222 protein-coding genes and 5 tRNA genes are annotated in these 227,678 nt (G+C 67.6%); 120 read left to right on the top strand and 107 right to left on the bottom strand.

Features of this window, described 5'->3' with window-relative positions:
- Window positions 1-356: 356 nt before the first annotated feature.
- The 5 genes from nirB to HCX50_RS07700 are packed head-to-tail and all read left to right on the top strand — an operon-like array spanning window position 357 to window position 6,277.
- Window positions 357-2,885 carry a nitrite reductase large subunit NirB gene (gene nirB / locus HCX50_RS07720; protein WP_205828926.1) on the top strand — a complete coding sequence of 843 codons (2,529 nt, stop codon included), beginning with the start codon at window positions 357-359 and terminating at the stop codon, window positions 2,883-2,885.
- On the top strand, window positions 2,882-3,244 hold the full coding sequence (nirD, locus tag HCX50_RS07715; protein WP_167633565.1) for a nitrite reductase small subunit NirD: 363 nt from the start codon (window positions 2,882-2,884) through the stop codon (window positions 3,242-3,244). Before nirB ends, nirD begins: the two co-directional genes overlap by 4 nt.
- The gene (cobA, locus tag HCX50_RS07710) at window positions 3,241-4,476 is read left to right on the top strand and encodes a uroporphyrinogen-III C-methyltransferase (protein ID WP_167633563.1); all 1,236 of its coding nucleotides are present in this window, start codon (window positions 3,241-3,243) and stop codon (window positions 4,474-4,476) included. Before nirD ends, cobA begins: the two co-directional genes overlap by 4 nt.
- Window positions 4,473-5,603, top strand: coding sequence for a uroporphyrinogen-III synthase (locus tag HCX50_RS07705; protein WP_167633561.1), 1,131 nt, complete (start codon window positions 4,473-4,475; stop codon window positions 5,601-5,603). The genes cobA and HCX50_RS07705 overlap by 4 nt, the downstream gene beginning before the upstream one ends.
- Window positions 5,600-6,277, top strand: a complete 678-nt coding sequence (locus tag HCX50_RS07700; RefSeq protein ID WP_167633559.1) for a sirohydrochlorin chelatase — start codon at window positions 5,600-5,602, stop codon at window positions 6,275-6,277. The genes HCX50_RS07705 and HCX50_RS07700 overlap by 4 nt, the downstream gene beginning before the upstream one ends.
- Window positions 6,278-6,344: 67 nt before the next feature.
- Here HCX50_RS07700 and HCX50_RS07695 read toward each other — a convergent pair whose 3' ends face one another.
- Window positions 6,345-7,268 carry a formate/nitrite transporter family protein gene (locus tag HCX50_RS07695; RefSeq protein WP_337749307.1) on the bottom strand — a complete coding sequence of 308 codons (924 nt, stop codon included), beginning with the start codon at window positions 7,266-7,268 and terminating at the stop codon, window positions 6,345-6,347.
- A gap of 256 nt (window positions 7,269-7,524) precedes the next feature.
- Here HCX50_RS07695 and HCX50_RS07690 point away from each other — a divergent pair, with 256 nt between their 5' ends.
- Complete coding sequence (locus tag HCX50_RS07690; protein WP_167633557.1) at window positions 7,525-8,763, top strand: NAD(P)/FAD-dependent oxidoreductase; 1,239 nt, start codon at window positions 7,525-7,527, stop codon at window positions 8,761-8,763.
- 21 nt (window positions 8,764-8,784) lie between these two features.
- Here the strand turns inward: HCX50_RS07690 and HCX50_RS07685 are convergent, their stop codons facing one another.
- On the bottom strand, window positions 8,785-9,105 hold the full coding sequence (locus HCX50_RS07685; protein WP_091036479.1) for a hypothetical protein: 321 nt from the start codon (window positions 9,103-9,105) through the stop codon (window positions 8,785-8,787).
- Window positions 9,106-9,209: 104 nt separating this feature from the next.
- Here HCX50_RS07685 and HCX50_RS07680 point away from each other — a divergent pair, with 104 nt between their 5' ends.
- The 11 genes from HCX50_RS07680 to aroQ all read left to right on the top strand — a co-directional run bounded on the left by HCX50_RS07680 (window position 9,210) and on the right by aroQ (window position 20,540).
- Window positions 9,210-10,598 carry a replication-associated recombination protein A gene (locus HCX50_RS07680; RefSeq protein ID WP_091036477.1) on the top strand — a complete coding sequence of 463 codons (1,389 nt, stop codon included), beginning with the start codon at window positions 9,210-9,212 and terminating at the stop codon, window positions 10,596-10,598.
- Window positions 10,599-10,780: 182 nt separating this feature from the next.
- Window positions 10,781-11,410 carry a 30S ribosomal protein S4 gene (rpsD, locus tag HCX50_RS07675; RefSeq protein WP_029263334.1) on the top strand — a complete coding sequence of 210 codons (630 nt, stop codon included), beginning with the start codon at window positions 10,781-10,783 and terminating at the stop codon, window positions 11,408-11,410.
- Between the two features lie 125 nt (window positions 11,411-11,535).
- Window positions 11,536-11,724, top strand: coding sequence for a hypothetical protein (locus HCX50_RS07670; RefSeq protein ID WP_029263335.1), 189 nt, complete (start codon window positions 11,536-11,538; stop codon window positions 11,722-11,724).
- Window positions 11,725-11,779: 55 nt separating this feature from the next.
- The gene (gene alaS, locus HCX50_RS07665) at window positions 11,780-14,440 is read left to right on the top strand and encodes an alanine--tRNA ligase (RefSeq protein ID WP_167633555.1); all 2,661 of its coding nucleotides are present in this window, start codon (window positions 11,780-11,782) and stop codon (window positions 14,438-14,440) included.
- The gene (ruvX, locus tag HCX50_RS07660; protein ID WP_167633553.1) at window positions 14,437-14,910 is read left to right on the top strand and encodes a Holliday junction resolvase RuvX; all 474 of its coding nucleotides are present in this window, start codon (window positions 14,437-14,439) and stop codon (window positions 14,908-14,910) included. Before alaS ends, ruvX begins: the two co-directional genes overlap by 4 nt.
- A gap of 2 nt (window positions 14,911-14,912) precedes the next feature.
- Window positions 14,913-16,412, top strand: coding sequence for an endolytic transglycosylase MltG (mltG, locus tag HCX50_RS07655; RefSeq protein ID WP_167633551.1), 1,500 nt, complete (start codon window positions 14,913-14,915; stop codon window positions 16,410-16,412).
- Window positions 16,413-16,416: 4 nt separating this feature from the next.
- Window positions 16,417-17,229: a shikimate dehydrogenase gene (locus HCX50_RS07650; RefSeq protein ID WP_167633549.1), complete on the top strand. Its 813-nt coding sequence runs from the start codon at window positions 16,417-16,419 to the stop codon at window positions 17,227-17,229.
- Window positions 17,230-17,289: 60 nt separating this feature from the next.
- Window positions 17,290-18,519, top strand: a complete 1,230-nt coding sequence (gene aroC, locus HCX50_RS07645) for a chorismate synthase (protein ID WP_167633547.1) — start codon at window positions 17,290-17,292, stop codon at window positions 18,517-18,519.
- Window positions 18,503-19,024 (top strand): shikimate kinase, encoded by a 522-nt coding sequence (locus HCX50_RS07640; protein ID WP_029263341.1) that lies wholly within the window; start codon window positions 18,503-18,505, stop codon window positions 19,022-19,024. The genes aroC and HCX50_RS07640 overlap by 17 nt, the downstream gene beginning before the upstream one ends.
- On the top strand, window positions 19,021-20,109 hold the full coding sequence (gene aroB / locus HCX50_RS07635) for a 3-dehydroquinate synthase (protein ID WP_167633545.1): 1,089 nt from the start codon (window positions 19,021-19,023) through the stop codon (window positions 20,107-20,109). Before HCX50_RS07640 ends, aroB begins: the two co-directional genes overlap by 4 nt.
- Window positions 20,106-20,540 (top strand): type II 3-dehydroquinate dehydratase, encoded by a 435-nt coding sequence (gene aroQ / locus HCX50_RS07630; protein ID WP_167633544.1) that lies wholly within the window; start codon window positions 20,106-20,108, stop codon window positions 20,538-20,540. Before aroB ends, aroQ begins: the two co-directional genes overlap by 4 nt.
- Window positions 20,541-20,553: 13 nt before the next feature.
- On the opposite strand, the gene HCX50_RS07625 is transcribed toward aroQ, so the two are convergent.
- Window positions 20,554-20,865, bottom strand: coding sequence for a hypothetical protein (locus tag HCX50_RS07625; protein WP_167633542.1), 312 nt, complete (start codon window positions 20,863-20,865; stop codon window positions 20,554-20,556).
- A 266-nt stretch (window positions 20,866-21,131) separates the two neighbouring features.
- Here HCX50_RS07625 and efp point away from each other — a divergent pair, with 266 nt between their 5' ends.
- The 35 genes from efp (at window position 21,132) to HCX50_RS07450 (ending at window position 60,182) form a co-directional block, all read left to right on the top strand.
- Window positions 21,132-21,692 carry an elongation factor P gene (gene efp / locus HCX50_RS07620; protein WP_091036454.1) on the top strand — a complete coding sequence of 187 codons (561 nt, stop codon included), beginning with the start codon at window positions 21,132-21,134 and terminating at the stop codon, window positions 21,690-21,692.
- 3 nt (window positions 21,693-21,695) lie between these two features.
- Complete coding sequence (gene nusB / locus HCX50_RS07615; RefSeq protein ID WP_091036452.1) at window positions 21,696-22,106, top strand: transcription antitermination factor NusB; 411 nt, start codon at window positions 21,696-21,698, stop codon at window positions 22,104-22,106.
- 46 nt (window positions 22,107-22,152) lie between these two features.
- The gene (locus tag HCX50_RS07610) at window positions 22,153-25,110 is read left to right on the top strand and encodes a DEAD/DEAH box helicase (RefSeq protein ID WP_167633540.1); all 2,958 of its coding nucleotides are present in this window, start codon (window positions 22,153-22,155) and stop codon (window positions 25,108-25,110) included.
- A 182-nt stretch (window positions 25,111-25,292) separates the two neighbouring features.
- The gene (locus HCX50_RS07605; RefSeq protein WP_167633538.1) at window positions 25,293-26,150 is read left to right on the top strand and encodes a hypothetical protein; all 858 of its coding nucleotides are present in this window, start codon (window positions 25,293-25,295) and stop codon (window positions 26,148-26,150) included.
- Window positions 26,147-26,482 carry a hypothetical protein gene (locus HCX50_RS07600; RefSeq protein WP_167633536.1) on the top strand — a complete coding sequence of 112 codons (336 nt, stop codon included), beginning with the start codon at window positions 26,147-26,149 and terminating at the stop codon, window positions 26,480-26,482. The genes HCX50_RS07605 and HCX50_RS07600 overlap by 4 nt, the downstream gene beginning before the upstream one ends.
- Before the next feature lie 147 nt (window positions 26,483-26,629).
- Window positions 26,630-28,207, top strand: a complete 1,578-nt coding sequence (locus HCX50_RS07595) for a Rieske 2Fe-2S domain-containing protein (RefSeq protein WP_091036446.1) — start codon at window positions 26,630-26,632, stop codon at window positions 28,205-28,207.
- An 84-nt stretch (window positions 28,208-28,291) separates the two neighbouring features.
- Window positions 28,292-28,822 (top strand): bifunctional pyr operon transcriptional regulator/uracil phosphoribosyltransferase PyrR, encoded by a 531-nt coding sequence (gene pyrR, locus HCX50_RS07590; RefSeq protein WP_029263350.1) that lies wholly within the window; start codon window positions 28,292-28,294, stop codon window positions 28,820-28,822.
- A complete protein-coding gene (locus HCX50_RS07585; RefSeq protein WP_091036443.1) occupies window positions 28,819-29,784 on the top strand; it encodes an aspartate carbamoyltransferase catalytic subunit in 966 nt (321 codons plus the stop codon). Before pyrR ends, HCX50_RS07585 begins: the two co-directional genes overlap by 4 nt.
- Window positions 29,781-31,085 carry a dihydroorotase gene (locus HCX50_RS07580; RefSeq protein WP_091036441.1) on the top strand — a complete coding sequence of 435 codons (1,305 nt, stop codon included), beginning with the start codon at window positions 29,781-29,783 and terminating at the stop codon, window positions 31,083-31,085. Before HCX50_RS07585 ends, HCX50_RS07580 begins: the two co-directional genes overlap by 4 nt.
- Window positions 31,082-31,594: a PH-like domain-containing protein gene (locus HCX50_RS07575; protein ID WP_091036439.1), complete on the top strand. Its 513-nt coding sequence runs from the start codon at window positions 31,082-31,084 to the stop codon at window positions 31,592-31,594. Before HCX50_RS07580 ends, HCX50_RS07575 begins: the two co-directional genes overlap by 4 nt.
- On the top strand, window positions 31,591-32,769 hold the full coding sequence (gene carA / locus HCX50_RS07570) for a glutamine-hydrolyzing carbamoyl-phosphate synthase small subunit (RefSeq protein WP_091036437.1): 1,179 nt from the start codon (window positions 31,591-31,593) through the stop codon (window positions 32,767-32,769). Before HCX50_RS07575 ends, carA begins: the two co-directional genes overlap by 4 nt.
- Complete coding sequence (gene carB, locus HCX50_RS07565; protein WP_091036433.1) at window positions 32,769-36,056, top strand: carbamoyl-phosphate synthase large subunit; 3,288 nt, start codon at window positions 32,769-32,771, stop codon at window positions 36,054-36,056. The genes carA and carB overlap by 1 nt, the downstream gene beginning before the upstream one ends.
- Window positions 36,053-36,898, top strand: a complete 846-nt coding sequence (gene pyrF, locus HCX50_RS07560) for an orotidine-5'-phosphate decarboxylase (protein ID WP_167633534.1) — start codon at window positions 36,053-36,055, stop codon at window positions 36,896-36,898. Before carB ends, pyrF begins: the two co-directional genes overlap by 4 nt.
- Window positions 36,891-37,802 (top strand): guanylate kinase, encoded by a 912-nt coding sequence (gmk, locus tag HCX50_RS07555; RefSeq protein ID WP_167633532.1) that lies wholly within the window; start codon window positions 36,891-36,893, stop codon window positions 37,800-37,802. The genes pyrF and gmk overlap by 8 nt, the downstream gene beginning before the upstream one ends.
- Before the next feature lie 66 nt (window positions 37,803-37,868).
- On the top strand, window positions 37,869-38,123 hold the full coding sequence (gene rpoZ / locus HCX50_RS07550; protein ID WP_017204385.1) for a DNA-directed RNA polymerase subunit omega: 255 nt from the start codon (window positions 37,869-37,871) through the stop codon (window positions 38,121-38,123).
- Window positions 38,124-38,211: 88 nt separating this feature from the next.
- Window positions 38,212-39,405 carry a methionine adenosyltransferase gene (gene metK, locus HCX50_RS07545; RefSeq protein ID WP_091036423.1) on the top strand — a complete coding sequence of 398 codons (1,194 nt, stop codon included), beginning with the start codon at window positions 38,212-38,214 and terminating at the stop codon, window positions 39,403-39,405.
- A 16-nt stretch (window positions 39,406-39,421) separates the two neighbouring features.
- The gene (locus HCX50_RS07540) at window positions 39,422-41,380 is read left to right on the top strand and encodes a hypothetical protein (protein WP_091036420.1); all 1,959 of its coding nucleotides are present in this window, start codon (window positions 39,422-39,424) and stop codon (window positions 41,378-41,380) included.
- A gap of 18 nt (window positions 41,381-41,398) precedes the next feature.
- Complete coding sequence (gene fmt, locus HCX50_RS07535; protein ID WP_167633530.1) at window positions 41,399-42,319, top strand: methionyl-tRNA formyltransferase; 921 nt, start codon at window positions 41,399-41,401, stop codon at window positions 42,317-42,319.
- Window positions 42,316-43,812 carry an RsmB/NOP family class I SAM-dependent RNA methyltransferase gene (locus HCX50_RS07530; protein ID WP_205828886.1) on the top strand — a complete coding sequence of 499 codons (1,497 nt, stop codon included), beginning with the start codon at window positions 42,316-42,318 and terminating at the stop codon, window positions 43,810-43,812. Before fmt ends, HCX50_RS07530 begins: the two co-directional genes overlap by 4 nt.
- Window positions 43,813-43,816: 4 nt before the next feature.
- Window positions 43,817-44,497, top strand: coding sequence for a ribulose-phosphate 3-epimerase (gene rpe / locus HCX50_RS07525; RefSeq protein WP_167633526.1), 681 nt, complete (start codon window positions 43,817-43,819; stop codon window positions 44,495-44,497).
- Window positions 44,494-44,757, top strand: a complete 264-nt coding sequence (locus HCX50_RS07520; protein WP_017202142.1) for a phosphoribosyl-ATP diphosphatase — start codon at window positions 44,494-44,496, stop codon at window positions 44,755-44,757. Before rpe ends, HCX50_RS07520 begins: the two co-directional genes overlap by 4 nt.
- 38 nt (window positions 44,758-44,795) lie before the next feature.
- Window positions 44,796-45,638: an ATP phosphoribosyltransferase gene (hisG, locus tag HCX50_RS07515; protein ID WP_091036411.1), complete on the top strand. Its 843-nt coding sequence runs from the start codon at window positions 44,796-44,798 to the stop codon at window positions 45,636-45,638.
- Entirely contained in the window at window positions 45,638-46,399 is a 762-nt protein-coding gene (hisF, locus tag HCX50_RS07510; protein ID WP_091036408.1) for an imidazole glycerol phosphate synthase subunit HisF, read from the top strand. The genes hisG and hisF overlap by 1 nt, the downstream gene beginning before the upstream one ends.
- On the top strand, window positions 46,396-46,755 hold the full coding sequence (gene hisI, locus HCX50_RS07505) for a phosphoribosyl-AMP cyclohydrolase (protein ID WP_167633524.1): 360 nt from the start codon (window positions 46,396-46,398) through the stop codon (window positions 46,753-46,755). The genes hisF and hisI overlap by 4 nt, the downstream gene beginning before the upstream one ends.
- Window positions 46,752-47,339: a Trp biosynthesis-associated membrane protein gene (locus tag HCX50_RS07500; protein ID WP_167633522.1), complete on the top strand. Its 588-nt coding sequence runs from the start codon at window positions 46,752-46,754 to the stop codon at window positions 47,337-47,339. The genes hisI and HCX50_RS07500 overlap by 4 nt, the downstream gene beginning before the upstream one ends.
- A 47-nt stretch (window positions 47,340-47,386) precedes the next feature.
- Entirely contained in the window at window positions 47,387-47,617 is a 231-nt protein-coding gene (locus tag HCX50_RS07495; RefSeq protein WP_029263367.1) for an HGxxPAAW family protein, read from the top strand.
- 2 nt (window positions 47,618-47,619) lie between these two features.
- Window positions 47,620-48,390: an indole-3-glycerol phosphate synthase TrpC gene (gene trpC / locus HCX50_RS07490; protein WP_029263368.1), complete on the top strand. Its 771-nt coding sequence runs from the start codon at window positions 47,620-47,622 to the stop codon at window positions 48,388-48,390.
- Window positions 48,390-49,658: a tryptophan synthase subunit beta gene (trpB, locus tag HCX50_RS07485; protein ID WP_167633587.1), complete on the top strand. Its 1,269-nt coding sequence runs from the start codon at window positions 48,390-48,392 to the stop codon at window positions 49,656-49,658. Before trpC ends, trpB begins: the two co-directional genes overlap by 1 nt.
- Entirely contained in the window at window positions 49,655-50,458 is an 804-nt protein-coding gene (gene trpA / locus HCX50_RS07480) for a tryptophan synthase subunit alpha (protein ID WP_167633520.1), read from the top strand. Before trpB ends, trpA begins: the two co-directional genes overlap by 4 nt.
- A gap of 10 nt (window positions 50,459-50,468) precedes the next feature.
- Window positions 50,469-51,494: a prolipoprotein diacylglyceryl transferase gene (gene lgt / locus HCX50_RS07475; RefSeq protein WP_091036390.1), complete on the top strand. Its 1,026-nt coding sequence runs from the start codon at window positions 50,469-50,471 to the stop codon at window positions 51,492-51,494.
- A 145-nt stretch (window positions 51,495-51,639) separates the two neighbouring features.
- Window positions 51,640-56,163, top strand: a complete 4,524-nt coding sequence (gene gltB, locus HCX50_RS07470; RefSeq protein ID WP_091036388.1) for a glutamate synthase large subunit — start codon at window positions 51,640-51,642, stop codon at window positions 56,161-56,163.
- Window positions 56,156-57,622, top strand: coding sequence for a glutamate synthase subunit beta (locus HCX50_RS07465; RefSeq protein WP_091036385.1), 1,467 nt, complete (start codon window positions 56,156-56,158; stop codon window positions 57,620-57,622). The genes gltB and HCX50_RS07465 overlap by 8 nt, the downstream gene beginning before the upstream one ends.
- Window positions 57,623-57,680: 58 nt before the next feature.
- A complete protein-coding gene (gene pyk / locus HCX50_RS07460) occupies window positions 57,681-59,129 on the top strand; it encodes a pyruvate kinase (protein ID WP_091036382.1) in 1,449 nt (482 codons plus the stop codon).
- 119 nt (window positions 59,130-59,248) lie between these two features.
- A complete protein-coding gene (locus tag HCX50_RS07455) occupies window positions 59,249-59,434 on the top strand; it encodes a hypothetical protein (protein ID WP_091036379.1) in 186 nt (61 codons plus the stop codon).
- Window positions 59,435-59,525: 91 nt separating this feature from the next.
- The gene (locus HCX50_RS07450; protein WP_337749262.1) at window positions 59,526-60,182 is read left to right on the top strand and encodes an esterase/lipase family protein; all 657 of its coding nucleotides are present in this window, start codon (window positions 59,526-59,528) and stop codon (window positions 60,180-60,182) included.
- Between the two features lie 5 nt (window positions 60,183-60,187).
- Here the strand turns inward: HCX50_RS07450 and HCX50_RS07445 are convergent, their stop codons facing one another.
- Complete coding sequence (locus HCX50_RS07445) at window positions 60,188-60,664, bottom strand: hypothetical protein (RefSeq protein WP_167633519.1); 477 nt, start codon at window positions 60,662-60,664, stop codon at window positions 60,188-60,190.
- A gap of 94 nt (window positions 60,665-60,758) precedes the next feature.
- A tRNA-Leu gene (locus HCX50_RS07440) sits at window positions 60,759-60,841 on the bottom strand.
- 99 nt (window positions 60,842-60,940) lie between these two features.
- Between HCX50_RS07440 and HCX50_RS07435 the strand changes: the two genes are divergently transcribed.
- Window positions 60,941-61,561, top strand: a complete 621-nt coding sequence (locus tag HCX50_RS07435; RefSeq protein WP_017830602.1) for an ANTAR domain-containing response regulator — start codon at window positions 60,941-60,943, stop codon at window positions 61,559-61,561.
- A gap of 2 nt (window positions 61,562-61,563) precedes the next feature.
- Window positions 61,564-62,139, top strand: a complete 576-nt coding sequence (locus tag HCX50_RS07430; protein ID WP_091036374.1) for a GNAT family N-acetyltransferase — start codon at window positions 61,564-61,566, stop codon at window positions 62,137-62,139.
- On the opposite strand, the gene HCX50_RS07425 is transcribed toward HCX50_RS07430, so the two are convergent.
- Window positions 62,114-62,542, bottom strand: a complete 429-nt coding sequence (locus HCX50_RS07425) for a hotdog fold thioesterase (RefSeq protein WP_091036371.1) — start codon at window positions 62,540-62,542, stop codon at window positions 62,114-62,116. The genes HCX50_RS07430 and HCX50_RS07425 overlap by 26 nt on opposite strands.
- Before the next feature lie 45 nt (window positions 62,543-62,587).
- On the opposite strand from HCX50_RS07425, the gene polA reads away from it, so the two are divergent.
- The 6 genes from polA (at window position 62,588) to HCX50_RS07395 (ending at window position 71,022) form a co-directional block, all read left to right on the top strand.
- Window positions 62,588-65,221: a DNA polymerase I gene (polA, locus tag HCX50_RS07420; RefSeq protein WP_337749247.1), complete on the top strand. Its 2,634-nt coding sequence runs from the start codon at window positions 62,588-62,590 to the stop codon at window positions 65,219-65,221.
- Window positions 65,222-65,262: 41 nt separating this feature from the next.
- A complete protein-coding gene (locus HCX50_RS07415) occupies window positions 65,263-66,939 on the top strand; it encodes a DUF885 domain-containing protein (protein WP_091036365.1) in 1,677 nt (558 codons plus the stop codon).
- A gap of 54 nt (window positions 66,940-66,993) precedes the next feature.
- Window positions 66,994-68,028, top strand: coding sequence for an LLM class flavin-dependent oxidoreductase (locus HCX50_RS07410; protein ID WP_167633517.1), 1,035 nt, complete (start codon window positions 66,994-66,996; stop codon window positions 68,026-68,028).
- Window positions 68,029-68,077: 49 nt separating this feature from the next.
- Window positions 68,078-69,430, top strand: coding sequence for an MFS transporter (locus HCX50_RS07405; RefSeq protein ID WP_167633515.1), 1,353 nt, complete (start codon window positions 68,078-68,080; stop codon window positions 69,428-69,430).
- A gap of 61 nt (window positions 69,431-69,491) precedes the next feature.
- Window positions 69,492-70,247, top strand: a complete 756-nt coding sequence (locus HCX50_RS07400; protein ID WP_205828885.1) for an SGNH/GDSL hydrolase family protein — start codon at window positions 69,492-69,494, stop codon at window positions 70,245-70,247.
- 28 nt (window positions 70,248-70,275) lie between these two features.
- Window positions 70,276-71,022, top strand: coding sequence for an SUMF1/EgtB/PvdO family nonheme iron enzyme (locus HCX50_RS07395; RefSeq protein WP_167633513.1), 747 nt, complete (start codon window positions 70,276-70,278; stop codon window positions 71,020-71,022).
- A 21-nt stretch (window positions 71,023-71,043) separates the two neighbouring features.
- Here the strand turns inward: HCX50_RS07395 and HCX50_RS07390 are convergent, their stop codons facing one another.
- A complete protein-coding gene (locus tag HCX50_RS07390) occupies window positions 71,044-71,466 on the bottom strand; it encodes a GNAT family N-acetyltransferase (protein ID WP_091036351.1) in 423 nt (140 codons plus the stop codon).
- A gap of 33 nt (window positions 71,467-71,499) precedes the next feature.
- Window positions 71,500-72,825 carry an MFS transporter gene (locus HCX50_RS07385; RefSeq protein ID WP_167633511.1) on the bottom strand — a complete coding sequence of 442 codons (1,326 nt, stop codon included), beginning with the start codon at window positions 72,823-72,825 and terminating at the stop codon, window positions 71,500-71,502.
- 73 nt (window positions 72,826-72,898) lie between these two features.
- Here HCX50_RS07385 and HCX50_RS07380 point away from each other — a divergent pair, with 73 nt between their 5' ends.
- From HCX50_RS07380 to HCX50_RS07370, 3 genes are all read left to right on the top strand, one after another.
- The gene (locus HCX50_RS07380; protein ID WP_167633509.1) at window positions 72,899-73,267 is read left to right on the top strand and encodes a VOC family protein; all 369 of its coding nucleotides are present in this window, start codon (window positions 72,899-72,901) and stop codon (window positions 73,265-73,267) included.
- Between the two features lie 498 nt (window positions 73,268-73,765).
- A complete protein-coding gene (locus tag HCX50_RS07375) occupies window positions 73,766-75,268 on the top strand; it encodes an Ig-like domain-containing protein (protein WP_167633508.1) in 1,503 nt (500 codons plus the stop codon).
- A gap of 29 nt (window positions 75,269-75,297) precedes the next feature.
- Window positions 75,298-76,011, top strand: a complete 714-nt coding sequence (locus HCX50_RS07370; RefSeq protein WP_167633505.1) for a tyrosine-protein phosphatase — start codon at window positions 75,298-75,300, stop codon at window positions 76,009-76,011.
- A gap of 21 nt (window positions 76,012-76,032) precedes the next feature.
- Here the strand turns inward: HCX50_RS07370 and HCX50_RS07365 are convergent, their stop codons facing one another.
- Genes HCX50_RS07365 through HCX50_RS07355 form a run of 3 tightly spaced genes read right to left on the bottom strand, consistent with a single transcriptional unit; the run spans window position 76,033 to window position 79,232 of the window.
- Complete coding sequence (locus HCX50_RS07365; protein WP_167633503.1) at window positions 76,033-78,390, bottom strand: ATP-binding cassette domain-containing protein; 2,358 nt, start codon at window positions 78,388-78,390, stop codon at window positions 76,033-76,035.
- 27 nt (window positions 78,391-78,417) lie between these two features.
- On the bottom strand, window positions 78,418-78,828 hold the full coding sequence (locus tag HCX50_RS07360; RefSeq protein ID WP_091037611.1) for a VOC family protein: 411 nt from the start codon (window positions 78,826-78,828) through the stop codon (window positions 78,418-78,420).
- Between the two features lie 5 nt (window positions 78,829-78,833).
- The gene (locus tag HCX50_RS07355; protein ID WP_091037608.1) at window positions 78,834-79,232 is read right to left on the bottom strand and encodes a helix-turn-helix transcriptional regulator; all 399 of its coding nucleotides are present in this window, start codon (window positions 79,230-79,232) and stop codon (window positions 78,834-78,836) included.
- Window positions 79,233-79,414: 182 nt separating this feature from the next.
- Between HCX50_RS07355 and HCX50_RS07350 the strand changes: the two genes are divergently transcribed.
- Window positions 79,415-80,011: an HdeD family acid-resistance protein gene (locus tag HCX50_RS07350; protein WP_091036336.1), complete on the top strand. Its 597-nt coding sequence runs from the start codon at window positions 79,415-79,417 to the stop codon at window positions 80,009-80,011.
- A 66-nt stretch (window positions 80,012-80,077) separates the two neighbouring features.
- On the opposite strand, the gene HCX50_RS07345 is transcribed toward HCX50_RS07350, so the two are convergent.
- The gene (locus HCX50_RS07345) at window positions 80,078-80,842 is read right to left on the bottom strand and encodes an SDR family oxidoreductase (RefSeq protein ID WP_167633501.1); all 765 of its coding nucleotides are present in this window, start codon (window positions 80,840-80,842) and stop codon (window positions 80,078-80,080) included.
- 122 nt (window positions 80,843-80,964) lie between these two features.
- On the opposite strand from HCX50_RS07345, the gene HCX50_RS07340 reads away from it, so the two are divergent.
- The 4 genes from HCX50_RS07340 (at window position 80,965) to HCX50_RS07325 (ending at window position 83,657) form a co-directional block, all read left to right on the top strand.
- Window positions 80,965-81,438, top strand: a complete 474-nt coding sequence (locus HCX50_RS07340) for an NfeD family protein (protein WP_091036331.1) — start codon at window positions 80,965-80,967, stop codon at window positions 81,436-81,438.
- An 8-nt stretch (window positions 81,439-81,446) separates the two neighbouring features.
- The gene (locus HCX50_RS07335; protein WP_167633499.1) at window positions 81,447-82,376 is read left to right on the top strand and encodes an SPFH domain-containing protein; all 930 of its coding nucleotides are present in this window, start codon (window positions 81,447-81,449) and stop codon (window positions 82,374-82,376) included.
- Complete coding sequence (locus tag HCX50_RS07330; protein ID WP_167633498.1) at window positions 82,373-83,149, top strand: glycerophosphodiester phosphodiesterase family protein; 777 nt, start codon at window positions 82,373-82,375, stop codon at window positions 83,147-83,149. The genes HCX50_RS07335 and HCX50_RS07330 overlap by 4 nt, the downstream gene beginning before the upstream one ends.
- Window positions 83,150-83,273: 124 nt before the next feature.
- Complete coding sequence (locus HCX50_RS07325) at window positions 83,274-83,657, top strand: RNA polymerase-binding protein RbpA (protein WP_091036323.1); 384 nt, start codon at window positions 83,274-83,276, stop codon at window positions 83,655-83,657.
- Here HCX50_RS07325 and lnt read toward each other — a convergent pair.
- From lnt to HCX50_RS07280, 9 genes are read right to left on the bottom strand one after another with little or no spacing between them, the layout of a single operon-like run.
- Window positions 83,654-85,189 carry an apolipoprotein N-acyltransferase gene (lnt, locus tag HCX50_RS07320; protein WP_205828884.1) on the bottom strand — a complete coding sequence of 512 codons (1,536 nt, stop codon included), beginning with the start codon at window positions 85,187-85,189 and terminating at the stop codon, window positions 83,654-83,656. The genes HCX50_RS07325 and lnt overlap by 4 nt on opposite strands.
- A 2-nt stretch (window positions 85,190-85,191) precedes the next feature.
- Window positions 85,192-87,666: a DEAD/DEAH box helicase gene (locus HCX50_RS07315; RefSeq protein ID WP_167633496.1), complete on the bottom strand. Its 2,475-nt coding sequence runs from the start codon at window positions 87,664-87,666 to the stop codon at window positions 85,192-85,194.
- Window positions 87,663-88,421, bottom strand: coding sequence for a twin-arginine translocase subunit TatC (gene tatC / locus HCX50_RS07310; protein WP_091037601.1), 759 nt, complete (start codon window positions 88,419-88,421; stop codon window positions 87,663-87,665). Before tatC ends, HCX50_RS07315 begins: the two co-directional genes overlap by 4 nt.
- A gap of 57 nt (window positions 88,422-88,478) precedes the next feature.
- Window positions 88,479-88,715, bottom strand: a complete 237-nt coding sequence (tatA, locus tag HCX50_RS07305) for a twin-arginine translocase TatA/TatE family subunit (protein ID WP_091036314.1) — start codon at window positions 88,713-88,715, stop codon at window positions 88,479-88,481.
- 44 nt (window positions 88,716-88,759) lie between these two features.
- The gene (locus HCX50_RS07300; protein WP_091036312.1) at window positions 88,760-89,743 is read right to left on the bottom strand and encodes a helix-turn-helix transcriptional regulator; all 984 of its coding nucleotides are present in this window, start codon (window positions 89,741-89,743) and stop codon (window positions 88,760-88,762) included.
- Window positions 89,740-90,732, bottom strand: a complete 993-nt coding sequence (locus HCX50_RS07295; protein ID WP_167633494.1) for a helix-turn-helix transcriptional regulator — start codon at window positions 90,730-90,732, stop codon at window positions 89,740-89,742. Before HCX50_RS07295 ends, HCX50_RS07300 begins: the two co-directional genes overlap by 4 nt.
- Window positions 90,732-91,664, bottom strand: a complete 933-nt coding sequence (locus HCX50_RS07290) for a hypothetical protein (RefSeq protein WP_167633492.1) — start codon at window positions 91,662-91,664, stop codon at window positions 90,732-90,734. The genes HCX50_RS07295 and HCX50_RS07290 overlap by 1 nt, the downstream gene beginning before the upstream one ends.
- Window positions 91,665-91,674: 10 nt before the next feature.
- Entirely contained in the window at window positions 91,675-92,694 is a 1,020-nt protein-coding gene (locus HCX50_RS07285; protein WP_167633490.1) for a tRNA (adenine-N1)-methyltransferase, read from the bottom strand.
- Window positions 92,694-93,383 (bottom strand): HAD family hydrolase, encoded by a 690-nt coding sequence (locus HCX50_RS07280; protein WP_432206349.1) that lies wholly within the window; start codon window positions 93,381-93,383, stop codon window positions 92,694-92,696. Before HCX50_RS07280 ends, HCX50_RS07285 begins: the two co-directional genes overlap by 1 nt.
- Before the next feature lie 81 nt (window positions 93,384-93,464).
- On the opposite strand from HCX50_RS07280, the gene HCX50_RS07275 reads away from it, so the two are divergent.
- On the top strand, window positions 93,465-94,313 hold the full coding sequence (locus tag HCX50_RS07275; protein ID WP_167633488.1) for a PAC2 family protein: 849 nt from the start codon (window positions 93,465-93,467) through the stop codon (window positions 94,311-94,313).
- A gap of 7 nt (window positions 94,314-94,320) precedes the next feature.
- On the opposite strand, the gene HCX50_RS07270 is transcribed toward HCX50_RS07275, so the two are convergent.
- Together HCX50_RS07270 and HCX50_RS07265 are read right to left on the bottom strand one after the other, a co-directional pair.
- Window positions 94,321-95,145, bottom strand: coding sequence for an undecaprenyl-diphosphate phosphatase (locus HCX50_RS07270; RefSeq protein WP_167633486.1), 825 nt, complete (start codon window positions 95,143-95,145; stop codon window positions 94,321-94,323).
- 40 nt (window positions 95,146-95,185) lie between these two features.
- Window positions 95,186-96,481, bottom strand: coding sequence for a M20/M25/M40 family metallo-hydrolase (locus HCX50_RS07265; protein ID WP_167633484.1), 1,296 nt, complete (start codon window positions 96,479-96,481; stop codon window positions 95,186-95,188).
- A gap of 112 nt (window positions 96,482-96,593) precedes the next feature.
- Between HCX50_RS07265 and HCX50_RS07260 the strand changes: the two genes are divergently transcribed.
- Both HCX50_RS07260 and HCX50_RS07255 read left to right on the top strand, forming a co-directional pair.
- Window positions 96,594-96,676, top strand: a tRNA-Leu gene (locus HCX50_RS07260).
- A gap of 144 nt (window positions 96,677-96,820) precedes the next feature.
- Window positions 96,821-98,161, top strand: coding sequence for a DUF1254 domain-containing protein (locus tag HCX50_RS07255; RefSeq protein WP_091036288.1), 1,341 nt, complete (start codon window positions 96,821-96,823; stop codon window positions 98,159-98,161).
- A gap of 15 nt (window positions 98,162-98,176) precedes the next feature.
- Here HCX50_RS07255 and HCX50_RS07250 read toward each other — a convergent pair whose 3' ends face one another.
- Both HCX50_RS07250 and HCX50_RS07245 read right to left on the bottom strand, forming a co-directional pair.
- A complete protein-coding gene (locus tag HCX50_RS07250) occupies window positions 98,177-99,274 on the bottom strand; it encodes a VIT1/CCC1 transporter family protein (RefSeq protein ID WP_091036285.1) in 1,098 nt (365 codons plus the stop codon).
- 145 nt (window positions 99,275-99,419) lie between these two features.
- Window positions 99,420-101,162 (bottom strand): DEAD/DEAH box helicase, encoded by a 1,743-nt coding sequence (locus tag HCX50_RS07245; protein WP_091037598.1) that lies wholly within the window; start codon window positions 101,160-101,162, stop codon window positions 99,420-99,422.
- Window positions 101,163-101,310: 148 nt separating this feature from the next.
- On the opposite strand from HCX50_RS07245, the gene HCX50_RS07240 reads away from it, so the two are divergent.
- A complete protein-coding gene (locus tag HCX50_RS07240) occupies window positions 101,311-102,138 on the top strand; it encodes an SGNH/GDSL hydrolase family protein (protein ID WP_167633482.1) in 828 nt (275 codons plus the stop codon).
- Window positions 102,139-102,144: 6 nt separating this feature from the next.
- Here HCX50_RS07240 and HCX50_RS07235 read toward each other — a convergent pair whose 3' ends face one another.
- On the bottom strand, window positions 102,145-102,945 hold the full coding sequence (locus HCX50_RS07235; RefSeq protein WP_167633480.1) for a TrmH family RNA methyltransferase: 801 nt from the start codon (window positions 102,943-102,945) through the stop codon (window positions 102,145-102,147).
- Between the two features lie 116 nt (window positions 102,946-103,061).
- Between HCX50_RS07235 and HCX50_RS07230 the strand changes: the two genes are divergently transcribed.
- The gene (locus HCX50_RS07230; protein WP_091036275.1) at window positions 103,062-103,901 is read left to right on the top strand and encodes a Sir2 family NAD-dependent protein deacetylase; all 840 of its coding nucleotides are present in this window, start codon (window positions 103,062-103,064) and stop codon (window positions 103,899-103,901) included.
- Window positions 103,898-104,485 (top strand): histidine phosphatase family protein, encoded by a 588-nt coding sequence (locus HCX50_RS07225; protein WP_167633479.1) that lies wholly within the window; start codon window positions 103,898-103,900, stop codon window positions 104,483-104,485. The genes HCX50_RS07230 and HCX50_RS07225 overlap by 4 nt, the downstream gene beginning before the upstream one ends.
- On the opposite strand, the gene HCX50_RS07220 is transcribed toward HCX50_RS07225, so the two are convergent.
- From HCX50_RS07220 to HCX50_RS07200, 5 genes are read right to left on the bottom strand one after another with little or no spacing between them, the layout of a single operon-like run.
- Window positions 104,486-105,292, bottom strand: a complete 807-nt coding sequence (locus HCX50_RS07220) for an aldolase/citrate lyase family protein (RefSeq protein WP_167633477.1) — start codon at window positions 105,290-105,292, stop codon at window positions 104,486-104,488.
- Window positions 105,289-105,777 (bottom strand): MaoC/PaaZ C-terminal domain-containing protein, encoded by a 489-nt coding sequence (locus HCX50_RS07215; protein ID WP_167633475.1) that lies wholly within the window; start codon window positions 105,775-105,777, stop codon window positions 105,289-105,291. Before HCX50_RS07215 ends, HCX50_RS07220 begins: the two co-directional genes overlap by 4 nt.
- 41 nt (window positions 105,778-105,818) lie before the next feature.
- Window positions 105,819-106,967: an acyl-CoA dehydrogenase family protein gene (locus HCX50_RS07210; protein WP_167633473.1), complete on the bottom strand. Its 1,149-nt coding sequence runs from the start codon at window positions 106,965-106,967 to the stop codon at window positions 105,819-105,821.
- 2 nt (window positions 106,968-106,969) lie between these two features.
- Window positions 106,970-108,892 carry an acetyl/propionyl/methylcrotonyl-CoA carboxylase subunit alpha gene (locus HCX50_RS07205; RefSeq protein WP_091036263.1) on the bottom strand — a complete coding sequence of 641 codons (1,923 nt, stop codon included), beginning with the start codon at window positions 108,890-108,892 and terminating at the stop codon, window positions 106,970-106,972.
- 5 nt (window positions 108,893-108,897) lie between these two features.
- Window positions 108,898-110,451, bottom strand: coding sequence for a carboxyl transferase domain-containing protein (locus HCX50_RS07200; protein ID WP_167633471.1), 1,554 nt, complete (start codon window positions 110,449-110,451; stop codon window positions 108,898-108,900).
- A 111-nt stretch (window positions 110,452-110,562) separates the two neighbouring features.
- Between HCX50_RS07200 and HCX50_RS07195 the strand changes: the two genes are divergently transcribed.
- On the top strand, window positions 110,563-111,171 hold the full coding sequence (locus HCX50_RS07195) for a TetR/AcrR family transcriptional regulator (RefSeq protein ID WP_167633469.1): 609 nt from the start codon (window positions 110,563-110,565) through the stop codon (window positions 111,169-111,171).
- On the opposite strand, the gene HCX50_RS07190 is transcribed toward HCX50_RS07195, so the two are convergent.
- Genes HCX50_RS07190 through pdhA form a run of 3 tightly spaced genes read right to left on the bottom strand, consistent with a single transcriptional unit; the run spans window position 111,164 to window position 114,647 of the window.
- Window positions 111,164-112,522 carry a dihydrolipoamide acetyltransferase family protein gene (locus tag HCX50_RS07190; protein ID WP_167633467.1) on the bottom strand — a complete coding sequence of 453 codons (1,359 nt, stop codon included), beginning with the start codon at window positions 112,520-112,522 and terminating at the stop codon, window positions 111,164-111,166. The genes HCX50_RS07195 and HCX50_RS07190 overlap by 8 nt on opposite strands.
- Complete coding sequence (locus HCX50_RS07185; RefSeq protein WP_091036251.1) at window positions 112,519-113,529, bottom strand: alpha-ketoacid dehydrogenase subunit beta; 1,011 nt, start codon at window positions 113,527-113,529, stop codon at window positions 112,519-112,521. Before HCX50_RS07185 ends, HCX50_RS07190 begins: the two co-directional genes overlap by 4 nt.
- Before the next feature lie 2 nt (window positions 113,530-113,531).
- Window positions 113,532-114,647: a pyruvate dehydrogenase (acetyl-transferring) E1 component subunit alpha gene (pdhA, locus tag HCX50_RS07180; RefSeq protein WP_167633465.1), complete on the bottom strand. Its 1,116-nt coding sequence runs from the start codon at window positions 114,645-114,647 to the stop codon at window positions 113,532-113,534.
- 168 nt (window positions 114,648-114,815) lie between these two features.
- Between pdhA and HCX50_RS07175 the strand changes: the two genes are divergently transcribed.
- Complete coding sequence (locus tag HCX50_RS07175) at window positions 114,816-115,289, top strand: Lrp/AsnC family transcriptional regulator (protein ID WP_167633463.1); 474 nt, start codon at window positions 114,816-114,818, stop codon at window positions 115,287-115,289.
- Here the strand turns inward: HCX50_RS07175 and HCX50_RS07170 are convergent.
- Complete coding sequence (locus tag HCX50_RS07170; protein WP_167633461.1) at window positions 115,261-116,160, bottom strand: alpha/beta fold hydrolase; 900 nt, start codon at window positions 116,158-116,160, stop codon at window positions 115,261-115,263. The two genes, HCX50_RS07175 and HCX50_RS07170, sit on opposite strands and share 29 nt — an antisense overlap.
- A 66-nt stretch (window positions 116,161-116,226) precedes the next feature.
- Here HCX50_RS07170 and HCX50_RS07165 point away from each other — a divergent pair, with 66 nt between their 5' ends.
- The 3 genes from HCX50_RS07165 (at window position 116,227) to HCX50_RS07155 (ending at window position 118,462) form a co-directional block, all read left to right on the top strand.
- Entirely contained in the window at window positions 116,227-116,952 is a 726-nt protein-coding gene (locus HCX50_RS07165; RefSeq protein ID WP_091036241.1) for a 3'-5' exonuclease, read from the top strand.
- Between the two features lie 108 nt (window positions 116,953-117,060).
- On the top strand, window positions 117,061-117,975 hold the full coding sequence (locus HCX50_RS07160; RefSeq protein ID WP_167633459.1) for a helix-turn-helix transcriptional regulator: 915 nt from the start codon (window positions 117,061-117,063) through the stop codon (window positions 117,973-117,975).
- A gap of 169 nt (window positions 117,976-118,144) precedes the next feature.
- Window positions 118,145-118,462 (top strand): DUF7882 family protein, encoded by a 318-nt coding sequence (locus HCX50_RS07155; protein ID WP_091036234.1) that lies wholly within the window; start codon window positions 118,145-118,147, stop codon window positions 118,460-118,462.
- Between the two features lie 42 nt (window positions 118,463-118,504).
- On the opposite strand, the gene HCX50_RS07150 is transcribed toward HCX50_RS07155, so the two are convergent.
- Window positions 118,505-118,765 (bottom strand): DUF6458 family protein, encoded by a 261-nt coding sequence (locus HCX50_RS07150; RefSeq protein ID WP_029263432.1) that lies wholly within the window; start codon window positions 118,763-118,765, stop codon window positions 118,505-118,507.
- Between the two features lie 117 nt (window positions 118,766-118,882).
- Window positions 118,883-120,103, bottom strand: coding sequence for a globin domain-containing protein (locus HCX50_RS07145; protein ID WP_167633457.1), 1,221 nt, complete (start codon window positions 120,101-120,103; stop codon window positions 118,883-118,885).
- Window positions 120,104-120,231: 128 nt separating this feature from the next.
- On the opposite strand from HCX50_RS07145, the gene HCX50_RS07140 reads away from it, so the two are divergent.
- Entirely contained in the window at window positions 120,232-120,864 is a 633-nt protein-coding gene (locus HCX50_RS07140; protein WP_167381651.1) for a helix-turn-helix domain-containing protein, read from the top strand.
- Here the strand turns inward: HCX50_RS07140 and HCX50_RS07135 are convergent.
- Window positions 120,862-120,935 (bottom strand) — tRNA-Ile (locus HCX50_RS07135). The two genes, HCX50_RS07140 and HCX50_RS07135, sit on opposite strands and share 3 nt — an antisense overlap.
- Window positions 120,936-120,965: 30 nt before the next feature.
- Complete coding sequence (locus tag HCX50_RS07130; protein ID WP_091036228.1) at window positions 120,966-121,502, bottom strand: gamma carbonic anhydrase family protein; 537 nt, start codon at window positions 121,500-121,502, stop codon at window positions 120,966-120,968.
- A 130-nt stretch (window positions 121,503-121,632) separates the two neighbouring features.
- Here HCX50_RS07130 and HCX50_RS07125 point away from each other — a divergent pair, with 130 nt between their 5' ends.
- A complete protein-coding gene (locus tag HCX50_RS07125) occupies window positions 121,633-122,118 on the top strand; it encodes a Dps family protein (protein ID WP_091036225.1) in 486 nt (161 codons plus the stop codon).
- An 81-nt stretch (window positions 122,119-122,199) separates the two neighbouring features.
- Here HCX50_RS07125 and HCX50_RS07120 read toward each other — a convergent pair whose 3' ends face one another.
- The 5 genes from HCX50_RS07120 to HCX50_RS07100 are packed head-to-tail and all read right to left on the bottom strand — an operon-like array spanning window position 122,200 to window position 127,084.
- Window positions 122,200-123,696 (bottom strand): amidohydrolase family protein, encoded by a 1,497-nt coding sequence (locus HCX50_RS07120; protein ID WP_167633455.1) that lies wholly within the window; start codon window positions 123,694-123,696, stop codon window positions 122,200-122,202.
- The gene (locus HCX50_RS07115) at window positions 123,693-124,337 is read right to left on the bottom strand and encodes an FMN-binding negative transcriptional regulator (protein WP_167633453.1); all 645 of its coding nucleotides are present in this window, start codon (window positions 124,335-124,337) and stop codon (window positions 123,693-123,695) included. The genes HCX50_RS07120 and HCX50_RS07115 overlap by 4 nt, the downstream gene beginning before the upstream one ends.
- 38 nt (window positions 124,338-124,375) lie before the next feature.
- Window positions 124,376-125,374 (bottom strand): Fpg/Nei family DNA glycosylase, encoded by a 999-nt coding sequence (locus tag HCX50_RS07110; RefSeq protein WP_167633451.1) that lies wholly within the window; start codon window positions 125,372-125,374, stop codon window positions 124,376-124,378.
- A gap of 1 nt (window position 125,375) precedes the next feature.
- On the bottom strand, window positions 125,376-125,861 hold the full coding sequence (locus HCX50_RS07105; protein WP_167633449.1) for a ribose-5-phosphate isomerase: 486 nt from the start codon (window positions 125,859-125,861) through the stop codon (window positions 125,376-125,378).
- A 38-nt stretch (window positions 125,862-125,899) separates the two neighbouring features.
- Complete coding sequence (locus HCX50_RS07100) at window positions 125,900-127,084, bottom strand: ferrochelatase (RefSeq protein ID WP_167633447.1); 1,185 nt, start codon at window positions 127,082-127,084, stop codon at window positions 125,900-125,902.
- Window positions 127,085-127,261: 177 nt separating this feature from the next.
- Here HCX50_RS07100 and pepN point away from each other — a divergent pair, with 177 nt between their 5' ends.
- From pepN to HCX50_RS07080, 4 genes are all read left to right on the top strand, one after another.
- The gene (gene pepN / locus HCX50_RS07095) at window positions 127,262-129,814 is read left to right on the top strand and encodes an aminopeptidase N (protein WP_167633446.1); all 2,553 of its coding nucleotides are present in this window, start codon (window positions 127,262-127,264) and stop codon (window positions 129,812-129,814) included.
- 165 nt (window positions 129,815-129,979) lie between these two features.
- Window positions 129,980-131,053 carry a mechanosensitive ion channel family protein gene (locus HCX50_RS07090; protein ID WP_091036206.1) on the top strand — a complete coding sequence of 358 codons (1,074 nt, stop codon included), beginning with the start codon at window positions 129,980-129,982 and terminating at the stop codon, window positions 131,051-131,053.
- Window positions 131,050-131,499, top strand: coding sequence for a globin (locus HCX50_RS07085; protein WP_091036203.1), 450 nt, complete (start codon window positions 131,050-131,052; stop codon window positions 131,497-131,499). The genes HCX50_RS07090 and HCX50_RS07085 overlap by 4 nt, the downstream gene beginning before the upstream one ends.
- The gene (locus tag HCX50_RS07080) at window positions 131,496-133,160 is read left to right on the top strand and encodes an FAD-binding dehydrogenase (RefSeq protein ID WP_091036200.1); all 1,665 of its coding nucleotides are present in this window, start codon (window positions 131,496-131,498) and stop codon (window positions 133,158-133,160) included. The genes HCX50_RS07085 and HCX50_RS07080 overlap by 4 nt, the downstream gene beginning before the upstream one ends.
- Before the next feature lie 46 nt (window positions 133,161-133,206).
- Here the strand turns inward: HCX50_RS07080 and HCX50_RS07075 are convergent, their stop codons facing one another.
- Window positions 133,207-133,872, bottom strand: coding sequence for a hypothetical protein (locus HCX50_RS07075; protein WP_091036197.1), 666 nt, complete (start codon window positions 133,870-133,872; stop codon window positions 133,207-133,209).
- Between the two features lie 50 nt (window positions 133,873-133,922).
- Here HCX50_RS07075 and HCX50_RS07070 point away from each other — a divergent pair, with 50 nt between their 5' ends.
- Window positions 133,923-134,813: an acyl-CoA thioesterase gene (locus HCX50_RS07070; protein WP_205828883.1), complete on the top strand. Its 891-nt coding sequence runs from the start codon at window positions 133,923-133,925 to the stop codon at window positions 134,811-134,813.
- Window positions 134,814-134,849: 36 nt separating this feature from the next.
- On the opposite strand, the gene HCX50_RS07065 is transcribed toward HCX50_RS07070, so the two are convergent.
- The 4 genes from HCX50_RS07065 to HCX50_RS07050 all read right to left on the bottom strand — a co-directional run bounded on the left by HCX50_RS07065 (window position 134,850) and on the right by HCX50_RS07050 (window position 138,558).
- Window positions 134,850-135,335 carry an acyl-CoA thioesterase gene (locus HCX50_RS07065; RefSeq protein ID WP_091036194.1) on the bottom strand — a complete coding sequence of 162 codons (486 nt, stop codon included), beginning with the start codon at window positions 135,333-135,335 and terminating at the stop codon, window positions 134,850-134,852.
- 7 nt (window positions 135,336-135,342) lie between these two features.
- Window positions 135,343-137,022 carry an energy-dependent translational throttle protein EttA gene (gene ettA / locus HCX50_RS07060; protein ID WP_091036191.1) on the bottom strand — a complete coding sequence of 560 codons (1,680 nt, stop codon included), beginning with the start codon at window positions 137,020-137,022 and terminating at the stop codon, window positions 135,343-135,345.
- A gap of 435 nt (window positions 137,023-137,457) precedes the next feature.
- Window positions 137,458-137,955 (bottom strand): DUF6993 domain-containing protein, encoded by a 498-nt coding sequence (locus tag HCX50_RS19700; protein WP_208617684.1) that lies wholly within the window; start codon window positions 137,953-137,955, stop codon window positions 137,458-137,460.
- A gap of 87 nt (window positions 137,956-138,042) precedes the next feature.
- A complete protein-coding gene (locus HCX50_RS07050) occupies window positions 138,043-138,558 on the bottom strand; it encodes a single-stranded DNA-binding protein (RefSeq protein WP_237682387.1) in 516 nt (171 codons plus the stop codon).
- Window positions 138,559-138,766: 208 nt separating this feature from the next.
- On the opposite strand from HCX50_RS07050, the gene HCX50_RS07045 reads away from it, so the two are divergent.
- Entirely contained in the window at window positions 138,767-139,036 is a 270-nt protein-coding gene (locus HCX50_RS07045; protein WP_167633445.1) for a hypothetical protein, read from the top strand.
- An 80-nt stretch (window positions 139,037-139,116) separates the two neighbouring features.
- Here the strand turns inward: HCX50_RS07045 and HCX50_RS07040 are convergent.
- Window positions 139,117-139,189: transfer RNA gene (locus HCX50_RS07040), tRNA-Arg, on the bottom strand.
- Between the two features lie 87 nt (window positions 139,190-139,276).
- Between HCX50_RS07040 and orn the strand changes: the two genes are divergently transcribed.
- The 6 genes from orn to HCX50_RS07010 all read left to right on the top strand — a co-directional run bounded on the left by orn (window position 139,277) and on the right by HCX50_RS07010 (window position 141,911).
- Complete coding sequence (gene orn / locus HCX50_RS07035) at window positions 139,277-139,903, top strand: oligoribonuclease (protein ID WP_167633444.1); 627 nt, start codon at window positions 139,277-139,279, stop codon at window positions 139,901-139,903.
- A 36-nt stretch (window positions 139,904-139,939) separates the two neighbouring features.
- Window positions 139,940-140,012: transfer RNA gene (locus HCX50_RS07030), tRNA-His, on the top strand.
- A 90-nt stretch (window positions 140,013-140,102) separates the two neighbouring features.
- Window positions 140,103-140,732 carry a LysE family transporter gene (locus HCX50_RS07025; protein WP_208617701.1) on the top strand — a complete coding sequence of 210 codons (630 nt, stop codon included), beginning with the start codon at window positions 140,103-140,105 and terminating at the stop codon, window positions 140,730-140,732.
- A gap of 38 nt (window positions 140,733-140,770) precedes the next feature.
- Window positions 140,771-141,118 carry a metallopeptidase family protein gene (locus HCX50_RS07020; RefSeq protein WP_167633443.1) on the top strand — a complete coding sequence of 116 codons (348 nt, stop codon included), beginning with the start codon at window positions 140,771-140,773 and terminating at the stop codon, window positions 141,116-141,118.
- Window positions 141,115-141,411 carry an ATP-dependent Clp protease adapter ClpS gene (gene clpS, locus HCX50_RS07015; RefSeq protein ID WP_091036177.1) on the top strand — a complete coding sequence of 99 codons (297 nt, stop codon included), beginning with the start codon at window positions 141,115-141,117 and terminating at the stop codon, window positions 141,409-141,411. Before HCX50_RS07020 ends, clpS begins: the two co-directional genes overlap by 4 nt.
- Window positions 141,408-141,911, top strand: a complete 504-nt coding sequence (locus HCX50_RS07010; protein ID WP_091036175.1) for a DUF2017 family protein — start codon at window positions 141,408-141,410, stop codon at window positions 141,909-141,911. Before clpS ends, HCX50_RS07010 begins: the two co-directional genes overlap by 4 nt.
- A gap of 5 nt (window positions 141,912-141,916) precedes the next feature.
- On the opposite strand, the gene HCX50_RS07005 is transcribed toward HCX50_RS07010, so the two are convergent.
- Genes HCX50_RS07005 through gatC form a run of 6 tightly spaced genes read right to left on the bottom strand, consistent with a single transcriptional unit; the run spans window position 141,917 to window position 147,468 of the window.
- Window positions 141,917-142,498 (bottom strand): hypothetical protein, encoded by a 582-nt coding sequence (locus HCX50_RS07005; RefSeq protein ID WP_091036172.1) that lies wholly within the window; start codon window positions 142,496-142,498, stop codon window positions 141,917-141,919.
- Window positions 142,482-142,799 (bottom strand): hypothetical protein, encoded by a 318-nt coding sequence (locus HCX50_RS19855; protein WP_029263459.1) that lies wholly within the window; start codon window positions 142,797-142,799, stop codon window positions 142,482-142,484. Before HCX50_RS19855 ends, HCX50_RS07005 begins: the two co-directional genes overlap by 17 nt.
- Window positions 142,800-142,836: 37 nt before the next feature.
- The gene (dinB, locus tag HCX50_RS06995) at window positions 142,837-144,093 is read right to left on the bottom strand and encodes a DNA polymerase IV (RefSeq protein WP_091036170.1); all 1,257 of its coding nucleotides are present in this window, start codon (window positions 144,091-144,093) and stop codon (window positions 142,837-142,839) included.
- 47 nt (window positions 144,094-144,140) lie between these two features.
- Window positions 144,141-145,655 carry an Asp-tRNA(Asn)/Glu-tRNA(Gln) amidotransferase subunit GatB gene (gene gatB, locus HCX50_RS06990; RefSeq protein WP_167633442.1) on the bottom strand — a complete coding sequence of 505 codons (1,515 nt, stop codon included), beginning with the start codon at window positions 145,653-145,655 and terminating at the stop codon, window positions 144,141-144,143.
- Window positions 145,655-147,172: an Asp-tRNA(Asn)/Glu-tRNA(Gln) amidotransferase subunit GatA gene (gene gatA, locus HCX50_RS06985; protein WP_091036165.1), complete on the bottom strand. Its 1,518-nt coding sequence runs from the start codon at window positions 147,170-147,172 to the stop codon at window positions 145,655-145,657. The genes gatB and gatA overlap by 1 nt, the downstream gene beginning before the upstream one ends.
- Window positions 147,169-147,468 (bottom strand): Asp-tRNA(Asn)/Glu-tRNA(Gln) amidotransferase subunit GatC, encoded by a 300-nt coding sequence (gatC, locus tag HCX50_RS06980; RefSeq protein ID WP_028501947.1) that lies wholly within the window; start codon window positions 147,466-147,468, stop codon window positions 147,169-147,171. The genes gatA and gatC overlap by 4 nt, the downstream gene beginning before the upstream one ends.
- 67 nt (window positions 147,469-147,535) lie before the next feature.
- Here gatC and HCX50_RS06975 point away from each other — a divergent pair, with 67 nt between their 5' ends.
- Together HCX50_RS06975 and HCX50_RS06970 are read left to right on the top strand one after the other, a co-directional pair.
- Entirely contained in the window at window positions 147,536-149,236 is a 1,701-nt protein-coding gene (locus tag HCX50_RS06975) for a long-chain-fatty-acid--CoA ligase (RefSeq protein WP_167633441.1), read from the top strand.
- A gap of 47 nt (window positions 149,237-149,283) precedes the next feature.
- Window positions 149,284-151,128: a DEAD/DEAH box helicase gene (locus tag HCX50_RS06970; protein ID WP_432206348.1), complete on the top strand. Its 1,845-nt coding sequence runs from the start codon at window positions 149,284-149,286 to the stop codon at window positions 151,126-151,128.
- Window positions 151,129-151,151: 23 nt separating this feature from the next.
- Here HCX50_RS06970 and HCX50_RS06965 read toward each other — a convergent pair whose 3' ends face one another.
- Genes HCX50_RS06965 through HCX50_RS06950 form a run of 4 tightly spaced genes read right to left on the bottom strand, consistent with a single transcriptional unit; the run spans window position 151,152 to window position 156,270 of the window.
- On the bottom strand, window positions 151,152-151,619 hold the full coding sequence (locus HCX50_RS06965; protein WP_091036158.1) for a hypothetical protein: 468 nt from the start codon (window positions 151,617-151,619) through the stop codon (window positions 151,152-151,154).
- On the bottom strand, window positions 151,616-153,949 hold the full coding sequence (gene ligA, locus HCX50_RS06960; RefSeq protein WP_091036155.1) for an NAD-dependent DNA ligase LigA: 2,334 nt from the start codon (window positions 153,947-153,949) through the stop codon (window positions 151,616-151,618). Before ligA ends, HCX50_RS06965 begins: the two co-directional genes overlap by 4 nt.
- A 38-nt stretch (window positions 153,950-153,987) precedes the next feature.
- Complete coding sequence (mnmA, locus tag HCX50_RS06955; RefSeq protein WP_091036152.1) at window positions 153,988-155,085, bottom strand: tRNA 2-thiouridine(34) synthase MnmA; 1,098 nt, start codon at window positions 155,083-155,085, stop codon at window positions 153,988-153,990.
- Window positions 155,086-155,094: 9 nt separating this feature from the next.
- On the bottom strand, window positions 155,095-156,270 hold the full coding sequence (locus tag HCX50_RS06950) for a cysteine desulfurase family protein (protein WP_167633440.1): 1,176 nt from the start codon (window positions 156,268-156,270) through the stop codon (window positions 155,095-155,097).
- Window positions 156,271-156,370: 100 nt separating this feature from the next.
- Between HCX50_RS06950 and glgX the strand changes: the two genes are divergently transcribed.
- The 3 genes from glgX (at window position 156,371) to glgB (ending at window position 162,782) form a co-directional block, all read left to right on the top strand.
- Complete coding sequence (gene glgX / locus HCX50_RS06945) at window positions 156,371-158,443, top strand: glycogen debranching protein GlgX (protein ID WP_167633438.1); 2,073 nt, start codon at window positions 156,371-156,373, stop codon at window positions 158,441-158,443.
- A 65-nt stretch (window positions 158,444-158,508) separates the two neighbouring features.
- Window positions 158,509-160,581: an alpha-1,4-glucan--maltose-1-phosphate maltosyltransferase gene (locus HCX50_RS06940; RefSeq protein ID WP_337749162.1), complete on the top strand. Its 2,073-nt coding sequence runs from the start codon at window positions 158,509-158,511 to the stop codon at window positions 160,579-160,581.
- Window positions 160,578-162,782 (top strand): 1,4-alpha-glucan branching protein GlgB, encoded by a 2,205-nt coding sequence (glgB, locus tag HCX50_RS06935; protein WP_167633437.1) that lies wholly within the window; start codon window positions 160,578-160,580, stop codon window positions 162,780-162,782. The genes HCX50_RS06940 and glgB overlap by 4 nt, the downstream gene beginning before the upstream one ends.
- Before the next feature lie 28 nt (window positions 162,783-162,810).
- Here glgB and HCX50_RS06930 read toward each other — a convergent pair whose 3' ends face one another.
- Both HCX50_RS06930 and HCX50_RS06925 read right to left on the bottom strand, forming a co-directional pair.
- On the bottom strand, window positions 162,811-163,746 hold the full coding sequence (locus HCX50_RS06930; RefSeq protein ID WP_167633435.1) for a tetratricopeptide repeat protein: 936 nt from the start codon (window positions 163,744-163,746) through the stop codon (window positions 162,811-162,813).
- Window positions 163,743-165,680 carry a glycosyl transferase gene (locus HCX50_RS06925; protein ID WP_140403372.1) on the bottom strand — a complete coding sequence of 646 codons (1,938 nt, stop codon included), beginning with the start codon at window positions 165,678-165,680 and terminating at the stop codon, window positions 163,743-163,745. The genes HCX50_RS06930 and HCX50_RS06925 overlap by 4 nt, the downstream gene beginning before the upstream one ends.
- A 180-nt stretch (window positions 165,681-165,860) precedes the next feature.
- On the opposite strand from HCX50_RS06925, the gene HCX50_RS06920 reads away from it, so the two are divergent.
- Window positions 165,861-166,922, top strand: a complete 1,062-nt coding sequence (locus HCX50_RS06920; RefSeq protein WP_167633433.1) for an AI-2E family transporter — start codon at window positions 165,861-165,863, stop codon at window positions 166,920-166,922.
- 22 nt (window positions 166,923-166,944) lie between these two features.
- Here HCX50_RS06920 and HCX50_RS06915 read toward each other — a convergent pair whose 3' ends face one another.
- The 9 genes from HCX50_RS06915 to rpsB form a co-directional block, all read right to left on the bottom strand.
- Window positions 166,945-167,661, bottom strand: coding sequence for an alpha/beta hydrolase (locus tag HCX50_RS06915; RefSeq protein ID WP_091036136.1), 717 nt, complete (start codon window positions 167,659-167,661; stop codon window positions 166,945-166,947).
- A 2-nt stretch (window positions 167,662-167,663) separates the two neighbouring features.
- A complete protein-coding gene (locus HCX50_RS19850) occupies window positions 167,664-167,951 on the bottom strand; it encodes a hypothetical protein (protein WP_091036134.1) in 288 nt (95 codons plus the stop codon).
- A gap of 9 nt (window positions 167,952-167,960) precedes the next feature.
- Window positions 167,961-168,653, bottom strand: coding sequence for a transglycosylase SLT domain-containing protein (locus HCX50_RS06905; RefSeq protein WP_337749156.1), 693 nt, complete (start codon window positions 168,651-168,653; stop codon window positions 167,961-167,963).
- Window positions 168,654-168,700: 47 nt separating this feature from the next.
- Window positions 168,701-169,279 carry a DivIVA domain-containing protein gene (locus HCX50_RS06900; RefSeq protein WP_167633431.1) on the bottom strand — a complete coding sequence of 193 codons (579 nt, stop codon included), beginning with the start codon at window positions 169,277-169,279 and terminating at the stop codon, window positions 168,701-168,703.
- Window positions 169,279-170,424, bottom strand: coding sequence for a phosphatidate cytidylyltransferase (locus HCX50_RS06895; RefSeq protein ID WP_167633429.1), 1,146 nt, complete (start codon window positions 170,422-170,424; stop codon window positions 169,279-169,281). The genes HCX50_RS06900 and HCX50_RS06895 overlap by 1 nt, the downstream gene beginning before the upstream one ends.
- Before the next feature lie 5 nt (window positions 170,425-170,429).
- The gene (gene frr, locus HCX50_RS06890) at window positions 170,430-170,984 is read right to left on the bottom strand and encodes a ribosome recycling factor (protein WP_029263480.1); all 555 of its coding nucleotides are present in this window, start codon (window positions 170,982-170,984) and stop codon (window positions 170,430-170,432) included.
- Between the two features lie 68 nt (window positions 170,985-171,052).
- Window positions 171,053-171,769, bottom strand: coding sequence for a UMP kinase (gene pyrH / locus HCX50_RS06885; RefSeq protein ID WP_017830711.1), 717 nt, complete (start codon window positions 171,767-171,769; stop codon window positions 171,053-171,055).
- Between the two features lie 92 nt (window positions 171,770-171,861).
- Window positions 171,862-172,689 (bottom strand): translation elongation factor Ts, encoded by an 828-nt coding sequence (gene tsf / locus HCX50_RS06880; RefSeq protein WP_091036126.1) that lies wholly within the window; start codon window positions 172,687-172,689, stop codon window positions 171,862-171,864.
- A 44-nt stretch (window positions 172,690-172,733) separates the two neighbouring features.
- Window positions 172,734-173,684: a 30S ribosomal protein S2 gene (rpsB, locus tag HCX50_RS06875; protein WP_091036123.1), complete on the bottom strand. Its 951-nt coding sequence runs from the start codon at window positions 173,682-173,684 to the stop codon at window positions 172,734-172,736.
- Between the two features lie 306 nt (window positions 173,685-173,990).
- Between rpsB and HCX50_RS06870 the strand changes: the two genes are divergently transcribed.
- A complete protein-coding gene (locus tag HCX50_RS06870) occupies window positions 173,991-174,515 on the top strand; it encodes a murein hydrolase activator EnvC family protein (protein WP_167633427.1) in 525 nt (174 codons plus the stop codon).
- Window positions 174,516-174,570: 55 nt separating this feature from the next.
- Here HCX50_RS06870 and HCX50_RS06865 read toward each other — a convergent pair whose 3' ends face one another.
- From HCX50_RS06865 to HCX50_RS06825, 9 genes are all read right to left on the bottom strand, one after another.
- A complete protein-coding gene (locus tag HCX50_RS06865) occupies window positions 174,571-175,473 on the bottom strand; it encodes a tyrosine recombinase XerC (protein ID WP_091036117.1) in 903 nt (300 codons plus the stop codon).
- Between the two features lie 66 nt (window positions 175,474-175,539).
- Window positions 175,540-176,736, bottom strand: coding sequence for a DNA-processing protein DprA (dprA, locus tag HCX50_RS06860; RefSeq protein ID WP_337749149.1), 1,197 nt, complete (start codon window positions 176,734-176,736; stop codon window positions 175,540-175,542).
- Window positions 176,736-178,259 (bottom strand): YifB family Mg chelatase-like AAA ATPase, encoded by a 1,524-nt coding sequence (locus HCX50_RS06855; RefSeq protein WP_167633425.1) that lies wholly within the window; start codon window positions 178,257-178,259, stop codon window positions 176,736-176,738. The genes dprA and HCX50_RS06855 overlap by 1 nt, the downstream gene beginning before the upstream one ends.
- Entirely contained in the window at window positions 178,256-178,618 is a 363-nt protein-coding gene (locus HCX50_RS06850; RefSeq protein ID WP_091036112.1) for a YraN family protein, read from the bottom strand. Before HCX50_RS06850 ends, HCX50_RS06855 begins: the two co-directional genes overlap by 4 nt.
- A gap of 129 nt (window positions 178,619-178,747) precedes the next feature.
- Window positions 178,748-179,074 (bottom strand): DUF2469 family protein, encoded by a 327-nt coding sequence (locus HCX50_RS06845; RefSeq protein ID WP_017204525.1) that lies wholly within the window; start codon window positions 179,072-179,074, stop codon window positions 178,748-178,750.
- 63 nt (window positions 179,075-179,137) lie between these two features.
- Window positions 179,138-179,797, bottom strand: a complete 660-nt coding sequence (locus HCX50_RS06840) for a ribonuclease HII (protein ID WP_091036109.1) — start codon at window positions 179,795-179,797, stop codon at window positions 179,138-179,140.
- Complete coding sequence (lepB, locus tag HCX50_RS06835) at window positions 179,794-180,516, bottom strand: signal peptidase I (RefSeq protein WP_091036107.1); 723 nt, start codon at window positions 180,514-180,516, stop codon at window positions 179,794-179,796. The genes HCX50_RS06840 and lepB overlap by 4 nt, the downstream gene beginning before the upstream one ends.
- Window positions 180,517-180,634: 118 nt before the next feature.
- Window positions 180,635-180,982 carry a 50S ribosomal protein L19 gene (gene rplS, locus HCX50_RS06830; RefSeq protein WP_091037582.1) on the bottom strand — a complete coding sequence of 116 codons (348 nt, stop codon included), beginning with the start codon at window positions 180,980-180,982 and terminating at the stop codon, window positions 180,635-180,637.
- 169 nt (window positions 180,983-181,151) lie between these two features.
- Window positions 181,152-181,640: a hypothetical protein gene (locus HCX50_RS06825; RefSeq protein WP_029263506.1), complete on the bottom strand. Its 489-nt coding sequence runs from the start codon at window positions 181,638-181,640 to the stop codon at window positions 181,152-181,154.
- A 109-nt stretch (window positions 181,641-181,749) separates the two neighbouring features.
- On the opposite strand from HCX50_RS06825, the gene map reads away from it, so the two are divergent.
- Together map and HCX50_RS06815 are read left to right on the top strand one after the other, a co-directional pair.
- The gene (gene map, locus HCX50_RS06820; RefSeq protein ID WP_091036104.1) at window positions 181,750-182,532 is read left to right on the top strand and encodes a type I methionyl aminopeptidase; all 783 of its coding nucleotides are present in this window, start codon (window positions 181,750-181,752) and stop codon (window positions 182,530-182,532) included.
- Between the two features lie 46 nt (window positions 182,533-182,578).
- Window positions 182,579-183,172 carry a histidine phosphatase family protein gene (locus tag HCX50_RS06815; RefSeq protein WP_205828880.1) on the top strand — a complete coding sequence of 198 codons (594 nt, stop codon included), beginning with the start codon at window positions 182,579-182,581 and terminating at the stop codon, window positions 183,170-183,172.
- A gap of 25 nt (window positions 183,173-183,197) precedes the next feature.
- Here the strand turns inward: HCX50_RS06815 and trmD are convergent, their stop codons facing one another.
- Genes trmD through rpsP form a run of 4 tightly spaced genes read right to left on the bottom strand, consistent with a single transcriptional unit; the run spans window position 183,198 to window position 185,212 of the window.
- Window positions 183,198-183,920 carry a tRNA (guanosine(37)-N1)-methyltransferase TrmD gene (gene trmD / locus HCX50_RS06810; protein ID WP_167633424.1) on the bottom strand — a complete coding sequence of 241 codons (723 nt, stop codon included), beginning with the start codon at window positions 183,918-183,920 and terminating at the stop codon, window positions 183,198-183,200.
- A gap of 19 nt (window positions 183,921-183,939) precedes the next feature.
- On the bottom strand, window positions 183,940-184,557 hold the full coding sequence (rimM, locus tag HCX50_RS06805) for a ribosome maturation factor RimM (RefSeq protein ID WP_167633423.1): 618 nt from the start codon (window positions 184,555-184,557) through the stop codon (window positions 183,940-183,942).
- A complete protein-coding gene (locus HCX50_RS06800) occupies window positions 184,541-184,771 on the bottom strand; it encodes an RNA-binding protein (protein WP_017830729.1) in 231 nt (76 codons plus the stop codon). Before HCX50_RS06800 ends, rimM begins: the two co-directional genes overlap by 17 nt.
- Before the next feature lie 6 nt (window positions 184,772-184,777).
- On the bottom strand, window positions 184,778-185,212 hold the full coding sequence (gene rpsP, locus HCX50_RS06795) for a 30S ribosomal protein S16 (RefSeq protein ID WP_091036095.1): 435 nt from the start codon (window positions 185,210-185,212) through the stop codon (window positions 184,778-184,780).
- Window positions 185,213-185,422: 210 nt separating this feature from the next.
- Between rpsP and HCX50_RS06790 the strand changes: the two genes are divergently transcribed.
- Complete coding sequence (locus HCX50_RS06790) at window positions 185,423-186,574, top strand: glutamate--cysteine ligase (protein ID WP_167633422.1); 1,152 nt, start codon at window positions 185,423-185,425, stop codon at window positions 186,572-186,574.
- A 24-nt stretch (window positions 186,575-186,598) separates the two neighbouring features.
- Here the strand turns inward: HCX50_RS06790 and HCX50_RS06785 are convergent, their stop codons facing one another.
- Window positions 186,599-187,570, bottom strand: coding sequence for a sugar-binding transcriptional regulator (locus tag HCX50_RS06785; RefSeq protein ID WP_029263513.1), 972 nt, complete (start codon window positions 187,568-187,570; stop codon window positions 186,599-186,601).
- A 103-nt stretch (window positions 187,571-187,673) separates the two neighbouring features.
- Here HCX50_RS06785 and HCX50_RS06780 point away from each other — a divergent pair, with 103 nt between their 5' ends.
- From HCX50_RS06780 to glpK, 3 genes are all read left to right on the top strand, one after another.
- Window positions 187,674-189,383, top strand: coding sequence for a glycerol-3-phosphate dehydrogenase/oxidase (locus tag HCX50_RS06780; protein ID WP_167633421.1), 1,710 nt, complete (start codon window positions 187,674-187,676; stop codon window positions 189,381-189,383).
- Between the two features lie 91 nt (window positions 189,384-189,474).
- Window positions 189,475-190,230, top strand: a complete 756-nt coding sequence (locus tag HCX50_RS06775) for an MIP/aquaporin family protein (protein ID WP_091036087.1) — start codon at window positions 189,475-189,477, stop codon at window positions 190,228-190,230.
- A 38-nt stretch (window positions 190,231-190,268) separates the two neighbouring features.
- Window positions 190,269-191,783, top strand: a complete 1,515-nt coding sequence (gene glpK / locus HCX50_RS06770; RefSeq protein WP_091036084.1) for a glycerol kinase GlpK — start codon at window positions 190,269-190,271, stop codon at window positions 191,781-191,783.
- A gap of 7 nt (window positions 191,784-191,790) precedes the next feature.
- On the opposite strand, the gene HCX50_RS06765 is transcribed toward glpK, so the two are convergent.
- Window positions 191,791-192,717, bottom strand: a complete 927-nt coding sequence (locus HCX50_RS06765; protein WP_091036082.1) for a LysR family transcriptional regulator — start codon at window positions 192,715-192,717, stop codon at window positions 191,791-191,793.
- A 78-nt stretch (window positions 192,718-192,795) separates the two neighbouring features.
- Here HCX50_RS06765 and HCX50_RS06760 point away from each other — a divergent pair, with 78 nt between their 5' ends.
- Window positions 192,796-193,710 (top strand): EamA family transporter, encoded by a 915-nt coding sequence (locus tag HCX50_RS06760; RefSeq protein WP_167633420.1) that lies wholly within the window; start codon window positions 192,796-192,798, stop codon window positions 193,708-193,710.
- A 7-nt stretch (window positions 193,711-193,717) separates the two neighbouring features.
- Here the strand turns inward: HCX50_RS06760 and ffh are convergent, their stop codons facing one another.
- The 4 genes from ffh to HCX50_RS06740 form a co-directional block, all read right to left on the bottom strand.
- Window positions 193,718-195,277 carry a signal recognition particle protein gene (gene ffh, locus HCX50_RS06755; RefSeq protein WP_091036078.1) on the bottom strand — a complete coding sequence of 520 codons (1,560 nt, stop codon included), beginning with the start codon at window positions 195,275-195,277 and terminating at the stop codon, window positions 193,718-193,720.
- Between the two features lie 13 nt (window positions 195,278-195,290).
- Window positions 195,291-195,797 (bottom strand): RNA polymerase sigma factor, encoded by a 507-nt coding sequence (locus HCX50_RS06750; protein WP_091036075.1) that lies wholly within the window; start codon window positions 195,795-195,797, stop codon window positions 195,291-195,293.
- Window positions 195,794-196,426, bottom strand: a complete 633-nt coding sequence (locus HCX50_RS06745) for a hypothetical protein (RefSeq protein WP_167633419.1) — start codon at window positions 196,424-196,426, stop codon at window positions 195,794-195,796. The genes HCX50_RS06750 and HCX50_RS06745 overlap by 4 nt, the downstream gene beginning before the upstream one ends.
- Before the next feature lie 65 nt (window positions 196,427-196,491).
- Window positions 196,492-197,079 (bottom strand): TetR/AcrR family transcriptional regulator, encoded by a 588-nt coding sequence (locus tag HCX50_RS06740; protein WP_091036069.1) that lies wholly within the window; start codon window positions 197,077-197,079, stop codon window positions 196,492-196,494.
- A gap of 95 nt (window positions 197,080-197,174) precedes the next feature.
- Between HCX50_RS06740 and lipB the strand changes: the two genes are divergently transcribed.
- Window positions 197,175-197,828 (top strand): lipoyl(octanoyl) transferase LipB, encoded by a 654-nt coding sequence (lipB, locus tag HCX50_RS06735; RefSeq protein WP_167633417.1) that lies wholly within the window; start codon window positions 197,175-197,177, stop codon window positions 197,826-197,828.
- Window positions 197,825-198,814, top strand: a complete 990-nt coding sequence (gene lipA, locus HCX50_RS06730; protein ID WP_091036062.1) for a lipoyl synthase — start codon at window positions 197,825-197,827, stop codon at window positions 198,812-198,814. Before lipB ends, lipA begins: the two co-directional genes overlap by 4 nt.
- A gap of 36 nt (window positions 198,815-198,850) precedes the next feature.
- On the opposite strand, the gene HCX50_RS06725 is transcribed toward lipA, so the two are convergent.
- Genes HCX50_RS06725 through smc form a run of 3 tightly spaced genes read right to left on the bottom strand, consistent with a single transcriptional unit; the run spans window position 198,851 to window position 203,868 of the window.
- Window positions 198,851-199,351 carry a DUF2004 domain-containing protein gene (locus tag HCX50_RS06725; protein WP_029263525.1) on the bottom strand — a complete coding sequence of 167 codons (501 nt, stop codon included), beginning with the start codon at window positions 199,349-199,351 and terminating at the stop codon, window positions 198,851-198,853.
- A gap of 44 nt (window positions 199,352-199,395) precedes the next feature.
- A complete protein-coding gene (gene ftsY / locus HCX50_RS06720) occupies window positions 199,396-200,268 on the bottom strand; it encodes a signal recognition particle-docking protein FtsY (protein ID WP_105709849.1) in 873 nt (290 codons plus the stop codon).
- A gap of 54 nt (window positions 200,269-200,322) precedes the next feature.
- Entirely contained in the window at window positions 200,323-203,868 is a 3,546-nt protein-coding gene (gene smc, locus HCX50_RS06715; protein ID WP_167633415.1) for a chromosome segregation protein SMC, read from the bottom strand.
- A 530-nt stretch (window positions 203,869-204,398) separates the two neighbouring features.
- On the opposite strand from smc, the gene HCX50_RS06710 reads away from it, so the two are divergent.
- From HCX50_RS06710 to HCX50_RS06695, 4 genes are all read left to right on the top strand, one after another.
- Entirely contained in the window at window positions 204,399-204,680 is a 282-nt protein-coding gene (locus tag HCX50_RS06710; RefSeq protein WP_091036053.1) for a hypothetical protein, read from the top strand.
- Window positions 204,681-204,744: 64 nt separating this feature from the next.
- Window positions 204,745-205,824: a GNAT family N-acetyltransferase gene (locus HCX50_RS06705; RefSeq protein WP_167633414.1), complete on the top strand. Its 1,080-nt coding sequence runs from the start codon at window positions 204,745-204,747 to the stop codon at window positions 205,822-205,824.
- A 101-nt stretch (window positions 205,825-205,925) separates the two neighbouring features.
- Window positions 205,926-206,621 (top strand): ABC transporter ATP-binding protein, encoded by a 696-nt coding sequence (locus HCX50_RS06700; RefSeq protein WP_091036047.1) that lies wholly within the window; start codon window positions 205,926-205,928, stop codon window positions 206,619-206,621.
- Entirely contained in the window at window positions 206,618-207,940 is a 1,323-nt protein-coding gene (locus HCX50_RS06695; RefSeq protein WP_091036045.1) for an FtsX-like permease family protein, read from the top strand. Before HCX50_RS06700 ends, HCX50_RS06695 begins: the two co-directional genes overlap by 4 nt.
- A 40-nt stretch (window positions 207,941-207,980) precedes the next feature.
- Here HCX50_RS06695 and mutM read toward each other — a convergent pair whose 3' ends face one another.
- From mutM to HCX50_RS06665, 6 genes are all read right to left on the bottom strand, one after another.
- Window positions 207,981-208,844: a bifunctional DNA-formamidopyrimidine glycosylase/DNA-(apurinic or apyrimidinic site) lyase gene (gene mutM / locus HCX50_RS06690; protein ID WP_167633413.1), complete on the bottom strand. Its 864-nt coding sequence runs from the start codon at window positions 208,842-208,844 to the stop codon at window positions 207,981-207,983.
- The gene (rnc, locus tag HCX50_RS06685) at window positions 208,837-209,529 is read right to left on the bottom strand and encodes a ribonuclease III (protein ID WP_091036039.1); all 693 of its coding nucleotides are present in this window, start codon (window positions 209,527-209,529) and stop codon (window positions 208,837-208,839) included. The genes mutM and rnc overlap by 8 nt, the downstream gene beginning before the upstream one ends.
- A gap of 10 nt (window positions 209,530-209,539) precedes the next feature.
- Window positions 209,540-209,749 carry a 50S ribosomal protein L32 gene (rpmF, locus tag HCX50_RS06680; protein ID WP_091036036.1) on the bottom strand — a complete coding sequence of 70 codons (210 nt, stop codon included), beginning with the start codon at window positions 209,747-209,749 and terminating at the stop codon, window positions 209,540-209,542.
- A gap of 2 nt (window positions 209,750-209,751) precedes the next feature.
- A complete protein-coding gene (locus tag HCX50_RS06675) occupies window positions 209,752-210,300 on the bottom strand; it encodes a YceD family protein (protein ID WP_167633569.1) in 549 nt (182 codons plus the stop codon).
- 70 nt (window positions 210,301-210,370) lie between these two features.
- Window positions 210,371-210,868, bottom strand: a complete 498-nt coding sequence (coaD, locus tag HCX50_RS06670; protein WP_091036031.1) for a pantetheine-phosphate adenylyltransferase — start codon at window positions 210,866-210,868, stop codon at window positions 210,371-210,373.
- Between the two features lie 27 nt (window positions 210,869-210,895).
- Complete coding sequence (locus HCX50_RS06665; protein ID WP_167633412.1) at window positions 210,896-213,070, bottom strand: ATP-dependent DNA helicase RecG; 2,175 nt, start codon at window positions 213,068-213,070, stop codon at window positions 210,896-210,898.
- Between the two features lie 61 nt (window positions 213,071-213,131).
- On the opposite strand from HCX50_RS06665, the gene rsmD reads away from it, so the two are divergent.
- A complete protein-coding gene (gene rsmD, locus HCX50_RS06660) occupies window positions 213,132-213,746 on the top strand; it encodes a 16S rRNA (guanine(966)-N(2))-methyltransferase RsmD (RefSeq protein WP_167633411.1) in 615 nt (204 codons plus the stop codon).
- On the opposite strand, the gene thiL is transcribed toward rsmD, so the two are convergent.
- The gene (thiL, locus tag HCX50_RS06655) at window positions 213,716-214,711 is read right to left on the bottom strand and encodes a thiamine-phosphate kinase (protein WP_167633410.1); all 996 of its coding nucleotides are present in this window, start codon (window positions 214,709-214,711) and stop codon (window positions 213,716-213,718) included. The genes rsmD and thiL overlap by 31 nt on opposite strands.
- 23 nt (window positions 214,712-214,734) lie before the next feature.
- Between thiL and HCX50_RS06650 the strand changes: the two genes are divergently transcribed.
- Window positions 214,735-215,220 carry a DUF3515 family protein gene (locus HCX50_RS06650; RefSeq protein WP_029263541.1) on the top strand — a complete coding sequence of 162 codons (486 nt, stop codon included), beginning with the start codon at window positions 214,735-214,737 and terminating at the stop codon, window positions 215,218-215,220.
- 21 nt (window positions 215,221-215,241) lie between these two features.
- On the opposite strand, the gene HCX50_RS06645 is transcribed toward HCX50_RS06650, so the two are convergent.
- From HCX50_RS06645 to leuC, 6 genes are all read right to left on the bottom strand, one after another.
- Complete coding sequence (locus tag HCX50_RS06645; RefSeq protein WP_029273859.1) at window positions 215,242-216,324, bottom strand: D-alanine--D-alanine ligase family protein; 1,083 nt, start codon at window positions 216,322-216,324, stop codon at window positions 215,242-215,244.
- Entirely contained in the window at window positions 216,230-217,387 is a 1,158-nt protein-coding gene (locus tag HCX50_RS06640) for an NAD(P)H-dependent glycerol-3-phosphate dehydrogenase (RefSeq protein ID WP_443189881.1), read from the bottom strand. Before HCX50_RS06640 ends, HCX50_RS06645 begins: the two co-directional genes overlap by 95 nt.
- The gene (locus HCX50_RS06635) at window positions 217,353-218,108 is read right to left on the bottom strand and encodes a lysophospholipid acyltransferase family protein (RefSeq protein ID WP_205828879.1); all 756 of its coding nucleotides are present in this window, start codon (window positions 218,106-218,108) and stop codon (window positions 217,353-217,355) included. Before HCX50_RS06635 ends, HCX50_RS06640 begins: the two co-directional genes overlap by 35 nt.
- 5 nt (window positions 218,109-218,113) lie before the next feature.
- Entirely contained in the window at window positions 218,114-219,481 is a 1,368-nt protein-coding gene (gene murA, locus HCX50_RS06630) for a UDP-N-acetylglucosamine 1-carboxyvinyltransferase (protein ID WP_167633406.1), read from the bottom strand.
- Between the two features lie 66 nt (window positions 219,482-219,547).
- Window positions 219,548-220,144, bottom strand: coding sequence for a 3-isopropylmalate dehydratase small subunit (gene leuD / locus HCX50_RS06625; protein ID WP_091036015.1), 597 nt, complete (start codon window positions 220,142-220,144; stop codon window positions 219,548-219,550).
- 3 nt (window positions 220,145-220,147) lie between these two features.
- Complete coding sequence (gene leuC, locus HCX50_RS06620) at window positions 220,148-221,593, bottom strand: 3-isopropylmalate dehydratase large subunit (RefSeq protein ID WP_167633404.1); 1,446 nt, start codon at window positions 221,591-221,593, stop codon at window positions 220,148-220,150.
- A 190-nt stretch (window positions 221,594-221,783) separates the two neighbouring features.
- On the opposite strand from leuC, the gene HCX50_RS06615 reads away from it, so the two are divergent.
- Window positions 221,784-223,079 carry an O-acetylhomoserine aminocarboxypropyltransferase/cysteine synthase family protein gene (locus HCX50_RS06615; RefSeq protein WP_167633402.1) on the top strand — a complete coding sequence of 432 codons (1,296 nt, stop codon included), beginning with the start codon at window positions 221,784-221,786 and terminating at the stop codon, window positions 223,077-223,079.
- Window positions 223,076-224,389: an LLM class flavin-dependent oxidoreductase gene (locus HCX50_RS06610; protein WP_167633400.1), complete on the top strand. Its 1,314-nt coding sequence runs from the start codon at window positions 223,076-223,078 to the stop codon at window positions 224,387-224,389. The genes HCX50_RS06615 and HCX50_RS06610 overlap by 4 nt, the downstream gene beginning before the upstream one ends.
- 22 nt (window positions 224,390-224,411) lie before the next feature.
- Here the strand turns inward: HCX50_RS06610 and HCX50_RS06605 are convergent, their stop codons facing one another.
- Window positions 224,412-225,416 carry a TerC/Alx family metal homeostasis membrane protein gene (locus HCX50_RS06605; protein WP_167633398.1) on the bottom strand — a complete coding sequence of 335 codons (1,005 nt, stop codon included), beginning with the start codon at window positions 225,414-225,416 and terminating at the stop codon, window positions 224,412-224,414.
- 265 nt (window positions 225,417-225,681) lie between these two features.
- Here HCX50_RS06605 and HCX50_RS06600 point away from each other — a divergent pair, with 265 nt between their 5' ends.
- From HCX50_RS06600 to HCX50_RS06590, 3 genes are all read left to right on the top strand, one after another.
- Window positions 225,682-226,242, top strand: coding sequence for an RNA polymerase sigma factor (locus tag HCX50_RS06600; protein ID WP_091036000.1), 561 nt, complete (start codon window positions 225,682-225,684; stop codon window positions 226,240-226,242).
- The gene (locus tag HCX50_RS06595; RefSeq protein WP_091035997.1) at window positions 226,239-227,357 is read left to right on the top strand and encodes a DUF4349 domain-containing protein; all 1,119 of its coding nucleotides are present in this window, start codon (window positions 226,239-226,241) and stop codon (window positions 227,355-227,357) included. The genes HCX50_RS06600 and HCX50_RS06595 overlap by 4 nt, the downstream gene beginning before the upstream one ends.
- 50 nt (window positions 227,358-227,407) lie before the next feature.
- The coding region (locus HCX50_RS06590; RefSeq protein WP_167633397.1) for an acyltransferase family protein at window positions 227,408-227,678 on the top strand (271 nt) is incomplete at its 3' end.

Raw genomic sequence — 227,678 nt, 5'->3', positions numbered from 1 at the left:
TTCGTGATGTCCCTCTACTCCTCCTCTGTGTTTTTCGACCATTAGTCGGCTTTTTTTTTTTTTCTGAAGTCTCGTGGGCTCGGTGGCAGACACGTGATTCTCCTTGCGCGGTAGGGCCCGCGGGAGGCGGAAAGGACGAGGCTCAGCCTAGTACGCCCCGCGCGGCCCCGCCGGACTCGCGTGATGCGCCGTCTCACATGGCTGTTATCGAGTTGTGAGGAGAACGTTCGATCCGCGTAACACCGGCCCGGCCTTTCGCGAAACACCGCGTCTCTATCGTCGAGTCCACGGACAGAGGAGGGCTCGTGATCGTTCGGGAGAGCACATCGTCGGATGTCGTGGTGGTGGGGGCGGGAATGGTCGCGCACCGATTCGTCGAGAGCCTGCTCCGCGGCGAAGGCTCGGTGCCGACCGTCACCGTCATCGGCGAGGAGGCGCGCGCCCCGTACGACCGTGTCGGTCTGACCTCGTTCTTCACCGGAGCGAGCGCCGACGACCTCGCACTCGACCCGCAGACCCTCCAGGAAGACCGGGTGCGCTTCATCGGCGACGATCGCGTCACCGGGATCGATCGGGCGCATCGATCGGTGCGCACCCGCTCGGGTGCGGTCCACGCCTACGGGACACTCGTTCTCGCGACCGGCTCCTACGCCATGCGGCCGGCCGTCGACGGCGCTGACCTTCCCGGCTGCTTCGTCTATCGGACCCTCGACGATGTCGCCGCGATCGATGAGTTCGTCCAGCGCCGCGCCGCCGCGCTGGGCCGTCCGTTGCGCGGGACGGTGATCGGCGGCGGACTGTTGGGCCTCGAGGCGGCCGGCGCGTTGCAGGGTCTCGACGTCGAGTGCACGGTGGTGCAGTCGTCGGACCGGCTCATGTCCGCCCAGCTCGACCTCGCCGGCGGCACGATCCTGCGTCGCCTCATCGAATCGAAGGGCATCGATGTGCGGACGGGAACCCGGACCACACGGATCGACCCGGATGCCTCCGGCTCCGTCGCGGCACTGCAGTTCCAGGACGGCAGTATGCAGGGAACGGACATCGTCATCTTCACCGTCGGCGTGCGCCCGCAGGACTCGCTGGCACGCGTCGCCGATCTCGCCGTGCACCCCAGCGGTGGCGTCCTGATCGATTCGAGGTGCCGCACCGCCGACGACGACATCCTCGCGATCGGCGAGGTCGCCAATTTCGAAGGACGCTCCGTCGGACTCGTGGCCCCCGGATACGCCATGGCGGAGGTGGCGGCCACTCGGCTTCTCGGCGGCGATGCGACCTTCCCCGGTTACGACGACTCGGCGAAGCTGAAACTCTCCGGTGTCGATGTGGCGAGCTTCGGAGACGCCTTCGCGACCACGCCGAATGCCCTGGACGTCGTCTACACCGACCCGGTCAACGGCGTCTACAAGAAGCTCGTCCTCTCCGACGACGCGAAGACCCTGCTCGGTGGCATCCTCGTCGGCGATGCCTCGGCCTACGGATCTCTCCGTCCCCTGGTGGGTGCCGCGCTGGGCGCCGACCCCGCCGCCTACCTGATGCCGGAGGGCGGCACGACGCTTCCCGACAACGAGCTTCCGGCTGAGGCGGTCGTCTGCTCGTGCTCGAATGTGACGGCCGGACGCATCCGGGAGGCTGTCCACGCCGAAGGGTGCACAGACGCCTCGGCCGTGAAGGCGTGCACCAAGGCGGGCGCCACCTGCGGTTCCTGCATCTTCGCGGTCAAGAAGATCGTCGGCCAAGAGCTGACCAAGCTCGGTCAGACGACCTCCGACGCCCTGTGCGAGCACTTCTCGATGTCGCGCCGCCAACTCTTCGACGCGGTACGGGTGTCGGAACTCACGACGTTCAGCGCGATCATCGCCCGTTTCGGCACCGGGCGCGGCTGCGACATCTGCAAGCCGGCTCTCGCCAGCATCCTGTCCGTCCTCGTCGGAGCGCACGTGCTCGACGGCGAGAACGCTGCTCTGCAGGACACCAACGACCATGTGATGGCCAACATGCAGAAGGACGGCACGTACTCGGTGGTGCCGCGGATGCCCGGCGGTGAGGTCACTCCCGCGGGGCTGATCGCGATCGGGAACATCGCCGAGACCTACGGCCTGTACACGAAGATCACCGGAGGGCAGCGGATCGATATGTTCGGCGCCCGCCTCGAGCAGCTGCCGCAGATCTGGCAGCGTCTGGTCGACGCCGGCTTCGAGTCGGGACAGGCGTACGGCAAGGCGCTGCGCACCGTGAAGTCGTGCGTCGGCTCCACCTGGTGCCGCTACGGCGTGCTGGATGCCGTCGGTATGGCCGTGCGCCTCGAGCTCCGCTATCGGGGGCTGCGGGCGCCGCACAAGCTCAAGGTCGGCGTGTCCGGCTGCGCGCGCGAGTGTGCGGAGGCCCGGTCGAAAGATGTCGGTGTGATCGCCACCGAGACGGGGTGGAACATGTACGTCGGCGGCAACGGCGGCTTCTCGCCGCGCCACGCGGAGCTGCTCGCCGCCGACCTCGACGACGAGGGCCTCATCCGCGCGATCGACCGCTTCTTCATGTACTACATCCGCACGGCGGACCGCCTCCAGCGCACGGCAGGGTGGTGCGCCGAGCTCGACGGCGGGCTGGACGGTCTCCGCGAGGTGATCTTCGACGACAGCCTCGGCATCTGCGATGACCTCGACACGGCCATGAGCGTGCACGTCGATCGTTATGAGGACGAGTGGGCGGCGACCCTGCGTGACCCGGTGAAGCTGCGGCGCTTCGAGTCCTTCGTAAATGCGACCGACACCCCTGACCCTTCTCTGGCCTACGTGTCCGAGCGCGGTCAGGTGCGGCCGGCGACGACGGAGGAACGATCGGACGCGAGCGTCATGATCGCCGGCACGACTCTGGAGGTGCGACGATGACGCTCAGTGCTGACACCGGAACGCGCGTTCGTGTGTGCGCCCTCAGCGACCTCGAGGTGGAGCGAGGCAGGGCGGCGCTGTTCGGCACCGTACAGATCGCGCTCTTCCTCCTCGCCGATGGCTCGGTGCACGCGGTGTCCAATCTCGATCCCTACAGCGGCGCCCATGTGATGTCGCGAGGGATCGTGGGCACGCGGGGCGATGTGCCGACGCTGGCCTCGCCGATGCACAAGCAGGTCTTCGACCTGCGCACGGGCGAATGCCTCGACACCCAGGGCAAGGCCCCGGCGACGCTGCGGGTCTGGGACGTGACCGCGCGAGACGGTCAGATCGAGCTGAACATCGAGGAGATCCGATGACGGTCATGTTGGGTGTCGACCTCACTGGACGCGACGTGCTGCTGGTGGGTGGTGGCGCAGTCGCGGCGAAGAGGATCCGCCGGTTCCTCGATGAAGGGGCGCGAGTGCGGATCGTCGCCCCCGTCCTGCATCCGGACACCGCGCGGCTGGTCGAGCTGCACGGTCTCGTCTGGCGCGCCGGTCGCTTCCGCGGATCGGATCTCGCCGGGGCGTGGCTCGTACACGCGGCCACCGGCGACGCCCGCGTCGACCGCGATGTCGCGGAGCGCTGCGAGCGCGCGCGGATCCTCTGCATCAATGCATCCGACGGCGCCCATGGGTCGACCAGGCTCACCGCACAGGCCGAGATCGGCGACGTGACCGTCGCGGTGACCAGTACGGTCGGTGCGGACCCGCGTCGGTCGGTCGCCGTGCGGGATGGGATCGTGGACCTCGTGGGCGACGGCCGCCTACCCCTGCGGCGGCGCCGTGCCGGTCGGAGCGGACGCGTCGACCTGGTGGGAGGCGGACCGGGGCCTGTGGACCTGATGACGGTGCGCGCCCGGCGCCTGATCGCCGAAGCGGACGTCGTCGTGACCGACCGGCTGGGGCCCGCGGCGGAGATCGTCCGCGGGCTCGATCCCGACGTCGAGGTGATCGACGTGGGGAAGCTTCCCGGGCGGCACCCCGTGCCGCAGGACGAGATCAACCGGATCATCGTGGCGCGGGCAGCCGAGGGGCGACGCGTCGTCCGGCTCAAGGGCGGGGACCCGTTCGTCTTCGGACGCGGCGGCGAGGAGATGCAGGCATGTCTCGCCGCGGGCATACCCGTCGACGTCACCCCGGGGATCTCGAGCGCGATCGCCGTTCCGCAGGCGGCCGGCATCCCCGTCACACATCGAGGCACGGCCGCGGCTTTCCACGTCGTGAACGGTCAGGGTGCGATCGGCGAGGGCACGCTCGCGGCGTTGGCCGACCCGACGGTGACTACGGTGATCCTGATGGGCGTGGCCGCCCTCGAACGTCTGGTCACCGTGGCACTCGCGCACGGTGTGCGGGCCGATCGGCCGATGGCTTTCGTCGAGAGCGGCCAGACGGCGCAGCAGCGGACGACGCGGACCACGCTCGGCCAGGCCGTCGCCGATGCGCGGGCCGTCGGTCTGCGCAATCCGGCGGTCATCGTGATCGGCGAGGTCGCGAGCGCGGGGCTGCTGCTCCCGACATCGGAATCGATCGGGGCTGTCCTGGCGTGACGATCCGTGCTCCACTGACTCCGGTCCTGGCCGGATGCACCATCGTCGTGGCCGCTGACAGGCGGTCCGGCGATCTCGTCTCGGCTCTCGAGCGACGCGGAGGCCAGGTCTACCGCGCGCCCGCCCTGAGCATCATCCCCAATGAAGACGATGAGGTGCTCATCGCCCGCACCCGCGATCTCATCGCGTCGCCTCCTGACATCGTGATCGTGACGACCGGCGTGGGTTTCCGCGGGTGGATCGATGCCGCGCACGAGAACGACCTGGCCGAAGACCTCACGGGCGCGCTGGCCGGGGCGCAGTTCATCGCGCGAGGACCCAAGGCGCACGGGGCCATCCAGCAGGCGGGCTTCGTGGCCGATTGGGTGGCCGAGTCCGAGACCTCCGCAGAAGTGGGGGAGTACCTCGCCGCCGAAGGGGTGGCCGGGCGGCGCATCGCGATCCAGCATCATGGAGCGGGCGCCGACGGGCTCGACACCCTTCTGTCGGGGCTGGGAGCGGACGTGGTCAGTATCACCGTGTATCGCTGGGGGCCGCCGCCGGACCCTCAGATCGTGCGCCGCTCCGTCGTGCAGGCGGGAGCTGGTGAAGTGGACGCCGTGCTCTTCACCTCCGCACCCGGTGCCGCCGAGTGGGTGAGGACGGCCGTCCGTGCCGACGCGCTCGAGTCGATCCGTCGCCGGGCCGCGTCCGGGCGCCTGCTGCTCGCCGCCGTCGGACCGATAACGGCCGCCCCGCTCGCGGATGCCGGGCTCAAGGCCACTCTGGCTGCGCGCGGCCGCTTGGGGTCGCTGGTGCGCTGCGTGGTCGATCATTACGCCTCGGGTGCCGCCCCGCAGCTGCAGACGGCTCTCGGTGCGATGGAGATGCGCAGCGGCGGTGTCCTGATCGACGGCGCCTTCGTTCCGCTCTCCCGCGCTGGTGCGAGCATCCTGAGCGAGCTCTTCGATGCCGCCGGACGCGTGCTCTCCCGCGAGGAACTGGGGCTCGCCCTGCCCCGAGGGGGCGAGAGCGCCCATGCCGTGGAGATGGCGGTCGCCCGGCTGCGCGAGGCACTGGGCGGGGCTGCAGCGATCCAGACCATCGTCAAACGCGGCTATCGACTCACCGTGGAGGAACCCCGATGACCACCCTCGTCGCCTGCTCCCACGGCACGGATTCCCCCGCCGGACGCCGCACGGTCGCAGACATCGTCGATCTCGTGCGCGCACGTATCCCGGGCACCCGCGTCGTCCAAGCCTTCGTCGACGTGCAGGAACCGGCGGTGCCCGAGGTCGTCGAACAGGAGCATCTCGACGATGACGTCGTCGTGGTGCCGCTGCTGCTCTCCGTGGGTTTCCACACCGCGGTCGATATCGCGAGCGCCGTCCGTCCGTACGACAACGTGCGGCAGGGGGAGCCCTTGGGCACCCACCCGCTGATCGCCGAGGTCCTGCGCGCGCGGCTGCGTACGGCGGTGCACGATCGCTGGCTTCCGGGCGACCACGTCGTGCTCGCGGCGGCCGGCTCCAGCAATCCTGCGGCGGTGGCAGATGTCACCAGGGCGGCGGCGCACCTCGCCGATCTGATCCCGGTGCCGGTCACGATCGGGTACGCGTCGGCGATCGAGCCCCGCATCGCGGACGCCGTGAGCTTCGCGCGAGAGCGGGGAGCCTCCCGGGTGATCGCCGCGAGCCATGTCCTCGCGCCGGGGTACTTCGCCGGTCTCGTGGAGAGATCCGGAGCGGACCACGTCTCGGCACCGCTCGGGGCAGACCCGCGCATCGCCGAGGTCATCATCGAGCGCTTCCGCTCCGCCTGACCCGGAGCGCGCACACAAAGAGGGGGCGGATGCCGAAGCATCCGCCCCCTCTCCGTGCTCATCCCGGTCAGACCCGCGACGGCTCCCGCTCAGCCGCGCTGGTGTCGAGGCCCGCTGCCGGCTCGGCCGCTGCGGTCATCTCGACGACCGACACGCGCGACCGGCGCTCGGTTCGGCGCGCCTCGCGGGCGGCCCGCGCCTTCGGGCGGCCGTGCGTGTAGTAGATCGGCAGACCGACGAAGAGCAGCCCGCCGACGAGGTTCCCCACGACCGTCGGCAGCTCATTCCAGACGAGGTAGTCCCAGACGGTGAAGTCGGCGCCCATCAGGAGTCCGGAGGGGAACAGGAACATGTTCACGATCGAGTGCTCGAAGCCCATGTAGAAGAAGAGCATGATCGGCAGCCACATCGCGACGATCTTGCCGATCGTGCTGTCCGACACCATCGCGAGCACCACGCCGGTGGAGACCATCCAGTTGCACAGCACGCCGCGGATGAAGAGCGTCAGCATCCCGGCGGCACCGTGATCCGCGTACCCGACCGTGCGCCCGTGGCCGATCTCGCTGATCGCCTCGCCCACGGCGCTGGGTGCGGTCGAGAATCCGTAGGTGAAGTACACGGCCATCAGGATCGCGACGAGGAAGGCACCGCCGAAGTTGCCGAGGAAGACGAGACCCCAGTTGCGCATCAGTGCACCGAACGTGGCACCGGGGCGACGGTCGAGCACGGCGAGCGGTCCGAGCGTGAACACGCCGGTGAGCAGGTCGTAGCCGAGCAGATAGAGCATCACGAAACCGACCGGGAACAGGACGGCGCCCAGTAGCGGCTGACCCGTCTGCGTCGAGACCGTGACCGCGAAGGCGGCGGCGATGGTGAGGAGCGCGGCGCCCATGAACGCTCGGATCAGAGTGTCGCGGGTCGACAGCTGCAGCTTGTAGGCGCCGGCATCGACCATGCGTGTGGCGAGCTCGGCGGGCTTGATGTAGGACACAGGACCTCCACGGGGACGGGAGCACGGATGCTCGACTGACTCGAGCATGCGCGAGCCTCGTTTCCGGGGGCCGCACGTGAGGTTACGGCTGTGGAGCGAATCCCTCACTTCCCGTTCATCGCGGTGTGAGATGACTGTCGTTATGTATCCGTGATGCGATCGTTCGCGGCGCGAAACATCTCGCGTGACATCCGAGAAACACGGGCCGAATAGCGTCACGGGTACGGCACGATCGCCGCCGACAGGAGCCGTACCGATGAATCATCCACTCGCCACCGAGATCGTCGTCGTCGGTGCGGGGATGGCGGCCCAGCATTTCGTCGAACAGCTCGTGCAGCGGGCGGGCGATGACGTGCGGGTCACGGTGATCGGCGACGAGGGGCGCGCCCCGTACGACCGCACGCGGCTGCGGGAGCTGTTCCTCGGCGGTTCGGCTGACGACCTCCCGCTGCCGTTCGCGGCATTCGAGAATGACCGCGTCGAGTTGGTCCTCGACGATCGTGTGCTGCACATCGACCGTCGGGCGAAGACCGTCCGCACGCGCTCGCGTCGCCTGCATCGGTACGACACCCTGGTGCTCGCGACCGGGGCCTCCGCCGGTCGGGTGGCGGTGGAAGGTGCGGGGCTTCCCGGCTGCTTCTCGTATCGCACCGTCGAAGATGCGGAGGCGCTGCGTGACTTCGTGGGCGCACGCGCGTCGGAGCTCGAGCGGGATCTGCGCGGGGTGGTCGTCGGCGGCGGCCCCATCGGACTCGAGGCCGCCGGGGCGCTGCAGGCCATCGGGGTCGATGCCACGGTGGTGCAGTACGCGGATCGGCTGATGGAGGCGCAGCTCGACGGCACCGCCGGAAGCATCGTGAAGCGCCATCTGCAGGCTCGGGGGATCGCGGTGCGCACGGGGACACGCGTGACGCGGCTGGACCCTGACGAGTCCGGCGTCGTCACGGCGATCGAGTTCCAGGACGGCTCCTTCCAACGTGTCGACGTCGTCGTGTTCACGGTCGGGTTGCGAGCCCGCGACGAGCTCGCCCGCAATGCCGGGATCGCGGTTCATCCCTACGGAGGCATCGTCATCGACGACACCTGCCGGACCTCGGATCCATCGGTGTTGGCCATCGGCGAGGTCGCCAGTCTCGACGGACGCCGATTCGGTCTGGTCGCTCCGGCCCGCGACATGGCCGAAGTCGCAGTGGGGCGCGTTCTCGGACACGACGCGAGGTTCGCCGGGTTCGACGAATCCGCTGCCATCACCCTGGCCGGCGTCGATGTGGCGAGCTTCGGGGACGCGCTCGCTCGGACGCCGGACGCGGTCGACGTGCTCTACGCGGATCCCGTCGCCGGGGTCTACCGCAAGTTGGTGCTGGCGGGAGACGCACACACGCTGCTCGGGGGGATCCTGGTCGGCGACGCCTCGGCGTATCCGGCTCTGCACACCCTGGTCGGCGCCCGCCTCGAAGCGGACCCGTCGTCGTACGTGCTGCCGAACCGCGGCTAGCGAGGCCCGTCGCCCGGTGCGCTACTCGGCGGGGCTCTCGGAGGGGAGCGGTGCCGGGCTCTCCGACGGCGCGTCGGTGGGAACCGTCGTCGGTGCGTCGGTCGGCGCGGTCGTCGGCTCGACGGTGGGAGTCGGAGTCGGCTCCGGTGCGGTCACCTGCGCGTGCACGACCTGACTGCCGATCGCGGCGACGACGATGAGGCTGCCGACGATCGCGGCGATCGTGTTGTCGCGGACGCGGCGCCGGATCTGCCCGTCGTGCCACTGGGTGCGCGCGGTGTGCAGTCGTGCGCGCTCTGCAGCGGTGCGTGACTGTGCGTTCTTGGAACCGCGTGCGGCCATGCCCTGGATCTCCCGTTCCGACGCCGGTACGCAGCGTCGCCTGAGAGCCTACCGGGACGCGCCCGCTCGTCCGAAGTGTCGGGGGCCGCCGGTAGCCTGGAGGGATGACGTCCCCTGCCGCGCTGCTCTCCGGGCAGACGCCTCTCGCCGTGCGCATGCGCCCGATCTCGCTCGACGAGGTCGCGGGGCAGCGGCACCTGTTGCGTGCAGGGTCTCCCATCGTCGCCCTCGCCGATCCGGAGGCGACCTCGCCCGGAGCGGTCTCGATCATCCTCTGGGGGCCGCCGGGCACCGGAAAGACCACGCTTGCGCAGGCGATCGCGCGCTCGTCCGGGCGCCGCTTCGTCGAGCTGTCCGCCATCACCGCCGGCGTCAAAGACGTGCGCGAGGTGATGCAGGAGGCGATCACGCAGCGCGACCTCTACGGTCAGACCACGATCCTCTTCCTCGATGAGATCCACCGGTTCACGAAGGCGCAGCAAGACGCTCTGCTGCCCGGCGTCGAGAACGGGTGGGTGATCCTGATCGCCGCGACCACGGAGAACCCGTCGTTCTCCGTGATCTCTCCGCTGCTGTCGCGTTCCCTGCTGCTCACGCTGCAGCCGCTCACCGACGACGACATCGGCGTGCTCGTCGATCGCGCGGTCGTCGATGCGCGGGGTCTGAACGGCGCCGTCGCACTGAGCACCGAGGCGCGGGCCGCGCTGATCCGGCTCGCATCCGGAGACGCCAGGCGTGCGCTCACCGGTCTCGAGGCCGGCGCCGCCGTCGCTCTCTCGCACGCGTCCGCCGCGGAGAGTGATTCCGACGACGGTGAGGACAGTGAATCGGCCGCGGCAGACGGTGCAGCGACGGTGCCCGAGGTCTCCGCCGACGACGTCGCACAGGCCGTCGACAAGGCGCTGCTGCGCTACGACCGGCAGGGCGACGAGCACTACGACGTCATCAGTGCGTTCATCAAGTCGATCAGAGGGTCCGACCCCGATGCGGCCCTGCACTACCTCGCGCGCATGATCGAAGCGGGGGAGGACCCGCGGTTCATCGCCCGGCGCCTGGTGATCTCCGCGTCGGAAGACGTCGGTCTGGCCGACCCTCAGGGTCTCGTCATCGCGGTCGCCGCTGCCGACGCGGTGGCGTTCATCGGCATGCCGGAGGGACGCATCCCGCTTGCCGAGGCGACCGTGTACCTCGCCACCACCGCGAAATCGAACGCCGCCTATGTGGGGATCGATGCCGCGATCGCCGACATCCGCTCCGGCGGCTTCGGACGTGTGCCGCTGCACCTGCGCGACGCGCACTATCCCGGGGCCAAGCGCCTCGGCCACGGCCGCGGTTACGTGTACTCGCACGACAGCGAGTACGGCGTGGTGGCACAGCAGTACCTGCCGGACGAGCTCGACGGCAAGCACTACTACGAGCCGAAGAACCTGGGCGCCGAGCGCGACATCGGTTCGCGGCTCGAGCGCATCCGCCGCATCCTCGGCGACCGGTGATCCGCACGATCGGCCGCGGAGCCGCGATCTGTTAGACTTGAGCGGCTCGAAACCGTGTTTTCGGGCATCTCCTCGTTCACACCACACCTTGCTGGCGCCCCGGCGTGCGCTCCAAGGCAGAACGCGGACGATACGTCCGTGGGTCGTGAAAGTCGCGACCACGTCATCGGAAGGACAGCTTCGTGACCACGAAGTCCCAGGACCGCCGCAAGGTGCGTCTGAGCCGTGCCCTCGGCATCCCGCTCACCCCGAAGGCCGCCCGCTACCTCGAGAAGCGTCCCTACGCTCCGGGTGAGCACGGCCGCACCAAGCGCAAGGCAGACAGCGACTACGCCGTCCGTCTGCGTGAGAAGCAGCGTCTGCGCGAGCAGTACGGCATCCGCGAGAAGCAGATGCGCAACACGTTCAACGAGGCCCGTCGTCACGACGGTCTGACCGGTGAGAACCTGGTCGAGCTCCTCGAGATGCGTCTCGACGCACTCGTGGTGCGTTCGGGCTTCGCCCGCACCACCGCACAGGCTCGCCAGCTCGTCGTGCACCGTCACATCCTCGTCGACGGCCAGCTCGTCGACCGCCCGTCGTTCCGCGTGAAGCCGGGTCAGCTCATCCACGTCAAGCCCAAGAGCGAGGGCACCGAGCCCTTCCAGGTGGCAGCAGCCGGCGGTCACGCCGAGGTTCTGCCTCCCGTTCCCGGCTACCTCGAGGTCGAGCTCGACAAGCTCCAGTCGCGTCTGGTTCGTCGTCCGAAGCGTGCCGAGGTCCCCGTGACCTGTGAAGTGCAGCTCGTCGTCGAGTACTACGCAGCACGCTGAGCATCGCTCACGCTGCTCTCTGAGAGCAGCAGCGCAAGAGGCGTCGGGGTGACCCGACGCCTCTTGTCGTTTCGGCATACGATGGTGACACCGCGCCTTCGCGGATCAAGGGCAAGGATGACGACATGAAGAACGTGCAATGGTTCCTGGTCGGTGTGATCGGCGGCTTCGTCGCGGCTCACTTCATGAACAAGGACCCGCGCGGTCACGACATCCTCGCCGAGGTCGACGCCAGGATCAACGGTTTCACCGCACTCATCGGCGACGCCTACCGCGAGCAGGAGGCACGGCTCACGGAGCCGGGCGACAACTGAACCACCGCAGCAGCGCCACGGCGCGGCATCTTCACGCAAGGACACCCGGCACTCTATGAAAACTGCGGAGATCGCGCAGCGTTACCTCGACTTCTTCGAGAAGAACGACCACCTCATCGTCCCTTCGGCCTCGCTGGTCAGCGACGACCCTTCGCTGCTGTTCACGGTCGCCGGGATGGTGCCGATGATCCCGTATCTCACGGGTGTCGTCCCCGCCCCGCATCCTCGCATCGCCGATGTGCAGAAGTGCATCCGCACCAACGACATCGAAGAGGTCGGTCGCACCGCGCGTCACGGCACGTTCTTCCAGATGCTGGGCAACTGGTCGTTCGGCGACTACTTCAAAGAAGGCGCGATCCGCTACGCCTGGGAGCTGCTGACGAGCTCCGAGTCCGACGGCGGTCTCGGTTTCGACGAGAAGGACCTCTGGGTCACCGTCTACGAGACCGACGACGAGGCCGAGGCCATCTGGCGCGACATCATCGGATTGAAGCCCGAGCGCATCCAGCGACTGGGGCGTGCGGACAACTACTGGAACACCGGCCAGCCCGGTCCCGGCGGCCCCGACTCCGAGATCTTCTTCGATCGCGGTCCGGCATACGGCAAAGACGGCGGCCCGGCCGTCGACGACACGAGGTTCCTGGAGATCTGGAACCTCGTGTTCATGCAGGACTTCATCGAGAACATCCGTGGCAAGACCGAGTTCGACATCGTCGGCGAGCTGCCGATGAAGAACATCGACACCGGCATGGGACTCGAGCGCGTCGCCTTCCTCAAGCAGGGCGTCGAGAACATGTACGAGTCGGACCAGGTGCGTCCGGTGCTGGACCGCGCCATCGAACTCTCCGGACGCCGCTACGGCGTGCAGCACGAGGATGACGTGCGCTTCCGCGTCGTCGCCGACCACGTGCGTTCCTCGCTCATGCTGCTCTCCGACGGGGTTCGTCCGTCCAACGAGGGCCGCGGGTACATCCTCCGCCGCCTGATGCGCCGCACGGTTCGCTCCATGCGCCTCCTGGGCGTCGATGAGCCGGTGTTCCCGGAACTGTTCGCCGCATCGCGCGACGTGATGAAGACGACCTACCCGGAGCTCGAGAAGGACTGGTCAGTGCTCTCGGCCTCGGCCTTCGCCGAGGAGGAGACCTTCCGTCGCACGCTCGTCGCCGGTTCGACGATCCTCGACCTCGCTCTGGACGAGACCAAGAAGGGCGGAGGCAAGACCCTCAGTGGTCCCGAGGCCTTCCTGCTGCACGACACCTACGGCTTCCCGATCGATCTCACCCTCGAGGTTGCCGAAGAGGCCGGGCTCGAGGTCGACCGCACCGCATTCGACACGCTCATGCAGGAGCAGCGCCAGCGCGCCAAGGCTGACGCTCGCAATCGCAAGCGCCAGCTCGCCGACGTCTCGGTGTACCGCGACCTGCGCGCCCTGGGCGAGACCGGCTTCGACGGATACACAGCGCTCGAAGTCGAATCGCGTGTGATCGGGCTCCTCGTCGACGGGGTCCCGGTGCGCAGCGCCGCCGAGGGACAGATCGCCGAGGTCGTGCTCAGCGAGACCACCCTGTATGCGGAATCGGGCGGACAGGTCGCCGACAAGGGCACGATCGTCGGACCGGGCTACGAGCTCGAGGTCCTCGACGTGCAGAAGCCCGTTCCCGGTCTCATCAGCCACACCGTCGAGGTCGCCCGCGGAAGCGTCGCGGTCGATGACATCGCGACGACCGTCGTCGATGCCGCCAATCGCCGCGCGGCACGCCAGGCGCACTCCGCGACTCACCTCGTGCACGCCGCCCTCCGCGACACGCTCGGACCGACCGCGACGCAGGCGGGTTCGTTGAACCGTGCCGGCTACATGCGATTCGACTTCTCCTGGTCGCAGGCGCTCTCCGCCGACACCCGCAGCGAGATCGAGGAGATCACCAACCGCGCGGTGCAGGACGCCCTCGAGGTGACAACCCGCATCGTCTCCCTCGACGAGGCGAAGGAAGCCGGCGCCATGGCGCTGTTCGGCGAGAAGTACGGCGACGTCGTGCGCATGGTCGACATCGGCGGCCCCTGGTCGCGTGAGCTGTGCGCAGGCACGCACGTGGGCACGAGCGCCGAGATCGGTCTGGTCAGCCTCGTCGGAGAATCGTCCGTCGGTGCATCCAACCGTCGTATCGAGGCCCTCGTCGGCGCCGACGCCTTCCGCGAGCTTGCGGCGGAACGGGCGATCGTCTCGCAGCTCACCAGCTCGCTGAAGACGCCCCGCGAGCAGCTGCCCGAGCGCATCGCCGATCTCACGGCGAGCCTGAAGGCCGCCGAGAAGCGCATCGCGCAGTTCGAGTCCAAAGAGCGCGCGGGGCAGATCCCGGCGATCGTCGAGGCCGCGAAGCGCGTCGGCGCCTTCCGACTGGCAGCACTCAACCTCGGCGACGTGGCATCTGCCGATGATGTGCGCGACCTCGTCAATGGCGTGCGCGATCGGCTCGGCTCCGATGCCGCGGTCGTCGCTCTGGGGGCGGTCGTCAACGGTCGCCCGGTCGTGGTCGTGGCGACGAACGATGCTGCTCGATCCGCCGGCGCGAAAGCGGGAGCGCTCGCGAAGCGTGCCGCCGGCGTGCTCGGCGGCGGCGGAGGAGGACGCGACGATGTCGCGCAGGGCGGCGGCGCGGATGCCACGGCACTTCCCGCGGCCCTCGAGGCCATCTCGCAGGAGCTGCACGGCGCGTGAGCGGCTTCCGCCGCGGTGTGCGGCTCGGCATCGACGTGGGTCGGGCGAGGGTCGGCGTCGCCCGCTGCGACCCCGACGGCATGCTCGCCGTGCCGGTCGAGACGGTCCCTCGTGATGAGTCATCGATCGATCGCCTGATACAACTCGCGGGGGAGTACGAGCCCCTGGAGTTCGTCGTCGGACTCCCGGTGAACATGCAGGGTGTCGACACGCCGTCGACCACCGATGCGCGGGAGTTCGCGGCCGCTCTCCAGCAGCGCAGCGGCATCGTCGTGCGACTGGTGGACGAGCGGCTGAGCACCGTGACCGCGCACGCCGCCCTGCGCAGTTCCGGGAGATCTCAGAAGAAGTCTCGTAGCATTGTGGATCAGGTCGCCGCCGTGGTGCTTCTGCAGCAGGCGATCGATATGGAGAAGAGCACCGGAAACCCGGCCGGTGCGGCCATCCCGCCTGACGAGGAGCACGCCTGACGATGTCCGAACGCGACAACGAAACGCCGCGGCATGACGCAGACTCCCGCCTGGGGGAGCTGTTCGAGAACCTTCCGGAGCCGACCACGCAGATTCCGACGGTCGACAACAGTGCGCCCGCTCCGGGGTCGCGTCGTGCGGCTCGTGAAGCCGCCTCGGGCGATGCCGCCGCCCCTTCGAACGGCGCATCGGGTGATCCCCTGCAGCCATCACCTGTCCCGGTCCGTGCTTCCGCCGACGAGGCGGTCGCCGCCAACGGCGAGTCGCCGTCGCCGATCCCGGTGCGCGACTCCGCCGATGCCGCCGACACGCCGACGCGAGCCGTTCCCGTGGTCGCATCGCCGGCGGCAGCCGCAGCGCCGGAGTCCGTGATCGGCGGGGGGCTCGACGATCTCTTCGCCCCGCATGACGATCACGTCGACGCCAAGCCGAAGAAGAAGCGTCGCAAGGGATGTCTGATCGCGCTGATCATCGTCCTCGCGATCGTCGGTGGACTCGCGGGAGCCGGTGTCTGGGTGGCGAACACCTACGGCGACCGCATCAGCGAGGCCATGGGCTGGGGCGCGCCGAAGGACTGGGAAGCGGGGCAGGCGACCGGCGAAGCCCTGGTCACGATCAAGGAAGGCGACACCGGCGGGCCGGTCTCGATCGCTCTCCACGAAGCGGGTGTCACGAAGACCGAGGATGTGTTCTACGACTATCTCGTCGACGAGGGCATCAACCCGACGTTCTACCCGGGTGTCTACCGCCTGCAGCAGAAGATGACGGCCGAGGCCGCTCTCGCCGCTCTCGAGGACGAGGCCAACAAGCTCGAGAACACGGTGTCGGTCGGGGAGGGCGCGACGATCGTCTCGTCGCTGCCGGCGATGGCCGAGACGCTCGGGCTTCCGCTCGCCGACTTCGAGGCCGCGGTAAAGGACCCGTCGGAGTACGGAGTCGACGCGCGGAGCCTTGAAGGCTGGCTGTTCCCGGCCGTGTACACCTTCGATCCTGAGGTCACCCCGACGCAGGTCATCCAGCGGATGGTCGACCGCACCCGCCAGGCGCTCGATGAGGCAGGAGTGCCGCCCGAAGACGCGCAGCGCGTGCTGACGATCGCCTCGATCATCCAGCGTGAAGGCCGACTGGACGACTTCGCGAAGGTGTCGCGAGTCATCCAGAACCGCCTGGACATCGACATGCTGCTGCAGATGGACTCGACCGCCCAGTACGGCTACGGATCGCTGCACGAGGGCGTCGTCTCGAGCTCCAAGGAAGCGCTCGAGAGCGACAACGAGTGGAACACCTATAAGCGCCAGGGGCTCCCCGCGACCCCGATCTCGAGCGCGAGCGACGCTGCCATCGATGCCGCCATGCATCCGGTGGACGGTCCCTGGCTGTACTTCGTCACGATCAATCTGGACACCGGAGAGACACAGTTCTCCGAGACCATGTCCGAGCACGAACAGGGGATCGAGAAGTGGCGCGCGTGGTGCCGGGACAACCCCGACGCGGGCTGCTGAGACGGTGACAGGTACCCGTCTGGCGGTCTGGGGCGACCCGATCGCGCACTCCAAGTCGCCGGACCTGCATGCCGCGGCGTACCGGGTGCTGGGCGTGGACTGGCAGTACGGACGCCGTCAGGTCACGGCACCCGCGTTCGCGGACGCCCTCGCGGAACTCGACGACTCCTGGCGTGGTCTCTCGCTGACCATGCCCTTGAAGGAGGAGGCGTTCCGCGCCGCGGCGACGAAGGATGCCCACGCTGAACTCACCGGTGCTGTCAACACCCTGCTGCTCGGGGACGCGCCCGCGGGGTTCAACACCGATGTCGGCGGGATCGTCGACGCGCTGGCCGAGGCCGGCGTGACCGAGGCGGGAACGGTCCGCATCCTCGGGGCCGGTGCCACGGCCGCCTCTGCCCTCGTAGCTGCGATGGAGCTGGGTGCGACCCGCGTGTTCGTGCACGCCCGACGACCCGAGCGGGCGGCCGGACTGGTGGCGCTCGGAGCGCACATCGGTGTCCTGGTGGAGACGCAGCCGCTCGATGTGAAGCCCTCGCGCGCCGATCTCACCATCGCGACTCTGCCCAGTGGGACCGCGCTTCCTGCCGACACCTCGACGGCATTGGCCGAGAGCGGGGGAGCGCTGTTCGATGCCGCCTACGCGCCGTGGCCTTCGGCTCTCGCGGCGGGTTGGGGCGACGGGGCCGTGATCTCCGGACTCGGCATGCTGCTGCACCAGGCCGTTCGTCAGATCCGCGTCTTCCATCACGGGGATCCCCGCACAGAGCTGCCGGATGAGGACTCGGTCGTCGCCGCGATGCGCGCCGCGCTCTGACCCGACGCGCAGGACGAAACGCGGCGCAGCGGGGGTCCGAACCCGTGGGAGACTGGAGCAATGCTCCGCGTGCTCACGGCCGGCGAATCCCACGGCCCAGAACTCATCGCCGTCATGGAGGGTCTGCCCTCCGGCGTCCCTGTCTCCTCCGAAGCCATCCAGGCCGATCTCGCCCGCCGCAAGCTGGGCTACGGCCGTGGCTCGCGAATGAAGTTCGAGCAGGATGAGCTGACCCTCTCGGGCGGCGTCCGTCACGGAAAGAGCCTGGGTAGCCCGATCGCCCTGCGCATCGGTAACACCGAGTGGCCGAAGTGGATCGAGGTCATGAACCCCGAGCCCGTCGAGCTCACCGACAAGTCCCGCGGGCGCAGCGCTCCGCTCACGCGCCCGCGCCCGGGTCATGCCGACCTGGTGGGCATGCAGAAGTACGACTTCGACGAGGCGCGTCCGATCCTCGAGCGTGCGAGTGCTCGCGAGACGGCCGCACGCGTCGCGCTCGGTGCCATCGCCCGTTCGTTCCTCGGCGAGCTCGGCATCCGTCTGGTCAGCCACACGCTCTCGATCGGTCCGGTGCAGGTTCCTCCGGGATCTGCTCTTCCGACTCCGGACGACGTGGATGCCCTGGACGCCGATCCGCTGCGTTGCTTCGACCCCGCGACCTCGGCGCTGATGGTCGCCGAAGTCGACGATGCGAAGAAGGACGGCGACACGCTCGGCGGCATCGTGGAGGTGCTGGCGTACGGCCTCCCGCCCGGGCTCGGCTCGCACGTGCACTGGGACCGGCGCCTGGACGCCCGTCTCGCCCAGGCACTGATGAGCATCCAGGCGATCAAGGGCGTCGAGGTGGGCGATGGATTCGAGACCACGCGCCGTCGTGGCTCGGCGGCGCACGACGAGCTGTTCGCGACCGCTGACGGCATCACGCGCGGCTCTGACCGCGCCGGCGGCACCGAGGGCGGTATGTCCACGGGAACCGTCCTGCGCGTGCGTGCCGGCATGAAGCCGATCGCCACGGTGCCGCACGCGCTGCGCACCATCGACATCGCGACCGGCGACGACGCGACCGCCCACCACCAGCGCTCCGACGTGTGCGCGGTTCCCGCTGCGGGTGTGGTCGCCGAGGCCATGGTCGCGGTCGAGTTGGCGAACGCCGTACTCGAGAAGTTCGGCGGCGACAGCATCCGTGAGACGCGGCGCAACCTCGACGGGTACCTCGACGGCATCCCCGCGGAGCTGCGCACGACACCCGCGTCCGAGGCGGCGCTCATCACGCATGACGAGCGAGGCTGACCCGCTGACGCTGGTGCTGGTCGGCCCGATGGCCGCCGGCAAGACCAGCGTCGGTCGACGCGTCGCGCGTCGTCTGGGAGTCGCCTTCGTCGACACCGACAAGCGCATCGTCGCGACGCACGGCCCGATCCCTGCCATCTTCGCCGAGCACGGAGAGGCGCACTTCCGCGACCTCGAGCGGGCAGCGGTGGCGGAGGCGCTCTCCGAGGGCGGCGTGATCTCCCTCGGAGGCGGCGCGGTGACGCAGGCCGACACGCGCGATCTGCTCAAGGATCAACCGGTCGTCTTCCTGACGGTGAGCGTCGATGCGGTGGCCGATCGGCTGCGCGGCAGCAATCGCCCCCTGCTGGCGGGCGAGGAGGATCCGGTCGAGCGCTGGAAGAAGATCTTCGAGGAACGCCGGAGGTGGTACGCCGAGGTCGCCTCGACGACCTTCGACACCTCACGTCGTCCGATGCAGAGGATCGCGGACGACATCGTGACATGGAGGAGAGAGCAGCGATGAGCACGACGACCATCAGTGTCACCGGGAACGATGCCTACGACATCACGATCGGGCGGGGGATCCTCGAGCAGGTCTCCGCTGCCCTCGCGCCGGGTGTGCGCAAGATCCTGGTCGTGCACCCGCCGACGCTCGCGGCGCGCGCGGCCGAGCTGCGGGACCGTCTGCTCGCCGACACGGCCGAAGGGCCGCGCGAAGTTCTGCTCGCCGAGATCCCGGACGCGGAGCAGGGCAAGCGCATCGAGGTCGCCGCATTCTGCTGGCAGGTCATGGGGCAGGCCGACTTCACCCGCAGCGACGCCGTCGTCGGCTACGGCGGCGGTGCAGTGACCGATCTCGCAGGTTTCGTCGCGGCGACCTGGCTGCGCGGTGTGCAGCTGGTCCAGGTGCCCACCACCGTTCTCGGGCTGGTCGACGCCGCGGTCGGCGGAAAGACCGGCGTGAACACCGCCGAGGGCAAGAACCTCGTCGGCGCCTTCTGGGCCCCCAGCGCCGTGATCGGTGACCTCGACGAGCTCGCCAGCCTGAGCCCGAACGAGGCGACCGCAGGGTTCGCCGAGGTGGTCAAGGCCGGGTTCATCTGGGCACCGGAGATCCTCGACATCATCGAGTCCGATCCCGTTCGCGCGGTGGACACGACGACGGACGAGTTCCGTCGTGCGATCGAACTGGCGATCGCCATGAAGGCCGAGGTGGTCTCCGACGACTTCCGCGAAGCGGGGCTCCGCGAGATCCTCAACTACGGACACACCCTCGGGCACGCGATCGAGCACGCCGAGCGGTATCGCTGGCGGCATGGCGCGGCGGTCTCGGTGGGGATGCTGTACGCCGCGGAACTCTCACGCCTTGCCGGCCGGCTCTCGGATACCGCGGCCGAGCGCCACCGCACCATCCTGGAGTCGCTGGGTCTTCCCACCTCTTACCGGGCGGGCGCGTGGCCGCAGCTGCTCGCCACGATGCAGCGCGACAAGAAGAGTCGCGGCGGGATGCTGCGGTTCATCCTGCTCGACGACATCGCCAAGCCCACTGTGCTGCAGGCCCCAGACGAGTCGCTGATGTTCGCCGCCTACCAGGAGGTGGGTGCGTGACCCGCCGCATCCTCCTGGTCAACGGCCCGAACCTGAACCTGCTGGGCACGCGCGAACCCGATGTCTACGGCACCGCCACGCTCGCCGACGTGGAGCGGATCACTGCTGCTGCCGCCGCCGAGTTCGATTTCGAGGTGCGCGCGGTGCAGAGCAACCACGAAGGCGTCCTGATAGACGCCATCCACGCCGCGCGCGAGGACTGCACGGGCATCGTCATCAACCCCGGCGGCCTCACGCACACGTCCGTGGTGCTCCGGGACGCGCTGACCGGTGTCGCGCTGCCGTTCGCCGAGGTGCACATCTCCGATGTGTACGCCCGCGAAGAGTTCCGCCACCACTCTTACCTGCATGACGTCGCAGTGGTGCGCGTCATCGGCCGCGGCGTCGACGGCTACGCTGACGCCGTGCGCGAACTGGTCACGCACCTCTGATCGAAGCGAGTCCTCAGCGCGTCAGCGGGCTCCACACGATCATCACGCAGATCACCATGCCGATGAGGGCTATCAGCGCCATCCCGAGGAAGCAGCCTGCCAACGCGCGCAGCCGGGGTGGCCCTTCGCGCACCGTCCAACGGATCACCAGCATCGCGAGCAGAAGACCGACCACGAGCGTCGCGGTCACGAGGGCCACGGATTCCGCGGGGCCGCCGTCCACCGCGATGGCCACCAGGGGCACGAGACTCATGACGGCGAACAGCGCGGCGACGACGAGCCAGATGGCTCCGGAGGACGACCGCAGCGCGGGCTGACTGGTCACCAGGGTCGGATCGAGTCCTCCATCAGGACGTCCGCTCCGCCTGCGCGCTGCTCTTCCGGACATGAGCGTCCCTCTCTTCCGCCTCCAGGGTGAGCGCGGAAAACCCCCGACGTCAACGGGGTGTGCCAGGCGGTGCTGCGGGCCTATGTTCTCGTGTGACGGGTCTCTTCGCGGCATGAGCCGTGCGGGGGTCCGGGCGCGCATCCCTTAGACTCGACTGTCGGCCTCGTCCGAACCCGCAGACACACGAACGGAACTCGCAGCGCATGGCATCTACCGCAGACATCAAGAACGGCGTCGTCCTCAGCATCGACGGGCAGCTCTGGAGCGTCATCGAGTTCCAGCACGTCAAGCCCGGCAAGGGTGGTGCGTTCGTGCGCACCAAGCTGAAGAACGTCGTGTCCGGCAAGGTCGTCGACCGCACGTACAACGCGGGCGCGAAGATCGAGATCGAGAACGTCGACCGCCGCGATTACACGTACCTGTACACCGATGGTGACGGCTACGTGTTCATGGACCAGACCGACTTCGACCAGATCACGGTCGGTGCGGCCACGGTGGGCGACGCGAAGAACTTCCTGCTCGAGAACCAGGCCGTGACCATTGCGCTGAACCACGGCAACCCGCTCTACATCGACCTTCCGGCATCCGTGATCCTCGAGATCACCTACACCGAGCCGGGTCTGCAGGGCGACCGCTCGTCGGCCGGCACCAAGCCCGCGACCCTCGAGACCGGCTACGAGATCCAGGTGCCGCTGTTCGTCGAGGCCGGCACCAAGGTCAAGGTCGACACCCGCACGGGTGACTACCTCGGCCGCGAGAAGTAAGGCGTGAGCGCCCGGACGAAGGCGCGCAAGCGCGCTCTCGACATCCTGTTCTCCGCCGATGTGCGCGGGGATGACATCGCCGTGACACTGGCAGCCGAGGCGAAGCGTGCGGCCAGCGAGCCTGCACGTGAAGCCTCCTGGCTCTATGCCCGTGAGGTCGTCGACGGCATCATCGACCAGCGCGACGAGATCGACGAGCAGATCACGACGCACAGTCGTGACTGGAAGCTCGAGCGGATGCCCGCGGTCGACCGCGCGCTGCTCCGCATCGCCGTGTGGGAGATCCTCTACAACGACGAGGTGCCGACGGCTGTCGCGATCGACGAGGCCGTGGAGCTCGCGAAGGAATTCTCGACCGACGACTCCGGCGCGTTCGTGCACGGCGTGCTCGCGCGGGTGGCCCGCTCCGCCTGACCGTCCGGCACGAGACACTGTCGGTGGTGTCGGAGAGGATGGGGGCATGTCCCTCGCGTCCGACCCGTCCCGCTCGGAGGGCTCGGCATCCGCGGACTGGCGGTCGATTCTCGGCGCTCCGCGCGACGACGCCGAAACTCCACTCGCACTCGGTGTGGAACTGCGACTGCGCGACGGCCGAGGCGCGAACCCGTGGGCGTCCCGTCCCCAGCGCACGGCGACCGCACGCGATGTGGCGAAGCGCACCGGCGAGATCCTGCTCGGAATCCGACCGCTCGAGAAGAGTGCGTCCACCGGCGCCTGGGTACAGGGGACCGCATCGTGGGACGCGGTTCGCCGCTCGCCCACGCAGTACGGGCGCGACCGGTCGCGGTGGTTCGCCGATCTGCTCAGCATCGCGCGCGACACGCTCCTCTCCGGCACTGCGGGCGACTGGCTGGTGGCCGACCTGATCGAGTCCGGTCTGCTCTGGGGGCATCTGCGTGCGGGGGCTGACGTCGGCATCCCGCTGGTCGCCACCCAGAAGAGCACAACTGTCGTGCTCGCGGAGCGCGCATCGATCGGTGCGACCGTCGCACGCGAGGGCGGTGGCCTCGTCGTGCGCCCGGACATCACCATCGACGGCCGCGAGGTCGAACCGCTCGCCGTGCATCCGATCGGGCACAGTGGTCTGTACGAGGTCGCGCAGCGCGGCACGAAGCTCCGCGTGACGCTGGCTGAGGTGGCGATCAGCCGACCCGTCCACGCGCTGTTGGGTGCCGGCGAAGGCCTCGAGGTGCCGGCCCGCGACGAGGCGGCGTTCTTCCGCGATGCCTATCCGCTGCTGGCTCGCCGTATCGACGTGCGGCCGGTCGGTCGGGTCGAGCTGCCTCCTCTTCCCGCGCCCCGTGCCGTGCTGGAACTGTCCTTCCAGCGGGGCGACACCGTCAAGTATTCGTTCGAGTGGGACTACCGCGGGTTCGGACTCGTGCCTTTCACGCCGAGTTCCGATGCGGTGCGAGACGCCGTCGCCGAGAATGCCCTGAGGGATGCGCTGCAGGCCGTGTGGACGGAACGACTGGGGGAGGAGCTCGCGCCCACCGGGACTTTCCACGACATCGCGGCCGCCGAGTTCGTCACCCGAGTGGTGCCGGCGCTCGAGGCCGAGGGCGTCACCGTCACCGTCACCGGCCGCAGCAAGAGCTATCACGAGCTCACGGGCGAGCCCGAGATCACGGTGACCACGCTCGAGAGCACTGATCCCGACTGGTTCGATCTCGGTGTCCTGGTGAAGATCGACGGCCGGACCATCCCGTTCGGACCGCTCTTCACCGCACTAAGCAAGGGGAAGAAGAAGCTCCTCCTCTCCGACGGCGGCTATTTCTCTCTGAATCACCGGGCGCTGGACCGCCTCCGCGAGCTGATCGACGAGGCCGGCGACCTCGAGGAGTGGGAAGCCGGTCCGCGGATCAGCCGACACCAGACTGACCTGTGGGAGGAGTTCGAGGATCTCGCCGACGAGGCTCTTCCCGCCGTGACATGGCGGGCGACGGCCGACGGGCTGCGTCGGGCGAGCTCCGTACCGGCGGTCGCGGTGCCGCAAGGAATCACGGCCGAACTCCGCCCCTATCAGAAGGAGGGTCTGGACTGGCTCGCCTTCCTCTGGGCGCACCGCCTCGGCGGCATCCTCGCCGACGACATGGGCCTCGGCAAGACGCTGCAGCTGCTGGCGCTCATCATGCACGCGCGCGAAGCGGGGGAGCGGCGACCGTTCCTCGTCGTCGTGCCCACGTCTGTCCTCGCGACCTGGCGCGGCGAGGCCGCACGATTCGCGCCGGCGCTGCGCGTGCTGGTCCGGGCGAGCACACAGGGGCCACCGCTGGCATCCTCGCTGGCTGACATCGACCTCGTGATCACGACCTATGCCGTCGCACGGCTCGACGAAGACTCGTACGCCGGTGTCGAGTGGGCCGGACTCATCCTCGACGAAGCCCAGTTCGTGAAGAACCCCGAGACCAAGCTGCACCGCGCGGTCGCGACTTTCCCCGCCGACGTCACCTTCGCGGTCACCGGAACGCCGATGGAGAACAGTCTCAGCGAGCTGTGGGCACTGCTCAAGCTGACGGCTCCGGGCCTCTTCGCCTCTGCCCGGAAGTTCCGCGAGGACTACATCCAGCCGATCGAGCAGGGCAAGGTCCCCGAGAACGAGGAGGGCGGGGCCTATCGGCAGCGCCGGCTCGAACGGCTGCGCCGCCGCATCCGCCCACTCCTGCTGCGCCGCACGAAGGAGCTGGTAGCACCGGAGCTGCCGGCGAAACAGGAGCAGATCCTCGAGGTCGAGCTGAGTTCCTCCCACCGGGCGCTCTACGAGGTCGTTCTGCAGCGCGAGCGGCAGAAGGTGCTGGGACTGCTGGAAGACCTCGACCGCAACCGCTTCATCGTGTTCCGCTCTCTGACACTGATGCGCATGCTCAGCCTGGCTCCCGGACTGATCGATCCCGAAGACGCGAAGATCGGATCCCGCAAGCTCGATGTTCTGCTCGAGCGCGTGATCGAGCTGCAGGCGGAGGGGCATCGGGCTCTGGTGTTCAGCCAGTTCACGTCGTTCCTCGACATGGCCGCGGCGCGCCTCGAAGCCGCAGGCATCCCGTATGCGCATCTCGACGGTTCGACGCGGCACCGCCAGAAGGTGGTCGAAGGCTTCACGTCGGGGGAGCAGCCGGTGTTCCTCATCAGCCTGAAGGCCGGCGGATTCGGACTCACCCTCACCGAGGCCGACTACGTGTTCCTGCTCGACCCATGGTGGAACCCGGCCGCCGAGGCGCAGGCCGTGGACCGCACGCACCGCATCGGTCAGGACAACCAGGTGTTCGTCTACCGCATGATCGCCGCGGGCACGATCGAGGAGAAGGTGCTCGAACTCCAGCGTCGGAAGGCGCGTCTGTTCACGGCGGTGCTGGACGACGAGGCACTGTTCGCGCAGTCCCTCTCCGCCGAAGACATCCGCGGGCTGTTCGACGCCTGACCTGTCTCTCGCCGCGAGGTTCGAAGGAGGACGAGCGCGGGCACGTCGTTTGGACAGCTCAAGCCGGACGGGGTGGGTGGGGCGCATCTACGGGAAGTTCGGTGCGCAAGCAGTCGCAACCCGTACACAACTAGCGTGTTACCGGTTAGCGGGGATCAAGTAGAGGAGGCTTGGAGATGCACATGAGAACGAACCGGACAGTAGGAATCATCATCGCGGGAGCGTTGGCTGCAACAATGGTGACGGCCACACCGGCTCTCGCCGAGGAAGGTACGTCCTCATATGGTGAGGAGGATCAGGCAGTCGCAAGCGCTCTCGGCAACCTGGGTGAAGGTTTGCTCCAGCACCCCGTCGGCTCCCAGTCGCCAGCGCAGGACAATGCCAATCCTGTGATGAGCGACGGCTATCTGGACGTGATCATCCCGGCCAATGCCAGAGATGGCGTTTCCATGACCGTAGGGGAGTTCTCGCTCGGGATATCTCTCCCCAATGCAGCAACCTCAGCCCCCGCCAGCACGCTAGAGAACGGCGCCGTCGCGTTTGCCTCTGGCGGTGAGAGCTCCAACGCCGTCGTTCCGACGGAGGGAGGCGTACGGCTCCTCTCGGTCATCGAGAATGAACTGGCGTCCGAGTCTTACGCGTATGGCCTGTCGATTCCCGCAGGGCACAGGCTCGTGGCGACCGACGAAGGCGGGGCGCAGATCATTGACGCGCAAGGTGTGACCAAGGTGGTCTTTGAGCCGGCTTGGGCCCGCGACGCCAATGGCGAGGGAGTACCAACGCATTACATCGTCGAGGGAACGACCTTGACGCAGATCGTCGAGCATCAGGAGCTCAGCGACGTGGCGTACCCCGTCGTTGCCGATCCTCTCCCCCTGGTCGTCATCGTCGTGACGACGATTGCGATGATCGTCGTTGCCGCGGCGGTGCTCGGTGTCGCTACGTGGATCGTTGTCAGCTGGTGGAACACGTGCCGGGCGATGGGGAAGTATCCCGAGCTGTCCACGAAGAATGGCTTCACTGCCAGGTGCGTACGATGACGAGCGCTGAAGGGGCGATCGGAATGCGCGGCTCGGCTTCGTCGATGGTTGGCTATTGCCTGGTCGTTCTCCATTCACTCCTCATCTCGGTCGGGATCGTGCTCGTTGGATGGATGCTATGCGCGGCCGTGGCGTTCGGCGGCGGGACGACGATCGCGATTCCATTTATCGCGACGTTTCGCGGCGCTGCCGGACGGGAATATGCTCCGGCCGTGACGATCACCGGATCCGTAGGCGCCACTGCTCTCCTGATAATCGCATTGGCAGCGCTCATCACCTTGTTGGTCATCGGAGCGGCCCGCCTGCGATACCCCCACGGCTCCAACGCCTGAAGTGTGGCGCGGCGGCCTCGCGCGGCGATGTGTCGGTGAGGCCGCCGCGGGCTCTTCGACGCCTGACCGGAATACTCACGGCGAGGTCGACCGGGCCCACAGGGAGCCCTCGGTACAATCGAACGGTTCACTTTCGGGAGGAATGCAATGCGGATCACGGGACTCGGCCACGCCGGGATGTTCATCGAGACCTTGGGCGGGAACATCATCTGCGACCCGGTCCTCGGGCCTTCTTTCTACGGATCCTGGTTCCCGTTCCCCGACAACCGAGGGCTCGACTGGGAGCGTTTCGGGCGTGAGGCCGACTTCCTCTGGATCTCGCACCGCCACCGCGACCACTTCGACCCGAAGCTGCTCGAGCGCTACATCCGCAAGGACATCGAGGTGCTTCTTCCGGAGTACCCGACCGATGACCTCGAGAAGGACATCCGCGCGCTCGGCTACACGAACATCACCTACGCACCCGCGGGTCGGGTCATCGAGCGCGGTGAGCTCAAGATGATGATCACACCGCTGCGCGCGCCCAGCGACGGTCCGATCGGCGACTCCTCCCTGAGCGTCGACGACGGTACCGGCTCGGTGCTCAACCAGAACGACTCCCACCCGCTCGACCTCGAGAAGCTGCTCGATTTCGGCAAGCCCGACGCGTACTTCACGCAGGTCTCCGGAGCTATCTGGTGGCCCATGGTCTACGACCTGCCGCTGGATGCCAAGCAGAACTTCGCTCGGCTCAAGCGCGAGGCGCAGAACAAGCGCGCCATGTACTACATCGAGAAGGTCGATGCCCCGCACGTCTTCCCGATGGCCGGCCCGCCCATGTTCCTCCGCGACGACCTGTTCGACTTCAACGGGCTCGGCAAGAACGGCGAGTCGATCTTCACGGATCAGAAGCAGTTCCTCGCGCACATGAAGGAGCTCGCGCCGCAGTACGACGGCCAGCTCTTCATCCCCGGCACCGTGGTCACGGTCGACGGGGGAGCGGTCACCAGCGAGCAGACTCTCTACACCGAGGCCGAGATCGCGCACATCTTCGATGAGAAGTGGGACTACCTCGAGGAGCAGCGCGCGAGCCGACAGCAGGAGATCCACGATGAGGAGGCCTCTCGCGCCGAGATCATCCCGCCCGCGGAGATGCTCGAAGCCATCAAGACGTGGTGGGAGCCGCTGCTGAAGAAGTCCCGCACGATCCGGCTCGGCGTCGGTGGCTGCGTGCGCTTCCGCATCGGCGAACTCGACATGGTCGTGGACTTCCCGCGCGCGAAGGTCCGCGAGTACGCGGGCGAGGAGTGCGTGTACTGGTACACCATCCCCGCCGATCTGGTGTCGACCAACATCGTCGACCACGAGATCGACTGGTCGAACTCGATCTTCCTCTCGATGCAGTTCTCCGTCGGCCGCAGCGGCAAGTTCAACGAGTTCCTCACCACGTTCCTCAAGTGCCTCTCGGTCGACCGCATCGAGTACGTCGAGAACTGGTACCAGGAGCAGACCGACCAGACCGAAGACACCGAGATCGGCGATTGGGTCGTTCAGCGTCGCTGCCCGCACCTGCGCGCAGACCTCACCCGCACCGGCACGGTCGACGAAGACGGCATCCTCACGTGCAGCATGCACGACTGGAAGTGGGATCTGAAGACCGGGCGATGCCTTTCCACCGCAGGTCACGCGATCCGTTCGTCGAAGATCGACGACGTCACCGACCCGGTGCTGCAAGAGGCCAGCTGACCCTCGGGAGCCTCATCGCTCCGATACACTGGCATGACAAGCAACCTTTAACACCGTCCTGTGAGGCGGAGAAGGGAGCGGCCGATGAGCATGCGCACTGTGCTGCACGAAGCCGACATCTCACGAGCGCTGACCCGTATCGCGCACGAGATCCTCGAATCCAATCGAGGCGCCGAGAACCTCGTCCTGCTGGGCATCCCGACCCGCGGCGTCACTCTCGCTCACCGCCTCGGCCTGCTGATCAGCGAGATCGCGCAGCAGTCCGTCCCGGTCGGATCGCTCGATGTCACGCTGTTCCGCGATGACCTCGCCAAGCACCCGACCCGTTCTCCGCAGCCGACCGAGATCCCGGTCGGCGGCATCGACGGCAAGACCGTCGTGCTCGTCGACGACGTGCTCTTCTCCGGCCGCAGCATCCGCGCCGCTCTCGACGCGATCCAGTCCATCGGACGCCCCGCGGTCGTGCGCCTCGCGATCCTCGTCGACCGCGGGCACCGTGAGCTTCCGATACGGCCGGACTTCATCGGCAAGAACATCCCCTCCGCCCGCACCGAGCGGGTCAACGTACGCCTCCTCGAGAACGACGGGGCCGAAGAGGTGACGATCGGCGAATGAGACACCTCCTCGACACCCGCACTCTCGACAGGACCACGGCCCTGCGCATCCTCGATGTCGCCGAGGACATGTCCGACACGCAGTCCCGTGAGGTCAAGAAGCTTCCGACCCTGCGCGGCAAGACGGTCGTGAACCTCTTCTTCGAGGACTCGACGCGTACGCGCATCTCGTTCGAAGCCGCCGCCAAGCGACTCTCCGCCGATGTCATCAACTTCGCCGCGAAGGGCTCCAGCGTCTCGAAGGGCGAGAGCCTGAAGGACACCGCGCAGACGCTCGAGGCGATCGGCGCCGACGCGGTCGTGGTCCGTCACCCGGGCTCCGGTGCACCGCAGACCCTCGCGACCAGCGGGTGGATCTCGGCCGGGGTCGTGAACGCCGGCGACGGTACCCATGAGCATCCGACCCAGGCTCTGCTCGACGCCTTCACCATCCGCAAGCGTCGGTTCGGCGCCGACAGCCGCGGCCAGGACCTGAGCGGAATGCGCGTCGTGATCGTGGGCGACGTCCTGCACTCACGGGTCGCCCGCTCGAACGTCTGGCTGCTCACCACGCTCGGTGCCGAAGTCACGCTGGTGGCTCCGCCGACGCTGGTTCCCCAGAACGTCTCGCTCTGGCCGGTCCGCGTCGTGTACGACCTCGATCAGGCGCTGGCGGAGGAGCCGGACGCGGTGATGATGCTGCGCATCCAGCTGGAACGGATGAACGCCGCGTATTTCCCGACTGAGCGGGAGTATTCCCGACGCTGGGGCCTGGACGCGCGGCGTGTGGCGGCTCTTCCGGGCGGTAGCATTGTGATGCACCCCGGACCCATGAACCGGGGACTGGAGATCTCTTCGGAAGCAGCCGATTCCCCCCGTTCGACGGTGCTGGAACAGGTCACGAACGGGGTTTCTGTCCGTATGGCGGTGCTGTACCTGCTGCTGGCAGGAGAACGAGACGACGAACGAGGGGGAGACCTGTGAACGAGACCCTCGTCATCACCGGTGCGCAGCTTCTCGGTGCCGAGAGCGCCGACATCATCATCGAGGACGGCCGGATCGCCGAGATCGGCAGCGGACTGAGCCGGACCGGTGCACGCGTCGTGGACGCAGCGGGACTCGTCGCGCTCCCCGGTCTCGTCGACCTCCACACGCATCTGCGGGAGCCGGGCTACGAAGCCTCCGAGACCATCCTCACCGGCACGAGGGCTGCAGCCGCCGGCGGCTTCACGGCCGTCTTCGCCATGCCCAACACCTCGCCGGTCGCCGACACCGCCGGCGTGGTCGAGCAGGAGCTCGCCCTCGGCGAAGCCGCCGGCTACGCCACCGTGCAGCCCATCGGCGCGGTCACGGTCGGCCAGAAGGGCGAGCGTCTCGCCGAGCTGGGCGCCATGGCGACGTCCCGCGCGCAGGTCCGCGTCTTCAGCGACGACGGCTTCTGCGTGTTCGACCCGCTGATCATGCGCCGCGCGCTCGAGTATGTGAAGTCCTTCGGGGGCGTCATCGCGCAGCACGCGCAGGATCCCCGCCTCACCGAGGGTGCGCAGATGAACGAGGGCACGGTCTCGGCGGAGCTCGGCCTTGCCGGCTGGCCCGCCGTCGCCGAGGAGTCGATCATCGCCCGCGACGTGCTGCTCGCGGAGCACGTCGGCTCGCGCCTGCACGTGTGCCACCTCTCGACCGCAGGGTCGGTGGACATCATCCGCTGGGCCAAGAAACGCGGAATCGATGTCACGGCCGAGGTCACCCCTCATCACCTGCTGCTGACCGACGAGCTCGTGCGCGGATACGACGCGCGGTACAAGGTCAACCCGCCCCTGCGCCGGGAAGAGGATGTGCTCGCCGTGCGCGAGGGGCTCGCCGACGGCACCATCGACATCGTGGCCACCGATCACGCCCCGCACCCGAGCGAGCACAAGGCGTGCGAGTGGCAGGCCGCCGCGAACGGCATGGTGGGCCTCGAGAGCGCACTGCGCGTCGTGCACCAGTCGATGGTGCAGACCGGGCTGCTGGAGTGGTCCGATGTCGCACGGGTGATGAGCGCGACGCCGGCGCGTATCGGCAGCCTCGCCGGTCACGGCACTCCGCTCGAGGTCGGTCAGCCCGCCCAGATCACGCTCTACGACGCCTCCGTCGACGGCGTCTTCACCGAAGCCGATCTGCACGGCCGCAGTGTGAACTCGCCGTACCTCGGCAGGGCTCTTCCCGGACGGGTCGAGTACACGATCCACGGGGGCGTCCTCACCGTCGACGGCGGCAGCGTCGTCGAGGAGCTCGGCGCATGAGCGCTCGGGACCTCGCTGTCGCGATCACGATCGCGGTCGCGCTCCTGGTACTGCTCACCATGCTCTTCGCCTGGCGACGACGAATCCGCCGCGATTCTGTGTTCACGGCCCCGCTGGGGGTTCCGGAGCATGCGGAGGTCTCCCGCCGCGACGAGGTGCTGTACGTGTCGACGACACGGCACGAGCAGCCGCTCGAGCGTCTGGCGGTGTCGCCCCTCGCGTACCGGGCCCGCGGCGAACTCGCCCTCACGGATCGCGGCATCGCCCTCTGCCTCGACGGCGCGCCGACGGTGTTCCTCGCGAACGCCCGGCTCGTCGCCGTCGACCGCGCCACGGTCACGATCGACCGGGTCGTCGAGCCCGGCGGCCTCGTGCGCATCGCCTGGAACATCGACGACGACACGATCGTCGACAGCTACCTGCGGCTCGCCACCGGCGACCCGCGGAATCTCATCTCCGACCTGCAGCGGCTCGTCCCCGCCGCCCCCGACACTGGAGCAACGTCATGACACTCTCGACACCCCCGGGACAGGCCCCTGCGGCTCAGCTCCCCGATCCCGCCGTCCTCGTGCTGGAAGACGGCACCCGCCACACCGGACGCGCGTACGGTGCCCGCGGCCGCACCCTGGGTGAGGTCGTCTTCGCGACCGGCATGTCCGGATACCAGGAGACGATCACCGACCCCTCGTACGCGGGTCAGATCGTCCTGCAGACGGCACCTCACATCGGCAACACCGGCATGAACGACGAAGACGCGGAGTCCCGCCGCATCTGGGTCGCCGGCTACATCGTGCGCGACCCTTCGCGCGTCGTGTCGAACTGGCGCGCGAACGCCTCACTCGACGACGTGCTCGTCGAGGACGGCGTCGTGGGCATCAGCGGCATCGACACGCGTTCGATCACCCGCCACATCCGCTCGGCGGGCTCCATGCGCGGCGGGATCTTCTCCGGTGCTGATGCCGACCTCGACCCGGAAGAGCAGGTGCGTATCGTCCGCGAAGCGCCCGAGATGGCGGGGCGCAACCTCTCCGCCGAGGTCTCGGTCGACGTCGTGACCATCACCACGGCGATGGGGGACCGGATCGGCAACCTCGCCGTGCTCGACCTCGGCGTGAAGCAGGCGACGATCGACAACCTCGCCGCCCGCGGCTTCGAGGTGCACGTGCTCCCGCAGGACGTGACGATCGACGAGATCCGTGCGATCGACCCCGTCGCGGTCTTCTACTCGAACGGCCCCGGCGACCCTGCGGCCTCCGGCGACCACGTCGAGCTGCTCCGCTCGGTGCTCGATGACGGCCTCCCGTTCTTCGGCATCTGCTTCGGCAACCAGCTGCTCGGTCGCGCGCTCGGCCTCGGCACCTACAAGCTGCCCTTCGGCCACCGTGGCATCAACCAGCCGGTGCTCGACAAGCAGACCGGCAAGGTCGAGATCACGGCCCACAACCACGGCTTCGCGGTCGAGGCGCCCCTGGAGGGCTCGTTCGACAGCCCGAACGGCTACGGCAAGGTCGAGGTCAGCCATGTCGGCCTCAACGACAACGTCGTCGAGGGCCTCCGCGCCCTCGACATCCCGGCCTTCTCGGTGCAGTACCACCCCGAGGCGGCGGCCGGCCCGCACGACGCCAACTACCTCTTCGACAGGTTCCGCGACCTGGTCATCGCAAGCCAGAAGGACTCCAAGTAATGCCCAAGCGCGACGACATCAACTCCGTCCTCGTCATCGGCTCCGGCCCGATCGTCATCGGTCAGGCCTGCGAGTTCGACTACTCCGGCACCCAGGCGTGCCGCGTGCTCCGTGAAGAGGGCGTCCGGGTCATCCTGGTCAACTCCAACCCGGCGACCATCATGACCGACCCCGACTTCGCCGACGCGACCTACATCGAGCCGATCACGTGGCAGGTCATCGAGACGATCATCGCGAAGGAGCGCCCCGACGCGATCCTGCCGACCCTCGGCGGCCAGACCGCGCTGAACGCGGCGATCGAGCTGCACAACCACGGCATCCTGGAGAAGTACGACGTCGAGCTCATCGGCGCCAGCTTCGAGGCGATCAACAAGGGCGAGGATCGGCAGATCTTCAAGCAGCTGGTCCTCGACGCCGGTGCCGACGTGGCGGACTCCCGCATCGCCCACACGATGGACGAGGTCCTGGCGGCCGCCGACGAACTCGGCTACCCGCTCGTGGTCCGCCCGAGCTTCACGATGGGCGGCCTGGGTTCCGGCTTCGCTTACGACGAGAACGACCTGCGTCGCATCGCCGGTGCGGGCCTGCGCGACTCGCCCACCACCGAGGTACTCCTGGAGGAGTCGATCCTCGGCTGGAAGGAGTACGAGCTCGAGCTCATGCGCGACACGGCCGACAACACGGTCGTGGTCTGCTCGATCGAGAACGTCGACCCGGTCGGCGTGCACACGGGCGATTCGATCACGGTCGCACCCGCGCTGACGCTCACCGACCGCGAGTACCAGAAGATGCGCGACATCGGCATCGACATCATCCGCGCCGTCGGCGTCGACACCGGTGGCTGCAACATCCAGTTCGCGGTCGACCCGTCGAACGGCCGCATCATCGTCATCGAGATGAACCCGCGCGTCTCGCGCTCGAGCGCCCTCGCCTCGAAGGCGACCGGATTCCCGATCGCGAAGCTCGCTGCCAAGCTCGCACTCGGCTACCGCCTCGACGAGATCCCGAACGACATCACCGGCGTGACGCCGGCGAGCTTCGAGCCCACTCTCGACTACGTCGTGGTCAAGGTGCCGCGCTTCGCGTTCGAGAAGTTCCCGGCCGCCGACGCCACCCTCACCACGACCATGAAGTCGGTCGGCGAGGCGATGGCGATCGGCCGCAACTACGCGACCGCTCTGCAGAAGGCACTCCGCTCGCTGGAGAAGCGCGGATCGAGCTTCCACTGGGGCGCCGAGGAGCGCTCGGTCGAGGAGCTGCTCGAGATCTCGAAGATCCCGACCGACGGCCGGATCGTGACGCTGCAGCAGGCGCTGCGCAAGGGTGCGACCATCGAGCAGGCATTCGACGCGACGGCTATCGACCCGTGGTTCCTCGACCAGATCGTGCTGATCAACGAGGTCGCCGAGATCGTGCGCACGGCTCCCGAGCTCGACGCCGCGACCCTCCGGTATGCCAAGGAGCACGGCTTCTCCGACGCGCAGCTCGCCGAGATCCGCGGCACGAAAGAGGCGGAGGTGCGCGGCGTCCGCCACGGCCTCGGCATCCGCCCGGTCTACAAGACGGTCGACACCTGCGCCGGCGAATTCCCGGCTCTCACGCCCTACCACTACTCGAGCTACGACTTCGAGACCGAGGTGGCCCCATCCGACCGGACCAAGGTCGTCATCATCGGCTCCGGCCCGAACCGCATCGGGCAGGGTGTCGAGTTCGACTACTCGTGCGTGCACGCCTCGTTCGCGCTGTCGGACGCCGGCTTCGAGACCGTGATGGTCAACTGCAACCCGGAGACGGTGTCGACCGACTACGACACCTCCGACCGCCTGTACTTCGAACCGCTGACGCTCGAAGACGTACTGGAGGTGCTCGACGCCGAGGCGGCGAGCGGAACCATCCTCGGAGTCGTGTGCCAGCTCGGCGGCCAGACGCCGCTCGGGCTCGCAAAGGGCATCGAGGCCGCCGGATACACGGTGCTCGGCACCAGCCCCGAGGCGATCGACCTGGCCGAGGAGCGCGAGCTCTTCTCCCGTCTGCTCGATGAGGCCGGCCTCGTGGCGCCGCGCAACGGCACGGCGATCGACGTCGAGGGCGCAGTGCGCATCGCCGAGGAGATCGGCTACCCGGTGCTGGTGCGCCCGAGCTTCGTCCTCGGTGGCCGCGGCATGGAGATCGTCTACGACACCGCATCGCTGCGCGACTACTTCGTGCGCACCGCGGGCGAGGTCATCATCGAGGAGGGCAAGCCGCTCCTGGTCGACCGCTTCCTCGACGACGCGATCGAGCTCGATGTGGACGCGCTCTACGACGGCACCGATCTGTACATCGGCGGCGTCATGGAGCACCTCGAAGAGGCCGGTATCCACTCGGGCGACTCGAGCTGCACGCTGCCGCCGGTCTCGCTCGGCCGTACCGACGTCGACCGGGTGCGCGAGGCCACTCTGGCCATCGCGAAGGGCGTCGGCGTACGCGGACTGCTGAACGTGCAGTTCGCCATCAGCGCCGGCGTGCTCTACGTCATCGAGGCGAACCCCCGCGCCAGCCGCACCGTGCCCTTCGTCTCCAAGGCTCTCGGGATCCCGATGGCGAAGGCCGCGAGCCGCGTGATGACCGGTTCCACGATCGCCGAGCTGCGCGCCGAGGGCATGCTGCCCGAGCAGGACGGATCCCGCGTGCCCCTCGATGCCCCGGTGTCGGTCAAGGAAGCCGTGCTCCCGTTCAAGCGGTTCCGCACGGCCGACGGCAAGACCGTCGACTCCATCCTCGGCCCGGAGATGCGTTCGACGGGCGAGGTCATGGGTATCGATCGCGACTTCCCGACGGCCTTCGCGAAGAGCCAGGCGGCGGCGTACGGCGGCATGCCCACCGCGGGCACCGTGTTCATCTCGGTCGCCGACTCGGACAAGCGCGCCGTGATCCTCCCCGCGCACCGTCTGCAGCAGCTGGGCTTCACGATCGTCGCGACCGAGGGCACCGCCGAGATCCTCTCCCGCAACGGCATCGCCGTGACCGTCGTCGAGAAGTACAGTGCGACGCAGGAATCCGGCGCGAAGAACATCGTCGACCTCATCAACGAGGGAGCGATCGACATCGTCGTGAACACCCCGTCCGGCGGGGCGGCCCGTGCCGACGGGTATGAGATCCGCGCGGCGGCGGTCGCCGCAGACAAGGCCCTGTTCACGACCATGGCCGTGCTCGGCGCGGCCGTGAGTGGAATGGATGCCGCCCACGAGGGCTTCCAGGTCAAGAGCCTCCAGGAGTACGCGCTGGAGCGGAAGGCGGCACTGTGAGCGAACGCTTCGGCGAGCGGGTCCGAGCGGCGCTGCACGCACGCGGACCGCTCTGCGTCGGCATCGACCCCCACGCCGCGCTGCTCGCGGCGTGGGGGCTGAGCGACGACGCACAGGGCGTGCGTGAGTTCGGTCTGCGCACGGTCGAGGCCGCTTCCGGGCGGGTGGGCATCGTGAAACCGCAGGTCTCGTTCTTCGAGCGCTTCGGTTCGCAGGGCATCGCCGCACTCGAAGACGTTCTCGGGGCGGCACGCGCCGCCGGGCTCATCGTGATCGCCGACGCCAAGCGGGGGGACATCGGTTCCACGATGGACGACTACGCGCGTGCGTGGCTGGCTCCGGGTTCGCCCCTGGAAGCCGACGCGCTCACGGTCAACCCGTTCCTCGGCGTCGGAGCTCTCGACGGGGCGTTCGCCCTGGCTGCCGAAAACGGTAAGGGGCTGTTCGTGCTCGCCGCGACCAGCAACCCCGAGGCCGAAGGCCTGCAGCGCTCCACCGACGCGACCGGCGCGACGGTGTCGGCCGCGGTCATCACCGAGGTCTCTGCGCGCAACGCCGCAGAGTCGGCGGCAGGGGAGTGGGGGAGCTTCGGCTTCGTCATCGGCGCGACCGTCGACTGGACCCTGGCCGGGATCGAACCCTTCGCCCCGGCAGCTCCCATCCTCGCTCCCGGCTTCGGCGCCCAGGGTGCCACGCCGGCCGACCTCCCTCACCGCTTCGACCGCATGTCGGACTCGGTGATCGCGAGCGAGAGCCGCAGCATCCTCTCGGCAGGTCCCGCGGATCTGGCCGAAGCGATCACCGCTCGCGCCACCGAGTACCGCGAGGTGGCCGGTGTCTGACGCGCAGCGCACGGTTCCCGAAGTCGACAGGGCTGCCGCGGCGCGCCGTGCCGTCGAACGCCGTCGCGCGCGGGCTTCGGTCAAGCGCGACCTCACGATGCGGGTGGTGACTCCGCAGACCGTGCTGCACCGCGCCACGGAGGATGCCGACTCGGTCGAGGGGTCGATGCGCATCACCGACTTCCTCCTCGCCCTCCCCGCGATCGGTGCCGGCAAGCGCGACCGCGTGCTGGAGGAGCTGCAGATCTCTCCGGTCAAGCGCCTCGGCGGTCTCGGAGCTCGTCAGCGCCGGGTGCTGGAGGAATGGCTCGACACGCGCTTCCCCGTTCCGAGCGCGCGAGGGGCGCGGAGTCGACTGCTCGTGCTCGCCGGACCCACCGCGGTCGGCAAGGGCACCGTGGCCGCGCACATCCGAGAGCAAAATCCGGAGATCCACCTCTCGGTGTCGGCGACCACACGGCCGCCGCGCCCCGGTGAGATCGACGGCGTCCACTACTACTTCGTGGACGACGCCGAGTTCGATCGGCTGATCGCCGACGGGGAACTCCTCGAGCACGCCGTGGTCCACAACAAGTCGCGCTACGGCACGCCACGGGGGCCCATCGACGAGGCTCTGGCTGCCGGCAAGACGGTTCTGCTCGAGATCGACCTGCAGGGCGCTCGTCAGGTGCGCGCCGCAGAACCGGCCGCGACGCTCATCTTCCTGCTGCCTCCGAGCTGGGACGAATTGGTGCATCGACTGGTCGGCCGCGGCACCGAGGATGCCGAGGAACGCGCCCGCCGACTGCGCACCGCCAAGGGTGAACTCGCCGCGCAGAACGAGTTCGATCACCTCATCGTGAACGAGGACGTCGCCACGGCGGCCCGCGAGGTCGTAGAATTGTCTTCAAGCTCTGCGCGCTGAGCGTCTTCGCGCGCCATTTCGCACCGACTTCGCGACGATCCCGTCGCCTGACCAGGAGGTCTCACCATGGCCGGACACAACAACGGCATCATCGATCCCCCCATCGACAACCTGCTCGACCGCGTCGACTCCAAGTACGAGCTCGTGATCTACGCCGCCAAGCGCGCGCGCCAGATCAACGACTACTACTCCGACCTGCACGAGGGCAACCTGTTCGACAACGTGGGTCCGCTGGTCGACTCCTCCGTCGAGGACAAGCCGCTCACCATCGCGCTGCACGAGATCAACGAGGACAAGCTCCGCCTGCGTCACGCAGAGTGATATTCGAGGCCGCGCCTCCCTTCTGTCGGAGGCGCGGTCCAGAATGGGTGCAACACCCTCCCTCTGTCCGTCCCGTTCTGGAGTTTCGATGAGCGCCCTGCGTCTGTTCACGTCCGAGTCCGTCACCGAGGGGCATCCGGACAAGATCTGCGATCAGATCTCGGACAGCATCCTCGACGGGCTCATCGCCAAGGACAGAGACTCCCGCGTCGCGGTGGAGACGCTCGTCACGACGGGCCTCGTGCACGTCGCCGGCGAGATCCGCACCGAGGCCTACGTCGACATCCCCACGATCGTCCGCCAGGTCGTGAACGGCATCGGCTACACCTCCAGCGAGACCGGCTTCGACGGTGACTCCTGCGGTGTCAGCGTGTCGGTGGGCGAGCAGTCGACCGACATCGCGCACGGCGTCGACAGCGCTCAGGAGCACCGCGACGGATCCTCGGTCGATCCGCTCGACGCCCTCGGCGCCGGCGACCAGGGCATCATGTTCGGCTTCGCGACGAACGAGACCCCGCAGCTCATGCCGATGGCCGCGTGGACCGCGCACCGGCTCGCCGAGCGGTTGACGGAAGTCCGCCGCTCCGGTGTGCTGCCGTTCCTCCGCCCCGACGGCAAGACCCAGGTGACCCTCGGCTACGACGGCTTCACCCCGAAGACGGTCGACGCCGTCGTGGTCTCGACACAGCACCACCCCGACATCTCGCAGGAAGACCTGCAGGCGCAGGTTCGCGAGCATGTGATCGACCCCGTGCTGGCGACGACCGGTCTCGACCTCGACGATGTCACCCTCTACATCAACCCGGCCGGCCCCTTCGTCACCGGTGGTCCCAAGGGAGACGCCGGGCTCACCGGCCGCAAGATCATCATCGACACGTACGGCGGAGCCTCCCGCCACGGCGGGGGAGCCTTCAGCGGAAAGGACCCGTCGAAGGTCGACCGCTCGGGTGCCTACGCGACCCGATGGGTGGCGAAGAACGCGGTGGCGGCAGGGCTCGCAGACCGCCTCGAGGTGCAGATCGCCTATGCGATCGGCGTCGCGCGTCCGGTCGGTCTCTACGTCGAGACCTTCGGCACCGGCAAGGTGTCCGACGAGGTCATCACGCAGGCGATCACCTCGGTGTTCGATCTGCGTCCGCAGGCGATCATCGAGCAGCTCGATCTGCTGCGTCCGATCTACGCCCAGACGGCCGCGTACGGCCACTTCGGGCGAGAACTCCCCGATTTCACGTGGGAGCGCACCGACCGCGTCGAAGAGCTGCGCCGCGCTGCCGGCCTCTGATGGGACCGCGGTCCTGATGCCTCCGGAGAGCCGGCGCATCGCGCGCGTGCTCCTCGATTCCCCGCTGCCTCAACTCGATCGGCTCTTCGACTACGCCCTCCCTGCGGAACTGGGCGACGTACCGCTCGGAGTCCGGGTCCGCGTGCCGCTGCGCACCGCCGGGCGTGTGATCGACGGCTACGTCGTCGAGATCGGCACAGAAGACGACGCCGACCGTCCGCTCTCCGAAGTGGAGAGCGTCGTGTCGGAGGTCCCGGTCCTGCCCGAACGTCTGCACACCCTCGCGCGCCGGGTGGCCGACCGGGCAGCCGGTTCGGCGTCCGACGTGCTGCGCCTGGTGATCCCCAAGCGTCAGGTGCGTGTCGAGAAGGCCTGGACCGCCGATGCGCCCGCCGAGATGCCGGACCCGGAGGCACTCGCGGTGGCCGAGGGCACCGTGGGCCTCTATGACGGGCTCGGTGCCGTGCTCGACGCGGGCGGACGCGCCGCCGTGGAGGCGATTCCTCAACTCGTCGACGGCGTGCAGGCGTGGGCGCGCCTGCTGGCATCTTCCGCAGCCCGGATGCTCGCGGCGGGGAAGTCGTCGATCATCGTCGTCCCCGACAGCCGTGATCTCGACAGGCTCCTCGCTGCGCTCGACGCTCTCGTCCCCGCCGGAGCGGTCGTGCGCCACGACTCCCGGCAGACGAACCCCGACCGCTACCGCGGATTCCTGCGCACGCTCGAGGACGCGCCGTGCATCGTGGTGGGCAACCGCTCGGCCGTGTACTCCCCGGTCGTTGCCGGGCTGGTCGCGATCTGGGACGACGGTGATCCGCTCCTGGGGGAGCCACTGGCCCCGTATGTGAACGCCCGCGACGCCGCCCTCCTTCGGCAGGAGCTCGAGGGCTCGGCGCTGCTCTTCGCCGGGCACACCCGCACCACCGACGTGGAGCGTCTCGTGGTTCTCGGCTGGCTGCAGGATGTGAGGGCGGCACGCCGTGTGCTTCCTCGCGTCGTGCTCAGCACACCGCAGGAGATGGAGCAGCCGACGGCCCAGCGGATGCCGTCCTCCGCTTTCCTCGCCGCGCGCACTGCTGCTGCGGAAGGGCCGGTGCTCGTGCAGGTCTCCCGACCCGGGTTCTCTCCCTCACTCGTCTGCGCCGAGTGCCGGGCACCGGCGCGGTGCCCCCACTGCGGGGGTCCGCTCGGCGCGAAGCACCGTGGCGCTGTGCCGGTGTGCGGATGGTGCGGTCGGGCATCCAGCGCCTGGGCGTGCCCTGCGTGCTCCTCCACCAAGCTGCGACTCGCCTCCTCGGGGAGCGAGCGCACCGCCGACGAGCTCGGTCGGGCGTTCCCTGGCGTGCGGGTGATCGTCGCAGACAGTGCGCACCCGGTCGAACGAGTGCCGGACAAGCCGGCGCTGGTGGTCGCCACCCGCGGCGCGGAGCCGATCGCCGAGAGCGGATACCGTGCCGTCGTGCTGCTCGACGGCCCCCGCATGCTGCAGGCGCCCGATCTTCGTGTCGCGGAGTCATGCCTTCGCTGGTGGTCGAACGCGGCCGCGCTGGCCGCACCCGGCGCGCCCATCCACCTGGTCGGGGTCAACGGGGCCGCCGCAAAGGCGTTCGCGACCTGGAACCAGGCGGGCCACGCCCGGTCGGAGCTGGAGAGCAGGGCGCCGCTGCATATGCCACCGACGACCAGGGTCGCCCTGGTCCAGGGCTCGGTTCCGGCGGTCGCGAGTGCTCTCGCTGCACTCACCGAACTCGCCCTGCCCGCAGACGCGGTACTCGGCCCTGTGCCCGTCGAGTCCGACGACGTCCCGCCTCGCGTACGCGCCCTCGTGAGGTTCGACTACGGCTCCGGTTCCCGCGTGGCGACCGCCCTGCGCGCCGCCGTCGTCGCCGAAGCGGTGAGCGGCCGCCGCAGGAAAGGGCGTGCGACCAAGAGCACGCTCTCCGTCCGCCTCGATATCCTCGAACCAGAGCTCTGACCCTTCCGGAGAACCTTCATGCGCATCGTCTTCGCCGGCACACCCGCTGCCGCCGTGCCCACCCTGCGACGTCTCGCGACCTCGCACGACATCGCCGCCGTCGTGACGCGGCCCGATGCCCCGCTCGGGAGACGGCGGGTGCTGACACCGTCTCCGGTCGCCCAGGCCGCCCTCGAGCTCGGGCTCCCCGTGATCAAGACCGCACGGCTCGACGACGCCGCGACGGCCGAGATCTCGGCGCTGCAGGTCGAGCTCGGTGTGATCGTCGCGTACGGCGGGCTGGTGCGCGAGCCGCTGCTCTCCACCCCGAAGGCCGGGTGGATCAACCTCCACTTCTCGCTGCTGCCGGCATGGCGAGGCGCCGCTCCGGTGCAGCGTGCGCTCATCGCGGGAGATCGTGCTCTCGGGGCAAGTGTGTTCCAGCTCGTCGCAGAGCTCGATGCGGGCGACGTGTTCGCGATGCGGGAGATCGATGTTCGCGAGACGGCGACCGCAGGCGAGGCGCTCGAGGCACTCGCGCTCGACGGCGCGGAACTCACGGCAGACGTGGTCTCCGCGATCGCGGAGGGCACGGCGCGGGCGCTTCCGCAGGAGGGTGAGCCGACCTTCGCCGCCAAGCTCACGCTGGCCGACGGACTGCTCGACTGGAACCAGCCCCTCGAGGCCGTCTTCGCCCGGTTCCGCGGCGTGACCCCCGAACCGGGAGCGCACACCACCGTCGCCGGTCAGCCCCTCAAGGTTCTCGAGGCGGTTCCGGCTCCGGATGCCGAATCGCTGCCTCCCGGGCGTCTCCGGGGTACCAAGACGGCTCTGCACATTGGGACGGGCACCGGAGCACTCGCCGTCACGAGGGTGCAGCCTGCGGGCAAGGGAGCGATGAACGCGGTCGACTGGTGGCGCGGTCTGCGCGGGGGAGACGAGCTGGTGGCCGGATCATGAGCGACGAGCGACGGAACCGTCGAAGCACGCCCTCGAACGGCCGACCGCGGGGCGCCCAAGGCTCGGCAGAGGGGCATCGCGGCGGTCAGCGCGGTCCCGGTCGTACCGTGCAGCCCGCGAGACGGGTGGCCTACGATGTGCTGCGCGCGGTCTCCGAGACCGACGCCTATGCGAACCTCGTGCTCCCTTCGGCCATCGCCGAGGCGAGGCTCACGCCTCAGGACGCGGCGCTCGCGACCGAGCTGACCTACGGGACCCTGCGACGGCTCGGGACGTATGACGCGATCATCGCTTCGGCGGCCGATCGCGCGACCGACGGCATCGACCCGGCCGTTCTCGATGCGCTCCGGCTCGCGGTGCACCAGCTTCTCGCGACACGTGTCGCCTCGCACGCCGCGGTGAACGAGTCCGTGAACCTCGTCGCCATCGAATCCGGTCGGGGGGCGTCGAGCTTCGCGAATGCGGTTCTGCGCCGCATCACCCGGGATTCGGCGGAGACCTGGCAGGAGCGCATCGAAGAGCAGGCCCGCTCCGATGACGAGCGCCTGGCGCTGCGTTCTGCGCACCCGGTCTGGGTCATCCGTGCTCTGCGTCGTGCTCTCGCCGCAGAAGGACGTGACACCGAACTGGACGCCCTCCTCGAGGCCGACAATGCCTCACCCGACGTGACACTCGTCGCTCTCCCCGGCCTTGCGGAGCCCGGGGAGCCCCGTCTGCCCTACGCGCCGACGGCGTACGCATCTCCCGGTGGCGATCCGCGTCTGTCGGTCGAGGCCTCGGGAGGCACGGTTCGGGTGCAGGACGAGGGCTCCCAGCTCGTCGCGCTCGCGCTGGCCGGCGTCTCGCCGATCGCGGCGGGGGAGCGCTGGCTCGATCTCTGCGCCGGGCCCGGCGGGAAGACCGCGCTCCTGGCGGCCATCGCGCTCCAGGAAGACGTGATCCTCGAGGCGAACGAGGTCGTCCCCGTCCGCGCGCGCCTGGTGCGCAAGGCGCTCCGTGCCGTCCCCGGCGAGATCGTGGTGCACGAGCAGGACGGTCGCGAGCTCGCGGCCTCTCGTGCCGGCGAGTTCGACCGGATCCTCGTGGACGCGCCGTGCACGGGGCTGGGGGCGCTGCGTCGCCGGCCCGAGGCTCGATGGCGCAAGTCGCCCGCCGATGTCGCCGAGCTCGTTCCGCTCCAGGTGGAGCTGCTCTCCGCCGCGCTCGACGCGCTCGCCCCGGGCGGGATCGTCGCGTACGTCACATGCTCGCCCCACCTCGCCGAGACCACGGGCGTCGTGCAGGAGGTGCTGCGCGGGCGCACCGACATCGTCGAGCTCGATGCGCGCGCAGCGATCGCCGACGTCTCGCGGTCGCCGATCGACCTCGCGACCGAGGGGCGCTCCGGTTCCGGCAGCGCACAGCTCTGGCCGCATCGCCACGGCACCGACGCGATGTTCCTCGCGCTCCTGCAGCGCTCCGCAGCCGTCATCACCACAGGGAAGGAAGACTAGGACCGTGGACCTGCCTCGCGCACCGCGCATCAACCCCAGCATCCTCGCCGCCGACTTCGTGAACATGCAGGCGGATCTCGCCCGCATCGCGACAGCGGACTTCGCGCATGTCGACGTGATGGACAACCACTTCGTGCCCAATCTGACGTTCGGGCCGCAGATGGTCGAGCGCATCCAGGCGACCAGCCCGATCCCGCTCGACGTGCACCTGATGATCACCGACCCGGAGCGCTGGGCACCCGAATACGCCGAGATCGGCGCGGCGAGCGTCACGTTCCACCTCGAGGCCGCCGCCGATCCGGTGACTCTCGCCCGTCGGCTGCGCGACATCGGCTCCCGGGCCGGCGTCGCGGTGAAGCCGGGGACCCCGGTCGACTCGCTGTTCGACGTGCTCGACGAGTTCGATCAGATCCTCGTGATGACGGTCGAGCCCGGGTTCGGCGGACAGAGCTTCATGCCCGAGACGATGCCGAAGCTCCGATCCCTCGCCGACGAGGCGCGTCGGCGCGGCTCCTCCGTCTGGCTCCAGGTCGACGGCGGCATCTCGGATAGCACGATCGAGTACGCGGCCGCTGCCGGCGCAGACACCTTCGTGGCAGGTTCGGCCGTGTACGGCGCCGACGACGTCGAAGCGGCCGTCACCCGGCTGAGAGACCTCGCCCGAGCCGGTAGCCTGGAATCGTGAAGACTTTCGACGAGCTGTTCGCCGAGCTCAGCGTCAAGGCCGAGACCCGTCCCGAAGGATCGGGCACGGTCGCCGAGCTCGACGGCGGCGTGCACACGATCGGCAAGAAGATCGTCGAAGAGGCCGCCGAGGTGTGGATGGCGTCGGAGTACGAGTCCGATGAGGCCGCCGCCGAGGAGATCTCGCAGCTCCTCTATCACGTCCAGGTGATGATGCTCGCGAAGGGTCTCAGCCTGCAAGACGTCTACCGACATCTGTGATGCGCTCCGTTCCTCTCCTCTCGAACTGAAAGCACTCCATGCTGCGCATCGCCGTTCCCAACAAGGGCTCGCTCTCCGAGACCGCCGCCGACATGCTCGCCGAAGCGGGCTACGCCGGACGCCGTGACCCCAAGACCCTCCATGTCATCGACGCCGAGAACGACGTCGAGTTCTTCTTCCTCCGTCCCAAGGACATCGCGACCTACGTCGGCTCCGGTGCGATCGATGTGGGCATCACGGGCCGCGACCTGCTGCTCGACGCGCGGATGCCCGGTGCCCGCGAGATCGAGGCGCTCGGCTTCGCGGGATCCACGTTCCGTTTCGCGGCACCCACCGGTCGCTACACCGACGTGGCCGAGCTCGACGGACTGCGCATCGCCACCTCCTACCCGGGGCTGGTCGACGCGTTCCTCGACGAGCGCGACATCGCGGTCGACCTCGTTCCGCTCGACGGAGCGGTCGAGTCGGCCGTCCGCCTCGGTGTGGCCGACGCGGTCGCCGATGTCGTCGAGACGGGGACCACACTCCGCCAGGCCGGGCTCGAGGTCTTCGGTCCGGTCATCCTGCAGTCGGAGGCCGTGCTCATCGCCGGTCCCGCCGATGCCGAGGGTGCTGAGACGCTCCTGCGTCGGCTTCGCGGCGTCATGGTCGCTCGCCGTTTCGTGATGATCGACTACGACCTGCCGGTCGCTCTCCTCGATGAGGCCGTGAAGATCGCCGGTGGCGTCGAGTCGCCGACCGTCTCACCGCTGCGCGACCCGGAATGGGTGGCCGTGCGCGTCATGGTCGCGCGCACGCGGGTCAACCCGGTCATGGATGCGCTCTATGCGCTCGGCGCTCGCGCCATCCTGGTCACCGCCATCCACAACGCGAGGCTCTGATGACTCTCGCCAGCCGTGTCATCCCGTGTCTGGATGTGGCCGAAGGCCGTGTGGTCAAGGGTGTGAACTTCGAGAATCTGCGCGACATGGGCGACCCGGTCGAACTCGCCAGGCACTATGCGGCCCAGGGTGCCGACGAGATCACGTTCCTCGATGTGACCGCCACGGTCGATGCCCGAGCCACGACCTACGACGTCGTGCAGCGCACCGCCGAGCAGGTGTTCGTGCCGCTGACGGTCGGCGGGGGAGTGCGCAGCGCCGAAGACGTCGCCCGGCTGCTCTCGGTCGGCGCCGACAAGGTGGGGGTCAACTCGGCTGCCATCGCACGCCCCGAGTTGATCGGCGAGATCGCGGACCGCTTCGGCGCACAGGTGCTCGTCCTGTCGCTCGACGTGAAGCGCGCGCCGACCACGCCCTCCGGCTTCGTCGTCACGACGCACGGTGGTCGCACGCAGACCACCCTCGACGCGGTCGCCTGGGCGCGAGAGGCCGTCGAGCGGGGCGCGGGTGAACTGCTGGTCAACTCGATCGATGCCGACGGCACGCGCGACGGGTTCGACCTCGAGCTCGTACGACTCATGCGAGAAGCCGCGTCCGTGCCGGTGATCGCGTCGGGCGGCGCCGGTCAGGTGTCCGATTTCGCGCCGGCCATCAAAGCCGGAGCCGATGCCGTGCTCGCGGCGAGCGTCTTCCACACGGGTGCGCTCACCGTCGGTGACGTCAAGGACGCCCTGCGCGCAGAGGGTGTGGTGGTTCGATGACCTCCGTGGAAGACCGCATCGCGCAGGTCGCCTTCAATGCAGACGGACTGGCGCCCGTGATCGTGCAGCAGTTCGACACGCATGAGGTGCTGATGCTCGCGTGGGTCGACGCCGAGGCGCTGCGGCGCACGCTGACTTCGGGGCGGGCGACCTACTGGTCCCGGTCCCGCCAGGAGTACTGGCGCAAGGGCGACACGTCGGGCCACATCCAGGTGGTGCACGAGGCGCGCCTCGACTGCGACGGCGATGCCATCCTGCTCCTGGTCGCCCAGACCGGCCCCGCCTGCCACACCGGCACGCGCACCTGTTTCGACACCACCGATCTCGAGGCCACCACGGGAACGGATCAGGCATGAGCTTCGCACAGCGCGGTCGCTCGCTCTCCGTCTCCGGCTTCCTGCTCGCCGGTGCGATCGGCATCATCTCGTCGACCCAGACGTGGTTGACGGTGGAGCGTGCGGATGCCGGCGAGGCGATCCTGGTTCCGGGAGCCTCCGCCCTGGTACTGCTCGCTCCGCTCAGCCTGGCGGTGCTCGCCCTCGGTGCGGCCCTCGCCATCTCCGGCAAGGTCGTGCGCCTCGTCTTCGGCGTGCTCGCGGCAGCGACGGCGCTGTTCCTCGGCTGGTCGACGATCCAGCTCCTGCTCACCGAGCCTTTCGACGCCGTCGCCGCGACCGTGACCGAGGTCACGGGTCTCGCCGGTGGTGGCGCGGTCCACGAGGTCGTCACGAGCATCGTGCCGTCGGCGTGGCCGTACATCGCCCTCGTCGGATGGGTGATCCTGCTCGCTGCATCGGTGGTGGTCCTCACGACCTGGCGCGGCTGGAAGGCGGGCGGCCGACGGTATCGCACCGACCACGTCGAAGCCGCACACGAGGGGCCCGTGGACGCAGTCGATTCCTGGGACGACCTGTCCCGAGGAACCGATCCGACGCGTTGACCCCGATAGACTGATTCCGAACTGCACGTCGTCCCCCGGAGGAGAACATGACCAACCCGATCGCCGATCCCGGCCACGGACACTCGCCTGCAGCCTGGACCGCCGTGGTCATCATGCTGGTCGGCGTCGCCGCCGCCACAGTCGCGTTCTGCTTCGAGCAGCCGGTGCTCGTCATGATCTCGCTGGTGCTCGTCCCGATCGGTGCGATCGCGGGTTGGGTGCTCGCCAGGGCCGGTTACGGCGTGAAGGGTCCGAAGTACGCTCCGAAGGCGCACTAATGGTGCTCGCCGACCTGACGGCCGGCGCAGTCGCAGACGCTGAGCGTCGTGCTCTGTCGCGCCCGCTGGATGCGGTCGAACGCGCGGCGCTCGCGCGCCCGGCCGCCAAGGACGCACTCTCGTTCCTCGCCCCCGCCGATCGCGTCAAGATCATCGCCGAGGTCAAGCGAGCGAGCCCGTCGCGTGGCGCACTCGCCGAGATCCCCGACCCTGCTCTGCAGGCATCCCTGTATGAGACGGGCGGAGCCTCGGCGATCAGCGTGCTCACGGAGGAGCGTCGCTTCGGCGGCAGCCTGGCCGACCTCGAGGCCGTCACGGCCCGCGTGTCACTGCCGGTGTTGCGCAAGGACTTCATCGCCACCCGCTATCAGGTGCTCGAGGCTCGAGCCGCGGGCGCCGATCTGGTGCTGCTGATCGTCGCCGGTCTCGAACCCGATGTCCTTCGGGATCTGTTCGGCTTCATCGGCGAGCTGGGCATGACGCCTCTCGTCGAGACGCATTCGGCCGACGAGCTCGAGGCCGCGATCGACCTGGGCGCCCCGCTGATCGGTGTGAACGCACGCGATCTGAAGACCCTCGAGCTCGACCGCGACCTGTTCGGACGCCTGGTCGACCGCATCCCGACGACCGCGGTCAAGATCGCCGAATCCGCGGTGCTCACGCCCGCCGATGTGGTGCACTACCGCTCCGCCGGCGCCGACGTCGTCCTGATCGGCGAGGCGCTCGTGACCGGCGATCCCGTCGCCACCCTCAAGAGTTTCCTGGAGGCATGATGAGCCTGCGCGACCAGCACGGCCCCTTCTTCGGCGAGTTCGGCGGGCGCTTCATGCCCGAGTCGCTCATCGCCGCGATCGACGAGCTGACCGTCGCGTACGAGGAGGCGATCGTCGACCCGGCCTTCCGGGATGAGCTCGCACACCTCCTGAGCTCGTATGCGGGCCGCCCCTCGGCCATCACCGAGGTGCCGCGGTTCGCAGAGCACGCCGGGGGTGCGCGCGTCTTCCTCAAGCGTGAAGACCTGAACCACACGGGGTCGCACAAGATCAACAACGTGCTCGGCCAGGCGCTGCTCACGAAGCGCCTCGGCAAGACCCGCGTGATCGCCGAGACGGGTGCGGGACAGCACGGTGTCGCCACGGCGACCGCCGCAGCACTGTTCGGTCTGGACTGCACGATCTACATGGGCGAGGTCGACACCGAGCGTCAGGCGCTCAACGTCGCCCGTATGCGTCTTCTCGGCGCGGAGGTCATCCCGGTCACTTCGGGTTCGCGCACGCTCAAGGACGCGATCAACGACGCCTACCGCGACTGGGTGGCGTCGGTCGAGACGACCAACTACATCTTCGGCACCGCCGCCGGTCCGCACCCGTTCCCGGCGATGGTCCGCGACTTCCAGAAGATCATCGGCGAAGAGGCCCGCGCGCAACTGCTCGACGAGGTCGGTCGGCTCCCGGATGCGGTCGTCGCCTGTGTGGGTGGCGGATCCAACGCCATCGGCATGTTCGACGCGTTCCTCGACGACGAGGGCGTCAAGCTCTACGGCGTGGAGGCAGCCGGTGACGGCGTCGACACCGAGAAGCACGCGGCCTCGATCGAGCGCGGGCGCCCCGGTGTGCTGCACGGCGCCAAGACGTACGTGCTCCAGAACGAAGACGGTCAGACCATCGAGTCGCACTCCATCTCCGCCGGACTCGACTATCCGGGCGTCGGTCCGGAGCACTCGTGGCTCGCCGACATCGGGCGCGCCGAGTACATCCCGGCCACCGATGACGAGGCGATGCAGGCGCTGCGGCTGCTCAGCCGCACCGAGGGCATCATCCCGGCCATCGAGTCGGCCCATGCTCTCGCTGGCGCTCTGCGCATCGGACGCGAGCTGGGCCCGGATGGGCTCATCGCGATCTGTCTCTCCGGCCGCGGCGACAAGGACATGGACACCGCCGCACGCTACTTCGCGCTGTACGACGAAGCCGCGCTCGCGCACGACGTCGCCGAGGAGAGCGAGGCCGAAGACACGGCCTCGAAGGGGGAGCCGCAGCTATGAGTCGCGTCGAACAGGCGATCCAGCGCGCACAGGACGCCGGTCGCAGCGCCTTCGTCGGATATCTGCCGGTCGGTTTCCCCGACCTCGAGACGAGCATCCAGGCCGCCATCGCCCTGGCCGAGAACGGCGTCGACATCATCGAGCTGGGCCCGCCGTACAGCGACCCGGTGATGGACGGCGCGATCATCCAGGAGGCGACCACCACGGCTCTCGCCGCGGGGTTCCGGATGGCCGACCTCTTCACGGCGATCCGTGCGATCACCGCGGCCACCGACGTGCCCGTCCTCGTGATGACGTACTGGAACCCCGTCATGCAGTACGGCGTCGACCGCTACGCCGACGACCTGCTCGCCGCGGGCGGCGCGGGGCTCATCACACCCGACATCACGCCCGACGCCGCAGGGGAGTGGATCGCCGCCAGTGAGCGGACCGGTCTCGATCGGGTGTTCCTCGCAGCCCCCACCTCGTCCGACGAGCGGCTCGACCTCGTGGTGAAGTCGTCCACCGGTTTCGTCTACACGGTCTCGACCATGGGCATCACGGGGGAGCGCGCCGAACTCGACCGCGCCGCCCGCACCCTGGTCGGCCGCCTCCGCGCACACGGGGCGCACCGCGCGTGCGTGGGCATCGGCATCTCCACCGCCGAACAGATCGCCGGTGTGTCGGAGTACGCCGACGGCGCGATCGTCGGGACCGCACTGGTCCGCGCTCTCCGTGACGGCGGCGTCCCCGCCCTCGCCGAGGTCACCCGAAACCTGGCAGCCGGCACCGCGTCGGCGCGCCCCGATACCGAGAACTAGAATCGCACTCATGTCACTCGCGTTCCCCAGCACCGTCACCAACGTGCTCGCCAGCATCCCGAGCCCTCCGGTGTCGTACATCGACCTCGGACCCGTACGGATCCACTTCTACGCGCTGTGCATCATCGCGGGCATCATCGCGGCGACGCTGCTGACCAACTACCGCCTGACCAAGCGCGGAGCGGAGCCGTGGGTCGTGATCGACATCTCGATCCTCGCCGTGCCGCTGGCCATCATCGGTGCCCGAATCTTCCACGTGCTCACCCACCCGAACTTCTACTTCGGCGAGGGCAGGAACACCTGGAACCCGTTCGAGCCCGGTTCGGTGTGGGCCATCTGGGAGGGCGGGATCGCGATCTTCGGCGCTCTGATCGGCGGCGCGATCGGCGCGTACCTCGGCTGCCGATGGACGGGCATCCGCTTCTGGACGTTCGCCGACGCGCTGGCGCCCGGTCTGCTGCTCGCTCAGGCCATGGGCCGCTTCGGCAACTGGTTCAACCACGAGCTCTTCGGCCTTCCCACCGACCTGCCGTGGGGGCTGGAGATCGAGTCGACGAACTCGGCATTCCCTGCCGGTCTGCCCGAGGGCACCCTGTTCCACCCGACCTTCCTCTACGAGGTGATCTGGAACGGCCTGGGCGTACTGGTGCTCCTGTGGCTCGGCCGCAAGCTGTTCTTCCAGTGGGGACGCCTGTTCGCGATCTACCTCATCTGGTACAGCGCGGGCCGCATCGTCTGGGAGTCGATCCGCATCGATCCGAGCGAGATCATCCTGGGCCTGCGCAGCAACGTCTGGGCAGCGATCATCGGCGTCGTCGTCGGGCTGGTGATCCTCGTCGTGCAGACGCGTCGTCACCCCGGTCTCGAGCCCTCGCCGTACCAGCCGGGACGCGAGAAGACCGACGCCGACGCTGATGTACAATCGCAGAACAATCCCTCTGACTTCGTGGACGTGAGCGAGCCTCCGACCGAGGAAGTCACCGCAGGAGCCACTGCCACAAGCACTGCTCCCACGAGCGAGAACGGCTCCCGATAACAACGCCACCTCGTGGCGGGAGAACCATTGCACTGAACGAGCGGGCCGACGTCGTCCCCGGGTTTCACTGAAGATCTGAGGACGGTAACTGGTGTATTTCCAGCCACCCTACGGCGCGTCCGGCGCCTACCCCCCGAAGCAGGGCATGTACAACCCGGCGTTCGAAAAAGACGCCTGCGGCCTCGCCATGGTCGCGACCCTGCGCGGCGAAGCCGGGCACGACATCATCGCGTTGGCCCTCGAGGCCCTGCGCAACCTGGAGCACCGCGGAGCCATCGGCTCCGATGCGGGCACCGGGGACGGCGCCGGCATCCTGACGCAGATGCCCGATGCATTCCTCCGCGCAGTCGTTGGCTTCGAACTGCCGCCCGTGGGGGAGTACGCCGCTGGACTGGCCTTCCTGCCTCGCGATTCGAGCGAGCGCCGCCAGCAGAAAGCCGGGATCGAGAAGATCGCCCGCTCCGAGGGACTTCGCGTCCTCGGCTGGCGCGAGGTTCCCACCGCCAACGAGAACCTCGGCAAGCTCGCCGATGAGGCGCGTCCTGCCTTCGAGCAGCTGTTCGTCAGCGCCGGCGGAGCGACCCACACCGATGCCCCTCTGACGGGCATCGCCCTCGACCGCGTCGCCTACCGCCTGCGCAAGCGCGCCGGACACGAGCTCGGCGCCTACTTCGTCTCCCTCTCGGCCCGCACCCTCGGGTACAAGGGCATGGTCACGACGCTGCAGCTCGAACCGTTCTACCCCGACCTGCAGGACGAGCGCTTCGCCTCGGAGCTGGCCGTCGTGCATTCCCGCTACTCCACGAACACCTTCCCGTCGTGGCCGCTCGCGCAGCCTCTGCGCATGCTCGCCCACAACGGCGAGATCAACACGGTCGGCGGAAACCGCAACTGGATGCGCGCCCGCCAGTCGCAGCTCGAGTCCGAGCTTCTCGGCGACATCCAGCCGCTGCTTCCGATCTGCACCGACGGCGCCAGCGACTCCGCGTCGTTCGATGAGGTGCTCGAGCTGCTGACCCTGACCGGGCGCAGTCTGCCGCACGCCATCATGATGATGGTTCCCGAGGCGTACGAGAAGCAGGCCGACATCACGCCGGAGCTGCGCTCGTTCTACGAGTACCACTCCAACCAGATGGAGCCGTGGGACGGTCCGGCCGCCCTCATCTTCACCGACGGCACGCTCGTCGGCGCCACGCTCGACCGCAACGGTCTGCGTCCCGGACGCTGGACCGAGACGACCGACGGCCTGGTCGTGATCGGTTCCGAGACCGGTGTGCTGCAGTTCGAGCCCGAGCGCATCAAGCGTCGCGGACGCCTGCAGCCGGGGAAGATGTTCCTCGTCGACACCTCGCAGCGTCGCATCGTCGAAGACAGCGAGATCAAGCACGATCTCGCCACGATGCACCCGTGGCAGGAGTGGCTGGATGCCGGCGCCGTGCGGCTCGCCGAGCTGCCCGAGCGCGAGCACATCGTGCACCCGCCCGCATCGATCACCCGTCGTCAGCGCACGTTCGGATACACCGAGGAAGAGGTCCGCATCCTCCTCACCCCGATGGGGCAGACCGGTGTCGAGCCTCTCGGCGCGATGGGCTCGGACACGCCGATCGCGGTGCTCAGCAAGCGTCCGCGCCTGCTGTTCGACTACTTCACGCAGCAGTTCGCCCAGGTCACGAACCCGCCGCTCGACTCGATCCGTGAAGAGGTCGTCACGAGCCTCAAGCTGGGCCTCGGCCCCGAGAGCAACCTGCTCTCCTGGGGTCCGGAGCACACGCGCACCGTGTCGCTCGACTTCCCGGTGATCGACAACGACGAGCTCGCGAAGATCCGCCACATCGACAAGGCCATGCCCGGTCGGTCGAGCGCGACCATTCGCGGTCTGTACCACTTCGATGCCGGCCCCCAGACGCTGCAGGACCGTCTCACGGAGATGTGCGCCGAGGTCGACGAGGCGATCGCGAACGGTGCCGAGTTCATCATCCTGTCCGACCGTGACTCGAACAAGGATCTCACTCCCATCCCGTCGCTGCTCATGGTCTCGGCGATCCACCACCACCTCATCCGGCGCGAGAACCGCATGAAGGTCGGTCTCATCGTCGAAGCCGGTGACGTTCGCGAGGTTCATCACGTCGCGACCCTGATCGGTTACGGCGCCTCCGCCGTCAACCCGTACCTCGCGATGGAGACGGTCGAGCACCTGGTGCGCACCGGCTACATCACCGGGATCTCGCCGGAGAAGGCCGTCAAGAACCTGATCTACGCGCTCGGCAAGGGCGTGCTCAAGATCATGTCGAAGATGGGCATCTCCACGGTGTCGTCGTACGCGGGCGCCCAGGTGTTCGAGGCGGTCGGACTCAGCCAGGAGTTCATCGACGCCTACTTCACGCGCACCGAGTCCAAGCTCGGCGGCATCGGCATCGAGCAGGTCTTCGCCGAGAACCAGGCGCGTCACGACTACGCCTATCCCGAGGATGCTGCTGCGCGTGCGCACGAGCGGCTGTGGACCGGCGGCGAGTACCAGTGGCGACGTGACGGTTCCCCGCACCTGTTCAACCCGGAGACGGTGTTCAAGCTGCAGCACTCGACCCGCACCCGGCGCTACGACATCTTCCGTGAGTACACGAAGCTCGTCGACGATCAGGCGGCCGAGCTGAAGACGCTGCGCGGTCTGTTCCAGCTGCGCACCGGCACACGCAAGCCCGTCCCGCTGGACGAGGTCGAGCCGGTGTCCGCGATCGTCAAGCGCTTCTCGACGGGCGCGATGAGCTATGGCTCGATCTCCCGTGAGGCGCACGAGACGCTCGCGATCGCGATGAACAGCATCGGCGCGAAGTCGAACACGGGCGAGGGCGGCGAAGACCCCGACCGTCTCGTCGATCCCGAGCGCCGCAGCTCGATCAAGCAGGTGGCCTCCGGACGCTTCGGAGTGACCAGCCTGTACCTCACCGAGGCCGACGACATCCAGATCAAGCTCGCCCAGGGCGCCAAGCCCGGCGAGGGCGGTCAGCTGCCGCCGACCAAGGTGTACCCGTGGGTGGCGCGCACCCGTCATGCGACGGCCGGCGTCGGACTCATCTCCCCGCCGCCGCACCACGACATCTACTCGATCGAAGACCTCAAGCAGCTCATCTTCGACCTGAAGCGGGCGAACCCCGAGGCGCGCATCCATACGAAGCTCGTGAGCCAGTCGGGTATCGGCGCAGTGTCGGCCGGCGTGGCCAAGGCGCTCAGCGACGTCATCCTGGTCTCCGGCCACGACGGCGGAACGGGTGCGAGCCCCCTGAACTCGCTCAAGCACGCGGGAACGCCGTGGGAGCTCGGTCTCGCCGAGACACAGCAGACGCTCATGCTCAACGGCATGCGCGACCGCGTGGTGGTGCAGGTCGACGGTCAGCTCAAGACCGGCCGCGATGTGATCATCGGCGCGCTGCTGGGTGCGGAGGAGTTCGGCTTCGCCACGGCTCCGCTCGTCGTCAGCGGCTGCATCATGATGCGCGTCTGCCACCTCGACACCTGCCCCGTGGGCGTCGCGACACAGAACCCGGTGCTGCGCGAGCGGTTCACGGGCAAGCCGGAGTTCGTCGTCAACTTCATGGAGTTCATCGCCGAAGAGGTGCGTGAACTCCTCGCGGAGCTCGGCTACCGCTCGATCGACGAGATCGTCGGCCGCGCCGACCTCATCGAGGTCAACGCCGCGGTCGAGCACTGGAAGGCCGACGGACTCGACCTCACCCCCGTTCTCGAAGGCCCGGTGTTCCCGGCGGGCGAGCCGCGTCGCAGCGGTCGCACGCAGGATCACGAGCTCGAGAAGCACTTCGACGTGCAGCTGATCGACATCGCCAAGGGCGCACTGCTCAACGGCGAACCCGTCGTGGTCGAGCTGCCGATCGCCAACACCGAGCGCGCCGTCGGCACGATGCTGGGACACCAGGTGACTTCGCGGCACGGCGCCGCCGGTCTGCCCGAGGGCACCATCGACGTGACGCTGCACGGCACCGCCGGACAGTCGCTCGGTGCTTTCCTCCCGCCGGGGATCGTGCTGCGCCTGGAGGGCGACGCGAACGACTACGTCGGCAAGGGACTCTCGGGTGGCGACATCACCATCCGTCCGCCGCGCGGTTCTGCGATCGCTCCGCATGAGAACGTGATCGCCGGCAACGTGATCGGCTACGGCGCGACTTCGGGGACGATGTTCATCTCCGGTGTCGTGGGTGAGCGCTTCCTCGTCCGCAACTCGGGCGCGACCGCGGTCGTCGAGGGGGTGGGCGACCACGCGCTGGAGTACATGACCGGCGGGCTCGCCGTGATCCTCGGATCGACCGGGCGCAACTTCGGTGCGGGCATGTCCGGGGGAGTGGCGTACGTGCACGCGCTCGACACGAGCAAGGTGAACGCCCAGTCGCTCGGCAGCGGGGAGCTTCTGCTCGAACCGCTCGACCGTGCCGACCTCGAGGTACTGCGCAGCCTGCTGGTCGCGCACGTCGAACGTACGGCCTCGCCGCGAGCGTCCGCGCTTCTCGAGAGCTTCGAGGAGACCGCTGCTGAGTTCGTGAAGGTGCTGCCTCGTGACTTCGCCGCCGTGCGGAGCATGCGCGAGGAGGCGCTGGCCGAGGGGATCGACCCCGACGGCGACATCGTGTGGAACCGCATACTGGAGGTGACCGGTGGCTGACCCCAAAGGCTTTCTGAAGGTGACCGAGCGGGAGCTTCCCGCACGTCGTCCCGTGCCCGTGCGCATCATGGACTGGAAAGAGGTCTACGAGCCCGGCGACAAGCAGGTCCTGCGTCGTCAGGCCGGTCGCTGCATGGACTGCGGTGTGCCGTTCTGCCATCAGGGCTGCCCGCTCGGCAACCTGATCCCCGAGTGGAACGACCTGACGTGGCGCGGCGAGGGTCGCGAGGCGATCGAGCGCCTCCACGCCACGAACAACTTCCCGGAGTTCACCGGTCGTCTGTGCCCCGCACCGTGCGAGAGCTCGTGCGTGCTCGGCATCAACCAGCCCGCCGTGACCATCAAGCAGATCGAGGTCTCGATCATCGACGAGGCCTTCGCCAAGGGCTGGGTCGAGGCGGAGCCGCCGGAGCGCCTGACCGGCAAGACCGTCGCGGTCGTCGGATCGGGGCCCGCGGGTCTCGCCGCCGCCCAGCAGCTCACGCGTGCCGGCCACACCGTCGCGGTCTTCGAGCGCGACGACCGCATCGGCGGTCTGCTGCGCTACGGGATCCCGGACTTCAAGATGGAGAAGTCTCAGCTCGAGTCGCGCCTGCGCCAGATGCAGGAGGAGGGCACCCGCTTCCGCGCGGGCGTCGAGATCGGCAAGGACATCTCCTGGCCCGACCTGCGTGCGCGCTACGACGCGGTCGTCATCGCGACCGGTTCGACGGTGCCGCGTGATCTCGCCATCCCCGGACGCGACCTCGATGGCGTGCACTTCGCCATGGAGTACCTGGTCGAGTCCAACCACGTGGTCGCCGGCGACAAGGTCCCCGACCAGATCAGCGCCGAAGGCAAGCATGTCATCGTCATCGGCGGCGGCGACACCGGCGCAGACTGCATCGGCACCGCACACCGTCAGGGCGCGCTGAGCGTCACCAACCTCGCGATCGGCAAGCAGCCGGGCGACGCGCGTCCCGACCACCAGCCGTGGCCGATGATGCCGACCCTGTTCGAGGTCTCCTCTGCGCACGAGGAGGGCGGCGAGCGGGTGTTCCTCGCGTCGACCGTCGAGTTCCTCGGCAACGAGGTCGGCGAGGTCCGTGCGCTGCGGGTGGCCGAGACCGAGTACATCGACGGTCGTCGCGTGCCCAAGAGCGGCACTGAGCGCGAGATCCCGGCCGACCTGATCCTCATCGCCATGGGGTTCACCGGCCCTGAGCAGGACGGCTACACCGAGGAGACGCTCCCGCAGGTCACCGACCGTGGCGCGTTCCGTCGCGACAACGGCTACGAGTCGACGGTTCCCGGCGTGTTCGTCGCCGGCGACGCCGGCCGTGGACAGTCGCTCATCGTCTGGGCCATCGCCGAGGGCCGCGCGGCCGCCGCGAACGTCGATCGGTTCCTGATGGGCACCACGGTTCTTCCCGAGCCGGTGCGCCCGAGCGATGTCGCGATCGGTCTCCAGCCCGCGTAGGCTGAGGCCGGCACCGTCGCCTGATTTACCTTCCCCCACTTCTACCCTGGAGAAATCTTTGAGACGCGCGAAAATCGTCGCCACCCTGGGCCCCGCCACCTCCACCTATGAGACGGTGCGTGCACTGATCGATGCGGGGGTGGACGTCGCTCGACTGAACCTCAGCCACGGTGACTACTCCGTGCACGAGAACAACTACGCCAACGTGCGTCGTGCCGCAGAGGACGCCGGTCGCCCGGTCGCCATCCTCGTCGACCTGCAGGGACCGAAGATCCGTCTCGGCAAGTTCGAGAACGGCCCGTACGAGCTCGCCAAGGGCGACATCTTCAAGATCACCACCGAAGACATCATCGGCAACAAGGACATCTGCGGAACGACCTTCAAGGGCCTCCCGCAGGACGTCAAGCCCGGTGACTTTCTCCTCATCGACGACGGCAAGGTCCGTGTTGAGGTCGTCGAGACCGACGGTGTGACCGTCACCACGAAGGTCATCGTCGCGGGCGCCGTATCCAACAACAAGGGCATCAACCTGCCCGGTGTCGCCGTGAACGTCCCCGCACTGAGCGAGAAGGACGAGGACGACCTGCGTTGGGGTCTGCGCATCGGCGCCGACCTGATCGCGCTGTCGTTCGTGCGCAACGCCTCCGATGTCACCCGCGTGCACGAGATCATGGCGGAAGAGGGCGTTCGCGTCCCCGTCATCGCCAAGGTCGAGAAGCCGCAGGCCGTCGACGCACTCGAAGAGATCGTCGACGCATTCGATTCGATCATGGTCGCCCGTGGCGACCTCGGTGTCGAGCTTCCGCTCGAGGCCGTACCGATCGTGCAGAAGCGCGCCGTCGAGATCGCCCGCCGCATGGCGAAGCCCGTCATCGTCGCGACGCAGATGCTCGAGTCGATGATCAACAGCCCCGTGCCGACGCGCGCCGAGACCTCGGACGTCGCGAACGCCGTGCTCGACGGTGCGGACGCGGTCATGCTTTCCGGTGAGACCAGCGTCGGCGACTACCCGGTCGTCGTGGTCGAGACCATGGCTCGCATCATCGAGTCGACCGAGGAGCACGGCCTGGAGCGCATCGCGCCGCTCACGGCCAAGCCCCGCACCCAGGGTGGTGCGATCACCCTGGCCGCCCTCGAAGTCGCCGAGTTCGTCGACGCGAAGTTCCTCTGCGTGTTCACGCAGTCGGGTGACTCCGCGCGTCGTCTCTCGCGCCTGCGCTCGCGCATCCCGATGATCGCGTTCACGCCGGAACCCGACATCCGCCGCCGTATGGCCCTCACGTGGGGCATCCGCTCGACCCTGGTCGACATGGTGCAGCACACCGACCTGATGTATCACCAGGTCGACGAGTATCTGCTCGGCAACAAGCTGGCCGAGGAAGGGGACAAGGTCGTCGTGATCTCCGGTTCCCCTCCCGGAATCATCGGATCGACGAACGACCTTCGCGTGCACAAGGTCGGCGATGCGATCCGCGGTGCAGCCCCGATCTACAAGGCCGGCGTCTGACACTCAGCATCCAGAGGGGGCGAGACTTCGGTCTCGCCCCCTCTGTCGTGCGGTCGTGGGTCATGTCCGATCCGCGATCTTTCCTGTAACGTGATACATGTCTGATTGGAAGTCGATCTGTGCCTAGACCCACATTCCTGGGCGGGTGGTGGCCCGCTATCCTGTTCTTCGCTTCACTCCTCCTGGCTGCGATCACCCGCATCGATCCATGGATCATCGGCATTTCCACGGCGTCGCTGATCCTGATCGGCTTCGGCGTCGAGTGGTGGGCGCAGCAATCCCGTCGACAGAAGCCACCGGCCTGATCGCTGGGTGAAAAGTGGAGGGACGTCCGGTGCGGTCCGGTAGTTTTTCCCTCATGAGTCGAAGCCGTCTGCGGAGGAGCACGTCATCGGCGTGCTGAGGAACGCGGGCTGGTGGCTGGCCGACTACGCGTACGCGGGCTACTGGCAGCTGCGCGCGACGTTCGACCGCACCGACGCCGCGAACTTCGCATCGGGGAGCGCCGCGCACATCGTCGTCCTGCCCGGAGTGTACGAGACCTGGAAGTTCATGCAGCCCCTCGTGGAGCAGATGCACGCGCGCGGCCACGCCGTCCACATCGTCGACACGCTTCGTCGGAACGAGCGTCCGGTGGCCGACATCGCGGCGGCTGTCGCGGAGTTCCTCGAGCGCAAAGGGCTCACCGACGTGATCCTGGTCGCACACAGCAAGGGAGGCCTCGCAGGCAAGCTCGTCATGACCGGCCCGGCGGGGGAGCGGGTGCGCTCGATGCTGGCGATCGCTACGCCGTTCGGCGGCTCGCGCTACGCCCGTCTGATGCTGTCGCGCACCCTGCGCGCCTTCTCGCCGGAAGATCCATCGATCGTGGACATCGCCCGGCAGCTCACGGTCAATGAACGGATCGTCTCGATCTATGCGGCGTTCGATCCCCACATCCCGGAGGGGAGCGAGCTGGCCGGGGCAAAGAACGTGCGACTCGAGACCGGAGGGCACTTCCGGATCCTCCAGCACCCTCGCGTCCTGGCCGAACTGGCCGTGCTTGCCGAGTAGTCGCCTCAGCGCGAGGTGAAGGATAGGAACGCAGCGATCAGCCCTGCGAAGACGAGGATCCCGATCGCGACACCGTGGACGACGCGACCGGCGACGAGCATCGGGAGGTCACGTCCGTCATAGGACGCGGGATTGAACATCAAGCGCCGTGCCCCGTGGCTCCAGCGGATGTGGAATCCGATGCCGCGGAGCGCGTGCGCTGGTGCGGCGAAGGTCTGTCCCCGCGCTTCGCGCGATGCCTTCCACGTCGCCTGCACCGCGTACCAGGTGATGACGAAGAACGGCATCACCAACGATGCTGCCCAGGCGATGAGCGCGATTCCGATCAGGAGTCCCGCTCCCGAACCCAGCGAGCGGTACAGGAACACGCCGAGAGCGGCGAGTCCCACGGCCGCGGGAACGAGCAGCAGACCCCAGCCCCAGCCGGGATGGAGTTCGACCGGCTGAGGGCGAGTGACCACTTCGTCATCAGGCCAGTTCATCGCAGTCTCCTCCGGTCATCGCGCCCGCGGGCCCGGGATGCGAGGTCGATCTGAGGCTGTGCGAGTGATTCAGCGGTCTCGACCGCGATTCGTGTGCCGGCGGTGGGACTCGAACCCACACGCCCTTTCGGACAAAGCATTTTGAGTGCTCCGCGTCTGCCATTCCGCCACGCCGGCTCGTGTGTCGCGTCTACGACTTTAGCGCAGGGGAGAGGCGCGATCCTCCGCGCCGAGCAACTACAGCCCGCTCACCGACCACTCCACTAGGATGGTTCTGTGACAGAGCAAGAAGAGCAGGCCGAGCAGCCCACGTCATCCGCCCCCCGACGCGTCGTCGTCGCCGAGGATGAGTCGCTGATCCGCCTCGACATCGTCGAGATCCTCCGCGACAACGGCTTCGATGTCGTCGGTGAGGCCGGTGACGGCGAGACCGCGGTCGCGCTCGCGACCGAGCTGCGTCCCGACCTGGTCATCATGGACGTGAAGATGCCTCAGCTCGACGGCATCAGCGCCGCCGAGAAGCTGCACAAGGGCAACATCGCGCCGGTCGTCCTCCTCACGGCGTTCAGCCAGAAGGAGCTCGTCGAGCGGGCAAGCGAAGCAGGCGCACTCGCCTACGTCGTGAAGCCGTTCACGCCGAACGACCTCCTCCCCGCGATCGAGATCGCCCTCGCCCGCCACGAGCAGATCATCACGCTCGAGGCCGAAGTCGCCGACATGGTCGAGCGCTTCGAGACCCGCAAGCTCGTCGACCGGGCCAAGGGTCTGCTCAACGAGAAGATGGGCCTGAGCGAGCCCGAGGCGTTCCGCTGGATCCAGAAGGCGTCCATGGACCGCCGCCTGACGATGCAGGACGTCGCCAAGGCCATCATCGAGCAGCTCGCCCCCAAGAAGTAGCGGTGAGCGCCGGAGTCCTCCGGCTCGATGGCGAGCACATCCTGCGACCCGTCCGCACCGGCGACGGTGCAGCGCTTTCGAGGGCCTACCTGTCGAACCGAGAGCACCTCGCGCCGTGGGAGCCGATTCGCGACGAGTCCTTCTTCACGATCGAATCGCAGGAGCGTCACGCGCAAGAGTGCGTCGCCGACGCTGAGTCCGGTCGCAGCATCCGTTTCGTGATCGAGTCCGAAGACGGTGAGATCCGTGGACGGATGAACATCAACAACATCGTCCGTGGTGCGTTCTGGAGCGCCGACCTCGGCTATTGGGTCGACGTCGCGAGGCAGCACCGCGGACTCGCGACCCGCGCGGTGTCACAGATCCTGGAATACTCGCGCACGGAGCTGCGTCTCCACCGGATGCAGGCCGCAACACTGCTGCACAACATCGGATCCCAGCGCGTTCTCCTCGGAAACGGCTTCGAGCGCATCGGACTGGCTCCGAAGTATCTCCGCATCGCGGGGGAGTGGCAGGATCACGTGCTGTTCCAGCGGCTGCTGGAGGAGCCGCTCAGCGCTCTGCGGGAACGTCCTTGATCATGTTGGTGATGCGGATCGTCGAGCAGCGCCGACCCTGATCATCGGTCACGACGATCTCGTGGACGGTGATGCTTCGCCCCAGATGAACGGGCGTGCATACCCCGGTCACGACCCCGGAGGTCGCGGAGCGCGTGTGAGTCGCATTGATGTCGACACCGACCGCCAGCCGACCGGCGCCGGCGTGGAGGTTCGCGGCCATCGAGCCGAGCGATTCTCCGAGCACCACGTACGCGCCGCCGTGCATGAGCCCGACGGGCTGCGTGTTGCCCTCGACGGGCATCGTCGCGACGCAGCGTTCGACGCTGAACTCGACGAACTCCATGCCCATCTTCTCGGCCAGAGCACCCATCCCGCGGGCCGTGGCCCAGTCGAGTCCCTCGCTCGTCGCGACGTCGCTCATGCATCCTCCTCAGCGGGTGTCTGTCGTCCTCGTTAGGCTGACAGGGTGACGGACTCCGCAAAGCCTACCCTCATGGTCGTCGACGGCCATTCGCTCGCCTATCGTGCCTTCTTCGCCCTTCCGGTCGAGAACTTCACGACCAAGGACAACCAGCACACGAACGGCATCTACGGGTTCCTGTCGATGCTGGTGAACCTCATCAAAGCCGAGCAGCCGACGCACCTGGCCATCGCCTTCGACACCTCGCGTCACTCGTTCCGCACCGATGAGTATCCGGAATACAAGGCCACGCGCTCCGAGTCGCCGCAGGAGTTCAAGGGACAGATCCCGCTGCTGCAGGACTGCCTCGCCGCCATGTCGATCCCGGTCCTCACGAAAGAGGGGATCGAGGCCGACGACATCCTCGCGACGCTCGCGTCCCAGGGCGCGGAACAGGGCTTCGATGTCCTCGTCGTCTCGGGCGACCGCGACACCATCCAGCTCGTCAACGACGATGTCACGCTGCTCTACCCGTCGGTGCAGGGCGTCTCCCAGCTCAAGCGCTACGACCCGACGACCGTCCAGGAGCGTTACGGGGTCCGACCCGAGCAGTACCCCGACATCGCGGCACTCGTCGGCGAGACCAGCGACAACCTGCCCGGCGTGCCGAAGGTCGGCGAGAAGACCGCGGTCAAGTGGCTCACGCAGTTCGGGTCACTCGACGAGCTGATCGCGCGAGCCGATGAGATCAAGGGCGTGGTCGGCGGAAATCTCCGCGATCACATCGAAGACGTGCGCCGCAACCGCAAGCTCAACCGTCTGCTCACCGATGTCGAGCTTCCGGTCGGACCGGCTGACCTCGAGGTCGCACCGATCGACGCGCAGGCCGTGCGCGACATCTTCGCCAGTCTGGAGTTCCGCACGCTCCTGCCTCGGGTGTTCGAGGCCGTCGGAGCGGGCGAAGTCGCCGACGATCCAGCCTCCGTCGTCGTCCTTCCCGTCCCGTCCGAGGTCGCGCCCGCCGATCTCGCTGCCTGGGCCGCAGCGCAGGACGGCGATGTCTCCCTCCGCGTCGCCACCCAGGGCGGCGTCCCGGTGCGCATCGGCGCGGCCACGCTGACCGAGCTGCGCGAGGCCGACTGGACGGACACCGCTGCCGAAGCCCTGCGCGAATGGATCGAATCCGACGCGCCGAAGGTGCTCCACGACGCGAAGCTGCAGGTCAAGGCACTGATCCGTCAGGGCATCCGTCTCCGCGGCCTTTCGTACGACACGAGTCTCGCCGGCTGGCTGCTGCGCCCCAGCTTCCCCGACAAGACCCTCGCCGACCTGGTCGAGCGCTATCTGGGCGAGAAGCTCCCGGAAGCCGACCCGTCGCAGCTCGTGCCCGAGACCGAGGGTGCGACGCCGTCGCAGGAGGCGTGGTTCGCCCTGCGCGTCGCCGATGCGCTGCGGGAAGACATCCCGGAGTCGGTGGGCACGGTCCTGGTCGACATCGAGCTGCCGACTCTCCTCACCCTGGCCGATATGGAGGTCGCCGGCGTGGCGGTCTCCCACGAGGTGCTCTCGACCTTCTCCGGCGAGCTCGCCACGCGCGCCGAGGGGCTCGCCCAGGAGGCGTTCTCCGTGGTCGGACGTGAGTTCAACCTCGGCTCGCCCAAACAGCTGCAGGAGGTCCTGTTCGAAGACCTCCAGCTCCCGAAGACGCGCAAGACGAAGACGGGGTACTCGACGGATGCCGCGGTCCTCGCCGACCTGCAGGAAAGCCACCCGCATCCCTTCCTGAGCCTGCTGCTGCAGCACCGCGAAGCCACAAAGCTCCGTCAGATCATCGAATCGCTCGACACGGCGATCGGCGACGACCACCGCGTCCACACGACGTATGTGCAGACCGGAAGTCAGACCGGACGGCTCTCCAGTACCGACCCCAACCTGCAGAACATCCCGGTGCGCACCGAGGAATCCCGCCGCATCCGCAGTGCGTTCGAGGTCGGCGAGGGTTACGAAGCTCTCCTCACCGCCGACTACTCGCAGATCGAGATGCGCATCATGGCGCACCTGTCAGGCGACGAAGGGCTGATCGAGGCGTTCAACAGCGGTGAAGACCTGCACCGTTTCGTGGGTGCACGGGTCTTCGGCGTCGACCCGAGCGATGTGACGCCGGCCATGCGCACGAAGGTCAAGGCGATGTCGTACGGCCTGGTCTACGGCCTCTCGGCGTTCGGGCTCTCCAAGCAGCTGCGCATCGAGCAGTCCGAGGCCAAGCAGCTCATGGTCGAGTACTTCGCCCGTTTCGGCGCGGTGCGCGACTACCTGCGCGCCTCGGTGATGAAGGCGAAGGAGGTCGGCTACACCGAGACGATCTTCGGCCGCCGCCGTCCGTTCCCCGACCTCGCGAGCCCGAACAGGGTGCTGCGAGAGAACGCCGAGCGTGCAGCTCTCAACGCGCCGATCCAGGGCAGTGCGGCCGACATCATGAAGATCGCGCTGCTGCACATCCACGACGATCTGCGGTCCGAACAGCTCTCCTCGCGGGTGCTGCTGCAGATCCACGATGAGCTCGTGGTCGAAGTCGCTCCGGGGGAGTGGGATGCTACCGAGCGCATCGTCCGTTCGCGCATGGGAGACGCAGCCGAGCTGACCGTGCCGCTCGACGTGCAGGTCGGCCGTGGTCGCGATTGGAACGAAGCCGCGCACTGACCTCCGGCGGTGGGAGGGGGCCGGGGATTAGGCTGGCAGTTATGACTTCAGCTCCCCGCACCCCCTCCGCCATCGACGCCGTCGCCGATGAATGGGTCGACAAGATCGCGGTTCTGGCGCCCACGCTCGGCACCTATATCGGCCGCGATGAGGTGAACGATCGTTTCGGCGACCTGAGCCCGGCCGGACATGAGGAGATCGCCGAGGCGACCCGGTCGACCCTCGACAAGCTGTCTGCCCTCACGCCGGTCGACGCGATCGACGAGGTCACCAAGACCGATCTCAGCGCGGAACTCCGCCTGGACCTCGAGCTCCACGACGCCAAGTGGCATCTCCGCGACCTCAACGTCATCGCCTCGGCCGCGCAGGATGTGCGTTCGGCGTTCGACCTGATGCCGACGTCGACGGTCGAGGACTGGGACGTCGTCGCGACTCGCCTGGCCGCCGTCCCCGGCGCGCTCCGCGGCTACGTCGAGACGCTTCGCACCGGCATCGCCGAGGGCATCACGCCCGCACGTCGTCAGGTGGTCGAAGTCGCCACCCAGATCGATCGCTACACCGCCGATGACGGGTTCTTCGCCGCCTTCGTGGCCGAAGCCGACCCCGACGAGGGCCAGCTCCCCGCATCCCTGGCTCGTACGCTCGCCGACAACTCCGCCGCCGCACGCGTCGCCTACGACGAGCTGCGTCGCTTCCTGGCCGAGGAACTCGCCCCCGCGGCCGGAGACGTCGATGCCGTCGGTCGCGAACTGTACGCGCTCAACTCGCGCCGGTTCCTCGGTGCGACGATCGATCTCGACGAGACGTACGAATGGGGTCGGGAAGAGCTCGCACGCATGGTTGCCGAGCAGACCGCGATCGCGAACGAGATTCTTCCTGGAGCCTCGGTCGAAGAAGCCGTTGCTCATCTCGAGGCCGACCCCACCCGCAAGCTCGTCGGCACGGATGCACTGCAGAAGTGGATGCAGGAGACCAGCGACCGTGCGGTCGCCGAGCTCGGTGCCTCGCACTTCGACATCCCCGAGGCGATTCGTACCCTGGAGTGCATGATCGCCCCGACGCAGGAGGGTGGGATCTACTACACCGGCCCGACGGACGACTTCTCGCGTCCCGGTCGCATGTGGTGGTCCGTGCCCGAGGGCGTCACGGAGTTCGACACCTGGCGCGAACTCACCACGGTCTTCCATGAGGGTGTGCCCGGTCACCACCTCCAGATCGCGCAGGCCGTCTACAACCGTGCCGAGCTCAACTCCTGGCGCCGTCTACTCGCCGGCACCTCGGGCCATGCCGAGGGCTGGGCGCTCTACGCAGAGCGTCTGATGGAGCAGCTCGGCTACCTCGACGACCCGGCCGACCGTCTCGGCATGCTCGATGGGCAGCGGATGCGTGCGGCGCGGGTCGTCCTCGACATCGGTGTGCATCTCGGCAAGCCGCGCCTCGACGGTACCGGTGTGTGGGACGCGGACTACGCGCTCGATTTCATGCGCCACAACGTGAACATGTCCGATCAGTTCGTGCAGTTCGAGGTCAACCGGTACCTCGGCTGGCCGGGTCAGGCACCGTCGTACAAGGTGGGTCAGCGCATCTGGGAGCAGGTCCGCGACGGCGTCCGGGCCTCCGAGGGCGACGCGTTCTCGTTCAAGGACTTCCACAAGAGGGCGCTCGACATCGGCGGCGTCGGCCTCGACACGCTGCGCACCGCTCTGCTGCCACGCTGACGGGAATGCCGCTTGGCCATTCCGTGTTCATTCATGTGAATAGAAAGGCGTGACATGAGCATCGAATTCGGGCTGGACACCTTCGGCGACATCACGAGGGGCGCGGACGGAGAGCTCCTCACCGGGGCGCAGACGATCCGCAACATCGTGGCGCAGGCGGAACTCGCCGACACCGTCGGTGTGAACTTCTTCGGGGTGGGGGAGCACCACCGCACGGAGTTCGCCGTCTCCGCGCCGGAGATGGTGCTCGCCGCCATCGCCGCGCGCACCGAGCACATCCGACTCGGCACAGCGGTCACTGTGCTGTCGTCCGATGACCCGGTGCGGGTGTTCGAGCGGTTCTCGACGCTCGATGCGCTCTCGAACGGGCGGGCCGAAGTCGTCCTCGGACGCGGCTCCTTTATCGAGTCCTTCCCGCTCTTCGGCTACGACCTGCGTGACTACGACGCCCTGTTCGAGCAGAAGCTCGAGCTCTTCGTCGAGCTGCTCAAGGAGGAGCCGGTCACATGGTCCGGCACCATGCGCGCTTCCCTCGAGAACGCGAATGTCTTCCCGAAGACCGAGAACGGCCTGCGCACCTGGGTCGGCGTCGGCGGTAGCCCGGAGTCGGTCGTGCGGGTCGCCCGCCACGGTCTCGGTCTGATGCTGGCGATCATCGGGGGCCCGGCGCACCGTTTCAAGCCGTTCGTCGATCTCTACCACCGTTCGGTCGCCTCGTTCGGGACGACATCGCACCCGATCTCGGTGCACTCGCCGGGGCACATCGGCGAGACCGACGCCGAAGCCTGGGATGCCGCATACTCCGGCTTCGAGGCGATGAACAACACGATCGGGCGAGAGCGCGGATGGCCCGCGTACAGCCGCGCGCGGTTCCAGAACGACGTCGGACCGGAGGGCGCGATCTACGCCGGCTCCCCGGACCGCGTCGCGGCGAAGATCGCCGACACGATCACCACTCTCGGTCTGGGCCGCTTCGACCTGAAGTACGCCACCGGCACCCTTTCGCACGAGTCGATGATGCGCAGCATCGAGCTGTACGGCACCGAGGTCATCCCGCGGGTCCGCAAGATCCTCGCCGACCGCGCCTGAGGCGTCATCCACGGCGGGGCGGGGTTGTCGCGGCTCTACGATGAGGAGCATGGCCAACACCGCCCTGCCGAGCCGCGCGTCGCTCGCTGAGCGCCTGGACGTCCTCCCGTTCACGCGTCGTCACTTCCGCCTCCTCACCGGATCCGGCCTCGGATGGGCGCTGGATGCGATGGACGTCGGCCTCATCTCGTTCATCCTCGCGGCGCTCACGCAGCAGTGGGATCTCAGCAAGAGCGATGCCGGCTGGATCGCGTCCATCGGTTTCGTCGGCATGGCGATCGGCGCCACCCTCGGCGGGCTCCTCGCGGATCGCTTCGGACGACGGCAGGTGTTCGCGCTCACGTTGCTCGTGTACGGGGTCGCGACGGGAGCGAGCGCGCTCGTCGGCGGACTCGCTGCCCTTCTCGTGCTGCGGTTCCTGGTCGGTCTGGGCCTCGGTGCCGAGCTCCCGGTCGCGTCGACCTATGTGAGCGAATTCGCTCCCGCACGTATCAGGGGTCGGTTGATCGTCGTACTGGAGGCCTTCTGGGCACTCGGCTGGACCGCCGCGGCAGTGATCGGGTTCCTCGTCATCCCCGCCTCCGACGACGGGTGGCGATGGGCCTTCGCGCTCGGCGCCATCCCGGCGATCTACGCGCTGTTCGTCCGGTGGCGGATGCCCGAATCCCCGCGTTGGCTCGCCTCCCGGGGTCGCATCGCAGAAGCGGATCGCATCGTGTCGGCGTTCGAGGCGGATGCCGGCGTCCTCTCCGCACCGGCCATCCGGAAGGAGCCGCCCTCTCGAGCGATCGCGATCACCGCGCGCGCACGACTCGCGACCCTGTGGAACCGCGAGTTCCGACTGCGGACGCTGTGCCTGTGGATTGTCTGGCTCGGGGTGAACTTCGCCTATTACGGCGCGTTCATCTGGATCCCCAGCATCCTGGTGGATGCGGGCTTCGACCTCGTCAAGTCCTTCGGCTTCACCCTCATCATCACGCTCGCCCAGCTTCCCGGCTACGCGGTCGCGGCCTGGCTGATCGAGATCTGGGGGAGACGTCTGACCCTCTCGGTCTTCCTGGTGGGTTCGGCCGTGTCGGCCGTGATCTTCGGTACGGCGTCCACCGAGGGCGCGATCATCGGCGCGGGAATGGCGCTGTCGTTCTTCAACCTCGGCGCCTGGGGCGCACTTTACGCGGTGACGCCGGAGATCTATCCCACGTCTCTACGGGGGACCGGGGCGGGGTGGGCAGCCGGGATCGGTCGTATCGCCTCGATCGTGGCGCCGCTGTCGGTTCCCGCGCTTCTTCTCACCGGGGGAGCCCCCTTGCTCTTCGCGGTGTTCGGCGCCTGCTTCCTCGGTGCGGCCGCCGCGGCGTGGGGCCTCGTCGACCGCGGCGGCCAGGCTCTCGACGACCGCTGACGACGCGGGCGCACCGCCGCGAGGCGACCGTCGTGTCGTCGGGCCGCAATAGGCTGGGACGATGGCAGATGTGCGCTTCGTGGCTATCGGCGACTCGTTCACAGAGGGCGTCGGCGACGTTCTCCCGAACGGGCAGGAGCGCGGCTGGGCCGATCTCGCGGCGCAGGGCTGGGCTGACGCCGCCGGGCACCCCATCCAGTATGCGAATCTCGCCATCCGCGGCAAGCTGGCCTGGCCTATCGTCGAACAACAGCTCGAGCCGGCGCTCGCTCTGCGTCCGACGCACCTCTCGTTCAACGGGGGCGGCAACGACATGCTGCGCCCTCGTACCGACGTCGAGCACATTGCGGATGCGTTCAGCCGGGTGCTGCGCCGGTGCGACGAGGAGGGTGTGACCATGATCCTTCTCTCCGGCGCGAACCCCAGCGGCCAGCTTCCGATGGGATCGCTGGTGCAGCGTCGAGGCGATCTGCTCTCCGACGCGGTGATCCGGCGGATCGAAGAGCGCCCCGACGTCATCCGCGCTCTCAACTGGCCGGATCGGGAGCTCTCCCGAGGCGCATACTGGGCCGACGATCGACTGCACATGAACGCGGCCGGGCATCACCGCGTGGCTGCCCGCGTGCTCCACGCGCTGGGTTTCGAGCCACCGGAGACCTGGTGGGCGCCGAGTGATCGCCTGGGCGCCGGTCCATCTGGTCTGGCCTACTACCGCGAGTTCGTCGGCCCCTGGGTGCGACGGCGCGTCACGCGGACCTCGTCCGGTGACGGCCGTGCCGCGAAGTACCCGACCTGGGTCGAACGGGTTCCCTCGTGAGACCCGCCTGGATGCGTCGGGCAGGCGTGTGAGTGACCTCGAGCTGGCCCGCATCCCCGCGGGCGTCGTGACGTTGACCGATGCACGTCGGAGAGAGCAGCGCGTGGTCGAACTCGAACCGTTCGAGATCGGTGTCTACCCGGTCACCGAGGAGCAGCTGGCCGACGTCCTCGACGTCCCGATGCGGCACCCGCGGCGCCCGGCCTCCGATCTCTCCTGGCTTCGGGCCGTGCACTTCTGCAATGCCGCGTCGGAATGGGAGGGCCTGGATCGGGTGTACCTGTTCGATGGCGAGGACGTGACCTGGGATACCACTGCAGACGGTTACCGCCTGCCGACCGAGGCGGAATGGGAGTACGCGTGCCGCGCCGGCTCGACCGGTCCACATTATGCGCCCCTCGCCGAGGCCGCGTGGACGAGTGCTGATGGTGTGTCTTCTCCACAGGACATCGGGGGCAAGCTCCCGAACCTCAACGGTCTCTTCGATACGCTCGGCAACGTCTGGGAGTGGTGCTGGGATCTGCTTGATCCCGCCCGCTACGACGACTATCGCGTGTTCCGCGGCGGAGGTTTCGCCGACGACGCATGGAGCGTTCGCGCATCGGTTCGTCGCGGGGGAGCACCGCGCATGCATCACGACGACGTGGGACTCCGGATCGCGCGGGGTGCTTTCGAAACTCCGGGGCAGGCGCAGGGGTGGTCGGCTCAGGCAGACCGGGAACGTGCGGTACAGGACGGCCCCTTGCCTTCCGGGTGGACGCCGCGCAGGCAGTGACGGCCGTGTCCCGCTGCCGCCTCAGTGCTGCGTCATCTGCTTCACCATGTAGCGCTTCGGGTCGTCCGGCACGGCGAAGCCGTACTGGGCATAGAGCCCGTGTGCGGTGGACGTCGCGAGAAGTATGCGGCTGACGGGCAGCGGCTGGAGATCGGCGATCACGCCCTCGACCAACATCTTCCCGAGGCCTTCGCCGCGGGCGTCCTCGTCGACGAACACGTCGCACAGCCAGGCGAAGGTGGCGCCATCCGTCACGACCCGGGCGTAGGCCACCTGGTCGCCGTTCGCGTCCCACACACCGTAGTTACGTGAGCCGTCGATCGCAGCCTCCTGGACGTCCCGCGCACGGCCGATCGCCCAGTACGCCTGCTCGCTGAGCCAGCGGTGCACGCGAGTTCGGTCGATGCGGGTCGAGTCGGCGGAGAACGTGTAACCGGAGAGCATGCCTCATCCTATGAGGGCTCGCCAGGGGTGAGATCAGCGACGACGATCGGGATCGAGCCCCATCCGGATGCGCGTGCGCTTGCGCTCGATGAGGATGAAGGCCGTGCCGATGATCCACAGCGGGATCGGCATGAGGAAGGCGAGACGGAAGGCTTCGAGCGTGTAGGTCTCGGGAGTTCCGGCGCCCTGCAGGTCGAGGGCGAGTCCGATCAGGAAGATCGCGATGAGAGCCGCGATGAACCCGCCGGCGTTCGTGACCCCTGTCGCCGTGCTCAGCCGGTGACTCGGATTGTGGGTGCGGGCGTGATCGAAAGCGATCATCGATGCGGGGCCGCCCGTCGCGAGTGCGACCGCGAGAACGTAGAGCATCCAGATGGGTGCGGTGTCAGGCAGCGCGATGACGGTGATCCAGGCGGCCATCTGCACGCCGACGGCGGGGAGGACGAGCGCGAGCGAGCGGTGGTTGGGCAACCGCCGGGAGAGGTCACCGATGATAGGCCCGAGAAGCATGCCAGAAATGACATATACCGAAATGATCCCCGCAGCATGTGCGGCATCGAGGCCTTCGGCAGCTGTGAGGAACGGCATTCCCCACAGCAGGACGAACGCGGTGCCCGCGAACGGCGTCGTGAAATGAGACCAGAAGGCGAGGCGCGTGCCCGGATGAGCCCAGGCCGCGCGGATGCCGACGCCCGTGTCGATCGCAGAAGTGACGACCCGGACAACGCCGGTGTCAGTGTTCACGGTGACATCGGCGCCGCGCTCGGCCGGGTGGTTGCGGATGACGAGCGCCACCAAGATGGTGAACAGCACTCCGAGCCCGGCGATGCTGCCGAAGGTGATGCTCCACGTCGTCGCATGCAGCAGTGCGGCGAGCGGGACCAGGGCGATCAGTTGACCGGTCTGTCCGATGATCCCGGTGAACTGAACCATGATCGGACCCCGCTGCGCAGGGAACCAGGTCGCGACGAGTCGCAGCACCGCAGGGAAGATGGCTGCGTCGCCGGCACCGAGTAGAACCCGCGCGAAGATCGCGATGCCGATGCTGGGGGAGAGGGCCATGGTGAGCTGCCCCGCGGCCATGAGCAGCATGCCGATCGTCATGATCGGGCGAGATCCGAAGCGGTCGAGCAGGACACCGATCGGAATCTGCATCCCTCCATAGACCGCGAGTTGCACGACAGCGAACAGGGCGAGTGTCGACGCATCCGCGGCGAACCGGTCAGCCGCTTCCACTCCGACAGCACCGAGGGAGGTGCGGTTCGTGATGGACAGCACATAGGCCGCGACGCCGACGGACCAGATGATCCATGCACGAAATCCTGGTGTGGACACGGGGGAGTGGGGGACCTGCGGCACGTACCAACGCTACCCCTGCGACAGCGGCGCCCCGCCCGCAGCCGATGTCCGAGGTGGCGACTAGCGTGACGCCATGACCAGTTCCCCTCTGCACCACTCCCTCGACTACGTCGAACTCGTCGTCACCGATCTCGAAGCGTCGAAGCGGTTCTTCGCCGAAGCGTTCGGTTGGAGCTTCAACGACTACGGGCCCGGCTACGCGGGCATCGTGTCGCCGCGAGGTGACGGCAGCGAGGTCGGTGGACTCCTGCTCGCCGACGAGCCGCGTCCTGTCGGAGGCCCACTGGTACTGCTCTACTCGGACGACCTCGACGCCACGATGAGCGGCATCGTCACCGCGGGCGGCACGATTCTGCAAGACCCGTACGCGTTCCCTGGCGGACGACGCCTGCACTTCTCCGACCCCACCGGCAACGAGCTCGGAGTCTGGTCCGCGCAATAGTTCGCGCGTGGCTGCACGCACGTCGTGATCGTCACGCCCCCTTCGTGATGTCCGGAGGAGGGCCCCGCCGTCGTGCCTCATTCCGAACTGACATAATGTGCATTATCGGCTATTTATCAATCGGGCCGGATGTATGAGAGTCGACCACCGATGGCGCGCTCAACGCGCAAACGCTCAACCATCACGCACCCGGATATCGGGGCTCGTGACTCGCACGTCTCGTCGCCCGCAAGCAAAGCCGGGTCGCAATGTCGGCTTCCCGATTTCTCGGCTTCTTGACACAGTGTCGCCACCGTTCATCCGGAGCTCGGACTTCGATTCCGCCGGCGCCGGCGCCCGCGCTCCACAGCGCAACGCCTGGCGCCCGCTGGACTCGTCCTCATGCGAAGCGGGAATGTCGACATGTGTAAGATGTTACGCGATACAATGCTGAGCACTGCAACAAATCAGCCGATCCCCCTCGAGCGAAGGACACCGATGAACTCTCGAACGGCAAGCGTGACAAGAGGACACCGCATCGCTCGCAGGCTCGTCCTGGGTCTGGTGACGATCCTCGTGGCCAGCACGCCGGCGCTCTTCGCCACCGTTACCGCGACTGCGGCGCCCGTGACGGCGATCACCGGCGTCCAGATCGTGAACGCGCCACCACTCGTGACGGATACGCCGTACACCGTGGAATCGACCTGGGCGGTGGACGACACCGCGATGGCGGGCGACACCTTCACTCTCGAATTTCCCGATTCCATGTCCGGATATGCGGCGTCCTTCGCGCTGCGGGACGACGACGGAGCTGAGGTCGGAAGCTGCGTCGTCTCGTCCGCGTCCTTCCTCTGCACACTCGGCGATTACGTCGAGACCCACGCGAACGTGAGTGGTTCGCTGCACTTCCAGGCACGTTTCACATCGGTAGTCGATGAGGAGGCGGTCGTCTTCACCGCAGGCGACGGCATGACGTTCGACATGTCCACTCCCGGCGGCGTGGGCGACAACGCTGCCGGTCTCCCCCAGAGTCCGGAGAAATGGGGCTCCGTCAACTTCGACGGAGAGTCCATGACGTGGGCTCTGAACATCCCGGCCGAGTTCCTGGCGTCGGCCGACGGCCAACCTGTGACGATCGTCGATGAGTACGACGAGGAGCTCACGTTCGATCCGGCGGCGACCTCCGCGCGCTGGACTCTCGACTCGGACTGGGGGGACGACGTCTGGCACCCCGTTTCAAACGGCACAGGCGCGGGGACCTACTCCATCGTCGCGGATGCGGCCTCACACACCTTCGCGGTGACCTTCAACGAACCGGTGACCAGCGCTGATCGCATCTACCAGTTCATCACCGTGATGGACTTTCCTTCCGGCGTCCACGATGGCGAGACTTTCGGCAACACCATGACGGTCGCCGGTCGTACCGTCACCGCAAGCCCCGTCACGTACGTCGCGTCCGGAGGCGACGGGGACGGCGACGGCCTCGGTGGATTTGATGTGACCAAGACCGTGAGCGGGAACGGCGCGAATGCGGTCGATGGGGCTCAGTACACGATCGATTACTCGTTCATCGCCGCCGGAGCCGCGACGACCGGTGAGTTCGGGCTCACGGATGGCGCGACCGATGGACTCGTCGGCCTGCCCGTGGGCACTATCGTCACCCTCTCTGAGGCTTCCGCGGCTGGCGATGGCGTCACCTACGGAACGCCCGTGTACACCGGTACCGGGGTCACAGACAACCGCGATGGCACAGCGACGTTCACGATCTCCGACGACACGGTCGTGATCGGCTTGGAGAACCCCGTGTCGCTGGCTCCTCCCACTGACCCGCCGTCGGTCCCCGATACGCCCGTGAGCCCTGGCACGCCGGATGATCGAGGCACGCCGAATCTCCCGGCAGGACAGGACGGCTCACTCGCCGTCACCGGTGCTGATGCCACTCCCCTGATTCTGATCGGCGTCGGCACACTGCTGACGGGTGCCCTTCTCCTGATCGCGCGCAGGGTTCGTCGTAGAGGATGACAGACCGGGCCGGTGCGAGGATGGGAAGCATGAAGCCCGCCCTCAGCATCAACGGTTTGGCCAATGCACGCGATCTCGGCGGGCTCGAGCGTGCCGACGGAACAGCCACGCCCCCTGGCGTCTTCATTCGTGCCGAACGTCTCGACGAGGTCGACGCGTCCGGGTGGGAGGCTCTCCTCGCCTACGGCGTGCGAACCGTCATCGATCTCCGTCGCCCTGATGAGACCAGCGGCCAGGTGCCCTCTCGCCTCGCTCAGGTTCGCGTCGACCTCGACGGCGACGACATCGGCTTCTGGAGCACCTATCAAGCGGACGGGCGGTGGGGAACGCCGCTCTACTACCTGGCTCATCTGCAAGAGCTACCTCACCGACTCGCCGAGGTGCTCACCGCAATGGCGTCGGCCGACGACGGAGGGATCCTCTTCCACTGCTCGGCCGGGTGGGACAGAACAGGGCTCGTCGCCGCGGTACTCCTCCGTACGCTCGACGTCACCAGTGATGCCGCCGTGAGCGACTACATGGCTTCCTTCGCGAACGCCGAACGGATGACAATCCTGCATGAACGGTCATTCGAGGTCGAGGAAAGACACCAGATACTCGGCCGTTTCGGACACACACCCGATTCGGCGTTCCGCGACATGTACGAGAACCTTCGCATCGACGACTGGTTCGCGGAAGCCGGCCTCGATCGTGAGACGCGGACCGCGATCGAGACCTGGCGGGGCGCGGTTCCGCGAACCTGACCGCCCTTAGCGTTGATCGGCTCAGGCGCCGACGTACTCCGCGAGGTGCTCCCCCGTCACGGTCGACTTCTGGGATACCAGATCGTTCGGCGTTCCCTCGAAGACGACCCGTCCACCGTCGTGGCCGGCGCCAGGGCCGATGTCGATGATCCAATCGGCATGCGCCATGACCGCCTGGTGGTGCTCGATCACGATGACGGTCTTCCCCGAGTCGACGAGTCGATCCAGTAGCCCGAGGATCTTGTCGACATCCGCGAGGTGCAGGCCGGTCGTCGGCTCGTCGAGCACGTAGACGTCGCCCTTCTCCCCCATCTGGATCGCGAGCTTGATCCGCTGGCGTTCACCGCCCGACAGCGTGGACAGCGGCTGTCCGAGCGACAGGTAGCCGAGCCCCACGTCTTCCATACGGCCGAGGATCGCGGTGGCTGCGGGGAGCTTGGCCTCCCCCTCCCCGAAGAAGACGCGTGCCTCAGCGACCGGCAGGTCGAGAACCTCGGTGATGTCCTTTCCGGCGAGCTTGTACTCCAACACGCCCGCCTGGAAGCGCTTGCCGCCGCAGTCCTCGCACGGGGTCTCGATCGTGTCCATGAATCCGAGCTCGGTGATGATGACACCCGCGCCCTTGCACGAGGGGCAGGCTCCCTCGGAGTTGGCACTGAACAGGGCGGGCTTCACACCGTTGGCCTTCGCGAACGCCTTTCTGATCGGCTCGAGCAGCCCCGTGTAGGTCGCCGGGTTGCTCCGCCGGGAGCCCTTGATCGCGGCCTGATCGATCGCCACGACGCCGTCGCGCTTCGATACCGCGCCGTGGATGAGCGAACTCTTTCCCGACCCGGCGACACCGGTCACGACCGTGAGGACACCGGTGGGGATGTCGACGTCGACGTTCTGTAGATTGTTCGCCGTGGCGCCGCGCACCTCGATCGCCCCCGAGGCCGACCGCACAGCATCCTTCAGCTGCGCCCGGTCATCGAGGTGGTCTCCCGTCTTGGTGCCGCTCGCCTTCAATCCCTCGACCGTGCCTTCGAAGCAGATCTCTCCACCGGCACTTCCCGCGCCCGGACCCAGATCGACGACATGATCACCGATCAGGATGGTCTCCGGCTTGTGCTCGACCACCAGGACGGTGTTGCCCTTGTCGCGCAGCTGGAGCAGCAGTCCGTTCATGCGCTGGATGTCGTGCGGGTGCAGGCCGATGGTCGGCTCGTCGAACACATAGGTGATGTCGGTCAAGGAAGAGCCGAGGTGGCGCAGCATCTTGATCCGCTGCGCCTCTCCCCCGGACAGCGTGCCCGACGGCCGTTCCAGACTGAGATACCCCAGGCCGAGCGTCACGAACGCGTCCAGATTCGCACTGAGCGCCTGAAGCAGCGGCCCCGCCCCCGGAAGGTCGAGTCCCCGGACCCAGGCCGCCAGATCCGTGACCTGCATCCGGCAGGCATCGGCGATGCTGATGCCCTCGATCTTCGAGGAACGCGCGCCCTCCGTCAGCCGCGTTCCGTCGCACTCGGGGCACACCGCGAAGGTCGCTACGCGCTCGACGAAGGCGCGGATATGCGGCTGCAACGCATCGAGGTCCTTCGAGAGCATCGCCTTCGTGATCTTCGGGATCAGACCCTCGTAGGTCATGTTGATGCCCGAGATCTTCACCTTCGTGACTTCGCCGTAGAGGAAGAGATGACGCTGCTTCTCGGTGAACTGCGCGATCGGTTTGTCTGCCGGATAGAACCCCGACTGGGAGAAGCCCTTCACCATCCAGCCGTCAGCGGTGTATCCCGGCACCATGATCGCGCCCTCGTCGAGCGACTTCGACTCATCGACGATCTGCGCCAGGTCGAGGTCGGACACCGCTCCCCTGCCCTCGCACCGCGGGCACATGCCCCCGAGGTAGATCGCATCCTTCACGATCTTCTTCTCTCCGCCGGGCCCGGTCATCACCCCACTGGCCTTCTGGGTCGGGATGTTGAAGGAGAAGGCCGTCGGCCCACCGATGTACGGCCGGCCGAGCTTGCTGAACAGGATGCGGAGCATCGCGTTCGCATCTGTGACGGTGCCGACGGTCGACCGCGGGTTGGCGCCGAGTCGCTCCTGGTCGACGATGATCGCCGTGGTCAGCCCCTCGAGGATGTCGACGTCCGGGCGGGGTACCGACGGCATGAACCCCTGCACGAACGCGCTGTAGGTCTCATCGATCATGCGCCGGGACTCCGCGGCGATGGTGTCGAAGACGAGCGAGCTCTTCCCCGACCCTGACACTCCGGTGAAGACCGTCAGCCGTCGCTTCGGGATGTCGACACTCACGTCCTTCAGATTGTTCTCGCGCGCGCCCTGCACGCGGATCAGGTCATGGGTGTCCGCGGGGTGCTGGTCGTCGGTCATCTGCGTCCTTCGTGAATCGGTGAGTGTTCAGGCGGCCTGATTGATACGCAGCAGGTTGCCCGCGGGGTCGCGGAACGCGCAGTCCCGCACGCCGTACGGCTGATCCATCGGCTCCTGCACGACGTCGGCGCCGCTGTCGACGAGGCGGGCGAACAGGTCGTCGACGTCATCGCTCGCGAGGGTCAGTGCCGCGTAGCTGCCCTTGGCGATGAGTTCGAGTATCGTCTGGCGCTCTGTTTCCGTGATTCCCGGGTCGGTTGCCGGCGGATGCAGCACGATCGAGGTCTCCGGCTGTCCCTCGGGACCGACCGTGAGCCAGCGGAGACCGTCGTAGCCGACGTCGTTGCGCACCTCGAACCCGAGGGCGTCCCGGTAGAAGGCCAGGGCGGCCTCGGCGTCGGTGTGGGGAAGGAAGGCGTAGTGGATGCTGATCTTCATGGTCTTCACGTTAGGTGCGTGTCGGTACGCGGTGCTTCTTGATTCCTGATCGGTCTGGTGACCTGCTTCGCCTGGAACGAGGGAATTCCCTCGACGTTCGCGGCGCGTTCACGGTACACGCTGGGTGGGACACCCACCAGCTCCGAGAATCGCGTGCTGAAGGTTCCGAGCGACGAGCACCCCACCTCGAAGCACACCTCCGTCACCGTGAGGTCTCCGCGTCGCAGCAGTGCCATCGCGCGTTCGATCCGGCGCGTCATCAGGTAGGAGTAGGGCGACTCGCCGTATGCCTCCCGGAAGCACCGACTGAGATGACCCGCCGACATGTGCACGCCCCGCGCGAGCGCCTCCACATCGAGGGGTTTCGCGTACTCCCGGTCGATCCGATCTCTGACCTTGCGCATCACGATGAGCTCCCGCACACGCGTGTCATCCGGGCCGGTCACCCGTCGATCCTGTCATGACGCTCAGAGTCCCGCGATGACTTCGAGCAACACGGCTCGCAGAGGATCCCCCACGTCCGCCTGCGAGAGCGCTACCCTGAGGGGGCATCCTCACAGGAACTTCTCAGAAAGGGGTCCCCACCATGTCTGAACCACTCACCCAGGCGAAGTCACTGTTCAAGTCGATCCGTGTCTCGCTGGCCGTAGCGGGCGTGCTCGCTCTCATCGCCGGAATCGTCCTCCTGGTCTGGCCGGTGAAGTCCGCTGTCATCGTGACGGCGATCTTCGCGTCCTACCTGGTGATCGCTGGTCTGGTCTACATCGGCCTCGGAATCTTCTCGGGCGCGAAGGGCGGATGGGCCCGCGTGGGACACATCGTCCTCGGCCTGCTCTACGTCATCGCCGGCGTCATCGCGTTCTTCAACCTGAGCGCCGCTGCGGCCACCCTGGCCTTCGTCGTGGTGATCTTCATCGGTGTCAGCTGGATCGTCGACGGCGTCGTCGCCCTGACGCTCCTCGGCAGCGACGGCTCGCGGGTATGGACCGTCCTGTACGCCATCCTCAGCATCATCGCCGGAATCATCGTGCTGTTCTCGCCGCTGATCGCCGGATTCGCCTTCTGGCTGCTGCTCGGCATCTCGCTGATCGTGCTCGGAATCATCCAGATCGTGCGTGCCATCACGCTCGGCAAGGATGAGAAGGAGTACGTCGCCGCCGTCCAGGGAGAGCCCGTCAGCTGACGTCTCCCCCATCGCCGAATCGGCCCCGTCCTGCGTCAGCAGAGCGGGGCCGATTCTCGTCTGCGGCTACTCGGCGACGAACGCGCTCACGTCACCGACGAGCCGAGTGTTGTCGGCGGGCACCGGGTCCACCGCGGCCTTGGCGACCTCGGCCGCGAACTCGGAGACGTTGTAGAGCTTGCCGGCCGATTCACGGCGCTCGGCGATCGCGCCCGGGTTCGCCCGCTCCAGCAGCGTGGCGGTGATCGTGCCCTCGATCATGTCACCGGAGACGACGGTGAAGCCGACCCCGTTCGCGGCGAGGGCGGGGATGAGTTCGCGGAGCGCATCTTCGCCCGCTCGCTTCGACAGTGCGACCGGCTCGTACTCCGGCATGGTCGGCGTCGTCCGGATGAAGTGCGCCTGGTGGCTGGTGACGAACACGACCCGCGCCCCGTCGCCGAGAAGAGGGGTCGCCGCGTTCAGGACGTTGAGCTGCGCGTCGCGATTGAGGGTGAGCGCGTAATCCTCGGCCATCCCCGACTCCATGCCGCCGGAAGCGTTGAGCACGAGCACGTCGAGGCGTCCGTACTCCGCGCGGATCGCGTCGAACATCTCGGCCACGGATGCGGGATCGGTGAGGTCGGCCCCCACCACGAGCGCCCGACGACCGAGCTCGCGCAGCTGGGCGGCGAGCTTCTCGGCCCGCGGCGCCTTGTTGCGGAAGTTGATGACGACATCGGCGCCGGCCTCGGCGAGGTAGCGGACGGTGTCTGCGCCGATCCCGCGTGATGAGCCGGTGACGAGCGCCACCTTGCCGTCGAGGGAACCTGCGGGAAGAACGTCGGTCACGGTGACTCCTCATGATGCGCGAAAAGGCCGTGATCGCACGGCCCACTCACACTATCAAGGGAGCGCTGTGGCGCCCGGATCGGCGGCGGCCCGCGTGATACGTTGACCACAAAGGAGGCCGCATGGACAACTTCACGACATTCGTCACGTTCATCGACCAATGGGCTTGGATCGGCTGGCTGGTCCTGATCGCCGTGTTCCTCGTCATCGAGATGCTCTCGTTGGACTTCACGTTCCTCATGCTCAGCTTCGGCAGTGTCGTCGGACTGGTGACCGACCTGCTCGGAGTCCCGGTCTGGGTGCAGGTGATCATCGCGGCCGCGGCGGCGGCGATGTTCATCCTCTTCCTCCGGCCTCCGTTGCTCAAGCGCCTGCGGCGCGGCGAAGATCCGACCAAGTCCAATGTGGACGCGCTCGTCGATCTGCGCGGAATCGCACTGGTCGAGATCACGCAGATCTCCGGCCAGGCGAAGCTCGCCAACGGCGACACCTGGACCGCGCGCACCGCCACCTCGGTCGCCATCCCCCCGGGAGCCCCGGTCGCCGTAAGCGCGATCAACGGCGCAACCGCCATCGTCCGACCCGTCAACGACTAGGAGAACCCGTGGACGACGCATCGTTCATTCCCGCAGCGATCGGCTGGATCCTCGCCATCGCCGTGATCATCTTCGTGGTGGTCACCGTCGCGCGTGCCATCCGGATCATCCCGCAGGCGACCGCCGGCGTCGTCGAGCGCCTCGGCCGCTATCACAAGACCCTCACCCCCGGACTCAACATCCTCGTCCCCTTCATCGACCGTCTCCGGCCGCTGATCGACATGCGCGAGCAGGTCGTCTCGTTCCCGCCGCAGCCGGTCATCACCGAGGACAACCTGGTCGTCTCGATCGACACGGTCGTGTACTTCCAGGTGACGGATGCGCGGGCTGCGACGTATGAGATCGCCAACTACCTCGGTGCGGTCGAGCAGCTCACCACGACGACGCTGCGAAACGTCGTCGGTGGTCTCAACCTCGAGGAAGCCCTCACCAGCCGTGACAACATCAACGGTCAGCTCCGGGTGGTGCTCGATGAGGCGACCGGCAAGTGGGGCATCCGCGTGGGCCGAGTCGAGCTCAAGGCGATCGATCCTCCCATCTCCATCCAGGACTCCATGGAGAAGCAGATGCGCGCCGAGCGTGACCGTCGCGCGGCGATCCTGACAGCGGAGGGCACCAAGCAGTCGGCGATCCTCGAGGCGGAAGGTGCTCGCCAGGCCGAGATCCTCCGAGCCGAGGGAGACAAGCAGGCCGCTGTCCTCCGTGCGCAGGGTGAGGCCGAGGCGATCCACAACGTCTTCACCGCCATCCACCAGGGTGCGCCCGACGACAAGCTCCTGGCCTACCAGTACCTCCAGATGCTGCCGAAGATCAGTGAAGGACAGTCCAACAAGCTGTGGATCATCCCGAGTGAACTCACCGAGGCTCTCAAGGGCATCGGCAGCGCGTTCACGCCGAAGCCGGGTCAGGGCCCGACGAACACGCTTCCCGGCGCGTGACACACCCGTACTTCACGAAGGCGCGGCATCCTCGAGTCCTCGCTCACCGTGGTCTGGTCACTGCGGAGGGCGAGGATTCGGGCGTCTGGGAGAACTCTGCTGCAGCCTTCGCCGCCGCACACGCGGCAGGCGCCGAGTATGTCGAGACCGACTGCCAGGTCTCAGCGGATGGCGATGTGGTGCTGTTCCATGACTCGACCCTCGAACGACTCGTCGGCGACACACGAGCAGTGCGCGACGTGCGCACGCGGGAACTGCGCGAGATCTTCTCCGCCCACGGCGGGCTGCTCACGGTTGCGGAAGCACTTGATTCGTTTCCCGACGTGCGCTTCAACATCGATGTGAAGACACCGGCGGCCGTCGACCCGCTCGGCCCGATTCTGGTCGAACACACCCACCGCGTGCTGGTCACGAGTTTCTCGGACGCGAACCGCCGCGCAGCCGTCTCCTCCGTCCTACGGGCCGGCGCCTCGCTTCGGCCTGCGACATCGGGCGGAAGCCGCACGATCGCGGCGCTGCGCGCGCTGTCCGCGCTCCGGCTCTCCCCCGCACGTGTCCTCCAAGGAATCGACGCGCTCCAGATCCCCGAGCGACACGGAGTGCTCACCGTGCTCACCCCTGCCCTCGTCCGTGCCGCCCACCGACGCAGTGTTGAGATACATGTGTGGACGGTCAACGATTCCGCCGACATGCGTCGTCTCGTTGCCGCAGGAGTCGACGGGATCGTCTCGGATCGCGCTGACGTCGCCCTCCGGACCCTCTCCGAACACTAGGACCCGACGCGCCCCATAACCTCCGCCGCTGAGATTCAGCTGTGAATCGCGCCGAGAAGCCGCCCGCGTGGATGAAGCGCACAGGCTGGAGCGTTATACCTGACAGCGACGAGAGGACCACAAAATGGCAGATCGCAGCCTGCGCGGCATCCGACTCGGCGCCCAGAGCCTACAGAGCGAAGAGGGCGTCGTTTTCATGGAGCGCCGTGAGACCACCTACACCTGTGACACCTGCGGCCACGTCACGAACCTGATGTTCGCGGCCGACGCCGAACCGCCCCAGACCTGGGAGTGCCGCGCCTGCGGTGCCGAAGCACGCCTGAACGTCGACGGCCAGGCCGTCACACTCGAAGTGACCGACGAGAAGGCCGCTCGCACCCACTGGGACATGCTGTTGGAGCGCCGTACCCGTGCGGAGCTCGAAGAGTTGCTGGAAGAGCGACTCGCCTTCATCCGCGCACGTCGCGGCGCCGGAGAAGACCCGACCCGCGAGAAGATCGGGGCTTAACGCCCCCGGGCGCGCCACCACCCGAGGAGCAGCGCGCCGAGACCGCCCCACAGCAGGAATTGCTGGATCCAGGGGCCCAGGACAACCCCCGCCGTGAGGCCGGAACGAAGCTCGACATCTTCGAGCAGCGCTCCGGCCTCTCCTGCGTCCAGACTGGCCACTGTCGACCCGTCGGCCCTGATGACCTGGCTGGTGCCGACGGTCGACACGTTCACGACGCTGCGCCCCGTCTCGATGGCACGCATCCTGGCGAAGGACAGCTGCTGCAGATTCTCGTCGGTACCGCGGAAGTCGGCGTTGTTGGTCTGGAAGACCAGCACCTCGGCGCCGTCGTTCAGCCCTTCCCGGATCACATCGTCGTAGATGACGTCGAAGCAGATCGCGAGCCCGATCGGCACTCCATCGACCTCGACGATCGGCGGGTTCGACCCCGGCGTGTACTCCCGCTGGATCAGGCCGATCAGATCGGGAGCCAGCGCGTTGTAGAACGCGCGATCAGGCACGTACTCGCCGAAGGGAACGGGGTGCCGCTTGTCGTGCGTCTGCGTGGCTGTGCCGTCAGCGGTCCACAGCATCGAGGTGTTGAAGTAGAGGTCGTCCCTCGCCGTCGGCGCATTCGCCAGCAGCGGCGCATCGATACGGTTCGACACCAGAGTCATCCTCCGGGCGATCGCCGCATTCTCGAACGGATCTGCGTCGAGAGAACCCTCCGGCCACACCACGAGATCGACGTCCTCTCCGTAGAGGGGCGCTGTCGCGTCGGTCTGCGCCTGGATCACGGAGAACGGTTCGCGTTCGTCGAAATACCCGGTCGGTCCGTTGCCCTGCACCGCCGCGATCCTCATCGACCCCGAAGTGGTGGTCGGGAACAGCGGAGTGAAGAGCATAACGACCACCAGCGCTGCCGGCACCAGCAGTGCCAGAGGACGACGCCATCCGCGCAGGCGGACGATCTCGATCAGCACCGCGACGAGCAGCACTATCACGAAGCTGAGTCCACTCACGCCGAGCCACGACGAGATCGGTGCGAGGGGGCTCTCGGCCTGGCTCATCCCGATCCGCGCCCACGGAAAGCCTCCGTACGGCCAGGAGCCGACGAAGAGCTCACGCCCGACCCACAGGGCCGCGACGGCCGTGGGAAGCCCCAGAATGCGCCCTGCAGCGCCGGGGAAGGCGCGAGGAAGCCATCTGTAGGCGAGTGCGATGGGCACGAGCGCGATGGCGGTGAGGCCACCTTCGACGACGCTGAGCGCGGCCCACGGAATCGGCCCGAGGTAGCGGGACGTCCAGGAGACCAGAAGAGCGAAGAACAGGATGCCGTAGACCAGACCGACCAGAAGTGCTCCGCCGAAGCGCCGGCCGATCAGGGACACGAGCACGAGAGCTGTGGCGGGGAATGCGAGCGCCCATACCGCGGCGCCCGGATAGGCGAGGTTCATCAGCAGAGCCCCGAGCGCGGCGGTGGGCACCGCTGCCCACAGGGGCAGCAGCGCCCGCTCGGGCACAGCGGTATTCGCGGACGTCGTCGCCATCATCACATCGACGAATAGGCGACGATGCCGCGACGCACACCGTCGAGGGCGCTGCGTGCGGTGCGCGCGACAGCGGCATCCTCGGCCACGATCGACAACTGATCGAGGAGGTCGATCGTCTGCTTCGCCCAGCGCACGAAGTCTCCCGCGGCCATGTCGGCGTCGATCAGCACCCGATCGAGCATTCCCCCGCGAGCCCAGGCGTGCATCGCACCGGCGAGCCCGGCGGCGAGCGGTTCACTGCCCGGCAGACGATGATCCTGTTCGAGGTCGTCGAGCTCGGCCCAGAGGGTCGTCGTCTTCTCCCACGCCGTGCGGAATGCGCCACGTGGGAGGCCCCGCTCCCCCGAGTTCGCCTCGTCACGGCGCGGTTCGTACACGAGGCAGCATGCCATCGCCGCGAGCGAGGGGGCATCGAGGCCCGCCCAGAGTCCCTGGCGCAACGACTCGGCGACGAGGAGATCGCGCTCTCCGTATATGCGACGCATCGTGCGCCCGGCCTCCGTCAACGTGGTCTCGCCGTCGACCTCCGTGAGGTAGTCCAGAGTCTCGAGTACCTCGACCACCCGATCGAACACGCGCGCCACCGTCCCGGTGCGGGTCTCGATCTGACGCCGGATGCGGTCGGTCTGGCGCTTGAGCTTCCAGTAACGTTCCGCCCAGCGCGCGTGGGCTTCCCGATCCGGGCAGCGATGGCAGGGGTGGCGCTGCATCTGCGTGCGCAGCGTCTGGATGCGCTTCATCCGCTTGTCGCGCGATGCCCGCGGCGCTTGGGAATCCTGCCGGTTCTTCTTCTCGAGATCGCTGAGCTCTCGACGGATGGCGGCATACTCGGGAAAGTCCCCGTGCTCGCACGCCATCGAACTCTCGTAACCCGCCAGCGACGCTTCGGCTTCTCGCACCTGGCGCGCCAGTCCGACGACAGCGCGATCCGCCTGGAATTGAGCGAACGAAGACTCGAGGATCTCGCGGGCCCTGGCCTTGCCGAACATGTCGATCAGGTTCACAGCCATGTTGTACGTGGGGCGGAAACTCGAATTCAGCGGATACGTGCGGCGCGATGCCAGCGCGGCGACGGCCTGCGGATCCATGCCCTCGGTCCACTGCACGACCGCATGGCCCTCGACGTCGATCCCGCGCCTTCCAGCTCGACCGGTGAGCTGGGTGTACTCCCCCGAGGTGATCGCGACCCTGGCCTCGCCGTTGAACTTCTCCATCTTCTCGAGAACGACCGTACGGGCGGGCATGTTGATGCCGAGCGCCAGGGTCTCCGTCGCGAAGACGACTTTCACGAGTTTGCGTCGGTACAGCTCCTCGACGACTTCCTTGAAGGCCGGCAGCAGACCCGCGTGGTGCGAGGCGACGCCGCGCTCGAGGTTGTCGAGCCACTCCCAGTAGCCGAGCACGTCGAGGTCTTCGTCCTGGAGAGTACGGGTCCGGTCCTCCACGAGGGCCCGGATCTCCGTTCGTTCCTCGGCGGATGTCAGCCGAAGACCGGAGCGCCGCACCTGCTGGACCGCGGCGTCGCACCCCACTCGACTGAAGATGAAGAAGATCGCCGGGAGCAGGTTCGCGCGCTCCAAGAGGTGCACGACATCCGGACGATCCATCCGCTCGATCCGGCGGACGTTGGAGGCGCGCACCGGCCGTCGCCCGCCGCGCGGTGGACGCTTTGCCTGTCGTCCAGCATGACGGTCGCTGCGATACGACTGCGCCTGCCGGTTGTTGTCGTAGTTCGACCCGGTCGACGAGCGGATGCGCATCAACTCCTGGTTCACCTGCGCGGTCGCGAGACCCGCACGATCGTCGAACAGCGGAAGCAGGTCATCGCGGACGAGAACGTGCTGCTCCAGCGGGACGGGCCTGATCTCGGAGACGATGACGTCGGTGTCGCCACGGACCGTGTCGAGCCAGTCGCCGAACTCCTCGGCATTGGAGACCGTGGCGCTCAGCGAGACCAGTCGCACCCGCTGAGGCAGGTGGATGATGACCTCTTCCCACACCGCTCCGCGGAAACGATCGGCGAGGTAGTGGACTTCGTCCATGATCACGTAGCGCAGGTCGCGGAGCGCGGCGGAGTCGGCGTAGATCATGTTGCGCAGGACCTCGGTGGTCATCACCACGATGCGCGCGTTGCCGTTGATGTTGGTGTCACCGGTGAGCAGACCGACCTGATCCGCCCCATAAACCTCGACCAGCTCACGGAACTTCTGGTTCGAGAGGGCCTTCATCGGCGTGGTGTAGAACGCCTTGTCGCTCGCGGTCCGCATCGCGAGGTGGATCGCGAACTCCCCGACGATCGTCTTCCCTGCCCCCGTCGGTGCGGCCACCAGCACACTGCGGCCATTCTCCAGAGCATGGCATCCCGCGACCTGGAACGGATCGAGCTCGAACTTCTGCAGTGCTGCGAAAGCCGAGGACTCCGGGTGCTCCGCTGCCTGCTGCGTCTGCGCGTACCGCTCGGAGGGCGAGCTCATACCGCGTCCGGCAACAGCCCGGTCGCCTCGTTGCGCTTGCGCTTGCGCCGGTCGAACAGGAGAGAGAGCCCCGCTGCGGCAAAGAAGAGGACGATCAGGATCCCGGCGAGCATCAGCATGCTGACCACATCGGCGGCCGGCGTCGCGAGCGCGGCGAACACCGTCGCGATGATGATGGCGATGCGCCAGCCCTTGAGGATCGCCCTGCCCGACATGACACCGGCCAGGTTCAGCGCGACGAGGAAGACCGGCAGCACGAACGAGACCCCGATGACGATCATCAGCTTGAAGACGAAGTCGTAATACTCCTGCGCGTAGTAGAAGTTCGTCGCGCCGTCGGGCGTGAAGCTCCACATGAGCTCGATCACATGCGGCATGATCATCACGCCCAGGTAGCACCCGGCGAAGAAAAGCGGGACGGCAGCGACGACGAAGCCGACTGTGTACTTGATCTCCTTACGGGTCAGGCCGGGCATGATGAAAGCCCACACCTGCCACAGCCAGACCGGCGCCGAGATGAAGAGGCCGATCGAGAAGGCGATCCGCATGCGCATGTCGAACGCGGCCGTCACCGTGCCGAAGTTGAGCGCGCTGAAATCATCACCGCGCTTCTCGGTGATGATGCGGATGGGCTCTGTGATGAAGTGGATGACCGGGTCGGCGACGATGAACGCCACGACCATGCCCACGACCAGAGCGAGCGCCGCGTACATCAGACGCTTGCGCAGTTCGACGAGATGCGCGCCGAGCGACATCCGCCGATCCCGATCCGCCTTCGGCATCACGGTCGGTTCGATGGCTGCCACGGCCGGTCAGGCGCGAGGCGGAATCTCAGGGTCTGCGCCCGAGTCCTTGACCGACGTGGGGTCCGCGACGGTCGAGTCGGCGCGAGGTCCGTCCTCTTCCTTCATCGCCTTCATCTCACCCTTGAAGACGCGGGCGGACTGGCCCATGCTCTTCGCCAGAGCCGGCAGCTTGGCGGCACCGAACAGAAGGAGGATCACGGCGAGCACGATCAGAAGGTGCCAGCCTTGCATTCCAGCGAACATGTAAGGATTCCCGTCGTCGATGAGCGTTCGGTTCAGTCTACAGATCAATGCTCGGCATCGGGGCGGCGATAAAGCGCGAGTCCCGATGCGGCCCAGTCCCTCGTCGCGGATCGGGCGATGGCCGGCTCCCGAACCTCCATCGCACCGCCGAACCTCCCGGCCAGCCGCTTGACCCCGCGGGGATCGGCGAGGTGCAATGTGGTGGTCACCGCGCCGTCGACCACATCGGGCTGCCCGGTGGGAACGAAGCCGCTCAACAGGGGCGCGAGGCGCTCCGGCACCCGCACGGTGACCTCGCGTTCGTCGTCGAGACCGGCGAAGGCCTCGGGGACGTGTTCACCGCCGTGGGTGATCGGGATGTCGGTGAGGGTCGGTGCGCTGACACGGTCGAGATGGAACGTCCGCATCGCCTGCCTCATGTGGCACCATCCCTGCAGGTACCACTGGCCGTTCGTGATGAGGATCTGCATCGGATCGACGGTTCTGGTCGTCGGTGCGGCATCCGGAGCCTGGTAGGTGAAAGCGATCGCGACGCCCTCATGCAGACCTCGCGCGACAGCTTCGCGGACCTCGTCGACGGCGCTCGGGGCGACGACGACCTCGGCGGGAGCATCGGCTGCTCCGCGGGACAACTTCGAGATGAGGCCGGCGACGAGACCCGAGTCCGAGACGGCCGGCACCGCCGCGACCATCTGCAGTCCGGCGAGCAGCGCTGCCGCCTCCCGCGCAGTGAAGCGCGGGACCCGACGCAGGGCCACATCGTTGGTGATCTCGATGACATCCTCGAGGTCGAGCAGGTCCCAGTTGATGTCGAACATCTCCTGCGGCTGCTGCCAGTAACCGGATTCACCGGGCAGCCCGATCACGGTCAGCTTCTCGACCATGCCGCGCATCTCCTGCGGCGTCACGCCGAACTCCTCGGCCGCCTCGGCGAGGGACACCTGGCCGTGTTCGAGCAGGTACGGCACGAGAGTGAGGTAGAGGCGGACGCGGTCGGCCGCGAGCAGCGGCTTGGATTTCGCGCTCATGAGGCCTTCCCCTGATCTGTGTGCGCCTCGACGACCGCCCGCAGCCGGTCGATGACCGCGTCACGCAAAGCGACAGGTTCGACCACCCGCACCTCGGGCCCGTAGGAGGCGAGCTCATCGGCGAAGATGTGCAGGTCGACGAACGGGACGCGGATCCCCTGTGGCGCTGAAGAGGCACGTCGGCCCAGGCGAAGAGCGGCTTCGGTGCCAGGCGTGACCTCCAGCAGAGCGGAGTTCGCAGCAGCGACGCGTTCGAGCCCGGAGAGCGCCCGCTCCCCCGCCCCGTTTCGGAGTGCGGAGTCGAAGGTCGTCGTGCTCACCTTGACGTCGCCGACGATACGGCTGAGCAGGAACATCCTGTCCTCCTCGACATCCACGTCGACGCCGAACACGTGCCATCGGGCCTCGTAGTCGACCAGGGCCAGGGGGCGGATCCGCCGCCGCCGAGGCGCATCCTCTCCCGGTTTCAAGTAGTCGAAGGCGACGACACGGCACCGCTCGATCGCGTCCTGGAGCGGGGCGAACGCGGCATCGCGGGCAGTGATCCGCGGGGCGAAGCCGATGATCGGCTCGTCACCGTCGATGCCCAACGCGCGGATCTTGCGCACGCCCGACTGCGCATCGCCCGAGACGGACTCCGCACTCCAGACGCTGCCGGCCAGCTGCAGCACGGCCATTTCGGCGGCGGAGAACTCGATGTCACTGGGCAGGTCGTATTCCGCTTGCGGAATACGGTATCTCGCTTCACGGAGGTCGTTCGGATCGGCGGCGTCCCCGATCGTCTCGATCGGCACGCCGAGGGTGCGCAGCTCGTCCTTGTCCCGCTCGAACATCTTCTCCAGCGCGTCGGAGCGTGTACCCGCATCCGCCCGCTGCCGATATCCGGACACGTTGTCGAGGATCTGCTGCTTGGTCAGCCCGATCTCCGTGGCCATCAGCGCCACGACGAGATTCGTGAGGCGTTCCTCCGCGGGGATCCGGCTGGCCATCACTGCGTCGGCGCCGTGACTGCGCCCAGGATGTCGACGACGTAGGCGACGGCAGGGCCGCCGTCGCCGGAGGGCGTGACGACGAGCAGCTGCGAGCCCACGGTCTTGCCGACGATGGCCTCTGCGACGCTGGGAGCCGAGGTCGAGAGGTCGCCTGTCGGTCCCTGGCCCCACGTGCTGTTGATTACCTTCTTGTCATCCCAGCCCACGGCCATCACGTTCAGAAGCGGGATCTGGCCCGCTTCGACCTCTTCGCCGTCTCCCTTGATGAGAGTCTGCACGACCTGCTCCGTCGGCGCTGCGCTGTCGGGAATGATGACGCCGGGTGTGCCATCGGGGGCTCGCACCACCGTCGGCATGCCCTTCGCATCGTTGAACTGGAGGGAACCCTCGGCCCGGGAGAGGAACACATCGACCACGTCGATGACGAACACCGCGTTGTCGTCGGCCGCGAGACCGAACCCCTCCAGGTTGTTGGCGCCGAAATCTTCCGGCGTGAGGGCCGCAACGATCCGGGATCCCGCCGTCGCGCACTCGAACACCGACTCGAGTCCGGGCGACTGCGTCGCCCAGTAGTCGGCCGTGGAGACCTGTCCCTTGGCCTCGTCGTACGACGTCGCGTACACCTGCTTGCCGGTCTCACCGCTGAAGATCGAGAGCTCCACCACGAGGGCCTGTGTGTTGTCGAGGATCTGCCGGCCGTCGCCCACGGTCGTGTCGGCGAAGGCGGTCTCCTTGAGGTGCAGCGGGGTGAACACGCTGACGTCCGGAGCCGATCCGACGTCGCCTTCCACGGTGACGGCGTCACGGATCTCGTTCGACCCGGCCCCGCGGTCGCAGGCGTCGCCGCCGTCGGGTCCCGCTGCTGTGCAGCCGGTCAGAGCGAGGACGGCAAGGCTGAGGGAGGCCAGAACGGCGGACGTTTTACGCACGCGCTCCAGTCTATTCCGTCGCGTGCCCGGAATCGCGCGACGCCGCAGCAAGGCGTGCCCCTTCGGCAGCCTTCTCGGCTTCCCGCGCCCGCTTGCGCAGGTTCTTGTCACTGATCTCGCGGTCGCCGACGGCGCCGGGCGTCCACGCCTCGACATCCTCGTCGCCGTAGCTGCTCTTGGAAGCGCGTCGCTTGACCGATGGCGCGATCGCGCCCGGCGCGAGCCGTCGAGCGGTGAGAAGGAACCCCGTGTGTGCGACCATCCGGTGATCGGGGCGCACCGCGAGGCCTTCGACATGCCACCCGCGGACCATAGTCTCGGAGGCATCGGGATCGGTGAAGAGTCCCGTGCCACGGATGTACTCCGCGACGCGCGAGAGCTGCGTCGCCGTGGCCACGTAGCAGAGGACCACGCCGCCGGGAGTGAGCGCATCGGCCACGGCGTCCATGCATTCCCAGGGAGCGAGCATGTCCAGTACCACCCGGTCGACGGTGCCGGCCGGCACCTCATTCGGGAGCGACTCGACGAGGTCGCCCACGACGACGCGCCAGGTGTCAGGGTGTTCGCCGAAGAACGTCTCGACGTTGCCGCGGGCGACGTCGGCGAAGTCCTCGCGGCGTTCGAACGAGATCAGGTTTCCTACCGGCCCGACGGCCCGAAGGAGGGAGAGGGAGAGCGCTCCCGAACCGACCCCGGCCTCGACGACCGTCGCGCCCGGGAAGATGTCGGCCTGCATCACGATCTGCGCCGCATCCTTCGGGTACACGATCGCCGCGCCCCGCGGCATCGACATCGCGAAGTCTTTCAGCAACGGACGGAGCGCCAGATAGTCGTGTCCGGAGCTGTTGGCCACGACCGAGCCGTCGGGAAGGCCGATCAGGTCGCGATGGCGCAGCACGCCCTGGTGCGTGTGCAGCTCCCCGTCCTCGCGGAGCGTCACCGTGTGCAGGCGACCCTTCGGGCCGGTCAGCTGCACTCGGTCGCCCGGTCGGAACGGACCACTAGGCCTCGGTACGCGGCTTTCGGTCATCAGGAAGCTCCTGTCGCGACGTTGATGCTGTCGAAGAGATCGTTAAGATCGCCGGCGCTCCTGCCGGCGAGTGTCGGCCACAGCTGGTGCGCGCCGAGATGGTCGAGCGGGACGATATGTGGCACCGCGAGCGTCAGCGCACCCGAGGCGAGTCCGGCGCGGACGCCGGTCGGAGAGTCCTCGATGACGATCACGTCGGTGATGTCGACGTCGAGGAGTGCCGCTGCCTGCAGGTAGGGCTCGGGGTGCGGCTTGGGGTTGTCCACATCGTCCCCGGCCACGACAAGGTCGAACGCCTCGAAATCGATCAGATCGACCACGCTCAGTGCCATCCTCCGCAGCGACATCGTCACGAGACCCGTCGGAATTCCCGCGCTCCGCAGGTCGCGGAGCAGTTCGCGAGCACCCGGGCGGAAAGGTACGCCGCTGGTGCGGAGCGAGTCCTGCACGGCGTCTGTCAGATGATCGACGATCGCCTGGGCCTCCATCGCGACGCCGGCCCGTTGCAGGATCACCGCGCTGTCGAGCAGACCGCTTCCGACGAGCTGCAGCGCATCCTCGTGGCTCCAGGACCCGCCAAAGGATTCGACCAGTGCCGTCTCGGCCGCCATCCAATACGGTTCGGTGTCGACGAGCGTTCCATCCATGTCCCACAGGACCGCGCTGGGCTTTCTACTCACTGAACCCATGCTAGCCGGGGTACCGCCCGCATCCCGCCGTCGCGGACTAGCCTGGAAGGATCTCGTCCACGATCTCGAAGGGAGCCCTCGATGGATGTTCTCGGTCAGCGCATCGTCATCGCGGCCTTCGACGGCTGGAACGATGCCGGTGAAGCGGCGAGCGGCGCCATCGAAGCGCTGCGCGCGTCGTCGGACTACGATCTCGTGCACTCCGTCGATCCCGAACTGTACTTCGACTACCAGTACACACGACCGTCGAGTCGGATGGACGGTGAGGGCCGGCGCCAGCTGACGTGGCCGGAAGCAGGCCTCTGGCGTCCGCGCGATCCCGGTCCCGGACCCGAGTTCTGGCTGCTGACCGGCGCGGAGCCGGCCCGCACCTGGCAGTCGTTCGCCTCGGAGTTCATCGATGTGGCTCTGCGCGACGACATCACCGGACTCGTCACCCTCGGCGCGATGCTCTCGGACGTCCCGCACACGCGGCCGATCTCCATCTTCGCGTCCAGCCAGAACGAGCAGGTCCGCGAAGCGCACGATCTGGAGCGTTCGCTCTACGAGGGGCCGGTCGGCATCCTCTCCGTCATCGAGCACTTCGCAGAGAACGCGGGGATCCCCACAGCCAGCCTGTGGGCCAGCGTGCCGCACTACGTCGCGTCTGCGACGCCTTCGCCCAAGGTGACTCTCGCCCTCCTCGACCGGCTCGAAGAGCTGGCCGGCGCCGACGTGGATCGGCAGACGCTGCGGACCGAGGCCGCTGCCTGGGAGGCCTCGATCGACGCGGCCGCGTCGGAGGACGAAGACATGGCCGAGTACATCCGTCAGCTCGAGCGCACGCGCGACACGTGGGACTCCCCCGAGGCGTCCGGCGATGCGATCGCGCAGGCGTTCGAGCGGTATCTCCGCCGTCGCGACGACGGTCCAGGAGACCGCAAGCGCTGAGGCCGGATCAGGCTGCGATCACCCCGGTGCCGAGCAGGACCAGGAGGACCGAGCCGAGCAGGATCCGGTAGATCACGAACGGCAGGAAGCTGCGCTTCGAGATCCAGTTCATGAAGAACGCGATGACGCCGAGTGCGACCACGAAAGCGATACCCGTCGCCGCGAGCGTGTCGCCGAACGAGAAGAACGATGGCTCGTCCCAGCTCTTGAACACCTGATAGAAACCGCTGCCGAACACCGCCGGGATCGCGAGCAGGAAGGCGTAGCGGGCGGCGGCGGCGCGCTCGTAACCGAGGAAGAGGCCCATGGTGATGGTGCCGCCCGAGCGGGAGACGCCCGGGATCAGCGCCAGCGCCTGTGCGAAGCCGAAAGCGATGCCGTGCGGGTAGGTCAGTTCGTCGAGGTTGCGGCGCTTCGCCCCGACGTAATCGGCGACGCCGAGCAGGATGCCGAAGACGATGAGCATGATCGCGACGATCCACATCGACCGGAGCACCGTCTCGATCTGGTCCTGGAAGAGCAGCCCGAGAACCACGATCGGGATGCTGCCGATGATGATCATCCAGCCCATCCGCGCATCGGGATCATTGCGCGGAGCTTTTCCGACGAGTGAGCGGAACCACTGGCCGATGATCCGCACGATGTCACGCCAGAAGAACACGACGACCGCGGCCTCGGTACCGATCTGCGTGATCGCGGTGAAGGCCGCACCCGGGTCCTCGCCCGACGGCAGGAACGTGCCGAGGATGCGCAGATGGGCGCTGGAGGAGATCGGGAGGAACTCGGTGAGTCCCTGGACGATGCCCAGGATCAGTGCTTCGAGCAGGTGCATGGAGAGCTTTCAGTTCAGAGAGGCACGGAGCGCGCAGCGCTCAGTACGTGCGCAGCAGATCGGCCAGCACCCGCTGGCCGAAGACAAGCGATTCTACGGGTACTCGCTCATCGACTCCGTGGAACATGCCTGTGAAGTCCAAGTCAGCGGGGAGCTTCAACGGCGCGAAGCCGTACCCGGTGATGCCCAGGTAGGCCAGCGCCTTGTTGTCGGTGCCGGCGCCCAGGAGGTAGGGGATCACCGGCACGCCGGGGTCATGGCGGCCGATGCTGGCCACCATCGCCTCGACGAGCTCGCCCTCGAACGGTGTCTCCATACCGATGTCACGGACAACGGTCTCGATGACGATTCCATCGCCGACGATCTGCTGCAAATCGGCGAGCACATCGTCTTCGGTCCCGGGGATCACGCGGACATCGATGAGTGCCTCGGCACGCTCCGGGATGACGTTGTGCTTGTAGCCGGCGGTCAGAGCCGTGGGATTCGTGGTGGTCCGGAACGACGACCTCAGGAACGCCTCCGCGGGCCCAGCGGCAGCGGCGAGGGCATCGGGGTCGTCGGCACTGCGCCCGCTCAATGCGCTGAGTCCCTCCAGCAGTGCCGTGGTCGTCGGCGTCAGACGGATCGGCCAGCGCGTGCGCCCGATCGCCGCGACGGCCTCCGCGAGCTTCGTCACGGCATTGTCGTCGTGCAGGCGGCTGCCGTGGCCCGCGCGCCCCTTCGCCACCAGACGGATCCAGATCAGCGCCTTCTCGCCGACCTGCAGCAGGTACGCACGTCGGTCATCGACGGTGATCGAGTAACCCCCGACCTCGCTGATCGCGGCCGTCGCCCCTTCGAACCACTCCGGGCGGTTCTGGACGACGAGAGCCGAACCTTCGACGCCCCCGTTCTCCTCATCGGCGAAGAACGCCAGGATGAGGTCGCGCTCCGGCTGCTCCCCCGCCCGCAGGATCTCGGCGACGGAGGTGAGGATCATGGCGTTCATGTTCTTCATGTCCACGGCACCGCGACCCCACAGCATCCCGTCCTGGACGAGGCCGGCGAACGGATCGACGCTCCAGTCGTCGGCCATCGCCGGCACGACGTCGAGATGACCGTGAACGACGAGTGCGGGTTTGCTTCGGTCACGGCCGGCGACACGAGCCATCACGTTGGTCCGGCGGGCGATCGGCTCGTAGTACTCGACATCGAGCCCGAGCTCCGCGAGGTAGGCGCCCACGTACTCCGCGGCCTCGCGCTCGCCCTTCGCATTCCCTCCGCCGAAGTTGGATGTGTCGAAGCGGATGAGGTCGCTGGCGATGCGCACGACCTCGGGAAGAGAGGGATCGGTCATGTGCTCCAGGCTATCGAAACCGCGTGCCACGCCCGGGCGTACCGCTCGGTTCGAGAGGCCGCGGGGAACGTGGTAATGTCATTCTTCGGTCGGCAACGATCATCCAAAACCTGCGCGGGTGGCGGAATGGTAGACGCGCTACGTTGAGGTCGTAGTGCCCGTAAGGGCGTGGGGGTTCAAGTCCCCCTCCGCGCACAGGAAGAAGAAGGCCCCGGATCCCCTGGATCCGGGGCCTTCTTCGTTGTCCGCAGGCGACGCGAGGCAACGCACGAGTGACCTCATCCGAGGGGGATGATCTCCTCCCCCTGCACGCGAACGGCTCTGGATAGCCTGATCCGCATGACAGCCCTCGATGCCGATCGTTCGACGATCACCCAGGCCTACCTTTACGGTTTCCCGCTCGTGTTCAACCTCGATCAGGTCACGCGCTACACGACCACCGGGGTCGGCGCCAACCCCGCCGCCCGGTTCAACACCTTCAGCCACGCTCGGACGCTCGCAGGGCCGGCAGACACGTTCGTCACGATCAACAACGACACGCTGTATTCGATGGCGCAGGTCGACCTCAGTGTCGGCCCGGTCGAGCTGCAGGTCCCTGACACTGCTGGCCGCTATTACGTCCTCCAGTTCGTCGACGCATGGACGAACAACTTCGCCTACGTCGGACATCGCGCGACCGGAACGGGCGCGGGGAGGTTCCTCCTCGTCCCGCCGTCTTGGACCGGCGACGCCGGAGATACGGTCGTGATCCGATTCCCGACGACGATCGCCTCGATAGTCGGACGCTGGGCAGTGAGCGGTGATCACGAGCTCCCCGAAGTACACGCACTCCAGGACGCCACGACGCTGACGCCGCGAGATCCTGATGCCGTTCCTGCAGGCCTCGCCGTCCCGGATCCCGACGTGCCGGGGAGCGCGCTCTTCCTCGAGAAGCTCCGCGTCTGGTCGCAGCAGTTCCCACCCGCACAGCGTGATCGTCCGTTGCAGGACTCGCTCGCCTCGACGGGGATCGCCGTGCGGGGCGCATCACCCTATGCGTCGATGCCGCTCTCCGACGCCGCGCGCCTGGTCGGCGACATGGATGCCGCCAAGGAGACCCTCCATACGATCCTGACGCACGGCTCCAGCCCGGAAGAGAACGGGTGGAAGCTCACCTTCCACGCCTTCGACTACAACCTCGACTACTTCGAGGTCGGTGCCCTGGATGACGACCGCTTCAAGATGACCGACCCCGAACTGCGAATCGCCGAACGCGCAGCTGCCGCACTCGGCGGTCTATGGGGCAACCACCCCTACGAAGCGGCGTACATCATGACGTACGTCGACGACCGCGGAGAACAGCTCACCGGTGCCCGGACATACACGCTGCGTCTGGACCCCGAGCCGCCCGTGTCCGCCTTCTGGTCGTTGACGATGTACTCCGTTCCGGAGTTCTACCTGGTGGAGAATCCCATCGCGCGGTACTCCATCGGCGACAGGACCCCGGGCCTGGTCCGCGATGCGGAAGGCGCTCTCACCATCACGATCAGCCATGAACGACCCGAAGATGCGACGGCGGCGGCCAACTGGCTTCCCGCACCGGCCGGAGACTTCCGGCCGGTGATGCGGATGTACGAACCCGACCCTGCCGTTCTCGACCGCCGATACACGGTCCCCGCGATCAATCGGGTGGTGGGGTGAGTCCGCGCACGCCGATCAGGCTGTGCCGACACCGAACACGAGGCCGAGCACGTACGTGATGGCGGCGGCGCCGAAGCCGATTGCGAGCTGACGGAGGGCGCGGCGCAGGGGCGGGCCGCCCGAGAGCACGCCCACCATCGCGCCCGTGCTCAGCAGCGCGATGCCGACCAGAATCAAGGCGACGATGATCGCCGTCGTGCCCTGGAGGCCGAAGATCCAGGGCAGGACCGGAATGATCGCTCCGGAGGCGAACAGCAGGAAGCTCGAGATCGCCGCCGTCCAGTCGCTCCCGACGATCTCGTGATCGTCTCCGGACTGGATGTTCACCGGACCCGTTGCCGCGCGGCTGACCCCCGCCTGCGCAGCCGAGACGATCCGTCGCGCGCGCGACAGCGACTCCTCCTGGTCCATGCCGCGCGCCCGATACACGAGCGCGAGTTCGTTCTCGTCGATGTCGAGATCGCCGGCAGCGGCATGGGCGTCCTCATTCGCCTCGGTCGCCGCGAGCAACTCGCGCTGCGAACGCACCGACACGAACTCCCCCGCACCCATCGACAGCGCGCCCGCCAGCAGTCCTGCGATGCCGCTGAAGAGGACGAAGCCGGAACTGACCCCGGTCGCGCCGATGCCGAGCACCAGCGCGAGGTTGCTCACGAGGCCGTCGTTGGCACCGAACACGGCAGCGCGGAACGATCCGGACAGGCGCCTGCGTCCCCGCGCAGCGAGTCCGCGGACGACCTCGTAGTGCACCTTCTCGTCCGCGCGCATCGCGGGAGTCGCATACTGCTCGGAGTCGTAGGGCGAACGAGCCTCGGCACTCTGGGCGAGCGCGAGCACGAAGATCGACCCGAAGCGGCCCGCCATCCAGCCGAGCAACCGCGATCGGACGCCGGCACGCGGCAGCCGTGCGGGCTCTGCCCCGAGAAGGTCGAGCCAGTGCTGCTCATGGCGGCGTTCGGCGTCTGCAAGCCTCAGGAGGATCTCACGTTCCTCCCCCGAGCGGCGCGCCGCGAGTCTCTGGTACACGGCGCCTTCGGCGCGCTCCTCGACCAGGTAGCGCGCCCAGCGCCGGCGATCGGCGGGGGTCGGGTCGGCGGCAGCGGGGGCTGTCATGGATCCTCCAGATGTGACGGTGCCCGGTGCGCGGGCAACCGTTCAACGCTAGCCGTGGAGTCTCGACGACACCCCGCTCAGACGCGGATTGACAGCATTTCGGGGATCCGAAGCAGCGCTCCGGAGCGGAGCCGTCGAGGTCGGATCAGGAGCGCACGCGCTTGCGCAGGACTTCGATGCGCGACTGCAGCTGCGTCACGGTCGCCTGCGCCACTGCCGGTCCTCCGCAGATGCGCCGGAGCTCGGCATGCACCGCGCCGTGCGGCTCACCCCTCTGCCGGGCGTAGAGCCCCACCAGACTGTTCAAGAGCTGCCGCTGCTCCTTGAGCGTGCGATGGAGGGGCGGAGGAAGAGTCGTCGTCTCGGTCGGACCGGCAGAGGCCTCGCGCACCTCTCGCAGCCGCGACTGTCGGGTCTGGCGCTGCATGAGCAGCTCGTGCACGTGCTCGGGCTCGAGGAGGCCGGGGAAACCGATGAACTCCTCCTCCTCGGGGGTGCCGGGCTCGGCCAGCTGTCCGAACTCCTGGCCTTCGAAGACGACGCGGTCGAAGTGCGCGACCGAGGAGAGCGCCTGGTAGCTGAACTCCTGCGTCAGGGCATCCGAGGTCTCCTCTTCGCGGTTGGCACTCTCGAGCAGGGAATCGTCGAGTCCGTCTTCTTCCTTCGACTGCCGGTCGAGCGCATGGTCGCGCTGCTTGTCCATCTCGTTCGCCAGGCCCATGAGCACGGGCACCTGCGGCAGGAACACGCTGGCGGCCTCGCCACGACGACGGGCCCGCACGAATCGGCCGATCGCCTGGGCGAAGAAGAGTGGAGTGGAGGACGACGTGGCATACACGCCGACGGCGAGACGCGGCACGTCGACACCCTCTGACACCATGCGGACCGCGACCATCCAGCGGGAGTCGTTCGCGCTGAACTTCTCGATCCGCTCGGAAGCGGTCGCGTCATCGGAGAGCACGATCGTCGGCTGCTGCCCGGTGATGCTGTGCAGGATCTTGGCGTACGCCCGTGCCACCGTCTGATCGGTGGCGAGCACGAGGCCACCCGCATCCGGCACATGGTGGCGGATCTCGGTGAGGCGGCGATCTGCGGCCGACAGCACGGCCGGCATCCACTCGCCTTCGGGATCGAGCGCCGTGCGCCAGGCCTGGGACGTCACATCCTTCGTGTTGTCCTGCCCGAGGTGCGTCTCGAGTTCGTCGCCGGTGGTGGTGCGCCAGCGCATCTTGCCCGCGTACATGTGGAAGAGCACGGGACGCACGACCCCGTCGGCCAGGGCTCGACCGTAGCCGTAGTTGTAATCGGTGCGCGATACGCGAGCCCCGGATTCGTCGGGGTGGTACTCCACGAACGGGATCGGCGCCGTATCGCTGCGGAACGGCGTTCCCGACAGCAGCAGGCGCCGCTTCGCGGGGCCGTAGGCGTCGCGGATGGCGTCACCCCAGCTCAGGGCATCTCCCCCATGGTGGACCTCGTCGAGCACCACGAGGGTTTTGGCATCCTCCGTCAGATGCCGATGCACGGACGACTTTGCAGCCACCTGCGCGTAGGTGACGACGGCGCCGTGGTAGTGACGTGCGGGCGCCCAGTCGCTGTTGCGGAATCGCGGGTCGAGCCGGATGTGCACGCGCGCCGCGGCATCCGCCCACTGCGTCTTGAGGTGCTCGGTCGGCGCCACCACGATGATGCGGTTCACCTCGCCGATGCGCATGAGTTCGACGGCGAGGGTGAGGGCGAAGGTGGTCTTGCCTGCGCCAGGGGTCGCCGCGACGAGGAAGTCTCGCTGATCGGCTTCGAAGTACTGTTCCAGCGCCTCCTGTTGCCAGGCGCGCAGCTTGCTTGCGGTTCCCCAAGGGGCACGCTGGGGAAAGGACGGAGAGAGCATCGAGTCCACGATAATCGGTGCTGCGGACACTGTCGCACGTGCCTCACTTCTCGCGCGCGCCCCTCCCTCGGGCCGGCGCGTGCAGGTAGGCTCGGTCACTGCGCTGCGGCCACCGCCGCCTGGGCAGACGTTCGCGAAGGAGAGCTGGATGACCGACCAGGATTCGACTCGGACCCCGTACATGCCCAACGAGACCGCTCACCCGTGGCGACGCTTCGTCGCCGTCGGAGACTCGTTCACGGAGGGCATCGGCGACCCGGATCCGGCGCACCCCGGCAGCCACCGCGGCTGGGCCGACCGGGTGGCAGAGGTGCTCGCCGCCCAGGTGGACGACTTCGCCTACGCGAATCTCGCCGTCCGCGGGAAGCTCATCGCGCAGATCGTCGCCGACCAGATCGAACCGGCCGTCGCGCTGCGTCCCGACCTCGTCTCGATCTGCGCCGGGGGAAACGACGTGATCCGCCCGGGCACCGACCCCGACGCCATCGCGAGTCAGCTCGAGGATGCCGTGGCACGCCTCGCGTCCACTGGAGCGGCCGTCCTCCTGTTCACCGGCATCGACACGGGTTTCACTCCGGTGTTCCGCGCCTTCCGCGGAAAGGTCGCCATCTACAACGAGAACGTCCGGGCGATCGCGGAGCGTCACGACTGCATCGTCGCGGATCAGTGGGCCCTCAAGGTCGTCCAGGACATGCGGTTCTTCGACGACGATCGGCTGCACTTCAACGCCCTCGGCCACCACGAGGTCGCACGCATGGCGCTCCGCGCCCTGAACGTCCCGAACGACCTCGAGGCCATGCAGCCCGAGCCGTACCCGCTGCGGACCTGGCGCGAGGCGCGATCGGAAGACCTCGGATGGGCCCGCGAGCACTTGATGCCCTGGGTTCTGCGTCGGCTGCGCCATCAGTCGTCGGGCGACAACCTGGCCGCAAAGCGTCCTGATCCCTCGCCGGTCATCTTCCCGGAGCGCGACTGAAGCTTCTCAGCCCTTCACCGCCCACAGCGCCACGGCTGCTGCGGAGGCGACGTTCAGCGAGTCGACCCCGCCGGACATCGGGATCGTGACGACGGTGTCGGCGCTGTCGATCACCGTGCGGGAGAGACCGTCGCCCTCCGAGCCCATGACGAGGGCGACGCGCTCGGGGCGGTCGGCGACGTAGGCGTCGAGTGTCACCGCATCGTCGCGCAGCGCCAGTGCCGCGATGTCGAAACGCGCGGCATGAAGGTCTGCGACGGCAGCATCCCAATCGGTGATCCGCGTCCACGGGACCTGGAAGACCGTCCCCATGCTCACGCGCACGCTGCGCCGATACAGCGGATCGGCACCACCCGGCGACACCAGAACGGCATCGGCGCCGAGACCGGCCGCCGCACGGAACGCGGCACCGACGTTCGTGTGATCGCCGATGTTCTCGAGGATCAGAACGACAGAGGCGCCGTCGATTACGTCTCGAACCGTCGGCAGCTCCGGGCGGTGCATCGACGCGATCGTTCCACGGTGTACGGCGAAGCCGGTCACCGATTCCGCCACATCGTCCGGGACGACGTACACGGGCACGTCGAGATCGCCGACGATTCCACGGATGTCTTCGACACGGCGCTCCTGCACCAGCACAGAGCGCGGACGATGCCCGGCTGCCACCGCACGGGCGATGACCTTCGTCGACTCCGCGATGTACAGCCCGCCCGCCGGTTCGCGGATGGTGCGCAGCGCGGTGTCGGTGAGCCCGCGGTAGTCGTCGAGGCGCGGATCGTCGGCATCGGTCACAGGCACCAGTCGCATGCGTCCCACTCTGCCACTGCTCGTACCTCCGCTCCGACGGCTCCCGGGCGCTGCACACGGCCTGCGCCACGAGGCCGGTCCCCGCTCCACGCCGTAGACTCGCTCGAGGAGGTCCTGTGAGCGTCTCGAACACCGCCGAGCTGTCGGCCGCCATCTCCCACGCCGCCGAGTTGCTGCGTGGCAGACGCATCGCCCTCTTGACCGGCGCCGGCATCTCCACCGACTCGGGCATACCCGCGTATCGCGGAGAGGGTGCCAGAACCCGCAGCGACCCGATGACGATCCAGACGTACCTGGGCGACGAGGCGGCGCGACGACGCTACTGGGTCGGCGGCCACCTCGGCTGGCGTGCGTTCGCGCGCGCGGAACCCAACGCAGGACACCTCGCTCTCGCACAGCTCGAGGCCGCGGGGAACGTCTCGGGCGTCATCACCCAGAACGTCGACGGGCTCCATCTGCGCGCCGGGAGCTCGCATGTGATCGAAGTGCACGGCACGATGCGTCGCGTCTTCTGCCTGCAGTGCGGTCAGGTCTTCGACCGCCGCGACATCGCGGTGCAGATCGAGGAGCAGAACCCCTGGATCACCATTCCGGAGAACGTGGCGCTCGGTCCCGACGGCGATGTCCTCCCCGAATCCACCGAGGGATTCATCGTGCCGGTGTGCACGGTGTGCGGCGGAATGCTGAAACCCGACGTCGTCTTCTTCGGCGAGTACGTCCCGCTGGACCGGTTCCGCGCCGCGGAGTCGCTGCTGCGCTCCAGCTCCGCCCTCATCGTCGCCGGCTCCTCACTGGTCGTGAACTCGGGCGTGCGGCTGGTCGAGCGCGCCAGACGCCGTAACATCCCTCTGATCATCGTCAACCGCGAGCCGACGCGTGCGGATGCCTGGGCTGATGTCACCATCGCCGCCGGCACCAGCGACGTGCTCCCCGCACTTCAGGAACTGCTCTCGTGACCCACCTCACCCTCATCCGCCATGGCCAGACCGATTGGAACCTCGCTCGACGAATCCAGGGCTCGACCGACATCCCGTTGAACGAGACCGGGCGAGAAGATGCGCGGAGGGCGGCCGAGAGCCTCGCCGCCAGCACGCATCACGCGGTCTACACCAGTCCGCTGCTGCGCGCCAAGGAGACGGCCGAGATCATCGCCGACCGACTCGGACTCGAGGTCTTCGGCGTGGTGCCCGACATCCGGGAACGCGAGTTCGGCGACGGCGAGGGCTTGCTCGTCGAGGACTACATCTCGACGTACGGCGACTGGCACGCCGAGGTGCCGGGGGCGGAGTCCCTGGAGCAGGTCGGCGAGCGTGCCATCGCTGCGCTCCACGCGATCGCCCGCGAAGCGCGACGTCGCTCGGCCCCGCAGGCGGAATCGGTCCTCGTGGTGGCACACGGCGGCGTAATCCGCGCCGTGATCGATCACGTCTCCGGTGGGACGCTCCCCCGCGACGGCGAGGTCCTGCGCAACGGGTCCGCACACCGCTTCGTCGCGGCGCCCGGCTACCTGCGACTCCTCGAGGAGTCGCCGGTCGTCTGATCAGCTGACGCGGGAGACGACCGATCGCGCGTGCCGGAGCACCGGTTCGTCGATCATGCGCCCCTCGAAGCGGAACACGCCGCGCTCCGTGGCCGCCGCCGCGAGCACCGCCCGCGCCCAGGCCACCGCATGGTCGTCCGGCCGATACGCGGCCCTGATCGCCGTCACCTGGTTCGGATGGATGCAGGCCGTGGCTTGGAACCCCGAGGCGGCGGCGTCCATCGCCTCGCGCTGCAGCCCCTCGGCGTCGTCGATGTCGATGTGCACGGCGTCGATGGCCGCTTTGCCGTGCGCGCCGGACTCGAGGAGGACACGAGCACGGGCGTACCGGGCGATATCGCGATAGCCACCCTCCGTATTCCGTGATGAGGTTCCGCCGAGAGAGGCCACGAGATCCTCTGCGCCCCACATCATCGCGGTCACCCGGGGGTGCGCGGCGATCCGGTCGGCCGCATGGATGCCGCGTGCGGTCTCGCACAGCGCGATCAGCGAGTACCGCTGGTCGAACGCATCGAGGCTCTCGGCGCTCTCTGTCTTCGCCACCATCACCGTGTGGAAGTCGGTCGCGGCGAGTGCGTCGAGATCGGCCGTGAACGCTTCGGTGCCTGGCGCGTTCACGCGCACGATGACCCGCGCGGCGTCGATGTCTGCATCGATCACATTTCGGCGCGCCACGGCCTTCCCCTCCGGGAGGACGGCATCTTCGAGGTCGAGGATGATCGCGTCCGACCGGTCCAGCGCCTTGCGGAAGCGCTCCGGTCGATCGGCGGGGCAGAACAGAAGGGCCGGCCCGAGAGCGAAAGTCACTTGTCGCGTCCTTCCCGGAGGCAGTGGACGAGGACGGACCGCACCGCGGTCGCCACAACCGTGTCGTCTTGATTGCGTCCGGTGTGAGCGATCTTCACGATGCCTTGGCCCGGGCGTGAGGAGGACAGCCGCTTGTCGACGATGACGCTCTCGGTATAAAGGGTGTCGCCGGCGAACAGCGGGTGCGGGAAGACGATGTCGCCGAACCCGAGCTGTGCGACCAGTGTGCCCTGCGTCAGCTGCGCGACAGAGACGCCGACCATCGTCGACAGCGTCCACATCGAATTCATCAGCCGCGCACGGAACGGGTCCTGCGCATCGGCGAACGCGGCGTCGAGGTGCAGCGCCTGCGTGTTCATGGTGAGCGTCGTGAACAGCACGTTGTCGGCCTCGGTCGCCGTGCGGCCTGGGCGGTGCAGGTAACGGGCATCGACCATGAACTCCTCGTAATACAGACCCCTCTGGAGGATGTCGTGCGTGGTCACTTCGACTCCGTTCGTCGCTCGGTACGGCGCATGGGGCCACGCTACCCGGCGAGTCCGAGTCCGCGCGCGATGACCAGCAGCTGGACCTCGGTGGTGCCCTCGCCGATCTCGAGGATCTTCGAGTCGCGGTAGTGGCGAGCGACCGGGAATTCGTTCATGAAGCCGTTGCCCCCGAAGATCTGGGTGGCGTCTCTGGCGTTGTCCATCGCTGCCTCCCCGCCCACCAGCTTGGCGATCGCTGCAGCCTCCGCGAACGGCTTCCCCGCATCCCGCAGCCGCGCCGCGTGATGCCAGGCGAGCCGTGCGGTGTGAACACGCGCCCGCATGCGGGCCAGGGTGAACTGCGCATTCTGGCGTGTGCTCAGCGCCGCCCCGAAGATCGTCCGGCTCTTTGCATACTCGACGGCGGCCTCCAGACAGCCCTCGGCCGCTCCGGTCGAGAGCGCGGCGATCGCGATGCGGCCTTCGTCGAGGATGCTGAGGAAGCTCCGGAAACCGCTCCCCCGCTCCCCCAACAGGTTCGCGGCAGGAACCCTCGCCCCCTCGAACGTCAGGGGGTGGGTGTCGGAGGCGTTCCAACCGACCTTGTCGTAGGGGGCCTCGACCGTGAAACCGGGTGTGCCGTTCGGGACGATGATCGTGGAGATCTCCTTGCGCCCGTTCTCGTTCCCGGTCACGGCGGTCACCGTGACGAAGCAGGTGATCGGGGTGCCCGAGTTGGTGATGAACTGCTTGGAGCCGTCGATGACCCACTCGTCGCCCTCGAGGCGTGCGGTGGTCCTGGTCGCGCCGGCGTCACTGCCGGCTTCCGGTTCGGTGAGGCCGAAGCCCGCCAGCGCCCGCCCCGCGAGCAGATCGGGAAGGAACTCCTGCCGCTGCTCTTCGGTACCGAAGCGGTAGATCGGCATGGCACCGAGGCTCACCCCGGCTTCGAGTGTGATGGCGATCGACTGGTCCACCCGCCCCAGGGCCTCGATCGCGATGCCGAGCGCCATGTAGTCACCGCCCTGACCGCCGTACTCCTCGGGGAACGGCAGACCGAACAGGCCGAGATCGCCCATCTGCGAGACGACGTCCATCGACAGTGTGTGCGTGCGGTCGGCCTCATACGACTGCGGCGCGACCACCGTGTCCGCGAACTCCCGCACCATCGCGGCGAGCTCGCGCTCCTCCTCGGACAGGTCTTCCATGTTCAACTCTCCTCCGTCGTCACGCGGGCGACCGGTTGGTCACGCCGCACCTGATCGCCCACCGCGACCAGCAGGTGCACCACGCCATCGCGGGGTGCCAGCACCTGGTGCTCCATCTTCATCGCCTCGATCGCGACGAGTGGGTCGCCGGCCGAGACCGCATCCCCGTTCGCAACCAGCACGGCAACGACGCTGCCCGGCATGGGCGCTCGCCCCTCAGGCTCGGTCCTCGCCGATCCTGCTTCGCGCTGAGCGAGACGATGAAGCGTCCTGTGCCGCCTGTCGAGCGGGCGCAGACGCACCGTGCGGCCTCTCTCCGACACCCAGACCGCGCCATCGGCGTCCATCTCGGCATGCACCACCCCGTGCGGGGCGGGCCCTTCCCCGGCGCCGAGTTCAACCTCTTCGTCGTCATCCGTGAGGGCCACGAACGTCGCCTCCGGTACGGCCGCGGCACCCAGCCTCCAGCCTGGACGCTCCCGCCACAGCGCGGTGGTCCGCAGCGGTTCCCCTGCTCCGGTGGCCGACACCTTCCTCGCCGCAGCCAACTGGGCGCGCGACGGGCGTTCCGCTTTCCAGGGCAGCAGCGTCTCGATGAGTCCGGTGTCGAGATCACCCGCGACCACTCTCTCGTGTCGGCACAGGGTCCGCAGGAAGGCGATGTTCGTGTCGACGCCCAAGACCACCATGCGTGCGAGTGCCTCATCGAGGCGCGCGAGGGCGGCTTCACGATCATCGGCGAACGAGACGACCTTCGCGATCATCGGGTCGTAGAAACCGGTGACCTCGATCCCCGTCTCGATCGCCGAATCCACGCGCACTCCGGGCGGCGGGTCGAACAGGAGGACCGTACCCGTGGAGGGCAGAAAGCCGCGCTCGGGTGACTCGGCGTACACGCGCGCTTCGACCGCATGGCCGCGCAACCGCGGCGTGACGTCCAGCGGAAGCCCGTCGGCCACTCGCAGTTGGAGCGAGACGAGATCCAGCCCGGTGACCTCCTCGGTGACGGGATGCTCCACCTGGAGTCGCGTGTTCATCTCGATAAAGAAGACCTCGTCCGGCGCGTCGGCGTCGATGAGGAACTCGACCGTGCCGGCGCCGACGTACTCGACGCTCTCCGCTGCCAGAACGGCCGCCTCGAGCAGCCGCTCCCTCGTGTGCGCGGGAATGCCCGCCGACGGCGCCTCCTCGATGACCTTCTGATGGCGACGCTGCAGCGTGCACTCGCGCTCGCCGAGGGCGATGACCGTGCCGTGGGCATCGCCGAAGACCTGCACCTCGATGTGCCGTGGTCGACGGATCAGACGCTCGAGGATGAGCGAGTCATCTCCGAAAGCCGCAGACGCCACCCGACGAGCCGAGGCGAGCGCTCCGCGCAGCCCCGCGGGATCGGTCACGACCTCCATGCCCTTTCCCCCACCGCCCGCGCTGGGCTTGACGAGCAACGGGTAGCCGACGTTCTCCGCCTCCTCGGCGATCTCGTGGTCGGACAGGCCTTTGGCGTCGAAGCCCGGGACGACCGGAACTCCGTGGCGTAGCACATGCTCGCGGGCGCGGGCCTTGTCTCCCATGATCTGCAGAGCATCGACGGAGGGGCCGATGAAGACGATGCCGCTCTCGGCGCAGGCCTCGGCGAGGCCGACGCTCTCGGAGAGGAACCCGTAGCCGGGATGGATCGCCTGTGCACCGGTGCTGCGGGCGGCGGCGATCACCGCATCGATGTCGAGGTAGGACTCGACGGCAGGAGCAGGACCGATCCGTACGGCCAGATCCGCTTCGCGGACGTGAGGTGCCGACGCATCCGCGTCGCTGTACACGGCGACGCTGCGGATCCCGAGGGTGCGGAGAGTGCGGATGACTCGACGGGCGATCTCGCCACGATTGGCGACGAGGACGGTGTGGAAGGAAACGGTCGGTGATGACATGGCACTCACATCCGGAAGACGCCGAAGCGCGGTTCGGGCAGCGGACTGCGGGCGACGACGTCGAGCGCGAGCCCGAGCAGGTCGCGGGTCTGCGCGGGATCAACGATGCCGTCGTCCCACAGCCGTGCCGTGGCGTAATAGGGCTCGCCCTGGCGCTCGTACTGCTCGCGGATGGGTGCTTCGAACTCGCCACGCTCCTCGGTGCTCCACGACTCGCCACGCGCGGACAACTGGTCTTCCTTGACCGTGGCGAGGACGGATGCCGCCTGTGTTCCGCCCATCACGGAGATGCGGCTCGCCGGCCAGGTCCAGAGGAATCGCGGCGAGTACGCCCGTCCGCACATCGAGTAGTTGCCGGCGCCGAACGAGCCCCCGATGATGACGGTGAGTTTCGGCACCCTCGTGCTCGCCACGGCCGTGACCATCTTCGCGCCGTCCTTGGCGATTCCACCCGCCTCGGCATCGGAGCCCACCATGAACCCCGTGATGTTCTGCAGGAACAACAGGGGGATCCCGCGCTGATCGCACAGTTCGATGAAGTGCGCTCCCTTGAGTGCGGATTCGCTGAACAGCACGCCATTGTTCGCGACGATGCCCACGGGGTGCCCGTGGAGTCGGGCGAATCCCGTGACCAGCGTGGTGCCGTACTCAGGCTTGAACTCGAGGAACGTGTCACCGTCGATGAGGCGCGAGATGACCTCGTGCACGTCGTACGCGGCGTTCACGTCGACGGGAACGGCGTCGTACAGACTCGACAGCTCGGATGGCTGGCGGCTGCTCAGAACCTCCCATGCGGGTGCCGCAGGAGCGGGAAGAGTGGCGACGATGTCGCGCAGGATCTCGAGCGCGTGCTCGTCGTCTTCCGCAAGATGGTCAACGACACCGCTCCGGCGTGCGTGCAGCTCTCCCCCGCCCAGTTCTTCGGCGGTCACGACCTCGCCGATCGCTGCTTTCACCAGCGGCGGCCCGCCGAGGAAGATCGTTCCCTGACCGCGCACGATGACCGTCTCGTCGCTCATCGCGGGCACGTACGCGCCGCCGGCGGTGCAGGATCCGAGTACCGCCGCCAGCTGAGGAATCCCCTCGGCCGACATCCGCGCCTGATTGAAGAAGATCCGCCCGAAATGCTCGCGATCGGGGAACACCTCATCCTGCTTCGGGAGGAATGCGCCTCCCGAATCGACCAGGTACAGACACGGCAGCCTGTTCTCGAGAGCGATCTCCTGTGCGCGCAGGTGCTTCTTGACCGTGAGCGGGAAGTATGTGCCGCCCTTGACCGTCGCGTCATTGCAGATCACCATGACGTGGCGGCCGTGCACGAGGCCGATACCGGCGATGACTCCGGCACCGGGAGCCTCGCCTCCGTACAGGCCGTCGGCTGCGAGCGGGGCGACCTCGAGAAACGGGCTGCCCTCGTCGAGAACCCGCGCGACCCGATCTCGCGGCAACAGCTTGCCCCGAGACACATGGCGTTCACGGGATGCGGCCGGTCCCCCGCGGGCGGCGACCGTGAGGCGCTCCCGCAGCTCCTGCGCCAGGGACTCCTGCGTTGCGGGCATCGTGATGTCCTCCTCGACTCACGTCCGCGCGGGCGACGCCCTGGCGCGGTGCATGCATATTCGGTTAGTGTGCACTAACCCGTTGATTCAGGTTAGCGAGGATTAACTGAGATGACAAGCCCGGTCACCGCCCGAGACCGCGCCAAGGCCGAACGGTCCGATGCGATCCTGCAGGCCGCCGCGCGGCTCTTCGCCGCGCGCGGATACAGCGGCGTGAGCCTCGAAGACATCGGCGCCGCCGTGGGCGTGTCCGGCCCGGCGGTCTACCGGCACTTCGCCGGCAAACAGGCATTGCTGGGCGCGGTGCTCGTCAAGGTGAGCGAGGACTTGATGAACGGCGGGCGGCGGGTGGTGGACAGCACGCCGACCCCGGATGAGCGGATGCGCGGGCTGATCGCATTCCATGTCGATTTCGCGCTCGGGAATGCGGAGGTCATCCAGGTGCAGGACCGCGACGTCGCCTATCTGTCCGAAGCGGATCGAGCCGCCGTCCGCCGTCTGCAGCGTGCCTACATCGAGCTCTGGATGGATGCCCTCGCTCCCCTGCATCCCGCGGGCGACAGGGGAGCGGATCAGGAAGAGCTGCGCCTTCGCGTCCAAGCCTGCTTCGGCCTCATCAACTCCACGCCGCACAGCACGCGGGCGGCCGCACGGCGGCATTCCGCCACCGCGACCGTGCTGGTCGCGATGACGGACGCCGCGCTTCGCGCGACTACCTGAGCAGCATCGCCCGACCCGGTTCCTCAAGGAGGTCCGCGACGTCCTTGAGGAATCGCGCGCCTTCCGCGCCGTCGACGAGCCGGTGGTCGAACGAGAGGCTGAGCGTCATCATCTGACGGAGGGCGATCTCTCCTCGGAACTCCCAGGGCTGACGACGCACCGCGCCGACCGCGAGGATCCCGGACTGTCCGGGTGGAAGGATGGGCGTGCCGGCATCGACACCGAACACCCCGATGTTCGAGATCGAGAAGGTGCCTCCGGCGAGTTCCGCCGGAGAGGTCTTCCCCGAACGTGCGACCTCGGCGAGAGTCCGCACGGCATCAGCCAGTTCGATCAGTGTCAGCCTCTCCGCGTCGCGGATCATCGGGACGATGAGCCCACGATCCGTCGCGGCCGCGATCCCCAGGTCGACATAGTGGTGCTGGACGATCTCACCGGCGGCCTCGTCCCAACGGGAGTTGAGGCCCGGGGTACGCCCCAGAGCGAGACACACAGCCTTCGCCACGACCGCCAGCGGTCCGATCCGATGCGCGTCGAGGGAGCGGTCCGCACGGAGTCCGGCCAGCAGATCCATGGTCGCCGTCACGTCCACCGTGTGGAAGACGGTCACATGAGGGGCCGTGAAAGCGCTCTGCACCATGGCCGCGGCCGTGTGCTTGCGGACCCCGCGAATCGGGATGCGGGTCTCGCGCGCTCCATCTCCGGGAACCGCGGGGGTGAACGACGACACTGGGTCGGTGTGAACGACGCTTGAGGCTGGGCCGCGGACTCCGACCCGCTCGGCGTAGCCATCGATGTCAGCGCGTGTGATCAGCCGATCTCCTACCTCTGCGGCCACGAGGACCAGGTCGATCCCGAGACGCTTCGCGTGCGCGCGGACCGGCGGTGTCGAGCGCGGTCGCTCCACCACGGAGTCGACCGCGGCGGACGGTGTGGCGTCGTGCGGCGCGGCTTCGAGCACGGAGGTGTCGACCACCGCTGGTGCTGCCCCGGTGCGGCGTGCGCGACGGGCAGGTCGTCCGGTGGAGGTGGGGGCGGCCCCGTATCCGACGAGGTTCGGCTGCGTCTTCTCCGTCGATTCCGGCACCGGCGCGGGAGCGGACTCCTCGTCACCGACGACCTCGAAGTCGATCAGCGCGGCCCCCACGGCGACAGTCTCGCCGGCTTCGGCGTGCAGGGTCGCCACCGTGCCTTCGTACGGCGACGGCAACTCGACCACGGCCTTGGCGGTCTCCACTTCGGCCAGCGTCTGGTTGAGGGCGACCGGGTCACCCGGGGCGACCAACCACTGCACGACCTCGGCCTCGGCCAGCCCCTCTCCGAGGTCCGGAAGACGGAACTCCGCGATCATGCCTCTGCTCCCGTCAGGCTGTTCGGCCGATCGAGGACTCTGTCGACCGCATCCAGGAGGCGGTCGAGGTCCGGAAGGTGATATTTCTCGAGCTTCGCCGGCGGGTAGGGCACATCGTGGCCGGTGACCCGTAGCGGTGCTGACTCGAGATACTCGAAGCAGCGTTCCGTGATGCTCGCGATCACCTCGGCCGCGACACCGGCCTCGCGGGACGCTTCATGAGCGACGACGACCCGTCCGGTCTTCCGCACCGACGCGGCGACCGAGTCGTAGTCGACGGGCGAGAGGGATCGCAGATCGATGATCTCCAGCGATATCCCCTCGTCCTCCGCGGCCTCCGCGGCCTGCAGCGCGGTGGAGACCATCGCACCGTAGGTGATCAGAGTCGCATCCGTCCCTGTGCGCACGACGCGTGCCAGTCCCATCGGCGGTGCGTCTGCGAGAGGAGCCTCGAGATCGACGTCTCCCTTGTGGTGGTACAGCCGCTTCGGCTCGAAGAAGACCACGGGATCATCGGATGCGATCGCCTGGCGCAGGCTCCGGTACGCGTCTTCCGGGTTCGACACTGCGATCACCCGGATGCCCGCCGTATGCACGAAGTACGCCTCCGGAGACTCGGAGTGATGCTCGGCTGCGCCGATTCCTCCCGCCCAGGGGATTCGAATCGTGATCGGCATCTTCACACGCCCCTGCGTGCGATAGTGCAGCTTGGCCACCTGGGCGACGATCTGGTCGAAGGCGGGGTAGACGAAGCCGTCGAACTGGATCTCGACGACCGGACGATACCCGCGGAAGGCGAGGCCCACGGCTGTTCCGACGATGCCGGACTCGGCGAGCGGCGTGTCGATCACTCTGGCCGCTCCGAACTCGTCGAGAAGCCCGTCCGTGATCCGGAAGACACCGCCCAGCTTGCCGATGTCCTCGCCCAGGAGCACGACCTTGTCATCGTCGCGCATCGCTTGCCGCAGGCCGGCACCGAGTGCCTTTCCGAGAGTGAGCTCAGTCATGTTCACGCCTCGCTCTCGAAGGAAGCGAGGTACGCCGCATACTCGCCGCGCTGACGCTCGAGGCCCGTGTGGGGTTCGGCGTAGACGCCGTCGAAGACAGCGAGCGGCGGACGCGTGACCATTCCGAGGCACGCAGCCCGCATCTCCTTCGCGACGACGTCGGCGGCGGCCTGAGTCTCTGCCACGTACTCGTCAGTGAGATCACCACTGGCCCGAAGGTGTGCCTCCAGCCGCGTTATCGGATCGCGTCGTCGCCAGGACTCGAGCTCCTCCGCGTCGCGATAGCGCGTCGGATCGTCGGCCGTGGTGTGCGGCCCCATGCGATAGGTCACGGCTTCGATGAACGCCGGACCCTTGCCGGAGCGCGCATGCTGCAACGCCCAGCGCATGGCGGCCATGCACGCGAGCACGTCGTTGCCGTCGACCCGGAGGCTCGGAATCCCGAATCCCGGAGCGCGCCCCGCGATCGGGTACTGCGACTGCACGGCGACCGGCTCGGAGATCGCCCAATGGTTGTTCTGGCACACGAAGACCACCGGCGCCTGGTAGGACGCCGCGAAGATCATCGCCTCGTTGACATCGCCCTGGCTCGTCGCCCCGTCTCCGAAGTACGTCACCGCGACCTCGTCGGCACCGTCGCGTTGGATGCCCAGGGCGTAGCCCACCGCATGCAGGGTCTGTGCGCCGATGATGATCTGCAGAGGCGCGACCCCCAGAGCTGCGGGGTCGTACGCGGCGCCCTCTTCTCCGCGCCACATGCGCACATAGTCACCCGGTTGGGCGCCACGGGCGTAGATGACCCCGGTCTCCCGGTAGCTGGGGAACACGTAGTCCTCAGGGGCGAGTGCCCGGGCGGTTCCGATCTGCGTCGCCTCTTGTCCCTGACACGGAGCCCAGAGCCCCAGCTGGCCCTGCCGCTGAAGCGCGACGCCCTCGGCGTCGATGCGACGGAGGATGACCATGTCCCTCAGCAGGGATCGCAGCTGTGCGGCATCGACGTCGGCGACGAACGGATCCAGCCGAGGGTTCGAGACCCGGTGACCGTCCGGGTCCAGGATGCGCTCTGAGAGCTCGAGATCCTGGGCGGTGTCTGCGATTGGGGTGATCTGCGGTGACATCGTCGTCCTCCTCGTCGGCGGCCCTCGTGAGGCTCCGCACGCTGATGCCGGCGTCATCACCGACATGCTCTGAGAGTACGTCTGCTGAACACCTCGCTCAAGCATTCTCGCGACGCTTGAGCATGTTGCTCAATTTGATGGGAACTACGACTGCTAGGGTTTGGCACTATGCCAGGACTGGACCGCATCGATCTCGAGCTTCTCGCCGCCCTCGCCGACGATCCGAGGATCACCATCGTCGCGCTGGCGGAGAATCTCGGGCTCTCCCGCAACACGATCCAGGCGCGGATGGCGCGCCTCGAGCAGAGCGGGATCTTCCTCTCCTACGAGCGGTCCTTCTCTCCGGACGTGCTGGGCTTCCCCCTGCAGGCGTTCGTGAGCATCGGCGTCCGGCAGACCGAGCTGCCCCGCATCATCAATGAACTCGCGCGGATCCCCGAAGTCGTGCAGGTGCACGGTCTGAGCGGCTCGATCGACCTGCTCGCCCGAGTCGCGTGCCGAGACGCTCGACATCTCTTCGACACCGACGCCCGCATCCTCTCGATCGAAGGCGTCGAGCGCACGGAGACTTCACTCGCGATGGGCGAGGTCATCCCGTTCCGGGTCGCCGGTCTTATCGGCCTCGCGCGACGGGAATCCTGAGGAACCGACGAACGGCTCCCGCCGCCTCGGCCGGCGTCTCGTAGTGGATGAGGTGCCCCACGTCGGCGATCTCCACGAGTGTCGCGTCGGGGATCAGTGCCGCCAGCTTCCGTTCTGCCTCGATCGGAGTGATGTCGTCACGCTCTGCTGCGACGAGCAGGGTCGGAACATCGATCTCGCGAGCGAATTCGCGGACGTCGTGCGAGACACTCGCGACGAAGGCGTCTCGGAGCACATCCCGGTCCGAGAACCGAGAGAAGTATGTGTCGTGCTGGTCGTGGATGAAACGACGGAGCGCGGAATCTCTGGTCTTCGCCATCGTGACGCTCATCACTCGGACGATGATGCGGTTGCGCAGCAGCGCCGTGCCGAGTCTCTCCGGAAGGCGGGCGCCGAGAGCGTAGTAGAAGACGGCCAAGCGGGTCATGAGCCCCTTCGGCCCTTCCAGCGCCGGCGCCCCGATCGGGTTCAGCAGGATCAAGCGCGGAGTCCGCAGCCCTCGGGAGACTGCCGCTGCGGTCACGATCGATCCGAAGGAGTGGCCCAGGATGACGGCGCCGGGAGCGACCGCCGCTGCGAAGTCGGCGAGCCAGCCGGCGTACTCGTCCAGGTCGTGCCTGCGCCCGGGCAGGGGCGCCGACTCGCCGAACCCGGGAAGATCAGGCGCAACCACACGCACCTCGGGGAGGTACGCCAGCACAGGTTCGAGCCCATGATGATCACCCCGGAAACCGTGCACCGCGATTACCGTCGTCTCCGCGTTCTCCGGCCCGTAGACCCAGTACGCCGTTGTCGCTCCACGCACCTCGACCTCGTGGCGCTGCACGGGGAGTCGACGAAGGCGGTCCGCATAGGGGGAAGGCACGGTCATGCTCCGAGTCTACGAGTCGCCGTGCGCCTTCTCCTGGATGTCTGCGGCCGCGCATAGCGTGAAGGCATGCCATCCGGTCCCCCGCTTCCTGCGTGGCTCACCCGTGTCGGAGTGTTCGATCTGGAGACGACCGGCGTGGATGTCGAGTCGGATCGCGTGGTCACCGCGTACGTCGGTGTCCTCGATGCCGCAGGACGCCAGATCGCGGCCCGCACGTGGCTCGCCGATCCAGGGGTCCCGATTCCGGAGGGTGCGACTGCAGTACACGGCATCACCACGGAACACGCTCGGGCGGAGGGACGGCCGTCGCCCGAAGTCGTCACAGAGGTCACCGCGGCCCTGCGGTCGCTGCTGGAGCAGAACGTGCCGGTGGTCGCCTACAACGCCGCATACGACTTCTCGCTGCTCGCGCACGAGGCCGCCCGGCATGGAATCGTCCCTTTGACCGACCCCTCCCCCGTCATCGATCCTCTCGTGATCGACAAGGCATACGACCGATACCGCCGTGGGCGACGCACACTCGAAGTGGTCGCAGCCCATTACGCGGTCGTGCTCGAAGGTGCGCATGAGGCATCTGCGGATGCGATCGCCGCCGGTCGCGTGGCGCAAGCCCTCGCTCGTCGCTTCGCCCTCCCCGCCACCTCGGCAGAGCTGCACACGAGTCAGATCGGGTGGGCACGTTCGCAGGCGGCCAGCCTCACGGAGTACTTCGTGAGCATCGGCCGACTCGATCCGGAGGAGTCGATCGACGGCAGCTGGCCCGTGCGATCGACGCGAACCGCCGCGGAGTGAGAGAGCCGAACCCCGCCCGAGCGTAGGTGCGCTGTAGTCGACACACTGAGCTACGCTCCAGAGAGGCGCCGTCGAGTGGGATCGCGGCGCGAGGAACAAGGAGCACCCATGCAGTTCACGTCCACCGACATCGAGCAGGTCGAGTCCACGTGGCAGCAGTTCGTTCCCTCTGCAGCACTTCAGGATGCCGACCCTCGGCGATTCCGATTCGACTGGCGGTCCGAAGAGCTCCGCAGCGTCACGCTCGTGAACTACCGGCTCGCGGCGCAAGTGCATTCGACGGCGGAACCACTCGACCAGATCCTGGTGTGCCGTGTCGACGCCCCGGATGCTCGCGTCTGGTCCGCGCGCAACAGCTTGGTTTCGGCAGCGCCGTGGATCACCGACGGCACCCGGGTGGAGGCGAAGTGGGACCGGTCGGCCGACGTGCGTGCTCTCGTCTTCGATCGACCCGTAGCCGAAGAGCGGGCACGACGGTTGACCGGCGATGACACTCTGACGCTGCGCACGACGGGACTCGCGCCGCATTCAGCCGTCGACGCGCGGCGCTGGGAGTCGATGTTCGCGTACGTCGACCAGGCACTCGCCCTCTCGGGCTCCGATCCGCTGATCGCCGCCGAACTCGAACGCCATGCGCTGATGATGACCCTCTCCGCCTTCCCCACGACCTTCTCCGAAGCCCTGCGTCGCCCCGCCCAGCGGGCCGGGGCTCCGATCGCCGTCCGCAGGGCCCTTGCCTATATCGACGAGAACGCGCACCTGCCCATCACGGTCGACGATGTCGCAGCCGCTGCCTACATCTCCACGAGAGGGCTCCAGTACGCGTTCCGGCGAGCCCTCGACATCACTCCCGCGCAAGCTCTCCGCCGGGCGCGACTCGAGGGGGCACGCAGAGACCTCCAGAGCGGCGACGGGCGCTCGGTGGGCGAAGTCGCCCGCCGCTGGGGCTTCAACCACTCGTCACGCTTCGCCACGGCCTACCAGCAGGCCTTCGGCACACCACCGTCAGTGCTCTCGGTGTGACACCGGGCGAAGAGTCTGTTCGCATTCTGCGGCGGTTCGTGACCCCGGTACGGTGCGTGCTGGCGTCGTTGGCTAGAGTTCGATTACCCGGAGCCTCTCGGTCCGTGGCCACGCCGTCGAGGAGTCGCATGATCCCTGCCCCCCGTCCCATCGCGATGTTCGTTCGCTGATGGGGAGCCTGTACTACGGCGACGCACAGACCCCGATCCAGATCGACGATCGCGCACTCGCACACCTGAAAGTCGTCATCGCCACCAAACTGCGTCGCAACGAGAGCTTCACGCTCTCATGGCGGCACCCGGAGGGCGACGCTCCTGGGCGCTCGACGCTCTGGCTCCACCCATCGATCCCGCTCCGGTTCGTGTTCCAGGAGCCGGAGTCGCCGGACCTGAGCCGGAAATGGATCGAGGAACTCGCGCACTCGGCGAGTTCCAGCGGAGGCATCACACTCATCGAGGAGCATCTCGAGAGCAGTCCCGCGGAGTGATGGTCTCCGACGACCGAGATCGTCGGAGACCATCCGCGCTGTTCACACTGCGTCGTCGCCGCTGGAGCTGACGGATCGGCGAGTCGTGGGCTCGCCCGTCGCGGGGTCGACGAATGTGCGCGAAACGGTCTCCGTCCGACGCCGCCGCGCAAGCAGCACGATGCCGATGAGGAAGATGACGACGCCGGCGCCCATCAGGATGTACCCGACCATGTCGAGGTCGACCCATTGGATGTCGACGTTCACCGCGAAGACGAGGATCGCTCCGATCACGAAGAGTGCGATTCCGCTGCCGATGCTCATGGTGCCTCCCGTTCTGCGGCGCCATGCCGCACGTGGGAAGGATCTCGTCCGAGGATGGTGCCGGGGAGGGGCTTGACAGCGGCCGCATTCTCGCTCGGACCCATTCCGGGTCGACGATCAGGCGGCCGCGGCCGTCGGCTGCTGCGCCCAGAGATCCGGCCCGAACACCTCATACGAGATCCGCTCCGGCGGGATGCCGCGTGCCAGGAGCGTCGATCGACACGTACGCATGAAATCCAGTGGTCCGCACATGAAGACGTCGGCGTCGTCCGGCAGCTCGATGGTGGCGAGGTCCATCCGCCCCGCGAACGCGGGTCGGAGAGTCGGCGCGGTTCCCGCGTCTTCCCGGTACCAGTTCTGCGCACGGGCATCGTCCATGGCCAGCACCTGCCTGCGCAACGATGCGTACAGTGCGTGGGTGTCGTGCGAGCGATCGGCATGGAACAGCCGCACGGTACGCGCCGGGAAGCGGCGGGAGAGGTCTTCGATGATCGCGGCGACCGGGGTGATTCCGATACCGGCAGACACCAGGACGAGCGGGTTGTCTGTGTCGTCCACGATGACGTCGCCGGCAGGTTGCGATACGTCGAGCAGCGTTCCCGGACGCGCGTTCTCATGCAGCCACGTCGAAACCTGACCGTCAGGCGTGTCTCCCCCTCCGCGCACGCGCTTGATCGTCACACGCAGCGAATCACCGCGGGGCCCGGACGAGATCGTGTACTGGCGGGGTTGACGCGAACCGTCCGGCAGATCGACGGCGATGGTCACAAACTGCCCCGCGCGATGGGTTGCGACATCTCCGGAGACGGGCGCGAGCACCAGCGACATGACGTCAGCCGATTCCTCCACCCGTTCCACCACGCGGTGCTTCCGCCAGGGACGCTCGGGATCCGTGCCGCCGAGTGCGTAGAGTTTCGCCTCCTCGGCGATCAGCGAGCACCCGAAAAGCCAGTACACCTCGTCCCACGCAGCCCTGACATCCGGCGTGACGGCGTCGCCGAGCACGGTTCCGACCGCATCGAGGAGGTGATGACCGACGATCGTGTACTGGCGTGCCTTGATCCCCAGTGAGACATGCTTGTGCGCGATGCGACGCATCACGGGTGCGAAGTCGGGCGCCTCGGGATCGATCAGCTGCATGGCGAATGCGACGATCGATGCCGCCAGAGCCTTCGGCTGCTCTCCGATCGCCTGATTCGCACGGTTGAACACTCGGAGCAGTTCGGGGTGCACCGCGAACATCTCGCGGTAGAACAGAGTGGTGATCTCGTCGGCATGCTCTGCGACGACACCGGCGGTCGCCCGAACGATGGCCTCGGATTCTGGTGTGAGCTCCATGGCTTTCCGCCCTTCTCGTGATGTTTGTTCCACCATCCCGAGTCGTCGCGAACATCGCATTCTGTTCTACCGGTTTATTTCCGGTCGAACAGAGGACGCACGGTCTCCTCCCCGTCTACTCTCGGCACATGCCCCGCCGCGCCCATGACTTTCGCGGGCTGACACAACCCCGTCGGCTCCAGTTGCTCCACGCCATCCAACAGACGCCGGGCCGCTCCGCAGGTGAGCTGGCGGAGCACAGCGGAATCCCCCTCAACACCGTGCGGGATCATGTTCGGGTCCTCGAAGACGAAGGGCTGATCCGCAGCGAAACACTGGTGCTGGGCAGACGCGGCCGGCCGCCGGTGGTGTTTCACCCTGTTCGCGACGCCGAGTCGAGCACCGTGGCGCGTGCACGCGTCGAAGGCGCAGTCTCGCGGGGGCGCATGCTGCGTGCGATGTCGCGTGAATCATCGCACGGGCTCGAGGCCGACGCGTTGCGTCAGGTCGACGTGCTCTACGAGCATCTCGATGATGCCGGCCTGAGCCCCGTCGTCGATGAGGAGACGCTACGGTTCGACCTCACCCCGTGTCGCTATCATGACCTGCTCGACGCGGATCAGGAGCTCGTCTGCGGTGTTCACGCTCAATTGGTGCGTGATGTCCTCCGGCACAGTGACGGCCCGCTCGAGGTGAAGCTCCTCGAACCGTTCGTCACGAGCCACACCTGTCGGCTATTCCTCACCCGTGGCGACTCACAAGCTGCTGATGGCGACGAGTAGGGCGGGCGGGACTTGAACCCGCGATCGTTGGGTTATGAGCCCACTGCCTTAACCAGCTTGGCCACCGCCCCGTACCCGACCCAGCCTATCGGTCGGCACGTTCAGGCCTGCGTCGCCTCGGCGTGGGTGCGCGAGTGGTCGAGGTACGTGTCAGCGTTCGCGATCAGACGCGATCGCTCGTCCTCGCTGAGTGCGCGGCGCACCTTCGCGGGGACACCGGCCACGAGTGAACCGGCCGGGATCTCCGTCTCGCCGAGCACCACCGCACCGCCCGCGATCAGGCACCCGGCGCCGATCCTCGCTCCGCTGAGGATCACGGCACCCATGCCGATGAGCGTGCCATCGCCGATCGTGCAACCGTGCACGACGGCATTGTGACCGATGGACACCTTGGCGCCGACAGACACGGGGTGGCCGGAATCGACGTGCACCGAGACGTTGTCCTGCACGTTCGAGTCCCGGCCGATGAAGATCCCTGCGGAGTCACCGCGCAGCACGGCGTTGTACCAGACGCTCGCGCCGGCCGCGAGCGAGACCTCCCCGATAATGCGGGCGCCATCCGCGACGAACACCGTGTCATCGATGGAGGGACTGCGGTTCGGCAGGGCGAGGACGGAAGCTCCGGCAGCGATGCTCATGAGGTGAGGCTACCCGAATGCCCGCGGAATCATGCGGAAGTGAGCCGAGCCTCAGCTTGCTTGCGGAATGTCTGAGCCTGAGTAGCGTTGCATACATCAGATACGCGATTTCCCTTCGGAGGAGCACAAGATGAGCAAGGCACAGACCGTTTCCACCACCGCCATCGACCCGACCGTGGCTGCAGGGGCGGCCCAGTTCCTCTCCCCTGTGGTGCTCGGCCTCCAGGCGCTGACCGTCAACGGCAAGCAGGCGCACTGGCACGTCCGTGGCGCCAACTTCGTCGGCGTCCACGAGCTTCTCGACACGATCGTCGCGCACGCCGGCGACTTCGCCGACACCGCCGCCGAGCGGATCGTCGCCCTCGGGCTGCCGATCGACGCGCGTGTGAGCGCAGTGGCTGAGAAGGCCGGTGCGACCACGGTTCCCGCGGGCTTCACCCAGTCGGACGAGCTGATCCGCGCCGTGATCGCCGACATCGACGCGATTCTGGTCGACGTCAAGGCCGCCGTCGATGGGCTCGACGAGGTCGATCTGACGAGCCAGGACGTGGCCATCGAGATCCAGCGCGGCCTCGAGAAGGACCGCTGGTTCCTCGTCTCGCACATCGCCGCCTGATCGCAGAAGACGCCTGACCTACGACGAAGGGGTGGCACTCGGATCTCCGAGCGTCACCCCTTCGTCATGCGATCAGACCTGTCAGCCCGCGAAGGTGGCGTGTCCCGCCAGGACGGTCGCGAGAACGGGCATCGACCGCAGAGCCTCCCCTGTCGCCGTCCGCGGATCGCGCCCGCAGAGGACGATGTCCGCCGGCTCACCGGGTCGTAGTGCGGAACGCACGCTGGCTTCGAGCGCCTGGTCGAGAGGGAGCCTCTCCTCCGGATGCCAAGGTGCTCGATCGTCGTCGGTGCGTGAAACGGCAGCAGAGATCGCGTGCCACGGATCGAGCTCAGCCACGGGAGCGTCCGAGCCGAAACGCAGCTGTGCTCCGGCAGCCTGCAGAGATGCCAGTGGGTAGCCGATGGCCGTCTGCTCGCGCCAGTGACGGTCTACCAGATCGCGGTCATCGACGGCGTGCTGCGGCTGCACGCTGGCGACGACGCCGAGACGCGCGAACCGAGCCAGGTCGGTGTGCCGCACGAGCTGCACGTGCTCGATCGAGCCGACAGCGCCCGTGGTCGTGAACGCATCCAGCGCCGACGTGATCGCCCGGTCTCCGATCGCGTGCACGGCGACGCCCAGTCCGGCTCCGGTCGCCCGTGTCAGGAGCTCCACGAGCTCGTTCGACGGCACCGTCAGCATCCCGAAGTTGTCAGGATCGCCGGGATAGGGGTGGGAGCAAGCGGCCGTGCGCGTTCCGAGTGACCCGTCGGTGATGATCTTGAGCGGTCCGACGTGGATGAGTCCGTGCCCGGCGACGGGCGCACCGGACTCCTCCCGGAGCTCTCCTGTCCGCAACCCGGCCGTGATGGCTCGATCGAGGTCGAACGGGTACACCGCGAACTCGACACGATGCGATGCGAATCCCGCCTGCACGCGTCTCGGCCATGCCTCTGCGCTCCACGCCATGTCGAAATCGACGAGGCCGGTGACGCCTCGTGCAGCGGCCTGTTCGCCGGCACGAGACATGGCACGGTCACCGTGCGCGGCATCGACGGCATTCAGACGTCGGGAGATCTCGAAGGCATCCGTCTCCCGCAGCATCCCGTCGTCACTTCGGAAGCCCTCGCGGGTGAGCGCAGCAGTGTTCAGCCAGACGCTGTGGACATCGGCGTTGATCAGGTACGTGGGCACCGCGCCGGTCGCGGCATCCAGAAGCTCGATCGACGGCCGATCGGCCCACAGCGCATCGCGGAACCCCGTGCCGACGCGACGGCCGTCCGACAGCGCGTCGATGCCACTCATGGCTGCGGCTGCGGCCGCGGCTGAATCCACATGGCCCAGCGGCACCCGCTCCGAAGTCAGCGCCCACTGAACGGTGTGGACATGGTTGTCCCAGAGCCCGGGAATAGCCCACGCGCCCTCGGCGTCGAGGACTTCACCCCGCGACGGCAGCGATCCGGTCGGGGCGATATCGACGATGCGACCATCCCCGATGAAGATGTCGACCGGCTCATCGTCGACCAAGAACTCGCGACCCGGCCCTGCGATCCGTGCGGCCGTGATCGTGCCGATGGCAGCTCCGCGCTCCGTCACTGTTTTTGCCCTCCCCGGCGCGCGTCCTGTGCGCGCCGCATCTCCGCGGCCAGAGCCGGATTCGCGTAAGGTCCGTCTGCCGTGAGCGCGGCGATCACCGTCTCGATCGTGTCCGGCGACTTGTTCTGGCTCAGTTTGCGCTTGGCGACCACGCGACTCGGACTCAAGCGGAATCCGACCGTTCCCGACGCGAGCCGTTCCACGTAGGCGGGATCGTTCGGACGCTCCCACATCAGCTTCGGCTCCGGCATCCGCGACTCGAATCGTGCGACGAATTGGTCGAGCACGACGAGGTTCTCTTCGTCGGAGAGGATCTCCGGCACCCCGGCGAGGTGCACGGCGGTGTAATTCCACGTCGGCACCGCCTGCACGTCGCCATACCAGCCGGGCGAAATGTAGCCGTGCGGCCCCTGGATCACGACGAGGAGCTCGCGCTCCCCCATTCCGTGGATGAGGTCGTCGGGACGTCCGACATGCCCGACGATGGTGAGGTCGTCGCGCGTCTCGTCCAGGAGCACCGCGTAGTGCGAAGCGACGAGACCGTCGTCTCCGGCACTCATGATCGTCGCCCAGGGGTTCAGCTCTACTACCCGGCGGATCTCGGCCACGTCGACGAGCGTGAAGCTCGGATTCTGTCGCATGCGTTCAGCCTAGAACGGATGCGGGGCCACGGAGCCCGTCACGCCTGGCAGCGCGGGCACCAATAGAGCTTGCGGGCGCCGATCTCCTCGAGCGCGATCTCCGTGCCGCAGACCCGGCACGGCAGCCCCGCCCGGTGGTAGACCCAGTGCCGGTCGTCGCGGTTCGCCATCGCTGCGCGGTAGTCCTCGGCGGTGAGACCATCCATCGTCATCATCTGGCCCGTCTCGACGCCGATCGCCAGGAGCCGCACCCAGTCGTGCCAGAGCGCGCGCACGACTTCCTCCGGGACGTCTCGGCCCGGAGTGTGGGGATTCAACCGTTGCCGATAGAGCATCTCGGCGCGGTACACATTGCCGATCCCGCTCACGACGGACTGGTCCATCAGCAGCAGCGCGATGACCGTCGACTTCTTCCCGACCGCCCGGACGAACCGCTCCTCGTTCTCGACCGGATCTCCGACCAGCGGGTCGGGCCCGAGCTTGGCGATCGTTGCCAGCATCTCCTCCGGCGTCTGCAGCACGCACGCCGTCGGACCGCGCAGGTCGGCGGCGGTGATGTCGGTCATGAGGCGCAGACGCACCTGTCCGACGACCGGAGGCGGCCATTCGAGTCCCTCGTCGGCGAGGCCCTTCGTCTGCTCCGACATGCGCACATGCACCCTCGTGCGCCGTGGCGCCCCGATGGATGCGAGAGAGTTCTCACCGGCGTCATCGAGGATGGCCTCGTCGAGCAGGGTGCCGCGCTGGTTCGTCTGCCCCATCCGCCCGTTGGCCGAAGCGATGGTCGGATCGACGATGATCTCGCCGGCGAAGTCCCAGGCGCCGTAGAGACCGAGGTGCACACGCAGCCAGAGGTCGCCCTCCGTCTCGAGGAACATCTGCTTGCCCACGGCCTGCACACTGACGGCCGCACGTCCGTCGAGAACCGCGGCTCCCTCGGCGAACCGGCCCTGCGGGCTGGACGCGCTCAGGGTCTTGCCGACGAAGTTGCGATCGAACTGCCGCGCGATCCGGTGAACGGAGTGGCCCTCGGGCATGTCAGGCCCGGGGATCCGGCAGCAGGGACCCGTCGCGCTCGAAGTCCGCGATCTGCCCGATCCGTCGCACGTGGCGCTCATCACCCGAGAACGGTGTCTGGATGAACCGATCGATGAACGAGGTCACTTCTTCGAAGGAGTGTTGCCGGGCACCGATCGAGATGACGTTCGCGTCGTTGTGCTCACGGGCGAGCTCGGCCGTCGAGAGGTTCCACACCAGAGCGGCCCGCACCCCGTCGACCTTGTTCGCTGCGATCTGCTCACCGTTCCCCGAACCGCCGAAGACGACGCCGAGAGCCTCGACACCGTCGCGCTGGTCGGCGATGACCGCCTGAGCCGCGCGGATGCAGAACGCCGGATAGTCGTCGACCGCGTCGTACTCGATCGGGCCATGATCGACGACCTCATGCCCCGCGGCGCGCAAGTGCTCCTGCAGCTGGGTGGAGAAGTCGAGTCCCGCATGGTCGGTGGCGATGTGGATGCGCATGACTTCCATCCTAGAAGCGGCGATGGTCGACTCCGGGGTCATGGGGCGACGCCGGCGGCGGCGGGCTTGAAGCCCGCCCGAATGTTCTCGCAGCACCCTGGCCGGCAGACGTCGAAGCCGCCGGGGAGTGGCGTGACATGGGCACGCTCCTCATTGGGGCGACCCTGGAGCCGTTCCTGGATCAGGTCGACGATGCCGTCGACGAATGCCGGTGACACGCCGGGCGTGGGGGTGCGGGTGAAGGCGAGTCCGGCCTCTTCCGCGGCCTCAGCCGCCTCGGTGTCGAGGTCCCACAGGACCTCCATGTGATCACTCATGAAGCCGACAGGGACGACCGCCACCGCCTTGCGTCCTCGGTCGGGCAGCTCACCGATCACGTCGCACACGTCGGGTTCGAGCCACGGCTGCGAGGCAGGGCCGGACCGGGACTGGTAGACGAGCTCCCACGAGACGTCAGCGGCCGCGGGAACCGTCTGGCGAACCCGATCCATGACCCAGGCAGCCACGGCGAGATGCTGCGCGGCGTACGCGCCTCCCTCTCCCCAGTCGATGTCTCGTGCGCCGGAGCGCTCGGCGTCGGCCGTCGGGATGCTGTGGGTGGAGAACAGGATCTGGATGTTCGCCGCCGCGATGCCGTCGGCCAGGAAACCCTCGACAGCCTCGCGGACTCCGGTCTCGAATGCCTCCACGAAACCGGGGTGGTCGTAGAAAGGTCGGATCTTGTCGATCGTCACGGTCTCGCCCAGTCCGGTCTCCTCCAGGATGCGGGCGAAGTCCTCGCGGTACTGGCGGCAGCTGGAGAAAGAGCTGTAAGCGCTGGTGGCGAACGCGAGCAGCGTGTTGTGACCGTTGGCCGAGGCCTCGGTCACCACCTCTTCGAGATACGGCGCCCAGTTGCGGTTGCCCCAGTAGACGGGGAGCGTGATCCCGCGTGCGGCGAGGGCGGCCTCGAGTGCTTGCTTCAACACACGGTTCTGTCCGTTGATCGGACTCACCCCGCCGAAGTGCCGATAGTGATGCGCGACCTCCTCGAGCCGTTCGTCGGGGATTCCTCGGCCACGGGTCACGTTCCGGAGGAACGGGATGACGTCTTCCTGGCCTTCTGGACCACCGAACCCCGCGAGGAGGATCGCGTCATAGGCGACCGGCGTGGTCACGAAGGGCGCACCGCCGGCGGCAGCAGGCGAGGCAAAGGGAACGGCATTCGGCTCGATCGCAGTCACCCCTCCATCCTTTCACCTCGACGGACCACGGGGGTCCCACCGCACCGTTTCTATCCCGCTCCGTTCCCGACTTCGATGCGAGGAGGCAGTCGCCGCACTGGCGTAGGCTGTCAGGGTTGCCGTCGGCGCCAACTGCGCCCACCCCGGTGACATCCCCTCACCCCTGGGAGTACAGCTGTGCCTGGAGAGAACCTCACCCGTATCGAAGCGCAGGAGCGCCGCGACGTCATCGACACTCAGTCCTATGAAGTCGCCCTCGATCTGACCAAGGGTGCCGAGGTCTTCGGCTCCCGCAGCGTGGTGCGCTTCACCGCGACGCCGGAGAGCTTCAGCTTCATCGATCTGATCGCGCGCGACGTGCGTGAGATCTCGCTCAACGGCGAACAGCTCGATCCGAACGAGGTGTTCGCCGACTCGCGCATCGCCCTCACCGGACTGCAGGCCGAGAACGTGCTGGTCGTCGACGCCGACTGCCTCTACACGAACACCGGCGAAGGCCTGCACCGCTTCGTCGACCCGGTCGACGAAGAGGTCTACCTCTACTCGCAGTTCGAGGTCCCGGACTCACGTCGCGTGTTCGCGGTGTTCGAGCAGCCCGACCTCAAGGCGACGTTCCAGTTCACCGTGACGGCCCCGGCTTCATGGAAGGTCGTCTCCAACTCCCCCACGCCAGAGCCCATCGTGCACGACGACGACTCGACGGCGACCTGGGGCTTCGAGCCGACGCCGCGCATCTCCTCGTACATCACCGCTCTCGTCGCCGGACCGTACGAGTCCACGTTCTCGGAGCTCACCAGCGCGTCGGGTCGCGTGATCCCCCTCGGCGTCTACGGACGCAAGAGCCTGTGGCAGCACCTCGATGCCGACTACATCTTCGACAAGACCCGCGAGGGTTTCGCCTACTACGAGTCGAAGTTCGGGGTTCCGTACCCGTTCGCCAAGTACGACCAGCTGTTCGTCCCGGAGTTCAACGCCGGCGCGATGGAGAACGCAGGAGCGGTGACGTTCACCGAGACCTATGTCTTCCGCAGCAAGGTGACCGACGCCGTCAAGGAGCGACGCGTCGTCACGATCCTTCATGAGCTCGCGCACATGTGGTTCGGCGACCTCGTCACGATGAAGTGGTGGAACGATCTCTGGCTGAACGAGTCGTTCGCCGAGTGGGCGTCGACCATCGCCACCGCCGAAGCCACCGAGTGGACCGAAGCGTGGACGACGTTCAACGCCATGGAGAAGACCTGGGCGTACCGCCAGGATCAATTGCCTTCCACCCACCCGATCGTCGCAGAGATCAACGACCTCGAAGACGTGCAGGTCAACTTCGACGGCATCACCTACGCCAAGGGCGGCTCGGTCCTGAAGCAGCTCGCGGCCTGGGTCGGCATCGAGGCGTTCTTCGCCGGTGTCTCGCAGTACTTCCAGAAGCACTCGTGGGGCAACACCGAGCTGAGCGACCTGCTCTCGGAGCTGGAGGCAACCAGCGGCCGCGACCTGAGCACCTGGTCGAAGAAGTGGCTGGAGACGGCCGGAGTCAACACGCTCGAGCCGGTCATCGCCGAAAACCATGACGGGACGATCTCGCGCTTCGCCATCACCCAGACGGCCCCCGCGGACTACCCGACCATCCGACCCCACCGTCTGGGCATCGGCTTCTACACGCTGGCGGACGGTTCACTCACGCGCACGCACTACCTCGAGGTCGACGTCGACGGCGACCGCACCGAGGTGCCGGAGCTGCAGGGCATCGCCCGCCCCGACCTCGTGCTGCTCAACGACGAGGACCTCGCGTACGCGAAGATCCGGCTCGACGAGAAGTCGCTCGCCACCGCGATCGCGCACCTGGCCGACATCCACGATCCGCTCGCCCGCTCGCTGGTCTGGGGTGCCGCGTGGGATCAGACGCGGGATGCGGAGACGGCGGCCTCCGCCTACATCGACCTCGTGCTCGGGAACATCGGCCGGGAAACCGAGTCGACGACCGTGCGCACCACGCTCGCTCAACTGCGGACGGCCGCCACGCTCTATGTCGCTCCGGCTGAGCGCGAGGCGGCACGCCTCAAGGTCGCCGACGGGCTGTGGAGCCTGGCAGAGTCGGCCGAGCCGGGCAGCGACAGCCAGCTGCAGTTCGTCACCGCCTTCGCGAACGCCCTGGTGACCCAGGACCACGCGGGAATCGTGGGCCGTCTGCGCTCCGGTGAGGACACGCTTCACGGTCTGGAGATCGACGCAGACCTGAACTGGCAGCTGCTCGTGGGTCTCGCCACCATCGGTGCCACCGATGCCGCGGCCATCGATGCCGCTCTGGCAGCGGACAACACCGCCAAGGGCGGGGAATTCGCCGCTCAGGCGCGGGCGTCTCTGCCCGACTCGGCGTCCAAGAAAGCGGCATGGGCCTCCCTCATCGAGCGAGACGATGCCCCCAACACGATCGTCCGCTCGGCCGCGCTCGGGTTCACGCATCCTGCTGGCGCCGCAGTCCTGGGAGAGTTCGTCCCCGCCTACTTCGACATGCTGCTTCCCATCTGGGAGTCGCGCACGTACCAGATCGCTCAGTATCTGATCGTCGGACTCTTCCCGACGGCTCTCGCCGACGCTGCACTCCGTGACGCGACGCGCTCCTGGCTGGCCACCAACCAGGACGCCGCGCCTGCACTCCGACGCCTGGTACTCGAGAACCTCGCCGACGTCGAGCGCGCACTCGCTGCACAGGCACGCGACGCGGAGGACTGAGCGCCCCGCGTCAACTCCCACCGGGAGTCTCTCGAAACGGAGACCACCCACCTCGCTCTCGGAGTGTCCAGCACGGACACGCCATAGCGGACGTGGATGGTCTCCGTTTTCGTACGGCGCATCCATCCAGCCCGCACAGAGGCCCGCTCGCTAGGATCGTGACTGATGATGCTCCCCTTCGATGTCAACGATCCTCCCGTGGAAACCCCCCTTCCCGACTGGGTGACGAACCTGCTCGAATGGCTGAGCCACGTCGGCATGAAGGCCCTCACCGTCGCGATCATCATCGCCAGCTGTGTGGTGATCGGGCTCATCCTGCGCCTGGTCATCCGACGGGTCGTCCACCGCATCGTCGACAGCGCGAAGAGCAAAGCATCGGTCGATGACACCCAGGCGCTGGAGCGGTCGCCGCTCGCCGATATGCGACTAGTCCAGCGCACCCGCACGCTCGGCACCATCTTGCAGAACATCGTCAACGTGATGCTCGTGGTCATCGCGATCGTGCTCATCGTGAACGCCCTCGACCAAAGCCTGCTGGGGTCGCTGACCCTGCTCACCGCAGCGGTCGGCGCCGGTCTCGGTTTCGGCGCACAGAACATCGTCAAGGACGTGCTCAACGGCATGTTCCTCGTGGCCGAGGACCAGATCGGCATCGGTGACGTCGTCGACCTCGGACTAGCGAGCGGTGTCGTGGAGTACGTCAGCGTTCGTATCACCCAAGTGCGCGACGTCAACGGCACCCTCTGGTACGTGCGAAACGGCGAGGTCACCCGCATCGGCAACATGTCGCAGGGATGGGCTCGCTCGATCATCGACCTCGGCGTCCCGGCCGACTCCGACCTTGAGCAGGTCGAGCACGTCATGCTCGAGACCGCGCAGGGGCTGGCGAAAGACCCGAAGTGGCGCACGCGCATCATCGAGAAGCCGGAACTCTGGGGACTGGAGTCGATCGACGGTGACGCTCTCGTCGTCCGCATCGTGATCAAGGCACGCGCCAACGCGAAGGATGACGTGGCACAGGAGCTGCGCCGCCGCCTGCGCGCCGCGCTCCTCGAGAAGGAGATCAGCGTGCCACGCATGGTCGATGTCGTGCCGACGGGGCTCGATGGCGCCCGCCGGGTACGAGGCGCGAATCCTCCCCGGACGCGACCCAACGCGGTGACGGGCGTGCCAGTGATCCCCGACCGCGGGATCTGGCGGCGCAAGAAGCCGAACGACGACGGGAGTCCCCAGAAGTGACGTTCTACGACGAGATCGGCGGACATGACACCTTCGCGAAGATCGTGTCGGTGTTCTACCGCGAGGTCGCCCTCGATCCCGTGATGAAGCCGATGTATCCAGAGGAAGACCTCGGCCCCGCCGAAGACCGGCTCCGCATGTTCCTCGAGCAGTACTGGGGCGGTCCGACGACGTACGGCGACACGCGTGGGCATCCCCGACTGCGGATGCGGCACATGCCGTTCCACATCGATGCCGACGCACGCGATCGTTGGCTTCGTCACATGCGGACCGCCGTGGACGAGGCGCAGTTGTCTCCTCTGCACGAAGCGACGCTCTGGGACTACCTGGAGCGGGCTGCGTATGCCATGGTGAACACATTCGAGCCTTCGGGGATCGGGGCCGCTCCCGGTGGTCGCCCCACACTCGAAACCCGATCACGTCAGGAATCAACGGAGAACTCATGACGACGAAGCCCCTGTCCACAGATGTTCTGGTGATCGGATGGGGGCTGGCCGGACTCGTCGCCGCCTCCGAGGCTCTCGACGCCGGCCGTCGCGTCATCCTGGTGGACCAGGAGCCGCGTACGAACCTCGGCGGTCAGGCCTGGTGGTCGTTCGGCGGGCTCTTCTTCATCGACTCCCCCGAACAGCGGCGGCTCGGGATCAAGGACTCCCTCGAGCTCGCGACCCAGGACTGGTTCGGCAACGCCGGGTTCGACCGGCCGGAAGACGAATGGCCGAGGCGCTGGGCAGAGGCCTACCTGCAGTTCGCAGCCGGAGAGAAGCGCTCGTGGCTGCGCGAGCGCGGCGTCGGGTTCTTCCCCGTCGTGGGCTGGGCGGAACGCGGCGGCTACGGCGCCATCGGACCGGGCAACTCGGTTCCGCGATTCCACATCACCTGGGGCACCGGGCCGGGGATCGTCGCCCCCTTCGCCGCCGCCATCGAGCAGGGCGAGCGGGAAGGACGCCTGACGGTCCTCCCGCGACATCGGGTCTCCGAACTCGTCGTGACCGACGGCTCGGTCACCGGTGCCCGCGGAAACGTGCTCGCCTCGTCGGGTGCATTGCGTGGCGCGGTGTCGTCGCGCGAGATCGTCGGCGAGTTCGAGATCGCAGCCGGGGCGACCATCGTCTCCTCGGGCGGCATCGGCGGGAACCACAACCTCGTACGGGCTGCGTGGCCCGAACGCCTCGGCGCTCCCCCCGAGCATATGCTCACGGGGGTACCCGCCTATGTCGACGGATCCATGTACAGCGTGAGCGCGGCCGCCGGTGCGCGCTTCATCAACGGCGACCGGATGTGGCACTACGTCGAGGGCATCACGAACTGGGACCCGGTCTGGCCGTCTCACGGCATCCGGATCCTCCCTGGGCCGTCATCGCTCTGGCTGGACGCGACGGGCAAGCGCCTCCCGGTACCGCTGTTCCCCGGGTTCGACACCCTGGGGACCCTCGAGCACCTGCGGACCACCGGTCACGATCATTCCTGGTTCGTCACCTCGCGGCAGATCGTCGAGAAGGAGTTCGCGCTCTCGGGGAGCGAGCAGAATCCCGACCTCACCGGCAAAGACGTCCAGCTGCTGCTGAAGTCGAGACTCGCCAAAGGGCCGACCGGACCGGTGCAGTCCTTCCTCGATGAGGGTGAGGACTTCATCGTCGAGAACGACCTCGAGTCGCTGCTCGAGCAGATGCAGCGCCACCCCGGCGGCGAGTTCCTCGACATCGACAATGTCCGCCGCGAGGTTGTCGCCCGAGATCGAGAGATGGACAACGACTTCACGAAGGATGCGCAGATCGGCATGCTTCGTTCCATGCGTGGTTATCGCGGCGACAAGCTGATCCGCACCGCAGCACCACATCGCCTGCAGGACCCGAGCGCCGGGCCGCTGGTGGCGGTCAAACTCCACGTCCTCACGCGCAAGTCGCTCGGCGGGATCAACACCGACCTCGAAGGCCGTGCCCTCGATGCGAGCGGAGACCCGATCCCCGGACTCTACGCCGCAGGTGAGGCGAGCGGTTTCGGCGGTGGTGGAGTTCACGGCTATCGCGCGCTCGAAGGCACCTTCCTCGGAGGATGCCTGTTCTCCGGCAGAGCCGCCGGCCGCGCAGCCGCAGCCGCGGGCTGACGAAGACGGTTCGAAACCGAGCGCGGGGAGAATCCGGGCGCGGCGACTAAACGGCGGAGCCTGTGGAACGGATGCCCGTCAGCCCGGTGGCCACGGGACCACGCACCAGAACATGTCCGCGACGGAAGGTGAGACGAGTCCACCTGCCGGATCGCGAGATCTGGACCTGCTCTTCGCCGGAGATGAAGCCCATCGCATCGGCGGCGAACGCTGCGCCTCGGGGCAGCCCTCCCAGATCCTCATCGGGTTCACCCCAGATCGCCGCGCGGAGTGCGCGGACCGCTTCTTCACCTGAGCCGGGGCCCGCCCCCCGTGCGACGGCCGAGATCCCCCACTGGGCACGCTGCGCGATGACGGAAGCTCCCAGCGTCGCCTCCGTCGCCCACGCGCTCCGAGGTGGGGCGATGCCAGCCCAGGCCGGAGAGAGACCCGTTTCCGGGAGAGTGAGTCGTTCGGCGTCGTCCGTCTTCGAGAGCTGATCGACGACGATGTCGCACTCGAGCTCTGGGTCGGCATGCACGATGCGCATCGCCAGGACGGTCGGCGTCTGGTCGAACAGACCCTGCGGTGCGAGTACGGCGGTGGTCAGCGCGAGCACACCGTTCGCCGCCTGCAGGCGCACCCCTTCGTCGGTGATCCTGGTCGCTCGACCGACGAAGGTCAGAACATCCTTCGCGGTGTCGGGGTCGGCGAGGAGGAGGTGATGAGGCACGCGTTCTAAACTACCAACGGTGCGGCGTGTGGGGTCGCGGAGAGGAACACATGAGCGCGGACCAGCACGCCATCCAAACCGTCGAGCGACTCCTCGAGGTCCTCGATCTCGACGCGGCTCAGGCTCGCACCACAGAGGACATCTTCACCGGCTCCTCGCATCCGATGCCGAGCGGCCGCATCTACGGGGGCCAGGTGCTCGCTCAGGCTCTGCTCGCCGCGGAGCGGACGCTTCCCGAGGACCGCGCAGTGCACTCGATGCACGGGTACTTCCTGCGTCCCGGGGATGCGAGCCAGGGAATCACGATCGCGGTGGATCGTATCCACGACGGCCGGTCGTTCTCGACCAGGCGGACCCAGGCATACCAGAACGGCGTGCCGATCTTCTCGATGATCGCCTCGTTCCAGGACGCCGATCCCGGCGTGGAGCATGCCGAGCCGATGCCGGCGGGCATTCCCGACCCCGACGAGCTCGCCCCGGATGAAGAGCGTGTCCACGGGCTGCCCGAAGGCACGACGCGGATGCTCAGCGAACGGGCGGCCGACGTGCGCCACGTCGACTCTCCGATGTACCTGCCCAGCGAAGATGAGCAAGTGCCCCGCCAAGCCGTGTGGATGCGATTGCGTGCCCCGCTCCCCGACGACCAGCGCCTGCACCGAGCGGCTCTCGCCTACCTCAGCGACATGACGATCCAGGAGTCGATTCTGCGGGCCCACGGCGTCTACTGGGCGCTTCCGGGTCTGAAGGTCGCGAGCCTCGATCATGCGATGTGGTGGCACCGCCCGGCGCGGGTCGACGAGTGGCTGCTCTACGTGCAGGAGTCGCCGAATGCGCGCGGGGGGCGTGGACTCGCCATAGGACGCATCTACACGCGCGATGGCGCGCTGGTCGCGAGCGTCGCGCAGGAGATCATGATCCGCGTGCCCGAAGAGTCGCCCTAGAGGCCGTTCCCAGCGTCATCCGCTGTGAACGGCACATCAGCGGTGGGAGTACTCGATCGAGGCGCCCACGTACGGCTCCCAGGCGTCGCGCATCTCCTGCGTGAGCCGAGTGGGGCGCCCGGTCTGAGCGTCGACCAGCACGATGATCGCGGTCGATCGGGCGTAGATCTGTCGCGGTTCTGCACTGGGGTCGTTGTGCACCTCGTAGCAGACTTCGACGCTCGAGCCGCCGAGCTTGCCGAACCACATCTGCACCTCGAGCGGACGTCGCTGATACGGCACGGGCGCGAGGTACTCGATCTCCTGGCGTGCGATGAGGGTCAGGATGCCCTCGTCGATGCCGGAGTCGAGCACCGCCGTCGATGGTGCCTCCTCGCCGGGGCCGGCACGCCAGAAGGCTCTGACACGAGCCTCTTCGAGCAGTTTCAGCATCGAAGTGTTGTTGACGTGGTTGAACGCATCCAGATCACCCCAGCGGAGGTGGATCGGGATGTGAAGACGCGGCCCCGGCGAAGCGGACATCTCGGCCTCAGTCGCGCGTCAGCTTGCGGTGCGTCGACCGGTGCGGCTTCGCGGCGTCGGGGCCGAGGCGCTCGATCTTGTTCTCCTCGTACGCCTCGAAGTTGCCCTCGAACCAGTACCACTGGCCGGGCTTCTCGTCGGTGCCCTCGTAGGCGAGGATGTGCGTCGCGATGCGGTCGAGGAACCACCGGTCGTGAGTGATCACCACCGCACAACCGGGGAACTCGAGCAGGGCGTTCTCGAGCGAGCTGAGAGTCTCGACGTCGAGGTCGTTTGTCGGCTCATCGAGGAGCAGCAGGTTGCCGCCCTCCTTGAGCGTCAGCGCGAGGTTCAGGCGGTTGCGCTCACCGCCGGAGAGCACACCAGCCTTCTTCTGCTGGTCCGGGCCCTTGAAGCCGAACTTCGACACGTAAGCACGGGACGGGATCTCGGTCTTGCCGACGGTGATGTAGTCCAGGCCGTCGGAGACGACCTCCCACAGCGTCTTGTTCGGATCGATGTTGGAACGCGACTGGTCGACGTAGCTGATCTTGACCGTCTCACCGATCTTCAGGTCTCCCCCGTCGAGCGGCTCCAGACCCACGATCGTCTTGAAGAGCGTGGTCTTACCCACACCGTTGGGTCCGATCACGCCGACGATGCCGTTCGGCGGGAGGTTGAAGCTCAGGCCGTCGATCAGGACGCGACCGTCGAAGCCCTTCTGCAGCTTCTTGGCGTCGATGACGATGCCACCCAGACGCGGACCCGCGGGGATCTGGATCTCGTCGAAGTCCAGCTTCCTGGTCCGCTCCGCCTCCGAAGCCATCTCCTCGTAGCGCGCGAGACGGGCCTTCGACTTGGTCTGGCGGCCCTTCGCGCTGGAGCGGACCCACTCCAGTTCCTCCTTGAGGCGCTTGGCCAGCTTCGCGTCCTTCTTGCCCTGGACCTCGAGGCGTTCGCCCTTCTTCTCCAGGTAGGTCGAGTAGTTGCCCTCGTAGCCGATGAGACGGCCTCGGTCGACCTCGGCGATCCACTCGGCGACGTGGTCGAGGAAGTACCGGTCGTGGGTGATCGCGATCACGGCACCCTTGTACGCCTGCAGGTGCTGCTCGAGCCAGAGCACGCTCTCGGCGTCGAGGTGGTTGGTGGGCTCGTCGAGGAGCAGGAGGTCGGGCTTCTGCAGGAGCAGCTTCGCGAGAGCGACTCGACGCTTCTCTCCACCGGAGAGCGGCGCGATCGCCGCGTCGGCCGGGGGCGTCCGCAGAGCGTCCATCGCCTGATCGAGCTGCGAGTCGAGGTCCCAGCCGTCGGCTGCGTCGATCTCTTCCTGCAGCGTGCCCATCTCCGCGAGCAGGGCGTCGAAGTCGGCGTCGGGCTCGGCCATCAACAGCGAGATCTCGTTGAAACGGTCGACCTTCGGCTTGATCGCGATGCCGTCCTGGATGTTCTCGATCACCGTCTTGGACTCGTCGAGCTCAGGCTCCTGCATCAGAATGCCGACCGAGTAGCCGGGCGAGAGCTTCGCCTCGCCGTTCGATGGAGTGTCGAGACCGGCCATGATCTTGAGGATCGTCGACTTTCCGGCGCCGTTCGGACCGACCATGCCGATCTTGGCTCCGGGAAGGAACGCCATGGTGACGTCGTCGAGGATGAGCTTCTCGCCCACTGCCTTACGCGCACGCACCATCGAGTAGATGTACTCAGCCATACCGTTTAAACACCTTTGCTGATCAGAATCGAACCTGCCGTCACACTGCTGAAGCGGTGCGGAAATCTACCTAAGACTACCTCCGGGGCGGCGGTCAGACGATTCCCCGGCGGCTGGACTGGGCTCTGCCGTCTGCGGGGCTCCACGGTCGTCCGAGGTCATCGACGAGTTCGGTAGCGAACCGGCGGATCTTCAGCACGCCTCGGATGACGGAGTCGACTTCACCGGGCACATCCTCAGGTCGTGCGCATTCGGTAGAGAACGTCCCTCCAGGCGCATCGATGACCGCAACCCAGCGCCGCGTCTCAACGGGAAACACCTCAACGCGCAGCAGCATCTGCTCAGCTTCGCACGTCGGTGCGCTGCCGAGCCATCACACTGCCCCCCAATCACCGCATCAGCGGATGGCAGATGTGCTACCGGCCCCTTGGCGAGTCACCAGTCGATCGGACGCGTGGTCCCGACGAGGCAGCGCCCCTCGGCGAGTTGCGGCATCACGACGGTGACGACACGTCCGGTGGACGGGCCCACCTGGCCGACGAGGCATTCGCTGTCGCCCCAGCGTACGGAGAACTGCAGGCTCTCCGCAGGGTTGCCGACCGTCGATTGATCCTGCGTTACCTGCATCGCGCTCCGATCGAATCCTGCCGTGACCAGAGCATCGATGTACGCCCGCCCGGCCCCCCGCTGATCCGTTGCCCAGACGCGTTCGGCTACCGCGGTGAAGAACGGGAGGTTCTCCTCGGCGGTGCCGTCGGGTACGAGTGTCGGTTCCGCGGGAGTCGTCGTCCCGGGCGTCGGCGACGCCACAGCCGTGGGTGAGGCAGACGGGCCTGGCGTCGGTGCGCAGGCGGAAAGCAGCAGGAGCGCGGCGATGGAAGCCACGAGGGCAGCGGCCGCGCGCGGCGACGAGAGGACCGAACGACGAAGCACACGCCGAGTCTACGTGGCCTGGCAATCCGGCCCTGCGCGCCGCCGGCGCCCCGCACACCTGGATCGAGCACGGGGCCGGGACGACCGTCAGGACATGGCGCCCGCGCTCGAGGCAGGCGCAGCCCACGACAGGTCCAGCGGCTCGGAATCATGCAGGACCTGCTCCGACCCGGAGTCATCGTCCACCGATTCCTCTGGGCTGCTGCCCTCTGCATTCGGCGTCGCGGAGGGTCCGGCCGCGGCCGGACGCGACTGCGGCCGATAAGCCGTCGTGCCCCACCGCAGGTCATGCCCGATGGTGTCCGCATCGATGTCGACGCTCGTGCCGTGCTTGCCGTTGCTCTCCCAGTTGCGGATCTTCAGCCGCCCGGTGACGATCACGCTGTCGCCGGTTCGCAACGATGCCTTGGCGTTCTCGCCGAGGTTCCGGAATGCGGCTACCGAGAACCAGTTGGTCCCGGCATCCGTCCACTCCTGCGTGGCGGCGTCGAAACGACGGTGGGTACTCGCGAGACGGAAGTTCGTGACGGGCACGCCTCCCCCGGTCTGACTCTGAGTCGGATCCGTGGCGACTCTTCCCACGATGGTGACCATGTCGATCATGTGCTGTCCTTTCGTCGACCGGAGCGGCGCTCGTCCGGATCGCCCCAGCCTGGCCCGCACCGCACCCGGCCACCGACCCGGAACGCACGAAGCGTGGACAGTTCTCGCGACCGCCTTTCGGTGCAGAAAGAGCAGATCACAGCGCGTGTCGCGACGGAGAGCGAATGTCGGTGGTCGGTCATAGCTTCGAATCACGAAAGGAGTTCCGATGTCCGAAAACTTGACCACCTCTCTCCCCGACGTCCCCTATGCGACGCCCCGGCTCTCTTCTCCCCGCGAGCATCTCGTCCGCGCCGCGGATCACCTCTGGCGGGTGCAGGACCGACGGGAACATGTCCTCGGCCACCTGCGCATCGTCTCCGACCCGCTCGGAGTCCGCTATCGTGCCGAGCGCCTGCACCTCGCAACCGGGGTCTTTCGCGTCGTCGGAGAATTCTGGCGTGTGGATGACGCGGTCGCCGCGCTTCGATACTGCTGAGGTCAACAGGCCCGCTCCCCGCCGATCGATCCACTCGTCGCGAAGAAATCGAGTGCCGTCCGGCGCGGATCGGATGAAGGTGCCCCCGGCAGGATTCGAACCTGCGACCAAGAGATTAGAAGGCTCCTGCTCTATCCCCTGAGCTACGGAGGCGCACCCTTCTAGAGTATCGCGGACCCGCCAGTGCGCGCGGAACGGCATCCCGACCGGCGATGTCGGGGCCGTCGATAGGATGGAGGCATGGTATCTGCGTCCGAGAACGACCGCCTCGTATGGATCGACTGCGAGATGACGGGCCTCGATCTCGCGGTCGATGAGCTCGTGGAGATCGCTGTCGTCATCACCGATTTCGAGCTCAACCCCATCGATCCGGGTTTCCAGGTGGTGATCCGCCCCGGCGCTGCGGCACTCGATCACATGAACGATTTCGTCACGAAGATGCACGAGACCTCCGGACTCATCCAGGAGATCCCCAACGGCATCTCCCTCGAAGAGGCGGAGGCGCAGACGGTCGCGTACATCAAGCGCTTCGTGCCCCTCGAACGCAAGGCGCCCCTCGCCGGCAACACGATCGGCACCGACAGGATGTTCCTTGCGAAGTACATGCCGCAGGTGGACCAGTGGCTGCACTACCGGAACGTCGACGTCTCGAGCATCAAGGAGCTCTCACGGCGGTGGTACCCGCGCGTATTCTTCCAGGCGCCGGCGAAAGACGGCGGACACCGAGCGCTGGCCGACATCCTGGAGTCGATCCGCGAACTCCGCTACTACCGCGAAGCCGTCTTCGTCGACGAGCCCGGCCCCTCGAGCGATGAGGCGCGCGAGATCGCCGCCCGCACGGTGTCCGAGTTCACTCCGAACATGTAATAGACTCGTATGGTTGCCTGCTCCGGCGGGCACATGGTGGGTATAGCTCAGCTGGTAGAGCGCTGGCTTGTGGTGCCGGATGTCGCGGGTTCGAGTCCCGTTACTCACCCTCAGGAAGAAGGCCTGAACCGCATGGTTCGGGCCTTCTTCGCGTCTCCGTGGCAACGGGCCGACCGCACAGAAGCCATAGACTCACATGGTGTCGCTCGCGGTCTGGTTCTCTCTGCTCACCGCATCGGTGGTCATCAGCTTCACCCCGGGAGCAGGCGCCATCAATACGATGTCGAATGCGCTGAACCAGGGGTGGAAGCGCTCGATCTGGGGAATCATCGGGCAGCAGATCGCTTTGATCGTGCACGTGGCTATCGTCGCCGCCGGGGTCGGTCTTCTCGTCTCGCGCTCGGAGTTCCTGTTCAACGCCATCCGGTACGCCGGGGCGGCCTATCTCGTGTTCCTCGGCATTCGTCTGATCCTCACGAAACCCGTAGGCGCCCTGGATGACGCGCCGGTGCCGATCGACTCGCGTGAGAGTCACTGGTCCATGATCCGCCGAGGATTCTGGGTCAATCTCCTCAACCCCAAGGCGATCGTGTTCTTCCTGGCGTTCATCCCGCAGTTCATCCGACTCGACGAGCCTCCTGTGCCGCAGTACCTCACGCTGATCGCCACGGTGATCGTGGTCGATGTGATCGTCATGTGGGGGTTCTTCGCGGCCGCCGCCCGCCCGTTCCGGCGACTCACCAGATCCGTGCGAGGCCAACGCATCCTCAACCTGGTGTTCGGCGTACTGTTCATCGCCGTGGCCGGCGTGCTCGTCCTTCTGCACTGATCCGGCGCCGAGGCCTGCGCGCCTCTAGGCTGGACAGGATGGACATGGATGCCGCGGCCTTCGAAGAACTGGTGATCGACGAGCTCGATCTCCTGCCCGATGACATGGTCGAGGGCCTGGAGAACGTCGTGTTCGTCGTGGAGGACCGACCCGAGGACGGCAGCCTGGATCTGCTCGGCCTGTACGACGGTCTGGCGCTCACCGAGCGCACGCAATACGGGATGGGCGAACTTCCGGACCGGATCGTCGTCTACCGTGAGCCGCATCTCGCCCAGTGCGAGACCGAGCACGAGCTCCGTGACGAGATCCATACGACCCTGGTTCACGAGATCGCTCACTTCTACGGCATCGATGATGAGCAGCTCCACGAGATGGGCTGGGCATGACGGCGCCGTCGGCACACCCCGAACTCGACGAGATCACAGACCTCAGCGCAGCACCGCTCGAGCCCTGGCAGGTCGTGGTGTGGAACGACCCCGTGAACCTCATGAGTTACGTGGTCCGCGTGTTCCGGACGTACTTCGGGTACTCGCTCGACCATGCCACCGCTCTGATGCTCGCCGTACACCACGACGGACACGCGATCGTCGCCACCGGCCCGCGCGAGACCATGGAAGTACATGCGCAGGCCATGCACGACTTCGGGCTCTGGGCCACCGTCAGGAAGGCGCCGCTGTGAGCGACGACATCATCGTGATGCCCATCACCGTGATCGAGGAGTTCCACCTCGCCCGGCTCGTCGAAGACTTCATCGAACTCGTCAGAGAGTCACGGGGCACGGGTGATCCGGCCATCGACCGGCTGACGCCGAATCCCTATCCGGAAGACTCGGACGCCGCGGCCGAGTTCGCCGATGCCGCGCGGGATGATCTCCTCGATCGTCGTCTCGCCGACGCGCGCAGGGTCCGCGCGGCTTTGGATGAGTACCCCGCGGGCATCGACGCGCTCACCGAAGAAGATGCGCTCGAAGTGAGAGAGATCCTCATCACCCTCGAGAGCCTCGACTCCTGGCTTCGAACCCTCACCGCGATCCGTCTCGTCATCGCCACGAGACTCGGGATCACATCTGACGACGAGACCGGCGAGGACGGCCGCCACGACGTCTACGAATGGGTCGGCTATCGACTGGAACTGATCATCCAAGCCGCCGATGAGGCAGAATCCGCCCCGAACGTCTGACCGACCTACGGAACCTCGACGATCCGCGTGGCCAGAGCGCGAGGGTCGTCCCGATCGATGTGGCGGCGTTCCTGAGCAGCCCAGCGGTCCCAGTGCGGACGGTACGTGTCGCCGTCACGATTCAGCGCGCGGGTCTTCCGCGACTCCTCCGCGGATTCCACCCAGATCCTGACATCGGCGAGACCGGCTGTCGCTGGCCGCAGGATTCCGCTGCCCTCGATGATGACGCCGAGGGCCGGGTCGACCGCGTGGCTCTCGGCCTCGGTCTCCGCCTCCCAGTCCCAGCGACGCCACGTGCCGAGGTATCCGCGACCGTGCGGACGCAGGATCCACTCGAGCGCGCGTTCAGCTCCGTCGTCGAGCCCGTCCCAGCCGGGGTATATCGAGTCGAGCGCGACGAGCTGCACGGGACCGAGCACCGGCCAGCGCCGCACGAGTCGTGCGGCAAGGGAGGACTTGCCTGCACCGCTGCCGCCGTCGATCAGGACGACAGGATTTGCGGCCGCCAGCGCGCGGACGTCCTGTTCGATCAGGGTCGCAGCGCGCTCCAGGGCCGTCGCGACGGGATCTTCACTTCTTGAGGGCACGGATGATGCGCACGAGAGCCCGCCCGGTGACCCAGACGAACGGCACTGCCACGAGGAGAAGCGTGACGATGTTGGGCTCGAAACGGAGACCCTCTTCTCGCCGGACATAGACCCCGACAGGAACGGAAACACCGCCCCCTCCCCCGCCTTCGGCCCCGTCTCCGCTGCCACCGCCGAATCCGGAGTACGTGAATGCGACAGGAGTGATGCTGACCCCGTCGACGTCCTGAGGTTCTCCGTACGCGCTCTTCACGCCGAAGGACGCTGCTTGCTTTCCGAGTTCCAGTGCGATGTTCGGCATGTCTCCACGGTAGCCGAGGAACAGGGCGCGCGTGAGATCAATCCAGGCCATGCGCCTTCGGGTGTTGCGCAGCGCCTCGGCCATCGGCGCGCCCGATGTGTCGCGCGCGGCTGATCGTCGCGGAGCCGAACCGTGCCACGGCCTCGTCGACCGCTCCCTCGACCTTGCGCCAACCCTCATCGTCGTCCCAGAGCCCGAGGCCGCCACCGCCGGCTGGGCGGAGGTTCTCCGCTCGGACGCCGACGAGCCGCACGGGGTCCCTCCGATCGATCTGCTCGAACAGCGTCTGGGCGGCCTCGCCGATCCGTTGACCGACCGCGGTGGGCTCGCTCAGGGTCACGGAGCGACTCAGGGTGCGGAAGTCATCGAATCGGATCTTGATCGCGACAGTTGCCGTCTCCCAGTCGGCACGCCGCAGCCTCGCGGCGACGCGATCAGCGAGGCGCAGGAGCTCCGCACGGAGAAACTCCCGATCCCGGATGTCCGTGTCGAATGTCTCCTCATGACCGATGCTCTTCTCCACGCGCTCGGTGTCGACGGCACGCGGATCCTGTCCCATCGCGAGCTCGGTGAGACGCCCACTCAGGGCGGGGCCGACTGCACGCTCGATCATCTCTCGTGGCGCCTCGCGAACATCCTGCACCGTGCGGATGCCCCGCGCCTCGAGCGCCTCCGCTGCCTTCGGCCCAACGCCCCACATCGCACGAACCGGTCTCGGCGCGAGGAAGTCGAGCGTGTCCTGGGCGGCGACGACGAGCATGCCGTCGGGCTTAGAGATCGTCGACGCCATCTTCGCCACATGCTTCGTCGCCGCCACGCCCACGCTGCAGGTGATGCCGACCTCGTCGAGCACTCGTTGCCGGATCAACTCCGCGATGCGCGAGGGGCTCCCCCAGAGACGGCGCACTCCCTGCACATCGAGGAATGCCTCGTCGACCGACAGCGGCTCGACGAGCGGTGTGAACGACTCGAAGATCGCCATCACCTGCCGAGAGACCTCCTGATATCGGTGGAAGTGCGGCGGCACGATGCGGGCCGAAGGACACAGTCGGAGCGCTTGCGACACGGGCATCGCGGCACGGACCCCGTAGCGACGGGCCTCGTAGGAAGCGCTCGACACGACGGAGCGGCCATCCGGTGCCCCGATGATGAGCGGCAGACCACGGAGGGAGGGGTCATCGAGCACCTCGACGGCGGCATAGAACGCATCCATGTCGACATGGAGGATGCGCGTCCCGGTGTCGTCGGCGTCGGCGGACGAGACGATCCGCCCTCTGCCGTCACCGTGTCCCATACGACCATTCTCCCCCGGGGCTGGGACACGAAGCCCGGGGTGGCACTCTACTGTGCAGCGCGCTCGAGAATGAGCTCACGGACCCGGGCGGCGTCCGCCTGGCCCTTCATCGCCTTCATGACGGCACCGATCACGGCGCCGGCAGCCTGCACCTTGCCGTCCTTGATCTTCGCCATCACATCGGGCTGCGCGGCCAGTGCCTCATCGATCGCGGCGATCAACGCGCCGTCGTCCGAAACGACCGCGAGCCCGCGGGCGTCGACGACTTCCTGCGGCGTGCCCTCGCCGGAGATGACACCTTCGAGCACCTGACGAGCGAGCTTGTCGGTGAGCGTTCCCGCATCGACGAGCTTCTGCAGCGCGGCGACGTTCTCCGGGCTGATCAGGTGGGTCGCTTCCTTCTCCTGCGTGTTCGCGACGCGGCTGATCTCGCCGGTCCACCACTTACGGGCGGTGGCCGGCGTCGCGCCGGCGGCGATCGTCGCCTCGACGACATCGAGCAGACCGCCGTTGCGGACGTCCTGGAACTCCAGATCCGTGAAACCCCACTCCGTCATGAGACGACGACGACGCGCGACGGGCTGCTCCGGGAGTGCGGCGCGCAACTCTTCGATCAGCTCGGCGGCCGGTTCGACGGGCAGCAGATCGGGTTCCGGGAAGTAACGGTAGTCGTCGGCGTCCGACTTGGGACGTCCGGGCGAGGTCGTACCGGTGTCCTCGTGCCAGTGCCGCGTCTCCTGCGTGATCGTGCCGCCGTCGGCGAGGATCTGCGCCTGTCGCTGGATCTCGTACTTCACGGCACGCTCGACCGAGCGCATCGAGTTGACGTTCTTCGTCTCCGTACGGGTGCCGAGCTTGTCCGTGCCACGTGGACGCAGCGAGACGTTCGCGTCGCAGCGCAGGTTGCCGCGCTCCAGGCGTGCCTCCGAGATGCCGAGTCCCCGAACGATGTCGCGGATCGCCTGCACGTAGGCCTTGGCGACCTCGGGGGCGCGGTGCTCGGTGCCATAGATGATGTTCGTCACGATCTCGACCAGCGGCACACCGGCACGGTTGTAGTCGACCAGCGAGTACTCCGCGCCCTGGATGCGCCCGGTCGCTCCGCCCATGTGGGTGAGCTTGCCGGCGTCCTCCTCCATGTGCGCGCGCTCGATCGGGATCGTGATGAGCGTGCCGTCCTCGAGTTCCACCTCGACGGAGCCCTCGTACGCGATGGGCTCGTCGAACTGCGAGATCTGATAGTTCTTGCCGAGGTCCGGGTAGAAGTAGTTCTTGCGGGCGAACCGGCTCGACTCGGCGATCGAGCAGCCGAGCGCGAGGCCGAGGCTGATCGACGAGCGGATCGCGGTCTCGTTGACGACCGGAAGAGAGCCGGGAAGGCCGAGATCGACCGGCGCGATCAGAGTGTTCGGCTCGGCGGCGTGATACGCCTCGTTCGCCGGGTTCGGCGCGTCGGAGAACATCTTCGTGTTGGTGTTCAGCTCGACGTGCACCTCGAAACCGAGGACGGGCTCGAACAGCTCGAGCGCCTTGTCGAAGTCCATGAGCTTGGCGGTGGCCATCAGCGGTTCCCTCCTGCGAGCTGCGGGGCACGGGTGAGCAGCGGCGCACCCCATGAGTCGACGAGCAGCGTCTCGAGAGCGGCGCCGACCTTGTAGAGACGCGCATCCTCGCGTGCCGGCGCGATGAACTGGATACCGACGGGCAGCCCGTCGTCGTCCGCCAAGCCACTCGGGATGGAGATGCCGGGGACCCCGGCGAGGTTCACCGGGATCGTCGTGATGTCGTTGAGGTACATCTGCAGCGGGTCGTCGATCTTCTCGCCGAGCTTGAATGCCGTGGTGGGCGCCGACGGGGTCGCGATGACGTCGACCTCGGCGAACGCGTTAGCGAAGTCCTGCTGGATGAGCGTGCGGACCTTCTGCGCGCTGCCGTAATACGCGTCGTAGTATCCAGCCGACAGGGCATACGTACCGAGGATGATGCGACGCTTGACCTCGTCGCCGAAGCCGGCATCGCGCGTCGCGGACATGACGTCCTCGACCGTCGGGTTGCCGGCGGGCGTGACCCGCAAGCCGAACCGCACGGAGTCGAACTTCGCCAGGTTGCTCGACGCCTCGGCGGGGAGGATCAGGTAGTACGCGGCGACTCCGTATTCGAAGTGCGGGGCGCCGATCTCGACGATCTCCGCTCCCTGTGCTTCCATGAGCGCGAGAGCGCTCCGGAACGATGCCGCGACCCCGGGCTGGAATCCGCTGTCCGGCAGCTCTCGGATGACGCCGACCTTGAGTCCCTTGAGCACATCTCCGCGTGCACCTTCACGCGCGGCCTGGGCGAACGACGGCCACTCCTCGCGCAGGGACGTCGAGTCCTTCGGGTCGTGGCCGGCGATGGCGTCGTGCAGCAGCCCCGAGTCGAGGACGGTCCGGGAGACCGGACCGACCTGGTCGAGGCTGGACGCGAGGGCGATCGCGCCGTATCGGCTCACGCCGCCGTACGTCGGCTTGACGCCCACCGTTCCCGTGACGTGAGCGGGCTGACGGATCGAGCCACCCGTGTCGGATCCGAGCGCCAGAGGCGCCTCGAAGGCGGCGACAGCAGCGGCGGATCCCCCACCGGATCCACCGGGGATGCGATCGAGATCCCACGGGTTGTGCGTGGGGCCGTACGCCGAGTGCTCGGTGGAGGAACCCATCGCGAATTCGTCCATGTTGGTCTTGCCGAGCGGGATCATGCCCGCGGCGCGCGAACGCGCGACCACGGTGGCGTCATACGGCGAGCGATAGCCTTCCAGGATGCGCGAGCCGCTGGTCGTCGGCTGATCGGTCGTGACGAGCACGTCCTTGATCGCGAGCGGAACACCCGCGAGCGGGCCCAGCTCCTCACCGGCGGCGCGACGGGCATCGATCGCAGCAGCGGCATCGAGTGCGCCCTCGTTGACGTGCAGGAACGCGTGGACGTCGCCGTCAACGGCAGCGATGCGGTCGAGGTGCGCCTGCGTCGCCTCGACGCTCGAGACCTCGCGCGCGGCAAGCTTCGCGGCGAGATCCGCCGCGTCCAGCCGGATGATGTCGCTCACTGCTCTTCTCCCAGGATCGCGGTGACGCGGAAGCGGCCGTCGGCGGCATCCGGAGCGTTCTGCAACACCTGCTCGTGTGTGAGCGTCTCGCCGACCACATCCGGTCGGAAGACATTGCTCAGCGGAATCGGGTGGCTCGTCGCGACGACATCATCTGTCGCGACCTCCGAGACCTTCGCGATGTTGTCGACGATCGCGTCGAGCTGGCCCGTGAGCCGCGACACCTCGTCGTCGTTCAGCTGGATGCGTGCGAGCACACCGAGATGGCGCACGAGTTCAGGGGTGATTTCAGACACCCCTCCAGTCTAGTTGGCGCGTTCCGAACTCCCCTGCCCCACGAGTCGCTCGACATATGCTGGGCGGGTGAGCACGTTCCAGCCCCCTCGCCCGTGGATCGCCAGCTATGCCGCAGGAGTCCCCGAGGACCTTCCGCCCGTGGACGGCTCGCTCGTCGACATCGTGGCCGCTTCGGCGCGCGACTACCCGGAAGCCCCCGCCCTCCAGTTCTTCGGCCGTGAGACGACATACGCCCAGTTGCAAGCAGCGATCGAGCACGCCGCAGCAGGCCTTCGCGACCTCGGGGTCCGCGCGGGTGACCCGGTAGCCATCGTGCTGCCGAACTGCCCGCAGCACATCGTCGCGTTCTACGCGGTACTCCGCCTCGGCGCCATCGTCGTGGAGCACAACCCGCTCTACACGCCGCGCGAACTCCGCAAGCAGTTCGAGGATCACGGCGCGAAGCACGCGATCGTGTGGAACAAGGTCGTCTCGACGGTGCAGGAGTTCCCGGCGGATCTGGCCGTCACGAACCTCATCTCGGTCGACGTGACTCGTGCCATGCCGTTCCTCACCCGATTCGCGCTCAGGCTCCCCGTCGCGAAGGCCCGTGAATCGCGCGCCGCTCTGACCGACAAGGTCCGCAGCACGGTCGTCTGGGATTCGCTCCTCGCCTCCGCCCCGCTCCCGGCGTCGCATCCGAAGCCGAGCACCGATGACCTCGCGATCATCCAGTACACCTCCGGCACCACGGGAACGCCGAAGGGGGCAGCGCTCACACACCGCAATCTGCTCGCCAACGCCGCGCAGTCCAGGGCGTGGGTGCCCTCGATCCAGCGAGGCAAGGGCTGCGTCGTGTACGCCGTGCTGCCCATGTTCCATGCCTACGGCCTCACGCTGTGCCTTACATTCGCGATGTCGATGGGCGCCCGACTCGTACTTTTCCCCAAATTCGACCCCGACCTCGTACTCGACGTCGTCAAGAAGCACCCCGCGACGTTCCTCCCGCTTGTTCCCCCCATCGCGGATCGCCTCCTCGCCGCGGCGAAGGAGAAGGGCGTGTCACTCGATGGCATCGAGGTCGCGATCTCCGGCGCCATGGCACTGCCGCATGAGCTGGTCGTCCCCTTCGAAAAGGCCACCCACGGCTACCTCGTCGAGGGCTACGGGCTGAGCGAGTGCTCCCCCGTCCTGATGGCGAACCCGGTTGCGGACAACCGCGTGCCCGGCACGGTCGGGCTTCCCCTCCCCGGGACCGAATGCCGCGTGGTGGATCCGGAGAACCCGAGCCAGGACGTGCCGGACGGATCGGCCGGTGAACTCGTCGTGCGTGGCCCGCAGGTGTTCTCGGGGTACTACGGAAAGCCGGAGGAGACCGAAGCCGTCTTCGTCGACGGCTGGTACCGGACCGGTGACATCGTCACGATCGACGACGCCGGCTTCGTGCGCATCGTCGATCGCATCAAGGAGCTCATCATCACGGGCGGCTTCAACGTCGCTCCCACCGAGGTCGAGAATGCGCTGCGCCAGCATCCACAGGTGGCGGATGCCGCGGTCGTCGGCCTGCCGAGCGAGCACTCCGGAGAGGAGGTCGTCGCGGCCATCGTGGTGGATGCCGGGACCGATGTCGACGTCGAGGCGATCCGCGAGTTCGCCCGCAGTATCCTCACTCCCTACAAGGTCCCGCGCCGTATCTTCGTGGTCGACGAGCTGCCGAAGTCACTGATCGGCAAGGTGCTCCGACGCCAGGTCAAGGAGAAGCTCGTCTCGCTGAACACCGGCGTTTGAGGACGCCCTCACAGGCGCGGAGCGCGCCGGCGCGCTACCCTTGGGAAGTGACCCCTGAAGATGCAGTGCTGACCGACGCCCCCGCGGAATCCCCCGCGACCCCCGGATTCGAGGAGCTCGGCATCACCGGGCCCGTCCTCAAAGCCATCAAGGATCTCGGATACGAGACCCCGTCGCCCATCCAGGCGGCCACCATTCCCACGCTTCTCGCCGGCCGAGACGTCGTCGGGCAGGCGCAGACCGGAACAGGAAAGACCGCCGCTTTCGCGCTTCCCGTTCTCGAACGCCTCGATGTCTCCCAGAAGATCCCGCAGGCTCTCGTGCTGGCACCGACACGCGAACTCGCTCTGCAGGTATGCGAGGCCTTCGAGTCCTATGCCTCGAAGATGAAGGGCGTCCACGTCCTTCCCGTCTACGGCGGACAGGGCTACGGTGTGCAGTTGTCCGCACTGCGCCGCGGTGTCCACGTGATCGTCGGTACGCCCGGCCGCATCATGGACCACCTCGCCAAGGGCACGCTCGACCTGTCCGAGTTGAAGTATCTGGTACTCGACGAGGCCGACGAGATGCTGAAGATGGGCTTCGCGGAAGACGTGGAGCAGATCCTCGCGCAGACCCCCGAGGAGAAGCAGGTCGCGCTGTTCTCGGCGACCATGCCGCCGCAGATCCGCCGTCTCGCGCAGAAGTACCTGCGTGAGCCGGAAGAGATCAGCATCAAGTCCAAGACCGCCACCGGCACGAACATCACGCAGCGCTACCTCGTGGTCTCGTATGCGCAGAAGGTCGATGCGCTGACCCGCATCCTCGAGGTCGAGAACTTCGACGGCATGATCGTGTTCGTCCGTACCAAGAACGAGACCGAGACGCTGGCCGAGAAGCTGCGTGCCCGCGGATACTCCGCAGCCGCGATCAACGGCGACGTGCCCCAGGTGCAGCGCGAGCGCAGCGTCAACCAGCTCAAGGACGGCAAGCTCGACATCCTCGTCGCGACCGACGTGGCCGCCCGCGGTCTCGACGTCGAGCGCATCAGCCACGTCATCAACTTCGACATCCCCACCGACACCGAGTCCTATGTCCACCGCATCGGCCGCACCGGCCGCGCGGGACGCACCGGCGACGCGATCAGCTTCATCACGCCGCGCGAGCGCTACCTGCTCAAGCACATCGAGAAGGCCACGCGCCAGCAGCCCGCCCAGATGCAGCTGCCGACCACCGATGACGTGAACACCACGCGACTCGCGCGGTTCGACGACGCGATCACCGCCGCGCTGGGCGACACCGCCCGTATCGAGAAGTTCCGCGACGTGATCTCCCACTACGTGCGCAATCACGACGTTCCGGAGGCCGATGTCGCGGCGGCGCTCGCGATCGTCTCGCAGGGCGACACCCCGTTGCTGCTCGACCCCGCCGACGATCGGCTCTCCAAGGCCGTCGAAGCCGACAACCGTCCGCCCCGCGAGGGTGGAGCACGCGGAACCAGGGACGCTCGTGAACCCCGCACCGAGCGTCGTGGACGTGGCGACTACACCGCATATCGCATCGAGGTGGGCCGCCGTCACCGCGTCGAGCCGCGCCAGATCGTCGGCGCGCTGGCGAACGAGGGCGGTCTCGGCCGTGACGATTTCGGCGTGATCAACATCCGACCTGATTTCTCCACCGTGGAACTGCCGTCCAACCTCAGCCCCACGGTGCTCGAGAAGCTGCGCGACACGCGCATTTCGGGTCGTCTGATCGAGATCAAGCCCGACCGTGGCCCCGGCGCCAGGCGCAGCAGCCCGCGCGAAGGTAGCCACGACGGAGGAGACCGCTTCGAGCGTCGCGACCGCGACGAGCGACCGGCTCGCGACAGCCGCGAAGAGAAGCCGTTCCGCAAGCCCCGCCACAAGAACTGACGCCGCATCGCGCGCGGTTCGGACTATCCCGTTCCGCGCGCGAGCTGCGCCGCGACATCGATCAGCGGCTCCGGGTGCGCCAACAAAGCTCGCTGTTCGGGATTCGCGATGAGGTGCGCGATCAATCGATGCGCACCCGTCACCGTCGGCCGCCAGTACCCGCCGACGTGATGGCGGCTCAGAGGCAGCGTCGTCATCTCGCCATCCACCGTGAGGGTCACCGCTCCATCGTCGGGATCGATGCCGGGGTCGCTCAGCATCGCCGCCGTCAGCGCACCGAGCAGCACCGTTCCGAGGAGTCCGGGCAGCCGAAACCGCGTCGTCGGCACATCGAGAACGATCCCCTCTACGCCGTCCCACGGCACGATCCCGTGACCTTCGGCTCCCTGACGGATGATCACCGCCTGCGGAGTGAGTCGAAGGTGGTGCCGCCCGGGGTCGCCGATCGCCAGAGCCTCCGGGACGACGATCAGAGGCCCGTACCGCTTCACGACCCGTCGCTCGCGGGCGGGAGCGCGGCCGGCCCCTCTGTCACGAGGATGTGGAACTGTGCCGCGTCGAGGACGCGGATGCCGAGATCCTCGGCCTTCGCGAGCTTCGAGCCCGCGCCCGGCCCGGCTGCGACGAAATCGGTCTTCTTCGACACGCTGGAAGCAGCCTTACCGCCCGCGTTGATGATCGCCTCCTGCGCGCCATCGCGGGTGTAGCCGTCGAGCGATCCGGTGGCGACCACCGTGATTCCTTCGAGCACACCGCCGGCAGCCACCGCCGCACCCGGGCCGGGATGGCCGGGTGTCGACCACTGCACACCCGCGTCAGCCCACTGCTGCACGATCTCCTGATGCCAGTCGACCTCGAACCACGCGAGCAGGGAGTCGGCGATGATGCCACCGACGCCCTCGACGGCGGCAAGCTCATCCCGCGATGCGGCACGGATCCCATCGAGAGAGCCGAACCACTGCGCGAGCGCCCGGGCGGCGACGGGGCCGACGTGGCGGATGTTCAGCGACACCAGCAGTCGCCAGAGGTCCTTGGTCTTCGCCTTCTCGAGCTCGGCGAGCAGCGTGAGCGCCTGTGAGGACGGCTGAGGTCCCTCGAGCCCCGACTTCTTCTCGGCTGCGGTGGGGTTGCGTCGGAAGGGTGCGCGCGTCTTGACGATCCCGTCCTCGTCCTCCTTCGGAAGCCCGGTCTCGGAATCCCGCACGAACAATTCGATGGGGACGAGTTCTTCGAGAGTGAGCGCGAACAGCCCGGCCTCGGTCTCGAGCGGGGGCACAGCCGGTGACGTCGGCTGGGTCAGCGCCGCAGCGGTCACCTCGCCGAGCGCTTCCACGTCGAGGGCGCCGCGGGACCCGATGTGCTCGACACGGCCACGGACCTGAGCAGGACACGAACGCGCGTTCGGGCACCGGAGGTCGATATCGCCCTCCTTCATCGCGCGCAGCGGTGTACCGCATTCCGGGCACTCGACCGGCATCACGAACTCCCGCTCGCTGCCGTCGCGCTTTTCGACCACAGGGCCGAGAACCTCAGGGATCACGTCGCCGGCCTTGCGCAGCACGACGGTGTCGCCGATCAGCACGCCCTTGGCCTTGACCACATCCTTGTTGTGCAGCGTGGCCTGGCGGACCACGGAACCGGCGACGTGCGCGGGTGCCATGACGGCGAACGGCGTGGCTCGCCCCGTGCGTCCCACCGATACGACGATGTCGAGGAGCTTGGTCTGGACCTCTTCGGGCGGGTACTTGTAGGCGATGGCCCAGCGGGGTGCTCGGCTCGTCGCGCCGAGTTCGTCGTGCAGTTCGAGCTCGTCGACCTTGACCACGATGCCGTCGAGCTCGTGTTCGATGTCGTGACGGTGCTCGCCGAAGTACTCGACGAAGGACACGACCTCGTCGATCGTCCGGCACACCTTCGTGTGCGGGCTCGTGGGCAGCCCCCACTCGGAGAGCAGGTCGTACACCTCGCTCTGCGCGGCGACAGGAGGGTTCGTCCAGGCGCCGACGCCGTGCACGTAGAGTGCGAGCGACTCGATGCGCAGCAGCCCGGCCTCGAGCTCGAGCCCGTTCTTCTTGTCGATCTGCTGGCGGAGCCCGCCACTGGCGGCGTTGCGCGGATTCGCGAAAGAGGGGAAGCGCCGGGCGGCCGCGGTCTGCGCCTTCTCCTCGTCGAACGCCTTCTTGGCGCCTCCTCGGGCCTCCCAGCGTGCGAGGGCGTCGGCGAAGGCACGGTCGCGGAAGGCGGCCTGCGCGGCGTTGAGGCGCTCGAAGGCAGCGACAGGGATGAACACCTCGCCACGCACTTCGACGATCGCGGGATGCCCCTCGCCGCTCAGGCGTTGCGGGATCTCCGGCAGACGGAGGGCGTTCTCCGTCACGATCTCGCCGACGCGGCCGTCGCCGCGAGTAGCGGCAGAGGTGAGCACGCCGTTCTCGTAGCGGAGGTTGATCGCGAGCCCGTCGATCTTCAACTCGGTGAGCCACGCCACCTCGCGCCCGGCGGCAGCCTTGGTCTTCGCGGCCCACTCCCGCAGCTCGTCGACGGAGAAGACGTTGTCGAGGCTGAGCATGCGCTCGGCGTGCTCGATCGTCGCAAGGCCGGTCGCCTCGGCCGCTCCGACCATCTGGGTGGGCGAGTCCTGCCCCTGCAGCTCGGGGTGCAGCCGCTCCAACTCTTCGAGCCGATGCATCCACCCGTCGTAGGTGAAGTCATCGACGACCGAGGCGTCGCGGCCGTAGTAGGCCTCTTTGGCCTCGAGGATGCGAGCGGTCAGCTCGTCGGCTTCGGTTCGGGCGTCTTCCAGCGAGATGTTCTCCGGCACCCCGCCAGTCTACGAGCGGGTACCGACACCGGAGGGGTCTACGCGCCGACAGGGACGGCCGACACCGTGGTGTCGATCGTGAACTGCCCGAGCACCCGCGTGCCGACGTAGAGCACGGCGGTCTGTCCCGGCGCGACGCCGTCGAGCGGGACCTCGGGCGTCACCCGGACCCCGTCATCCGAGACGATCGCACGTGCAGCGACCGGCTCGGAGTGCGCGCGGATCTGCACGTGGCACTCGAAGGAGGTCTCCGTCGGCGCGGCCCCGGCCCAGCTGAACCGCTCCCCCGCGATCTCCGCGATCGCGAGAGCCTCCTTGGGCCCGACGACGACGGTGTTCGACACCGGTCGGACTTCGAGCACGAATCGAGGCTTGCCGTCCGCCGCAGGCACACCGAGCTTGAGCCCGCGTCGCTGTCCCACCGTGAAGGAGTGTGCCCCCTCGTGCGATCCGACGACTTCTCCGCTGCGATCGACGATCTCGCCCGTAGCGGTGCCGACCTTCTCGGCGAGCCACCCACGGGTGTCCCCGTCGGGGATGAAGCAGATGTCGTGGCTGTCCGGCTTCTGGGCGACGGTCAGGCCGCGTGCTGCCGCCTCGGCGCGAACGATCGCCTTCGAGGGAGTGGACCCGAGCGGGAAGTAGGTGTGTGCGAGCTGCTCCGCGGTCAGCACGCCGAGGACGTAGGACTGATCCTTGGCATTGTCCGAGGCACGATGCAGCTCCAGTCCGTCGGCACCGTCCACGAGCGTGGCGTAGTGCCCGGTGCACACGGCGTCGAAGCCGAGCTCGATCGCGCGCTCCAGAAGGGCCGCGAACTTGATCTTCTCGTTGCACCGCATGCAGGGGTTGGGCGTGCGTCCGGCCTGGTACTCGGAGATGAAGTCTTCGATGACGTCGTCGCGGAACCGCTCGGAGAAGTCCCACACGTAGAAGGGGATGCCGAGCAGGTCGGCGGCCCGGCGGGCGTCGAGTGCATCCTCGATGGTGCAGCACCCGCGACTGCCCGTGCGGAGCGTTCCACCGGCTCTGGAGAGTGCCAGGTGCACGCCGACCACATCGTGCCCCGCCTCCACGGCTCTGGCTGCCGCGACGGCGGAGTCGACGCCGCCACTCATCGCCGCAAGAATCCGCATGGGAACAGTCTACGAGCGTGCGCCTGTGCCGGCGCCGGATGCTCGTGCATAGGCATCGCCGATCGCGGCGAGCACCGCCTCGACATCAGCGTCCGTCGACGTCCGGCCGAGCGAGAATCGCAGCACGCTGCGCGCATCGCGTTCGCTCCGCCCCATCGCCATCACGACGTGCGACGGCTCGGCGACGCCCGCCTGGCACGCCGATCCGGTCGACGCCGCGACCCCGGCGACGTCAAGGAGGAACAGCAGACTCTCCCCCACCGCACCGGGAAAGAGCACATGCGCGTTGCCCGGCAAGCGGTCCGTCGGATCGCCCAGAAGCTCGGCTTCCGGGACGGCGGAACGTATGCCCGAGATGAGACGGTCGCGCAGTGCGCGCAGTCGCGCCGCCTCCCCCGTCCGCTCGATCTCGGCGAGCTCGAGCGCGGTGGCGAACGCCGCAGCACCCGCGACGTCCTGGGTTCCGGCTCGGAGCCCGCGCTGTTGCGCGCCGCCGCGCAGCAACGCGGTCACGCGGGCCGTGCGTGCAGCGACGAGAACCCCGACGCCGACGGGCGCCGCGATCTTGTGCCCGGCGAGGCTCATGGCCACGAGTCCGACTCCCCCGGCGGCGTCTCCCCTCAGATCGCGGAAAGACAGCGGCACATGTCCGAGGGCCGCCACGGCATCGAGATGCAGTGCCACGCCCGCCGTCGCGGCGGTGATGGACAGCCCCTCGGCGTCGTTGATCGTGCCCGCCTCATTGTTCGCGACGAGCGCGGTGGCGAGAGCGGCGCCCGAAAGCCGCTGAGCGAACTGCTCCGGCTCGATCCGCGCCTGTGCGGTCACCGGCACCCGGCGAAGATCGGCGCCATCTTCCACGAGCGCGGCCACGGTGTCCATGGTGGCGTGGTGCTCGGCCTCGGGCATGACGATCGCGGTCGTGCCGGCGGGGCGTGCCCGCCACAGTCCCTGCAGTGCCAGGTTGATCGACTCGGTGCCCCCCGAGGTGAACACGATCTCGATCGGGTCGGCGTCGAGCACCGCGGCGACCCGCTCGCGGGACTCCTCGAGCAGGCGGCGGGCGTCCTGGCCGGCGCCGTGCGTGGACGATGCGTTGCCGACGGTCTCCGTGGCGGCCAGCCAGGCGTCGCGCGCTTCGGGGCGCAGAGGCGTGGTCGCCGCATGGTCGAGATAGTGCCGCATCCTTCAATTCTCTCGCGAAACCCACCCTGCCGGGTCTTCGTCCGTGGAACCCGGTCCGCCCTGACATGAGACTGCAACACATCGCGCCTAGTGTGTACTCATGCCCGCGTCCCGAGACATCACCGTGCCCGGCGGCACCACCCTCGACAACCTCGGCGTCCGTCTGCACGACGGCGTCGGCACCCTGCGCGTCTGGTCGCAGAACGCCTCGTCGATCGAGCTGGTCGTGTTCGATGCCACCGACCTGGACTGGGCGACCGACGAGGTTCCGCTCGAACGGCTGGCCGGAGGAATCTGGGAGATCACCACGGAGCTGCTGCAGCCCGGCGTCCGCTATGCCGTACGCGTCGGCGGACCCCACGGCCCCGGGAACACCTTCAACCCGGAGACGCTGCTGCTGGACCCGTACGCGCGCGGTCTCGCCCAGGGCGACGGATACGAGGAGTGGCGTTCGGTCGTCATCGTCGACGGCTTCGACTGGGGCGACTCCCGGAAGCCGCGTATCCCCCTCGACCGCACGGTGATCTACGAGGGGCATCTCAAGGGACTCACCAAGCGTCACCCCGATGTGCCGCCCGCCCTGCACGGCACCTATGCGGGCCTCGCCCATCCCGCGATGATCGAGTACTTCCACTCGCTGGGCATCACCTCCATCGAGTTGCTCCCCGTGCACGCCTTCGTGCCGGAGCCGCGACTTCTCGAACGCGGACTCACCAACTACTGGGGCTACAACACCCTGAACTTCTTCACCCCGCACACCGCCTACGCGACCGAGGACGCGCGCAAAGACGGGCCGGAGGCCGTCCTCGCCGAGTTCAAGGGAATGGTGCGGCTGCTGCACGAGGCCGGGCTCGAAGTGATCCTCGACGTCGTCTACAACCACACCTCCGAGGAGGGCATCGGCGGTCCCCGCTCGAGCCTGCGCGGCATCGACAACGCCAGCTACTACCGGCAGGACGAGTCCGGCGTCTACGTCGATACCACCGGGTGCGGCAACACGCTCGACACGTCGACCGACGCCGGGGCCAGACTCGTTCTCGACTCCCTCCGCTACTGGGCGCAGGAGATGCAGATCGACGGTTTCCGCTTCGACCTCGCCACGGCGATCGCCCGCGACGGCGCCCACACCTACACGCCTGAGCATCCGCTCCTGCAGGCCATCGCGGACGATCCGATCCTCGCCGACACCAAGCTCATCGCCGAGCCCTGGGATGTCGGCCTCGGCGGGTGGCAGACGGGTAACTTCCCGTCGGGATGGCACGAGTGGAACGACCGCTACCGCGACCGCGTCCGCAACTTCTGGCTCAGCGACATCGACTATGCCCGCCGGGCCTCCGCCCCGGTGGGCATCGGCGGGTTCGCGACCCGACTCGCCGGATCCTCGAACACGTTCAGCGAAGACCGGGGTCCGCTCGCCAGCGTGAACTTCGTCACGGCGCACGACGGCTTCACTCTGCACGACCTCGTCTCTTACGACGTCAAGCACAATGAGGCGAACGGCGAGCAGAACCGCGATGGTGCCGACATGAACCGCGCGTTCAACCACGGTGTCGAGGGCCCGACCGACGACCCGACGATCCTCGCCGCGCGACGCAAGGCCATGCGCAACCTTCTCGGGACGCTGCTCCTCTCGGCCGGGATCCCGATGCTCACCGCAGGTGACGAGGTCGGACGCACTCAGCGCGGCAACAACAACGCCTACGCTCAGGACTCCGCTCTCACCTGGCTCGCATGGGATCTCGAACCCTGGCAGGACGACCTCCGTGCACATGTCGCCCGCCTGATCCGATTGCGGCAGGAGAACCCGGCGCTGCGCCCCAGCCGCTACGCGCGGCTCGGTGAGCACATCCCGAACGCCTCGGTCATGGACTGGTACGACCAGAACGGCGAGACGATGGAGCAGGGGCAGTGGGCAGACCCCGGGAACAGGACGCTCCAGTACGTCGCCGCGTCCACCCCCGACACAGAGGCCGAGAACCGCATCCTGCTCATCGTGCACGGAACGGAATCCCCCATCGACGTGCGTCTGCCCGACGAGATCGAAGGCGCGGTCCGCTTCGTGTCCCTGTGGTCGAGCGCTCGGGAGCGCCCTTCCGACGAGGGGGAGGTCTTCGCGCCCGGCGATGTGCTACCGGTGTCCGGGACGTCGATGAGGCTGTTCCGCGTCGAATGAGCCCGGCTCCCGACGCACCACGCGGCGCGCTACCCGCGACCACGTCGGCGCGGTACATTCGGGATGTGGCTGCACGTGCTGGTACTCGGTCCTCGGCTCTTCGGAGCCCCACTCAGATCCCGACGCGCGCCTTCGGCGATGCGGACGTGCCGGGCTCGCTTCGCTCCACCCGCATCCCACTGCTCGATCCGACCCCCGCTGTGCCCGGCGGCTTCTCGCCGAAGGCGTTCGTGGGCGAGGTCGTCCCGTTCACCGTGGTCTCGTTCCGCGAAGGGCACGACATCATCGGTGTGCATGTGCGCCTCACGTCGCCGTCGGGCGAGGAGAGCCTGCACCGGCTGACCGCCCGGAAAGACGGCACGGACCGATGGTCGGCCGAGATCGCGCTCGACGAGCAGGGTGCGTGGCGCTACCGATTCGAAGCCTTCTCCGACGACTTCGCGACTTGGGCTCACGCCGCGGAATTGAAGGTCGCTGCCGGTGTCGATGTACCGGTGATGGCCGCGCTCGGAGCAGAGCTACTCACGAGGGCCGCCACGGAGAAGGATCGCCCCGCGGCGCAGCGGAAGCGTCTGCTCGCGGACGCCGGGTCGCTGGAGAGTGGGGGCGGCGCGACGGCGTTCGCGCTGTCCACCGATGCCGGTCTGGCCGACATCTTCCGGGCCCGTCCCCTGACGACTCTGCGCTCCGCCACCGAGCAGCACACGCTCAACGTGGACCGTCGCGCGGCGGGCGTCGGTGCCTGGTACGAGTTCTTCCCGCGATCAGAGGGGGCCAAGCGGCTCAAGGACGGCACGGTGAAGAGCGGGACGTTCCGCACGGCGACCAAGCGTCTGCCGGAGGTCGCCGCGATGGGTTTCGACGTGGTGTACCTGGTTCCGATCCACCCGATCGGGACCACCAACCGCAAGGGGCGCAACAACACCCTCACCGCAGAGCCCGGCGATCCCGGGTCCCCGTATGCGATCGGCTCCACCGACGGCGGCCACGACGCGATCCACCCCGACCTGGGATCCGCCGCCGACTTCCGCGCCTTCGTGCGCGCGGCTCAGGGAAACGGTCTCGAGGTCGCACTCGACCTCGCGCTCCAGGCGTCCCCGGACCACCCCTGGGTGAGTGAGCATCCCGAATGGTTCACGACCCTCCCCGACGGCACCATCGCGTATGCCGAGAACCCGCCGAAGAAGTACCAGGACATCTACCCGCTCAACTTCGACAACGACCCCGAGGGCATCGCAGCCGAGATGTTGCGGGTCGTGCGGCACTGGGTGGCTCAAGGGGTGAAGATCTTCCGGGTCGACAACCCCCACACCAAACCCCTGCAGTTCTGGGAGTGGTTGATCCGTGAGATCAACACCGTGGATCCGGACGTGATCTTCCTCGCCGAAGCCTTCACCCGCCCCGCCGTCATGCGCGCCCTGGCCGCCGTCGGATTCCAGCAGAGCTACAGCTACTTCACGTGGCGGAACACCAAGAGCGAGCTGGAGGAATTCCTCACCTCCGTATCGCAGGAGACCTCGGACTACATGAGGCCCAACCTCTTCGTGAACACGCATGACATCCTGACCGAATACCTGCAGTTCGGCGGTCGTGCGGCATACCGAATCCGAGCCTGCATCGCCGCCACGGCAGGGCCCGTGTACGGGGTGTACGCCGGCTACGAGCTCTTCGAGAACGTGGCACGGCCGGGCTCCGAAGAGAACATCGACAATGAGAAGTACGAGTTCAAGTTCCGCGACTGGTCGGGCGCGGAGGCCCGCGGCGAATCGCTCGCTCCCCTGCTGCGGCGGCTCAACGAGATCCGCGCGGCTCACCCCGCACTCCGGCAACTCAGGAACTTCCGGGCGCACTGGAGCGACGACGATGCCGTCCTCGTGTACAGCAAGCACCTCCCCGCGCCGTTCACCGGTACTGGACGCGCGGATACCGTCATCGTGGTGGCGAACGTCGACCCGCACTCCGTACGCGAGACGACCGTGCACCTCGACAGCACCCAATGGGGCATTCCGCTCGGCGATCCGTTCGAGGTCGAGGACCTGCTCACCGGAGCCGTCTGGACCTGGAACGATCACAACTACGTGCGGCTCGACGCCTTCGCCGAGCCGGTGCACATCCTGAAGGTGAGGGAGCGAGCATGAGCTACACAGAAGATGTCGCCGCATCCACCGAGTGGGAGGCGATCTCCTCGGCCACGCACCACGATCCGCACGCCGTCCTCGGCGCACACTCCCACAAAGACGCGGCCGACCGCACGGTCACCGTCATCCGCGCCCGACGGCCGCTCGCCGCCGGGGCGGCAGCGGTGTTCGGCGACGGCAGCCGACTCGAGCTCGCGCACGTGGCGCAGGGAATCTGGGAGGCGCAGCACGTCGGTCCCCCTCTCCCCTATCGGCTGGCCACGCGGTACGCGGATCACGAGGAGACGCTCTCCGGCGATCCGTATCGACACCGTCCGACCCTTGGAGACCTCGACCTCCATCTGATCGCCGAGGGGCGGCATGAACGCCTCTGGGAGGCGCTGGGTGCGCACCCGCGCACGTGGGACGGCGAGCAGGGCGTCGCGTTCGCCGTCTGGGCTCCCAACGCCACAGCCGTGCGCGTCGTCGGCGACCACAACGACTGGAACGGCGACGCCCACGCCATGCGCTCGATGGGCGTGAGCGGAGTCTGGGAGCTCTTCATCCCCGGCCTCCCCCTAGGCACGCGGTACAAGTATCAGCTCCGCACCCGCGACGGCGCCTGGATACTCAAAGCCGATCCGATGGCGCTCGCCGCCGAGGTGCCGCCGAACACGGCGTCCGTCGTGACCTCGTCGTCGTACGAGTGGGCGGACGGCGCATGGATGACCCGTCGTGCCGCGACCCACGCCGTCGCGCAGCCGCTGTCGGTCTACGAGATCCACGTCGGCTCCTGGCGTGAGGGCCTCGGGTACCGGGACATCGCCGAGCCGCTGATCCAGCACGTCACGGATGCCGGATTCACCCATGTCGAGTTCATGCCGTTGGCGGAGCACCCGTTCGGAGGTTCCTGGGGGTACCAGGTCAGCGGCTACTACGCGCCCACGAGCCGGTTCGGCACCCCGGACGACCTGAGGTATCTGATCGATCGGCTGCACCAGGCCGGCATCGGCGTGATCATGGACTGGGTTCCCGGGCACTTCCCGAAAGACGCCTTCGCTCTCGCGCGCTTCGACGGCCAGCCCCTGTACGAGCACCCCGATCCCCGCCGCGGCGAGCACCAGGACTGGGGCACGCTCATCTTCGACTACGGGCGTCCGGAGGTTCGGGGATTCCTCGTGGCCAATGCGCTGTACTGGTTCAGGGAGTTCCATGTCGACGGGCTGCGCGTCGACGCGGTCGCGTCGATGCTCTACCTCGACTACTCCCGCGAAGCCGGCGAATGGGAACCGAACATCCACGGTGGCCGGGAGAATCTCGAGGCGATCCGGTTCTTGCAGGAGGTGAACGCCACGGCCTACCGACTGCACCCGGGGATCATGATGATCGCCGAGGAGTCGACCAGCTTCCCCGGCGTCACCGCACCCACCGACCACGCCGGCCTGGGGTTCGGTTTCAAGTGGAACATGGGCTGGATGAACGACTCGCTCCAGTACATCTCTCGCGACCCGATGTACCGCGCGCACCACGAGGGCGAGATGACCTTCTCCTTCGTCTACGCCTTCGGCGAGAATTACCTGCTGCCGATCAGTCACGACGAAGTCGTGCACGGCAAGGGCAGCCTGATGGCGAAGATGCCCGGCGACCACTGGCACAAGCTCGCGAACGTCCGCGCGTACCTCGCCTACATGTGGGGGCACCCCGGGAAGAAGCTCCTGTTCATGGGCCAGGAGTTCGGTCAGCTCGCCGAGTGGTCCGAAGGGCGTGAGCTGGATTGGTGGCTCCTCGACCAGCCGTCGCACGCGCAGCTGCAGGACTTCGTCGGCGCGATGAACCGCGCCTACAGATCCCAATCCCCCCTGTGGGCGCGGGACAACGACGGATCGTCTTTCCACCGCCTCGGTGCGCCCAGCTGGGACCCGACCGTGATCGCCTTCGAGCGGCGGGATGCCCACGGCGGACGCCTCGTCGTCGTGAGCAACTTCGCCGGGGTCGAGCGTGCGGGATATCGACTCGCGCTTCCGCAGGACGGTGTCTGGCAGGAAGTGCTCAACACCGACGCCGCCGAGTACGGCGGACGAGGTTCGGGGAACCTGGGCATGGTCTTCGCCGCCGGTGAGGACGGTAGCGCCCCGACCGCGACGATGACCCTTCCTGCGCTGTCGACGCTGTGGCTACGCCACCAGTCGGACCCCCACGTGCCTACCGTGAGCCACGGATGACGGGGACGCGCGCCGGAACCTCCGACGGCTAGAACAGGAGCGAAGAAAGCCGGTTCCTGGCGGCCACCACTCGCGGGTCGCCCGTGCCGATGAGGCCGAACAGCTCGATCAGCCGTTCCCGTACCGGGGTGCGCTGGTCGGACGGCAGCTGGGCGAACAGGTCGAGCAGACGCGCGAAGGCGTCGTCGACATGACCGCCGGCGAGATCGAGGTCTGCCACGTCGAACTGCGCCTGGACGTCGAGCGGTCCCTCGGCGGCCGCCGCGCGTGCCGCCTGCAGGTCGAGTCCCTGCACGCGGTCGAGCAGACGCACCTGGCCGAGACCTGCGATCGCCTCCTCATCGCGCGGATTCTCGGCGAGGGCCTTCTCGTACGCGCGGATCGCGGCGGAGTAGTCTCCTGCCTCGATCGCGGCGAACGCCTCGGCGTGCAGCGGGGGAAGTTCCGGCTCCTCCGGCGTCGACGACGCCTCGGCATCGGCATCGGCATCCGCGTCGACCGAGAGCGACCCGGTGACACCGTTCTGCGCTGCCACCTGCAGCAGCTGGGCGAAGACATCGCGCACCTGCTGCTCCGGCACCGCACCGGTGAACATCGGCACGGGCTGCCCGGCGATCAGCGCCACCACCATCGGGATCGACTGCGCGCGGAAGCTCTGCGCGAGCTGCGGGTTCGCGTCGACATCGACCTTGGCGAGCAGCACCCGGCCGCCGAGCTCACGAGTGACCTTCTCGATGATCGGACTCAGCTGCTTGCACGGTCCGCACCACTCGGCCCACAGATCCACGACGACGGGAACCGTGCGCGAGAGTTCGAGGATCTGCCCGAACGTCTCGTCGGTCGCATCGACGACGACATCGACCGCACCGGGGGCTGGAGCCCCCTCGGGCGGCGTCGCCGGCCGGTTGCGGAGGGTCGACAGGTCCACCGCGCCACGCAGCGCGGTCGGAGAGATTTCACTCACTTGATCACCTTCACGGAAAGGAGGTCCTGGTGGACTGCCAGGAGCCTGATCTGCTCCGTCGATCCCTGGGCGGGGACCGAGAAGAACAGCTGGAACTCATACGTCGTCTCGACGCCCTTCGCAGATTCCGTCGCGCCCGTCAGGGCCTTGGCCTCTGCGTTGTCTCCGAACCGGATCACCACGTCCGACGACGTCGGAGTCACCGTCTCGGTATCGGTCAGAGAGACCGCGACGATCGCACCGCTGTCGAGCGTGGTCATGGAGATCGGCTCGTCGGTCGTGGGCGCCATGTCGAACGCCACCTTGGACGTCTTGGCCGCTCCCTTGTCTGCCAGCCCCTGCACGATGACCTGGCGGCTGTCGGTGAGGGACTTCGCCAACGTCAGCGCGAGGTCGTCGAACTGACCGTAGAACTCGCTCTTCTCCCCCGCGTCCACCACGTCGGCGAAGGCTGGTGCGAGTTCCGCCGGAGGGATGGTGAGGAAGGCGGAGTCAGCGGGGACGAGTGAGGTTCCGAGCCAGGTCGCGGCGACCTCGGGGAACACGGCATCCGCCGCCATCTCGGCCATGTTGCTGATCTTGTAGTTCGACCAGGGATCCGCCTGGGTCATCGTCAGCAGCACGGGCGGCACAGTGTCGTCGCCCTTGCTCTTCGAGAGCAGGAGAACCGTTCGCGGCCAGACGTCGGTCGCTTCCGGAAGCACGACCTCGACGTCGTCGGTCGGGATCGCCGCCGGAGGGGCCTTGTCCGCGATCTTCGCGCGTAGGGCGTATTCGGTGGTGCGCGCGGCGAGGGCCGGGCCTTCGAGACGCGTCCCCGCGAGGTCGACGTCCATTGCGGTATCGGCTTCCACCAAGGTCTCCGAAGCAGTTTGGAGGATGCGCTTGGCCTGTGCCTCCGTCACCGCCGGCGGCTTCTGGTTGTCCGGAGCGATGACGGTCGGGCTCGGGGAAGGCGATGTAGAGGCATCACCGAACTGCGGCCAGGAATCGGCTGAGCAGCCGGCAGCGAGGAGGGCGGTCAACCCGAGTGCGGGAATCGCCAGCAGCCGGCGACGACGCGCGGGGGTCTTGGCCCGCATCGACGTCTTCGAATCGTTCTCCTCGGGGTCCACGATCTCCGCGTCTTCGGTGTCGGTTTCCGGAGCATCCACCGAGGGGGTGCGTTCTGCAGACGTCGGCGTTTCCGCCGAGCCTTCGATCGCCGCGCGCTCCTCCGGAGGAAGCACCGCGATGTCGATCGGTTCGGTCGCCGGGAGCGGGCCGGGGCCCTTTCGGCGCGGCCCGCGTCCACGACGCTGGTGGCGGATACCGAGCACGTACAGGACGAGTCCGATCAGCAGGACGATACCGCCGGCCACCATGAGCGGTCCCGCTAGCGGCGTCGTCGTGTCGAGCGGCCAGGAGACGACGATGTCATCGGGAGCGTCTTCCGTGCCGTCATAGGCCACCAGCATGCTCGTCCCCTCGGGAAGCTGCATGTTGTCCGCGACGAGGCGATTCTCCTTCTGGAAGGAGTCCAGCCACAGGTCGGAGCCCCGCGGATCGCGGCCCGTCGCCGGATCGCCCTCCTCGGCGGTGCCGTCGCCGCCGTCGGTCTCGTCTGAAGCCTCTGCCGCCGACACGTGCTCGACAGCGAAGCCGCCGTCGTCGTCCACCGTGACGTGGTTGTAGTCGGAATCCGCGAGCCAGGCCTCCATGTCGGCTGTCCTGCCATAGCTGCCGAAGATGTCGCCCTGACCGCGCACGATCAGCGTCTGCACGCCAGGATTCGTCCGGAGGACGTCTCCGTCCAGGAGGACGAACGGCGCGGGCTCATCGATCTCGACTTGCGTCTGCTGCGAGTCGGGCCCCACGAAGGTGCGCTGGGCGATCCCCGCGCCGATCAGCACGGCGGCAAGCACGAAGGCCACCACGGCCCATACGAAACGCACGAATAGTCTCCTCACGCATCACCGGCACCTGCCCGCGACGCAACACTCGACATTTCAGACTAGCGAAATCAGCTGAGTGTTGCCCACGTACACGTGCAGTGCCGGCTGAACCGGCACGTCGCGCGCGACGTGGCTCGACGTCTGGATAACCTTGCTGCAGCCGTTTCGAGGAGTCGTCGCATGAAGATCCACAATCCGTTCCGCACCGCCCTCGTGGCGACGCTCGGCGTGGGGCTGGGGATCCTCCTGATCAACAGCGTGCAGACTCTCTCCAGCGTCCTGCTCTACGTCGGCACGGCGCTGTTCCTGAGTCTGGGCCTCGATCCGCTCGTGTCCTTCCTGGAACGTCGCAGGCTCCCGCGGTGGCTCGCCGTGCTGGTGACGATCCTCGCGGTCCTCGCGATCTTCAGCGGGATCGTGCTGATCATCCTCCCCGTGCTCGTGGATCAGATCTCGCAGCTCATCGCCCAGATCTCGGCCATCGTGTCACGAGGCAACCTGATCCCCGATCTCAAGGAGTGGATGCAGGACACCTTCCCGAACCTGCTCGTCGATGATGTCTTCACCTATGTCACGGACTGGTTGACGACGAACCTCGCCGAGATCGGCGGGTCCATCGGCCAGGGCGTCCTCGTCGCCAGCGGCGCCGTGCTCAGCGGACTGTTCGGTGCGTTCATCGTCCTCATCCTGACGATCTACCTGACCGCCTCGACGCCGTCGCTCAAGCGCGCTGTCTACCAGCTCGCCCCGTCGTCGAAGCGCGACCGCTTCATCGACCTGTCGGAGCAGATCACCGATTCCGTGGGGTATTACGTCATGGGGCAGGTGACTCAGGGCGTGATCAACGGCGTCCTCAGCGCCATCTACCTCTCGATCATCGATGCGCCGTTCCCTGCGGTCCTCGCGATCATCGCCTTCTTCTTCTCACTGATCCCGCTCGTCGGGACCTTGACCGGTTCCACGATCATCGTCCTCGTGTGTCTCATCCCCGGGCTCGGGTCCCCCGGGATCGCGATCGCCGCGGCCATCTACTACCTCGTCTATATGCAGATCGAGGCGTACGTGATCTCGCCGCGCATCATGAGCCGCGCGGTCGCCGTACCCGGAGCAGTGGTCGTCGTTGCGGCTCTCGCCGGCGGCAGCCTGCTCGGACTGTTGGGTGCGCTCATCGCGATCCCCGTTGCGGCGAGCATCCTGATCATCTATCGACAGGTGCTCATCCCGCGGATGAACGAGCTCTGAGGCGCGGAGCCTCGGAGCTCGATCAGTCCGTCGGCGGCCAGTGCGTAGCCAGGGGCAGAGCCGACGGGTTCACCGCCGCCACGATCTCCGTGAGCACGCGGCGCGTCTGCGTCTCGCCGACCCACAGATGCTTCCCGCCCTCGACAGCGATCAGCTGCGCGTGGGGAATGGAGGCGAAGCGTTCGCGAGCCTCATCCGGGCGCAGGTAGTCGTCAAGCTCCGGTACCAGCACGACGACCGGGACATCGCTGTCAGCCCAGGCGGCGACCTCGGCGTCCGTCGCGCGATGCAACGGCGGGGACAGCAGAATGGTCCCCGCGATGTCGTGGTCGCGACCGTACTTGAGCGCCAGTTCGGTGCCGAAGGACCAGCCGAGGAGCCAGGGGCTCGGGAGCGCCCGGTCCCGGACGAAGTCCATGGCCGCCGCCACATCGAACTGCTCCGCCGCGCCGCCGTCGAACGCGCCGTCGCTCGTGCCGCGAGGCGACGTGGTCCCCCGCGTGTTGAACCTCAGGACCGCCAGGTCAGCGAGCGCAGGAAGCCTCGCTGCCGCCTTGCGGATGATGTGCGAGTCCATGAAACCACCCGCGGTGGGCAGCGGGTGCAAAGTCACGAGCGTCGCCACCGGCGACCCATGCTCCGGCATGGAGAGTTCGCCCACCAGCGTGAGACCGTCTGCAGTCGTCAGCTCGATATCCTCACGCTGAGCGGGAAGCTCCAGCGGCCCTCGAATCTCCATGCTCACGCCATCCTCCAACAGTGTGTGTGCCAATGCCGACGCGCGGCGAGATCTGCAGCATCGCCTAAGACACCGTCAGCTCGCCAGACGACCAGGTGTGCAGTTCCCGCGACGATCGGCTGCGCACAACCGGGGCAGACGTATTCTTTCTGCGCCTGAGCGGACGACACCGGCTGCACGGTCCACTCGCTGCCACGACGGGTCTCCGAGCGCTTCCAGCCGGCGAGCATCCGATCGAACGAGTCGTCGGCTTCAGGGCGCGCAGGAGGGCGTCGGCGTGAGCGAGGCATCGCTCCTGCTCACCACCAGTGGTTGTTCGTCCAGAAGCTGTATGCTCCGGCCCAGCTGCCATACCGCCCCGTGGCGTAGCCGGTGGCCCACCTCAGGTTGTCCACCGGGTCGTACCCGTTACCGGGAACCTTGCTGCAGGGAAGAGCCTGAACCAGGCCGCACGCACCCGAGGACGAGTTCGTGGCGTTCGGGTTCCAGCCGCTCTCGCGCGACACGATGTAGTCGACGTACTGCCAATCGCTCTGAGCGATGCCGGCAGCGGCCATCCAGTCCGCAGGTGCACCGCCTCCCGAATAGGGAGGCAGGGTGCCGCCGGAAGATCCACCCTGCGACCCCGTTGCGGCCGGCGCCGCCGGCTTGGGCTTCGGCTTGGGCTTCGGCTTCACGTACACCTCGAACGTCCCGCGTTCGACCGGCGTGATGGTTGCACCACTGACCGTGACCGTGAGGTTCTGTGTGTCGGCGAGAGCGAGCGAGTAGGCCGAGTCGGGAGTGTCGGACTTCACGGGCTCCGCCAGTGCGACGCCGGTCGGTGCCACGAGCGCTCCCGCGAATCCGACGACGGCGAGGGCGCTGAACACGCTGACGACACCACGACGGCGAGACCATCGGCGAGTGCCCGTGCGCGCGGATCTGACCGTCGCTGCGGGCACCAGCGAAAGGTCGCGTCGTTCGGGGTTCATGTCGTTTCGGGAGTTCACGATGAAGGACAGTCTACGCAAAGGCGCCTGAGTCGACCATCAGGAACTCAGCGAACGGCGAGAATGACGTCGATCGTGGCATCGAGGAGCGCGTCGACCTGCTCCTCGCGGTAGCCCCCCCGCTGCATGCGAAACGCGGCGGAACGCAGCTGCTCGGCGGAGAGCGGATCTCCGTCGCGGAGATAGCGGACGATCCTGGTCGAGACGTGGTCGACCTCGTCGATGCGGTAGCCGAACGTGAGAACCCCGGTGCGCGCGAAGCGTCGGCGACGAGGCCGGGCCAGATGGTCCAGGATGGTCTGCGCGTCTGCTCTCGCCTGCTCGACCCACACCTCGGCACCCTGCGCTCGCACCACGCGCTCCCGCTCACGCGCGGCGAAGGCGTCTTCCACGCGACCGAGGGCCGCGTCGACATCAGCCACGACGTAACCGCCTTTGACGAGCGGAAAGGATGCCGCGCGTACGTCGTCGGCGCCCAATTCGTCGGCACCGGTCTCGAACGCTCGTCGAGCAGATACGAGGAAGGTGTCGACAGCAGCGCGGTGGTAGCCCCGCTCACGACCGGATGTCAGAGCGAACGCCGGCGGAGCGTCCGCCGTCCGTTCGGCGATCTGGTCTTCGTTCATCACAGCACCACCCAGGGAGAGAGGAGGAAGTAGAGGCAGAGCGCCGGAATCGTCGAGGGCAGGATGCTGTCGAGTCGATCGAGAAGACCGCCGTGTCCGGGAAGCCACGAGCTCATGTCTTTGATACCGAGATCACGCTTGAGCATGGACTCGCCGAGGTCGCCCAGCGTCGCAGACAGCAGGATCGACGCGCCGAAGATCAGACCCGCCCACCAGGGCAGCTCGAGAAGGAAGATGGCCAGCAGTACGCCGGCGACCAGGGAGGCGACGACGGCGCCGCCGAACCCCTCCCATGTCTTCTTGGGGCTGATCTTCGGGGCCATCGGGTGGCGTCCGAAAGCGAGACCAGCCGCATACGCGCCCGTGTCGGCGGCGACCGCGATGGCTATGAAGCTGAGCACCCACCACTGGCCGCCCTCCTGCTCGAGGAGGATGAGGGCGACGCCGGCGAGGAATGGCACGTAGACCTGGACGAAACCGCTGATGACCGCATCCGCGAGGACGTCGCCGTAGGTGCGGCCGTCTTTCGCCACCATTTGCGCGATGAGTCGCCACACGATGACGAAGGCGACGGCCACGAAGAGCATGACCCAAGACAGCCACGGCTCCGCGAAGTAGGCCGAGAGCACCAGGAAAGCGCCCGCAACCAGCTGCGGTATGACATCGACACGTCGGCCGGAGGCCCGCAGAGCCCGAGAGAGCTCGTACACCCCCAGCAGTGCCGCAGCGAGAGCGAACGGCACGAACAGTGCCTTGATGAAGAGCAGGGATCCGAGCAGCGCCGCACCGAAAGCGAGACCGATCAGAATCGCGAGAACCAGGTCTCGCCCCGTGCGCTGCTTGATCCGCTCGTTCGCCTGGTCGATCTGATCGCGCGCATGAGAGACGTGGCTCTCGAGCTCGTCCCGCGCTGCCCGCCACTGCTCGCGGATCGCGTTGTGGTCGGCTGTGTCGAGCGGCCTGACCACGGCAGGGTTCCCTCCGACAGGGGACGCCGGCAGCGGTGGACGAGGCGGAATGGCTTCCGCGTCGAACGTCGGGAAGGCCGTGTCCGCGAGCGGGACGCCGTCGGGCGGCGCACCGTCACGCGCCTCTCGACGCGTCGGCGGAATGCCCTCCTCAGCGTCTCGCGTTTCGTCAGACATGCCGACTACACCTCGAGGAGTTCGGCCTCTTTGCGCTTCAGCGCGTCGTCGATGAGGTCGACGTGCTGACGCGTCAGGCCGTCCAGCTCCTTCTCGCCGCGAGCGATCTCGTCCTCGCCGAGCTCGCTCTTGAGCGCGTCGAGCTCGTCCTTCGCCTTGCGGCGGATGCCACGGACATGGACCTTCGCGTCCTCGGCCTTGGTCTTGACGAGCTTGACGTACTCCTTGCGACGCTCCGCCGTGAGCTCGGGCATCGTCACGCGGACGAGGTTGCCGTCGTTCGTGGGGTTGACTCCGAGGTTCGGCATGTCGCGGATCGCCTGCTCGATCGCCTTCAGCGCCGACTTGTCGTACGGCGTGATGATGAGCGTTCGGGCTTCCTGGTTCGCCAGCGATGCGAGCTGGGCGATCGGGGTCGGCGTGCCGTAGTAGTCCACGAGGACCTTCTGGAACATCTGCGGGTTCGCACGACCCGTGCGCACCGTGGAGAAGTCCTCCTTGGCAGCTTCGACCGCCCGGTTCATACGAGTGGTGGTTTCAGCGAGGACGTCCGCGATCACGGTGGCTCCTATCGTCGGGGTGTTCTGCAAATTCTATCGGGCGAAGTCGTCTCCGCCGTGTCACACGCTCAGGCGGTGACGAGGGTTCCGATCGGCTCGCCGAGCAACGCGCGGGTCACGTTGCCTGCGGGCTCCATGCCGAACACGCGCATGTCCATGCTGTTGTCCATACACAGGCTGAAGGCGGTCGAGTCGACGACCTTGAGGCCACGCTGCAGCGCATCACGATACGTGACGCGCTCGATGCGCTCCGCGTCGGCGTGCTTATTCGGGTCGGCGGTGTAGATCGCGTCGACGCCGTTCTTGGCGACGAGGACCTCGTCCGCGCCGATCTCGAGCGCACGCTGCGCGGCGACCGTGTCCGTGGAGAAGTACGGGAGGCCTGCGCCGGCGCCGAAGATGACCACGCGGCCCTTCTCGAGATGACGCTCGGCGCGACGCGGGATGTACGGCTCGGCGACCTGTGTCATCGAGATGGCCGACTGCACGCGGGTGGCGGCTCCGGCCTGCTCGAGGAAGTCCTGGAGGGCGAGGGCGTTCATGACCGTGCCCAGCATGCCCATGTAGTCCGCGCGACCTCTGTCCATGCCGCGCTGGCTGAGCTCCGCGCCACGGAAGAAGTTGCCTCCGCCGACGACGATCGCGACCTCGACCCGATCGACGGCCGCGGCGATGTCGCGGGCGATCTGCGAGACCACATCGGGGCTGACACCCAGCTGCCCCGCTCCGAAGGCCTCTCCGGAGAGCTTGAGAAGGACGCGTCGGCGTCCGGTGCGTTCAGTCATAGGTGGGTGTCCTCTCGTCCCGATTCAAGATAGTGCCTCGTGGGCATGAAGAAGGGGTTCGGATCTTGGCGATCCGAACCCCTTCGACCTTGCTACGCGCCGACCTTGAAGCGCGCGAAGTCCGTCACGGTGATACCGGCGTCCTTCGCCACCTGGGCGACAGAGAGCTTGTTGTCCTTGGCGTAGTCCTGCTCGAGCAGGGCGACCTGCTTGATGAACGCAGAGACACGGCCCTCGACGATCTTCGGGAGAGCCGCTTCCGGCTTGCCCTCGTTACGAGAGATCTCGGTGACGATCTCACGCTCCTTCTCGACCGCGTCCGCCGGCACGTCCTCGCGGGACAGGTACGACGGGTTCGCGAAGGAGATGTGCTGCGCGATGCTGCGCGCGGTCTCGGCGTCATCGCCCGAGTAGGCGACGACGACACCGATCTGCGGCGGCAGATCCTTGCTCGTGCGGTGCAGGTAGACCTCGACCTTGTCGCCCGAGATCGTGCGCACGCGGCGCAGTTCGACCTTCTCGCCGATGATCGCGGCCTCTTCGGAGATGACCTGCTCGACGCTCTTGTCACCGGCGGATGCGGCGAGGGCGGCGTCGACCGAATCGGCCTTGACCGCTGCTGCGGCGTCGGCGACCTTGTCGGCCAGCGCGATGAAGCGCTCGTTCTTCGCGACGAAGTCGGTCTCGCATGCGAGCTCGATGAGCGTCACGGCGCCATCCTGCTCGCGAGCGACGATCAGTCCCTCGCTGGTCGAACGGTCAGCGCGCTTCGCGTTGCCCTTCGCACCCTTGAGACGCAGGATCTCGGTGGCCTTCGCGACGTCTCCGTCAGCCTCCTCGAGCGCCTTCTTGGTGTCGACCATTCCCGTGCCGAGCTGCTCACGCAGCGCCTTGAGGTCAGCGATGGTGAAGTTGGCCATGTGTGGTGGCTCCTTGCTTCGTTAGGTGTGTGTGAACGAGGGGATTACTTGGCGTCGGCAGCCTCGGCGGCGGCGACCTCAGCGGTCTCCTCACCGGAAGCGGCGGCGATCGCCTCGTCGTGTGCCTCAGCACCGGCCTCGTCGGCAGCGGTCTCGTCAGCAGCAGGCGTCTCGACGACGGCGGCCTCGTCTTCCGAGGTCACGACCTCGGCGGCGTCAGCGGACTCCTGGACCTCCGGGGCGGGGGTCTCGAGGAGCTCCTTCTCCCAGTCGGCGAGCGGCTCGGCGTCACCCGTCTCCGGGTTGTGCTTCTGCTGCAGGCCCTCGGCCGCGGCGTCGGCGATGATGCGGGTCAGCAGCGAGACGGAGCGGATCGCGTCGTCGTTGCCGGGGATCGGGTACTGGAAGTCGTCCGGGTCGGCGTTGGTGTCGAGGATACCGATCACGGGGATGCCGAGCTTCTTGGCCTCATCGATAGCGAGGTGCTCGCGCTTGGCGTCGACGACCCAGATGGCCGACGGCGTCTTGGTGAGGTTGCGGATACCGCCGAGCGACTTGTGCAGCTTGTCGAGCTCGCGCTTCTTGAGAAGCAGTTCCTTCTTCGTGAAGCCGCTGTTCGCCGGGGTCTCGTAGTCGAGCTCCTCGAGCTCCTTCATGCGTGCGAGACGCTTGGAGATCGTCTGGAAGTTGGTGAGGAGTCCACCGAGCCACCGCTGGTTCACGAAAGGCTGGCCGACGCGCGTCGCCTGCTCGGCGAGGATCTCCTGCGCCTGCTTCTTGGTGCCGACGAAGAGGATCGTGCCACCGTGAGCGACGGTCTCCTTGACGAAGTCGTAGGCCTTGTCGATGTAGCCGAGCGACTGCTGGAGGTCGATGATGTGGATGCCGCTGCGCTCGGTGAGGATGAAGCGCTTGACCTTCGGGTTCCACCGACGGGTCTGGTGTCCGAAGTGCACGCCGCTGTCGAGCAGCTGGCGGATGGTGACCACAGCCATGGTCGTCTCCTGGTTCTGGCGCGTTTCTGCGCCGTTGAGGTTGCAAGCCGATCGGATGATCGGACTTCCTGGTGCCCGGCCCACGCCCGCCTGTTCGAGGAACAGGACCTGTGGGAGTGGATGCCGCGATCTGAATCGCTTTGGGCACGCGTAGTCACCCCGATATCGAGGTGCTCCCCCAGCATACAGGAAGCAGCGACGTCACTCACCCTGCACCGGCAGCTCCCCACCGAAGTCGTCCACGCGGTCCGCTGACGGCGCCGAGACGGCCGTCCGACCGCTCGGAAGAGACGTCACACTCCCCTCATGCGCATTCTGCTCCGAGCGGTTTCCGGCTCGGCCATCGCCGTGCTCGTCGTGCTCGCCCTGTACGGTCCCGACGCCTCGGCCGCCTCGGGTGACACCGCGGACATACCGCGCTGGCGATGGCCGCTCGCCGGCTCGCGAGAGGTCGTCGAGCCGTTCCGGGCGCCCGCGCACGAGTACGGTGCCGGTCATCGCGGAGTAGATCTCGGCGCTTCGATCCACGCGGCGGTCACAGCCCCCGCGGACGGCACTGTGGCGTTCCGCGGGACCGTCGTGGACCGCCCGCTCCTGACGATCGAGCACGCAGACGGCCTCGTCAGCACCTTCGAGCCGCTCCGAACGACGCTCGACCCGGGCGACGCGGTGTCGGTCGGGCAGGAGATCGGACTCGTCGACGCGGGCGGTCACACCGCGGCGGGCGCGCTGCACCTCGGCGTACGAAGAGACGGCGTCTACATAAATCCGATGCTTCTCTTCGGCGATCTCCCGCGGGCAGTCCTGCTCCCCTGCTGCGAGCCTCTGTGATCCCAGGGCCCGCCCGACCGCGGTGCCAGCGGCTCGAGCACGCCGCCCTCCGACATCACGCCCGGGGATGCGCCAGTCGATAGGTCGCGGTCAGGCGTTCGGCCGAGACGTGCGTGTATATCTGGGTCGTGCCGAGGCTGGCATGACCCAGTATCTCCTGGACGGCCCGCAGGTCTGCACCGCCGTCGAGAAGGTGGGTGGCAGCCGTGTGTCGAAGGGCGTGCGGGCCGATGGTCTCGGTGCCGACCACCGGTGCCAGCACGCGGGCGACAAGCTCGTAGACCGCTCGTGGGCCGATCCGGGCGCCGCGACTCCCCAGCATCACAGCGGATGAGAAGGCGCGCGCCCTCGCCACCAGGACCGGTCGGCCGCGACGGAGATAAGCCTCCAGCGCATCCCTCGCCGGAGCACCGTAGGGGACGACCCGTTCCTTGGCCCCCTTCCCGAGCACGCGGGCCGTGCCTCGGTCGAGGTCGAGGTCGTCGATATCCAGCCCGCACAGTTCTGCGACACGGATGCCGGAGCCATAGAGCAGCTCGAGTATCGCGTGGTCGCGCAAGGCGATCGGATCTCCCGTCCCGGCCGCGTCGCGATGAGCATCGAGCAAGCCCGACATCGCCTCGCGGGACGCCACTGTGGGCAGTGTGCGTCCCTTCTTCGGTGCGATCAGCCGCAGGCTCGGGTCGTGGGACACGAGCTCGTGCTCGTGCGCCCAGCCGAAGAAGGACCGAGCGGCCGCAGCCCGCCGCGCGAGTGTGGATCTCGCATCGCCCCGCTGGGTGGCATGCCAGAGCCAGTCTCTGAGCACCTCGAGATCGACTTCTTCGAGCGTGATGCCACCTGCCGACGCCTGGAGGTCTCGAAGGTCCGACCTGTATGCCTTCGCGGTCGCGGGCGAGAGTCGACGCACCCGCTCCAGGTGGCCGACGAACGCCTCGGTGGCAACCGTGAGATCCATGGCTTCAGCTTGCCGCTGTACGTCGCGTCCCCTCTTCAGCCTCGCCGAGGTCTCTACGGATACCTCTCACCCGGTCCGTGATGTGTGCGCCCGGTGCCACCCCCTTTCGTCGAGCGCGACATCCCCTTCCAGGTGCAGCAACCCGAGGCATGAGCGCACTCGATCCGGCGACAAGCCCGACCTTCGGGCGATCTCCTCGACGGAGAGCCTCGACCTCGTGCTCAGGGCATCGAGGACTCGGGTGCGATTCGGATCGTGCTCTTCGCGCTCGGCCGGCGGTTGTTCGATCGGCCCCCACAGCTCTCGCACCTCTCGTGCCGAGGTGACGCACTGCGCGTCGTACTCCCGGAGCAGCCGGTGGCACCCTGCGGAAGATGCCGACGTCACCGGTCCGGGAACCGCACCGAGCGGACGCCCCAGCGTCGCTGCGTGACCCGCGGTGTTCAACGAGCCGCTGCGCCAACCCGCTTCGACCACCACGGTCGCCTGTCCGAGCGCGGCAATCAGTCGGTTCCGAGCCAGGAAGCGCCACTTGGTCGGAGCCGTTCCGCACGGCGGTTCGCTCACCACAGCCCCTTCGACCGCGATCTGCTGCAGGAGCCTCTGATGACCGATCGGGTAGGCGCGGTCGACTCCGCCGGCGAGGAAGGCCACGGTCGCTCCGCCTGCACCGAGGGCAGCGCGATGTACAGCGCCATCGATTCCGTATGCGCCGCCGGAGACGATCACCGCTCCCCCCGCGGCGAGATCCCCGCTGAGTTCCGCGGCGACGTGCTCGCCATAGCTGCTGGCGGCCCGCGCCCCGACCATCGACACCCGTGGGTTCCGCACGAGAAGATCGACGTGCCCGCGCACCCACAGTGCACTTGGCGCATGAGGCCCGAGATCATCGAGGCTCACTGGCCAATGCGCGTCGCCGGGGATGACCAGCCGCGCTCCGACCTCGAACGCGCTGCGGAGGGCCTGCCGCACAGCGCGGGGATCGGCGCGAGGGCGCCATCGTGCTCTGGCCTCTGTCAGCGCCCGAGAAGCCTGTCCGCTCGCGGCGCCTGCGGGCATCAACGACAGGGCATCTCCCAGCGCCGCCGAAAGTGCTTCAGCCGCGCCCAAGGTCCCGATCAGCGCCCCTGCGACGGCGTCACCGGGCTCGGCGATCACGCTCCATGCCGCGCGTGCCACGCACTCCGCGAGGGCATCACCCGGGTGGATCCGACGGACCGCTGCGATGGTCTCGGAGTCGTCGAGCAGTTCGTCCATCATCATCACAGCCCTCTCCTCAGATGCAGGGCACGGCCTATCTCCTCAGGCCCGGGTCGGTCGATGCCTGCCAGGTCGGCCATGGTCCACGCGACCCTGAGCACGCGGTCATAGCCCCGCAACGTCAGCGATCCGCGTTCCAGCGCACGATCGAGTGGCGACCTGGTCGCCGCAGAGAGCCGAAGGGCCCCCTGGCGAAGCCAGGTGCCGGGGACGTCGGCGTTGCGCCGCCACGGCGTGCTCTTCCACCGCTGCACCGCACGCTCGCTCGCCGCGAGGACGCGCGCCCGTGCCTGGACAGTCGTCGTTCTTGCCCTCCGCTCGTCCGTCGCGCACGACGCGGCCACCCGGGCCACGTGCAGATCGATGTCTATCCGGTCGCGGAGCGGTCCCGACAGTCGGGTCGAGTACCGTCGGATTGCCATGGGTGGACACACGCACTCGGCACCCCTCACACCATGATTCCCGCACGGACACGGATTCATGGCGAGCAGCAGTTGGAACTTCGCAGGAAAACGGGCGGTGAACCCCGCTCGATGCACCTCGATGACTCCCGATTCGAGCGGCTGGCGCAGCGCGTCGAGAGCAACACGAGAGAATTCCGCGGCCTCGTCGAGGAACAGCACGCCGCAATGCGCCCGCGCGATGGCCCCTGGCCGAGCTGCGCGCGACCCTCCACCGACCAACGCCGCAACGGACGCGCTGTGGTGCGGGGCCTCCAGTGGCGGAGTCCGACCGAGCGTCGCGACGCGATCCCCGTTGAGCGAGAGTATCGATGCGACCTCGAGTGCCTCCTGGTCGCCGAGTGGCGGCATGATTCCGGGAAGTCGTCGAGCGAGCATCGTCTTGCCTGCGCCCGGAGGCCCGCTCAGGAGCAGATGATGTCCCCCTGCAGCGGCGACGATGAGCGCCTCGATGGCCTCTTCCTGACCGACGACGTCGGACAGGTCCAGATCGGAAGGCTCGTCGACCGCCGCCGACGCCGTGTCGACGGCCTCGACCTCGGGCGCTTCGACATCGGCACCATGCCACACCGCGACCTCGGCGAGGGAAGCGGCAGCACGCACATGGATTCCGGGGACCAGTCTCGCCTCCGCTTCATTGGCATGAGGAACGATCACCCTCTCGAACCCGGCGCGTGCGGCAGCGAACACGGCGGGGAGCACACCCGGTACAGGTCGGATCCGACCGTCGAGCCCGAGTTCGCCGACGTGAACCGTGGCGGCGATCGCGCGCGGTTCGATCGATCCGCCGGCGGCCAGAGCGGCCACGGCGATCCCGAGGTCGAACCCCGCTCCGTGTTTGGGAAGGCTGGCCGGAGAGAGGTTCACTGTGAGCCGCCGTCGAGGCAGATCGAGCCCGGCGTTCTTGCACGCGTTGTGGACCCTTTGTACGGCCTCCGCCAGCGACTTGTCGGGCAGCCCGATGATCCGGAACTCGGGTGTCTGGTTCGACAGGTCGGCTTCGACTTCGACGAGATGACCGTCGACTCCGCTCAGGGCGACGGCCCACGTCCGCGCTGTGGTCATGCGATGTCCACGAGATGCTCGAGCGATCCTACGAACGGGTCCGCACCGATGATCCCGATGACTTCGAGCCTCACCGCGCGCCCACGAGCCGCGTCGGGATGCGCGGCGACCCAGGCTTGCGCAAGCTGCCAGAGCCGACGGCGCTTTCGTCGATCGACGGCCTCGAACGGGTGCCCGAACGCTGCCGTGCGTCTCGTCTTCACCTCGATCATCGCCAGCTGATCGCCCACCGCGGCGACAATGTCGATCTCCCCTTGCGAACATCGCCAGTTCCTGTCGAGCACGGTGTATCCGCTGCCCATCAAGTGCTGCGCCGCGCGCTCTTCTCCCGCTCTGCCGAGGTCATCTTTCGCTGCCATACCCTCAGCATCACGTTCAGCCCGATCGACTGTTCGCGGCGGGCACACCCTCACGCTGAGGTGGGGATTACGCGAGGATTCGAGGTCGTGTGCAGGAACAGAGCCGCGGCCCCCGCGGGGCCGCCGGTATCACTCCCCGTCGAGCGACAGCTCCTGCGGGAGTTCGAACTCTCGACGCTGAAGCTCCTCGACGTTCACGTCCTTGAACGTGAGAACGCGCACGGCCTTGACGAAGCGATCGGCCCGGTAGATGTCCCACACCCACACATCGCTCATCGAGATCTCGAAGTAGAAATCGTGCTCGGTGTCGCGGCGGACGACGTTGACCTCGTTCGCGAGGTAGAAGCGGCGTTCGGTCTCGACGACGTACTGGAACTGCGACACCACATCCCGGTACTCCCGGAACAGTGCCAGTTCGAGCTCGCGGTCGTAGTCGTCGAAGGCTTCCTCATCCATGATGACTCCATCCTAGAGTCGCGGCGCACGAGGCGCGGCATCGCTGGCCGGTGCAGGTCTGTATCAGAACAGGGTGGGGGCGTCGGTGATGGCCCACGATGCACGGTGGAAAGGAGAAAGCCCGTTGCTCCGGATGGCATCGCGGTGTTCGGGGCTCGCGTAGCCCTTGTTGCGGTTCCACTGATATGCAGGATGGCTGTCGTGGAGTTCGGCCATGTACGCGTCACGGGCGACCTTCGCGATCACGGAGGCTGCAGACACGGAGGCGCAGTCGCGGTCGGCCTTGATGACGGGTCTCACGCGCAACGGCGACGAATGCACTCGTGAGACATAGTCGTGGTTGCCGTCGAGCAGAATGAGCGCCTCGTCCATCACAGCCCCCTGGGCGGCGATCGCCGTCACAGCGCGCGATGCGGCGAGTCCGAGGGCACGCATGATGCCGACCTGGTCGACTTCCTCGGCACTCGCCCAGCCGACGGCGGAGGCCTGCACCCACGCCGCGGCGCGTGCCGCGACGTCGGGACGACGCTTCTCCGTCACGAGCTTGGAGTCACGCAGACCTTCCGGCACTCGTCGTCGCGCGCCTGCAGCATCCATCATCGCCGCGCCGACGGCGACGGGGCCGGCAAGTGCTCCTCGGCCCACCTCATCGAGCGCGATGATCACGTCGCACTCCCCCAGGAGCTTGCGTTCCAGAGTCAGCTTGGGGGTGATCACGGTCATTCGGCGTCCGGAACTCCGTTGAACGTGTCGTGATGCCCATCGATGGGACCCAATCGATCGAGCGGCCACGTCGTCAGGAAGGCCTTTCCGACGATGTTCTCCATGGGGACGAATCCGCCGCTGGGGAGGTCCTGATGTGCGCGCGCGTCACGCGAACGATCGCGGTTGTCGCCCAGCAGCCAGACCGAGTCCTCGGGAACGACGACGTCGAACGGCTCGTTCGAGGCAGCGGTGTCGCCCTCGGGGAGATTCAGGTAGCTGAGCTCGTCGATCGGGGCCCCGTTGATAGTGATCTGGCCGAGGGCGTTGCAGCACACGACATGATCGCCGGGCAATCCGATCACGCGCTTCACGAGGTGATCCTGCGCGTCCGTCGCGGAGATACCCACGAAGTTCAGCACCCAATCGACCGCCTGCACGAGCGGGGGTTGGGCGGGGGTCTGCGGCTGCGGGTCGAGCCAGCCGCCCGGATCTTTGAAGACGACCACGTCGCCGCGCTCATAGTCGGTCCACCGAGGGGTGAGCTCATCGACGAGGATCCGATCCTTCACCAGAAGCGTTCGCTCCATCGACGCCGACGGGATGTAGAAAGACCTCACGACGAAGCTCTTGACAACGAAGGACACGAGGGCGGCGATCACGATGATCACCAGCACGTCACGAAGGAAGACCAGGAAACCGCGTCGTCTGGAAGTGCGCGCGGCCGGCGAATCAGTCATCAGGTTCCTTCTCGAGTCATACACCGCTCTGGCGCGACCAGATATAGGTTCGCACACCGGGGACAGAACACAGCACCCCAGGACATCGTGTCCTGGGGTGCTGTGGAGAACCTGCGACTCAGCGGTCGCGCTTCTCCTTGATCTTCGCCTTCTTGCCACGGAGCTGGCGGAGGTAGTAGAGCTTGGCGCGACGCACGTCACCGCGGGTGACGACCTCGATGTGGTCGATCACCGGGGAGTGCACCGGGAAGGTACGCTCGACGCCCACCTGGAAGCTGATCTTGCGGACCGTGAAGGTCTCGCGCACGCTGTCGCCCTGACGGCCGATGACGACACCCTGGAAGACCTGGATACGAGAGCGGGTGCCCTCGGTGATGTTGACGTGAACCTTGACGGTGTCACCGGGGAAGAAGTCCGGGATGTCCGAACGAAGGGAAGCCGCGTCGACGGCGTCGAGGATCTGCATGATCATCTCTCTCTGCACCCGCCACAGGTCGCATGCATGTTTTCAAAGGAACAAGAAGGGAGTGCGCTGTACGGAACGGTGAACGTCCGCGGGCTCCCCTGTGGCAGAGCCGGTCACAGCACAAACACCCATTCTGCCATGGATGCCGTGACCGGCCAAAACGATGACCTCAGTCGCGACCGTCGGTCTCCCGCACCACGATGATCTCGTGTGCTCGTGTCGGAGGGGCCGGTTCGTCGACGGTCGGGATCGTGGACCAGGTGATGGTCTCGCGCAGTCGGGTCCCGCTCCCCTTCGCCTCGTTCCACAGCTGCCACAGCTGCAACCAGATCAGGGCGATGCCGGCGACGATCGCGCCGGTCAGCAACCACGGGAAAGCCCCGTCGATGAAGAAGCCGACGGCGATGGTGAGCCCGTTCCAGATCGTGAAACCGACGACGTCCCACCACGACACGGCCCGCTCGATGCGAACGGACGGGCGCGAGCGCGTCAGGAGCGTGAGCAGGAGCTGCCCGACGAAGACGGACGGCATCGCGATGAGCAGCACCCAGAGGATGGACCAGCCGCCCTGGAAGACCCCCCAGCCGATCAGCAGCCAGAGCGGCAGGAGGAACGCCGCCGGGAGGAGCCAGCGGAAGAAGGCCTGTCGCAACCACATGCTCAGATCGTACGACGACGCCCGCACCGGTGGCCCGGTGTTCGCTGAGAGCGGTCGGGGAACCGGCCGCGCCGGATCAGGGAGAATGGAGACGACGAGAGGAAACCCGATGATCGAACTGCGCACCCCTGCCGAGATCGACGAGATGCGCGCCGCAGGACGTTTCGTGGCCGAGACGCTGGCCACCCTGCGCGAAGAGACGAAGATCGGGACGAATCTCCTCTCGATCGATCGCCGCGCTCATGACATGATCCGCAAGGCCGGGGCAGAGTCCTGCTACATCGACTATCACCCCTCGTTCGGAGCGAGTCCGTTCGGCAAGGTGATCTGCACCTCCGTCAACGACGCCGTGCTGCACGGTCTCCCCCATGACTACACACTGCGTGACGGCGACCTCGTGACCCTCGACTTCGCGGTATCGGTCGACGGCTGGGTCGCCGACTCGGCGGTGTCGTTCGTGGTCGGCACGGCTCGTGAAGAAGATCTTCGACTCATCGACACCACCGAACGCGCCTTGACCGCCGCGATCGACTCCGCGACGGTCGGAAACCGCATCGGCGACATCTCTGCGGCTGTCGCCGCCGTCGCGCACGGCGAGGGCTACTCGATCAACACCGACTTCGGCGGGCACGGGGTGGGACGCACGATGCACGGCGACCCTCACGTCCCGAACGACGGGCGCGCCGGCCGAGGCTTTCCCCTGAGAGCCGGCCTGGTCCTCGCACTCGAGCCCTGGCTTCTCGCGACGACCGATGAGCTGGTCACCGATCCGGACGGATGGACTCTGCGCAGCGCGGACGGTTCCCGTGGCGCCCACTCGGAGCACACCATCGCGATCACCGAAGACGGGCCCATCATCCTCACCGACCGGTCGTTCCTCGGCGTGGACTGACCAGCACCAGGAGCCGAAACGCGAGGGCGTATGCCATCCTGAGTCCATGATTCCGCAGGACCGCCACGTGCCGGAGCGTCTCCTCCTCGCTCGGCATGGGCAGACCGTGTGGAACATCGAACACCGCTTGCAGGGCCAGCTCGACTCTCCCCTCACCGACGAAGGCATCGCCCAAGCCCATGCGATCGCCGACCGCCTCGGTGACGCCGGCGTGCTCACGGTGTGCTCCAGCCCACTCGGCAGAGCTATGCAGACCGCCATGGTCATCGCCGACCGGCTCGGAGCCGAGGTGATCGAGGTGCCGGAACTCGCCGATCTCGATCACGGCACGCTGGCGGGCATGACCTGGGACGAGATCGACGCGGCGTATCCGACGGCCAGAGAGGAGCGCGCCGCCAATCGCTACGGGTGGGCATTCCCCGGTGGTGAGAGTTATGCGCAGGCCAGGTCGCGAGCGCGAAAGGCCCTCAGCAGCTGCGGATGGGCTTCCGAGGGGACGCCGCTGCTCGTGAGCCACGAGATGATCGGCCGGATGCTGCGTGCGGAGCTACGAGGACTCGATGCGTCCAACGCCCTCGGTCTGAGACACCCGCACGGCGTGGTCTTCGAGATCGATGGCCGGTCAGAGCGCATGCTCTGACATCGCGGTCCGGCGTCGATCTCGCTCAGGGCTGCGAGGTCTCGTCGTCCTTGAGGAGATCAGGGCGGCGCTTCCTGGTGCGCGCGAACTGCTGCTCGCGGCGCCAGGCGGCGATCGCCCCGTGGTTGCCGCTCAGCAGGATGTCCGGCACCGACCGCTCGCGCCACGAAGCGGGCTTCGTGTACGACGGGTACTCCAGGAGACCGTCCTCATGCGACTCCTCGACAAGACTCTCCGGGTTGCCGACGACACCGGGGATGAGCCTCCCGATCGCCTCGATCATCGCCATCGTGGCGACCTCTCCCCCGTTGAGGACGTAGTCCCCGAGGCTGATGAGGCGCACCTCGCCGAGGTCGGAGGCGTACTCGAAGACGCGTTCATCGATGCCCTCGTAACGCCCGCAGCCGAAGACGAGGTGCTCGCGGGTCGCCAGCGACCGTGCGGTCTTCTGCGTGAAGACCTCGCCGGCTGGCGAAGGGAAGATGATGGTCGGCCGCTCGGCATCCGCCGCCGTTTTCGAACGAGCGGTGACCTCATCGAGAGCGAGTCCCCACGGCTCCGGCTTCATGACCATGCCGGCGCCACCACCGTAGGGGGTGTCGTCGACCGTGTTGTGACGATCGGACGTCCAGGCACGGAGGTCGTGCACGCGAAGGTCGATGATGCCGGCGTGCTGAGCCTTCCCGAGGAGGGAGAGCGTCAGGCCGTCGAAGTAGGACGGGAAGATGGAGAGGACGTCGATGCGCACGGGGGAACCGTATCAGCGGTCACTCAGAGGCTTCGGCGTCCGCGCCCGACGGTTGCTCGGCATCCGCGGCGTCGGGGAGATCCTCGAAGAGTCCGGGCGGCGGCGTCACGATCAGACGACCGGCCGAGACGTCGACGGCGGGGACGATGGCGGCCACGAAGGGCACCATGACCTCGGTGTCGCCGGACTTCACGATGAGCAGATCCTGCGCCGGGAAGTGCTCGACACGGATGACCCGGCCGACGACCGCATCATCGCGAACGACGTCGAGCCCCACGAGCTGGTGATCGAACCAGGCGTCGTCCTCGACCTCATCGACGTCCTGATCGATCCAGAGGATCGCCTTGACGAGACTCTCGGCGGCTTCTCGATCATCGACATCTTCGAAGAAGACGACCGGATTCCCGTTCATCAAGCGGTATTCGCGAACGGTGATGTCCTTGCCGTGCCACGGCGATGCCTCGGGCACCTGCACCGTGAAACCGGCACCGGGGGTGAAACGACCAGCCGGATTGTCGGTGTACAGCTCGAGCTTGAGCCCGCCTTTGAGGCCGTGCGCCTTCACGAGGCGCCCGACGCGCAGCTGATTCTTGCCCTGGTTACGGTCCTTCGGCACCACGTCAGTCGTCCGCGACATCGACGCGGACCCGACGCCCGTCAGCGAGCGCGCTGACGAGGGTGCGAAGGGCCTTGGCTGTGCGGCCGCCGCGCCCGATCACGCGTCCACGGTCATCGGGGTGCACGCGCACCTCGAGGAGATCGCCTCGCGGCGATGTGGATTCATTGATACGGACATCCTCCGGGTGATCGACGATCCCCTTGACGATGTGTTCGAGCGCGGCGGCGAGCACGGCGGATTACTCTGCGTCGGCGGCGGGAGCCTGAGCGGCTTCCGCGTCGGCCGCGGCGGGAGCCTCCTCAGCGGGGGCCTCCACCTTCTTCTCGACCTTGGGCTTGACGACGGACTTCTTGGATGCGTCGATCTCGAAGGGAGCCTTGGGCTCCTTCACCTTGAGGGTGGACTTCGCGTCGGCGTCGCCCTTGAACTTGCCCCAGTCGCCCGTGATCTTGAGGATGGCGGCGACCTGCTCGGTCGGCTGTGCGCCGACGGAGAGCCAGTACTGCGCACGCTCGGAGTCGACCTCGATGAACGAGGGCTCCTCGGTGGGGTGGTACTTGCCGATCTCCTCGATCACGCGACCATCGCGCTTGGTCTTCGAGTCGGCGACGACGATGCGGTAGTACGGCGCACGGATCTTGCCCAGGCGCTTGAGACGAATCTTGACAGCCACGATTCTCCTGAATTGTGTGGAAGGAAACGAACTGATCGCCTGGAGAGTGGGGTGCACACCCGGCGGAAGCTCAAATGAGTGTGGACACCTGCTGGATAGAGGGTCGAGCAGGTCGTCCGACCCTCTATTCTGCCAGATCCTCGCGCCCGGCGCGAAACGTGGCGAAACGGCCGTTGTCGTGTCGTGTCGCCCGCATGTCAGACTGTGCGGGTGAAGCTCGAGTTCGCCTCTTCCGCCCGATCCACCGTCGGCCTCGAATGGGAGATCATGCTCGCGGACCCCGTGAGCGGTGACCTCGTCGGACGCGCCCCGGAACTGCTCGCGGCGCTCGAAGCCGAGAGCGAGGGTGAGCGCCATACCGTCACAGGTGAGCTGCTCACGAACACGATCGAAGTCACGAGCGGGATCGGCGATTCCGTCGCGCACGCCGTCGACGACATCGCGAACGCCATCACCGCCGTGCGCACCGCGACCGACCCGGCGGGCATCGAACTGCTGTCGGCCGGCAGCCACCCGTTCGCGCAGTGGTTCGATCAGGAGGTCACCGACAAGTCGCGCTATCACACCCTGATCGAGCGCACTCAGTGGTGGGGTCGCAACATGATGATCTGGGGAATCCACGTGCACATCGGCGTGGAGGACCAGCGCAAGGTCTTCCCCATCATCAACGCGCTCTCGGCATACCTCCCCCATCTGCAGGCGCTGTCGGCGTCGAGTCCGTTCTGGGCGGGTGAGCGCACCGGCTACGCCTCGAACCGCGCCCTGGTGTTCCAACAGCTGCCGACGGCCGGACTCCCCTGGCCGCTACGCGACTGGGCACAATACGAGTCGTATCTCGACGACATGGTCCGCACCGGCGTGATGGCGGACGCCACGGAGGTGCGCTGGGACATCCGTCCCGCTCCGCGATGGGGAACCATCGAGGTGCGAGCCTGCGACGGCCTGTCGACGCTGCCGGAGCTCGCGTCGGTCGCGGCGCTCGTTCAGGTGCTCGTCGAGCACTTCTCCCGTCAGCTCGACGAAGGACGGACCCTTCCCGAGCTCCCTGCATGGTTCCACCGGGAGAACAAATGGCGCGCGGCGCGGTACGGACTCGACGCACGCGTCATCGTCGATGCCGCCGGAACGCAGCGTCCCGTGCGTGAACACCTCGCCGAAGTCCTGGAAGAGCTCGCACCCGTGGCCGTGGAGCTCGGCTGCGTCCGGGAGTTCGGCAACAACGCCGTCACTCTCGAGAACGGGGCCAGTTACGAGCGTCAGCTCGTGATCGCGAATGCCACCGCCGGAGATCTCACCGCCGTCGTGCAGCACCTCATCCGCGAGTTCCGCTCCGGACCCGAGGCGTCGACAGAAGGCGCGTAGCCACGACCTCTGTCGGCGGTCGACTCAGTCCTCGACGAGACGCCGGGCGAGTCCTTCATCCAGGACGACGTCGGTGATGAGCCCTGCGGAGAGGGCGGCCCGGAGGCTGACCAGCTTCGGGACGCCCGACACGACGCATATCCGACGAGGAACGCGGCGCAGGCGGTCGAGTCCCGGTCCGGTCGCCCGGGCGTTCACGCGGATATCCCGCCAGGATCCGTCGGATCGGAAGAACACCGTGGCGACGTCGCCGATCGCGTGGTCCTCGCGCAGGCTGCGGTAGTCGTCGCGTCCGAGATATCCGCCGACGTACACGCGACTCGGAACCTCGGCAGCCGGAGACCCCAGGCTGAAGACCGCGACGTCCATCTTCGCCTGCAGATCGAGCACTCGACGGGTGCTGCGCTCGCGCCACATCGCCTCACGGGTGGCGGGATCGTCGAAGAACGCGGGCACGGGGAACTGCTGCACCTGCGCACCGAAGGCGCTGCCGAACCGCTGCAGGATGTCGCTGGAGTACTCCACGCCTGTGGTCTGGGTGTTGCCGGCCCCGTTGAGCTGGACGAAGGTCGTGTTGTGCGTCTCCTTCTGCGTGAGGCCGCGGCTCACCGCACTGATCGTCGAGCCCCAGGCCACACCGATGATCATGTTGGAGTCGACGAACTGGGACAGCAGGCGGCCGGCCGTGAGCGCGACGCGCTCGAGACGTTCCACCTCGCTGAGGATCTCGGGCATGGGAACGACGTGTGCGGCCACGCGGTGCCGGTCGCGGATGCGCTGTTCGAGCATGCCGAGCCGCTCCAGCGGCGAGTTGATGCGGATGTCGACGAGGCCGCTCTCCCGCGCGAAGCTCAAGAGGCGTGAGACCGAGGAACGGGAGGTACCGAGCTCCTGCGCGATCACCTCCATCGTCTTGTCCTGCATGTAGTAGAGCTGCGCGGCCGTGAGCGCCGCGATCAGCTTGCTATCGCGGGTTTCCGCGCTCTGACCGGCCATCGTGACCTCCTCACCCTCGATCCTTGCACATATGTGCAGTGGGCTTGCGCGGGATGCCACACAGGTCGATGCTGGTTGGCAAGTAAGGAAGAGAGGGTCGACGATGATCGATTCCACACACTCGTCGGCGGAGCGCGCAGAGGTTCGCGCCGTCCGCGAATCCGGACGCACCAAGGTGCTCGTCATCGGTGGCGGGATCAACGGCATCTCCACGTTCCGCGACCTGGCGCTCCAAGGTGTCGATGTCGTGCTCGTCGAGCGCGGCGACTTCGCATCGGGAGCATCCGCAGCGTCGAGCCACATGATCCACGGCGGGATCCGCTATCTCGAGAACGGCGAATTCCGGCTCGTGCGCGAGTCCGTCGAGGAGCGCAACGGACTGCTCAAGATCGCCCCTCACTACGTGAAGCCGCTGCAGACGACCATCCCGATCTACTCCACCTTCTCCGGCATCCTGTCCGCTCCCCTGCGATTCCTGACGCACAAGAGCGGCAAGCCCCAGGAACGCGGCGCGTTCCTGATCAAGGTCGGCCTGACGATCTACGACACGTTCTCGCGTGACGGCGGAATGGTGCCCCGACACCGCTTCCTCGGTCGGAAGAAGTCGCTCGCCGAACTGCCGTCGCTCGACCCGAACATCAAGTACACGGCGACCTACTACGACGCGTCGATGCACGACCCCGAGCGTCTCGCGCTCGACGTGCTCCAGGACGGTCGCGCAGCACACCCCGAAGCACACGCGCTCAACTACGTCGAGGCGATCGCGCGCGAGGGCGATGAGGTGGTCCTCCGCGATCGCGAGAGCGGCACCGAATTCCGCGTTCACGCCGATGTCGTGGTCAACGCGTCCGGCCCCTGGACGGACCTCACGAACGATGCGCTCGGCGAGGACACCCGGTTCATGGGCGGAACCAAGGGCTCGCACATCGTGCTCGACCACCCCGAACTGCTGGAGGCGACGCAGGGTAGGGAGATCTTCTTCGAGCATTCCGACGGCCGCATCGTTCTCATCTACCCGCTCAAGGGGCGAGTGCTCGTCGGCACCACCGACATCGACGCCGACCCGCGCGAGGTCCCGGTGTGCACCGACGAAGAGGTCGACTACTTCTTCGAACTGATCCACCACGTCTTCCCGACGATTCCGGTCGCCCGCGATCAGATCGTCTACAAGTTCTCCGGAATCCGACCGCTGCCGCGCCACGAGGACACCGCCCCCGGATTCGTCTCCCGTGACTACCGCATCGAGGTCGACGAGAAGGGCGCCGTTCCCCTCGTCAGCCTCGTCGGCGGCAAGTGGACGACGTTCCGTGCGCTCGGCGAATCGCTCTCCGACGTCGTGCTGGGCCTGATCGATCGCACCAGGACCGTCTCCACCGCAGGACGGGCGATCGGTGGCGGCCGAGAATTCCCGCGCACCGAGAAGGCACGCCGCATCTGGGTCCAGGAGAACCTGCCCGGTGCCGGAGCACGTGCCGACCAGCTGCTCGCGCGTTATGGAACGCGCGCAGCCGATGTGTGGGCGTATGTCGAGCAGGGGCCGGATTCTCCCCTCGCGGGCGGCGACCTCTCCACGCGCGAGCTCGAGTGGATGGTGCAGAACGAGATGGTGGCGCGCCTCGAGGACATCGTGCTCCGCCGCACCAGCATCGCCTTCATCGGGAACGCGAACGCCGAGGTGCTCGATGAGATCGCCGACGCGCTCGCTCCGATGCTCGGCTGGGACCGCGCGCGCCACGACGCCGAACTCGACCAGACCCGCCAATTGCTGAACGAACGACACGGACTCGATATCCGCTCCCGCACCCGCGGCTGACAGGACTTCGGACTGCCGCCCTCCTCGCGGTGCAACCCCATAAAGTGTCGGGGCAGAGGGGCCTCGACACACAAGAAAGGTCAAAGAAGACATGGCTGATGTGAATCTCGGTCTCTACTTCCTCTCGGAGTTGGTCGGTACAGCGATGCTGGTCCTCCTCGGTTGTGGTGTGGTCGCCAACGTGGCCCTTGCGAAGAACAAGGGCTTCGGCGGCGGCTTCCTGATGGTCAACTGGGGATGGGGCCTCGCGGTCTTCGCCGGTGTGCTCGTCTCCGCGTACTCCGGTGCGATCCTCAACCCCGCAGTCGGCATCGGCCTCATGGTCGCCGGCAAGATCAGCGTCGTGATGTTCCTCACCGCCACGGCGGCGGAACTCGTCGGCGCCATCCTCGGTGCGATCGTCGTCTGGCTCGCCTACAAGCAGCACTTCGATGAGGAGCCGGAGGCCGCCAACAAGCTCGGCGTCTTCTCGACCGGCCCCGCCATCCGCTCGTACGGGTGGAACCTCGTCACCGAGATCATCGGCACCTTCGTGCTCGTGTTCGGCATCTTCGCGTTCGCCGACTACGGCGACATCGAGGTCGGCGTGCCTGGAGGCCTCGGGCCGCTCACCGCGCTGCCGGTGGCGCTGCTCGTGGTCGGAATCGGCGCGTCGCTCGGTGGTCCGACCGGCTACGCGATCAACCCCGCCCGTGACCTCGGTCCGCGCATCGCTCACGCGATCCTGCCGATCAAGGGCAAGGGCGCCAGCGACTGGTCCTACTCGTGGGTACCCGTCGTCGGGCCCCTCATCGGTGGTGTGATCGCCGCCCTCGCCGCACCCGTGCTGCTCGGCCTCGCCGGCTGACGCACATCCCATCGCACTGAATTCAAAGGAGAGCACAAGTGGCTGACTACATCATCGCCATCGACCAGGGAACGACGTCGAGCCGCGCGATCATCTTCGACAAGAAGGGCAGCATCGTCGCGACCGGACAGAAGGAGCACGAACAGATCCTCCCGAAGGCCGGTTGGGTCGAGCACGACGCCGCCGAGATCTGGCGCAACGTGCAGGAGGTCATCGGGCTGGCCCTCGGCCGCGCCGACCTGACGCGTCACGACATCGCGGCAGTCGGCATCACGAACCAGCGCGAGACCGCCGTCGTGTGGGACAAGAAGACCGGGAAGCCGGCCTACAACGCGATCGTCTGGCAGGACACCCGCACGCAGGACATCGTCGACCGCCTGGCGGCTGACGGCGGCGTCGAGCGGTTCAAGCCGGTCGTCGGCCTCCCGTTGGCGACGTACTTCTCCGGCACCAAGATCGCCTGGATCCTCGAGAACGTCGAGGGTGCGCGCGAGAAGGCGGAGGCGGGCGACCTGATCTTCGGCACCACCGACAGCTGGGTCCTCTGGAACCTCACCGGTGGAGCCGATGGCGGCGTGCACGTCACGGATGTCACGAATGCCTCCCGCACGATGTTCATGGACCTCGAGACGCTCGAGTGGCGCGACGACATCCTCGAGGCGTTCGGCGTGCCGCGCTCGATGATGCCGGAGATCCGCTCCTCGTCCGAGGTTTACGGCACCGCCGAGAGCTCGTCGCTGCTGCGCGAGACGCCGATCGCCGGCATCCTGGGCGACCAGCAGGCGGCGACGTTCGGGCAGGCCGCGTTCCAGACCGGCGAGAGCAAGAACACCTACGGAACGGGTTGCTTCCTGATCTTCAACACGGGCGAGGAGATCGTCCACTCGAAGAACGGGCTGCTCACCACTGTGGGGTACAAGCTCGGCGACGGCCCGACGCACTACGCACTGGAGGGCTCCATCGCCGTCACCGGGTCCCTCATCCAGTGGCTGCGTGACCAGCTCGGCATCATCTCCTCGGCCCCCGAGGTCGAGAAGCTGGCCGAGCAGGTCGAGGACAACGGCGGCGTGTACATCGTCCCGGCGTTCTCGGGTCTGTTCGCGCCGTACTGGCGCTCGGACGCCCGTGGCGCGATCGTGGGCCTCACCCGCTACGCGAACAAGAACCACATCGCGCGCGCCGCGCTGGAGGCCGTGGCCTTCCAGACCCGCGACGTGCTGGATGCGGTCAACGCGGACGCTGGTGTGGACCTGACCGAGCTCAAGGTCGATGGTGGCATGGTCGCGAACGACGCGCTCATGCAGTTCCAGGCCGATGTGCTCGGCGTTCCGGTCGTGCGTCCGGTGGTCGCCGAGACCACCGCACTCGGCGCGGCATACGCGGCTGGTCTCGCCGTCGGATTCTGGAACGGCCTGGACGACCTGTCCGCGAACTGGCAGGAGGACAAGCGCTGGGAGCCCTCGATGGAGGACGCGGAGCGTGACCGTCAGCTGCGCCTCTGGCGCAAGGCCGTCACGAAGTCGATGGACTGGGTCGACGAAGACGTGAAGTGATCTGACGTCACAGGGAAGCGGGCCCGGAGTTCTCCTCCGGGCCCGTTTTCGCGCCCGCGGGGACGACGTCATCGATGACGGCGAGGAAGGCCCTCGCCACGTTCCGCGGTGCCGCGAGATCCCATGCCAGGTGCTCGACGCGTACGGGACCGTCGCGGACCTCGGCGGTCGCGACATCCGCCGCAGAGCGTTCGATCGTCCCCGGCGCGAGCAGAGTCACCGCCAGGCCGGCTGCGACCAGACCGAGGAGGAGGGTGGCGGAGTCCGCCTCGAAGGCGACATCCCGCGACAGTTCTGCGGAGGCGAAGGCGGCATCACTCTGTGCGCGCCCCGAGGTGCCCGCCGGGAAGTCGGCGAACGTCGCACCGGCGAGGTCGTGCAGTGTGACCACACCGGTCTCGGACAGCTCGTGCCCACGAGGGAGCGCTGCCACCAGCCGGTCCCGCGACAGGACGCGCGAAGCCACACCCAGCGGCTGAGTCCCTTCGCGGAGACCGAGAAGGGCGACATCGAGGTCGCCGCGACGCAGGCGGGTAATCAGCACGTCGCTGTTCCCCACCTGCAGCTCGACTCGCGCGAGCGGATGCGCGGCGCGGTACGCGACGAGCACCGCGGGGATGTCGACGGCGGTCACCGTCGGGATGACGCCGATCCGGAGCGTGCCGGTCACCACCCCCACCGCCGCGGCTGCTCCCTCCCGCGCCTGCTCCGCCGCCCGGAGCGCGGTCCGTGCATGTCCGAGGAACGCCTCCCCCGCCTCGCTCAGTCGGACGCTGCGGCTCGACCTCACGAAGAGGCGCTGACCGAGTTCGCGCTCGAGAGCGGCGATCTGATGGCTCAACGCCGATTGCGTGACGAAGCAGCGTTCGGCGGCCCGAGTGAAGCTGGAGGTCTCCGCTACCTCGACGACGTATCGGAGCTGCTGGAGTTCCATTCGTTCATGATGACACTTTATGGATAACGTGACAAACATGCGTTGGACTCATGTCAGCGCGGGGAGCACGCTGGAACCATGAACCGCCTGACGCTCGTGCTGCTGACCGCACTCGCCCCCATCGCCTGGGGAACGACGTACCTCGTCACCACCGAGCTGCTTCCGCCGGGCCATCCACTCTTCGCCGGCCTGCTTCGCGCCCTCCCGGCCGGGCTGCTAGCCGTGCTCATCAGCCGACGACTGCCCCACGGGTCGTGGTGGTGGAAGTCCTTCGTGCTCGGCGCCCTCAACATCGGCGCCTTCTTCCCCCTCCTGTTCCTGGCGGCCGAGCGGCTTCCCGGCGGAGTCGCCGCTGCTGTTGCGGGAGCTCAACCGCTCATCGTGCTGATACTCGGCGCCCTCGTCCTGCAGGAGAGGATCAGACCCCTCACCGCAGCGGCGGCAGTCATCGGAGCCGGCGGCGTGGCGCTCGTCGTCCTGGGGCCGGCCGCGGAACTCGACTTCTGGGGTGTGCTGGCTGCGGTCGGAGGCGTCACCGCCACCGGAGCGGGGATGATCCTCACCAAACGCTGGGGACGGCCTGACCGAGTCGGTCCCGTCGCGTACGCCGGATGGCAGCTGTCGGCGGGAGGCCTGCTGCTCCTCCCGCTCACACTCGCGGTCGAAGGCGTACCCGCCGAGATCGACGGGGGTGCCGCGCTCGGCTACCTGTGGCTCGGCACCGCCGGCGGCATCGTCGCGTACACGCTGTGGTTCCGCGGCATCCAGCAGCTCCCGGTGATCGCGCCGGGCCTACTCGCACTGCTCTCCCCCATCGTCGCGACGATCCTGGGTGTGCTGGTCGCGGGTGAGCGCTTCACGGTTGTCCAGGCGATCGGCCTGACCCTCACGATCGGCGCGCTCATCCTCGGACAGATCGTCGCCCGGCCGCCGGCCGCAGACGCCAGGCGATCGCGGCAGACGTCATCCGTCGCCCTGGCCGCTCCGCGCTAAGCGCGGTTCAGCCCTTGCCGAACAGCTTCTGGATCTCGGCGAGTTCGGCTTCGCTCGGCGCCTGGCCGGCTCCGCCACCGAGGCCGAAGCCCGAACCGGTCGGCGTCGAGGTCGCGGTGATTCCGGCGTTCTCCGCCGCGCGCTTCGCCGGGTTGCCCGAACGCGAGCCACCCGAGGACTTCGCCTTCTTGCCACGCTTCGAGGATGCGCCGGGCCGCCCCATGCCGGGCACCGCTCCCATTCCGGGAATGTTGGGCGTGCCACCGCGGGCCACGGTCTTCATCATCTTCGCCGCCTGCTCGAAACGCTGCACCAGCTGGTTCACGTCAGTGACGGTCATGCCGGAACCGCGCGCAATGCGCAGACGCCGCGAACCGTTGAGGACCTTGGGGTTGCGACGCTCCCCCGGGGTCATCGAGCGGATGATGGCCTCGGTGCGGTCGATCTCACGCTCGTCGAAGTCTTCGAGCTGCTGCTTCATCTGCCCCATGCCCGGAAGCATCCCGAGCATCTTCTTCATCGAGCCCATCTTCTTCATCTGCTGAAGCTGCTCGAGGAAGTCTTCGAGGGTGAATGCCTCGGTGGCGAGCTTCTCGGCCATCTTCATGGCCTCGTCCTCGTCGAAGGCCTGCTGAGCCTGCTCGATGAGCGTCAGGATGTCGCCGAGGTCGAGGATGCGGCTCGCCATGCGGTCGGGGTGGAACGGCTCGAGGTCTTCGAGGCGCTCGCCTGTCGAGGCGAAGATGATGGGGCGGCCGGTGACCGAGGCCACCGACAGCGCCGCACCACCGCGGGCGTCGCCGTCGAGCTTGGAGAGGACGACGCCGGTGAAGTCCACGCCCTCTTGGAAGGCCTTCGCCGTGTTCACCGCATCTTGACCGATCATCGCGTCGATGACGAACAGGACCTCATCGGGGTCCACGGCCTTGCGGATGTCGGCGGCCTGCTTCATGAGCTCGGCATCGACGCCGAGTCGGCCCGCCGTGTCGATGATCACGACGTCGTGCTGCTGACGACGCGCGTACTCGACACCCTCGCGCGAGACCTTCACGGGATCGCCGACACCGTTGCCGGGCTCGGGCGCGTAGACTGCGGCACCTGCCTGCTCGGCCACCACCTGCAGCTGGTTGACGGCGTTCGGGCGCTGGAGGTCGGCAGCCACCAGGAGAGGCGTGTGGCCCTCCCCCTCGAGCTGCTTCGCGAGCTTGCCCGCGAAGGTCGTCTTACCGGAACCCTGCAGGCCCGCGAGCATGATGACGGTCGGTGCGGTCTTCGCGAACTGCAGGCGCCGCTGCTCGCCGCCGAGGATCTGCACCAGTTCCTCGTTGACGATCTGGACGACCTGCTGCGCGGGGTTCAGCGCCTTGTTGACCTCGTCACCGAGGGCGCGTTCGCGCACCTTCGCGGTGAACTCCTTGACGACGACGAGTGCGACGTCGGCGTCGAGCAGTGCGCGACGGATCTCGCGCACTGTGCCGTCGACATCGGCAGCAGTGAGCTTTCCCTTCGTGCGCAGATTGCGGAAGGTCTCGGTGAGTCGATCGGAGAGCGTGCCAAAGGTAGCCATGGTGCTGTCGATTCTACGCGAGTGGAGCCTCCACGCTCAGCGCGGCACGGAGGTCGGCCTTCGCCCTCTGGTAGCGCCCCCGCACCGTCGACGCGGGAACCCCCAGCAGTTCTGCCGCGTCGGTCAGGGAGAAACCGTCCCAGTGCACCAGGCGGACGAGTTCGGCGAGGTCCGGGTCGAGACGCGAGATCGCATCGCGTACCTCTGCGCCCGCGTCGGCAGGGGCCGTCGAAAGCTCCTGCGAGACGTGAGAACGAATGCGGTCCGCCAGCGCCCAGCGCCGCCGCTCCCCGCGCGAATGATTGAGCAGCGTTCCGCGTGCAACGCCGAACAACCACATCCGTGCACACTCGGAATCCTCAGGCAGTCGACGAACACGGCGCCACGCGACGACCATGGTCTCGCTCAGGAGATCTGCAGCGTCGTCGGGGCCGACTCGTCGCGAGAGGTACGCGAGTAGATCCGACGCGTTCGCCTCAAAGGCCGCGAGGAGCAACGCATCCTCCGGGTGACGGGTCACGATGCACCCCCCTCGCCGCCCCAGTCCTCCCCTTCGCAGTGGAGCTGGCTGTGCGAATCAGTGCCTGCCAGGTCACCGCGACCGGTGTCTATCCCGTTGGCCTTCAGCTCCTCGTACAGCGCCATGGAGAGGGCCTGATCGTGCGCTCGCCACGCGTTCAAGTCAGGCTGCCGCGGATCCGTGGCTGTCTCCTCCGACGCAGCCAGGTCAGCCTCGACGGCGGCGAGCTGCTCCGCCACATACGGTTCCGCGGCCGCTTCGACATCCGTGTTCGCGAACCAGTCGTCGATGATCCGGTTGACCTGGAGCTGGGTGACCGGGTTGTGGATATCCCAACCGCTGTAGCGGATCTCGCATTCTCCCCAGGTGGGCGACGTGTACGTGTAGCTTCGGTCGGGATCCTCCAGCCCTGACCCCCAGAGCCAGTCTGACGACGCGGTCGCGATGCCCGCACCGCCGACGAGCAGGAGGCCCAGCGCTCCACTCAGCACCGCTGCTCGGCGGCCCCTCCGCCGCGGCCTCGCGACGGTTCTCGCTTCGGCGAGCATCGCACGCGTGTCGACGGACCGGATCGTCGCGGGCGGCGGTGCCGACGCATCCAGCAGCTCGTCCAACTGGTCTCGAATCATGAGTTCCTCCTCAGGGGTGGGTTCACTCATGACCTGTCCGGTTCACGACGTTTCGTCCGCGGCGATCATTCTTTCCAGGGGAGGTCGTTGATCACGCCGAGCGCCTCATGCAACACGGCCTCCGGCGTTCCTCGCCCCGCCCCCTGCTCAGCCCAGACACGCAGCGCCGAAAGCACGGCAGCGGCGTAGGCAGCTCCGACGATGTCGGCACGGACGACGTCGATTCCGGCACTCCGCGCCGCGACAGCAACGGCATCGGAAAGCCGCGCCAGACGGAGGCCCGTGTCCCTCACGAGCTCATCCTGCAATCCCATCGCCGCGGCGTTGCGGAGCGCGAGGGCGAGCGGATCCGGTTCGAAACCGTGCACGACGAGCAGCAGGATTCGGCGCACCGTCTCTCCGGATGCCCCGCTCCCCAACCCGCCGAGCGATCGGATAGCTTCACCGATGCGCTCGTCCATGCCCGACCACAGCACGTCACTCTTCGACGTGAAGTAATTGAAGAAGCTCGATCTGCTCACGCCGGCTCGCTGGGTGATGTCCGCGACCGACGTCGCGTCGTACCCACGCTCCAGGAAAAGCTCGCACGCCGCCTCCGCGAGAGTCTCTCGCGAAGACGCCTTCGGGCGTCCTGCTCTGCCGGTGGAACTCATGCCCTCACGCTACCGCGACGCGAAGCGCCGGCACCGGGCAACCGCAGAAGGGGTATTGTTGCCCTCAGTCCAATTAACTTGAGAAGGAGAGCGTGATGCTCGAGATCCTCACTCCGGGGTTCGCTCCGACGCCCGTGCCGTACCTCGAAGGGTGGGAGCTGCAGAGACGTGTCCACGCCGACGTGGTCGCGGGCCTCCGCCCGGACACGCTGATCCTCCTCGAACACGAGGCCGTCTACACGGCGGGCAAGCGCACCGAGCCGCACGAGCGTCCGCAAGACGGCACCCCGGTGATCGATGTGGACCGCGGGGGCAAGATCACCTGGCACGGCCCGGGGCAGCTGGTGGGGTATCCGATCGTGCGGCTGATCGAGCCCATCGACGTCGTCGCACATGTACGTCGTCTGGAGCGCCTCCTCATCGAAGTCCTGAAACCGTTCGGGATCGAGAGCTATCAGGTCGACGGTCGAAGCGGAGTGTGGGTGCGGCGCCCGCTCTCCGAGGACAAGGTCGCGGCGATCGGCGTGCGGGTGCAGCAGGGGGTGACGATGCACGGCTTCGCGATCAACTGCGACAACACACTCGCCGGATTCCGCGACATCGTCCCGTGCGGCATCACAGACGCCGGCGTCACGACCGCGAGCGAGGTCGTCGGCGCCGCCGTCTCCCCCCTCGATCTCGTCGATGCGGTGACGGACGCCTTCGTCACCGAGTACACGCACCGCGAGCTGACTGGAGTCCACGCATGACCGCCGCTCCCGATGGCCGCAAGCTCCTCCGTCTCGAGATCCGGAACGCGGAGACGCCGATCGAGCGCAAGCCGGAGTGGATCAAGACCAAGGCGAAGATGGGCCCGGAGTACACCGCCCTCCATTCCCTCGTCAAGAGCGAGGACCTACACACGGTGTGCCAGGAGGCGGGCTGTCCGAACATCTACGAGTGCTGGGAGGATCGCGAGGCGACGTTCCTCATCGGCGGCTCCCAGTGCACCCGTCGATGCGACTTCTGCCAGATCGACACGGGAAAGCCCGATGCGTACGACACCGACGAGCCCCGGCGCGTCGCCGAGAGCGTGGCACGGATGAACCTGCGCTACGCCACGGTGACGAGCGTGGCTCGCGACGATCTGCCCGACACCGGCGCGTGGCTCAACGCGGAGACCGTGCGGAAGATCCATGAGCTCAACCCGAACACGGGGGTCGAGCTCCTCGCGAACGAACACAACGCCGACCCTGCTTTCCTGGGCCAGATCTTCGACGCCCGCCCCGAGGTGTTCGCCCACAACGTGGAGACGGTCCCCCGCATCTTCAAGCGCATCCGTCCCGCGTTCCGCTACGAGCGCTCACTGAACGTTCTCACCCAGGCGCGCGACGCCGGACTGATCACGAAGTCGAACCTGATCCTCGGCATGGGAGAGGAGCCGGAAGAGGTCGTCCAGGCGCTGAACGATCTGCACGATGCCGGATGCGACATCATCACGATCACGCAGTACCTACGCCCCACACCTCGTCATCTGCCCGTTGCGCGATGGGTGAAGCCGGCGGAATTCGTCGAGTTCAAGGAAGAGGCGGAGCGGATCGGCTTCCTCGGTGTACTGGCAGGTCCTCTGGTGCGGTCGTCGTACCGTGCGGGGCGCCTGTGGGCCCAGTCGATGGTGTCCAAGGGACGCGAGATCCCCGACCACCTGTCGCACATCGCCGAGAGCGCCGACCTCGGGTTCGCTCAGGCCGTCTGATCGACCGCCGTCCCGGGTGCATCCCGGGGCGGTGGCTCAGTCGGCGCTCATCACCGACTGCACGGTGCCGTCCGAGCCGAGGTTCACGAGGAGGACGTCGTCGGATGAGCTGTCGTCCAGGGCGTACTCGAGGACGGCGAAGGGCTCTGAGCCGCCGTGCTCGTCGGCGAGGATGGTCATGCTCATCAGGCGCAGCGAGCGGATGATGTCCACGGCCGCATCCCCTGACACGTCCACGAGGACCTCGGGGAGATCGTCGCCGTAGGCCTCCTGCTGCTGGAGGATGTACTCGGTCACCTCGCTGGTGCGGTCATCGACCTCGGCGAGCATGCCCCGGCGGGCGGTGTCGTCGACGTTCTCGAGTCCGGCGATGAGACCCGCGGCGATGTCCAGCGCGTCCGCGGACACGTCGTCCTGATCCGGAGCAGTCAGATCCACGGTGACGCTCTGGTCACCGAGCTCGACGGTCTCCGACCAGAAGATCGAGCCGTCGGGGCCCGAGGACAGGAGTCCGAAGTAGTCGTGTTCGATCGCCATAACGCTATGAAACCAGCCTCGTGCTCACTGCGGTAGTCCCGTCATCAACCGACCAACGACTGGACGAATACATGGGGGGTGAATCCGGTGAGATCGTCGATCCCCTCGCCCTGCCCGAGCAGCTTCACGGGGATGCCGGTGCGCTCTTGCACCGCAAGCACGAACCCGCCCTTCGCGGAACCGTCGAGCTTGGTCAGGACGAGCCCCGTGACGCCCGCGTGCTCCAGGAACGCCTCGGCCTGCATCACGCCGTTCTGGCCCGTCGTGGCATCGAGGACCAGCAGCACCTCGCTGATGGGCGCCTGCTTCTCGATGACACGGCGCACCTTGGTGAGCTCATCCATGAGCCCGCCCTTGGTGTGCAGGCGGCCGGCGGTGTCGATGATCGCGATCTCGATACCTTCGCGCTTGGCGTACTCGACGGTCTGGAAGGCGACGGATGCAGGATCCTGGCCCTCCTGCTGCGGACGGACGATCGCCGCTCCGCCGCGCTGCGCCCAGGTCGCGAGCTGATCGACTGCCGCTGCGCGGAACGTGTCGGCTGCACCGACGACGACACTGCGCTGATAGCCGCGGAGGAACTTGGTGAACTTGCCGATGGTGGTCGTCTTGCCAACGCCGTTCACGCCGACGACCAGCACGACGGCCGGACGCTCGGTGAGCTTGAGCGTCGTATCGAACTTCGCGAAGTGCTCTTCGAGGGTCTCGCGCAGCATGCGCTGGAGGTCACGAGGATCGGTCGTACGGTACTTGTCGACCTTGGCCCGCAGCTCCTCGACGACGCGCTCGCTGATGTCGGGCCCGAAGTCAGCCGTGATCAGCGCCGTCTCGAGGTCCTCCCACGTCGTCTCATCGATGGTGGGCTTGACGAACATGCCGCGCAGTGCGCGACCGAGAGACCAGGACTTCTCCGCCATTCCTCCAGCCTACGGGTAGCGCGGGCCGGACCACGCCGTCCCGCGCAGAGCGGGTCAGACGGCAGCTGCGGCCCGGTCCCCCACGCGCTGGCCGACGACCGCGGACACGCCGTCCTGGCGCATCGAGACACCGTAGAGAGCGTCGGCGATCTCCATCGTGCGCTTCTGGTGCGTGATGATCAACAGCTGCGAGCTCTCGCGCAGCTGCTCGAACACGGTGAGCAGGCGTCCCAGGTTCGCGTCATCGAGTGCAGCCTCGACCTCATCGAGGATGTAGAACGGGCTCGGCCGCGCCTTGAAGATCGCCACGAGCAGGGCGACCGCTGCCAGCGAACGCTCACCACCGGAGAGCAGCGAGAGCCGTTCGATCTTCTTGCCGACCGGACGCACCGACACCTCGATGCCGGTCGTCAGCATGTTCTCCGGGTCTGTGAGCGAGATGCTCCCCGTGCCACCGGGGAACAGCAGTGGGAACACCTGACCGAACGCCTCCTTCGTGTCCTCGAAGGCGCTCGCGAAGATGGTCTGCATGCGCTCGTCGAGGTCGGCGATGATCGTCAGGAGGTCCTGCCGCGTCTGCGTGAGATCGGCCAGCTGCTCGGTGAGGAAGGCGTGGCGCTGCTCGAGCGCGGCGAACTCCTCGAGCGCCAGCGGGTTGACGCGGCCGAGCTGAGCGAGCTTCCGCTCGGCGTCGGCCAGGCGGCGCTGCTGGATGCGGCGATCGAACGGGATGGCGGTGTCATCGAGCAGCTCGTCGGCGGCGGGCTCCACGCCCGGATCACGGGGAACCAGCTGATCAGGTCCATATTCCGCAACAAGAATATCTTCGTCGAGGGAGAGCTCGGAAGACACGCGCTCGAGGAGGCTGTTGAGGTGCAGCTTCTTTTCGTGGATCTGCAGTTCAAGGCCGTGCACGCTCTCGGTCAGCCCCGCGAGACGTTCCCGCAGCGACGTCTCCTGGGCACGAAGCCCGACGAGCTCCTCGTTCTGCGCCGAACGCGCGGCCTCCGCTTCGGAGAGAGCGACACGTGCCTCGGTGACCGATCGATCGAGGGAGTCGAGGACCCGCGGCAGCTCCTCCGCGACGCCCGAGGCCGCTTCTCGCTGAGCCCGACGGATCACCGCTCGCCGTGCCGCCTCGGCCGCGGCGTCGCGCTCCTGCTCCCGCTGCCGTTCGAGACTCGTGACCCGCGCCTGAGCCGCACGCACGCGTTCACGCAGAGTCTCGATCTCCAGTCTGGCCCGCACCTCGCCCTCACGGGCCAGCTCGAGCGTTTCGAGCAGCTCGTCTCGCGCAGAGGCGTCGAGGACCGGGCGCGGAGCCGCGATCGCCTCGTCCAGCGCGGCTTTGGTGGCTTCCGCCTTCGCCTCCGCATCGGACACGGCGGCCTGCGCCTGGGCGAGGCCGGTCTCGAGTCGCTCGCATTCGGCCACCGCGGATTCGTGGCGGACGGTGACCCGGTTCACCTGCTCGGCGTGAGTGGCAAGGGCTGCATCGTGTTCGCGCAGTGCGCGGAGCGCCTCCTTGGCCTGCCTCCTGGTCGTCTCGACCGCCTCGTTCGCTTCCTCACGCGCCTCGCGGAGCGAGTCCACCACGACCTGGATCTCGGCCAGCCGCTCGGCAGCCGCATCCCGCTCCGCCGCGAGCTCGAGTCGGGATCGTTCGCCTCCGGAGCCGGTGCGCAGCGTCTGGGCGGTGATCACGTCTCCGCCGACGGTCACGATGGTGGTCGAGGTGTCCCCGGCGGCGTCGAGCGCGGTGCGCGCGACACGCGCGGAACCCAGATCGTCGGCGATCAGAACGTGCGAGAGGATGCCCAACACCCCGTCGGGGGCCGTCACGGTCTCGACCGCGGGTGTGACGCCCTCTATCGGAGCGGCGACCGGGTCCGGACGGAGCGCGTCGGCGACGACGAAGTCGACGACTCCCCTGCGGTTCTCGGCAGCCTCTGCCGCCTGCGCGAACGCGTCGGCAGCGGTGTCGATGAGCACGCCTTCGGCGAGCGGACCGAGGACGGCGGCGATCGCCGCTTCATAGCCGGCCCGGACCTGCACGGCGTCTCCGACAAGACCGCGAACGCCCTTGCCACCCGCCTTGACGATCTCGGCGGCGCCGCCCGACAGAGCCAGGGCACTGCTCAGCGCCGCGGCCTTCGCAGTCAGCGAGTCGACCTCGCGCTCGGCCGCATGCAGTCGCTCACGGAGAGTCTCCCGCTCGGCCTCGGCGGCCGTCGAGGCCCGCTGCGCGCTGTCGTAGGCGGCGGCGTGTTCGACGGCGGTGCCCTCGGGTGCCTCGGCATCGTCGATCGCCTCGAGCGCCTCGGCAGCCTCGCGCCTGCGCGCGTTCGCCGCTTCGAGGGCATTCTCCTGCCGAAGCACCGCCCCTCGCACAGCGGCGAGAGCGGAGGCTGCGGCATCCGCGGTGCCGCGCAGGGTCGAGAGCCGCATGTCGTACTCCGACACCAGCGCGCTCTGCTCCGCGATGTCCACATCGAGCGTGTCGAGCTCTGCCCTGGCATGCACGACGTCACGACTCGCCGATGCGGCGGCATCCTGCGCGTCGCCGAGACCGGCGGAGATCACGTCGATCTCCTCCTTCGCCTCGTCGATGGTGCTCTGCGTCACGGTGACGGCGGTAACGGCGGCATCGTCGTCTTCCGAACCGAGCAGTGCCAGGCGCTGATTCGCGAGCGTGTAGAGCCCGCGCATCCGCTCCTGCACCTGCTCCAGCCCGAAGGCCACGCTGCGGGCCTGATCGACGGCGACCGAGTTCTGATCCTGTTCGAGTCGCGCGATGCTCGCTCGCACCGTCTCGGCCTGGTCGGACAGGACCAGCCGCTCGGTGTGGCGTTCATGTTCCGTGCGGGTGTGGTCGGCGAGGGCCGTGCGCAGCGCGACGACGTCATCAGCGAAGATCCGCGCCTTCGCATCACGCACCACGGCAGCGATCGTCTGCGCCTCGCGCGCGATCTCGGCCTGGCGACCGAGTGGCTTGAGCTGACGGCGGATCTCCCCCGCCAGGTCGCTGAGACGCGTGAGATTCGCCTCCATCGCATCGAGCTTGCGAAGGGTCTTCTCCTTGCGACGGCGATGCTTCAGGATCCCCGCAGCCTCTTCGATGAAACCGCGGCGGTCCTCCGGAGACGCCTGGAGCACCGTGTCGAGGCGCCCCTGCCCGACGATGACGTGCATCTCTCGGCCCAGACCGGAGTCGCTGAGCAGCTCCTGCACGTCGAGGAGCCGGCATCCCTCACCGTTGATCGCGTACTCACTCGACCCGTTGCGGAACAGCGTGCGGCTGATCGTCACCTCGGCGAACTCGATCGGGAGGGCGCCGTCGGCATTGTCGATCGTCAGCTGCACTTCGGCGCGTCCCAGAGGGCCACGCGTCGAAGTCCCCGCGAAGATGACGTCCTCCATCTTGCCGCCGCGGAGCGTCTTCGCACCCTGCTCGCCCATCACCCAGGCGAGGCCATCGACGACGTTCGACTTGCCCGATCCGTTGGGGCCGACGATGCAGGTCACACCGGGTTCGAAGACGAAGCTCGTCGGCTGCGCGAACGACTTGAACCCTTTGAGCGTCAGGCTCTTCAGATGCATGCGGGCACCGCTCGTCCGGGGAGAATCACGCCGCTACGCTACCGGAATCCCGGGCCTCGGCCGGCATCCCGCGCGGACGTTCATCGAACCGGTACCGCTCGGCGACACGCCGTGCGCGACGGAAATGCTTGACGATGCCCGGCGGAGTTCGCTACCGTGTCCTCCGGATCGACGCACGAAAGGAGGTTACCGATGATGATGATTCAGCTCAACGCACAGGCCACTGGCCTTGCCGCGCCCGCGCACTCTGCGCTGCGCCCTGCGTTCTCGGTAACCGCCGGCGTCCGCATCAGCGCGCTCTCGTAGCAGCGCACCCCGAGAATCACGGCCCTTAGTGGGCCCTCTCCCGTCGGTGCACCCGCGCCCCACCCTCTGATCCGCATCCGGATCATGGATCTCGCCGCCCTTCGGCATCCGCGTTTCGTGGCTCCGAAGTGCCGCCATCCTCCGCACCCCTGGCGGCCTCGCTCGCCACGGAGGTGCGACGTCTTCTGCACCCGCATTTCACTTCTTTATCGAAGGACTTTCTCGTGAATACCACGTTGCGCCGCAACACTGCCCACCCGCCCGATACCGAGGACCGCGAGGTCTTCCAGATCCCCCGCGACGATGAACTCCGCCGCCTAGCCCTCACGGATCGCCTCTCTCTCCGGATCGGCCTCTGGCTGCTCCAACGGTCTCAGCGCCCGCGTCGGCAGCGTCGCACCGTGCACATCGAGTCGGCGGAGCTGCTGATCTCCGAGCAGCGCCGCCGCGCCGAACACGAGCTGGGCGTCCTCACGGCCTTCGCCCTGCAGCGCGGAATCCGCTGATCCTGTCGCCCGAGGGACGCCGAGTCCCGCATCTCCCGTGAATCCACACCAGTAAGGACCTGACATGACCATCGCTGAACCGACGATCACGCCGTTGATCGTCCCGACCTCGATCGATGACGGCACCGCGGCGGAGTTCCGGGCGTACGGAGAACTCAACCGCCAGATCTGCGACGAGCAGGTCGGGCTTCCGGGCCTCGCGCTGGAAGCGGCGCAGGTTCTGCCCGGCTGGCAGGACGACACCGACTCGCTGGACCGCGGCTTCGTCGCCCGTGTCGACGGCGAGATCGTCGGCATGGCGACGATCTCCTTCGCGCAGGAGGAGGAGGCGAATGCCGGCGAGATCGACATGCTGGTGCCGGAGGCGCACTGGGGTCACGGCATCGAGAATGCGCTGCTCGCGCGCTCCGAGGAGGAGGCAAGGTCACGCGGTCGCACTGTGCTGCAGCTGTGGAGCCTGCACCGGCCGGAGCAGGCCGAGCGCATGCTCGTGCCGCGGACGGGGTGGGGTCGCGTGCCGGCCACACCCCTGAGCGATCTGGCGGAATCCGCCGGATACACGCTCGAGCAGGTCGAGCGGAACAGCGAGTTCGATCTGCACTCCGACCCGGCGCTCCTGCGCACGGCGCTGGCGGAGGCATACGCCCATGCCGGTTCGGAGTACCGGACGGTGGAGTGGATGCTGCCGACGCCGCCGGAACTGCGCGCGGCATACGCCGGCATCCTTGCACGCCTGTCGACAGACGCCCCGAGCGGCGAGATGGACTTCGTCGCCGAGGTGTGGGACGCGGATCGCGTCGCGCGGCGGGATGCACGGATCATCGACTCCGGGCGCGTCGTCTCGGTCTCCGTCGTGCAGCACGTCCCGACCGGCGACATCGTCGCCTATAACGAGCTGCTGATCGGGACAGATCACACGGGTGTCACCCATCAGTACGGCACCCTGGTGTCGAAGGACCACCGCGGTCATCGGCTCGGGACGATCGTGAAGTGCGCGAACCTTCTGCGGTGGCAGGAGTTGATGCCGGAGTCGCCCGTCGTCTCCACGTTCAACGCGGAGGAGAACCGTCCCATGCTCAGCATCAACGAGAAGATCGGCTTCCGCGCGGTCTCGTACGCCGGGGGGTGGCAGAAGAAGCTCTGATGCCCGTGCGGGCCCGATCTCATTCTTCGGGATGAGGCCGGGCCCGCTCCGTCATCCGCCGGATCGACGACACCGGCCGGCCGGCTGACGAGAGTGGAAACATGAACATCCCCGTGATCGAAGCCCATGCCCTGACCAAGACCTTCGGGATGACACGCGCCCTCGCCGGAGTCGATCTCGCCATCAACCGTGGTGAGTCCGTTGCGATCATGGGCGCCTCGGGCTCCGGAAAGACGACCCTGCTGCACGTGTTGGCGGGAATCACCGCACCCGATGCGGGCAGCGTCCTCTTCCGCCCGGCAGAAGGCGCCCCCATCGAGGTCACCGCGCTCAACGAGTCCGCACGCTCCCGCCTGCGCCGCGAGCGGTTCGGCTTCGTCTTCCAGCAGGGCCTGCTGATCCCGGAGCTGACGGCGGTGGAGAACGTCGCCCTCGCTTCGATGATCAACGGCATCCGGCGCCAGGATGCCATCCAGCATGCGGCCTCCTGGCTCGCCGCCCTCGGTCTCGCGGGCATGGAGGATCGCCGGATCGGCGAGCTCTCCGGCGGTCAGGCGCAGCGCGTCGCCATCGCTCGCGCGCAGGCCACGGGCGCGGAGCTCGTCTTCGCCGATGAGCCGACCGGTGCACTCGACTCGCACACGTCCTCCGAGGTCATGGACGCCCTGCTGTGGTCCACCACGAGCCAGGGCCGCACTCTCGTCGTGGTCACCCATGACCCCGAGGTGGCCGGTCGCTGCACTCGCACCCTCGCCGTCCGCGATGGCCGCATCGTCTCCTCGGCGGTGACGGCGTGAACCGCAACGTCCTCGCTCTGCTGCTGCGCCCGGCGCCCGGGCAGAACAGCGTCCTCGCCCTCCCCGTCGTCGCCTTCGGCGTGGTGACCACGCTGGTGCTGACCGTGATCGGAGGCGCCCAGTCGTTCTGGGCCTGGACCGATCCGGAGGCTCCGATCTATCAGGCGCTCGCCGCCATCGCCCTCGTCCTCCTCGTCGTCCCGCTGATGTCTCTCGGCGGGGCAGCGGCGCGACTCTCCGCCCGCCGCCGTGACGAGCGCCTCTCGACTCTCCGGCTGCTCGGGGTCTCCCCTGCCGGCGTCACGGTCGCCACCGTCACCGAGTCCGTTCTCGTCGCCGCTGCAGGAGCCCTCGCCGGCGTGGTCGGACACGTCGCATTGAGTCCGCTCATCGGCCTGATTCCGTTCCGTGGTGAGGCACTCGGCTTCGGTGCGGTCGTTCTTCCTCCACTGCAGATCGCCATGGTGCTCGCCGGCGTCCTCCTCCTCGCATCGACGAGTGCGGTCATCGGGCTCCGTCGCGTGGTGATCTCGCCCCTCGGGGTCCGCACCCGTGCCACGACAACCAACGTGCACTGGATCCGCGCATTGATCGCTGCGGGCACCATCGCGATCGCTGTCGTGCTCATCAAGGTCTTCCCGTCCATCGGCGGGCTGGTCACCACCATCGTCGTGCTGGCCGGACTGTTCGGTGCCGCGCTCGCGGTGCTCAACGTCGTGGGCCCGTGGGTCCTCAAGGTGTCGGCATCGCGACAGCTTCGCCGGGCCGAACAGCCGGAGCGGCTGCTCGCCGCGCGCGTGGTCCTGGATTCTCCCAAAGCCGCGTGGCGGCAGGTCGGTGGCATCGCGATGGCGAGCTTCATGGCCGTCTTCGCCGGAACGGGCGTGGCCCTGATGAACGTGATGACCGGATCGGAGGCGGCCGAGGCCGACATCGCCCTGGCCACCGATATCCGCACAGGTCTCGTCATCACCCTGATCGGGTCGTTCCTCATGGTGGCGGCATCCGTCGGCGTGAACCAGGCGTCCGACGTGCTCGACCAGCGCGAACTGCACCGCAGCCTCCACCACCTGGGCATGCCGCTGGAGACCGTGGACCGTGCCCGGAGACGTGCGATCATGTCCCCGCTGCTGATCACGGCGATCGGCTCGGCTCTGGTCGCGGCCGTCCTCGTGATCCCGCTGCTCGGCATCGCACTGATCACGGCGCCGCTCTCGCTCCTCACGATCGCGGCGGTGGTCGGTGCGGGGATCGGGATCGTCTGGGCGACCACGTGGGCCACGCGTCCGCTGCTGCGGGGAGCGTTCCAGACCGCATGACCGTCCGCGACCCCCGCTGACCTGCTCGTTCCGGTACAGGTCAGCGGCGTCGCTGGCAGGACGGGCAGAAGTGCGAGCCCCTGTTCATGAAGCTCTCCCGCACGATCGCCTTTCCGCAGCGCGGACACGGCTTGCCCTGCCTGCCGTAGGCGTTGAGAGAGTGGGCGAAGTAGCCCGCCTGACCGTTGACGTTGACGTACTGCGCGTCGAAGCTGGTTCCGCCCTCCGCCAGGGCCCTCGCGAGCACGAGCCGCACTTCCACCAGCAGTCGGCGCACAGCCTGCGTGGACAGGTGGTCGGCAGGTGTCTCCGGATGGATGCGCGCAGCCCAGAGAGACTCGTCAGCGTAGATGTTGCCGATCCCGCTCACGACGCCCTGGTCGAGGAGAACACGCTTGATCGCGCTTCCCCTCCGTGCGAGCGCGACACCGAAGGCGCGATTATCGAAGGAGGGATCGAGAGGATCGCGGGCGATGTGCGCGACCTGGGTGGGGATCCGCGATCCGTCGTCATCGATCAGCGCATCGACGGCGAGCGAGCCGAAAGTGCGCTGGTCCGCGAACACGATCGCCAGCTCGCCGTGCACGGGATGCTCGACGCCGATGCGGATCCGTTCATGACGTTCCGCGTCGGCATTCGGCGCCCGCAGCAGCATCTGACCACTCATACCGAGGTGAGCGATCAGCGCGGAATCCTCGTCGTCGAGAGGGAGCCAGAGGAACTTGCCCCGGCGGGATGCGGCAGTGAAGGTCCGGCCTTCGAGCCTGCCGACGAAGTCCGCGGCCCCGGCGACATGCCGCGTGAGCGCTCGCTCGTCGAACACGCTCACCGACGTGATGACCGATCCGACCGCAGCCGGCTCAAGACCGGCTCGGACGACCTCGACCTCGGGAAGCTCAGGCACGCTCGCTGAGAGTGCGCCAAGCGCTGAGGGCCGCCGCCATCTCTGCGGTCTTCTTGCTGCTGCCGCGGCCGGTCATGCTGACGTCGCCGACCGACACCGTCGCGATGAACCGGCGGTCGTGATCCGGTCCGCTCGCCTCGACCGAATACTGCGGCGGGGTCGCGCCGACACGGGCAGCGAGCTCCTGCAGACTGGTCTTCGGGTCCATGGCCGCGCCGTAGCGCTCCGGATCGGCGAGCAGTGGCTCCGTGAGACGCAGCACGAGCGCGGTGGCAGCCTCAGGACCGGCCGACAGATACGTGGCACCGATCACGGCTTCCATCGTGTCCGCCAGGATCGAGTCCTTGTCGCGACCGCCGGTCTGCTCCTCACCGCGCCCCAGCAGCAGATGGCTGCCGAGGTCGATGCCCCGAGCCACCTCCGCGAGAGCGACGGTGGACACGACGCTCGCACGCCGCTTCGCCAGCTCGCCCTCGTCGAGGTCGGGGTGCGTGGTGAAGAGCATCACCGTCACGGCCTGACCCAACACCGAGTCGCCGAGGAACTCCAAGCGCTCGTTGTGCGGGATCCCGCCGTGCTCATACGCGTAGGAGCGGTGGGTGAGGGCCAACTCCAGAAGCTCCGCGTCGATATCGACGCGGAGCTTATCTGGGAGAGGTCTCGTCCCCCCGGGGACCTCCGTCACGGTACGCGACTCAGACGTCGGCGACCTTGCGGCCCTTGTACTCGAGGAAGAGCTCGGTGCCCTGCGAGTCGGTGACGACCTTCGCCTGGTGGGGACGGCTGTAGACGACCTCACCGTTCTCGATGGTCTTCACGAGGGCGACGGGAGCCGCCTTCCACTGCGCGCGACGCGACCGGGTGTTCGAACGGGAAACCTTGCGCTTCGGGGGGTTACCAGCCATGACTAGCTCTCTTCTTTCTCGGCGGCACGAGATTCTTCCGCGCCGTCTTGGTCTGTGATGTTCTGGAGCGCGCTCCACCGAGGATCGATGGGAGCCACCTGCTCCGTTCCGGTGCTCACGGCCAGTCGTTCACCCGTTTTCGGGTCGAGACCCGGGCAATCCGGCTGACACACCGGCTGAAAAGGAAGCGACAATACCGCCGCATCCCTGACGAGAGTTTCAAGATCCACGTGGTCGTCTTGAACCTCGAAGTCAGTTTCTTCCTCACCAGGATACGCGAAAAGCTCCTGGAACTCGACTTCGACGGGCCGGGCGATGTCGATCAGGCATCTGCCGCACACGCCGACGTACTCCGCTTCGGCTGTTCCGGAGACCAGAATGCCCTCGTGGACCGACTCCAGACGCACATCGAGATCGATGTCCGAGCCTGCGTCGAAGGTGACGATCCCCTCCCCCCACGTCTCTTTGAGAGCCACGGTGAACTCGTGTTCACGCATCTCTCCCGGACGTCGGACGATGTCACGGACGGGGAGCACGAAAGGGCCGTTCATTCGAGAGCGCACGGTTCCATGCTACTCGGCTGCACCTGCGGCCGGGCTGACCGTCACCCTCCAGGAGGACTCAGATCCCGCGTCCGCCGGTGTCGAGGAAGTCGGCCACCGCAGGCGGGACGAACGGTGTGACGTCGCCGCCGAGCGATGCGACCTGGCGCACCAGCGAGCTCGAGACCATCGCGTGCGACGGATCCGGCAGGAGGAACACGGTCTCGATGCCGGCGAGGTGGCGGTTGACGATCGCCATCGGGGATTCGTAGGCGACATCGATCTGCGAACGGATGCCCTTCACGAGGACCCCGGCGTCGACATCGCGGGCATAGTCCACGAGCAGTCCCATGCTCCATGACCCGATCACGATGTTGCCCGGCATGCCGTCTTCGGCGATCGAACGCTCGAGGAGGGAAAGCCGCTGCGCGATCGGGAGCATCGCCTCTTTGCCGGGGTTGTGCACCACCAGCACGTGCAGTTCGTCATAGAGGGCTGCGGCCCGGCGGATCACATCGAGATGACCCAGGGTCGGCGGATCGAAGGAACCCGGGACGACGGCGATCCGGCTGCTCATGCCACCAGCCTAGGGCAGGAACGAAGCTCAGTTCTTCGCCAGGGCCGCCCGATCTTCGTCGGTCACTCGCCGCGCGATGGCCTCGCGAAGACCCGGGTGGTGCTGGAGTGTCGGGTCGTCGGCGAGGATCGTCTCGGCCACCTCGCGGGCACGCGTGATGAGCGCTGCATCCTTGACGACACGCAGCAGTTTGAGCGACGAGCGGACGCCGGCCTGTGCGGCACCGAGCACATCGCCCTCGCCCCGCAGCTCGAGATCGACCTCGGCGAGGGCGAACCCGTCGAGCGTCGCCGCGACGGCGTCGACTCGGTCTCGCGCGAGGGAACCGGATTCCGCCTCGGTGACCAGCAGGCAGAGTCCGGGAACGCCACCACGGCCCACGCGTCCGCGCAGTTGGTGCAGCTGAGAGACACCGAAGCGATCGGCGTCGAGCACGATCATCGTGGAGGCGTTGGGAACGTCCACGCCGACCTCGATCACGGTGGTGGCCAGCAGCAGGTCGATCTCGCCGCGGGCGAAGGCCTGCATGACGGCATCCTTCTCGTCAGACGGCATCCGACCATGCAGCACGGCGCGACGGATCCCGCCGAGGGTGGGATGCGTCGCGAGAGCCTCGTCGAGCTGTACCACACCCCACCGGGGACCGGACGCGCCTTCGGGGACCAACGCGGAGGGCTCAGCCGCCTCAGCGGTCCTCTTCGTCGTGTCGATCGCGGCGCAGACCGCGAACACCTGCCGCCCCTGGGCGATCTCCTCTGCGGCGCGCTCCCAGACGCGGTTGAACCATCCGGGGTGCTCTGCCAGCGGCGCGACGAACGACTCGATGCCCGCACGTCCGGCCGGCATTGTGCGGATGACGGATGTGTCGAGGTCGCCGAACACGGTCATCGCGACCGTTCGCGGGATGGGCGTCGCCGTGAGCACCAGCGCGTGCGGACTCGACCCCTTCGCGCGGAGCGCTTCCCGTTGCTCGACCCCGAAGCGGTGCTGCTCGTCGACCACCACGAGGCCGAGGTCGGCGAAGGTCGTCTTCTCGCCCAGCAGCGCATGCGTGCCGACGACGATGAGCGCCTGCCCCGAGGCGACCCGGAGCGCCGCCTTGCGTCGCTCCGCGGCCGGAAGCTGGCCGGTGAGCAGCGTCGGCATGAGCAGCGGCGCGAGATCGGGACCGAGCATCTTCGCGATCGAGCGCAGATGTTGTCCGGCCAGCACCTCGGTCGGTGCGATCAGCGCCGCCTGCCCGCCGCTCTCGGCCACCTGCAGCATCGCCCGCAGCGCCACCAGCGTCTTTCCGGAACCGACCTCACCTTGGACGAGCCGGTTCATCGGCCACGACCCGACGAGGTCTGCGGCGATCTGCGCCCCGACGGTCTCCTGATCGGGCGTGAGCGTGTATGGCATCGCGGCGTCGAATCGCTCGAGGAGGCCTCCCGGCCCCGCGGGCCGCGACGTGGCGGAGAGCGCGCGCACCGCGTCACGCTGCTGCAGGAGCGCAGTCTGCAATGTGAGCGCCTCGTGCATCCGGAGGGTGCGAACGGCCGGATCGATGTCGTTGCGCGTGCGTGGGCGATGGATCCGCTCCAGCGCCTCGTCGGCTGTGAGCAGTTCCTCGCGCTCCCTGATTTCGGCCGTCAACGGGTCGGGCACCTCGACGAGATCGTCCAGCACCCGTCCGATGAGGCGGGCGATCTGCCACGTTTGGATCGCCGAGGTCGCCGGGTAGATCGGGATCGGAACCGCCGCACGCGCATCCGCGCTGCGCCGGGCGGAATCCTCATCGTCGAACAGCTCGTACTCGGGATGCGCGAACTGAGTGACGCCGTTGAACTCCCCCACCTTGCCCGAGAAGACTCCGCGGCGGCCGACCGCGAGGTCTTTGGAACGCCACTCCGCCGCACCGACGTTCTTCGCGAAGAACGTGAGGGACATCCGTCCGATCCCGTCGCCGATGACCACGTCGACCATCGCGCCCGGCCGATTGCGCATCCGTCGGAAGCTCGAGGACAGGACCTCGGCGACGATGGTCACCGTCTCGCCGAGGGGGAGGTCGCGGATCGGCGTCAGCTCGCCCGGATCGGCGTAGCGACGCGGATAGTGCGAGAGCAGGTCGCCCACGTTCTGCATGCCGAAAGCTCGTCCGAGCGTCTTGGCAGACGCCGCACCGAGCGCATCCTCCAACGAGGAATCGAGCGTGAGCGACATGCTCCGAGTCTAGGGAACGCGACCGACACCGCCGACACCCGGGCTGTCGTATCGTGAAGTGGTGACGAGGATCATCGCAGGCGCCGCCAGAGGCGCACGCCTGGAAGTGCCGGGTATCGGCACGCGACCGACCAGCGACCGGGTGCGGGAATCGCTCTTCGGCGCACTGGAGGCGCTGAGCGCCATCGACGGCGCGCGCGTTCTCGACCTGTATGCCGGTTCCGGCGCCCTTGGCCTCGAGGCGCTGAGCAGGGGCGCCGCCAGCGCGGATCTCGTCGAGCGAGGCCGGCAGGCGGCAGCCATCGTCCGCCGCAACGCCGCCGTCGTCGCCAAGGCCGGAGGCCTGTCGGCCGGTCGGGTGCACGAGGGCGCGGTCCATGCGTTCCTGCAGCGCGCGGCCGGGCCCTTCGACCTGGTCTTCACCGACCCGCCCTACGATCTCGACGATGCAGCCATGACAGCCGACCTCGTCGCCCTCGCCCCGCTGCTCTCCGCAGACGCGGTCGTCGTCGTCGAACGCGCGCGCCGCTCCACTCCTCCCGACTTCGGCGCCGCAGGTCTGGAGCTATTCCGGGAGAAGGGCTACGGCGACACCACGCTGTGGTGGGCGGAGCCTGCGGCCGACGAGAGGTCGTCAGCGGACGATCAGCCCGAGACCGAGTCCCAGTCCCGATAGGGATCCCATCCGCTGATGTCGACGGGAAGTCCGTCGCACAGCAGATCCTCGTCTCCGCTCGGAATGACCCGTCCGATCACGCGGAACCCCGGCGGGAGCATTCCTTCGGAGAAAGTGGCGAGCAGCGCGTGGTCTTCTCCGCCGGCGATCGCACGCTCCGGATCCGTGCCCAGCGCGGCGCGGTCGAGAGCGATGGTGACCCCCGACGCCGCGGCCATCCGACGGGCGTCGAGAGCGAGTCCGTCGGAAATGTCCATCATCGCGGTCGCACCGACCGTCGCCGCCACGGCGCCGAGACCGATCGGGGGCGACGGGCGCAGTTGCGCGGCCAGCGCAGCGGACTCCCCCGCGGCCAGCTTCGCGACATCAACCGGCACGGGGGCATCGCCGTCACGGAAACGTCCGAACAGCACGGCGAGTCCGTGTGCCGCGTTGCCCAACTCACCGGCGACGGCGACGACGTCTCCGGGACGGGCGCCGCTGCGGGTGACCGGAGCGCGACCTTCGAGATCTCCGAGCGCTGTCACCGCGATGGTCAGCACATCGGACACTGTCAGGTCACCGCCCACCACCGCGCAGCCCGGCGCCAATGCGGCACATGCCTCGCGGAAGCCGTCAGCGAGACGCTCGACGAAGGAGAGACGCAGATCCCGGGGAACGGCCAGGGCGACGAGCAGAGCGGTCGGGCGTGCGCCCATCGCGGCGACGTCCGCAAGGTTCACGGCCGCGGCCTTCCACCCGAGGTCATAGCCGCTGGACCACGCGAGGCGGAAGTCCGGCCCGTGAACGAGTGTGTCGGTCGTCGCGACCACGCTGCCCGAGGGCGTCGCGATCACGGCCGCATCATCACCCGGCCCGATCAGGGTGTGCGCGCCCGGTGCGGTGCGGCTCAGGATCGCCTGCAGGATGCGTCCTTCGGAGACATCGCCCAGGCGCGGATCATCGGCTTCGGGTCGGGAGGGCATGCTGTCAAAGGTAGCCTGGAAGCATGCCTCGTTCCCGTCGCCTCGCTGCCCTCGCAGGCGCGGTGATCCTCTCCGCCGCCCTCGCCGGATGCTCCACGACCGTGCACCTCGAACCGGCCGATGATGCGAACGATCCGGCGTGCGCCTCGGTCTCGGTGCTGCTGCCGGACAGCGTCGCCGGGTTCGACCGGGTGTGGACGGATGCCCAGGCCACAGGCGCATGGGGAGAGCCCACCACCGTCGCCCTGCGCTGCGGTGTCGAGCCGCCGGCCCCTTCCGCACTCGTCTGCACCACGCTCGGCGGCGTCGACTGGCTGGTCCTCGAGCAGGAGGAGGAGCGGCAGCGCCTGGTCACTTACGGGCGCGAGCCCGCGGTCGAGGTCAACATCCGTCGGGGTGAGCAGATCGACTTCCAGTCCATCGTGGACTCGATCTCCACGAGCATCCAGTCCGGACTGGCGCCGGCGACGGCGAAGTGCACCGACCGCGTCGAATTCCCCGCGAGCTGACCGCAGGCGGGTGGGCCGGCGTCAGCGGCGCAGACCCGCCTCGACGAGCTCGGTGATCAGTTCGCCATAGCTCAGGCCGGACGCCACCCAGCACTTCGGGAACATCGAGATCGGGGTGAAGCCCGGCATCGTGTTGAGCTCGTTGACGACGAGGGTGCCCTCGGGGGTCAGGAACATGTCGACGCGGGCGAGCCCCCGGCCGTCGACGGCCTCGAACGCGCGGAGGCCGGCCTCCTGGATCGCGGCCGTCTCGGCGTCGGTCACCTCTGCCGGGCAGACGACATCGACACCGTCACCGCCGAGGTACTTGCCCTCGAAGTCGTAGAACCCACGCGAGGTGAGGATGACCTCCCCGGGAAGGGAGGCGCGCACCCCTTCCGCCGTCTCGAGAACGGCGACCTCGATCTCCCGGCCGCTCACCCCGGTCTCGATGAGCACCTTGTCGTCTTCGGCGAACGCCACGGCCAGTGCGGCATCGAGTTCGTCGGCCACCTCGACCTTGGAGACGCCGACGCTCGAGCCCGCACGAGCAGGCTTCACGAACAGCGGCAGACCGAGGGCGGCCGCGCGGGTGCGGATGTCTGCCGCATCCCGCTCCCAGTCCGTGCGACGCACGGTCACCCAGGGCGCCACCGAGATGCCGGCCGCCTCGAGGGCGATCTTCATGAAGTGCTTGTCCATGCACAGCGCGGAGTCGAGGACCCCGCCACCGGCGTAAGGCACCTCGAGCGTGTCGAAGAACCCCTGGATGGTGCCGTCCTCGCCATGCTGCCCGTGCAGGATCGGGAGCACGACGTCGACGGCGCCGAGACCGACGATCGATCCGTCGACCTGGACGACGCGCAGCGTGCGGTCGCCACCCGGCTCGGGCCACAGCACGCGCGTGCCGTTGTCGACGACCTCGGGAAGGTGTGCGGCATCCAGCGGGAACTTCGCGGGATCATCGTCTTCCAGGACGAAGGCCCCCTCGCGGGTGATCCCCACCGGGATCACGGAGTAGCGGTCGCGATCAATCGCGCCCAGCACGCCCCCCGCCGTTGCGGAACTGATCGAATGCTCGCTGGAGCGCCCGCCGAAGAGCACCACCACCGTCTGCTTGTCCATGGTTGGTCCTCTCACCCTGCGGGGTGTCGTCGTCCGTCGTCAGGTGGGGTGCGATGTCTCTCGGATCCATCTTGCCGTCGAGCACCATCTTCACCTGCTCGACGATGGGCATGTCTACCTCGGCCTCGCGAGCGAGCTGCAGGATCGGGGCGACCGATGCCAGTCCCTCCGCCGTCTGCTGCATCTGCTTCACGACGTCCTGGAAGCTGTATCCCTGGCCGAGCAGGCGCCCGGCCGTGTTGTTGCGGCTCAGCGGCGACTGGCAGGTGGCGATCAGGTCGCCGAGGCCGGCGAGGCCCTGGAGCGTCTCCGGATGCGCGCCGTTGGCCACGGCGAAGTCCGTCATCTCGACAAGACCCCGCGTGATGATCGACGCCTTGGTGTTCTCGCCGTAACCGACGCCGTCGACGATGCCGATGGCGACCGCGATCAGGTTCTTGAGCACTCCCCCGAACTCGGTGCCGATCACGTCGGTGTTCACGAACGTGCGGAAGTAGCTGTTCCGCGCGGCACGCGCGACGATCTCCGCGGTCTCCTGGCTGCGCGAAGAGATCACGGCAGCGGTCGGTTGTTCGCGGGCGATCTCGAGCGCGAGGTTCGGACCGGACGCGACAGCGATGCGGTCGGGGTCGCAACGGAGCTCCTGCTGGATCACCTGGCTCATGCGCAAGCCGGTACCGCGCTCGACGCCCTTCATCAGACTGATGATCTTCGCGTCGCTGTCGGCAAGTAGTGGGCGCACTGCCTTCAGGTTCTCGCGGAGCGATTGGCTCGGGACCGACAGGTAGACCTGTTCGACACCCTCGAGTGAGGTCGCGAGCTCATGAGTGGCCGCCATCGTGCGCGGGAGGTTGATGCCCGGCAGGTACCGGGAGTTGCGCTTGGCCTCGTTGATCTCCTGGGCGAGCTCGGCTCTCCGGGCCCACATCGTCACCTGGGCGCCGCCGTCTGCGAGGATCTTGCCGAAGGTCGTCCCCCAGCTGCCGGCGCCGATGACGGTGGCGCGCGGACCGACGGGCGCTGTTCTCTTAGGAGTCAAGGCGTCCGGTCTCCTTCTGCCCATGGCTTGCGGGATTCCAGCGTTCGGGGGGTGCCTTCTCTCCGCGCAGCTCTTCGAGCAAGGCCGTGATCGCGTTCATCAGGCGGTTCGTCGCCTCGTTCAGCGCTGCAGGCTCTCCGGCGCGCCCGCGCAGATCGGAGACGTCGACCGGATCGCCGACGAGCACCCGGACGGGCTTGCGCAGCGGCCAGAGGCTGAGGCCCTTCTGGTAGCGCCCCATGATCTCCTGGGTGCCCCACTGCGCCATCGGGATCAGCGGGATGCCGTCGGCGAGGGCCAGACGCACCGCACCCGACTTGCCGCGCATCGGCCAGAGGTCGGGATCACGCGTGAGGGTGCCCTCGGGATACACGATCACTCCGCGACCGTGCTCCACCAACTCTTCGGACTGCTTCATCGTCTGCCGCGCAGAAGCCGCAGACGATGTGCGGGCCACGGGGATCATGCCCGTACGGCGCAGGAACCAGCCGAGAACAGGGACCTTGAAGAGACTCTCCTTGGCCATGAACCGCGGCGCACGGCCGATCCGCCACACGGCGACCGCCACGATGAGCGGATCGAACTCCGAGTAGTGGTTCGGCGCGAGGATGAACGCCCCCTCCTGCGGGAGCTTCTCGCCGCCGGACACGCGGATCTTCGCGATCAGCGCGACGGGCGGGATCACCAGTGCGGCGAGCGGCCAGAAGACGCTCGGCCTGGTCGTCTCCGCCGACCGCCGTGCCATCCGGCTCACCGGATGACGTCGAAGTCGGCGCCGAGCGCGTCGAGCTTGGCGAGGAACTTCTCGTAGCCGCGGCTGAGGATGTCGACACCCGACACCTGCGACTCGCCCGTGGCGGTCAGCGCCGCGATGATGTGGCTGTAACCGCCGCGAAGGTCCGGAACCACGATGTCCGCACCGTGCAGCGGCGTCGGGCCCGTGATGACGGCGGCCTGCTCGAGGTCGCGGCGGGGAACGCGGCGGGGTCCGTCCTGCAGACCGCGCGGGTGCACGACGATGTCGGCGCCCATCTTGACCAGCGCGTCGGTGAAGCCCATCCGGTTCTCGTACACGGTCTCGTGCACGACGCTTCGGCCGTGCGCCTGCGTCAGCGCGACCACGAGAGGCTGCTGCCAGTCGGTCATGAAGCCGGGGTGCACGTCGGTCTCGATGACGACGGGCTTGATATCGCCGTCACGACGGAAGAGGATGCCGTCTTCCTGGATGTCGAACCAGCCGCCCGCCTTGCGGAAGATGTTGAGGAACGTCAGCATCTCCTGCTGCTTGGCACCGCCGACGAAGATCTCGCCGTTGGTGGCCAGAGCCGCGGATGCCCATGAGGCCGCCTCGTTGCGGTCGAAGATCGACCGGTGGTCGTAGCCGCGGAGCTTCTCGACGCCCTCGATGACGATGACGCGGTTGGGCTCGTAGGAGATGATCGCGCCCATCTTCTGGAGGACCGCGATCAGGTCCATGATCTCCGGCTCGATGGCGGCGTTGCGGAGCTCCGTGACGCCCTCGGCGCGGACAGCGGTGAGGAGCACCTGCTCGGTCGCGCCGACACTCGGGTACGGCAGGTGGATGTTCGCCCCGTGCAGGCGGTTCCCACCCGTCGAGAGACGGATGCCGCTGGGGAGCTTCTCGACGATGGCGCCGAACTTGCGGAGCGCGTCCAGGTGGAAGTCGATGGGGCGGTCGCCGATACGGCATCCGCCGAGGTCGGGGATGAACGCCTGACCGAGACGGTGCAGGAGCGGCCCGCAGAAGAGGATCGGAATGCGGGAGGCGCCGGCGTGGGCGTCGATCTCCTCGAAGTGGGCGGACTCCACGTCGCTCGGGTCGAAGATGAGCGAGCCGGGCTCATCGCCCTCGCTGACGCGCACACCGTGGACCTCGAGCAGTGAGCGCACGACGGCGACATCGCTGATCGCCGGCACATCGCGCAGGGTGCTCACGGTCTCGCCGAGGAGCGAGGCGACCATGGCCTTGGTCGCCAGGTTCTTCGCCCCCTTGACGTCGACGCGACCGCGAAGCGGGCGTCCGCCTCGAATGGTGAGGACGTCTCCGGTGAGTGCAGGGACTCCGTCCGGGAGAGCGTCGCGCACAGGTGTCGTCATTCGGAGCCTCACTTCATTTACGGATTTCGGGGGCGGGTTGCCCCTGGGCTCCCCCGCCCCCACCGTCTACTGAACGGGAAGGGTTCGGGGCCGCCACGACTCGCGACGGGCCTCGAACTGCGCGATCTTGTCTTCGTTGCGCAGCGTGAGCCCGATGTCATCGAGCCCTTCGAGGAGCCGCCATCTAGTGTAATCGTCGATCCCGATCTCGGCCTGGACGTCACCGATCGACGCGCTGCGCGCCTCGAGGTCGACCGTCATCTGTGCCCCGGGATTCCGGTCGATCTCCGCCCAGATCCGCTCGAGATCCTCTTCCGAGATCGTCGCGGCGAGAAGGCCCTGCTTGCCCGAGTTGCCCCGGAAGATGTCGGCGAAGCGCGGGCTGAGGACCACGGTGAATCCGAAGTCGCGCAACGCCCACACGGCGTGCTCACGGCTGGATCCGGTGCCGAAGTCCGAACCGGCGACGAGGATCGACGCGCCCTGGAATTCCGGCTGGTTGAGCACGAACTCGGGGTCCTGCCGCCAGCCGTGGAATAGCGCGTCTTCGAAACCCGTCTTCGTGACACGCTTCAGGAAGACGGCGGGGATGATCTGGTCGGTGTCGACGTTCGAGCGCTTCAGCGGTGCCGCGATGCCCGTGTGCGTGATGAACTTCTCCATGGGTCAGATCCCTTCCGTCAGGTCGCTGGGGCTGGACAGCGTGCCGCGGATCGCGGTCGCGGCGGCGACGAGCGGCGACACGAGGTGCGTGCGCCCTCCCTTGCCCTGTCGTCCTTCGAAGTTCCGGTTCGACGTGGACGCACAGCGCTCCCCCGGTGCGAGCTGGTCGGGGTTCATGCCCAGACACATCGAGCATCCGGCGAAGCGCCATTCCGCCCCGAAGTCCTTGATGACCTTGTCGAGGCCCTCGGCCTCGGCCTCCAGGCGCACGCGCGCCGACCCGGGGACGACCATGACGCGCACGCCGTCGGCCTTCTTCTTGCCCTGGATGATCGATGCGAAGGCGCGCAGGTCCTCGATGCGGCTGTTGGTGCAGGAGCCCATGAACACGGCGTCGACCGGCACCTCTTTGAGAGGCGTCCCCGGCGTGAGGTCCATGTACTCCAGCGCGCGTTCTGCGGCAGCCCGCTCGTTGGGATCGACGATCTCGGCGGGGTTCGGCACCGAGGACGACAGCGAGCTGCCCTGACCGGGGTTGGTGCCCCAGGTCACGAACGGCTCGAGCTCGTCGGCGTCGATGAAGACCTCGGCGTCGAAGGTCGCACCCTCGTCGGTCGGCAGGGTGCGCCAATAGGCCACGGCCTCTTCCCAGTCCTGGCCCTTGGGCGCGTGCGGACGGCCCTCGAGGTAGGCGAAGGTGGTCTCGTCGGGGGCCACCATCCCGGCCCGCGCTCCGGCTTCGATCGACATGTTGCAGATCGTCATGCGCCCCTCCATGGAGAGGGCGCGGATGGCGCTGCCGCGATACTCGAGCACGTAGCCCTGTCCGCCTCCGGTGCCGATCTTCGCGATCACGGCGAGGATGATGTCCTTCGCGGTGACGCCGTCGCGCAGAGTCCCCTCGACGTTGATCGCCATGGTCTTGAACGGCTTCAGCGGCAGTGTCTGCGTGGCCATGACGTGCTCGACTTCGCTGGTGCCGATGCCGAACGCCATCGCTCCGAATGCCCCGTGCGTCGAGGTGTGCGAGTCGCCGCAGACCACCGTGATGCCGGGCATCGTGAGCCCGAGCTGGGGCCCGACGACGTGCACGATGCCCTGTTCCGCGTCGCCGAGCGAGTGCAGACGCACCCCGAACTCCGCGGCGTTGCGGCGCAGGGTCTCGATCTGCGTGCGGCTGGTCAGATCGGCGATCGGCTTGTGGATCTCCAGCGTCGGGGTGTTGTGGTCCTCGGTCGCGATCGTCAGGTCGAGGCGGCGCAGCGGCCGCCCCTCGCTGCGGAGGCCGTCAAACGCCTGCGGACTGGTGACCTCGTGCACGAGGTGGAGGTCGATGTAGATGAGGTCCGGCTCGCCGTTCTCGCCCTTGACGACCAGGTGGTCGTCCCAGACCTTTTCGGCGAGGGTCCGGCGGCGTGCGGAATCGGCACCGTTTGCGGGGGTGGTCATTGCGTGTCTCCTGTGGCTGGCGGTTCGGCCCACGATGGACTCCGCGACGAGGAGGGGCTCAGATCGAGGTCTCGTCGCGGCCGCTAAGAAGAAGGAGCACGGTCCGCATGACGTCAGATTACCACCGCTCGGACACGCTCCGACCCGTCATGACACTCTGTTGAGCACCCGAACGACCGAGAGGCACCGCATGACCGTCGACACCGCCCGCTTCGCCACCCGTGCGGTCCACGCGGCGAGAACCCGTGAGACGGCGTCCTCGCGCGCGACGCCCATCTATCTGACGGCGGGGTTCGAGTTCGACGACTTCGACCACGCGGCCGACCACTTCAGCACCGGGGCCGGCTTCGGATACACGCGTACGGGCAACCCCACGGTGCGAGCCGTGGAGCGTCAGCTCGCAGCCCTGGAGTCCGGCGCGGACGCGGTGCTGGTCGCGAGCGGACAGGCGGCGGTCGTGACCGCCCTGCTCACCGTCGTGGGGGCCGGCGACCACATCGTCTCCTCCACCCACATCTATGAGGGCACCCGAGGGCTCTTCCTCGACAACCTGGCGCGCCTCGACATCGAGACGACTTTCATCGAAGACATCGCCGATCCGGATGCCTGGCGGGCGGCGATCCGCCCGAACACCCGCGCGGTGTTCGCCGAGTCCGTGGCGAACGCGCGCAACGACGTGCTCGACATCCGTGCCATCAGCGACATCGCCGACGAGTTCGCGATCCCGCTGATCGTGGACAACACCCTGGCGACCCCGGCCCTGCTGCGTCCGATCGAGCACGGCGCGGCGATCGTCGTCCACTCCGCGTCGAAATTCCTCGCCGGACACGGATCCGTTCTCGGCGGCGTGATCGTCGACGACGGCCGCTTCGACGCCGAGCACGCGGGCCACAATGCGCCGCACCTCGTGCTGCCGGGGCGGGGCGACGCTCCCAGCGTCTTCGCTCGCCACGGCGGTCGCGCACGCATCGCCTACGCCCGGGAGTCGGTGGCGCCGCGATTCGGCGCGTCCCCGTCTCCGCTCAACGCCTTCCTGATCGGCCAGGGCGTGGAGACACTCAGCCTCCGCGTCGAGCGGCAGTCCCGCAACGCGCTCCAGATCGCGCAGTGGTTGGAACATCACGACGCGGTCGAGAGCGTGGACTACGTCGGGCTCCCCTCGCATCCCGACCATGAGCTCGGCTCCCGCTACCTCGAGGGCGGATCGGGGTCGATCTTCACCTTCACCCTGCACGGCGGATTGCCCGCCGCACGACGGTTCGTCGAGGGCGTGCAGGTCTTCACGCACATGACCCACATCGGAGATGTCCGCTCCCTGGTGCTGCATCCGGCCACGACGAGTCACGCGCAGCGCACGGACGAAGAGCGCGAGACCCTGGGCGTGCACCCCGGCACGCTGCGGGTATCGATCGGCATCGAAGACGTCGAGGATCTCGTCACCGACCTCTCGCAGGTGCTGAACGCCGTGCGGGAGACGGTCGCGTGAGCCGACCCCAGCATTTCGGCTGGTTCCTCGCGCGCGGTTTCGGACCGCAGGGCTGGGGCTACCCCTCGCTCGACTGGGACTACGACTGGACGCGCCCTGAGGTGTACCAGGACGCTGCTCGCACCCTGGAGCAGGCGGGCTTCGATCTGGTCATCATCGAGGACGCGCCGTCGTTGGGGTCGCCGTCGACGATCGATCTGCGGGTCCGTCACGCCTTCGGCGGCCCCAAGCACGATCCGCTCCTGCTCGCTCCGTATCTCTTCCAGGCGACGAAGCACCTGGGCGTCGTGCCGACGGTGAACCCGGCGGCGTATCTCCCGTACACCGCGGCGCGCCAGTTCGCGACGCTGCAGCATCTGAGCGGGCATCGGCTGGGTCTCAACGTGGTCACCGACACCGGGAGCGCACGACACTTCTCGGACGCGCCGCAGCTCGGTCACGACGAGGCGTATGACCGCGCGGAGGACTGGCTCGCCGGAATCCGCGCGCTGTGGCACAGCTGGGACGACGGCGCGCTCGTCGCCGACCGGGAGACCGGCGTCTACGCCGACGGTACGAAGCTGCAGCCCGTCCGGCACCGGGGCTCGCACTTCGCATTCGACGGCCCCCTCAACGCGCTCCCGTTCACGGACGGGGATCCCGCGATCGTCTCCCCCGGCGGCTCCGGCCGCGGACTCGGGTTCGCCGGCGCGAACTCCGATGTGCAGCTCGCGCTGGCTCCGCTGAACGAGAAGTCCGTGCGCGACTACCGTGCCCGGGTGCACGAGGCGGCGATCGCGAAGGGGCGGCAGCCCGAGGACATCAAGATCCTGTTCGCCATCCAGCCCGTGATCACGTCGTCGAGCGAGGAGGCGGACCGCATCGTCGCCGCATCCGCCCATCCCGACGACGCCGCGCTGGTGCAGATCGCCCGCAAGCAGTCCAGCGACCTCGAGACCGACCTCACGTCGCTCGACCTCGACAAGGCGCTCGATCTCTCGCTCTTCGGGGCCCACGTCTCGCGCGGGAGCATCCAGCGCCTGATCGGAGACCGCGGCGAGGATGCCCCGCTGCGCGCCCATCTGACGGCGCTCGCCCGCACAGGCCGGATCACGGACCGCTCCGGCTTCGTCGGAACGGCCGAGGAGTTCGCCGACCTGATCGAAGAGCTCGGCGAGTGGGGCAACGACGGCGTGCTGCTCTGGGGCGACTTCCATCCGGTCACCCTGCATCGCACGCTCGACGAACTCGTGCCCGTCCTGCGCCGCCGCGGCATTCTCCGCCGGGAGTACGTGGACGGCGGTCTGCAGGCGAACCTGCGCGCGTTCTGAGGCGCGCAGGTTCGCTGCGGGACTACTCGCTGAGCGCTGCCTTCTTCTCCGCGCGCTTGTCGTGCGAGGAGGCGATGAGGCTCGCGATCGTGGCGATGGTCATCGAGGCCAGGATCACGCCGAGCGAGACCATGTTGCTGATGTCAGGCACCCACTCGACGTGCTGACCGCCGTTGATGAACGGCAGCTCGTTGACGTGCAGCGCGTGCAGGATCAGCTTGATGCCGATGAAGCCGAGGATCACCGCGATGCCGTAGTGCAGGTAGCGGAGGCGATCGAGCAGGTCACCCAGCAGGAAGTAGAGCTGACGCAGCCCCATGAGCGCGAAGATGTTGGCCGCGAAGACGAGGAATCCGTTCGTGGTGATCTCGAAGATCGCGGGGATCGAGTCGATCGCGAAGATGAGGTCGGTGACGCCGATCGTGATGAAGACGATCACCATGGGCGTCCACATGCGCTTGCCGTTCACCGTGGTGCGGATCTTCGATCCGTCGTACTCCTCGCTGATGTCGACGCGACGACGGAGCAGGCGCACGATGAAGTTCTCGCGCTTGACCTCACCCTCATGATCACCGTCGGGCATCGCCTGACGGATCGCCGTCCAGATGAGGAATGCGCCGAAGATGTAGAAGATCGGCGAGAAGTTCTCGACGATCGCGACGCCGGCGAGGATGAAGAGGCCGCGCAGGATCAGCGCGATGATGATGCCGACCATGAGGACCTGCTGCTGCAGGCGCCGCGGCACCGCGAACTGGGCCATGATCAGGACGAAGACGAACAGGTTGTCGATCGACAGGCTGTATTCCAGTGCCCAGCCGGTGATGAAGTCGCCGGCGTTCTGCCAGCCGCCGACGTTGCCCAGGAGCACGGCGAACAGCAGTGCGAGACCCACGTAGAAGACCACCCACAGGGTGGACTCCTTCGTCGAGGGGATGTGCGGCCGCAGCCGGATGAGGAGCAGGTCGGCGATCAGGATGATCGTGAGGACGACCATCGAGGTGATCTCGAACCAGACGGGGATTTCCAAGGGGCGCACAGGCCTTTCGCGGAGGGGTCGGGAATCAGTCGAAAGTCTCTCCCCCGCACAGATGTGCGTCGCGCGCCCGGAGCAGCGATGACGGTGCTCGTGATGACGTTACGCGCGGATCCGGGATACTCCCTCTCGCCCGGGCAATGCTACCGGAGCCGCGGCACCGCGGGGAACAGCGATCGAGACGAATACGGCGACCGGATCTGAGACGATGAGGCAGCGATCGACACCTCCCTGGTGAGAGACACCGAACGGAATCAGGATGCCCGTGCAGACGAGTGATCAGAAATGGGCGGCGCAGGCCGCGGCCGGCGACGAGAGCGCCTTCCGCGAGCTGTACCGCGCACACGTGCGGCCGGTCTACTGGATCGCCCAGGGCATCCTGGCGTCGCCCGCCGACGCGGAGGACGTCACCCAGGAGACGTTCGTCGTCGCCTGGCGCAAGCTCCCCGCTCTCGAGCTCCAGGGCGAGTCGATCCTGCCCTGGCTGGCCACGATCTGCCGCTTCCAGGCCGCGAACCGGTTGCGCCAGCGCCGCCGCGATCAGGCGCACACCGCCGAGGCCGTCGACGAGACCCTGTTGCCCGACACGATCAGCGTCGAGGAACAGGTCATCACGGCCGAGCTCGCCGCCCGGATCGCCGTCGAGGTGGGGACCCTGAACGATCTCGACCGCGAGATCTTCCGTCTGTGCGCGTCCGAGGGCTACGCGTATCAGGCCGCGGCCGAGGAATTGGGCATCACGCACGCGGTCGTCCGCAATCGTCTCTCCCGAGTGCGCACCCGGTTGCGCGGCGCCGTGAAGGAAGTGAGAGACGCATGAACGACCAGAATCCCCGCAGCGAGCTGCCGGTGCTGTCGGACGACACCATCGCCCGCATCGAGACCGCCGTGTTCACCGAGATCGCCGCAGAACGCTCCCCCGCGCATCCGCAGGCCGAGCGCGCCAGGAAGCGCCGCCGCCGCTGGCTCACCGGCGGCGGCATCGCCGCGGCCTTCGTCGTCGGCGTCCTCGTGACGCCCCCGATCCTCGGCGCGGTCGGTGGCGCCGCAACATCGACGGCCGAGGGGCTGAGCATGCCGGGCGGCGTCTCGATGGATTCCTCGTCGTCATCGCCGGAGCAGATGTCCGACTCCGCACCCGAATCGCTCCCCGGGAGCATCTCCGACTCCACCATCGCCGGCGCCGACAGCAGCGAGGGCGATCGGGAGATCATCGCGACCGCCCAGGCGACCGTCCAGGTGAAGAGCATCGCGGACGCCGCTTCGGCGATTGCGAACCTCGCCGAGGAGCACGACGGCTACGTGGAGAGCACCGAGATCGGGAAGTCCGTCGCCATCGACGGCACGTCCGAACCGGCTCCCGCCGACTCGGCGTACGGCTGGATCAGCATCCGCGTGCCCTCCGCAGATCTGCCGGAGGTGATCGCCGCGCTCGGAGAGACCGGTGACGTCCTCTCGTCGTCGACGTCGAAGCAGGACGTGACCTCGGTGTCGATCGATCTTCAGGCGCGCGTCGACTCGACGCGCGCGTCCGTCGACCGTCTCACCGAGCTGATGGCGCAGTCGGGCAGCGTCTCCGAGCTGATCGAGGCCGAGGTCGCGCTGACCGACCGACAGGCGCAGCTCGAGTCGTATGAGCAGCAGCTCGAGTCCCTGCAGGATCAGGTCGCGATGTCATCGCTTCAGGTGCAACTCACCAGAGCGACGACGGCCACCACCGCCGATCCCGCCGGGTTCGCCGATGGCCTGCTCGCCGGATGGAACGGCCTCGTCGTCTCGCTGAACGCCCTCGTCATCGCACTGGGCTTCGTCCTCCCCTGGGTCGCGGTCGTCGGTGTCGTCGTACTGATCGTGTGGCTGATCCGTCGAGCGCGCCGGAACCGTCGATCCGCACCCTCGTCGGTGGCGGAAGAAGCCGGTCCCGACCAGATCTGACTCCCGCCGCCCGAGCGGGCGCCGATCCGCCGGCGGTTAGAGTCGTTGCCATGAGCAGAGCCGCCATCGATCCCCGGTCACGCGCCGTGCCGGTCGGCCGCGACCTCACTCTCGACCTGGTCCGTGTCGCCTGCGTGCTGCTCGTCGTGTTCGTGCATGTCCTCTTCACCGGGGTCGGGCGGGAATCGGACGGGTCGCTCCTGATCGAGAAGACCGTCGAGACCCAGTCGTGGTTCACCGCCGCCTCCTGGATCGCGAACATCATGCCGCTGTTCTTCGTGGTCGGCGGATACGCCGCACGAGCTGGATGGCGATCAGCAG

This window comes from Microbacterium sp. B19(2022), assembly GCF_012030385.1.
GTDB lineage: Bacteria > Actinomycetota > Actinomycetes > Actinomycetales > Microbacteriaceae > Microbacterium > Microbacterium oxydans_B.
This window is presented reverse-complemented; position numbering and strand designations above follow the sequence as displayed.

Coding starts and splice junctions, on each gene's coding strand:
- nirB (WP_205828926.1), top strand. CDS start 357: ATGGTCGCGCACCGATTCGTCGAGAGCCTGCTCCGCGGCGAAGGCTCG.
- nirD (WP_167633565.1), top strand. CDS start 2,882: ATGACGCTCAGTGCTGACACCGGAACGCGCGTTCGTGTGTGCGCCCTC.
- cobA (WP_167633563.1), top strand. CDS start 3,241: ATGACGGTCATGTTGGGTGTCGACCTCACTGGACGCGACGTGCTGCTG.
- HCX50_RS07700 (WP_167633559.1), top strand. CDS start 5,600: ATGACCACCCTCGTCGCCTGCTCCCACGGCACGGATTCCCCCGCCGGA.
- HCX50_RS07690 (WP_167633557.1), top strand. CDS start 7,525: ATGAATCATCCACTCGCCACCGAGATCGTCGTCGTCGGTGCGGGGATG.
- HCX50_RS07685 (WP_091036479.1), bottom strand. CDS start 9,105: ATGGCCGCACGCGGTTCCAAGAACGCACAGTCACGCACCGCTGCAGAG.
- HCX50_RS07680 (WP_091036477.1), top strand. CDS start 9,210: ATGACGTCCCCTGCCGCGCTGCTCTCCGGGCAGACGCCTCTCGCCGTG.
- HCX50_RS07670 (WP_029263335.1), top strand. CDS start 11,536: ATGAAGAACGTGCAATGGTTCCTGGTCGGTGTGATCGGCGGCTTCGTC.
- alaS (WP_167633555.1), top strand. CDS start 11,780: ATGAAAACTGCGGAGATCGCGCAGCGTTACCTCGACTTCTTCGAGAAG.
- mltG (WP_167633551.1), top strand. CDS start 14,913: ATGTCCGAACGCGACAACGAAACGCCGCGGCATGACGCAGACTCCCGC.
- aroC (WP_167633547.1), top strand. CDS start 17,290: ATGCTCCGCGTGCTCACGGCCGGCGAATCCCACGGCCCAGAACTCATC.
- HCX50_RS07640 (WP_029263341.1), top strand. CDS start 18,503: ATGACGAGCGAGGCTGACCCGCTGACGCTGGTGCTGGTCGGCCCGATG.
- aroB (WP_167633545.1), top strand. CDS start 19,021: ATGAGCACGACGACCATCAGTGTCACCGGGAACGATGCCTACGACATC.
- efp (WP_091036454.1), top strand. CDS start 21,132: ATGGCATCTACCGCAGACATCAAGAACGGCGTCGTCCTCAGCATCGAC.
- HCX50_RS07610 (WP_167633540.1), top strand. CDS start 22,153: ATGTCCCTCGCGTCCGACCCGTCCCGCTCGGAGGGCTCGGCATCCGCG.
- HCX50_RS07605 (WP_167633538.1), top strand. CDS start 25,293: ATGAGAACGAACCGGACAGTAGGAATCATCATCGCGGGAGCGTTGGCT.
- HCX50_RS07600 (WP_167633536.1), top strand. CDS start 26,147: ATGACGAGCGCTGAAGGGGCGATCGGAATGCGCGGCTCGGCTTCGTCG.
- HCX50_RS07595 (WP_091036446.1), top strand. CDS start 26,630: ATGCGGATCACGGGACTCGGCCACGCCGGGATGTTCATCGAGACCTTG.
- pyrR (WP_029263350.1), top strand. CDS start 28,292: ATGAGCATGCGCACTGTGCTGCACGAAGCCGACATCTCACGAGCGCTG.
- HCX50_RS07585 (WP_091036443.1), top strand. CDS start 28,819: ATGAGACACCTCCTCGACACCCGCACTCTCGACAGGACCACGGCCCTG.
- HCX50_RS07575 (WP_091036439.1), top strand. CDS start 31,082: ATGAGCGCTCGGGACCTCGCTGTCGCGATCACGATCGCGGTCGCGCTC.
- carA (WP_091036437.1), top strand. CDS start 31,591: ATGACACTCTCGACACCCCCGGGACAGGCCCCTGCGGCTCAGCTCCCC.
- carB (WP_091036433.1), top strand. CDS start 32,769: ATGCCCAAGCGCGACGACATCAACTCCGTCCTCGTCATCGGCTCCGGC.
- rpoZ (WP_017204385.1), top strand. CDS start 37,869: ATGGCCGGACACAACAACGGCATCATCGATCCCCCCATCGACAACCTG.
- metK (WP_091036423.1), top strand. CDS start 38,212: ATGAGCGCCCTGCGTCTGTTCACGTCCGAGTCCGTCACCGAGGGGCAT.
- HCX50_RS07540 (WP_091036420.1), top strand. CDS start 39,422: ATGCCTCCGGAGAGCCGGCGCATCGCGCGCGTGCTCCTCGATTCCCCG.
- fmt (WP_167633530.1), top strand. CDS start 41,399: ATGCGCATCGTCTTCGCCGGCACACCCGCTGCCGCCGTGCCCACCCTG.
- HCX50_RS07530 (WP_205828886.1), top strand. CDS start 42,316: ATGAGCGACGAGCGACGGAACCGTCGAAGCACGCCCTCGAACGGCCGA.
- hisG (WP_091036411.1), top strand. CDS start 44,796: ATGCTGCGCATCGCCGTTCCCAACAAGGGCTCGCTCTCCGAGACCGCC.
- hisF (WP_091036408.1), top strand. CDS start 45,638: ATGACTCTCGCCAGCCGTGTCATCCCGTGTCTGGATGTGGCCGAAGGC.
- hisI (WP_167633524.1), top strand. CDS start 46,396: ATGACCTCCGTGGAAGACCGCATCGCGCAGGTCGCCTTCAATGCAGAC.
- HCX50_RS07500 (WP_167633522.1), top strand. CDS start 46,752: ATGAGCTTCGCACAGCGCGGTCGCTCGCTCTCCGTCTCCGGCTTCCTG.
- HCX50_RS07495 (WP_029263367.1), top strand. CDS start 47,387: ATGACCAACCCGATCGCCGATCCCGGCCACGGACACTCGCCTGCAGCC.
- trpB (WP_167633587.1), top strand. CDS start 48,390: ATGAGCCTGCGCGACCAGCACGGCCCCTTCTTCGGCGAGTTCGGCGGG.
- trpA (WP_167633520.1), top strand. CDS start 49,655: ATGAGTCGCGTCGAACAGGCGATCCAGCGCGCACAGGACGCCGGTCGC.
- lgt (WP_091036390.1), top strand. CDS start 50,469: ATGTCACTCGCGTTCCCCAGCACCGTCACCAACGTGCTCGCCAGCATC.
- gltB (WP_091036388.1), top strand. CDS start 51,640: ATGTACAACCCGGCGTTCGAAAAAGACGCCTGCGGCCTCGCCATGGTC.
- HCX50_RS07445 (WP_167633519.1), bottom strand. CDS start 60,664: ATGAACTGGCCTGATGACGAAGTGGTCACTCGCCCTCAGCCGGTCGAA.
- HCX50_RS07425 (WP_091036371.1), bottom strand. CDS start 62,542: ATGAGCGACGTCGCGACGAGCGAGGGACTCGACTGGGCCACGGCCCGC.
- HCX50_RS07415 (WP_091036365.1), top strand. CDS start 65,263: ATGACTTCAGCTCCCCGCACCCCCTCCGCCATCGACGCCGTCGCCGAT.
- HCX50_RS07410 (WP_167633517.1), top strand. CDS start 66,994: ATGAGCATCGAATTCGGGCTGGACACCTTCGGCGACATCACGAGGGGC.
- HCX50_RS07405 (WP_167633515.1), top strand. CDS start 68,078: ATGGCCAACACCGCCCTGCCGAGCCGCGCGTCGCTCGCTGAGCGCCTG.
- HCX50_RS07400 (WP_205828885.1), top strand. CDS start 69,492: ATGGCAGATGTGCGCTTCGTGGCTATCGGCGACTCGTTCACAGAGGGC.
- HCX50_RS07390 (WP_091036351.1), bottom strand. CDS start 71,466: ATGCTCTCCGGTTACACGTTCTCCGCCGACTCGACCCGCATCGACCGA.
- HCX50_RS07380 (WP_167633509.1), top strand. CDS start 72,899: ATGACCAGTTCCCCTCTGCACCACTCCCTCGACTACGTCGAACTCGTC.
- HCX50_RS07370 (WP_167633505.1), top strand. CDS start 75,298: ATGAAGCCCGCCCTCAGCATCAACGGTTTGGCCAATGCACGCGATCTC.
- HCX50_RS07365 (WP_167633503.1), bottom strand. CDS start 78,390: ATGACCGACGACCAGCACCCCGCGGACACCCATGACCTGATCCGCGTG.
- HCX50_RS07360 (WP_091037611.1), bottom strand. CDS start 78,828: ATGAAGATCAGCATCCACTACGCCTTCCTTCCCCACACCGACGCCGAG.
- HCX50_RS07355 (WP_091037608.1), bottom strand. CDS start 79,232: ATGCGCAAGGTCAGAGATCGGATCGACCGGGAGTACGCGAAACCCCTC.
- HCX50_RS07350 (WP_091036336.1), top strand. CDS start 79,415: ATGTCTGAACCACTCACCCAGGCGAAGTCACTGTTCAAGTCGATCCGT.
- HCX50_RS07340 (WP_091036331.1), top strand. CDS start 80,965: ATGGACAACTTCACGACATTCGTCACGTTCATCGACCAATGGGCTTGG.
- HCX50_RS07325 (WP_091036323.1), top strand. CDS start 83,274: ATGGCAGATCGCAGCCTGCGCGGCATCCGACTCGGCGCCCAGAGCCTA.
- lnt (WP_205828884.1), bottom strand. CDS start 85,189: ATGGCGACGACGTCCGCGAATACCGCTGTGCCCGAGCGGGCGCTGCTG.
- HCX50_RS07315 (WP_167633496.1), bottom strand. CDS start 87,666: ATGAGCTCGCCCTCCGAGCGGTACGCGCAGACGCAGCAGGCAGCGGAG.
- tatC (WP_091037601.1), bottom strand. CDS start 88,421: ATGTCGCTCGGCGCGCATCTCGTCGAACTGCGCAAGCGTCTGATGTAC.
- tatA (WP_091036314.1), bottom strand. CDS start 88,715: ATGTTCGCTGGAATGCAAGGCTGGCACCTTCTGATCGTGCTCGCCGTG.
- HCX50_RS07300 (WP_091036312.1), bottom strand. CDS start 89,743: ATGAGCGCGAAATCCAAGCCGCTGCTCGCGGCCGACCGCGTCCGCCTC.
- HCX50_RS07295 (WP_167633494.1), bottom strand. CDS start 90,732: ATGGCCAGCCGGATCCCCGCGGAGGAACGCCTCACGAATCTCGTCGTG.
- HCX50_RS07285 (WP_167633490.1), bottom strand. CDS start 92,694: ATGACCGAAAGCCGCGTACCGAGGCCTAGTGGTCCGTTCCGACCGGGC.
- HCX50_RS07280 (WP_432206349.1), bottom strand. CDS start 93,383: ATGGGTTCAGTGAGTAGAAAGCCCAGCGCGGTCCTGTGGGACATGGAT.
- HCX50_RS07275 (WP_167633488.1), top strand. CDS start 93,465: ATGGATGTTCTCGGTCAGCGCATCGTCATCGCGGCCTTCGACGGCTGG.
- HCX50_RS07270 (WP_167633486.1), bottom strand. CDS start 95,145: ATGCACCTGCTCGAAGCACTGATCCTGGGCATCGTCCAGGGACTCACC.
- HCX50_RS07265 (WP_167633484.1), bottom strand. CDS start 96,481: ATGACCGATCCCTCTCTTCCCGAGGTCGTGCGCATCGCCAGCGACCTC.
- HCX50_RS07255 (WP_091036288.1), top strand. CDS start 96,821: ATGACAGCCCTCGATGCCGATCGTTCGACGATCACCCAGGCCTACCTT.
- HCX50_RS07250 (WP_091036285.1), bottom strand. CDS start 99,274: ATGACAGCCCCCGCTGCCGCCGACCCGACCCCCGCCGATCGCCGGCGC.
- HCX50_RS07245 (WP_091037598.1), bottom strand. CDS start 101,162: ATGCTCTCTCCGTCCTTTCCCCAGCGTGCCCCTTGGGGAACCGCAAGC.
- HCX50_RS07240 (WP_167633482.1), top strand. CDS start 101,311: ATGACCGACCAGGATTCGACTCGGACCCCGTACATGCCCAACGAGACC.
- HCX50_RS07235 (WP_167633480.1), bottom strand. CDS start 102,945: ATGCGACTGGTGCCTGTGACCGATGCCGACGATCCGCGCCTCGACGAC.
- HCX50_RS07210 (WP_167633473.1), bottom strand. CDS start 106,967: ATGGAAGACCTGTCCGAGGAGGAGCGCGAGCTCGCCGCGATGGTGCGG.
- HCX50_RS07205 (WP_091036263.1), bottom strand. CDS start 108,892: ATGTCATCACCGACCGTTTCCTTCCACACCGTCCTCGTCGCCAATCGT.
- HCX50_RS07200 (WP_167633471.1), bottom strand. CDS start 110,451: ATGCCCGCAACGCAGGAGTCCCTGGCGCAGGAGCTGCGGGAGCGCCTC.
- HCX50_RS07195 (WP_167633469.1), top strand. CDS start 110,563: ATGACAAGCCCGGTCACCGCCCGAGACCGCGCCAAGGCCGAACGGTCC.
- HCX50_RS07190 (WP_167633467.1), bottom strand. CDS start 112,522: ATGATCGCGGAGTTCCGTCTTCCGGACCTCGGAGAGGGGCTGGCCGAG.
- HCX50_RS07185 (WP_091036251.1), bottom strand. CDS start 113,529: ATGACTGAGCTCACTCTCGGAAAGGCACTCGGTGCCGGCCTGCGGCAA.
- pdhA (WP_167633465.1), bottom strand. CDS start 114,647: ATGTCACCGCAGATCACCCCAATCGCAGACACCGCCCAGGATCTCGAG.
- HCX50_RS07175 (WP_167633463.1), top strand. CDS start 114,816: ATGCCAGGACTGGACCGCATCGATCTCGAGCTTCTCGCCGCCCTCGCC.
- HCX50_RS07170 (WP_167633461.1), bottom strand. CDS start 116,160: ATGACCGTGCCTTCCCCCTATGCGGACCGCCTTCGTCGACTCCCCGTG.
- HCX50_RS07165 (WP_091036241.1), top strand. CDS start 116,227: ATGCCATCCGGTCCCCCGCTTCCTGCGTGGCTCACCCGTGTCGGAGTG.
- HCX50_RS07160 (WP_167633459.1), top strand. CDS start 117,061: ATGCAGTTCACGTCCACCGACATCGAGCAGGTCGAGTCCACGTGGCAG.
- HCX50_RS07155 (WP_091036234.1), top strand. CDS start 118,145: ATGGGGAGCCTGTACTACGGCGACGCACAGACCCCGATCCAGATCGAC.
- HCX50_RS07150 (WP_029263432.1), bottom strand. CDS start 118,765: ATGAGCATCGGCAGCGGAATCGCACTCTTCGTGATCGGAGCGATCCTC.
- HCX50_RS07145 (WP_167633457.1), bottom strand. CDS start 120,103: ATGGAGCTCACACCAGAATCCGAGGCCATCGTTCGGGCGACCGCCGGT.
- HCX50_RS07140 (WP_167381651.1), top strand. CDS start 120,232: ATGCCCCGCCGCGCCCATGACTTTCGCGGGCTGACACAACCCCGTCGG.
- HCX50_RS07130 (WP_091036228.1), bottom strand. CDS start 121,502: ATGAGCATCGCTGCCGGAGCTTCCGTCCTCGCCCTGCCGAACCGCAGT.
- HCX50_RS07125 (WP_091036225.1), top strand. CDS start 121,633: ATGAGCAAGGCACAGACCGTTTCCACCACCGCCATCGACCCGACCGTG.
- HCX50_RS07115 (WP_167633453.1), bottom strand. CDS start 124,337: ATGCGACAGAATCCGAGCTTCACGCTCGTCGACGTGGCCGAGATCCGC.
- HCX50_RS07110 (WP_167633451.1), bottom strand. CDS start 125,374: ATGCCCGAGGGCCACTCCGTTCACCGGATCGCGCGGCAGTTCGATCGC.
- HCX50_RS07105 (WP_167633449.1), bottom strand. CDS start 125,861: ATGCGCATCCACATCGCCACCGACCATGCGGGACTCGACTTCTCCACC.
- HCX50_RS07090 (WP_091036206.1), top strand. CDS start 129,980: ATGATGCTCCCCTTCGATGTCAACGATCCTCCCGTGGAAACCCCCCTT.
- HCX50_RS07080 (WP_091036200.1), top strand. CDS start 131,496: ATGACGACGAAGCCCCTGTCCACAGATGTTCTGGTGATCGGATGGGGG.
- HCX50_RS07070 (WP_205828883.1), top strand. CDS start 133,923: ATGAGCGCGGACCAGCACGCCATCCAAACCGTCGAGCGACTCCTCGAG.
- HCX50_RS07065 (WP_091036194.1), bottom strand. CDS start 135,335: ATGTCCGCTTCGCCGGGGCCGCGTCTTCACATCCCGATCCACCTCCGC.
- ettA (WP_091036191.1), bottom strand. CDS start 137,022: ATGGCTGAGTACATCTACTCGATGGTGCGTGCGCGTAAGGCAGTGGGC.
- HCX50_RS07050 (WP_237682387.1), bottom strand. CDS start 138,558: ATGATCGACATGGTCACCATCGTGGGAAGAGTCGCCACGGATCCGACT.
- HCX50_RS07045 (WP_167633445.1), top strand. CDS start 138,767: ATGTCCGAAAACTTGACCACCTCTCTCCCCGACGTCCCCTATGCGACG.
- orn (WP_167633444.1), top strand. CDS start 139,277: ATGGTATCTGCGTCCGAGAACGACCGCCTCGTATGGATCGACTGCGAG.
- HCX50_RS07020 (WP_167633443.1), top strand. CDS start 140,771: ATGGACATGGATGCCGCGGCCTTCGAAGAACTGGTGATCGACGAGCTC.
- clpS (WP_091036177.1), top strand. CDS start 141,115: ATGACGGCGCCGTCGGCACACCCCGAACTCGACGAGATCACAGACCTC.
- HCX50_RS19855 (WP_029263459.1), bottom strand. CDS start 142,799: ATGCCGAACATCGCACTGGAACTCGGAAAGCAAGCAGCGTCCTTCGGC.
- dinB (WP_091036170.1), bottom strand. CDS start 144,093: ATGGGACACGGTGACGGCAGAGGGCGGATCGTCTCGTCCGCCGACGCC.
- gatB (WP_167633442.1), bottom strand. CDS start 145,655: ATGGCCACCGCCAAGCTCATGGACTTCGACAAGGCGCTCGAGCTGTTC.
- mnmA (WP_091036152.1), bottom strand. CDS start 155,085: ATGCGGATTCTTGCGGCGATGAGTGGCGGCGTCGACTCCGCCGTCGCG.
- HCX50_RS06950 (WP_167633440.1), bottom strand. CDS start 156,270: ATGCGGCACTATCTCGACCATGCGGCGACCACGCCTCTGCGCCCCGAA.
- glgX (WP_167633438.1), top strand. CDS start 156,371: ATGCCCGCGTCCCGAGACATCACCGTGCCCGGCGGCACCACCCTCGAC.
- glgB (WP_167633437.1), top strand. CDS start 160,578: ATGAGCTACACAGAAGATGTCGCCGCATCCACCGAGTGGGAGGCGATC.
- HCX50_RS06920 (WP_167633433.1), top strand. CDS start 165,861: ATGAAGATCCACAATCCGTTCCGCACCGCCCTCGTGGCGACGCTCGGC.
- HCX50_RS06915 (WP_091036136.1), bottom strand. CDS start 167,661: ATGGAGATTCGAGGGCCGCTGGAGCTTCCCGCTCAGCGTGAGGATATC.
- HCX50_RS19850 (WP_091036134.1), bottom strand. CDS start 167,951: ATGCCTCGCTCACGCCGACGCCCTCCTGCGCGCCCTGAAGCCGACGAC.
- HCX50_RS06900 (WP_167633431.1), bottom strand. CDS start 169,279: ATGAACGAAGACCAGATCGCCGAACGGACGGCGGACGCTCCGCCGGCG.
- HCX50_RS06895 (WP_167633429.1), bottom strand. CDS start 170,424: ATGTCTGACGAAACGCGAGACGCTGAGGAGGGCATTCCGCCGACGCGT.
- pyrH (WP_017830711.1), bottom strand. CDS start 171,769: ATGACTGAACGCACCGGACGCCGACGCGTCCTTCTCAAGCTCTCCGGA.
- tsf (WP_091036126.1), bottom strand. CDS start 172,689: ATGGCCAACTTCACCATCGCTGACCTCAAGGCGCTGCGTGAGCAGCTC.
- rpsB (WP_091036123.1), bottom strand. CDS start 173,684: ATGGCTGTGGTCACCATCCGCCAGCTGCTCGACAGCGGCGTGCACTTC.
- HCX50_RS06870 (WP_167633427.1), top strand. CDS start 173,991: ATGCGCATTCTGCTCCGAGCGGTTTCCGGCTCGGCCATCGCCGTGCTC.
- HCX50_RS06865 (WP_091036117.1), bottom strand. CDS start 175,473: ATGGATCTCACGGTTGCCACCGAGGCGTTCGTCGGCCACCTGGAGCGG.
- dprA (WP_337749149.1), bottom strand. CDS start 176,736: ATGATGATGGACGAACTGCTCGACGACTCCGAGACCATCGCAGCGGTC.
- HCX50_RS06855 (WP_167633425.1), bottom strand. CDS start 178,259: ATGACCACAGCGCGGACGTGGGCCGTCGCCCTGAGCGGAGTCGACGGT.
- HCX50_RS06850 (WP_091036112.1), bottom strand. CDS start 178,618: ATGGCAGCGAAAGATGACCTCGGCAGAGCGGGAGAAGAGCGCGCGGCG.
- HCX50_RS06845 (WP_017204525.1), bottom strand. CDS start 179,074: ATGGATGAGGAAGCCTTCGACGACTACGACCGCGAGCTCGAACTGGCA.
- HCX50_RS06840 (WP_091036109.1), bottom strand. CDS start 179,797: ATGACCGTGATCACCCCCAAGCTGACTCTGGAACGCAAGCTCCTGGGG.
- lepB (WP_091036107.1), bottom strand. CDS start 180,516: ATGACTGATTCGCCGGCCGCGCGCACTTCCAGACGACGCGGTTTCCTG.
- rplS (WP_091037582.1), bottom strand. CDS start 180,982: ATGCAGATCCTCGACGCCGTCGACGCGGCTTCCCTTCGTTCGGACATC.
- HCX50_RS06825 (WP_029263506.1), bottom strand. CDS start 181,640: ATGTGGTTGCGACAGGCCTTCTTCCGCTGGCTCCTCCCGGCGGCGTTC.
- map (WP_091036104.1), top strand. CDS start 181,750: ATGATCGAACTGCGCACCCCTGCCGAGATCGACGAGATGCGCGCCGCA.
- HCX50_RS06815 (WP_205828880.1), top strand. CDS start 182,579: ATGATTCCGCAGGACCGCCACGTGCCGGAGCGTCTCCTCCTCGCTCGG.
- rimM (WP_167633423.1), bottom strand. CDS start 184,557: ATGTCGCGGACGACTGACGTGGTGCCGAAGGACCGTAACCAGGGCAAG.
- HCX50_RS06785 (WP_029263513.1), bottom strand. CDS start 187,570: ATGGCCGGTCAGAGCGCGGAAACCCGCGATAGCAAGCTGATCGCGGCG.
- HCX50_RS06780 (WP_167633421.1), top strand. CDS start 187,674: ATGATCGATTCCACACACTCGTCGGCGGAGCGCGCAGAGGTTCGCGCC.
- HCX50_RS06775 (WP_091036087.1), top strand. CDS start 189,475: ATGGCTGATGTGAATCTCGGTCTCTACTTCCTCTCGGAGTTGGTCGGT.
- HCX50_RS06765 (WP_091036082.1), bottom strand. CDS start 192,717: ATGGAACTCCAGCAGCTCCGATACGTCGTCGAGGTAGCGGAGACCTCC.
- HCX50_RS06760 (WP_167633420.1), top strand. CDS start 192,796: ATGAACCGCCTGACGCTCGTGCTGCTGACCGCACTCGCCCCCATCGCC.
- ffh (WP_091036078.1), bottom strand. CDS start 195,277: ATGGCTACCTTTGGCACGCTCTCCGATCGACTCACCGAGACCTTCCGC.
- HCX50_RS06745 (WP_167633419.1), bottom strand. CDS start 196,426: ATGATTCGAGACCAGTTGGACGAGCTGCTGGATGCGTCGGCACCGCCG.
- HCX50_RS06740 (WP_091036069.1), bottom strand. CDS start 197,079: ATGAGTTCCACCGGCAGAGCAGGACGCCCGAAGGCGTCTTCGCGAGAG.
- lipB (WP_167633417.1), top strand. CDS start 197,175: ATGCTCGAGATCCTCACTCCGGGGTTCGCTCCGACGCCCGTGCCGTAC.
- lipA (WP_091036062.1), top strand. CDS start 197,825: ATGACCGCCGCTCCCGATGGCCGCAAGCTCCTCCGTCTCGAGATCCGG.
- HCX50_RS06725 (WP_029263525.1), bottom strand. CDS start 199,351: ATGGCGATCGAACACGACTACTTCGGACTCCTGTCCTCGGGCCCCGAC.
- ftsY (WP_105709849.1), bottom strand. CDS start 200,268: ATGGCGGAGAAGTCCTGGTCTCTCGGTCGCGCACTGCGCGGCATGTTC.
- smc (WP_167633415.1), bottom strand. CDS start 203,868: ATGCATCTGAAGAGCCTGACGCTCAAAGGGTTCAAGTCGTTCGCGCAG.
- HCX50_RS06705 (WP_167633414.1), top strand. CDS start 204,745: ATGACCATCGCTGAACCGACGATCACGCCGTTGATCGTCCCGACCTCG.
- HCX50_RS06700 (WP_091036047.1), top strand. CDS start 205,926: ATGAACATCCCCGTGATCGAAGCCCATGCCCTGACCAAGACCTTCGGG.
- rpmF (WP_091036036.1), bottom strand. CDS start 209,749: ATGGCTGGTAACCCCCCGAAGCGCAAGGTTTCCCGTTCGAACACCCGG.
- HCX50_RS06675 (WP_167633569.1), bottom strand. CDS start 210,300: ATGAACGGCCCTTTCGTGCTCCCCGTCCGTGACATCGTCCGACGTCCG.
- coaD (WP_091036031.1), bottom strand. CDS start 210,868: ATGAGCAGCCGGATCGCCGTCGTCCCGGGTTCCTTCGATCCGCCGACC.
- HCX50_RS06665 (WP_167633412.1), bottom strand. CDS start 213,070: ATGTCGCTCACGCTCGATTCCTCGTTGGAGGATGCGCTCGGTGCGGCG.
- thiL (WP_167633410.1), bottom strand. CDS start 214,711: ATGCCCTCCCGACCCGAAGCCGATGATCCGCGCCTGGGCGATGTCTCC.
- HCX50_RS06650 (WP_029263541.1), top strand. CDS start 214,735: ATGCCTCGTTCCCGTCGCCTCGCTGCCCTCGCAGGCGCGGTGATCCTC.
- HCX50_RS06645 (WP_029273859.1), bottom strand. CDS start 216,324: ATGGACAAGCAGACGGTGGTGGTGCTCTTCGGCGGGCGCTCCAGCGAG.
- HCX50_RS06640 (WP_443189881.1), bottom strand. CDS start 217,387: ATGGGCAGAAGGAGACCGGACGCCTTGACTCCTAAGAGAACAGCGCCC.
- HCX50_RS06635 (WP_205828879.1), bottom strand. CDS start 218,108: ATGGCACGGCGGTCGGCGGAGACGACCAGGCCGAGCGTCTTCTGGCCG.
- murA (WP_167633406.1), bottom strand. CDS start 219,481: ATGACGACACCTGTGCGCGACGCTCTCCCGGACGGAGTCCCTGCACTC.
- leuD (WP_091036015.1), bottom strand. CDS start 220,144: ATGGAGAAGTTCATCACGCACACGGGCATCGCGGCACCGCTGAAGCGC.
- leuC (WP_167633404.1), bottom strand. CDS start 221,593: ATGACCACCCCCGCAAACGGTGCCGATTCCGCACGCCGCCGGACCCTC.
- HCX50_RS06615 (WP_167633402.1), top strand. CDS start 221,784: ATGACCGTCGACACCGCCCGCTTCGCCACCCGTGCGGTCCACGCGGCG.
- HCX50_RS06600 (WP_091036000.1), top strand. CDS start 225,682: ATGCCCGTGCAGACGAGTGATCAGAAATGGGCGGCGCAGGCCGCGGCC.
- HCX50_RS06595 (WP_091035997.1), top strand. CDS start 226,239: ATGAACGACCAGAATCCCCGCAGCGAGCTGCCGGTGCTGTCGGACGAC.